Raw genomic sequence first — 227070 nt, forward strand, 5'->3', positions numbered from 1 at the left:
CGCCTTGCCGTGGACGTGCCCCAGCCCGCCGACGAACTGGCCGCCGCCTGGAGCACAGGCCTGCTGGCCGCGCGGGACATGCCGCTGACCGACTTCATTGCCGAGCTGGCGCGCCACCGCAGGGGCCGCCTGGCCTGCGATCCCACGCTCGCCTCGCTGCGCGTCTCGGGCATGTATCCGCTGGACGATACCGACCGCGTGCTCGACATGCTGGTGCGCACCCAGCCCATCGAGCTCACCGGCTTTGGCCGCTACTGGCTGACCGTGCGCGCCCGGCAGAGCAGGACATGAGCCAAGACAGGCTGGATGGCTGTTGTTGCGAATTGTTGCAATTTGATCGATGCCTGAGACCCGTTGGCATGAGGTGTTTTCTTTTCTCGCGTGGCAAGTCCTGAAGAAGCCACTTTTCAGGGAAGAGATATTTCATGGTCCAACGACTTGCTCACACTGCGGCACCGGCCTTCCGGCGCCATTCGCTGGCACTGGCTGCCAGCACCACGCTGGCGCTGTGCGCCGTCAGCGCAGCCCTTGCGCCGCAAACCGCGCAGGCCCAGGCCCAGGCTCCCTCCGAAGTGCGCAGCTACGCCATACCGGCAGGCCCGCTGGAAGGCGCGCTGGCCCGCTTCGCCCAGGAAAGCCGCGTCATGCTGTCGTACACGGCGGCCGACATCACGGGCAGGCGCAGCGCGGGCCTGAGTGGAAACCATGCAGCGCCTGCGGCCCTGGATGCGCTGCTGGCCGGCACGGGGCTGGCCGCCCATGCGCAGCCCAATGGCGGCTATGCGCTGCGCCCCTTGCCCGAGGTGCGCACATCGCGCGGCCAGGCCGCCGCTGGGGCAGAGGCGGGCCTGCCGGCCGTCATGGTGACCGACACGCGCATCCGTGACGGCGTCACCGAAGGCTCGGACTCCTACACCAGCGGCACGGTCACGCTGGGCAAGACCGCGCAGGCGCTCAAGGACATTCCGCAATCGGTCAGCGTGCTCACGCGCCAGCGCATGGATGACCAGGGCATGACCAACCTGCCCGACGCCATCCACAACGCCACCGGCATGGTGGCCGTGCAGGGCGTGGGCGCGGGCCTGGCCATCAATGCGCGCGGCTTTGCGGTGGACTCGCTGCAGTACGACGGCCTGCCGTTCACGCGCAATACCTACAGCCTGGGCAACTGGGAGCAGGAGTCGCTGGTGTTCTATGACCGCGTGGAAATCCTGCGCGGCGCGGCCGGCCTGCTGCAGGGTGCGGGCAGCCCCGGCGGCGCGATCAACCTGGTGCGCAAGCGCCCGGGCCGCGAGCGCTCCGTGGTCTTCACAGGCAAGCTCGGCTCCCATGACCACTACGGCCTGCAGATGGATGCCAGCACGCCGCTCAATGCGGAAGGCACGCTGCGCGGCCGCGTGGTGCTGGACGGGGACTACAGCCACGGGTTCACCGAATACACGCGCGACCGAGTGCGCAACATCTACGCGGCGCTGGACTACGACATCAGCGCCAGCACCACGGTGGGCCTGGCCGTGGGACAGCGCCACAGCCGCTCGCGCCCCATGATCGTGGGCCTGCCGCGCTTTGCCGACGGCAGCGACATCGGCCTGCCGCGCTCCACCTACACAGGCGCCATGTGGAACCGTGCAGGCAATGACCAGAACATGCTGTTCGCCGACCTGGAACACCGCTTCAATGCGGACTGGCGCTTCAAGATGGTGGGCATGGCCATGAACGAGAAGAACACCAACGTGCACCAGCGTGCCGTGGGCCCCATCAAGCCCGATGGCAGTGGCATGAGCTACGGCGATTTCGGCGTGGACTTCAACAACCAGCAGCGTGGCCTGGACATGTCGCTGTCGGGCCGCTTCAAGGCGCTGGGCATGGAGCAGGAAGTGCTGCTGGGCGCCAACTACGCTGACTACACCACCAGCGACCGCTTCGTGCGCGCCTGGACCGCGGGCGGCAACATCTTCGATATAGACCACAACCGCCCCTGGCAGGACATGGAAAGCATCGCCGCGCGTGGCGCGGATGTGCGCAGCAATTACGACATCACGCAAAAGGGCCTGTACGGCACCTGGCGTGTCAGGCCCACGCAGGCGCTCACGCTGATCGCCGGGGGGCGCCTGGGCTGGTATGACTTCGCCTACCGCGCGCAATCGGGCGATTCTTCCACCAGCAAGACCACGGGGCGTTTCATCCCCTACGCGGGTGCCGTCTATGCGCTCAACGACAACTGGTCGCTGTACAGCAGCTACTCCACCGTCTTCGAGCCGCAGACCGCGCGCACCGTGCAGGGCGACCTGATCAAGCCGGTGCAGGGCCGCAACTACGAGGCCGGCATCAAGGGCGAGATGGCCGACGGCCGCCTGAACATGGCATTGGCCGTGTTCCGCTACGAGCACAAAAACCGCGCCGTCAATGACTACGACAGCGGCTTTGCATGTGATGACTGGTACTGCTCGCGCTCCTCGGGCAAGGTGCGCAGCCAGGGCCTGGAGGCCGAGGTCTCCGGCAAGGTCGCCACAGGCCTGGAACTGGCGGCCGGCTACACCTACAACACCACGCGCTACCTGTCCGACCCCGACTACCAGGGCCAGATCTTCAACACCTGGACGCCCCGGCACATGCTGCGCCTGTGGGGCAGCTACCGCCTGCCGGGCGAGCTGGGCCGCTGGACGGTGGGCACGGGCGTGAATGCACAGACCGACACCCTCAGCTCCGACCGCGCCTTCCGCCTGGCAGGCTTTGCGCTGTGGAATGCACGCGTGGCCTACCAGGTCTCGCCCGAGCTGAGCGTGGCGCTCAACGTCAGCAACCTGCTGGACAAGCGCTACTACGTGCCTTCTTACAACACGGTGTCGGGCAACAACTACTACGGTGCGCCCAGGTCGCTGTTGCTGACGCTGCGCTACGCGCCGCGGATCTAGCGCGTGTCATGCGGCAGCGGCCGCCGCAACGCCGAACTCCTCGCTGTCCGCCTGGGCGCCGTCGTCGAACACCAGGCGGCGCTCGGGCCAGCGCATGGCGGCAAGCTTGAAGCGCTGCTGCGGGTCTTCGCCGGCCAGGCGGGCGTTCCAGCGGCCGCCGACCGAGTAGTCCACGCAGAACACATTGCCGCGCCGGCCGTGCCAGGACAGCGGACCGGTCTGGCCGAACAGGTTCTCGGCCTGGGCGCCGTGGAAGGACGGGCCGCCCCGGTTCAGGCGCCGCCAGTAGTGGCCCACGACCACGGCCTGGGCATCCTCATATTCGTTCCACCAGGCCACGCGCTCGACGAAGCGCCACTTGCCGCCCGCGTAGAAGGGATTGCGGCATTCGCGCTCCACGCCCGAGGTCAGCACCTTCAGCGGGTTGACCATGGCCTTGGCCAGTTCGCTCTCGCTGTGCGCGGGCAGGAAGGGCGGCAGCCAGTTGCGGTCTTCCAGGTCATGCGGCCATTGCTGGCGTTCGGCACGCATGCGCTCGGCCACCTTGTTGACCTGGGCCTGCTGGGCAGCCAGGGCCTCGTAGTGGTCGTAGGCGCTGCGTGCGCTGCCCAGCGGCAGCTCGCGCGCCATGGCGATCTGCTGCGGGCGCCAGGCCGCATGGACCACGCGCAGGTCCTCGCGCTCCATGGCGATGGGCAGGCGTTCCAGCAGGGCCAGGGTGTCAGGGATATCGCACAGCGGCATGCGCGCGAACGGCGCGTACTTGGGCGTATCGGAGGCCACGCGGCTGTCGAAGAACCAGCCGGAGCCGTCCTTGGCATCCTCGCGCAGCAGGTTGATTTCATGGTTGCCGAGCACGGCCAGCGCATGGCCCGACTCCAGCATGGGCACGACGCGGGCGAGCACACCCGGGCTGTCGGGCCCCCGGTCGCAGAAGTCGCCGACGAAGACCAGGCGCCGACCCTGGGGATGGCGGCCCAGCGCGTCGTAGCCCAGGTGCCCCAGCAGCTGGTCCAGCGCCTCGGACTCTCCATGGATGTCGCCGACGATGTCGAGCGGACCGGGGGGCAAGGGCTGGACGAGGCTCATGGCGAAGAGGCGCGAAAGACGGCGAAGGCGTGGAAAAACGACATTATTTGCACAGACCCGCCGCGCCCGCCAGCCCCGTGTGCGACAGGGGTATGTCAGCGTCGTTGCAGGCGCACAAAGCTGTAGGGCAGCCCGTTGGCGGCCACATGGCGGCTGCGTGACGCTTCCTGCCACTCGGGGCCGAGCGTGGGGGCGAAGGCATCGCCTTCGTAGTCGCGCTCTATCTCGGTCACCTCGATGCTGTCGGCCAGCGGCAGGGCCTGGGCGTAGATCTGGGCACCGCCCATGACCCAGACGTCGGCCGATGCCTGGCGGCCCAGTTCCATGGCCTGCTCCAGGCTGGTGGCATGCAGCACGCCGGGGGCGGCCGGCTCGGGCGCCCAGTCCGCCTGTCGCGTGACGACGATGTTGGTGCGCCCGGGCAGCGGCCTGAAGCGGGCCGGTAGCGAGTCCCAGGTCTTGCGGCCCATGACCACGGCCGAGCCCTGGGTCAATTGCTTGAAGTGCGCCAGGTCCTCGGGCAGGTGCCAGGGCATGGCATTGTCCTTGCCGATAACGCCGTTGGCGGCGCGTGCGTAGATGAGATGGATGGCCATCGGGCGGGTCTTTCTGCAGCCTCAGACGGCCACGGGGGCCTTGATGGGCTCGTGGTGCTGGTAGCCGACGACCTCGAAATCCTCGTACTCGTAGCCGAAGATGGAGTCGGGCCGGCGCTTGATCTGCAGCGTCGGGTAGGCGAAGGGCTGGCGCGCCAGCTGGGTCTCGACCTGGGCGAAGTGGTTGTTGTAGATATGGCAGTCGCCGCCGGTCCAGATGAAGTCGCCCACCTGCAGGTCGCATTGCTGGGCCAGCATGTGGGTCAGCAATGCGTAGCTGGCGATGTTGAAGGGAACACCCAGGAAGATGTCCGCGCTGCGCTGGTACAGCTGGCAACTGAGCTTGCCGTCGGCCACATAGAACTGGAAGAAGGCGTGGCAGGGCATGAGCGCCATCTGCGGCAGGTCGGCCACGTTCCAGGCGCTGACGATGATGCGGCGGCTGTCCGGGTTGCTCTTGAGCTGCTTGACCACTTCGGCGATCTGGTCGATGTGGCCGCCGTCCGGCGTGGGCCAGCTGCGCCATTGCACGCCGTAGACCGGGCCCAGGTCGCCGTCCTCGCGTGCCCATTCGTTCCAGATGGTGCAGCCACGCTCCTGCAGCCAGCGCACGTTGCTGTCGCCGCGCAGGAACCACAGCAGTTCCAGGATGATGGATTTGAGGTGCACCTTCTTGGTGGTGACCAGCGGAAAGCCTTCGGACAGATCGAAGCGCATCTGGTGCCCGAACACGCTGCGCGTACCCGTTCCGGTACGGTCGGTCTTGGACACGCCATGTTCGTAGACATGGCGCATGAAATCTTCGTACTGTGAGCGGGCAGGGCGGGGCGCGGCAGTCATGTTCATGGCGGGGATTATCCCTTGATGAATACGGCGCCTTGTCCGACGGTATCCATGCCCCTCGAAACAAGGTTTGCAACCCCCGGTGCGAAAATGACTGCCGACGGGCGCCGGTGTCTTGCCTGGGCTTTCACACCGGCGCCATGGTTTTTTCGCATCCGCTTTGACAAGGAGCTTGCGCATGTCTTCCATGCTCTCCCCCTGGCAGGCCGGAATCGCACTGGGTGCCGCCATGCTGGCGCTGACAGCCTGTGATCCGCGCTCTCCCACCGTTCCCACTCCCAAGGCCGTGCAGTCCGTGGCACTCGATGTGGCCGCGCCCGCGCCCGCATTGACGCTGAACTTTCCCGAGCGCACGCGCCTGCCGTCCACGGCCAAGGCGGGCGAGCCCGGCCTGGACAGCCTGGCCGAGTACGTGGGCAAGTATCCCTACGACGGCACCAACTACCTGGAGCAGGGCGTGCTGGCCGACCGGCTCAAGGCGCTGCTGGGCACCAGCTACCCGACCCTGCTGAGCAATATGCGCACCGTGGGCCCTCTGACCAAGGAAGGCGATGTGTGGAGCATCGTCGGCCTGCGCCCCCACCAGGGCGGCGAGGAGATGGGCGCCATCGTGATCGATCCCGCGCGCAACGCACTGCGCGTGTGGCTGCTGACCGATGGCAAGCAGACCGACTTCTCCGACGCGGCCGGTGCCGACATCGCCTGGCCCAGCCAGGTGCAGAAGTCCTTTGCCGTGGTCGAGAGCAACAAGCCCGCTTCCTGATCTGCACCTGGCCGCACCTGGCCGAGTTTGGCCGCACCTGACCGCGTTTGGATGCAAGAAGGGGCAGCGCCGCCACGCGGCCCTGCCCCTTCTTGATAAGCTGGCGCTGCCGGATCAGGCGCGCGCCAGGATGCAGCCGGGATTCATCAGGCCTTGAGGATCCAATGCCTGCTTGATGGCGCGCATCATGCCCAGGGCCACGGGCGACTGGTACTTTTCCAGCTTGTCCACCTTGAGCGCGCCCACGCCGTGCTCGGCAGAGAACGAGCCGCCGAATTCGGCCACGGCCTCGTAGACCAGGTGGTTGACCAGGTGCTCGCGCTCATTGAGGAAGGCCTTGGCGTCGCCGCCCACGGGTGCCTGCACGTTGTAGTGCAGGTTGCCGTCGCCCAGGTGGCCGAAGTTGACCAGGCGCACGCCCGGGATTTCGCGCTGCAGCACGGCATCGGTGTGTTCGACGAAGGCGGGAATGCGCGATGCCGCAATGGAGATGTCGTGCTTGATGTTCAGGCCTTCCTCGGCCTGGGCCAGCGGAATGCTCTCGCGGATGTGCCACAGCTCATGGGCCTGCGACAGGCTTTCGGCCACCACGGCGTCGAGCACGCAGCCGTCCTCGAAGGCCAGCTCCAGCAGCGCCTCGAAACGCTCGCGCGCATGCTGCTCGGACTCGCTGTCCGAGTTCTCGACCAGCACGTAATAGGGCGGCGCGCCGTCCAGGCCCGCAAAGGGCACGCGCAGCTGGGGCATGTGCTTGATCACCAGCGACAGCGCGAACTGGCCCATGACCTCGAAGCCCGTCAGGCCCGCACCCAGGTACTGGTGCGCCATGCCCAGCAGGCGCACGGCCGCTTCCATGGAGGGCACGGCGGCAAAGGCCGTGAGCTGGGCCGCAGGCTGCGGGAACAGCTTCATGGTGGCGGCGGTGATGATGCCCAGCGTGCCTTCGCTGCCGATGAACAGGTCGCGCAGGTCGTAGCCGGTGTTGTCCTTGCGCAGGCCCTTGAGGCCGTCCCAGATCTCGCCCTGCGGGGTGACCACTTCCAGGCCCAGGCACAGCTCGCGCGTGTTGCCGTAGCGCACCACCTGGGTGCCGCCCGCGTTCGTTCCCAGGTTGCCGCCAATGGTGCAGCTGCCTTCGGCGGCCAGCGACAGCGGGAACAGCAGGCCCTCTTTCTCGGCAAGCTCCTGCAGGCTTTGCAGGATGCAGCCGGCCTCGACGGTGAAGCTCAGGTTGTCGCGGTCGATGTTGCGCACGGCATTCATGCGCGTGAGGCTGAGCACGACCTGCGTGCCGCTGTCGTCCGGCGTGGAGCCCACCGACAGGCCGGTGTTTCCGCCCTGGGGAATGATGCTGGTGCCCGCGGCCGCGCATTCGCGCACCACGGCGGCCACCTCGGCCGTGCTGGCCGGGCGTACCACGGCCAGGGACTTGCCGCGCACGCGGCGGCGCCAATCCTGTTCATAGGCGACGAGGTCGCCCTCGGTGAGGACATGGGCTTCGCCGACGATCTGGCGCAGGCGTTCAAGCAGTGCAGTCATGTTGCAACTTCTTTCAAAGACGTGAAGGCATGAAAACGGGGACTCAGCCGCCGGCCGCCTGGGCCGCGCGGCGCGCGCTGCGCTGGCGCCAGCGCACATGCAGGGCGCAGGCGGTGAACAGCATCAGGCACAGGAAAACTTCGAGCAGCGCCAGCCAGCGGCCGGGCGCCGGGTCGCTCCAGGCGCGCACCACGCCCTCGGTGAAATAGATCCACACCAGCAGGCTGACCCAGCGGTAGGTATACATGCGGTGCTTGAGCAGGCCGATCAGCGGAATCGCCAGCGGCAGGGCCTTGAGCACCAGCCAGGAGCCCCCTGGCCGCATTGGCGCCAGCCACAGTTCCCAGGCCAGGCTCAGCACGATCAGGCCCATGAGGCTGGAGACCGCCAGCCAGCGGGTGGCGGCGACATCGGCGCCGGGGCGAGAAATGGAATCAGTCATCGGGGTGGCATCATATCGGCCATGGTCTTGTCCTTTGAACATGTGATTGCTTGGATGGTCACGCGCGTTCCCGTTTCAGGCACGCGCGTTGCAGCGGAGATATGGCGATGAGCGGCGGCCCCGGGCAGGAGCCTGCCGGTGGCTTGGAGGACGGTGCCGTTGCACTGCCCGCGCCCGAACAGGAGCGCAGCCTTTCGCTGATGGAGCGGCCCGAGCCGGTGGTGCCCCCATCCTGGCGCGAACGCCTGCGCTGCTTTCCCTGGCGCAATACCGCGCACACGCTGCGCGAACGCTTTCGCGAGGACCGGCTGGGCGTCACCGCCAGCAGCCTGACCTTCACCACGGTGCTGGCCCTGGTGCCGTTCTTCACGGTGGCGCTGGCGCTGTTCACGGCGTTTCCCATCTTCTCGCGCGTGCAGATCGTGCTGGAGCGCTGGCTGATCGACAGCCTGATTCCGGAGACCATCGCGCGCCAGGTGCTGGGCTATCTGACGCAGTTCGCCTCCAAGGCCAGCCAGCTGGGCATGGCCGGTTTTTCCATTCTGGTGATCACGGCGGTCGCGCTGATCCTCACCATAGACCGCACGCTCAACAACATCTGGCGCGTGCGCCAGCTGCGGCCGCTGGGCCAGCGCGTGCTGATCTACTGGGCCGCGATCACGCTGGGCCCGCTGGTGCTGGGCCTGAGCCTGGTGCTGTCGTCCTATGTGATGTCGGCCTCGCGCGGGCTGGTCAATGCGCTGCCCGAGGGGTTGCGCTTCATCTTCGATTCCATCGAGTTCCTGGCGCTGGCCGCTGGCATGGCGGGCCTGTACCACTACGTGCCCAATACGGCGGTGCGCTGGCGCCATGCCTGGGTGGGCGGCCTGTTCGTGGCCACCTGCATGGAGCTGGCGAAGAAGGCGCTGGGCCTGTACCTGGCTTCGGTGCCTACCTATTCGGTCATCTACGGCACCTTTGCCACCTTGCCGATCCTGCTGATCTGGATCTACATGGCCTGGATCATCGTGCTGCTGGGCGCCGTGGTCACCGCGTATCTGCCCATCGTGATGGCCGGCGTGCAGCGCATGCCCGGACAGCAGGGCTGGCAATTCGAGATGGCCGTGGAAATCCTGCAGTACCTGGAGCAGGAGCGCGAGTCGCCCGCCAAGGGCCTGTATGCCAGCGATCTGGCACGCCGCCTGCATGTGGACTGGCAGCAGATCGATCCGGTGCTGCAGGCGCTGTCCGTGCTCGACTGGGTGGGAACGGTGCAGGCACCAGGCGTCGCGGCGGGCAGCGAGGGCACCGAGCCACGCTACATGCTGCTGGTGGACCCGCAACACACGCCCTTGGCACCCCTGGTCGAACGCCTGCTGCTGGCGCCTTCCGCGGCCGTGCAGCCGCTGTGGGAGCGCACGGGCCTGGCGGGCATGACGCTGGCCAGCCTGCTGGAGAGCCGGCCCCGGCCGTAGTGCCCGGCGCGGCGCTTTAGAGCGCAATGCGTCCGGTGAGGATGTCGCGCCACATCACCCAGTCGCCGCGAAAGCTGTACAGCGGGCGCTTGAAGCTGGCGGGCCGGTTTTTCTCGAAGCCGAAGTGCCCTATCCAGGCAAAGCCGTAGCCGAACAGCAGGCCGCCCAGCAGGAACCAGAAATTGCCGGTCAGGAACAGTGCGAACAGGCACAGCAGCGCCAGCGTGGAGCCGACGAAGTGCAGGCGCCGGCAGGTACGGTTGCTGTGTTCCTGAAGGTAGAACGGATAGAACTCGGCAAAGCTCTTGAACTGGCGCGGGTCCACGGCAGCCTGTGCGGCGCCGGGCAGGGGAGCGGAAGCGTGTGACATGGCAGGCCTTCGCGTGCATGGGGTGGCTTCAACTTATACGCCGCTGCCTGGCCTTTCACCATCGGAGGAACCCGCGCGCCCGGGTTCGCAAAAGCTGCCCCGAGAGAGACAAAAGCTGCCGCATTTCGCCCCGCGCGTCGCCACGGTGTCGCCCTCTGGCGGCATGCAGGCGCATGATGTCTGCCGGGCCGGCGCCGACCGGCATGGAGTTTTTTTCGATGCCTTCCTCGTGCATGACCGACATCCCCGCATCCTTGAACGAAATCCGCATTCCCACGCCGCAGGGCAGCATCTACGTCAGGCGCTGGCAGGCGCCGGCGGCCGGCGAAGGCGAACAAGGCCCGGCGCGCGCGCCTATCGTGCTGCTGCACGACTCGCTGGGCTCGGTGGCGCTGTGGCGCGATTTCCCGCAGCAATTGGCCGAGGCCACGCGCCGCGATGTGCTGGCCTATGACCGGCTGGGCTTTGGCCAGTCCGATCCCTATCCGGGCACGCTGGGGCCGGGCTTTGTGGCCCGGGAGGCAGAGACCGTGTTCCCGGCCGTGCACCAGGGGCTGGGCCTTGAGGATTTCATTGTGCTGGGCCACAGCGTGGGCGGCGGCATGGCCGCCATGGTGGCGGCCCGATATGGCGCGCAGTGCAAGGCGGTGATCACGGAGTCCGCCCAGGCCTTTGTGGAAGATCGCACCTTGCAGGGCATTCGCGCGGCCCAACAGGATTTCGCCCGGCCCGGCCAGCTGGCGCGCCTGGAGAAATACCACGGCGACAAGGCGGCCTGGGTGCTGTCTGCCTGGGTCGATACCTGGCTGTCCCCGCCTTTTGCCGACTACCGGCTGGACGAGGCGCTGGAGCGCGTGCGCTGCCCGGTGCTGGCCATCCATGGAGAGCTCGACGAGTTCGGCTCCCTGGTCCACCCCGAGCGCATCCGCGACCGGGCCAGCGGCCCGGTGGAGGTGGAGATCGTGGCCGGCGGCGGCCACGTCCCCCACCGCGAGCAGCCCGAGCGCATTGCCCAGCGCATCGCCCGTTTCCTGGCACGGGTCTGATCCCGGGCGGGCTTCATTGGCCTGCCTGGGCGGACGCCGAGAGTTCCGGCGGAAACAGCGTCTTCTTGATCACGGCGTGCACACCCCAGTTGCCGTCAACCACCTGCGTCACGGCGAAGTCCACGGCCACGGAGATCAGCGATACGGCCTCGTCCTCGTCCAGCCCGTGGGCCAGCATCAGATAGCGTCTTGCCTTGTGGAAGGCGTCACGCATGGCGCCTTCCAGCGATGACTTGCGATAGACCTGGGACTGCGCCTGGCTGCCCAGTTCGGCCAGGTGGTCGGTGAAGCTGAAGCCCTGTATCACCCATTCGGAGCCGGTCTCCAGGAAAGGGTGGTCCAGCTCTGCAAGGAAGCGGTTGTCCAGCGCGGCGCGCTTGTGCACCCGCAGCTCGAAGCTGCCGGTCAGCGAACATTCGATGGCCGTGCCGCACAGTTCCGAGTCGCCTTGGGATGCATGCGGGTCTCCCACCGAAAACAGCGCGCCTGGCACCGATACGGGCAGGAAGAGCGTCGCGCCCTTGCCGGCGCGCCAATTGTCCAGGTTGCCGCCGAAGTAGCTCGGCGGTATGGAGTCGATCAGACCGGCCTCTCGCGGTGCCACGGCCAGCATGCCGAAATGCGGACGCAGCGGCACGCGTGCCTTGTCCAGCACACCAAAGCGCCGGGTGATGCTGGCGGGGTCCACGGGCACGCCCGGGTAGTCGATGGTTGGATGGACCACGCCGAACGGGTCGGTCTGCGGCGTCCAGCGGTAGTTGTAGACAGCGCGGGCCGTGGGCTCCTCGGGCAGTGCGTGGTCGATTTCATAGATGGTGACCACTTCGCGCTGGCGGGGCTCCGTGATCTGGTCGCGGTAGTGAAAGCCCCACCAGGCGGCGGCGTTGCTGCCGAAGACACGGCCGTGGTGGGCGGGGCTGCAGCTGGGGCGTGGCTGCACGTCGAGGATGCGTATCTCCAGCAGGTCGCCGGGTTCGGCCTCATGCACATAGATGGGGCCGGTGCAGATGTGCACGCCGAAGCCCTCGCCCGCGCCGCGGCCGTAGATCGAGGCATCCATCGGGCCCGCGCCGCGCCGGTCCACGGCCTTCTGGGCTGCGGTCCAGTGGAACACGCTTTCGGCGCCCGGATCGCCTTCGATCATGCGTTCCCAGTCGTCCGAGGCATGCTGGGTCAGCGTCTCCATGGTCACCACGTCACCCGAGCGCACCGAAAGCACGGGCTTGAGTGAACGGCTCAGGTAGCCCCAGTGCACGGTCTTGTCGGAGACCGGAAGGTAGTAGTGCTGGGGCGACGCACCGCCATTGTCTGCGTGCGCCGAGCGCTTGGGCACAAGGGCCAGCGCCTGGGCGTAGCGTGCATGGTCGCGCAGCAGGGCCTGGAACGGGCTGTGTGCCAGGCGCGCTGCGGCCGGTTCTGCACCCTGCACAGCGCTCTCGGCGGGCGAGGGGCGTCCGCGCTGGCCGGGCGGCGCATCCTGCACGCGCGCCGGACTGGCGCGATAGGCCTTGGGGGACAGACCATAGCGGGCCGTGAAGGCACGGCTGAAGTTGGCGGCATCGCCAAAGCCCCAGCGAAAGCACAGCTCGGCAATGGAGAAATGCTGCAGCGAGCGGTTGCTCAGGTCCATGCGGCAGCGCTCCAGCCGGCGTTCGCGCAGGTAGGTGCTGAAGCTGGTGGCAGCCCCCTTGAACAGCTTTTGCAGATAGCGCGTGGACAGCCCCTCGGCGTCGGCGATGGCATCGATGGACAGTTCGGCATCGCCCAGCCGGGTTTCGATGGCGCGGCAGATGCGGCGCAGATGGCCAAGCTGCACGGCGCTGGGCGGCTCGGTCGCCTCGGCCTGTTCCTGGTCGGGATTGCCGGCGCGCGGTGTCAGGCAGGTGACCAGCATGTCGGTGAGCGTGGCCTCCACCGACAGCAGATCGTCCTGTGCCAGTGTGTCGATCTGCTCTGCCAGTGAGGCCGCCATTGCCATGCACATGGCCCCCACACCGCCTGTCCCGCCGATGTGCCGGGCCTCGGGCGGGCACGAGCGCAGCAGGCGCAACAGAAAGCTCGAGGACTCCAGCCGCGCAAGCAGCAGGCGGCCGTCGCCGTGCAACTGCAGCTGCCAGTCCCGGTCTGACTCCAGCAGCAGGGCCGAGCCGGCCTTGATCGGGAACGCGGCATCCTCGATCACCGCATCGGCGCTGCCTTGCAGCAAGGCGCACAGCAGCAGGCCCGGGCCGCGCAGCCGCTTGGCCACGGCCTGCAGCGTCAGCGGCGAGGTGGCCAGCGTGATGAACACCGATCCCAGTGGCGAGCTGCGCAGCGCCAGGTGGGTGGCCGGTGGCGTGGGCGCTTCGCCATGGATGTCTGCCCTGGACAGCGCCTCATTGAGCGCAGCCTGCCGCAAGGCATCGGGAAATGCGTGGGTGGAAAAGCGTCTTGGATCGTCGTGCATCAGGGGCGAACTATGAACTGTCGCGTACTGCCTGTCCAAGCCCGGCGCACCGGATGGCAGCCGCGACAAGTTTTTGTGCGCGCAGGAACAACCGGCCTGGACATGCTCGCCTGGACACTGGCGCTGCCGGCACCGATCCACAACAGCAGGAGTATTTTCGATGACCATCCCCCACCAAGAACATATCTGCGGCCCAGGCTGCCAGCACGGTGCTTCGCCAGCCGACGAGAAGCTGATCCGCGAGGAATTCCAGGTTGCACGCCGTTCCTTCCTGCGCGACGCCATGGTGGTCGGTGGCGGCGCGGTCTCGGCCGGCGCCATCAGCGGCGCGATGGCACCGTCCCGGGCCTTTGCCCAGGGCGCGCCTGGCGCCCGGGCCGGCCAGGGCATGGCCAGCCACTACTACATTCCCGCCTCTGCCAGCACCGTGCTCTGGGGCTACTTCAGCAGATCGGCCAAGCCGGTGGTCGAAGTCGAATCGGGTGACTACGTGACCATGGAGACGCTGACCCACCATGCCAATGACGATGCCGAACGCATGGTCCGGGGCGACCCTGGCGCCGAGAGCGTGTTCCACTGGGACAGCCAGCGCAAGAACGTCGATCGCCGGGGCGCCGGTCCCATGGACGCCAAGAACGGCGCAGGCGGAGGCCAGGGCGTGCACATCTGCACGGGGCCGGTACGCATCAAGGGCGCCCAGCCCGGCGATGTGCTGGAAGTGCGCATCATTGATGTGGTGCCACGCCCCTCGGGCAACCCGCAGTTCAAGGGCCGGACCTTCGGCAGCAATGCGGCGGCGAACTGGGGCTTTCACTATGGCGACACGCTCACCGAGCCCCGAAAGCGCGAGGTGGTCACCATCTACGAGGTGGATGCGACCGGCGAGCGCAACTGGGCCCGCGCCGTCTACAACTACCGCTGGACGCCACAGACCGACCCCTTCGGCGTGGTCCACCCGACCATCGACTATCCGGGCGTGCCCGTGGACCACCGCACGATCAGCAAGAACGAAAACGTGCTGCGCAATATCCGCGTTCCCGTGCGCCCGCACTTCGGCACCATCGGCGTGGCGCCGGCTGAGGTGGAGATGGCCAGCTCCATTCCACCCAACCACACGGGCGGCAACATCGACAACTGGCGCATCGGCAAGGGGGCGACCATGTATTTCCCCGTGGCCGTGCCAGGGGCCAACTTCACCGTGGGCGATCCGCATGCCTCGCAGGGGGACTCCGAGCTGTGCGGCACGGCCATCGAGTGCTCGCTGACCGGCACCTTCCAGCTGGTCCTGCACAAGAAGGCGGACCTGCCTGGAACGCCGCTGGCCGAACTGGCCTATCCGCTGCTCGAAACCCAGGACGAATGGCTGCTGCACGGCTTCAGCTACGCCAACTACCTGGCGGAGCTGGGGCCAGATGCGCAAAACCAGATCTTCAAGAAGTCTTCCGTGGACCTGGCGCTGCGCGACGCCTATCACAAGATGCGCCACTTCCTCATGACCACCCAGGGATTGGGAGAGGACGAGGCCATCTCGCTGATGTCGATCGCCGTGGACTTCGGCATCACCCAGGTGGTGGATGGCAACTGGGGCGTGCACGCGCTCGTGAAAAAGAGCATCTTCCCCGCGCGCGGCGCGTGAGTGCGTCCGGGCCCTGCGGGCAGGACCCGGCCGGGCTCAGCGCGCCAGGAAATCCCGGATGGCGAACAGCGTCTGGTCGGGCGCCTCGGTCATCTGGTTGTGGCCGCTGGGCAGGTGCACGATGCTGACCTGGCGCTGCGCGCCCCGGGCCGCCTCGATCAGGCCCTTGGCGGCCTTGGGCGGCGTCATCTGGTCCTGCTCGCCCAGGGCGAACAGGACCGGGCATTGCAGCGCCGCCATGGCCGCCTCGCCGCCCGCGTAGCTGTCGCAGGCCTTGAAGCCGGTGTGCAGCAGGTTGGTGCGGTCATTGCTGGCCAGCACGCGCCGGCCCAGCGCCATGCCGGCGCCGAATACCCAGCTGCCTGCGCCGCTGGGTGGCGCCAGCGTCGCGCGCGAGAACACATTGACCATGCGGATGGCCTGTTCGGGCGTGCTCAGTGCGGAGTCCAGCAGGGCGGGCGAGACCTTCATCGGATAGGCCGTGCCCACCAGCACCAGGTGGCTGACGCGCGCGCCCAGCCGCGCGGCCGCTTCCATGGCGATCAGGCTGCCCCAGCTGTGGCCGACCAGTGCGGCCTTCTCAAGGCCTGCCGCATCCATGAGCTGGCCGATGAAATCCGCCGCTGCCTCCACGCTGGCGGGCGCGTCACCCGCGCTGCGGCAGTGGCCGGGCAGGTCTATGGCCAGCACGTTCCAGCCGTGGTTGGCCAGGTAGCGGCTTTGCAGGGCCCAGACGCTGTGGTCGCACAGCACGCCGTGGATGAGGATGGCCGTGGGCTGGGCGGGGTTGAAGGCCTTGCCGCCGGTATAGGCGTAGATGGCGTGGCCCTGAACATCGATCTTCATTGTTGGTGTCTCCCTTGTCGGCTCACGCTGCCTTTTCAGCGGCCTTGAGGGCGCGCTTGAGGTCATCGATCAGGTCGTCGGCATCCTCCAGTCCGATGGACAGGCGTATCGTGCCCTGGCCGATGCCGGCCTGGGCCAGTGCTTCGTCGCTCATGCGGAAGTGCGTGGTGCTGGCAGGGTGGATGACCAGGCTGCGGCAGTCGCCCACGTTGGCCAGGTGGCTGAAGACCTTGAGCGTCTCGATGAACTTGCGCCCCTGGTTGCGGTTGCCCTTGATGTCGAAACTGAACACCGAGCCCGCGCCGCGCGGCAGCAGCTTCTTGGCGAGCTGGTGCGAGGGATGGGTCTCCAGCAGCGGGTGGCCTACCCGGCCCACCAGCGGATGGCTGGCCAGGAATTGCACCACCTTCTCGGTATTGCGGATGTGGCGCTCCATGCGCAGCGGCAGCGTCTCTATGCCCTGCAGGATCAGCCAGGCCGTGTGCGGGCTCATGCAGGCGCCGAAGTCGCGCAGGCCTTCGCGCCGCGCGCGCAGCAGGAAGGCGCCGGTGCTGCTTTCCTCGCTGAACACCATGTTGTGGAAGCCGTCGTAGGGCTCGGTCAGCTCCGGGAAGCGCCCCGACTTTTCCCAGTCGAAGCTGCCGCCATCCACCACGATGCCGCCGACCACGGTGCCGTGGCCCGACAGGAACTTGGTGGCCGAGTGGTAGACGATGTCTGCGCCATGCTCCAGCGGCTTCATCAGCCAGGGCGAGGTCAGCGTGGAGTCCACCAGCAGCGGCACGCCGGCCTCATGTGCGATGGCGCTGATGGTGGGAATGTCGAGCACATCCAGGCCCGGGTTGCCCACCGTCTCGCCGAAGAACAGCTTGGTGTTGGGGCGCACCGCGGCGCGCCAGCCGTCGATGTCGCCGGGCTTGACGAAGGTGGTTTCTATGCCGAAGCGCGCCAGCGTGTAATGCAGCAGGTTCTGCGAGCCGCCGTACAGCGCCGTGCTGGCCACGATGTGGCTGCCCGCGCCCATGAGCGTGGCCACCGACAGGTGCAGCGCCGCCTGGCCGCTGGCCACGGCGATGGCACCCACGCCGCCTTCCAGGGCCGAGACGCGCTGCTCCAGCACGGCGTTCGTGGGATTGGAGATGCGGCTGTAGACGTGCCCTGGGCGCTCCAGGTTGAACAGCGAGGCCGCATGGTCGCTGGACTCGAACACGAACGAGGTCGTGAGGTGGATGGGCGTCGCGCGCGCTCCGGTGGCGGGGTCGGGCTGTGCGCCCGCGTGCAGCGCCAGGGTGTCAAAGCCGGGGTCCGAGTAGCCGGGCATTCCTGTCTCCATGGTTGTCAAGGCAAGCGGGCATTGTGGGCTATATTTCCTGTCGGACACGGGCTTGCCGCAACCACGGCGACACAGACAAATTTGGAGATACGGCATGAAAGTAAGTGACATCCTGCGCGTCAAGGGCAACACCCTCTACACGGTGTCGCCGGACGAAAGCCTGGCCAGCGCGGTGCAGGTGATGTCGGAGCGCGATATCGGCTCCCTCGTGGTCATGGAGCATGGCGACGTGGTCGGCATGCTGACCTTCCGCGAAGTGATCCAGGGCTTCGTCAAGCACGGCGGGGTGGGCGAGACGCTGGTGCGCTCGGCCATGGACGACGCTCCCATGACCTGCACCATGGAAACCGACATGGACGAGGTGCGCCGCATGATGCTGGACCGCCACGCACGCTACATGCCGGTGATGGACAAGCGCATGCTGATGGGCGTGATCAGCCTGTACGACGTGGCCAAGGCCGTGGTGGACAGCCAGAACTTCGAGAACCGCATGCTCAAGGCCTACATCCGCGACTGGCCCGAGGGCGAGCGCCAGGGCGCGGACTGATCGTCGGGGCGATATCGACCTTTCGACCTTTCGACCGTTTCACCTTGGGCAGCAAGGCCTCCGAACGCAAAATGCGGCGGAGGCCTTTGTCTTTGCGCGCAGGGCGCAAAGCAGACAGTCGCGTGAACAGCGAATGGATGGGCTGCAGGACCTGTCAGTGCACCCGGCGGCGTTTGGGCTTGAGCAAGGCGCTGGGCGGCACGTCATAGGCCTGTCTGAAGACGCGGCTGAAGTGCGAGAAGCTGGTGAAGCCGCAAGCCAGCGCCACATCGGTCACGCGCCGCGCATTGTCTGCCCGAAGCAGCAGGTGCGCCTGGGCCAGCCGTTCGTTCCAGAGCCAGCGGCTAGGGGTCAGGCCTTCGGTGGCAAACAGCCGCGCCAGGCTGCGCAGCGACATGCCCATGTCCTGGGCCACCTGCAAGGGCTTGAGCTCGGGGTCGTCGAGCCGGGCCCGCATGTACTGCTTGGCCTGGGCAAGCCTGTTGCGGGTTCTGAAATCGCCAGGGCTGGACGATGTCAGCAGCACATTCAGCAGCGAGGGGCGAAGGTCCTGCTTCTCGTCCTTGTGCTGAAGGCCTGGCGATGCCGGTGGAGTGCTGCGCGCAGGGTCGCTGTGATCCTGGCTTTGCGTTGAGTCGTAAGAGGCCTGCATTTCACGAACCTCCCGCAGTTTGCGGCTGGTGCCTGTGTGGTGATCCGCAGGCGGTTGAAAAAGGGTGGATTGCAATTTTAACTATGAATATTTGCAATCCGATAGCTATATTTGTTATCGCCGGGCGATGGCTGCCTGCGCAATGCACCGCCGCCGCAGGCACGGCGCTTGCGGGCTACCCGGGCATAATCGTCGGCCTATGAGCGGCAACACCTTCGGCACCCTATTCACTGTCACCAACTTCGGCGAATCGCATGGCCCGGCCATAGGCTGCGTCATCGACGGCTGTCCGCCCGGCATGGCGCTGAACGAAGCGGATATCCAGCAAGAACTGGATCGCCGCCGCCCCGGCACCAGCAAGTTCGTGACCCAGCGCAACGAGCCCGATGCGGTGGAAATCCTCTCGGGCGTCTACGAAGGCCGCACCACGGGCACGCCGATCGCGCTGCTGATCCGCAATACCGACCAGCGCAGCAAGGACTACTCCAACATTGCGCAGAGCTTTCGTCCCGGCCATGCCGACTACGCCTACTTCCAGAAATACGGCATCCGTGATCCGCGCGGCGGCGGCCGTTCCTCGGCACGGCTGACGGCCCCCACGGTGGCCGCTGGTGCCGTGGCCAGGAAGTGGCTCAAGGAAAAGTTCGGCACCGAGTTCCGCGCCTGCATGACCCAGGTGGGCGAGTTGTCCCTGCCCTTCGAGAGCTGGGAGCATGTGCGCAACAACCCCTTCTTTGCGCCGGTGGCCGATGTGTCCCAATACGAGGAATACATGGATGCGCTGCGCAAGTCGGGCGACTCCTGCGGCGCGGCGCTGCGCGTGCAGGCCAGCGGCATGCCGGTGGGCCTGGGCCAGCCGCTGTATGACCGCCTGGATGCCGACGTCGCCTACGCCATGATGGGCCTGAACGCGGTCAAGGCCGTGGAGATCGGTGCCGGTTTCGACAGCGTGGTCCAGCGCGGCACCACGCACGGCGACTCGCTGAGTCCCGAAGGCTTTCGCAGCAACAACGCCGGTGGCATCGTCGGCGGCATCAGCACGGGTCAGGATCTGGAAGTGCGCATAGGCATCAAGCCCACCAGTTCCATCATCACGCCGCGCGAATCCATCGACGTGCAGGGCCAGAGCACCGAGGTCATCACCAAGGGTCGCCACGACCCCTGCGTCGGCATCCGCGCAGCGCCCATCGCCGAGGCGCTGCTGGCCCTGGTGGTGATGGACCATGCGCTGCGCCACCGCGCACAGTGCGGTGAAGTGGATTCGGGCCTGGCTCCCATCCCTGCCGCCGCACCCTGAAAGCACTGCCAGGCCACCAAAGAAAAAGCCGCCCAAGGGCGGCTTTCTTGCGTCCTGCCGGCCTGATCAGCCGGGATTGCGCACCTCATCCATGACGTTCTTGAAATCGTCCACATCCTCGAAGCTGCGGTAGACGCTGGCGTAGCGGATGTAGCCGACCTTGTCGAGCAGCTTGAGCTCGCGCATCACCATCTCGCCCAGGCGGCTGGAGAGCACTTCGCGCTCGCCCAGGTTGCGCAGCCGCTCCTCGATGCGCTCGATGGCGGCATCGATCTGCTCCGTGCTCACGGGGCGCTTGCGCAGCGCGATCTTGAACGAGCCCAGCAGCTTGGCGCGCTCGTACTCGATGCGCCGCCCGTCCTTCTTGACGATGGCGGGAAAGCTGACCTCGGGCCGCTCGTAGGTGGTGAAGCGCTTGTCGCAGCCGCCGCACTGGCGGCGGCGGCGGATGAAGCCCCCATCCTCGGCCTCACGGGTCTCCACGACCTGGGTGTCCGGATGGCTGCAGAACGGGCACTTCATGGCAGGCCTCTATGCGTGCAACTCAGGCGCCGTAGACCGGGAAGCGGGCCGTCAGCTCGGCCACCTGGGCGCGCACGCGGGCCAGGTTGGCTTCGTCGGCGGGGTTCTCCAGCACGTCGGCCAGCAGGTTGGCTGTCAGGCGGGCTTCCTCTTCCTTGAAGCCGCGCGTGGTCATGGCGGGCGTGCCCACGCGGATGCCGCTGGTCACCATCGGCTTTTCGGGATCGTTGGGGATGGAGTTCTTGTTGATCGTCATGTGGGCGGCACCCAGCGCGGCTTCGGCCGCCTTGCCGGTGATGCCCTTGGCGCGCAGGTCCACCAGCATGACGTGGCTTTCCGTGCGGCCGGAGACGATGCGCAGACCGCGTGCCGTCAGCGTTTCCGCGACAACCTTGGCGTTCTTCACGACCTGTTCCTGGTAGGTCTTGAACTCGGGCGACAGCGCTTCCTTGAAGGCCACGGCCTTGCCGGCAATGACATGCATCAGCGGGCCGCCTTGCAGGCCGGGGAAGATGGCGCTGTTGATGGCCTTCTCGTGCTCGGCCTTCATCAGGATCACGCCGCCGCGCGGGCCGCGCAGGCTCTTGTGCGTGGTGGTGGTGACCACGTCGGCGTGGGGCACGGGGTTGGGGTACACGCCTGCGGCGATCAGGCCGGCGTAGTGGGCCATGTCCACCCAGAAGATGGCGCCGACTTCCCGGGCGATCTTGGCGAAGCGCTCGAAGTCGATGGCCAGGGCGTAGGCCGATGCGCCGGCCACGATGATGCGGGGCTTGTGCTCGCGCGCCAGCGCTTCCATCTTGTCGTAGTCGATGGCTTCTTCGGCATTCAGGCCGTAGGAGACCACGTTGAACCACTTGCCCGACATGTTCAGCGGCATGCCGTGCGTCAGGTGACCGCCTTCGGCCAGGCTCATGCCCATGATGGTGTCGCCGGGCTTGGCAAAGGCCATCAGCACGGCCTGGTTGGCCTGGGAGCCGGAGTTGGGCTGCACGTTGGCGGCTTCGGCGCCGAACAGCTTCTTGATGCGGTCGATGGCGAGCTGCTCGACCACATCGACGTTCTCGCAGCCGCCGTAGTAGCGCTTGCCCGGATAGCCTTCGGCGTACTTGTTGGTGAGCTGGGAGCCCTGGGCTTCCATGACGGCAGGCGAGCAATAGTTCTCGCTGGCGATCAGCTCGATATGTTCTTGTTGACGCAGGTTCTCGGCCTGGATGGCGGCAAAGACTTCGGCGTCGACCTTCTCGACGGTATTGGTGCGTTGAAACATGGCAGTCCTGTGAACTTGAAATTCCCTTGAGGCCAAGGGCTGCCCAGGCGAACGGCGGAACACTCCAGATCCCGCGTGCGCATGGAGGCTGGGCGGTACGCTCCCCGGTGGTTCACAGAAGGTGGTCCTTCTCGGGCCTTCTGCTGGTTTCCACGTCAGCGGCAGCGGTGCGTGAAGCGGCTGCGCCTATCGCCAGTTGCGTACCCCGCTAGTGTAGCTGAGCCGGTGGCGCCGAAGACCTGGCAGGGGCGTTGCAGAAGGCGTTTGCGTGGGCCACCTGCAGTTGGATCGGGCATGAAAAAAGCTGGCCTTGGCCAGCTGTGCATTCACTATGCCGGGAAGTCAGGCTACAGCGCCGGCTCCTGGGACTGAAGGGCCACCTGCTCGGAGCGGGCAGAGGTGTTGCTCGAGCTGACCGGCACGGCTGCAGGCGCAGCCGCTGCTGCCGGGCCCGAGGCCTCGGCCACGGGGGTGGCCGGCTTGGTGGAGGCAACCTGTACAGCCTGCCGGGGCTGATCCACCTTGGCGGTCATCAAAGGCACAGCACGCAGGCCGGCGGCCATGCGCAGGCGCTGGTGCTCGGCCAGCACCTTGGCGGCGTAGCCACCATCGGTGGGCAGGTTGGCCGCGCCCACGTAGTAGCGCAGGCCTCCTTCGATGGAGCCGGCGCGCTCGATGCATTCCTTGAGCACGCGCACGCCCACGCGCAGATTGCTGACCGGGTCGAAGGCAGCATTCTGGCCACCGAAGTTCTCATACTTGTCGGTATGCACCGTGGTCATCACCTGCATCAGGCCCTGCGCGCCGACAGCGCTTTGCGCAAACGGGTTGAAGCTGGACTCGATGGCCATGATGGCCAGGATCAGCGTCGGGTCCAGGCGGTTGACCTTGCCCAGGTCATAGGCCTCGCTGACCAGTGCCGCAATCGGCTCAGGCGCCACGCGGTACTTCTTGCTGAGCCAGAAGGCCACGGCTGCCTGCTCCTTGGGCAGGTTCTTGGGGTTGGTCGCCGTCGCCCGATCGCTGGCAGCGAGTTCGACGGGAACACCCAGCTCGGCCATCTGGCGAGCGGTCAGCCAGGAGCGCAGCTGGCTCTCTCCGGCATCGCGCAGGTCAGGGCGGGCGAACAAGGTGATGGCCATGAAGGCCACAGCAAGGCCCAGCAGGGCGAAGCTGTTGTGGATGATGGCAAGAAAACCGTTGGCCACATCGATGGCGAACGTTCGCGCGGCGGCGAAAAATTTTCCTGACGCTGGCATAGCTTTTTCCTTTCTAGGGGCATCAACCCGAAACGGCCTTCGCCGAAGCGAAGGCCGGTGAGGCTGACACCCTGGATTGGGTGCTGCGGATCCGGGAGGCTGGCGCTTGGTGCGCCATTGCGTTGTAGGCCTGCGGGATCTGCTCAGTCGTGAGGCAGCAGAAACAAAAAACGCTCTATTCGAGCGCTGGCGGATTCTAGGAGTTCACCAAATACACGGTCAACACTATGAAATCAATTTTTTAGATCAATGAATAATAACAAACCATGGATGCAAACACAGTTTTGAGGTCTTGAAGAGCGGGTGGCGTGCTACCGATGTACGCCGCCTCCGCCGTTTTCAGAGTGCGTCATGAAATTGCAATGAAATGCAAAAGCACTGGTAGGCCGACCCTGCGTCCTTCTATATTGGAGGCGACTGCTCTTGCAGTCGTCTCGCCAAGGTGGAAGACAGGTAAAAGTGGTGTTCGATAGTGCGGACACCGTGGTTCAAGTCTTCTTCCGCGGCCTTCCTGGAAGCAATCTCTTGCTTCCAAGCAGCAAGGACCATCCTCTCCTTGACTGCGGAAAACGGTCGGGACTTGTGCCCGCCGTAAAGCCCGGAAGCCGGTTCACGGCTTCCGGGCTTTGTCGTTCAAGGATGGCCGCAACGTCAAGAAATGTGCCGTGGTGCGGACCCAGCCGTTGCTGCCGCCCCAATTTCTGGTGCAATGCAGCCGTTGCCCTGTCCTGTGTCCCAGGATAGGGCTGTACTAGTTACCAGAGCCCCATGCAATCTCTCTTCAAGCACCGCTGGCTGCGCAGGCTGGCCATCGCCCTTGTGGCGTTCCTTTTGCTGTGGCTGCTGCTGTGGGCGCTGGTGCCCGTTGTGGCCAAGAGTCAACTGGAAAAGCAGGCATCGGCCAAGCTGGGCCGTCAGGTCCGTGTGGGTGCAGTGGAGTTCCGGCCCTGGTCGCTGGAGCTGACCCTGCGGGACCTGAGCATTGCCAGGAGCCAGGCGGAAGGCGCGGCGCCGGAGTCCGTGCCGTCTGCATCTTCGTCCCCCCAGCTTCAGATCGACCGCATCTATGTCAATGCCAGTATCCAGTCGCTGTTTCGGCTGGCGCCGGTGCTGGATGCCATCGAGGTCGATGCGCCGGTGCTGCGCCTGACCCAGCAGAGCCTGGGGCATTTCGATGTGGACGATGTGCTGGCCAGGCTGGCCGAACCCGGCGACACGCCGCCCTCCAGGCCCGTGGGCTTTGCGTTGTACAACATTGCGCTGCGCGACGGCCGCGTGGAATTGCAGGACGAGGTCCAGCAGCGCCAGCACATGCTCGAGCAGTTGCAGCTGCGCCTGCCCTTCATCAGCAACCTGGAGTCCAAGCGCGAGATCAAGGTGCTCCCGCACCTGTCCTTTGCGCTCAACGGCAGCCGGTTTGAATCCAGCGCCCAGAGCACGCCCTTCACCGAGCAGCGCCAGACCGCTGTCGATCTGAGCTGGCAGGGCGTGGACCTGACGCCTTATTTGGGCTATGTGCCCGTCACCGCTCCTGTCAAGCCGCGTTCCGGCGTGCTGGATGCCAACCTGCACATCTCCTTTGAGCAGGCCGAGCAGGCCGTGGTCCGCATCACCGGGGAGGTCAGCCTGTCCGGCGCCGAGCTGCACGACCGCGACGGCGCCCCCCTGCTGCGCTTCGAGCGCCTGGCCGCCGTGCTCAAGAACGTGCAGCCGCTGCAGTCGGTTGCGGAGCTGGAGTCCGTGCAGTGGAGCGCTCCCGAGATTTTTGCGGCCCGCGATGCGCAAGGCCGCATCAATTGGACGGCGATGGGGGGTGCTTCCTCCCCGGATGCCAGGCCGGCAGCGGAAAAGCCGGCCCCCGACGCGCCCCAGCCGTGGAAGGTCAGCCTGGACAGGCTGTCCGTTGCCAATGCCACGGTGCACTGGCGCGATGCCGCTCCCGACGCTGGAAAGTCGGGCGCTGCGCTGCAGGCGCGCGAGCTGTCGTTGCAGGTGCGCGATATCCGCTGGCCCCTGGAGCAACCGCTGCAGCTTGCTGCCAGCATGCAGGTGCAGCCCGAATCGGCGGGGGAGGGGGCGAAACCTGCCGAGTTGCAGCTGCGCGGCGCCTTGACCGACAAGCAGGGCCAACTGGCCATCTCCGCGCGGCAATTGCCGCTGCAACTGGCAGCACCGTACCTGTCTGCCCATCTCAAACCCGAGCTGACGGGTCTGTTGAGCACCGATGCAGGCCTGGGCTGGAACGGTTCCGCCATGGTGGTTCAGGTGGCCGGGCTGGGCGTGGAGCAGTTGAGCCTCAAGGACAAGGCCGCGCCCGTCGATATCGCGCACCTGCAGCTGGAGCAGGTGCAGGTCAATCTGGCCAGCCAGCAGGTCTCCGTTGGCCGCCTGGCACTGCAAAAGCCGCAGCTGGCCGTGTTGCGCGATGCCCAGGGCCGGTGGATGTACGAGCAATGGCTGCCGCCCGCCTCAGCGCCGTCCGCATCCCAGGACGCCGGCAAGGACAAGTCCCGGCCCTGGGGCCTGAAGCTGCAGGCGGTGGAGGTCGATGGCGGCGCCATTGCGTTGCGTGACGAAGCGCCCGTGCGCAACGCGGATTCGGCGCGCACCGTGTCGCTGGATCTGGGTTCACTGCGCCTTCGCATGGGCGCCATCGAGCCGCTGGCCGCAAAATCCGCGCCCACGCCGCTGGAGCTGTCCGCCCAGGTCGGCTCGGGCCGGCGTGTCCAGGCGGGCTCGCTGAGCCTGCGGGGGGACCTGGGGCTGGCGCCGCTGTCGCTTCAGGGCAAGTTGCAGGCGCGCAGCCTGCCGCTGCATGCGCTGGAGCCCTACTTTGCCGACATGCTCAATGTGGAGTTGGTGCGTGCCGACGGCAATTTCCTCGGACAACTGCGCTTTGTCAGCCAACCGGCCGGCCCCGAGCTGGCGGTGCAGGGGGATGTCGAACTCGTGGATCTGCGCATGCGCTCCGCGCTGGCCTCTCCCGTGCAAGCGGCGGGCGAGGCCGCAGGGCAGGGCGCGCCACGCACCGCGGCAGGCGCCGTGGCTGCCGTGCTCAGCGAGTCCACGGCCGACCGGGCCAATGCCCAGTCGGTTGCCTTGGGACTCGGCCTGCGCGATGAACTCGTGGCCTGGAAGACGCTGGCCGTGCGCGGCCTGGATCTGCAGATGCAGCCCGCCCAGCCCCTGCGCCTGAGCGTGCGCGAGACGGCGCTCAGCGACTTCTTTGCGCGCGTCATCGTGCAGCGCAACGGGCGCATCAACCTGCAGGACATCGTCAAATCGGCGAAGTCCCAGCAGTCCCTGGAGCAGAACGCCGCGCCGGCTGCGGATGGCACGGCGGCTTCCGCCGAACCGGCGCCGCCGCAGGCTGCCTCCGGGCCTGCGCCCGTCATCAAGATCGGGCCGATTGTGCTGACGGGCGGCAGGGTCCAGTTCTCCGACTACTTCATCCAGCCCAACTACTCGGCCGACCTCAGCGAGCTGGCGGGCCGCCTGAGCGCCTTCTCATCCGAGCAGCCTGCCAGCCAGCAGGCGCCGCAACTGGCGGATGTGGAACTGCGCGGCCGCGCCCAGGGCACGGCTTCGCTGGAGATCACCGGCCAGGTCAATCCGCTGGCCAAGCCGCTGGCCCTGGACATACGTGCCCAGATGCGCGACCTGGAACTGCCCCCTCTGTCGCCGTACTCCATCAAGTACGCGGGCCACGGGATCGAGCGCGGCAAGCTCAGCATGGACGTCAACTACAAGATCGAGCCCGATGGCCAGCTCACGGCGCGCAACAAGCTGGTGCTGCATCAGCTCACTTTCGGCGAAGCCGTCGAAGGCGCGCCCGCCTCGCTGCCCGTGCGCCTGGCGGTGGCGCTGTTGGCTGACCGCAACGGAGTCATCGACCTGGACCTGCCGGTCAGCGGCTCGCTCAACGACCCGCAATTCAGGCTGGCGCCGGTCATCTTCAAGATCATTGGCAACCTGATCATGAAGGCCATCACCTCGCCGTTCTCGCTGCTGTCGGGCGCTTTTGGGGGCGGCAGCGAATCGGGCGTGGTGGCCTTTGCGCCGGGGCGTGCCCAGATCGACGGCAAGGCCCGCGAGAGCCTGGACAAGGTGGTTGCCTCCCTCAAGGATCGCCCGGCCCTCAAGCTCACCGTGATCGGCGAGGCGCGCGAGGCGCAGGACAAAGAGGCCTGGAAGCAGGCGGAGCTCGATCGCCTGCTGCTCGCCCAGAAACGCCGCCAGGTGCTGCGCGACGGCAAGTCGGCAGAGTCCGTGACCGAGTTGCCCGCCTCCGAAGTACCGGCCTTGACCAAGGCGCTGTACAGTCGCGCCGACTTTGCCAAGCCGCGCAATGTCATCGGCATGGCCAAGGACCTGCCCACCGACCAGATGCGAAGTCTGCTGCTGGAGCAGATTGCCGTGCCCGACGACGCCATGCGCGAACTGGCGCTGGCCCGCGCCGTGGCCGTGCGCGACTACCTTGCCCAGCAGCAGTTGCCGCTTGAGCGCCTGTTTCTGGGGGCTCCAAAACTGGACTCCGACGACCAGGAATGGAGTCCGCGCGCCCAGCTCAGCCTGTCCGCGCAGTAGCCCGGTTTTGGCTCCGCTTCAAATAACGGCGAGAATATGGTTTTCCCGGTCCGGCTAGCATGCCCGCATGCGGCCTGGCCGGCCGCGTCTGGCGGCCCGCGGCAGCCAGACATTCAACGATTGATTCATGTCTTCTCTTTCCCCCCGCAGCACCATGTCCGATGCACCTGAAGTGAGCCCTGCTTCTGCCAAGAATCCCGAACAACACCCCTTGGATGTGCTCACGGGCGGTGCCTTCTCCGCCGAAACCTCGGGTGATCGCGCCGCGCGCATCCGCGACTGGCTGGCAACCCAGCCTTCGGTCGAGCAATTGCAGGACGTCCTCAAGGAACTGAGCGCGCGCGACAAGGGCGCGGCCCGTGCCGTGCGTGAGCGCCTGGACGAGATCCGCCGCACCAAGGACCAGGAAAAGATCGCAGTGGAGTGGGCTGAAAAGGCCCAGGCGCTGCTGGTCGCATCGCCCTTCAATGCCGCCGACGCCATCGCCTGGCAGCGCGACGCCGCCAAGGCGGGTGCCCCGCTGTCGCGTGAACCTCTGTCGCAGCACAAGGCCCAGCTGGCCGAGCGTGTCAAGGCCATCGAGGAGCTGCAGCACCGCGTGCAGGTCCAGCGCGAAGTGGCCGTTTTGCTGGCCCAGCGCATCGAGGTCCTGTCCACCAAGCCCTGGCGCGATGCCCAGGCTGTGCTCGACAACCTGCGCGCCGACGTGGCCCGTTGGCAGGAGCAGGCCGGCGAACTGACTGGCGATGACAACTGGGCCAGCGTGGACGGACGTTTCCCGCCCCAGCTGGAAGCCGCCAGCGCACAGCTGATCCTGGTCTGGGATGCCTTCCAGTCTGCACTGGCGCTGACCGAAGCTGCCGCCGCCGACGAAGCCGCTCCGCTGCCCACCGTGCCCGTGTGGGCCGATGAGCTGCGCGTGGCGCGTGGCCTGCCTCCCGAGGCAGCGGCTGCCGAGCCGTCCAAGCCCGCTCCCGCTGCCCGCAGCGCAGCCCAGCCCAAGGCGAAGACATCGCCTGAGCAAGTGGCTGCTGCCAGCAGTGCACTGACCCAGGCGCTGGAGCAGCTCCAGGCCGAGACGGCTGCAGGCGAAAGCAAGGCCGGTTCCGCCGCCGTGCAGGCCGTGCGCGCCGCCATCAAGGCCCATGGCCGCCTGGTGGACGATGCACTGGTCACCAAGGTGCATGAGGCCCTTCTGGCCGCTGGCGAGTCCGAAGGCTGGCCGCGCCAGAACGCCGACAAGCTGCGCGAGGAACTGGTTGCCAAGGCCGAAGCCCTGCTGAACCGCCCTGAAGGCCAGGCGCTGGGTGGCCGCAAGATCCAGGAATCGCTGCGCAGCCTGCGCGAGCAATGGAAGCTGGCCGACCAGGGCAGCGCAGCCAACCACGCACTGTGGAAGAAGTTTGACGAAGCCTGCAACACGGCCCACAAGGTGGTCGAGTCCTGGCACGACAAGCTGCGCACCGAAACAACCCAGTCCAAGGCACAGCGCCTGGCGCTGATCGAAGAGATCAAGGCCTGGGCAGCGCAGCAGTCCGCCAGCGAAGATCTCAAGGGCGCGGCGCGCGCACTGCGCCAGTTCGCTGAACGTTGGCGTGAAAGCGGCCACATCGGCGAGAAGCTGTTTGCCGAACTGCAACCCCAGTTCAAGCAGGCCATGGCCCTGGCCGAGGCTCCGTTGCATGCCGCGCAAAAGGCCAGCCTGCAGCGTCGCCACGCCATGATCGACGAAGCCACGGCGCTGGGCGCTGCGCCCAACCTGCGCATCGACGCCGTCAAGGCCCTGCAGCAGCGCTGGCAGGCCGAGGCGCAGGCCGTGCCGCTGGACCGAAAGCACGAGCAAAAGCTCTGGGATGCCTTCCGCAAGCCACTGGACGAAGCCTTCAACCGCAAGGGCACCGAGCGGGGCCCCCGCGCCGCAGCCGTGGCGCTCAGCGACCATGATCGCCGCGTGCTGGAAGCGTCGCAGGCCGTGGAAGCTGCCAACACCTCGGGTGATGTGCAGCAAATCCGCGCTGCGGTGGAGGCTCTGGAGCAAGCGCTGCGTGGCCGTGCCGATGCTTCCGTGAATGCGGCCCAGCCAGCACAGGAGCCTGCCGCTGCTGCAGCGGGTTCGGAAGAATCCGAAGCCAAGCCGGTGCCGGTGCGCCCCGTGGTTGCCGTGCGCGGCGACGATCGTCCTGGCATGAAGAAGGAAGAGGGCGGTGCACGCGCTGCCCGTCCTGGCGACCGTCGCGATGGTGGCCGTGGCCGCGACGGCCGGGATGGCCGAGACAGCCGCGACAGTGGCCGCTTCAGCCGCGAGCCGCGCGAAGAGCGCGGACCGCGCCTGGCGGACCCCGCCTTCCGCGCCCAGCGTGAAGCCATGGAACATGCCCAGGACGCCCTGCGCAAGCTCGCGGCCCAGGCCCATGGTGAAGCACTGACCCAGTTGATGGCGGCGTGGGAGTCGCGTGATGCTGCCCAGATGCCGGCCGCCCAGCAGCTTGGCGGCCGTGTGTCTGCACAAGTGCGCAGTGCCTGGTCGCAGGCCTTGGGCCAGGCTCCCAAGGGAGACGCGGGCGAAGCCCTGCTGCGCCTTGAAATGGCCGCCGACGTTCCCACGCCTGCGGAACATCTGAGCGCCCGCCGTGCCCTGCAGCTGCAGCTGCTGACGCGCCGCAACGATCCTGCTCCGCAGGAAACCTGGGGCAACGATGCCGCCCAGGTGCTGGCATCGCCGCGCGATGATGCCAGCGCGCGCCGCCTGCAGAACGTGCTCAAGCAACTGCTGCGCAAGTGATGCATGGGAGGTGGTCCTCTCATCCAGGAAGGGAGCCGCTGGCTCCCTTTTTTTGCGCCCTGGATGCGACCTTCTGGGGTCGATGCGTCTGCAGCGCCCAAGAAAAAAGGCCGTTGCATGTGCAACGGCCTTTTCATGTTTGGTGCCCAGGAGAGGACTCGAACCTCCACGGAGTTACCCGCTAGTACCTGAAACTAGTGCGTCTACCAATTCCGCCACCTGGGCATTTCAGAGTGAGCAAATTATATAGCGCGAAATCTCCGTCTGAAGCCGATTCCCCAAGTTTTTGAGAAATTTCTGCGGGATGGTGCAGGGGCTTGCGACGGTGCTGGCGAGGCAAAGAAAAAAGGCCGTTGCGTGTGCAACGGCCTTTTCATGTTTGGTGCCCAGGAGAGGACTCGAACCTCCACGGAGTTACCCGCTAGTACCTGAAACTAGTGCGTCTACCAATTCCGCCACCTGGGCATTTCAGAGTATGCAAATTATATAGCGTGAAAGCGATGTGCCGGGCAGGTTTGCAAAGATTTTCCTGAACTTTTCTTGGCGAGATGCCCTTGCCATCGGCTTTCAGCGATCAGAAAAGAAAAAGGCCGTTGCGTGTGCAACGGCCTTTTCATGTTTGGTGCCCAGGAGAGGACTCGAACCTCCACGGAGTTACCCGCTAGTACCTGAAACTAGTGCGTCTACCAATTCCGCCACCTGGGCTTGCTGAAGCTGAAATTCTACTGCATTTTTTGCAGAAGCATCCCGATCTTCGATTTTTTCTTGAGACTGTCATCTATCAAGTCATGAAGCCAGGGAACTGCCTTCTGCTGAAGATAGTTCCTTAGTTCACCGCAACCTCTGCAGGTTGTCGTTAAACTTGGTGCCCAGGAGAGGACTCGAACCTCCACGGAGTTACCCGCTAGTACCTGAAACTAGTGCGTCTACCAATTCCGCCACCTGGGCATCTCAGGAAAGATTTAGATTGTATACCAAGAAAATGAACCCTCACGCCAAAAGCGCCGATGTGAACGACGAAATCGAGGGCAGTGTGCAGGGGCACCGCGACGGACATGGCTTCGTCATCCGCGATGACGGCGAAGGCGACATCTTCCTCCCCCCCAATGAAATGCGTGCCGTGCTGCACAAGGACCGCGTGAAGGTCCGCATCGTGCGGCAGGACCGCCGCGGCCGGCCTGAAGGCCGCGTGGTCGAGATCATCGAGCGCCCTGCGCACAACATCATTGGCCGCTTCTTGCAGGAAAGCGGTGTGTGGCTGGTGGCGCCCGAGGACAAGCGCTACGGCCAGGACATCCTGATCCCCGCCAATGCCACAGGATCGGCCAAGATCGGCCAAGTGGTGGTGGTGGAGCTGACCGAGGCGCCTGCGCTGTTCGGCCAGCCCGTGGGACGCATCATCGAAGTGCTCGGTGAAGTCGATGATCCCGGCATGGAGATCGAGATCGCGGTGCGCAAGTACGGCGTCCCGCATGTGTTTTCCGATGCCTGCCTGGCGCAGGCCAAGGCGCTGCCGGACAGGGTGCGGCCTGCCGACTGCAAGAAGCGCATCGACCTGACCGATGTGCCCCTGGTGACCATCGATGGCGAGGACGCGCGCGATTTCGACGATGCCGTCTACTGCGAGCCCGCCAAGGTCGGGCGCAGCAAGGGCTGGCGCCTGCTGGTGGCGATTGCCGATGTGAGCCACTACGTGACCACGGGCAGCGCCATCGACATCGATGCCTATGACCGCGCCACCAGCGTCTATTTCCCGCGCCGCGTGATCCCCATGCTGCCCGAGAAGCTGAGCAATGGCCTGTGCTCGCTCAACCCCGATGTGGACCGCCTGTGCATGGTCTGCGACATGCTGATCACCGCCAAGGGTGAGATCCATGCCTATCAGTTTTACCCGGCGGTGATGCACAGCCATGCGCGCTTCACCTATACCGAGGTGGCGGCCATCCTGGCCAATACGCGTGGCCCGGAGGCTGCGCGGCGCTCGGAGCGCGTGGGTGACTTGCTCAATCTTCATGGCGTCTACCAGGCGCTGCTCAAGTCGCGCGAGGCGCGCGGCGCCGTGGACTTCGAGACCACGGAGACGCAGATCGTCTGTGACGAGAACGGCCGCATCGAGAAGATCGTGCCGCGCACGCGCAACGAGGCGCACAAGCTGATCGAGGAGGCCATGCTGGCCGCCAATGTCTGCAGTGCGGACTTCATCGAGCAAAGTGGTCGCGTTGGCCTGTTCCGCGTGCACGACAAGCCCTCGCTGGAAAAGCAGGACATTCTGCGCAACTATCTGAAGGCCATGGGGGTCGGTGTGGCGCTGAGCGAGAACCCGGCCACCTCCGAGTTCCAGGCCATTGCCAACGCCACCAAGGACCGTCCCGACGCCCAGCAGATCCACACCATGCTGCTGCGCTCGATGATGCAGGCCTTCTACACGCCCGAGAATTCGGGCCACTTCGGCCTGGCATTCGACGCCTATACGCACTTCACCAGCCCGATCCGCCGCTATCCCGATTTGCTGGTGCACCGCGTGATCAAGGCCGAGCTCGAAGGCACGCACTATCGCCTGCCCGAACTGCCCACCCCCGGAGAAGCCGAGGCCAAGCTGGCCAAGCGTCTGGCATCACGCGTCAGCCCACCCGGCCAGAAGCCGCGCAAGCGCGCGCCCGCCGCCGAGGTCCAGGCCTGGGAAGCCGCTGGCCTGCACTGCAGCGCCAACGAGCGCCGGGCCGACGAGGCCAGCCGCGATGTCGAAGCCTGGCTCAAGTGCAAGTACATGCGCGAGCATCTGGGCGAGGAGTTCGGCGGCATGGTCTCTGCGGTGACCACCTTCGGCATCTTCGTCACGCTCGACGCCATGTATGTGGAGGGGCTGGTCCACATCACCGAGCTGGGTGGCGACTATTTCCGATTTGACGAGGCGCGCCAGGAACTGCGCGGCGAGCGCTCGGGCATTCGCTATGGCATCGGCACGCGGCTGCGCGTGCAGGTCAGCCGCGTGGACCTGGATGGCCGGCGCATCGATTTCCGCCTGGTGCGCGATGGCGAAGAGCAGCCGGCCTCGGGCCGGCCCGGCAGGACGCCGGCGCGCACGGAAACCCATCAGGGCGAAAAATGGGGCCGCCGCGATGCCAAGGAAAAGCGGGCGCAGCGCAACTCGGGAGGCTCCGGCGGTGCAAGGCCTGAGTCTGATGCAGCGGCGTCGGCCGGCAAGCAGGGACGCAAGGCGTCTAAAAAGGCCATGGTCAAGGGTGTGAACCTGGCCGCGCTGGAAGCTGAATATGCGAATGCCCAGCCGCGCCCGGCTACCTCGGCGCGGCAGAGCGATATGGGCGAGGCGGTTGCGGAGCCATCATCCGCTGGCTCCGCTGCGCGACCCCGCAGAGGCCGGGCGTCCGAGGTGCGCAAGTCCGAGGCACGCAAGCCTGCGGCCACGGATGCTGCCCACGGTCTGCCGCAGCTGCCTCCACCGTCGCCGGTGCAGGCACTGCGCGCCTTGGGCAAGAAGGCCTTGGGCGCCGTCAAGTCCAAGGTGACGGGCAACACATCAAAGCCCCGGCGCAAGCCCTGAGGGTTTTTATGCTCCGAGCCGCTGGGCCAGTGCGCTGGCGCTGAACGGGATGTGCGCAGGCCAATGGTCTGCCGCAAATCCATGGCGCCAGGCCGCCAGGGCTGCTGCCTGCGTGGGGTCCAGGCCTTGGGCCCACAGCGCAGCAATCAGCCCGGCCAGCACATCGCCGGTTCCTCCGGTCGACAGGCGGGCGTTTCCCGTGGGATTGATCCAGCAAGGCGGTGCATCACTCTCTCCCTGAGGCCCGGCGATCACGGTGCCGGAGCCTTTGAGCAGCGCGGTGCAGTCGAAGCGTTGCGCCAGCTGCCTGGCGGCGTGCAGCCGCTGTGCCTGGATCTGTGCGGTGTTCGTCTTCAGCAGGCGGGCGGCCTCCAGCGGGTGGGGCGTCAGCACCGTGTGCAGGTCGCGCTGGCGGCGCTCTTTCAGGAGCGAGGCCAGCGATGCATCTTCGGCAACGGCATTCAGTGCGTCTGCGTCCAGCACCAGCCTGGGGGCTTGTTCCAGTATCTGGGGCAGCCATGCGCGCACCGCCACGCCGCCCCCGCATCCGCACGCCACGGTGGTGCTGCGCCAGTCCTGCGCTTCAGGGCTGCGCAGCATGATTTCGGGCCAGGGCGCGGTGGCCTGGCCTGACCCGGCCGAGGCATCGAGCAGAGCGAGCATCACGCGCCCCGCGCCACCATGCAGTGCGGCCAGGGCAGCCAGCCAGGCGGCGCCGGTCATGGAAAGGCCGCGCTGTCCCAGCCCCTCTCCGCCAAGGATGGCCACGTCGCCAAAGCTTCCCTTGTGGCTGGCATGCGGGCGCGGGGCGCTGGCGCCTGGTGAAAACAGTTGTGCGCAGGGCGGGGGAGTGAGGATTGGCCCGCCTTTCGCCAGTCCCGTGTCCAGGTCATCCCACCATATCTGGCCGCAGGCATCGCGGCCACTTCCTGTGAACAGTCCGGGCTGCAGCGTCAGCAGCGCCAGCGTGTGCCGTGCGCTGGCTGGGGCATTCGGGGGTGCGAATCCAGGTAGGTACTGCCCGGTGTCGGCATCCAGTCCGGAGGCTATGTCCGCGCAAAGGACCGGGCTGGTGCCCGACTGCAGGCTGCGCAGCAGAGTGAGCAGGCGCTCATTCGTGCCGGTGCGTGGGCTTGCGGCATCTGGCTGGCGCAGGCCGATGCCCAGCAATGCGTCAATGCACAAGTCCTGTGGCCCCATGTCGGCGGGCATGTGCTCGGTCCATTGCACGCCGGCTTCGTGGGCGGCGTCCCAGGCGGCGCGTGCATCGTTTGGCATGTGGGTGCGTTCGCGCACGCAGCTGACCAGAATGCGGCAACTGCGGGCCGTTTCTGGCGCCGCATTCAGGCTGTGTTGCAGCCAGGCGGCTGCCTGCAAACCATCGCCGCCGTTGTTGCCGGGGCCACAGGCTATCCAGATGCAGCGTGCATGGGGAGCGATGGCGCGTGCCAGACGTGCCAGGCCCGCACCAGCGCGTTGCATGAGGCTGTGCGCGGGCAGTCTGGCTGCCGCCTGCTGTTCCAGGGTGCGAGTGGCCGCCGTATCAAACAGCGGCAAGGCGGTGGATGTGGGAATGCGCAGCATGGACCGAGCATAGCGGTCCGCCGCCGGGTGGCGGAGGAGGGGGTGCCGGTCAGCCGAAGCGGCGTGGGTCGAGCAGTGCGCTGTCCAGGAAGCTGGCGTGGTTGTCCATCAGGTCGCTCAGCATGCTCGCGCACCCCTGCGCGATGGCGGCGCCGCAGCTGCCGTGTCCCAGGTTGAGCCAGATGCCGGGCAGTCCGCTGGCGCCCACCAGCGGCAGCCCATCGGCCGTGCACATGCGCGTGCCATGCCAGATCTGTACGCCCGAGGCCAGCACCGCGCTGCCGGGAAAAACCATGTTGAGGCGGTGATACATGCGCTGCAGCGTGGCCTCATGCATGGGGTTGCGGCGGCCCAGCTCCGCGCCGGCCACGATGCGCATGCGTTGGCCCAGGCGGACCAGGGTCATCTGCTCACTCCAGTCCACGATGGCGTGGCGGGGTGCATAACCTTGTTCGCGCAAAGGGGCGCTGACGCCATAGCCGTGCAGGGCGATCATCGGTGGGCGCAGGCCCAGCGGCGTGAGCAGGTTCGCGGCCTCGGCGCCGGCGCAGACGACGATGGCGTCGTGCGAACGGGGGGTGTCTTCGCCCAGCAATTGCAGGCGTGCGGTGCGCCCGGCGCCGCCGGGTTGCAATCGCTGCACCAGGCGCTGCGTCTCGAATCGTGCTCCTGCCGACTGCGCTGCCTGGCGTTGCATCAGCGTGGCAAGGCGGCCATTGGCTGCGCCTGCCTGTGGAAAATACAGGGCGCCTGCGAGCGTGGTTTCCTCGCCCAGGGCGGGTTCGCGCAGCCGGGTCTGGGAGGCATCCAGTGCCTCGCAGCGTGTGCCGGCCTCGGCCAGTGCGTCCAGCGCAGGCTTGAGTTGTTCGTGCTCGGCCTCGCTGCCCAGCAGCACCAGGCTTCCGGCGACATATTCCGGGTCAAACTCCCATTGCCTCCACAGCGATTGCTGGAACTGCTGGCTGCGCTGCGTGAGCGCCTCCAGCGCCGCCATGGCGGCTGTGGGCACGTTGCCTTTGCGCAGCTGCCGCCCGGCCTGGCGCCATTGCCATAGCCAGCGCAGCTGGGCCGCAAGGTTTCCGGAGCCCAGGCGCGGCAGGGCCTGCCGTCCGGGGAGGGAGGGGGAGCGTTCGGCGGTTGAAAGGCCGGGAACGCTCCAGGGCTGGAGCAGGCTGGGACCCAGCCAGCCGGCATGTCCGAAGCTGGCTTCTTCGGCGGCGGTGCCGTGACGCTCGTAGACGGTGACCTCGTGGCCGGCCTGTGCCAGTGCGTGGGCTGTCGCAACGCCAATGCTGCCGGCGCCCACAATCGCGATGTTCATTTTTGGGTGGAATCTGCTGAAGTGCCCGGATTATCAAGCGGATGCAGCTATCACTACAGGAGTGTGTGCATCTTGTGCAACTGCCGCGGCCGTGAGGCGCGGTAAGCGCGCTTTGAGAGCGAAGCCTCGGTTGAAGGGTGGCGTGTGCTAGAATCTTGCGGCTTTGCTAGGGGTTCCCCCTGATTTTCTCCGCGATTGCCGGGGGTCAGGCGAAAGCTTTTGGGTGCGGGGTGTTCGTCAAGAACGCCTGCCCATGCTTGGGGATCCTGCGCAAAGTCAATCGCAAACCAGTCCCTTCAAGGTGTTGCGCCCTGTGTTTCAGGGGGCAATTGTCGGGCTGGATTTTAGACCTAACCTTTGAGGTATTCATATGTCCGTCACTATGCGCGAGATGCTGGAAGCAGGCGTCCACTTCGGTCACCAGACCCGTTTCTGGAACCCCAAGATGGCCCCCTTCATCTTCGGTCACCGCAACAAGATCCACATCATCAACCTGGAAAAGTCGCTGCCGATGTTCCAGGACGCCCAGAAGTTCGTCAAGCAACTGGCGTCCAACGGCGGCACGATCCTGATGGTCGGCACCAAGCGCCAAGCCCGCGAGATGGTGGCTGCAGAAGCCCAGCGCGCTGGCGTGCCCTTCGTTGACCAGCGTTGGCTGGGCGGCATGCTGACCAACTTCAAGACCGTCAAGACGTCCATCAAGCGTCTGAAGGAAATGAAGGCCCAGCAAGAAGCCGGCCTGGAAGCCATGAGCAAGAAGGAACAGCTGATGTTCGTTCGCGAACTGGAAAAGCTGGAAAAGGACATTGGCGGCATCCAGGACATGAACAGCCTGCCCGACGCCATCTTCGTGATCGACGTGGGCTTCCACAAGATCGCCGTGGCCGAAGCCAAGAAGCTGGGCATCCCCCTGGTTGGCGTGGTTGACTCCAACCACAACCCCGAAGGCATCGACTATGTCATCCCCGGTAACGACGACTCTGCCAAGGCTGTGCAACTGTACGCCCAAGGCATCGCCGACGCGATCCTGGAAGGCCGCGCTGCTGCACTGACCGACGTGGTCAAGGCTGCATCCGGCGAGAGCGGTGACGAGTTCGTGGAAGTGGAAGAATCCGCTGCCTGATTGAGCTTGTCCGGCTGAGCGACCTCGTCGCTGAATAAGAAGCGGGGCTCAGGGTAGCCCCGTTTTTTTAGCCGAAATCCTGTAACGAATCGAACTGACATTGGAGAAATACGATGGCTGCAATTACCGCAAGCATGGTGGCTGAACTGCGCGCAAAGACTGACGCGCCCATGATGGAATGCAAGAAGGCCCTGACCGAAGCCGAGGGCGATCTGGTCAAGGCCGAAGAGCTGCTGCGCGTCAAGCTGGGCACCAAGGCTGGCAAGGCTGCCTCGCGCGTGACCGCCGAAGGCGTGATCACCGCCTTCATCGATGGCAACAAGGGTGCCATGATCGAAGTCAACAGCGAAACCGACTTCGTGTCCAAGAACGACAGCTTCATCGCGATGGCCAATGCCGCCGCCAAGCTGGTCGCCGAGCAAAACCCCGCTGACGTGGCCGCGCTGAGCGCCCTGGCCTATGAGCAGGACGGTTTCGGCCCCACCCTGGAAGACGTGCGCAAGGGCCTGATCGGCAAGATCGGCGAGAACATGTCCTTCCGCCGCTTCAAGCGTTTCGACGGCACCAGCCTGGCTTCGTACCTGCACGGTTCGCGCATCGGCGTGATCGTCGAGTTCGAAGGCGATGCAACCGCTGCCAAGGACGTCGCCATGCACGTGGCCGCCATGAAGCCTGTGTCCGTGACCAGCGCTGATGTGCCTGCCGAGCTGATCGAAAAGGAACGCACCGTTGCTGCCGCCAAGGCTGCCGAATCCGGCAAGCCTGCCGAGATCGTCGCCAAGATGGTCGAAGGCTCGGTTCAGAAGTACCTGAAGGAAGTCTCGCTGGCCGACCAAGTCTTCGTGAAGGCTGCCGACGGCAAGCAGACCGTGGCCCAGATGCTCAAGGCCGCCAACACCAACGTCAAGGGCTTCACCCTGTACGTGGTCGGCGAAGGCATCGAAAAGAAGGTTGACGACTTCGCTGCCGAAGTGGCTGCCCAAGTGGCCGCTGCCAAGGCCGGCGCCTGATTCGTCTGAGCGCCTGAACCGTTCCCTTCACCATCCACCACCATCCACCTTTCGGAGAAACACCATGTCCAACGCCGCACCGGCCCACAAGCGCATCCTGCTCAAGCTGTCCGGTGAGGCGCTCATGGGCGACGACTCGTTCGGCATCAACCGTGCCACCATCGAGCGCATGGTCTCCGAAATCGCCGAAGTCACCCGCGTGGGTGTCCAGGTGGCCGTGGTGATCGGTGGAGGGAATATTTTCCGTGGCGTGGCTGGTGGTTCGGTCGGAATGGACCGCGCCACCGCCGACTACATGGGCATGCTGGCCACCGTGATGAATGCCCTGGCCCTGGCCGATGCCATGGACAAGCAGGGCCTCATCGCCCGTGTCATGTCGGCCATTGCCATCGAGCAGGTCGTGGAGCCCTATGTGCGCCCCAAGGCCCTGCAGTATCTCGAAGAGGGCAAGGTGGTGGTGTTCGCCGCCGGCACCGGCAACCCGTTCTTCACGACCGATACGGCCGCGGCACTGCGCGGCGCGGAGATCGGTGCCGAAGTGGTGCTCAAGGCCACCAAGGTCGATGGTGTCTACACCGACGACCCGATGAAGAATCCCAACGCGACCCGCTATCACAAGCTGGCTTTCGACGAGGCCATTTCGCGCAACCTGGGCATCATGGACGCCACTGCCTTTGCGCTGTGCCGCGATCAGAAGCTGCCGATCCGGGTGTTCTCCATCATCAAGCCCGGCGCGCTCAAGCGCGTGGTCATGGGCGAGGATGAGGGCACGCTGGTGTACGCTTGAGCGTTTTGATCCCGCGTTTCACAGCTCTTCAAGGAACAAGAACATGACGATTGCAGACATCAAGAAGACCACCGAGTCCAAGATGGGCCAGTCCATCGAAGCGCTCAAGAACAATCTTGCGCGTGTGCGTACCGGCCGTGCCAACCCCTCGCTGCTGGACTCCATCCATGTGGATTACTACGGCTCCATGGTGCCGCTGTCCCAGGTGGCCAACGTGAACCTGCTCGATGCGCGCACCATCAGCGTGCAGCCCTGGGAAAAGAGCATGTCCGCCAAGGTGGAGAAGGCCATTCGCGAAAGCGATCTGGGCCTGAACCCTGCCTCGCTGGGCGATCTGATCCGCGTGCCCATGCCTCCGATGAGCGAGGAACGCCGCAAGGAAATGACCAAGCTGGCCCGCAACGAAGGCGAAGCTTCCAAGATCGCCGTGCGCAACCTGCGCCGCGACGCCAACGAAGCCGTCAAGAAGCTGGTCAAGGACAAGGAAGCCTCGGAAGACGATCAAAAGCGTTGCGAAGCCGATGTCCAGAAGATGACCGACAAGCACATCACCGAGATCGACGCGCTGGTGGCTGCCAAGGAACAAGACATCATGGCGGTCTGAGGCGTTCTGCCTCGCTTGCCTCAGGGCCCGTACCTTTGACAAACCAAGACTCCGGCGCGGTGCCGCGCCATATTGCCGTCATCATGGATGGCAATGGACGCTGGGCCAATCGCCGCTTTCTGCCGCGACTGGCCGGCCACAAGCAGGGCGTGGAATCGCTGCGCCGCTGTGCCCGCGCCTGCGTCCAGCGCGGCGTGCAGGTCCTGACCGTCTTCGCCTTTTCTTCCGAGAACTGGAACCGCCCCGAAGAGGAGGTTTCCGGTCTCATGGGCCTGCTGGCCAATGCCCTTGCCAAGGAAGTGCAGCAACTGAGCCGCGATGGCGTGCGCCTGCACTTCATCGGCGACCGCAGTGGTCTGAGCGAGAAAGTGTGTGCAGGCCTGGCCCAGGCCGAGCAGGTCACGGCACACAACAACCGCCTGGTGCTCAATGTCTGCTTCAACTACGGCGGGCGCTGGGACATTGCCCAGGCCGCAGCCCGGCTGGCAGAGCAGGGCGAGCCCATCACCCCGCAGAGCCTGGACCGTGCACTCGCGCTGGCCCATGTGCCCGACCCGGACCTGCTGATCCGCACTGGCGGGGAGATGCGCATCAGCAACTTCCTGTTGTGGCAGGCCGCGTATTCAGAGCTCTTCTTCAGTGCCAGCCTGTGGCCTGATTTCGACGAGGCCTGCCTGGACGAGGCCATTGCCGCCTTCACTTCGCGCGAGCGGCGCTTCGGCCAGACCTCCGCGCAAGTACACCAATCACAATCGAAGTCGTCCCATCAACAGACGACCTGAACAAGGGGGAGCCATGCTCAAGCAGCGAGTCATCACCGCCCTGATCCTGCTGGCCATCTTGCTGCCTGCGCTGTTCTATCCGACGGGCGTTCCGTTCGCCGTGGTGGTGCTCGTGCTCATGGCGGCGGGTGCCTGGGAATGGGGTCGTCTCAACGGCTTTGGCTCCGCTGGTGCCATCGGCATAGGTGCCATCTGCACGGCGATGTGCGTGGGAACCTGGGCCGCGGGATGGCTGGAGCGGCCTCTGACCGCGGTCTGGGTGGTCGCTGGCTCCGCCTGGGTGCTGGGCGGCGCGGCGCTGCTGCGCGCAGGCGTGGCCGGCTGGCCGCGCATTGCGGGGCCTGTGCGACTGGTTGGCGGAGTGCTGGCCCTGTGGCTGGCCTGGGTGGCCGTGGTGCAGGCGCGCATGACGGGCATCAACTTCCTGCTGTCGGTGCTGGTGCTGGTCTGGGTGGCCGATGTCTTTGCCTATTTCGCCGGCCGGACCCTGGGCCTGAAATTCACCAAGTCCAAGCTCGCGCCGTCCATCAGTCCCGGCAAGAGCTGGGAAGGCGTGTGGGGCGGCATGGCCGGCGTGCTGGTGCTGGCCTTGGCCTGGGTCTGGGCGGACCGCCACTACGCGGTGGCCGTGCCCAGTTTCTATTCGTTGCTGTTGGCGCGCGGGGCCTGGTTCCTGCTGCTGGCGGTTGTGTTCATGGCCGCGATGAGCGTGGTCGGCGACCTGGTCGAATCCCTGGTCAAGCGCAGCGTGGGCGTCAAGGATAGCAGTGGTCTGCTGCCCGGCCATGGCGGCGTGCTTGATCGCGTCGATGCCCTGCTGCCGACCCTTCCGCTGGCCATGATGCTTTCCTCTTTCGCGCATTCATGAAGCAGAAAATCACCGTCCTGGGCTCCACAGGCTCCATCGGTACCAATACGCTGGACGTGGTGGCGCGCCACCGCGAGCACTACGAGGTCTTTGCACTCAGCGCGGCCACGCAAGTGGACCTGATGCTGCGCCAGTGCGCCGAATTCAAGCCCGCCTATGCCGTCATGGCCAGCGCGCCACACGCGAAGCTGCTGGCTGAGCAGCTGCGCAGCAATGGATTGGCGACCGAAGTGCTGCAGTCGCCAGACGCGCTGGAGCAGATCGCCTCGCATCCCGAGGTCGATGCCGTCATGGCTGCCATCGTCGGTGCGGCGGGCCTTGCGCCTTGCCTGGCGGCCGCGCGCGCGGGCAAGCGCCTGCTGCTGGCCAACAAGGAGGCTCTGGTCGTTGGCGGCGCACTGTTCATGGACACGGTCAAGCGCCACGGCGCGACCCTGCTGCCCATAGACAGCGAGCATTCGGCCATTTTCCAGTGCCTGCCGGAAGACCGAGCCAGCTGGCCCGATCGCGTGGACAGTCTGCTGCTCACGGCGTCGGGTGGGCCCTTTCGCCTGCGCGATCCGGCCACCTTGTCCGAGATCACGCCGGAGCAGGCCTGCGCGCACCCGAACTTCTCCATGGGGCGCAAGATCTCCGTGGACTCGGCGACCATGATGAACAAGGCGCTGGAGGTCATCGAGGCACGCTGGCTGTTCGACATGGCTCCCGACAAGATCAAGGTCGTCATCCACCCGCAGCAGATCGTGCACTCCATGGTTCAGTTCAAGGATGCTTCGGTGCTGGCACAACTGGGCACGCCCGACATGCGCGTGCCCATCGCCTGCGGCCTGGCCTGGCCACGGCGCATCGCCAGCGGCGCGGCGCCCCTGGATTTCGCGAAGCTGTCGGCCCTGACCTTTGAAGAGGCGGATGCCGTGCGCTTTCCGGGCCTGCATCTTTCCTGGCAGGCGCTGCTCGCCAGCGAGGGAACTACGGCGGTTCTCAATGCTTCCAATGAAGTCGCCGTTGCCGCCTTCCTGGAGCGACGCCTGGCATTTGACCGTATCCACGCTGTGAATTTGCGCACTCTCGAAACCTTGCTGCCGCCTACACTGGGCAGCCTGGACGATCTGCTGGCCCTGGACGCCCAGGCCCGCGAAATCGCGCACACCGTGGCGCGGCAGTGGCAGCTGTAATGCCGGCTTCGCGGGCCAGACCGGGTTTCTCGGTGGGCCTGCGGCGGTATCCAGGTGCGCATCGGATTCAAAGGAGTATCAATTGTTGCTGACCGTAGTTGCATTCGTGGTCGCGCTGGGCGTGCTGATTGCCGTCCACGAGTGGGGCCACTACCGCGTCGCTGTGGCCTGCGGCGTGAAGGTGCTTCGGTTTTCCGTCGGCTTCGGTCGCCCCATCCTGCGCTGGAAGCGCAAAGGTTCGGACACGGAATTCGTCATCGGTGCACTGCCGCTTGGCGGCTATGTGCGCATGCTCGACGAGCGTGAGGGCGAAGTTCCGGCCGATCAGCGCCATCTGGCATTCAACACCCAGCCGCTGCGGTCACGTGCGGCCATCGTGGCGGCAGGCCCGGTGGCCAATCTCGTGCTGGCCATTGCGCTGCTGGCCATCGTCAATTGGATGGGCATGCAGGAGCCCGTGGCGCGATTGGCCACGCCGCCGGCGGGCACGGTGCTGCAGATGGCGGGCGTGCAGGGCGGTGATCGCGTGCTGCGCATCGCCTTGGGCGACCAGGAGTGGGAAGAGGTCCGCTCCATCAATGATCTGCGCTGGACACTGACGCGCGCCGCGCTCGATGATGAGTCGGTGCGCATGGAAGTGCTCCAGGGCCGGCGCACCGCTCCGTCCGAACTGCGGCTGGCGCTGGCCGGGCAGGTGCAGGGCGAGCCCGATGCCGCCTTCTTCGAGCGCCTGGGCCTGCTGGGGCCCTGGACGCAGCCCGTGCTGGACAAGGTGATTGCCGGTGGTGCCGCCGAAAAGGCCGGCTTGCGCCAGGGCGACCTGGTGCTGCGCGTGGGCAGCACCCCGGTGGATGACGGCACCCAACTGCGCAATCTCATCCGCAAGATGGGTGCATCCGGCCAGGTCCAGCAGCAGGTCTGGCTGGTGGAGCGCGATGGCAGGCAACTGCAGATCCCCGTGCTGCCCGATCTGGGCCGCTCGGAAGATGGCAAGGAGAGCATTGCCCGCATCAGTGCCTACATCGGCAGCGCTCCCGAGATGGCTCTGGTGCAGCGCGGTCCGCTGGAAGGCCTGTGGGCTGGCGTGCAGCGCACCTGGGAGCTTTCGTCGCTGACGCTGCGCATGATGGGCCGCATGGTGATAGGCGAGGCATCGCTCAAGAACATCAGCGGCCCCTTGACCATTGCCGACTATGCGGGGCGTTCGGCCAGCATGGGCCTGGTTCAATATCTTTCGTTCCTGGCGCTGATAAGCATCAGCCTGGGGGTTCTCAACTTGCTCCCCCTGCCGGTGCTCGATGGCGGGCACCTGATGTATTATCTTTGGGAGGGCGTGACTGGCCGAAGCGTGTCGGAAGTCTGGGCCGGACGCTTGCAGCGTGCAGGTGTGGCGGTTTTGATGATGATGATGTCCGTCGCCTTTTTCAACGATATCAACCGGCTTTGGGGCTAACTTTTCAGCCGTTTTCGGCAAGCCGCAGCGGCGGCAAATCCATTCATGACTAAACGTATCAATCGCCTGGGCGTGCGCGCTGCATCGACCCTGGCTGCCATGGTTTTGGCTGCCAATGCAGCCTGGGCGCTGGAGCCCTTCCGGGTACAGGACATCCGCATCGAAGGCCTGCAGCGCGTGGAGCCGGGCACGGTCTTCGCATCCATCCCGCTGCGCGTGGGCGACCAGTATGACGATGACAAGGGCGCAGCTGCGATCCGCTCGCTGTTCGCGCTGGGATTGTTCAAGGACATCCGCCTCGAAGCCAATGGCAACGTGCTCGTTGTCGTCGTCGAAGAACGCCCGACCATCGCCGAGGTGAACTTCGCCGGCACCAAGGAGTTCGACAAGGAAACCCTGCAAAAGGCCATGCGCGATGTGGGCCTGGCAGAAGGTCGTCCCTTCGACAAGGCCCTGGCCGACCGTGCCGAGCAGGAGCTCAAGCGCCAGTACATCAACCGCAGCCTTTATGGCGCGGAAGTCGTCACCACGGTCACGCCCATCGAGCGCAACCGCGTCAACCTGACCTTCACGGTGACCGAGGGCGATCCGGCCCGCATCAACGAGATCCACATCGTCGGCAACAAGGCCTTCAGCGAATCCACGCTCAAGGACCTCTTCGACCAGGACACCGGCAACTGGATGAGCTGGTACACCAAGTCGGACCGCTATGCGCGCAACAAGCTCAACGCCGACCTGGAAACGCTGCGCTCGTACTACCTGCAGCGTGGCTACCTGGAGTTCCGCGTGGACTCCACCCAGGTGGCCATCTCGCCCGACAAGCAGACCATCTCGCTGACCCTGAACATCCATGAAGGCGAGCGTTTCGTCGTCTCCGGCGTCAAGCTGGAGGGCAACTACCTCGACCGCGACGACGAATTCAAGTCCCTGGTCAAGATCAAGCCCGGCGAGCCCTACAACGCCGACCAGGTCACGGCGACGACCAAGGCCTTCACCGAGCACTTCGGCAACTTCGGCTTTGCCTTTGCACGCGTCGAGGCCGTGCCGGACATCGACCGTGCAACCAACCGCGTGGCCCTGGTGCTGCACGCCGAGCCTTCTCGCCGCGCCTATGTGCGACGCATCAATCTCAGTGGCAACAACCGCACGCGCGACGAAGTGATCCGCCGCGAATTCCGCCAGTACGAGGCCTCCTGGTATGACGGCGACAAGATCCGCCTGTCGCGCGACCGTGTGGACCGCCTGGGCTTCTTCACCGAGGTCAACGTCGAAACCCAGGAAGTGGCGGGTTCGCCCGACCAGGTGGATCTGGTCATCTCGGTGGCCGAAAAGCCCACGGGTTCGCTGCAACTGGGTGCTGGCTTCTCCAGTGCCGAAAAGGTTTCGCTGTCGTTCGGCATCAAGCAGGAAAACGTGTTCGGCTCGGGCAACTACCTGGGCGTGGACGTGAACACCAGCAAGTACCGCCGCACCATGGTGCTGTCCACCACGGATCCGTACTTCACGGACACCGGCATCTCGCGCACCTACGACCTGTACTACCGCACTGACCGTCCCTACTACGACGATGCGGCCTACAAGATCGTCACCTCGGGCGGCAGTGTTCGCTTTGGCGTGCCGTTCAGCGAGATTGACACCGTGTATTTCGGCGGCGGCGTGGAGCGCTCCGAAATCAAGCCCGGCACCTACCTGCCCCAGGCGTACAAGGACTATGCCGACAAGTACGGCTACTCCAACACGGGCATTCCGCTGACCCTGGGCTGGTCGCGCGACAGCCGTGACAGCGCGCTGGCGCCCAACTCCGGTCTCTACCAGCGCCTGAACACCGAGTGGTCGGTGGGTGGCGAGGCCCGCTATGTGCGAGCCAATTACCAGATCCAGCAGTACATCCCGCTGAGCAAGAAGTACACGCTGGCACTGAACGGTGAACTGGGCTACGGCAAGGGCCTCAATGGCCGTCCGTTCCCGCTGTTCAAGAACTTCTTCTCGGGTGGTCTGGGTTCGGTGCGTGGCTTCGAGCAGGGCTCGCTGGGTCCGCGCGACACCAAGGAAAACCTGGCGCTTGGCGGCTCCAAGAAGGTGACCTTGAACGCAGAGTTCATGATTCCCTTCCCCGGTGCCGGCAATGACAGGACTTTGCGTCTTTTTACATTCCTCGATGTGGGCAATGTCTACGGGGCCAACGAGAACTTCGATCTCGGGGAGCTGCGGGCTTCCACGGGCCTTGGCATCAGCTGGATTTCCCCGCTGGGTCCCCTGCGTCTCGCCTTTGCTCAACCCATCCGCAAGCAGACCGGGGATAAAATCCAGCGACTGCAATTCCAAATCGGAACCTCTTTCTAATGAAATCTCTATCTAGCCATTTTTCCCTGGCTGTGCTGCTTGGCTCCATGGCTGTTTCTGCGCACGCTCAAGAGTTCAAGGCCGGCTTTGTGAACACGGACCGCATCTTCCGTGAAGCGTCGACGGCCAAGGCTGCGCAGTCCAAGCTGGAGCAGGAATTCTCCAAGCGTGAGAAGGAACTGGTCGACCAGGGCAATACGCTCAAGAGCGCTTCGGAGAAGTTCGAGCGTGAAGCGCCCACCATGGCCGAAAGCCAGCGCGTCTCCCGTCAGCGTCAGCTGGTGGACCAGGACCGCGAGTTCCAGCGCAAGCGCCGTGAGTTCCAGGAGGACCTGAACTCCCGCAAGAACGAGGAACTGGCCCAGGTGCTGGAGCGCGCCAACAAGGTGGTCAAGCAAGTGGCCGAATCCGAGAAGTACGACGTCATCCTCCAGGAAGCCGTCTACATCAACCCCAAGTACGACATCACTGACAAAGTGATCAAGGCGCTGAACGGCGGCGGCAAGTAAGCCAGCGTCCAGGGCTGCATGCCGTGAGCGTATTGTTGGGTCAGATCCTCGATGCACTCGGTGGCGAACTGGTCGGTGGCGGCAGGGAGATGCCCATCTCCCGCATCGCCCCGCTGGATTCCGCCGGGGCCGGGGATCTCAGTTTTCTGAGCAACCCCCGCTACCGCCAGCAACTGGCCGCCTCCGAGGCGGCCTGCGTTATTGTGGCGCCCGCCATGCGTGAGCTGGCGCAGCAGCGGGGTGCCTGCATCGTGGTCCCTGACCCGTATGCCTACTTCGCCAGGGCCACGCAGTGGTGGAAGCGGAACTGCAGGTCTGTGGCGCCGGCCGGTATCCATCCAAGCGCGGTGGTGCACGAGAGTGCCATCGTTGATGCCTCTGCCACGATCGGCCCGCTCTGCGTGGTTGAAGAGGGTGCCACCATCGGTGCCCACACCGTGCTCAAGTCGCGCGTCACCATTGGCGAGAACTGCCATGTGGGGGCGCGCTGTCTGCTGCATTCCGGCGTGGTGCTGGGAGCGGACGGCTTCGGGTTTGCGCCCGAGAACGGAGCATGGGTGAAGATCGAGCAGCTCGGTGGCGTGCGGATCGGCGACGATGTGGAAATCGGCGCCAACACTTGCATAGACCGCGGAGCGCTGGACGACACGGTGATCGAGGACGGGGTCAAGCTCGACAACCTGATCCAGATCGGTCACAACGTGCATGTCGGCAAGCATACGGCCATGGCCGGTTGCGTGGGGGTGGCCGGCAGCGCGCGCATTGGCGCGCATTGCACCGTGGGAGGCGGCGCCATCGTGCTGGGCCATCTGCAGCTGGCCGACAGGGTGCATATTTCGGCAGCGACGGTAGTGACCCGTTCGCTGACACAATCAGGTGTTTACACGGGCATGTTTCCCGTGGATGAAAACGCCAAATGGGAAAAAAATGCTGCGACGCTGAAGCAGCTGCACTCCATGCGCGATCGCATCAAGGCCCTGGAGCGGCAACTGCAGCAATCGGCGGATCAAGGCCATAACGGAACGCAATGATGGATATTCACGCAATTCTCAAGCAACTGCCCCACCGCTACCCCTTCCTGCTGGTGGACAAGGTCACGGAGCTTGAGCGCAATACACGCATCAAGGCGATCAAGAACGTCACGTTCAACGAGCCCTATTTCATGGGCCATTTCCCAGGCCGTCCCGTCATGCCGGGCGTGCTCATCCTGGAGGCGCTGGCGCAGGCTGCCGGCCTGCTGGCCTTCGATGCCATGGGCCAGGTTCCCGACGAAAACAACATCTACTATTTCGTGGGCATCGACGGTGCGCGCTTCAAGCGCCCCGTGGAGCCGGGCGACCAGCTGGTGCTGGAGATCACCATCGACCGCGTTCGCGGCGGCATCTGGAAGTTCAAGGGCGTGGCCCGCGTCGAGGACGAAGTGGCCTGCGAAGCCGAGCTGATGTGCACCATGCGCAACGTGGGCTGACGGGCGCATGGCTGGCATTGAACGCATCCATCCCACGGCACTGATAGATTCCGCTGCACAGCTGGATTCATCGGTGTCGGTCGGCCCCTATGCCGTCATCGGGCCGCATGTGGAAATCGGCGCCGGCACCACGATTGGCGCGCATTGCGTTGTCGAAGGCCATACCCGCATTGGTTGCGACAACCGGATTTTCCAGTTCGCGTCCCTGGGCGCGCAGCCCCAGGACAAGAAGTACGCAGGCGAGCCCACGCGGCTTGTCATCGGTGACCGCAACACGGTGCGCGAGTTCTGCACCTTCAATGCGGGCACCGTGCAGGACCAGGGTGTCACGTCCATCGGCGACGACAACTGGATCATGGCCTATGTGCATGTGGCCCACGACTGCGTCGTGGGCAGCCACACCATCCTGGCCAACAACGCCACCCTGGCCGGCCACGTGCATGTGGGCGACCATGTGATCCTGGGCGGCCTGACGGGCGTGCACCAGTTCACCAAGGTGGGCGCCCATGCCATGGCGGGCTTTGCCAGCCATATCTCGCAGGATGTGCCGCCCTTCATGATGGTGGATGGCAATCCCCTGGCCGTGCGTGGCTTCAATATCGAAGGCCTGCGCCGGCGCGGATTCGGGCCGCAGCGTATCCAGGCCATCAAGCAGATGCACCGTCTGCTGTATCGCCAGGGGCTGACCCTGGAGGCCGCGCGCGACGCCATTGGAGCGCTGGCTGGCGAGCAGCCCGAGGCCGCTGCCGATGTATCGCTGATGCTGGATTTTCTGGCCGCTTCGACCCGGGGCATTGCGCGCTGATCCGGCGCGCGAAAGGACGGCATGACAGAGAACGCGGCGCCATTGGCGCGCCTGAGTCCATCGATTGCCATGGTCGCCGGGGAAACCTCAGGCGACCTGCTGGCGTCCTTGCTCCTGGGTGGGCTGCAGGCCCGCTGGCCCGAGGCTTCGGCCTTTGGCATCGGCGGGCCCCAAATGCAGCAGCGCGGTTTTGAGGCATGGTGGTCCTGCGAGCGGCTGGCCGTGCATGGCTACAGCTGGGAAGTGTTTCGCCGACTGGCCGAGATTCTGAACATCCGCCGGCAGTTGCGCCAGCGCCTGCTCAAGCAGCCGCCAGCCGTTTTTGTCGGCATCGATGCGCCCGATTTCAATTTGGGCCTGGAGACCGATCTGCGGGCTGCGGGCATCAAGACCGTGCATTTCGTCTGCCCCTCGATCTGGGCCTGGCGTGCCGATCGCGTCGAGAAAATCCGGCGTGCGGCCGACCATGTCCTGTGCATCTTTCCCTTCGAGCCCGAGTTGCTGGCCCGTCACGGCATAGATGCCACCTACGTGGGCCATCCCCTGGCCAGCGTGATTCCGCTGCAGCCCGACCGTGCCGCCGCGCGCCGTCGGCTGGGTCTACCGGAAGATGGTCTGGTGCTGGCCGTGCTGCCCGGCAGCCGACGCTCCGAAATCCGCTATCTTGCAGCCCGTTTCTTTCAGGCTGCAGCTTTGGTCCGGAAGGCGCTGCCAGCTATTAAAATAGTAGTGCCTGCCGTGCCTTCGCAACTGGACGAGTTGCGGCGCATTGCCCAGGAGTCCGGCATGGCCTCGTCGCTGCACATCGTGCGCGGCCAGTCCCATGATGCATTGGCAGCCTGCGACGTGACGTTGATCGCCAGCGGCACGGCCACGCTGGAAGCCGCGTTGTACAAGCGTCCCATGGTGATCGGCTACAACATGCACCCCTGGAGCTGGCGCCTGATGCGTGGCAAGCAGTTGCAGCCCTGGGTGGGCCTGCCCAACATCCTGTGCGGCGATTTCGTCGTGCCCGAGCTGATCCAGGATGCGGCAACGCCCCAGGCGCTGAGCGCGGCTGTGCTGCAATGGCTGCAGGCGTGCGAACATTCCCCTTCAACCGTCGAGGCGCTGGTACAGCGCTTCACAGCGCTGCACCATGAATTGCGGCGCGATACTGCCGAACTGGCCGCCCATGCGATCGAGAAAATCATTGCCCCCACTGCCGCCTGAACAGGCGTGCCTGCCCTGGCATCCGCCGGGGTTGGTTGCGGGCGTGGACGAAGCGGGCCGCGGCCCGTTGGCCGGCCCTGTCGTGGCCGCTGCTGTCATTCTTGACGATCTCAATCCCATCGAGGGCCTGAACGATTCCAAGAAGCTCACGGCTGCGCGCCGCGAGGCACTCTATGACGAGATCCGTGCCAAGGCGCTGTGCTGCAGCATTGCCGAGGCCTCGGTCGAAGAGATTGATCGCCTGAACATCCTGCAGGCCACGCTGCTGGCCATGCGCCGCGCGGTGCTGGGTCTGCGCCTGAAGCCGGTGCTCGTGCTGGTGGATGGCAACCAGCTGCCCGTGCTGGATGTGCAGGCCGAGGCCATCGTCAAGGGGGACTCCCTGGTGCAGGCCATCTCGGCCGCCTCCATTCTGGCCAAGGTCACGCGCGACCGCTGGTGCGAACGGCTGCATGAGCAATATCCGGAATACGGCTTCGACGGCCACAAGGGCTACGGAACGGCGGCCCACCTTGCGGCGCTGCGCCTGCACGGCGCCTGCGAGGAGCACCGGCGAACCTTCGCGCCGGTGGCCCATGTCGTGAGCATTGCCCGCATGGCCGAGCCTCTGGCCGCTGCCCGCGTGGCAGCTGCGGCGCAGGGCGCGCAGGCCTTGCTGCTGTCGGCCTGATTGCCTTTGCCGTTTCTTTCTGCGCCCGTGGCGCGCTGTTCCCTTTGCCCGAAAGCCTCACCATGAGCCGACAACCTGCCGCCACATTGATCCAGTCCCGTGACAACGTCCTGGTCAAGGATTTGCGCAGGCTTGTCCAGGACAGTGGGGCCTACCGCAAGCAAGGGCGCGTCTGGCTGGAGGGTGACCATCTGTGCCGTGCCGCGCTGGCGCGTGGCATGCAGCCCTCCGTGGCCGTGGTGGCCGAATCCTTCTGGCCGCTGGTGCCGCTGGAATGGGTGCAGGGCGCAGGCAAGTGCGTGGTGCTGGCAGATGCCCTGTTTGCCGAAGTCAGCGGCCTGGAGTCCCCGGCGCGCATCGGTTTTCTGATGGACTGGCAGGCATCGGCGGTCATCCGTGCAGGCGTGGCCACGGTGGTGTTGGACCGCGTGCAGGACGCAGGCAATGTGGGCTCCATCCTGCGCAGTGCCGCTGCCTTCGGTTTCAGCCAGGTCGTGGCCCTGAAGGGCACGGCTGCGCTGTGGAGCCAGAAGGTGCTGCGCGCCGGCATGGGGGCGCATTTCGGTCTGCAACTGGTCGAGTCGGCCTCGCCCGAAGACCTGGATGCGCTTGGCTTGCCCCTGATCGTGACCAGTTCCCATCAGGGCGAACTGATCCACAATGCCCCGCTGCCCTGGCCTTGTGCCTGGGCCATGGGCCATGAAGGGCAGGGCGTTGGCGAGGCGCTGATGCAGCGGGCAGCGCAGCATGTGCGCATCGGCCAGCCGGGCGGTGAGGAGTCGCTGAACGTGGCTGCTGCAGCGGCGATATGCCTGCACGCAAGCAGCGTGAGTGCCGGCTCACGTCAAGGGTAATCCCGCCTCCTGTCAGGAGGCTGAAGCACGACCAGCCTATAATGGGCGGCTTTCAAGCATTCCACACTACGCCTAGCGACGCTTCCTCGCCACCCCCTGCAGACAAGCTATAACCCGCCCGGATCCGTCCGTGCGGCACGCTGGGCGTAACCGTAATTAGAACCGGAGAACCCAGTGCTTTTGTCTCTCAAGGGAGCATTCCCATCCGCCATCCTGGCGCTCGCAGACGGCACGGTCTTTGTTGGCAACTCGATCGGTGCGCAAGGCACCACGGTTGGTGAAGTCGTTTTCAACACGGCAATCACCGGCTACCAGGAAATCCTCACCGACCCCAGCTACTGCCAGCAGATCGTGACGCTCACGTATCCGCACATCGGCAACTACGGCGTCAACGCAGAGGATGTCGAGGCTGGCAAGGTCCATGCGGCGGGCCTGATCATCAAGAACCTTCCGCTGCTGGCCAGCAACTTCCGCAAGTCCGAGACACTGCCCGACTACCTCACGCGCAGCGGCACGGTGGCGATTGCCAACATCGACACGCGCAAGCTCACACGGCTGCTGCGCGACAAGGGCGCACAAAACGGCGCCATCGTCGGTTTGGCCGCTGGCGAAGAAGTGACCCAGGCGCGCATCGACGAGGCACTGGCTGCGGCCAAGGCGGCCCCCAGCATGAAGGGCCTGGATCTGGCCCAGGTGGTGAGCGCAGCCCGGCAGTACGAATGGACGGAAACCGAGTGGAAGCTGGGCGAAGGCTACGGCCAGCAGCAGGCCCCGCGTTTCCATGTGGTGGCCTATGACTTCGGCGTGAAGTTCAACATCCTGCGCATGCTGGCCGAGCGCGGCTGCAAGCTGACCGTGGTGCCGGCCAAGACGCCCGCCAAGGATGTGCTGGCACTCAACCCCGACGGCGTTTTCCTGTCCAACGGCCCTGGCGACCCGGAGCCCTGCGACTACGCCATTGCCGCCACCAAGGAGCTGGTGGAGTCCGGCAAGCCCGTCTTCGGCATCTGCCTGGGTCACCAGATCATGGCCCTGGCCGCTGGCGCCAAGACCTTCAAGATGGCCAACAGCCACCACGGCGCCAACCACCCCGTCAAGGACCTGGACAACGGCCGGGTCAGCATCACCAGCCAGAACCACGGTTTTGCCGTGGAGATGGAGTCCCTGCCCGACACGCTGCGCGCCACGCACATCAGCCTGTTCGACGGCACGCTGCAAGGCCTTGAGCACAAGGGCAAGCCTGCGTTCTGCTTCCAGGGCCACCCCGAGGCTTCGCCCGGCCCGCACGATATCGCCTACCTGTTTGACCGCTTCACGGCGCTGATGGAGAAACACAAAAATGCCTAAGCGCACCGACCTCAAAAGCATTCTGATCATTGGCGCCGGTCCCATCGTCATCGGCCAGGCCTGCGAGTTTGACTACTCCGGCGTGCAGGCCTGCAAGGCGTTGCGCGAAGAGGGCTACAAGGTCATCCTGATCAACAGCAACCCTGCCACGATCATGACCGACCCGGCCACGGCCGACGTCACCTACATCGAGCCCATCACCTGGCAGACGGTCGAGAAGATCATCGCCAAGGAGCGTCCCGACGCCATCCTGCCGACCATGGGCGGCCAGACCGCGCTGAACTGCGCGCTGGACCTGTGGCGCAACGGCGTGCTGCACAAGTACAAGGTCGAGCTGATCGGCGCAACTCCCGAGGCCATCGACAAGGCCGAGGACCGCCTCAAGTTCAAGGATGCGATGACGCGCATCGGCCTGGGTTCGGCGCGCTCGGGCATCGCCCATTCGATGGACGAAGCCTGGGCCGTGCAAAAGGAAATGGGCTTTCCCACCGTCATCCGCCCCAGCTTCACGCTGGGCGGCACGGGCGGCGGCATTGCCTACAACCCCGAAGAGTTCGAGACCATCTGCAAGCGCGGCCTGGAAGCGTCCCCGACCAATGAGCTGCTGATCGAGGAATCGCTGCTCGGCTGGAAGGAGTACGAGATGGAAGTCGTCCGCGACAAGGCGGACAACTGCATCATCATCTGCTCCATCGAGAATCTGGACCCCATGGGCGTGCACACCGGCGACTCGATCACCGTGGCACCCGCGCAGACGCTGACCGACAAGGAATACCAGATCATGCGCAACGCCTCGCTGGCGGTGCTGCGCGAGATCGGTGTGGACACGGGCGGCTCCAACGTGCAGTTCTCGGTGAATCCGAAGGACGGCCGCATGATCGTCATCGAGATGAACCCGCGCGTGTCGCGTTCCTCGGCGCTGGCCTCCAAGGCCACGGGCTTCCCCATCGCCAAGGTCGCTGCCAAGCTGGCCGTGGGCTACACCCTGGACGAACTCAAGAACGACATCACGGGCGGCAAGACTCCCGCTTCGTTCGAGCCCTCGATCGACTACGTGGTCACCAAGATCCCGCGTTTCGCGTTCGAGAAGTTCCCCGCTGCCGACAACCGCCTGACCACGCAGATGAAGTCCGTGGGCGAGGTCATGGCCATTGGCCGTACCTTCCAGGAGTCCTTCCAGAAGGCGCTGCGCGGCCTGGAAGTCGGCGTGGACGGCATGAACGAAAAGACCCAGGACCGCGAAATCCTCGAAAAGGAACTCGGCGAGCCAGGTCCGGACCGCATCTGGTATGTGGGCGATGCCTTCGCTGCCGGCTGGACGCTGGACGAGGTGCACAACATCACCAAGATCGACAAGTGGTTCCTCGTGCAGATCGAAGAGATCGTGAAGATCGAACTCGAGCTGGACCAGGTCTACGAGGAAAAGGGTGATGCCGCGCTGGCCGCACTGGACGCCACCACGCTGCGCACGCTCAAGCAAAAGGGCTTCTCCGACCGTCGCCTGGCCAAGCTGCTGCACAGCAATGAGAAGGCCGTGCGCGAGGCACGCAAGGCACTGGGCGTGCGCCCCGTGTTCAAGCGTGTGGACACCTGCGCTGCCGAGTTCGCCACCGACACGGCCTACATGTACTCCACCTATGACGAGGAGTGCGAAGCCGAGCCGACGAACAAGAAAAAGATCATGGTGCTGGGCGGTGGCCCGAACCGCATCGGCCAGGGCATCGAGTTCGACTACTGCTGCGTGCATGCTGCGCTCGCCATGCGCGAGGACGGCTATGAAACCATCATGGTCAACTGCAACCCCGAGACCGTGTCCACCGACTACGACACGTCGGATCGCCTGTACTTCGAGCCGCTGACGCTGGAAGACGTGCTCGAAGTCGTGGCTGTCGAGAAGCCTGTTGGCGTCATCGTGCAGTACGGCGGCCAGACGCCCCTGAAGCTTGCGCTGGGTCTTGAAAAGGAAGGCGTGCCCATCATCGGCACCACGCCCGACATGATCGACGCGGCCGAAGACCGCGAGCGCTTCCAGAAGCTGCTGCATGAGCTGGGCCTGCGCCAGCCGCCCAATGCCACGGCCCGTACCGAGCCCGAAGCGCTGGAAAAGGCGGCCGGCCTGGGCTACCCCCTGGTCGTGCGTCCCAGCTATGTGCTGGGTGGCCGTGCCATGGAAATCGTGCACGAGCAGCGCGACCTGGAGCGCTACATGCGCGAAGCCGTCAAGGTCAGCAATGACTCGCCCGTGCTGCTGGACCACTTCCTGTCCAACGCCATCGAGTGCGATGTGGACTGCGTGCGCGACCGCGAAGGCGCCGTCTTCATCGGCGGCGTGATGGAGCACATCGAGCAGGCTGGCGTGCATTCGGGCGATTCCGCCTGCTCGCTGCCGCCTTACTACCTCAAGCCCGAGACCGTGGCCGAGATCAAGCGCCAGACTGCCGCCATGGCCAACGCGCTGAGCGTGGTCGGCCTGATGAACGTGCAGTTCGCCATCAAGGAAACGGCCGACGGCGACGTGATCTACGTGCTGGAAGTCAACCCGCGCGCCTCGCGCACCGTGCCCTTCGTCTCCAAGGCCACCGGCATCCAGCTGGCCAAGGTGGCTGCACGCTGCATGGCCGGCGACACGCTGGCCCAGCAGGGCATCACCAAGGAAGTCACGCCGCCGTACTTCAGCGTCAAGGAAGCCGTCTTCCCGTTCGTGAAGTTCCCTGGCGTGGACACCATCCTCGGCCCAGAGATGAAGTCCACTGGCGAAGTCATGGGCGTGGGCAAGACCTTTGGCGAAGCCTTCGTCAAGAGCCAACTGGGCGCCGGCGTCACGCTGCCGACCCAGGGCAAGGTCTTCCTGACCGTGAAGAACGCCGACAAGCCGCGTGCCGTGGCCGTGGCCAAGGAACTGGCTGCGATGGGCTTTGTGCTGTGCGCCACGCGCGGTACGGCAGCGGCCATCTCCGAGGCCGGCATCGAGGTGCAGCTCGTCAACAAGGTGACCGAAGGCCGCCCCCACATCGTGGACATGATCAAGAACGGCGAGATCGCCATGGTCATCAACACGGTGGAGGAGCGCCGCAACGCCATCGCCGACTCGCGTGCCATCCGTACCAGCGCCCTGCTGGCGCGTGTGACCACCTTCACGACCATCTTCGGTGCAGAAGCTGCCGTCGAAGGCATGAAGTCCATGGGCAACATGGACGTGCACTCGGTCCAGGAATTGCACGCCCAACTGCAGGCTGCCTGAGATCCTTCCATTGCCGCTGCGCCTGTTTTTTGATGGCGCGCAGCGAGCGGCACTGTCCGACAGTGCCGCCGGGTTATCCCACCATTTCGGGTGGGTAAACACGGCATAATGGAACGAATCATTCGATGAAACCGCCGCGCGGCAACGTGCGGCGGTTTGCTTTTGGGGTGCAGGTCCAGCCGCAAAGTCGCCGGCCCCCCTGTACCAAAGAAACCGCGCAGCGCGCGGCGTTCGCTGAACATGGAGACTTTTCAATGGCCACCATTCCCATCACCAAGCGCGGAGCCGAGAAGCTCAAGGACGAACTGCACCGCCTGAAAACCGTGGAGCGTCCCTCCATCATCCAGGCCATCGCCGAGGCACGTGCCCAGGGCGACCTGAGCGAAAACGCCGAATACGAGGCCGCCAAGGACCGCCAGGGCTTCATCGAAGGCCGCATTGCCGAGGTCGAGAGCAAGCTGTCGGCTGCCCAGATCATCGATCCCTCTTCCGTGGATGCCGGTGGCCGCGTGGTCTTCGGTGCAACGGTGGAGCTCGAGGATGAAGACAGCGGCGACACGGTCAAGTACCAGATCGTCGGCGAGGACGAGGCCGACCTCAAGCTGGGCCTGATCAACGTCTCCAGCCCCATCGCGCGCGCGCTGATCGGCAAGGAAGAGGGCGATACCGCCGTCGTGCAGGCACCAGGCGGCGAGCGCCGCTATGAAGTGGTGTCGGTGCGCTACCTCTGATGCGTCAGCGCCTGTGCCTCGATCATTGAGGAAGGCCTAAGCCCATGAGCAACCTGTACGAGCGCATTCCCCTGCTGGCTGCCGCCCTGTGGTGGGGCAGCCTGTCGGCCATCGGTTTCATGGCCGTGCCCATGCTGTTCGCCCAATTGCCCACGCCGGCTGTCGCGGGCTTCATGGCAGCCAAGCTGTTTGCCGCGCAGACCTGGGTGTCCATCGCCTGCGCGGCCCTGCTGCTGGTCCTGTCCCGGCGCAACAAGGAGCCGGTCCTGCAGCCCTGGGCCAAGGCCTGTCTGGGCTTTGTGATCGCAGGCATGCTGCTGGCATTTCTGGTCCAGTACGGCGTGTCGCCGCGCATCGTGGCACGCGACAACCTCAAGCTGTGGCACAGCGTGGGCACGGTGATGTATGCGCTGCAGTGGCTGTGTGCGCTCGTCGTGCTGTGGCGCATAGGCAGTCCTCCGTCTCAAGCGAAAGCCGAGGCCACGGCCTGATCCCGGTCCTGCGGGTTCGGCACCATGCCAAACGAAAACGCCCGCAAGCGCGGGCGTTTTTTTGTGGGCCGAGCTGCTCACTCGTGCCAGTGCTCGGCCACCCAGGTAGCAGGCCGGATATAGCGAAAGCGCCGATTGCGCCGGCCGGCCAACGCGTCGGGCGGGTTGCATTCTCCGTGGAAGATCACCACGCGTGCACCATCCGGCACGAAGGGCGGCTTCCAGTAGTTCGTCGGCCATGCGGGAATGCAGTGGTACTTGAAGCTGGGGCACCAGGCCTGCGGCCAGTACTTGAGCTTGCCCTGCTTGTGCAGCATGTCGGACAGGTAGGCCTGTTCGTTCCGGAAGCTGCTGCGGATCTCTTCGAAATGCGTGCGGAAGTAGTCCAGTACCTCGGGGTGGGCACCCAGCTCGAAGCGGTACACCGAGGAATTGCCCGTGATGCGCCAGGGACGCTTGTAGTCGTGGATGATCAGGAATTCGCCGGGCTCGGTGAAAAAATCGTCCAGCGGCCCGGTGATGACCACGTCCACGTCAAGAAACAGCGCCGTGCCGCGCAGGCCATGCAGGTCGGCGCTGAAGGTGGCCAGCTTGTTCCAGCCACGCTCGGGAATGCCGGCGGGCAGGTTCAGCGGCGGAATGGGCAGGCATTCGACTTCGTCACGAATCCCCACGCCGTCATCGGTCAGGCAGACAAGGCGAAAATCGCCCTTCAGATGCCGACGCACCATGGCGTAGAGCCTGTTGACATACTCCGGACCGTACTTCTTGCCCCACTTCATGCAGATCACGAAGCGCTGCTGCGCAGAGGGGGAGGCGGAGGGCGGTTGCGCGGCCTGGGCCACGCTGGCGGCATGGGATGCTACGGTCATGGATGCGGCGGACTCAGTCTGCCTGGCGCTTCTTGACCGACTTTTGCTTGGGCTTGGCGCGCTTGACCTGGCCACCTGCCGTCAGGCGCTGGTTGCCCAGCACGCGGATCTGCTTGACTTCGGGCTTCTGGCCCGAGCGCTTGCTGAACTTGAGCAGCTTGACATCGCGAGGACCGGGCATGCGGTTCTCGTCGACGGCTTTTTCCTTTTCCGGCATGGGGCGCCAGAGCACCAGCAGCTTGCCGATGTGTTGAATGGGTGCAGCGCCAAGTTCGTCGCACAGCTGCAGATACATCTGCTCGCGTGCGGCGCGGTCGTCGTTGAAGACACGGACCTTGATCAGGCCATGTGCGTTAAGGCCGGCGTTGACCTCCTTTTGCACGGCAGCCGTCAGGCCGTCACCTCCGATGAGGACCACGGGGTCCAGGTGGTGTGCGTTGGCGCGGTGTTCCCGGCGCTCGGCGGGAGTCAATTGAATTTGGGGCATGGCCGTATTATCGAGGCTGAAAGAATCCAGCATGAAAGTCAACACAAAAAGCAAGAAGGTCAACAAGGCTTGGCTCAACAGCCACGTCAACGATCCTTACGTCAAAGCCGCCCAGAAGGACGGCTACCGCGCTCGCGCGGCCTACAAACTCAAGGAGATAGACGAGCAGCTCAAGCTCATCCGGCCGGGTGCCACGGTGGTGGACCTGGGCTCTACGCCAGGAGCGTGGAGCCAGTATGTGCGCCGCTGCCTGTCGCCAGAAGGCGCGGCGGTGGGCGCGCTCAATGGCCGGATCATCTCGCTGGATCTGCTTCCCATGGAGCCCATCGAGGGTGTGCAGTTCATTCTGGGCGATTTTCGCGAGGAGCCGGTGCTGGCGCAGCTGCAGGAGGCGCTGGGCGGCGGCAAGGCCGATGTGGTGGTCTCCGACATGGCTCCGAACCTGTCGGGCAACGGGACGACGGATGCGGCGCGCATTGCGCTGCTGGTGGAGCTGGCGGTTGATTTCTCCATCCACCATATGAAACCTGAAGGGGCCTTGGTCGTGAAGCTCTTTCACGGCGGGGCCTACGACGACTTGGTGGCGCTGTTCCGGCAGACCTTCAAGGTGGTCAAGCCGATCAAGCCCAAGTCCTCGCGCGACAAGTCTTCAGAGACGTTTCTGGTGGGCATGGGGCTCAGGTAGCCCTGCACAGCCGCCCGGCGCGGCCCTGACGCGGGTCAAGACCGCATTCAAGCTATGGCTGCTATAGAGGGATATAGGCGACCAACCAGCTTGAAACACCTAAAATGAACCGCAAATACGCTTCGAGCACGCTGGAAGTCGTTTTATCTGTATCCCCATTGGAGCCCCGCTTGAACAATCAGTGGTTTTCAAAAATTGCCGTCTGGCTGGTCATCGCCATGGTGCTGTTTACGGTGTTCAAACAATTTGACACCCGCGGCGGCGCTGGCGCGTCCCATGTCGGTTACTCCGAGTTCCTGGAAGAGGTGCGAAGCAACCGCATCAAGAGCGCCACCATCCAGGAAAGCCCCGGCGGCACCGAGATCGTGGCCACGACCAACGATGACCGCAAGGTGCGCACCACAGCCACCTACCTGGATCGCGGGCTCGTGGGCGATCTGATCAACAACAACGTCAAGTTCGACGTCAAGCCCCGCGAAGAAGGCTCGGTCCTCATGACCCTGCTCGTCAGCTGGGGCCCCATGCTGCTGTTGATCGGCGTGTGGGTGTACTTCATGCGCCAGATGCAGGGCGGCGGCAAGGGCGGTGCTTTCAGCTTCGGCAAGAGCAAGGCCCGCATGCTGGACGAGAACAACAACACCGTGACCTTTGCCGACGTTGCAGGCTGCGACGAAGCCAAGGAAGAGGTCAAGGAAGTCGTGGACTTCCTGAAGGACCCCAACAAGTTCCAGAAGCTCGGCGGCCGCATTCCGCGTGGCCTGCTGCTGGTCGGGCCTCCGGGTACCGGCAAGACGCTGCTGGCCAAGTCCATTGCGGGCGAGGCCAAGGTCCCGTTCTTCAGCATCTCGGGCTCCGACTTCGTGGAAATGTTCGTGGGCGTGGGCGCTGCCCGTGTGCGCGACATGTTCGAGAACGCCAAGAAGAACGCACCCTGCATCATCTTCATTGATGAAATCGACGCCGTGGGCCGCCAGCGCGGCGCAGGCCTGGGCGGTGGCAACGATGAGCGTGAACAGACCCTGAACCAGATGCTGGTCGAGATGGACGGCTTCGAGACCAACCTCGGCGTGATCGTCGTGGCTGCGACCAACCGTCCCGACATCCTGGATGCCGCCCTGCTGCGTCCCGGCCGTTTCGACCGCCAGGTGTATGTGACGCTGCCCGACATCCGTGGCCGCGAGCAGATCCTCAATGTGCACATGCGCAAGATCCCTGTCGGCCAGGACGTGAATCCGGGCGTGATCGCCCGCGGCACGCCCGGCATGTCGGGTGCCGATCTGGCCAACCTCTGCAACGAAGCAGCCCTGATGGCCGCGCGCCGCAATGCGCGTACCGTCGAGATGCAGGATTTCGAGAAGGCCAAGGACAAGATCATCATGGGCCCCGAGCGCAAGAGCATGGTCATGCCCGAGGAAGAGCGCCGCAACACGGCCTACCACGAGGCGGGCCACGCGCTGATCGGCAAGCTGCTGCCCAAGTGCGATCCCGTGCACAAGGTCACCATCATCCCGCGCGGTCGTGCGCTGGGCGTGACGATGAGCCTGCCCGAGAAGGACCGCTACTCCTACGACAAGGAGTTCATGCTCAACCAGATCGCCATGCTGTTCGGTGGACGCATTGCCGAAGAAGTGTTCATGAACCAGATGACCACGGGCGCGAGCAACGACTTCGAGCGGGCCACGCAGATCGCACGCGATATGGTCACGCGCTACGGCATGACCGACGCTCTGGGTCCCATGGTCTATGCGGAGCAGGAAGGCGAGCCTTTCCTGGGCCGCTCGATGAGCAAGACCAACAGCATGAGCGAGCAGACGATGCAGAAGGTGGACCAGGAGGTTCGCCGCATCATCGACGAGCAGTACGGACTGGCGCGCAAGCTGATCGAGGACAACTCCGACAAGATGCATGCCATGGCCAAGGCCATGCTCGACTGGGAAACCATCGACGCCGAGCAACTCGATGACATCATGGCCGGCCGCGAACCGCGTCCTCCCAAGGACTGGGTGCCGCGCAACCCGCCGTCGTCCGACGGTGGCAACTCGTCCGGCGGCACGCCGGCAGTGGATGCCGACCCTGCGCCCACCACGGCCTGATCTGCTTGCCGCAGAATCTGCCAATCCCATGCAAAGGGCCCCGAGGGGCCCTTTTGCTTTGCTTGCAGGATGTGCTCAATCGCCCACAGCGGTGGCCGAGCGAGGGGCCCGGTCCGGCAAGCGCCTACCTTCAGGAAATCCCATGCCGCATCAATGGCAGACTTCGCGCTTTGTTCTAGACCTTCAGCGTCCACTGGTCATGGGCATCGTCAACGTGACGCCCGACTCGTTTTCCGATGGCGGGCGGCACAACACGGTGGAGCGGGCCTTGCGGCATGCAGAGCAGCTGATCGGTGAAGGCGCGCACATCCTCGACATCGGCGGCGAGTCCACCAGGCCCGGATCGCCGGCCGTGCCGCTGGACGAGGAGTTGCGGCGCGTGCTGCCCGTGGTGCAGGGCGCGGTGCAACTGGGCGTGCCTGTCTCCGTCGATACCTACAAGCCCGAGGTCATGCAGGCCGTGCTGGACCTTGGGGCCGACATCGTCAACGACATCTGGGCGCTGCGCCAGCCGGGCGCGCAGCAGGTGGTGGCTGCGCACCCGAGCTGCGGCATCTGTCTCATGCACATGCATGGCACGCCGCAGGACATGCAGACCACGCCCATGCAAGGCGATGCCGTGCCCGCCGTGCGCGATTTCCTGCAGTTGCACAGCGATGCCCTGCTGGCCCGGGGCGTGGCGCGCGAGCGCATTGTCTGGGACTACGGCATCGGCTTCGGCAAAAGCGTGGCACAGAATTTTTCGCTGCTTGCGCGCCAGCAGGAATTGCTGGGCCTAGACTTCCCGCTGCTGGCGGGCTGGTCGCGCAAGGGCTCGCTCGGGCAGGTCAGTGGCCTTGCACAGGGCCAGCGCATGGTGCCCAGTGTGGCGGCGGCGCTGCTGGCAGTGGAGCGGGGTGCGCGCGTGGTGCGCGTGCACGACGTGGCCGATACGGTGGCGGCATTGACGGTCTGGCAGACCATGCACGACAACAACTGAACAACAAAGGAGCACTATGGCACGCACATATTTTGGTACCGATGGAATTCGCGGCCTGGTGGGCCGCTCGCCCATCACCCCCGACTTCGCGCTACGCCTGGCGCACGCCGTAGGCCGTGTGCTGCGGCGCAAGGAAGCCCGCCCGATGGTGCTGATCGGCAAGGACACCCGGATCTCGGGCTACATGCTGGAAAGTGCCTTGGAGTCCGGCTTCAACTCGGCCGGCGTGGACGTGATGCTGCTCGGTCCCCTGCCCACCCCGGGCGTGGCCTACCTGACGCGCGCCCAGCGAGCCAGCCTGGGCGTGGTCATCAGCGCCAGCCACAACCCTTACTACGACAACGGCATCAAGTTCTTCAGCGCCCAGGGCACCAAGCTGCCCGATGCCTGGGAGGAAGAGGTCGAGCAGGCCTTGACCGAAGATCCCGTGTGGGCCGACTCTGCCGCTCTGGGCAAGGCCCGGCGCCTTGAAGACGCGGCAGGGCGCTACATCGAGTTCTGCAAGAGCACCTTTGACCATGCACTCACGCTCAAGGGCGTGAAGATCGTCGTCGATGCGGCCCATGGCGCGGCCTATCAGATCGCACCCAAGGTCTTCCATGAACTGGGGGCCGATGTGGTGGCCATAGGCTGTGCGCCCGATGGACTGAACATCAACGAAGACGTGGGTGCCACGCACCCTGAGGCTCTGGTGCTGGCCGTGCGCGCCAACAAGGCCGATTTCGGCGTGGCGCTGGATGGCGATGCCGACCGGCTGCTGCTGGTCGATGCGGCAGGGCGGCTCTACAACGGCGACGAACTGCTGTATCTGCTGGCAGCCGACCGGCTGGCGCGCGGCGAGGCCGTGCCGGGCGCCGTGGGCACGCTGATGACCAATATGGCCGTGGAGGTGGCGCTGAAGTCCCAGGGCGTGGGCTTTGTGCGTGCCAAGGTCGGCGACCGCTATGTGCTGGAAGAGCTGCACCGCCAGGGCTGGACCCTGGGCGGTGAGGGCTCGGGACATTTGCTGGCGCTGGACAAGCACACCACGGGCGACGGCCTGGTCAGCGCACTGCAGGCGCTGCAGGCCTGCGTGCGCTCGGGCAAGAGCCTGTCGCAGTGGCTGTCGTCCGTGCAGCTGTTTCCCCAGGTACTGCTCAACGTGCGGCTGCAGCCGGGCCAGGACTGGAAGCGCAACACCCAATTGGAAGAGGTCACCGAGGCCGTCAAGGCCGAGCTGGGCGATACCGGGCGTGTGCTCATCCGCGCCAGCGGCACCGAGCCTTTGCTGCGCGTGATGGTGGAGGCGCGCGATGGCGATCAGGCCAGCCGCTGTGCCGAGCGCCTGGCCAGCGTGGCCAAGAATTCGCCGGTTGCCTGAGCGGTTGCGCGCTCCTGCGCATGGAAGGCCGAGGCTTCATGCCCCGGCTTTTTTTCGTCTGGATTCCGGTGCGCGAGGTGATGCGATGCGCGCGGTGATGCGGCCCGGTCAGCCCTGGCTGCGCAAGAAGGACTCCAGCGCCTCTGGTGCCAGCGGGCGGCTGAAATGGTAGCCCTGGGCCTCATCGCAGCCTTGCTCGCGCAGGAACTCCAGCTGTGCCTCGGTCTCCACGCCCTCGGCCGTGGTCTGCATGCCCAGGGCCTGGGCCATGCGGATGATGGCGCTGACAATGGCGCGGTCGTTGCTGTCGTGGTCCAGATCCTGGATGAAGGACTGGTCGATCTTGAGCTTGTAGATCTGAAAGCGCTTGAGCTGGCTCAGGGATGAATAGCCGGTGCCGAAGTCATCCATGGCCAGACGCACGCCGTGCTCGCGCAGCCGGTCCATGGTGGCTGTCGCCTGGCGCGGATCATGGATGGCCACGCCCTCGGTCAGCTCCAGCTCCAGAGAATCGGCCGGCAGGTCGCTGTCGAGCAGGATGCGGTTGATGATCTCGGGCAGTTGCTGCTGATGGAACTGGATGGCCGAAAGATTCACGGCCACCTTCAGGTCGCACAGGCCTGCATTGCGCCAGACCTGCAACTGCTGCATGGCGCTGCGCAGCACCCATTCGCCGATCTGCAGGATCTGGCCGCTGTCCTCGGCCACGGGAATGAACTCGGCCGGTGAGACCGAGCCCAGTTCCGGGTGCTCCCAGCGCAGCAGCGCCTCCACGCTGCGCACGCGGCCCGTGCTCAGCGTGATCTGCGGCTGATAGTGCAGATACAGCTGATTGCGCTCCAGCGCCCGGCGCAGTGCATTCTCCAGCTGCAGGGCGCGCAGGGACTGGGCCTGCATCTGCGGCGTGAAGAAGCGGTAGGTGTTGCGGCCGGCCTGCTTGGCGTGGTACATGGCCGCATCGGCGGCCTGGGTCAGCGAGTCGATGTCGTGGCCGTCGCGCGGGTACAGCGCAATGCCCATGGACGGAGCAATGGTCAGCTCATGGCGGTCGATCTGGTAGGCCTGGCGCGACGCCTCCTGCAGCTTGCCGGCCACGCGGGCCGCGCCCTGGGCATTGGCGCCGGGCAGCAGCAGCACGAATTCGTCACCGCCGATGCGGGCCACCGTATCGCGGTCGCGCACGACGGCACGCAGGCGTCGGGCAATCTCCACCAGCAGGGCATCGCCCACGCGATGGCCCAGCGAATCATTGACATGCTTGAAGTGGTCCAGGTCCAGGAACATCACGGCCAGCGGCGTGTCGTTGGCCTTGGCCAGCTCGATGGCGCGGGCACTGCGCTCGGCCAGCAGCGTGCGGTTGGGCAGGCCGGTGAGCGCGTCGTAGTGCGCCATCCAGTAGATGCGTTCCTGGTCCAGCTTGCGGTCGGCAATCTCCCGGTGCAGGTTCTCCACCGTGGCGCTGAGTTCGCGTGTGCGGTCGCGCACCTGCTGCTCCAGCAGTTCGTGGGCCTGGCTTAGGGCCTGCTGGGCACGCAGGCGGTCGTCGATATCGCTCACGATCCAGATCGATCCCTCGCGCGCATCGCCCGGATTGATGAGCCGCCCCGTGAGCTCTCCCCAGAACAGGCTTCCGTCCTTGCGGCGCAGGCGGCGCTGCGTGCGAAAGGACAGGCCGGCACTCAGCGTGCGGTAGGCCTCGCGTCCCAGGCTGCGCAGCTCATCACGGCTGGGATGCAGGTGTTCGCTGTTGATGCCCACCAGCGCATGCTCGCCCGCGTAGCCGAAGATGTCTGCGTAGCACTGGTTGCAGCGGACGATGACGCGTTGGCGAATGAAGACGATCCCGACGCCGGCATTGTCGAGCAGGGCCTGCTGCTCGCGCAGGCTGCGTTGCAGGGACGCCGCCATCATCGAAGACGGACGTTCGAGTACAGGGTCGTACGCAATCGTCGGCGCGGACATGGCGAAGCGGTGGGGCGGTAATGAAGGGAGGGTGGGAAGCTTACAAAGTGTAGCACTTGTGCGGAAAACACTCTATCGGCCTTCCCTGACGCAAGCAGGGCCTGGGCCATCATGGGCCGTCACGGGCCGGGTGCAACTTGCCTGCGCCTGTGTTTTCCGGAGGCTTCGGCATCCAGCCGATCGGCCAGCTCATACAGCACGCCATGTCGCAGGGCGCCATGCGTCACGCGCATGCGCTCGATGCCCAGGCTGGAGAAGATCGCCCGCATCACGCTCATGCCGCCGCCGATCATGGGACGCAGTTCTTCCTTGAGCCCATCCATGTTCACGCGGCTGACATGCCCTGCACGCAGCAACTGCGCCTGCAGCCAGTCCAGTCCCTGCCGCGTGATCCAGCCGGCCGTGCCGTCGGGTGCATGGGCCAGCACCTTGACGATGGCACCGGCCGTGCCGGAGGACCCATAGGCATGGCTCCACTGCCCGGCGGCAAACCGCGCGGCTTCGGGCGCAATGATGTCGGCCACCGCCGCTTCGGCCTGGGACAGTGCCTGGGCCGACAGCTCTCCATCGGGAAAGTGGCGCAATGCCCAGGTCACGCTGCCAAAGGCGAAGGAGCGTGCCTGCAGCACCTGCCGCTGCTGGCCAAGGCACAGCTCGGTCGATCGGCCACCGATGTCCACCACCAGCCGCCGCTGGGGACCGGGCGGCAGCAACTGGGCGACGCCGCGATAGATCAGGCGCGCTTCTTCCTCGCCGTCGATGACTTCGATGGCGCAGCCCAGGATGCGCTGGCCTTCGTCCAGGAAGACCTGGCGGTTCGATGCCTCCCTCAGCGTCTGCGTGGCCACGGCACGAACGCGGTGGCGGGGCAGGTCGCCCAGCACCTGCGCATAGCGCTCCAGGCAGGCCCAGCCACGCTGCATGGCCTCCAGGCTCAGGGCGCCCTGTGCGTCCAGGGCGCTGCCCAGGCGTATGGCTTCCTTGCGGTGGCTGAACAGCTGTACCTTTGCGCCGTCGCTGCGGGCCATGGCCAGCAGGCAGCTGTTGGAGCCAATGTCGATGGCGGCCAGGCGGCTTTCGGGGGGATTGGAAGAGGGCATGCGCGAAAGGCGGACGACGACACGGCTGCGGCAGGTTTGCAGCAGCCAACGCCATCCAGGGGGATGGCAGTGAGCTTAGCACCCTGGCGATACAGCGTGGCCCTCGTGGCTGCGTGACCTCGTCATGACCTTTGCATGACAGCGCCAGCGCAGCCATTCCTTGCCGGAAGTCGCTTGTATGACAGGTGTCATGCGTGGGCGGGATTTATGTCATGAACATGTCACAAACCCGGGGCAGACTGCCCGAATCCCCGGTCCACGGGGTGACTACCGGGTCCTGCACAGGCCGGGCCCCTGCATCCATGCCCCAGACATTCACGCCGATTCCCGCCAGCGCCTCTGCCGCGCCTGCCGAGCCAGAACATGAACAGGGGCTGCGCACCATGCCCGCAGGGCCGGCCTCGCTGGGCATGGCCCGCGAGACAGCGCCCATACCCGTCTCTGCACCCTTGAATGTCCCGATGATGCCCCTGGCCAAAAGCCTTTCCACCGCCCTGCTGGAATTGCAGGGCCAGGCGATGCCAGCGTCTGCCCCGGTCTCTGCTGCGGGGCTGGCCGCCGCGGCATACACTGGTCTGTACGCCACAGCCGAAAGCGGTGAAGTGCAAGAGCAACAGCAGCAGCAACAGTTTCTGGACCGCGACCATTGCATCCTGGCGTTCAACGAACGCGTGCTGGACTGGGCTGTGCGCGAGGATGTGCCGCTGCTGGAGCGGCTGCGCTACCTGTGCATCGTCTCTTCCAATCTCGACGAATGGTTCGAGGTGCGCTGCGCCCCCCATGTGACGGCGGCCAAGGCCGGCGACGCCAAGGGTCTGTACACGCTGCAGAGCTTTCGCTCGCTGATGGACAAGGCGCATGAGCTGGTATTGCGCCAGTACACGCTGTACAACCAATCGCTGATTCCTGCCTTTGCGGGGCAGGGCATACGCGTGGTCTCCCATGGCGAGCGCAGCAGCGCCCAGCGCAAATGGGTGCGCGAATACTTTCTGCGCGAAGTCCAGCCCCTGCTCATGCCGGTGGGCCTGGACCCATCCCATCCATTTCCCCAGGTGGCCAACAAGGCGTTGAACTTCATCGTGCGCCTCAAGGGTGTCGATGCCTTTGGTCGCGCCAACGAGGTGGCGATCGTCAAGGTCCCGCGCGCCTTGCCTCGCCTGGTGCGCCTGCCGGAGAAGATCGCGGGCAAGCAGCGCCTGTTCGTGAGCATCTCCAGCATCGTGCGCGCCCATCTGGTCGAGCTGTTCCCGGGGCGTGAGGTGGCGGAGTTCGCGCAATTCCGTGTCACCCGCCATTCGGACCTGGCGGTGGATGAGGACGATGTCAGCGACCTGCGCATGGCGCTGCGCCAGGGGCTGCACCACCGCCACTACGGCCAGGCCGTGCGGCTGGAGGTGTCCTTTGCCTGCTCGCCCATGTTGTCCGACCTGCTGCTGGGCCAGTTCGGCCTGCCGACCGAGGCACTGTTCCGCGTCAAGGGGCCCGTGAACCTGGTGCGCCAGTCGCAGCTGGTCGATCTGGTCGATGACCCCGCGCTGCTGTTCCCGCCGTGGCGGCCGGCATGGCCGCGCCAGCTGCAGCCGGGCCGCTCGGTGATGGCCCAGATCCGCAAGCGTGATGTGCTGATCCACCAGCCTTTCGAGAGCTTCGACGGCGTGCTGGAGCTGCTGCGCGAGGCCGTCAACGACCCCGAGGTGCTGGCCATCAAGCAGACCATCTACCGCACCGGGTCCGACTCCGAAATCATGCAGTTGCTGGCCGAGGCCGTGCGCCGCGGCAAGGAGGTGCTGGCCGTGCTGGAGCTCAAGGCCCGCTTTGACGAAGAGGCCAACATCAACTCCGCCGAGAAGCTGGAGGCCCTGGGCGCCCAGGTGGTCTACGGCGTGCTGGGCCTGAAGACGCACGCCAAGATGCTGCTGATCACGCGCCGCGAAAAGCGCAGCGGGCAGCTCAAGCGCTATGGACACCTGTCCACCGGCAATTACAACGTGCGCACGGCGCGCCTGTACACGGACATCAGCCAGCTGACCTGCGATGCGCAGATCACGGCCGACATGGATGCCGTGTTCAGCCACCTGTCCAGCCACAACCGCCTGCCCAAGCTGCACCAGCTGGTGATTGCGCCGTTCCAGCTGCACGACCGCATGCTGGCGCTGATCAATCAGGTGGGCGAGGCGGCGCAACGCGGCGAAGAGGCGCGCATTGTGCTCAAGATGAATGCGCTGACCGACGAGCTGCTCATGCAGGCGCTGGTGCGTGCCGGCCAGCAGGGCGCGCGCATCGATCTCATTGTGCGCAGTGCCTGCATGCTGCCGCCGCAGCGCAAGGGCTGGACTGACAACATCCGAGTGCGCTCCATCATCGGCCGTTTCCTGGAGCACTCGCGCGTCTTCTACTTTGCCTGGGGCAAGCAGCAGGAGCTGCTGCTGTCCAGCGCCGACTGGATGAACCGCAACATGATGCGCCGGGTGGAACTGGCCTGGCCCGTGCGCGACCCCGTGCTGCGCCAGCAAGTGATAGACGAATGCCTGGTCGCTGGCCTGTATGACAACCGCGATGCCTGGACCCTGGAGGCCAATGGTGCCTACCAGCGTGCACCCTATCCGACCACGGGCCTGGGTGCGCAGCGCGCCTTGATGGAGCGCTACGGGCCCCAGGTCTGAGCTGCGTCACGGCCGGGCCCCCCGCGTCATCCCGGCGCAAGCCGAAGCGGGTGGCCGTGCTCAGTGCAGATGCAGCTGCAAGGTCCAGGGCGTCTTCTGCCAGGCCACGGCCTCGGTGCGCAGCAACTGGGCGGACTGGGGATAGCTTTTGGCCCAGCCTTCCGGCACGGTCAGGTGAAAGACGCTGTCCGAGCGATGCAGGCGTATGCCCTGCAGATCGGGGTCACGCCGGGCATGGCACAGCTGCACGGCCAGCCGCAGTGCCAGCAAGGGCCAGGCCACTGCCTGGTCCTCGATGGCGGCTTCCAGCTTGCGCAGCTTGCCCTGGTGGCCGAGCACGAGCTGGGTGATGCGCGCGCGCAGCTCCACGGGCCATGTCGCGGCACCGCAGTGCTCGGTGATGTAGGCGCCGTGCCGGTGGTAGGCGCTCAGTGAGATGCGCATGCCGATCTCGTGCAGGCTGGCGGCCGTGTCCAGTGCATGCGTGGACAGGGCATCGGGCGGTTGTTGTGCGTGCAGCGATTGCCAGGCCCAGCGTGCCACCTTGCGCACGCGCAGCGCATGCGGAGCGTCAATGCCGAAGTCCTGCTGCAGCGCGGCAATTTCGGCTGCCTCGCGGTCGGCGGGGGGCTCGTGCTCCAGCAGGTCGTGCAAAACGCCCTGGCGCAGCGCGCCCTGGGCGACTTCCAGTTCATTGATGCCCAGCAGGCCCAGGGCCGCAATCAGGATGCTCAGGCCTCCGGCGATGACGGCGCGGCGGTCTTCCTTGAGTCCGGCCAGCCGGATGCGGTCCACATGGCCGGCCTCCATCAGCTGCTCATGCAGCCAGCGCAGGCTGTCAGGCGTGATCAGCCCGCCGGAATATCCGTTGGCAGCCAGGATGTCGCCCACGGCGTTGGCCGTGCCTGAAGAGGCATAGGCGCAGTCCCATGCAGTGGCCGGGTAGGCCGAGACGGTCTGGGTGAGGGCCGCCTGCGCGGCCTTGATGGCGGCCGAGAAATGTGCGCGCGACAGCGTGCCTTCGCCAAAGAACTGCGTGCTCCAGGCGACGCTGCCTATGGGGTAGGAGGCCACCTGACGCGCTTCGCCATGCTGGCCGATGATGACTTCGGTCGAGCGGCCGCCAATGTCCACCACCAGGCGCCGCTGCTGCGAGGGCGGCAACAGGCTGGAGACGCCGCGATAGATCAGCCGGGCCTCTTCCTCGCCCGAGATGACCTCGATGGGAAAGCCCAGCAGGGCGCTGCCGCGTGCGATGAAGACATCGCGGTTGCGGGCCTCCCGCAGGGTTTGTGTGGCCACGGCGCGGACCTGGTCGGCAGGAAAGCCGGCCAGGCGCTCGCCAAAGCGTGCCAGGCAGTCCCAGCCGCGTTGCATGGCCTCGTCGGTCAGCTCATGGTGCTCGTTGAGTCCATTGCCCTGGCGCACGGTCTCCTTGAGATATTCCACGCGCTCTATGCGCTGGTGGCTGCCGACGCGGCCTATTTCTAGGCGAAAGCTGTTGGATCCGAGGTCAACGGCGGCGAGCAGGGATTCTGGTGCCATGAAAGAAACGCCAATCAAGATTCGTCGAGCAGGAGTGCGCAGCGGTGCCGGGTGGCAGGGCTGCGCTTGTCTGGTGCCAGCTCGTGCGAGGCACAAGACTAAGACGGAATTGTGACACCGCGATGACCCGGGTCTTACAGACTATGGCCCAGCATTTGTGACGCCTTTTCTTCGTGTCATATCAATGTCACAAAGCCTTCTTACAGTCCAGCCATCGCATCTTTCAACCCCTAAGAGGTCTGTACATGAAGTTGTCTGTGATTCACATTCTGGTGGCTGGTGCTCTGTCTGCGGGCGGTATGGGCCAGGCCCTGGCCCAGCAGGAAGCCACCGGCGCCGGCGCCAGCTTCCCTGCGCCGCTGTACTCGAAGTGGGCCGCCGATTACCACAAGGCCACCGGCGTGAAGATCAACTACCAGTCCGTGGGCTCCAGCGCCGGCATCAAGCAGATCGAAGCCAAGACCGTGGACTTCGGTGCTTCGGACGAGCCGCTCAAGGACGACGAACTGGCCAAGAAGGGCCTGGTGCAATTCCCCACCGTGATCGGCGGCATCGTGCCCGTGGTCAATATCAAGGGCATCCAGCCCGGCCAGCTCAAGCTGACCGGCCAGGTGCTGGGCGACATCTACCTGGGCAAGATCACCAAGTGGAACGACGAGGCCATCAAGGCCCTGAACCCCGGCGTGACCCTGCCTGACGCCACCATCGCTCCCGTGCGCCGTGCTGACGGCTCGGGCACCACCTTCGGCTTCACGAACTACCTGTCCAAGGTCAATGCCGAGTGGAAGGAAAAGGTTGGCGAAGGCAAGGCCGTGAACTGGCCCACGGGTGCCGGCGGCAAGGGCAATGAAGGCGTGGCCGCCTTCGTGGGCCGCCTGCCCAACTCCATCGGCTACGTCGAGTACGCCTATGTCAAGCAAAACAAGCTGACCTACACGCAGCTGCAGACCGCTGGCGGCGCCTTCGTGTCGCCCGACGACGCCACCTTCAAGGCCGCTGCAGCCGGTGCCGACTGGGCCAAGAGCTTCTACCAGATCCTGACCAACCAGCCCGGCAAGGATGCATGGCCCATCACCTCGGCCACGTTCATCATCATGCACAAGGCCCAGGACAAGCCCGCACAGGCCGCTGCCTCGCTGAAGTTCTTCGAGTGGGCCTACAAGTCCGGCGACAAGACCGCCACCGACCTGGACTACGTGCCCATGCCTGACGCCGTCAAGAACGTGATCTTCCAATCCTGGGGTCAAGTCAAGGACGCCTCGGGCACCGCGATTTCCCTGAAGTAAACCCTGAAAAGGGGCCATGGCGCACCGCCGGCAGGTGCATCATGGCCCCCCTGATCTCCCCACAAACCGCGAATAAAGGCGCCTCACGTGTCCACAACGTCGCCCTCGAACTCGCTGGCCGCCTCTGCACAGGCTTCCCAGCGACGCACACCTTCTCCGCTACGCCCCCCGATGCTTTCGGGGCGCGTGGCGGATCGCTTGTTTGGCGCTCTCGCGCGTCTGGCCGCGCTGCTGACGCTGGGCCTGCTGCTGGCCATCCTGGCTTCGCTGCTGGTCGGCGCCTGGCCCGCCATCTATGAATACGGCCTGAGCTTTCTGGGCCGCAGCGTCTGGGACCCCGTTCGCAACGAATATGGCGGCCTGGTCATGATTTACGGCACGCTGGCCACTTCGGCCATCGCGTTGCTGATTGCGGTGCCCGTGAGCTTTGGCATCGCCCTGTTCCTCACCGAGCTGTCGCCCGCCTGGCTCAAGCGCCCGCTGGGCACCGCCGTCGAGCTGCTGGCCGCCGTGCCCTCCATCGTCTACGGCATGTGGGGCCTGATGGTCTTCGGTCCCGTGCTCTCCACCTATGTGCAGCAGCCGCTGCAAAAGCTGTTTCAGGGCGTTCCTTATCTGGAAGCCTTCGTTTCCGGCCCGCCCGTGGGCATCGGCATCCTGTCGGCCGGCATCATCCTGGCCATCATGATCATCCCCTTCATCGCCTCGGTGATGCGCGATGTGTTCGAAGTCACGCCGGCCCTGCTCAAGGAGTCGGCCTACGGCCTGGGCTCCACGACCTGGGAAGTGGTCTGGAAGGTCGTGCTGCCCTACACCAAGACCGGCGTGCTCGGTGGCGTGATGCTGGGTCTGGGCCGCGCGCTGGGCGAGACCATGGCCGTCACCTTCGTGATCGGCAACATGAACCAGCTCAACTCGCTGTCGGTCTTCGAGGCTGCCAACAGCATCACCTCGGCGCTGGCCAACGAGTTTGCCGAAGCGGGCGAAGGCCTGCACCAGGCTTCGCTGATCTATCTGGGCCTGGTGCTGTTCTTCATCACCTTCGTGGTGCTGGCCTGCTCCAAGGTGCTGCTCAACCGTCTGCAGAAGAATGAAGGAGCCCGCTCGTGAGCAGCACCTCCACCAAGATGATCAATGCCGCTGAACTGACGCGCGTGCGTCAGGCCAAGTACGCCAAGCGCAAGCGCGTGAACCAGGTGGCGCTGACCCTGTCGCTGGCTGCCATGGCCTTCGGCGTGTTCTGGCTGGTCTGGATCCTGTGGGAAACCATCACGCTGGGTATCGGCGGCCTGAGCCTGGCGCTGTTCAGCGAGATGACGCCTCCGCCCAATGAGGCGGGCGGCATTGCCAACGCCATCTTCGGCTCGCTGATCATGGTGGCGCTGGCCACCTTCGTCGGCACGCCCATCGGCGTGATGGCCGGTGTCTACCTGGCCGAATACGATGCGCGCGGCTGGCTGGCCAATACCACGCGCTTCGTCAACGACATCCTGCTGTCGGCGCCTTCCATCGTGATCGGCCTGTTCGTCTACACCGTGGTCGTGGCGCGCTTCAAGAGCTTTTCCGGCTATGCGGGCGTGGTGGCGCTGGCGCTGATCGTGATTCCCGTGGTCATCCGCACCACCGAGAACATGCTGGTGCTGGTGCCTGCCAGCCTGCGCGAAGCGGCCTATGCACTGGGCACGCCCAAGTGGAAGGTCATCATCATGGTGACGCTGCGTGCAGCGCGTGCCGGCGTGATCACCGGCGTGCTGCTGGCCGTGGCCCGCATTGCCGGGGAAACTGCTCCGCTGCTGTTCACGGCGCTGAACAACCAGTTCTGGAATGCCGACCTGTCCAAGCCCATGGCCAGCCTGCCGGTGACGATCTTCAAGTTCGCGATGAGCCCTTACGAGAATTGGCAGCAACTGGCCTGGGCCGGCGTGTTCCTGATCACCGTGGCGGTGCTCGGTCTCAATATCCTGGCGCGGTTCCTGACCCGCCAGAAGTAATGCAGCAATAAGCAATCAACAAGGACAAGGATCACGCAATGACTGCGACCTCTTCCACCGCGCTGAACTCCTCCAAGCTGACGGTTCGCGACCTGAACTTCTACTACGGCAAGTTCCACGCCCTCAAGGGCATCAACCTGGACATCCCCGAAAAGAAGGTCACGGCCTTCATCGGCCCGTCGGGCTGTGGCAAGTCCACGCTGCTGCGCACCTTCAACCGCATGTTCGAGCTGTACCCCGAGCAGCGCGCCGAAGGACAGATCATGCTGGACGGCGAGAACCTGCTGACCAGCAAGCAGGACGTGGCGCTGATCCGCGCCAAGGTGGGCATGGTCTTCCAGAAGCCCACGCCGTTTCCCATGTCCATCTACGACAACATCGCCTTCGGCGTGAAGCTGTTTGAAAACCTCAGCTCCTCCGACATGGACGACCGTGTCGAATGGGCACTGCGCAAGGCGGCCCTGTGGGGCGAGGTCAAGGACAAGCTGCAGCAAAGCGGCTCGGGCCTGTCCGGCGGCCAGCAGCAGCGCCTGTGCATCGCGCGCGGCATTGCCATCAAGCCCGAAGTGCTGCTGCTCGACGAGCCCTGCTCGGCCCTGGACCCGATCTCCACGGCCAAGATCGAGGAGCTGATTGCCGAGCTGAAGAACGACTACACCGTCGTCATCGTGACGCACAACATGCAGCAGGCAGCGCGCTGCAGCGACTACACGGCCTACATGTACCTGGGCGATCTGGTGGAATTCGGAGACACCGAGCAGATGTTCTTCAAGCCCCAGCGCAAGGAAACGGAAGACTACATCACAGGCCGCTTCGGCTGAGCAGGAGCAATCGATGAACGAAAAACACCTTTCCAGCCAGTTCGACAGCGAACTCAACCGCGTCTCTGCGCGCGTCATGGAGCTCGGCGGCCTGGTCGAGTCCCAGATCCGCCAGGCGGTCTATGCGCTGTCGCGCTTCAGCATCGAGGCCGTGGAGCAGGTCGATGCCGCGGAAAAGCGCGTCAACGCCATGGAAGTGGAGATCGACCACGAGCTCTCGTCCATCATCGCCCGGCGCCAGCCCACGGCGCGCGACCTGCGCCTGCTGATCGCCTTCTCCAAGGCGACGGCCAATCTGGAGCGCATGGGTGATGAAGCGCACAAGATGGCGCGCATGGTCAAGTCCATCATCGAAAGCGGTGCTGCGCGCTCCCTGCCCACGGGCGACCTGCGCACGGCGGCCGAAATGGCCTCGGGCCTGCTGCGCAAGACGCTGGATGCCTTTGCGCGCCTGGACACCAAGGCGGCCGTGGCCATCCTCAAGGAAGATGATCTGATCGACCAGGAGTTCGACGGCTTCGTGCGCAAGCTCATCACCTACATGATGGAAGACCCGCGCACCATCTCGGCCAGCCTGGACCTGCTGTTCCTGGCCAAGGCCATCGAGCGCATCGGCGACCATTCCAAGAATGTGGCCGAGCTGATCATCTATCTGGTGGAGGGCAAGGATGTCCGTCACCAGACCATGGATGCCATTGAGTCGGCAGTGCTGTAAGTGCCGGAGGCGAACAACGGATGAAGAAGATGCCCATGGTCCTCATCGTCGAGGACGAGCCCGCCATCGCGGAGCTGATCGCTGTCAACCTGCGGCACAACGGCTTCCAGCCGGTCTGGGCTGAGGATGGCGTGACGGCTCAGCGCGAGCTGGATGCCGTGCTGCCCGACGTGATCCTGCTTGACTGGATGCTGCCCGGCGCCAGCGGCCTGTCCCTGGCGCGCAAATGGCGCGCGGACAGCCGCACCAAGGCCGTGCCCATTCTGATGCTCACGGCGCGCGGCGATGAACCCGACAAGGTGGCGGGGCTCGATGCGGGCGCCGATGACTACATCACCAAGCCCTTCTCGACCCAGGAGCTGCTCGCGCGCATCCGTGCCGTGCTGCGGCGCCGTGCGCCCGAGCAGATTCAGGACAAGGTCAATATCGGCGAGCTGGTGCTCGATGCCGCCGCGCACCGCGTGAGCTGGCAGGGCGACATGATCAAGGTGGGGCCCACCGAGTTCAAGCTCCTGCACTACCTGATGAAGCACCCCGAGCGCGTGCACAGCCGTGCCCAGTTGCTGGACAAGGTCTGGGGCGATCACGTCTTCATCGAGGAGCGCACGGTGGACGTGCACGTCAAGCGGCTGCGCGAGGCGCTGGGAATGGCTGGTGCATTGATCGAGACGGTACGCGGCGCCGGCTACCGGCTCAGCGCGCAGGCGCTGGCCTGAGGCTTTTTTCCGCATGAATCCACGCATGGCCTTCACGGGCCATGCCAGGGCGCCGCTGCCCCGGGCAGCGAATACAACGCAAAGAAGGCGCAAGTATGGGTTGGCGAGGTTTTCGCTTGTTGGCGTCCCAGATCGCGGGCGCATTGCTGGGCTGGTGGCTCTGGGGCGTCATGTCCGCCTCCAGCCCCGGCATGGCCGCCCAGGCCGTGGCGGCCCTGACGGGAGCGCTGTGCGCGGGCTGGATCTGGTGGCTGGTGGACAGCTGGAACGCCATGCGCCTGCTGTCCTGGCTGCGCCAGTCGGAGCTGCGGGAGGCGCCCGAGCTCAGCGGAATCTGGGGTGAGGCCAGCGTGCGCATGCGCCGGTGGCTGCGCCAGAGCGTGCAGCAGGTGCAGCAGGGCGATCAGCGCCTCAACGACATTCTTTCCGCCCTGCAGGCCAGCCCCAATGGCGTGGTCCTGCTGGACGCCGATGGTCGCATCGAATGGTGCAACCAGATCGCGGCGCGGCAGTTCGGCTTCGATGCCGAACGCGACCTGCTGCAAAGCATTGGCAACCTGGTGCGCGACCCCGAGTTCAGCGCCTATTTCGCCACCCAGGATTTCTCACGCGACCTGGTCATGCAGGGCCGCGAAAGCACGGCCTCGCGGCCCGTCAAACTGTCGGTTCAGCTGTATGGCTATGGCGAAGGGCGCAAGCTGCTGCTGGCGCGCGATGTCACCGCGGTGGAGCAGGCAGAGGCCATGCGCCGCGACTTCGTGGCCAATGTCTCGCATGAAATCCGCACGCCGCTGACCGTGCTCGTGGGCTTTGTGGAGACGCTGCAGAACCTGCCGCTGGAGCCCGAGGAGCGCAACCGCTACCTGGGACTGATGGCCCAGCAGGCCGAGCGCATGCAGCATCTGGTGGAGGACCTGCTGGCGCTGTCGCGCCTGGAGGGCAGCCCCTTGCCCAGCAGCAACGAATGGGTGCCCGTGGCCCAGCTGATGCAGCGCTGCGAGAACGAGGCGCGCGGCCTGTCTTCCATGCTCACGCGCAAGCAATCCCTGCCGCATGCGCTGAGCTTTCCGTCGGCCGAGATGCTGGCGCAGGCCGGTGAGGTGGCCGGCGCCAGCGCCGAGCTGCAAAGCGCTTTCTCCAACCTGCTGGCCAACGCCATGCGCTACACGCCGGCAGGCGGGCGCATCGAGGTGACCTGGGAGAGCCTGCCTGATGGATCGGCCCGCTTTGCCGTGCAGGACTCCGGGCCAGGCATCGAACCCAAGCACCTGGCGCGTCTGACAGAACGCTTTTACCGTGTGGACCGCAGCCGTTCGCGCGACACCGGCGGCACGGGCCTGGGCCTGGCCATCGTCAAGCATGTGCTGCAGCGCCATGGCGCCAAGCTGGGCATCACCAGCGCGCCGGGCCAGGGGTCGGAGTTTTCCGTGACCTTTCCGGCCAGCCGTGTCCGCATCGCGGCCCCAGGCACACGCGAAGTCGGCGAGGCCCGCGAAAGCCGCGCCGCATAGGCATAGGCGTGGGCGTGGGCGTGGGCGTGGCCCCGTGTGAACGGCCGTTGCCGTTCAGCGGCTTGTGGCTTTGCGCACGATGGCGCTGAACACCAGGGCCGTCACCAGCAGCGCACAGGCACTGCTGGCCCAGAACGGGGCGGGCGTGCCATGGTGCAGCCAGGCGGGCAGGGCGCTGTCCGTGCCGTAGGCCAGCCAGTATCCGCCGGCCAGTCCGCCACCCCACAGCAGCAGGCAGTAGATGACCAGCGGCGCTACGGTGATGCGGTAGCAGCGCAGCACGAAGAGGCAGAAGGTCTGCACGGCGTCGGCCACATGGTAGGCAGCCACCCAGGCCAGCAGGCTGGCGGTAGTGGCCACCACCTCGGGGTTGCTGCTGTAGATGCGGGCCAGGCCCTCGCGGGACAGGAACAGTGCCGAGGCCAGCACCAGTCCACCCGTTGCCGCAAGCCGCCAGCCCATGGTGACAAGGCGGCGCGCCATGGCCTCGTCCCCCGCGCCGCGCCAGTAACTGATCCGCGCGCTGGTGGCAATCGCCAGCGACAGGGGCACCATGTAGCACAGCGCCGCAAGATTGGCAGCAATCTGGTGGCTGGCCGATGACAGCGTGCCCTGGCGCGCCACGAACAAGGCCATCAGCGTGAACGAGGTCACCTCCACCAAAATTGCCAGCCCTGCAGGAACGCCCAGTCGAGCGAACTGCGCCAGTTGCGGCCAGTTCGGGGGCTCCATGCGCTGCCACAGCGCCAGGGGCGCATAAAGGCTCTGGCTGCGCATCAGCACGAATGCGAGGGCAACCATGGCGTAGTTCACCACCAGCGTGGCCCAGGCACAGCCCTCGGCGCCCAGCGCAGGCAGGCCGGCGCCGCCAAAGGCCAGCCAGATCGACAGGGGGATTTTCAGCAGCAGCGACAGCAGCTGCAGCCAGGTCACCAGCAGGGGATGGCCCAGCGCCTGGTTCAGTGTGCTGTAGATGCGAAACAGCAGCGCGGCTGGAAGGCTCCAGGCCAGCACCGAAAGATAGGCCCGCACCTCCACCTGCAGCGGTGGCGGCACATCGGCCCAGCGCAGCAGCGCATCGGGAAACAGCAGCACGCCCATGCCCAGGGCGCAGGCGGCCAGCAGCATGTACATGGCCTGACGCAGCGTGCGGCCTATGGCCTCGGGCTGTCCGGCGCCGCGATGCTCGGCCCACAGCGGCAGCAGGGCCTGGAAGATGCCCATCAGCGAGACATAGACACTCACGAAGATGGCCGAGCCCACGGACAGCGCTGCCAGCGCCTCTTCGGCGTAGCGGCCTGCCACGATGGTGTCGGTCACGCCGAAGGCCATCACCGCCAGCTGCCCGGCCAGCACGGTCAGCGCGTGCTGGGCGATGGTGCGCCGTTCGGTGCCCAGTGGCGCGCGCGCGGGCTGGCTCATGGCCTGGCCTGGGCGCGGCTCGCCTCGGGCCTGCGCTTCAAGACCAGCAGGAAGTCCTTGCGATCGGTGGGGCGCACCACGCGGGCCACGGTTTCCCAGGTGCCCTGCAGGCGCGCACTGTGCGGGTCCAGCCAGGTTTCTTCCTCGGCCACCATCCAGTCGCAGCGGGCGGCGCCGGCCATGCTCAGGCGCTGGGTGTCGATGTCGCCGTAGTAGCGCAGCGCCGCAATGTGGGCGCGGGGCAGGCCATAGGTTTGCACGCAGCTGCCGTCCTTGGGCAGTTCGGCCAGCACCTGGCGCATCTGCGGCTCGAAGCTGCGCGCGTGGTCCAGCAGCGGCAGCCACAGCGTCATCAGCAGCAGCCAGCCCAGCGTGGCGCCGCTGGCCGGCAGCACCAGGCTCTTCCAGATGGCGGCGCGGTTGCGCGATGTACGCCAGGCAACGAGCACGCACCAGGCCAAGGTGGCGGCAACCGCCACGGCGAAGGAGAACACCGAGAATTCCGGCGTGAACTGCGGAGCCAGCCTGGCCACATTGGCGGCCGGCTTGGCGGGAATGCCCGTCTGCAGCGAGAGCCAGATCACCCAGATGGCAATGGCGGCGGCGCTGAAGAACAGCAGGGTGAACCAGTCGATCAAGGCGCTGATGCTGCGGCGCAGCGTCGGCAGGGCAAAGGCTGCCAGCGTGGCGATGGCCGGCAGGCCCAGCAGCAGGGCGCGGTCCGCAGGCAGCGTGCTCAGCGAAGCGATCACCGGAATGACGGCAAACCACAGCGGCAGCGCCAGATGGGGATAGCGGCGAGGCGTGGCGATCTGGCGGCGCCAGACCCACAGGGTCCACATGGCCAGCGGCCAGGCCGGCCAGCTGAACCACAGCAGCAGCCTGACCAGGCTTTGCCATTCCTTGGCGGTGCCGCTGTCCACCAGTCGCCAGGCCCATTGGTCCAGCCACCAGGACAGTGCAGCCGCCAGCAGCGTGACGCCCAGCCACAGCGCGGTCCAGTTGCGTGCCTCGCGCGGCGCGGGCGAGGGCTCGTCACCCCAGGTGCGCGAGAAAAACGCCATGGTCGCACCGCCCAGGCCGAACAGCGTGGCCACGGTCGGCGCGCCGCTCAGCGCCAGGCCCGGCAGGCCCAGCAGCAGCGCCAGCATGGCGGTGCGGCCGTGGTAGGGCATGGCTGCGGCGGCAAAGAACAGCAGGGCCGCGCAGCCGAGCTGGGTCATGTAGCTGGTGGTTTCATGGGAAAGCTGGGCCAGGCCCAGGCAGGCCACCAGGGCCAGCAGGCCGCCATCGGCCATGGCGCGCGCATAGTCGGTGGGCTGTGCCTCGCCGCCAAAGGCAAAGGCCACGGGGCGCGCGCCCGGCGTGCGCGCCAGGTAGTACACGCCCCACCAGGTGGCCGTCAGCGTGAGCACCAGCATGGCGATGAAGGGCAGGCGTGCCGCCATCTCCAGATTCAGCCAGGAAGGCGCTCCCTGCATGGCCAGCGCGCCAAGCCAGTACGACAGCAGGCCCTCGGATTCGGGCAGCAGGCCCGCCATGCGCGGTGCCAGCCACGAGGTATGGCCCAGGGCCAGCTCCCGCATGTAGCCGAAGGCCTCCATGTCGGCCATGCGCCAGGGGCTGCGCCCCACATATCCGGGCACGACATAGGCCAGGCACAGCAGCAGCAGCGACCAGCGGGGCAGGCGGCGCACGGCGCTTTGGGCAACGATGGCAGGGGTGGGCTGGTTCACTCACATGACTTTCTGCAACGGAGGGCGCAAGAATACGCGAAGCAAGGGCCTCGAAAAGAATGGGGCATGCCTGGCCGCCATGGATTGGCCGGACTGCGAAAAACAAAAGGGCAGCCGGTTGCCCGTGCTGCCCTTCTGGCCGGAGAAGCAGGATTTACTTCTTGCCGAAACGGTTGCGGAAGCGCTCCACACGGCCGCCCATGTTGTCCACCGACTTTTGCGTGCCGGTGTAGAACGGGTGCGACTCGGACGAGGTGTCCAGCTTGAACAGGGGGTAGTCCTTGCCTTCGAAGGTGTCGGTTTCCTTCGTGTTCACGCACGAGCGGGTCACGAACTTGAAGCCGTTGGACAGGTCCACGAACAGAACTTCGCGGTAGTTGGGGTGGATGCCTTCTTTCATGATCTTTCCTTCTGATGCAAGTGCGGTAGCCGTGCCTGACCCGCTGCAACCTTTGTAGCGGTTCAAATCAAGCGTACTTTCCGCAAGAAAAAGCCCTGCATTATCGCATAGTGCTCAGTTGCGTGCCAAGCCGGCGGGCCTGGGGCCCGTGTACGCCGCGCGTGGCCGGATGATCTGCCGTGTGGCGCGCTGCTCCAGCGCCTGTGCCAGCCAGCCTGCGCAGCGGCCCAGCGCGAACAGCCCGAAGGCGCTGCCCGCCGGCAACTGCAGGTGCCGCCGCAGGGCCACCAATGCGAAATCGACCGAAGGGGCCAGGCCAGTGAGTGCCATCACTTCGCCCGCCAGGGCCGCCGCCGGTCCCTGCCTGGGCAGCATTTCCAGCAGCAGGGCGGCGCGCACATCGCCTTCGGGGTAGAGGTGGTGGCCGAAGCCGGGCAGGGTCTCGCCGCGCGCCAGTCGCTGGCGCAGGCGTGCCGGGGCCTGCGCCTCGCCCAGCTCGTCCCAGAGCGCCTCGACGCGCGCGGTCGTGCCGCCGTGGCGCCCGCCCGTCAGGGCGGCAAGGCCTCCCACCACGGCCGCCCGCAGGCTGGCGCCCGTGGATGCCACGCAGCGCGCCGTGAAGCCGGAGGCGTTGAGTTCATGGTCGGCGCACAGCACCAGGGCCATGCGCACCAGGTCGGCGCCTTGTGCGTCCAGCGCCCAGGCCTGGGCGCATTGCAGGTGGATGGGGGTCTTGTCCGGCGCCGTGCCCAACAGGCAGGCCGCCAGCAGGCGCAGGAGCGCTCCGCAGCCTGCCGCCAGCCGTTCTGGCGATTGCTGCCATGCGGCAGTGGCCGCGTCATCGCTGGCGACGGTGAACAGGGCCAGCAGCGTGTTTTCGCAAGGCTGGCCGGCCATGCGCTGCTGCAGGTCGGGCAACACAGGGGCGGCCTCCACGGCGTGTGCGGCGAAGGCGGCATCGGCCGGGTATTGCCAGAGCAGGGCGGCGGTCTCTTCCAGCGTGTGCGCGCGTGCCCAGTCCACGGCGTCCTCGCCACGGTAGTAGAGGCGGCCCTGTTCTATCAGCGTGATCGATGACTCCAGCACCGGCAGGCCCCAGTTGAGCGCGGCCTGGGCGACTTCGCGGGGTTTGCGGCCCTGGCCGCGCTGGCGCGCGAGCTGCTCGACCTCTTCGCGCAGGTAACGGCTTTCGCGCGGCGTGTCTGCCGCATGGGCATGAAGCAGACCCCGGCTGACATAGGCATACAGCGTGGCGCGGCTCACGCCCAGCAGTGCGGTGGCTTCGGTCGAGTTCAGGTAGTCGGGCATGGATGTGATGATATGTTGATTTATTTAATCAATATTGACAATATTTTCTGGAAATCTATGGTGCGGGTTCCAACCCTTGTTTCCGTTGCCAGGAGTGCTCCATGTCCAGTCTTCCGACCTCTTCCGCTTTTGATCACTGCGCCGCCCAGATCTGGGCGGCACTGGAAGGTGCCCAGGACGCGCTGCACCGTCTGGAGATGCGCGGGCAAGGCGCCTTGGCCTCGGTGTTTCCGGTCTCCGATCTGGCGGCGGCCAGCCTGGGTGTGGCAGGCCTTGCCATCTCCGAGCTGGTGGCCCAATGCGGCGCTGCCGCGCCGCAGGTGGTGGTGGATCGCAGACTCGCGTCCCTGTGGTTTGGCAGCAGCCTGCATCCGCTGGGCTGGGAGATGCCCGCGCTGTGGGACGCCGTGGCCGGCGACTACCGCACGGCCGATGGCTGGATCCGCCTGCATACCAATGCGCCCCACCACCGCGCAGCGGCGCTGGCCGTGCTCGACGCGCCGGCCGATCGGGAGGCTGTGGCTGCGGCGGTCAGGCGCTGGACGGCGCATGAATTGGAGTCGGCCGTTGTCGCGCAGGGTGGCTGTGCCGCCGCCATGCGCGGGCTGGCTGCCTGGGCTGCGCATCCGCAGGGGCAGGCCGTGCAGCAGGAGCCTTTGCTGGCGTGGCAGATGCATTCTCAGCAGGGCCAGCCCTTCACTTTCAGTGCTGGTGCATGGCAGCCATCGGCGCAGCGGCCGCTGCAGGGGCTGCGCGTGCTGGATCTGACGCGCATCCTGGCCGGTCCCGCCGCCACGCGCTGGCTGGCGGGCCATGGTGCCGAGGTGCTGCGCATCGATCCGCCCGGTTGGGAGGAGCCGGGTACGGTGCCTGAAGTCACGCTGGGCAAGCGCTGCGCCCGGCTGGACCTGCGGGCGCCCCAGGATCGTGCCGTGTTCGAGCAACTTCTGGCCGGCGCCGACGTGCTGGTCCACGGTTACCGGGACGGTGCGCTGGAGGGGCTGGGATTCGGGGCCGCGTGGCGCCGTCGGCTGAATCCCTCGCTCATCGATGTGTCGCTCAACGCCTATGGATGGAGCGGGCCCTGGCAGCAGCGGCGCGGCTTCGACAGCCTGGTGCAGATGAGCGCCGGCATTGCCGATGCAGGCATGCACCGGCTGGGCCGTGACCGACCCACGCCGCTGCCGCTGCAGGCGCTGGACCACGCCACCGGCTATCTGATGGCTGCCGCCGTGGTGATGGCGCTGGTGCGGCGCATGCAGGGGCAGGGCGGCAGCACGGTGCGCGCCTCGTTGGCGCGCACGGCCCATCTTCTGGCAGGGCATGGCGTGGGCGACCCGGATGCCTGCCCGCTGGCGCCGGTGAACGGTGCCGAGGATTTCAGCGCGGCGATCGAGGCGACCTCCTGGGGCGCGGCGCGGCGCCTGCGGGCGCCGGTGGAGGTGGCGGGTGCGCCCATGCATTGGGAGCGCGCGGCCTGTGCGCTGGGCACGTCTGCCGCAGCGTGGTGAGACGGGCGGCTGGAATGCAAAACGCCCCGCGTGAGCGAGGCGTCTGTGGGTGCCGTGGGCTGGATCTGTGCGATCAGCCGCCGCGGCGCATCATGTCGAAGAAGTCCACGTTGGTCTTCGTGGCCCGCATGTTCTTGATCATCAGTTCCATGGCCTCGATCTCGTCCATGTTGTACATGAACTGGCGCAGGATGCGGGTCTTTTGCAGGATCTCGGGAGCCAGCAGCAGTTCTTCGCGGCGTGTGCCGCTCTTGTTGAGTTCGATGGCGGGGAACACGCGCTTCTCGTAGAGGCGGCGGTTCAGAGCCAGTTCGCTGTTGCCCGTGCCCTTGAACTCTTCGAAGATCACTTCGTCCATGCGGCTGCCGGTATCGACCAGGGCCGTGGCGATGATGGTCAGCGAGCCGCCTTCTTCCACATTGCGTGCCGCGCCGAAGAAGCGCTTGGGGCGCTGCAGGGCGTTGGAGTCCACGCCGCCCGACAGCACCTTGCCCGACGAGGGCACGACGTTGTTGTAGGCGCGGGCCAGGCGGGTGATGGAGTCCAGCAGGATGACCACGTCCTTCTTGAGCTCGACCAGGCGCTTGGCGCGCTCGATCACCATCTCGGCCACGTGCACGTGGCGCGTGGCGGGCTCGTCGAAGGTGGAGGCGATGATTTCGCCCTTGACCGAGCGCTGCATCTCGGTCACTTCTTCAGGGCGCTCATCGACCAGCAGCACCATCAGGTGCACGTCGGGATGGTTGGCCGTGATGGAATGGGCGATGCTCTGCATCATCATGGTCTTGCCGCTCTTGGGCGGTGCGACGATCAGCGCGCGCTGGCCGCGGCCGATGGGGGCGATGATGTCGATGATGCGGCCGGTGATGTTCTCCTCACCCTTGATCTCGCGCTCCAGGCGCAGCTGCTGGGTGGGGAACAGGGGGGTCAGATTCTCGAACAGCACCTTGTGCTTGTTCTGCTCGGGCGAGCCGCCGTTGACGGAGTCGAGCTTGGTCAGTGCGAAGTAGCGCTCGCCATCCTTGGGCGTGCGCACTTCACCTTCGATCATGTCGCCGGTGTGCAGGTTGAAGCGGCGGACCTGGCTGGGCGAGATGTAGATGTCGTCGGTGCTGGCCGTATAGCTGGTGTCGGGGCTGCGCAGAAAGCCGAAACCGTCCGGCAGGATTTCCAGCACGCCGTCGGCGAACACTTGTTCGCCTGCCTTGGCTCGCTTTTTGATGATGGCGAACATCAACTCTTGCTTGCGCATGCGACCGACGTTTTCGATCTCAAGCGCTTCGGCCTGCTTCAGGACTTCAGACACGTGCAGTGCCTTGAGTTCATTAAGGTGCATGGAGTGACTCCAGAACGGAGTGGAAAGAAACCAGGGGAAGGCGTTGAGCCAAGCGAAACACTGTGGAAGTGGGCTGGCTTGCCTGAGGGTCTCAGCGCGGCCTTCAATGCATAAGGCCGGTGATGAAGGGCATTATGACAGGAAAAAATCCGAAGGTCACAGGGAAATTTGCGCTGGCGCCTCGTTTATGCGCCAGTGCGATGCGGTGCTGCGGCCAACGCCGGCCCGCATCTGTGACGGCCCCATGTGCGGGGCCGTCGGGGGAATCAGGCCAGGTGCTGTTCCAGGAAAGCGGACAGCTGTGCCTTGTTGAGGGCGCCCACCTTGGTGGCGGCAAGCTGGCCATCCTTGAACAGCATCAGCGTGGGGATGCCGCGGATGCCGAACTTGGCGGGGATCTCGCGGTTCTCGTCCACATTCATCTTGGCGATGGACAGCTTTTCCTTGTAGGTCTGCGCTGCTTCGTCGAGGATGGGGGCGATCATCTTGCAGGGGCCGCACCATTCGGCCCAGTAATCGACCAGCACCGTGGTGCCAGGCTGCAAGACGTCGGCTTCAAAGCTTGCGTCGGAGATGTGTTTGATCAGTTCGCTGGCCATGGGTGGAGTCCTTGATTTTTCGCAATGAGGAAGGCGCAGGAAAATCCGCACCGCAAAAAGATTGTGACAGAAACCTATCACCTGCTGCACCGTATGGGCGGTAGCTCAATGCTATGACTGTCATAGCTGTTTATGGGGTGGCGACAGGGTTGCCGGGACTCCGGGAATTAGTGGCGCCTGCGCGCAGACCGGCCTGCGGCAGGGTATTCTGCGCGCCCGCGCTGCAGGCATATGTGCCGGCCGGCAGCGCCAAGTTGAATGCGAGCATGGAATGGAAACTGATGTGATGGATGCTTTTGAACCCGGTGCGGCAGCGCGCACGATGGACTGCGATGTGGCGGTGATCGGTGCGGGGCCTGCGGGCCTGATGGCGGCCGAAGGGCTGGCCGGCAAGGGGCTGGATGTCCATGTGTTCGAGGCCAAGTCCTCCGCTGGGCGCAAGTTCCTCATGGCAGGCAAGGGCGGGCTCAACCTGACCCATTCCGAAAACCTGCCCGCCTTTGTCTCCCGCTACGGCGAGCGCAGTGCCGAGGTGTCGCGCTGGTTGGAGCTGCTGTCCCCGGATCAACTGCGTGCCTGGGCCGGTGAACTGGGCGTGGAAACCTTTGTGGGCAGCTCGGGCCGCGTATTCCCCAAGGACATGAAGGCTGCGCCCTTGCTGCGTGCCTGGCTGGTGCGTCTGCAGACCCAGGGCGTGGTGCTACACACGCGCCACCGCTGGGTGGGCTGGCAAGATGGCGATGCGCTGGGCTTTGATACACCCGAAGGGCGGCTGCAGGTGCGGGCAAGGGCCGTGGTGCTGGCATTGGGCGGTGGCAGCTGGGCGCGCCTGGGCTCGGATGGCGCCTGGCTGCCCTTGCTGGAGCAGCGCGGTGTTGAAGTCGCTGTGTTGAAGCCTTCCAACTGCGGGTTCGATGTGGGTCTGGATGGCGCGGCTTCGGGCGGACAGATCGATCGCCGGGAGTTCATGGCCGAGCTGCTGGGTGCCAGCCCCCAGCCTGCGCGCGGCTGGAGTCCTTATTTCACCGAGCGCTTTGCGGGCCAGCCCTTCAAGTCGGTGGCGCTGTCCTTTGATGATGGCAAGGGCCACGTTTTCTCGCGCAAGGGCGAATTCGTTGCCACGACCACGGGCGTGGAAGGCAGCCTGATCTATGCCGTCTCTGCGGCGTTGCGCGAAGCCATTGCGCGCGATGGGCAGGCCACCGTACATCTCGACCTGCTGCCCCAGTTGACGCCCGAGCGCGTGCTGGTGGAAGTGCGCCATCCGCGCGGCTCGCGCAGTCTGGCCAGCCATCTGAAGGGACGCCTGGGCCTGGACGGCATCAAGGCCGCCGTGCTGCATGAGGTACTGGGCAAGGAAGGTGTGGCCGACCCTGTGCGGCTGGCCCATGCCATCAAGGCCCTGCCCATCACCGTGGTGGCGGCCCGACCCATTGACGAGGCCATCAGCACGGCAGGTGGCGTGCGGCTGGAAGCTCTGGACGCCAACGGCATGTGCGCAGCCGCTCCTGGCGTTTTCTGCGCCGGCGAGATGCTGGACTGGGAGGCTCCCACGGGCGGCTACCTGCTGACGGCGTGCATGGCCAGCGGCCTGCAGGCGGCGCAAGGCGTTGCGCGCTATCTCAAGGTGGATGGCGCAGAGCGTTAAGGAGGAGAGGGTGCCGCAGCGGGCCTGGACGGGGCAGGCGCCCGCAGGGCCTGCTGTTCAATGAAGGTGACGAGCCTTGCCCTCGGCACTGGTTTCACGGTTAGGGCTGCTTGGTTCCCCACCTGACCCGGTTGGCCGCTTCCCCATGCGAGGAGGCCCGTCACTCCCGATTATAGGGGCAAACACCGGGCCGCCCGGACGACATGGCCGGCCAAACCCGGGTCGCCTGGGGCAAGGGCGCCCAGCCCCGTAGAATCGCGGGATGTCTTATCTTGTGCTGGCCCGCAAATACCGCCCCCGCAATTTCTCTGAAATGGTGGGGCAGGAGCATGTCGTTCAGGCGCTCACCAATGCCCTGACGCAGCAGCGCCTGCACCATGCCTATCTGTTCACCGGCACGCGCGGCGTGGGCAAGACCACGGTCTCGCGCATTCTGGCCAAGTCGCTCAACTGCCAGGGCGCCGATGGCCAGGGCGGCATCACGGCAACGCCCTGCGGCGTCTGTGCGGCCTGTACCGAAATCGACAGCGGGCGCTTTCCCGACTACACGGAGCTGGACGCTGCCTCCAACCGTGGCGTGGACGAGGTGCAGAGCCTGCTGGAGCAGGCTGTCTACAAGCCGGTGCAGGGACGCTTCAAGGTCTTCATGATCGACGAAGTGCACATGCTCACGAACACGGCCTTCAACGCCATGCTCAAGACGCTGGAGGAGCCGCCCGAGTACCTGAAGTTCGTGCTGGCCACCACCGATCCGCAGAAGGTGCCCGTGACCGTGCTCAGCCGCTGCCTGCAGTTCAACCTGCGGCCCATGGCGCCCGAGACCGTGCTGGAGCATCTGGGCCAGGTGCTGGGGCAGGAAGGCGTGGCCTCCGAGCCCCAGGCCCTGCGCCTGCTGTCGCGCGCCGCGCGTGGCTCCATGCGCGATGCGCTGTCGCTGACCGACCAGGCCATTGCCTTTGGCAGCGGACAGCTGCAGGAGGCCACGGTACGCCAGATGCTGGGCAGCGTGGACCGCAGCCATGTGTTCCGCCTGATCGAGGCACTCGCCCAGGCCGATGGCCAGGTGGTGGTGGAAACCTCCGAGGCGCTGCGCCGCAATGGCCTGTCCGCCTCCTCCACGCTGGAGGAAATGTGCGCCGTGCTGCAGCGCATGGCCGTGGCACAGGCCGTGCCGCAGATGGCCGCCGACGCCAGCGATCCAGAAGCCGCAGAGATCGCCCGCCTTGCGATGCTGATGCCGCGCGACGAAACCCAGCTGCTCTACAGCATCTGCCTGCATGGCCGGGCCGAACTGGGCCTGGCCCCCGACGAGTACGCGGCGCTGACCATGGCGCTGCTGCGGCTGCTGGCGTTCAAGCCGCAATCTGCAGAGCCCGCCCTGGGCGCGGCTGAAAAAAAAACTCCAGCGCTGACCCCCTCCACGGCGAAGCCTGAATCTCCCGCGTCCGTGGCGCAGGCGCAGCCTGCACAGCCCGCTGTGCCCGAGGCGCCCGCTGTGCCAGCCAAGGCGGCCATGCCCGTCCCGGTCGCGCCTCCTGCTCCTGTCGCGCCTGTCGCGCCTGCCGCATCTCCAGTGACCGCTGCGCCCGCCGTGGTCACTCCCGTGGTGCAGGCCGTTGCGGCTGCAGCGCCTGTTCAGGCGCCCGTGGCCGTGGCCGCAGTTGCCAGGCCGGAACCTGTGCTTGCGCCTGTCCAGGAGGCCAGGCCTTCCGCTGCTCCAGAGGTGAAGCCGGCCGCCGGTGTCGCCCAGGAGCCCCTGGACGAGCCTGTGGATGAGCCCGTGGACGATGTGCAGGAAGACGAAGACTCTTCTGCCGATGAGGCGCCACAGGCGCAGGATGCCGATGCACTGGACGAGGGTGCCTGGGCCGGGATGCCCGATGAAGGCTGGGCCGACGAAGGCCGCTGGAGCGATGACGGAGATCTGGCCCTGGAGCCGCCTGCCGCTGCCGTGGCACGGCAGTCCGAACCGCAGATCGACACTCAGATCGATGTGCAGGACTTCGCTCCCGAACGTGGCCGCCAGTCCCCCGGTGCGCCACCCGCGCCGACCGTGGAGCGCACGCCCGATGGCGATGTCTGGCACGCTGCCGTCCAGCAACTGGTGCAGGCCGAGGCCGTCACGGCGCTGGCGCGGCAGCTGGCGCTGCAGTCGCAACTGGTGGCGCGCGATGGCGATGCATGGACGCTGCGCGTGGAAAGCAGCTCGCTGGCCCAGCCCGCCACGCGCGAGCGCCTGCGTGCGGCGCTGGAGGCCGCTGGTCTGGCGCGGCAACTGCATGTGGAGCAAGGCGCCGTGGCAGACAGCCCCGCGCGGCGCAATGCGGTGGCCAGCCATGAGCGCCAGCGCATTGCAGAAGACATCGTGATGAACCATTCTCTGGTGCAGACCCTGATCCGCAGCCATGGCGCGAAAATCGTGCCCGGCAGTATCAAGCCCGTATCCATTCAGCCCTGACACGCTCTAGAGCGTTTCGTTTTTACCCTACAGAAGAAGGAACTCACATGTTCAACAAAGGACAACTGGCCGGCCTGATGAAGCAAGCCCAGGCCATGCAGGACAACCTCAAGAAGGCCCAGGATGAACTGGGCAACATCGAGGTGGAAGGTGAATCGGGCGCGGGCCTCGTGAAGGTGGTCATGACCTGCAAGCACGACGTCAAGCGCATCACCATCGACCCCAGCCTGCTGGCCGAAGACAAGGACATGCTGGAAGACCTGGTGGCTGCCGCCTTCAACGCCGCCGTGCGCAAGGCCGAAGAGACTTCCAACGAGAAGATGGGCAAGCTCACGGCCGGCATGCCCGGCCTGCCGGGCGGCATGAAGTTCCCGTTCTGAGGCAGGCCCCAGCGGTTGTGCCGATCAGCCTGGAGAGGCCATGCCGGCTTCTCCAGCTGCCCACTCGTGTGGAGTGGCCATCGAGCGATCTGCCCCTGCAGATCGCTTTTTTTCTGAGAACCTTCTCCATTGAAAGGAAGCTGCCATGTCGGACGTGCAATCGCTCGATGGCCTGATCGAGGCCTTGCGCAGGCTCCCGGGTGTGGGCATCAAGTCGGCGCAGCGCATGGCCTTCCACCTGCTGCAGCGCGACCAGGACGGCGCGCGGCAACTGGCCCGTGCCCTGACCATGGCCGTGGAGTCGGTCACCCACTGCGAGCGCTGCCATACCTTCACCGAAGGCCGCATCTGCTCCATCTGCCAGGACGAAGGGCGTGACGCGGCCCGGTTGTGCGTGGTGGAGGCGCCCGCCGATATGGCGGCCATGGAGCGCACGGGTGCCTACCAGGGCTATTACTACGTGCTGATGGGGCGGTTGTCGCCACTCGACGGCATAGGTCCGCGCGATCTGAACCTGTCATCCCTGCTGGAGCGTGCCGGCGACGGCAAGGTGCAGGAGGTGATCCTGGCCACCAGCTTCACGGCCGAAGGCGAGGCCACGGCCCATGCGATCAGCGAGGCCCTGAAGGCGCGCGGCATCCATGTGACGCGGCTGGCGCGCGGCGTGCCCATAGGCAGCGAACTCGAGTACGTGGACCTGGGTACGATCGCCCATGCGCTGGTGGACCGCCGGTAGTGGCCGAGGCGGCTGGCGTTTCTTGTCTTTTCATCAGGAGCCTGTATGCCGACCTCTGTCATCCTGCCGCCCGGCGGCTTCTCCATAGCGCATTGGTGCCTGCTGGTGGCGGCCCTGCTGCCGCTGGCCTGCGCCTACATCGCCAAGGCGCCCGGCATGAAGCACCGGCCGGGGCAGCGCGGTTTCGACAACCACGAACCCCGGGCCTGGCTGGCGCAGCAGACGGGCTACCAGGCACGGGCCAACGCGGCGCAGGCCAATAGCTTCGAGTGCCTGCCGTTCTTCATTGGCGCCCTGCTGGTTGCCTGGCAATTGGGTGCACCGTCCGCGCGTGTCGATGGCCTGGCCGTGGGCTTTGTTGTGTTGCGTATTGCCTACATCGCCTTCTATGTGACGGACCGCGCCACGTTGCGCAGTCTGGCCTGGGCGCTGGCGCTGGTGGTAAATCTGCTGCTGTTTTTCGCGGGCTACCGCTGAGGCCTGGGTGAGACCTGGGTGAGGGCCGGGCGCGTGTTCACCGCTCGCCGTGCTGGCCCTGAAGCCTACGGTGTTTCACATACGGGCAAGCACCGATGCTGTGCATGCGGGCTCTGGGCATGATCGTGTTGCACTGCAGCAAAATAACCATCATGTCTTCCCACGTGCTTGATCGCCGAACCTTGTTTAGCCTCATGGGGCTGGGTTCCCTTTGGTCGTTTCCTTCCCTCGGTTCGGCCGAGCTGGTGACGATTTCCGTGGGCGGTCAGGGCCTGCTGTATTACCTGCCACTGGTGATTGCCCAGCAACTGGGGTACTTTGAGGCCGAGGGCCTGACCGTGCGCATCGATGACTATCCGGGCGGGTCTCAGTCGCTGCAGGCGCTGGAATCGGGCGCCGCCGATGTGTGCGCGGGTGCCTATGAACACACGCTTGTCGCGCAGCAGCGCGGCAGTGTGCTGCGTGCCTTTGTCGTGCAGGGGCGTGCGCCGCAGATTGCGCTGGGCGTGTCCTCGCGCTGGATGCCGCGCTACCAGACGCTGGCCGACCTGCGCGGGCGGCGCGTGGGCGTGTCCTCGCTGGGCGCATCCACGGCCCGGGCCGTGCAACTGATGCTGCTGGGCGAGGGTCTGGAGGCCGATCTGGTGCAATTGGTGGGTGTGGGCTCGGGGCCTGACGCCATGGAGGCGCTGCGCACCGGGCGCGTGCATGCGCTGTGCCATGCGGACCCTCTGATGAGCGTGCTGGAGGACAAGGGTGCCGTGCGCATCGTCAGAGACCTGCGTGATCTGCGCAGCAGCGCGCAGCTGTACGGCGGCTCCATGCCCTCGGGCACGCTGTACGCGACCCAGGCCTTTTTGCGCAAGAACCCGGCCAAGGCCCAGGCGCTGAGCAATGCCATGGTCCGATCGCTCAAGTGGCTGCAGACCGCCGCGCCCATGGATGTGCTCAGGGCCGTGCCTGCACCCTATCTGCTGGGCTCGCGGCGCGCCTATCTGTCGGCCTTCGAGCACATGCGCACCACCATCTCGCCCGATGGCCTGATGCCCGATGACGGGCCTGCCACGGCCCTGCGCGCCCTGGTCCGGCTCAACCCTGCGCTGGCGCGCAGCGGTATCGACCTGGAGCGCTCGTTCACCAACGAATTCGTGCGGCAGTCCCGCCAGCGTTTCCACACCTGAGCCCCCGGGCCGCACGCAAAAGAGCCCGCGAAAGCGGGCTCTTTGGAGTGGGGCAGTGGCGGTGCCTTCAGCGCTTTTTCACCTTGGATGGCTTGCCGCCACGCGGCGCCGTGGTGACCGACACCTTGGCATTGCGGTTTTGCGGCTGCACGGCTACCTTGCGCGCGGTTCCGGTGGACTTGGCCGCCCGGGCATTGCCGCCGCTGCTGGCGCGCACCGGCAGGTAGGCCACCAGCGATTGGCCGGCATGCAGGGTGGCGGAGGACTTCAGGTCATTCCAGTCCGCCAGATTGGACGCGCTGACGCCGTAGCGGTTGGCCACGCTGATCAGCGTGTCGCGCTTGCGGGCCTTGATGGTGGTGCGGCGCGTGATGATCTCGGGGGCAAAGCTGATCTGGCCGTTGTCGGCCACGTGGCCGGCCACGTCGGCACGCACGTTGGCGCCGCGCGGCACCATGAGCGCGGAGCCTGCCTTGATCAGCATGCGCGGGGGGATGTTGTTGAGGGCGCGCAGGTCGGACTCGCCCAGGCCCACACGCTGGGCCGCCTCGGCCACGCTGATGGTGGAAGGCACGGTCCACACGGTCCAGCTCGCGTACTGGCCTTCGTCGAAGGCCTGCATGTTGCGGCGGAACACCTTGGCGTTGTCCCAGGGCAGCAGGATCTCCGGCGTGCCGGCCGCAAAGATCACCGGCTTGCGGAAGCTGGGATTGAGCGCCTTGAAGTCATCGGTCGATACATCGGCCAGCTTGGCCACCAGTTCCACGTCGATGTCACGGGTGATGGTGACGGTCTGGAAGTAGGGGTGGTTCTCGATCAGCGGCAGCTCGGTGTTGAACGCATCGGGGTTGGCCACGATGTTCTTGACGGCCTGCAGCTTGGGTACGTACATGCGGGTCTCGGCCGGCATCTGCAGGTCGGTGTAGCCCGTGGGCAGGCCCAGCTTCTCGTTGCGCTTGATGGCGCGGCCCACGCTGCCTTCGCCCCAGTTGTAGGCGGCCAGGGCCAGGTGCCAGTCGCCGAACATGTCGTAGAGCTTTTGCAGGTAGTCCAGCGCGGCGCGCGTGGAGGCCAGCACGTCGCGGCGGTCGTCGCGGAAGGCGTTTTGCTTGAGGTCGAAATAGGTGCCGGTGGCCGGCATGAACTGCCACATGCCGGCCGCCTTGGCGGTGGAGACGGCCTGCGGGTTGAAGGCGCTCTCGATGTAGGGCAGCAGTGCCAGCTCGGTGGGCATGTTGCGCCGCTCCAGTTCCTCGACGATGTGGAACAGGTACTTGCTGGAGCGCTCGGTCATGCGCTGTATGTAGTCGGGCCGGCTGGCATACCACTGCTCGCGGTCCTTGACCAGATCCTGGTCCAGGTCGGGCATGGCAAAGCCCTGGCGAATGCGTACCCACAGATCGCCCGTGGTCTCCAGCGAGGCCACGCCGCCGTTGCCGGCGCTGCCTGTGCCCAGCGGGCTCAGCGGTCCGTTGGGGTACATCGGGGAGTGCGGTGCGGTGCTGGGGGCGGGGGCCGTGCTGGCCAGGTCCGGGCTGCTGGTGGTGGCGCAGCCCGCAAGAGCCAGCAGGCTGCCCAGCAGCAGGGTGTGTAGCAGTTTCATCAGAAGACGTTTTTCCATTGGCGCAGGCCGGCCAGCACGCTGGCGGGGTCCTGCTGTCTCACCTGTGCGTCGAAGCCTGCGGCGGCGGCGGCCACTGCGGATTCGCGCGTTCTAAGAAAGGGATTGATGGAGCGCTCGGTCTCCATCAGGGAAGGCAGCGTGGGCCGGCCGGCCTCGCGCAACGCCTGACAATGCCTCTGGTAGTGAGCCAGGGCCTGGTTGTTTGGTTCCACGGCCTGCGCAAAGCGCAGGTTGGACATTGTGTACTCATGTGCGCAGCAGACCAGGGTGTTGTCCGGCAGCGCGGCCAGATCGTCCAGCGATTGCTGCATCTGCTGCGGCGTGCCTTCGAACAGGCGACCGCACCCCCCTGAAAACAGCGTATCGCCGCAGAACAGCACGGGCTGCGCCTGCGCCGCGGTGCTGTAGAAGGCGATGTGGCCGCTGGTGTGGCCGGGCACGTCAATGACCTGCCAGGGGCCGCCCAGGGCCTGCACGGTATCGCCACCTTGCACGCGCTGCACGGGCTCGGGCAACTGCTCGTAGGCGGGGCCCCAGACCTGGGCGCCCGTGGCTTGGCGCAGCTGCGCCACGCCGCCGACATGATCGGCATGGTGGTGGGTGACTAAAATGCCCTGCAACTGCAAGTCCAGCTGGCGCAGGCTGGCCAGCACGGGCGCTGCATCGCCGGGATCGACGACCAGGGCCTGCCCTGCGTCGTACAGCAGCCAGATGTAGTTGTCGGAAAAAGCGGGGATGGGCAACAGGTTCATGAGCAGCAAAATTATAGGGACGCATCACTGGACGCAATCTGCCCTCGGCCACTACCTGCTGGAATGGGAGCAGCAGCGCTGCGACGAGGCGGTGGCCGATATTTTCGGCTATCACAGCCTGCAGTTGGGCATGCCCATGCTCCAGGGCCTGCGCGCCAATCGCATGCCGCACCGCTGGCTGGCCCTGGATTCCATGCAGGATGCGGTGCCAGCCGAGGCAGTGCCGCCGCTGGAGGTGCCCGTGGCGCTGCTGGCCGATCCGGCCGCGCTGCCGTTTTCCGAGGCCAGCCTCGACCTCGTCGTCATGCCGCACACGCTGGAGACCTCGCCGGACCCGCATGCCGTATTGCGCGAGGCGGCCAGGGTGCTGATGCCCGAGGGCCGTATCGTCGTGTGCGGGCTCAACCCCGCCAGTCTGCTGGGCGTGCAGCGCCGTGCCGAGCGCGGCGTGTATCTGCCCGATGTGGGCTGGGGCGTGGGCTACTGGCGGCTGCGCGACTGGCTGCGATTGCTGGCCTTCGAGATCGAGGCCGTGCAGTTCGGCTGCTATCGTCCTGCCGTGCAGACGGATCGCTGGCTGCGGCGCTGGCAGTTCATGGACCGCGTGGGGCGGCTGGGCTGGCCCATGCTGGGCGGCGTGTACTGCGTGGTGGCCGTCAAGCGCGTGCCGGGCGCACGCATGCTGGAGCCTGCCTGGCGTGGCCGCGCAGCCGTGTCGGGCGCCTCCGTGCCTGTGGCCCACCGCATGCCGGCGCAGGCGATGCAGGGCGGCGATCCGCATTCCAACCGGCCTGAAGGCCGGGCCATTCAACCCAAGGAAATTTTTTGAATCAAGTTGTTATCTACACGGACGGCGCCTGCAAGGGCAATCCGGGTCCCGGCGGCTGGGGCGTGGTGCTGGAGGCCGGCAGCGCCAGGAAAGAGCTGTTCGGCGGCGAGCTGAACACGACCAACAACCGCATGGAGATGATGGCCGTGATCGAGGCGCTGTCCGCGCTCAGGCGGCCCTGTGATGTGGTGCTCTACATCGACAGCCAGTACGTGCTCAAGGGCATCACCGAATGGATCCATGGCTGGAAGGCCAAGGGCTGGAAGACGGCCTCCAAGGAGCCGGTCAAGAACGTCGAGCTGTGGCAGCGGCTGGACGCCCTGGTCCAGGGCGGTGGCCACCGCATCGACTGGCGCTGGGTCAAGGGCCACGCAGGCGACCCTGGCAACGAGCGGGCAGACGCCCTGGCCAACAAGGGCGTGGACCAAGCACTGGGGCGCTGAGCGCCTGGTGCGGGGGCGGGTGCAATGCCCGTCCCTTGCTTCCACCTCCCGAGACCTACCTACAACGCGGTAGATGAAAACCCCAGAACCAGAATTCGGCCCGCGCAGCTAATATTTCCATAAGTGGAAATTAGTTCGCGCCTTGCCAGGCATCTTCCGTGGCGTGGTGTTCAAAATTGCCACTTGTGGAATTTTTAAACCATCTCACGATGAAAGAGCCTTGCGATGAAATACAAAGCAATTGCCGCATTGGCGATGCTGGGCGGCGCGGGAGCGGCGCTGGCCCAGAGTTCGGTGACGCTGTACGGCAGCATGGACCTGACCATGCCCTGGATCAGCGATGTGCGGGGGAGCCGGCTGACGCGCATGGATTCGGCCATTTCCCAGCCTGACCTCTGGGGCCTGCGCGGCTCGGAGGATCTGGGGGGCGGCATGAAGGCCTCGTTCCAGCTGGAGAACGGATTCCTCACGGACATCGGCTCGCCGATCTCGCCGACCAGCTACTTCAACCGGGCTTCCTGGGTGGGTCTGGACAGCGCGTCGATGGGCTCGGTGCGGCTGGGTCGCCAGGTCGATTTCACGGCCGGCACGCTGAGCCAGTGGGGCAACGGCTACCAGCTCTACAACTTCTATCTCTACCACCCCGGCAATCTGGACGGCCTGTCCAGCCAGTTTCCGGTGGACAACTCCGTGGTCTACCTGACGCCCAGCATGGGCGGGATGCAGTTCGGCGCGCAGTACGGCTTTGGCGAGGTGCCGGGCCGCTCGCAGGCCAACCGCACCTACAGCGTCATGGGCAGCTATTCCAGTGCCAAGCTCAATCTGGCCGTGGCCTACACCGATGCGCGCGGCCGTGCCTTCGATATCGCCGGGCGCACGGGCCTGGCGAACGCGCTGGGCCAGGACCTGGTGGCGGGCCGGCCCCTGGTGCTCGATACCTTCCAGGTGCTGGGCATCGGCGGCGGTTACCAGCTCGATGCGCTTCCGGTCCGGCTCAACGCGCTGCTGACGCGCTCCACGCTCAAGTACGGCGGGGCCTCCAGCAACATGAGTGCGCTCGACCTGGGCCTGGCCTGGCAGACCAGCCAGTCCGTGACCATCAACACGGGCTACTCCTTCAGCCGCTTCGAGCAGACGAAGTGGAACCAGGTCCACCTGGGCGCGCGCTACGCCTTCTCCAAACGCACGCAGCTGCATGCCTCGGTCACGCACCAGCGCGCCTCGGATGGCGTGGCGGCGATGAATTCCGTGGGCGTTGCCAGCGGGCGCACGCAGACCGTGATTGCGGCAGGCATACACCACTCGTTCTGAGAGGCATGAGACATGCAGCCCGGTCGATGCGGGCGCATTGGAGACCCCACGATGAAATTCACCCTCAATTCCCGAAGCGTGGCCTTTGACGGCGACGGGCAGACCCCCTTGCTGTGGGTGCTGCGCGATCACTTCAAGCTGCCCGGCACCAAGTTCGGCTGCGGCATCAGCATGTGCGGAGCCTGCACGGTCCATGTCGATGGCGAGCCGGTGCGCTCCTGCGTGCTGCCCGTCTCGACGGTGGGCGGCAAGGCGGTCACGACCATCGAAGGGCTGTCCAGCAACCGTTCCCACCCCATCCAGAAGGCCTGGATGGACAAGGACGTGCCGCAGTGCGGCTACTGCCAGTCCGGCATGGTCATGGCCGCTGCCGCGCTGCTCAAGACCCATCCACAGCCCACCGATGCGCAGATCGACGAGGCCATGACCAATCTGTGCCGCTGCGCCACCTACCACCGCATCCGGGAGGCCATCCATGCCGCAGCGTCCAAGCAATGAACGGGGCCGCACGGCCGGCTCTGCCATCTCGCTGCGGCGCAGGCATCTGCTCCAGAGCGCTGCTGCGCTGCTGGTGGTGCCTGCTGCCGGCAGCCTGCTGATTCCGCTGGCGCAGGCCGCGCCAGCGGAGGCCGGTGCAGCGGCAGCAACGGCCTCCTCCATCGGCGACTGGGTCTGGATCGAGCCTTCGGGGCAGGTGGTGATCGGCGTGTCGCAGTGCGAGGTGGGCCAGGGCATCTACACGGGCCTGCCCCAGGTGCTGGCTGACGAGCTCGATGCCGACTGGGCCAGCGTGACCGTGCGCTTCGTCACGGGGCGCGACGCCTACCGCAACGATGCGGGCGAGATGCCGTTCCAGCAGTTCGTGGGCGCGTCGATGTCGATGAACTATTTCTACGAGCGCATGCGCCTGGCCGGTGCCCAGGCCCGTGATGTGCTGCTGCGTGCCGGCGCGGCCCGGCTGGGCGTGCGGGCATCCCAGTGCAGCACGCGCGCCGGCCGGGTGCTGCACTCCGCGACGGGTCGCAGCGTGGGCTACGGCGAGATCGTGGCCGAGGCTTCCAGGCTGTCCATCGCCGCGCGCCCGCGCATGAAGTCGGCTTCCGAGCAGGGCCTGATCGGCCGCAACCTGCGCCGGGTGGACACCCCGGCCAAGGTCGATGGCAGTGCGGTCTTCGGCATCGATGTCGAGGTGCCCGGCATGCTGATCGGCGCAGTGCGCATGGCGCCCAGCGTGACGGGGCGCATCGTGCGCATCCGCAACGAGGCAGAGGTGCGCGCGCGCCCCGGCGTGCATGCCGTCGTGCGCACCACGCAGTGGCCCGACCCTGAGCCCAGCACCGTGGTCGTGGTGGCCGATTCGTACTGGATCGCCAAGCAGGCTGCCGATGCGCTGGACATCGAATTCGACGCCGGCGCGGCGGCCGGCGTGGACAGCGAGCGCATCCATGCGCAGTTCGTCGCAGGTCTGTCGAACGACAAGGCCGTCGTTGCCCGCAGCCTGGGCAAGCCGCGCGAAATGCTGGCGGCGGGCAAGCCGATCACGGCCGACTACCACTCGCCCTACATCACGCACGCCACCATGGAGCCGCTGGCCGCCACTGTCCATGTGCGCGACGGTGAGGTCGAGACCTGGGGGCCCTACCAGGGCCAGGACTTCCTGCGCGGCGAACTGGGCAAGGCCTGCGGCGTGCCTGCGGACAAGGTCATCGTGCACACCACCTTCCTCGGAGGCAGCTTCGGGCGCAAGTACATGCCCGACTTCGCCTTGCATGCGGCAGCGGCATCCAAGGCCGTGGGCCGGCCCGTCAAGGTCATCCGCTCGCGCGAGGACGACATACGGCATTCCTACTATCGGCCCGGTGCCTCGGGGCGGCTGAGTGCCGTGCTGGGCGCCGACGGCCTGCCGGCCGCGCTGCATGCGCGCATCTCGGGCCAGTCGCTGTACGGGGCCATCAACCCCAAGAAGATGGCCGATGCAGGCGGCTGGGACGAGACCATGGTCGAGTCCATCTACGACCTGATCTACGGCGTGCCCAACCTGCTGGTGGATGCCGTGGACGTGCAGCAGCCCATACCGCTGAGCTATCTGCGCAGCGTGGGCACCACGTCCAGCGTGTTCTTCCTGGAAAGCTTCATCAGCGAGCTGGCCCACACCGCAGGCGTGGACGACTACCAGTACCGGCGCCGCCTGCTGGCCGGCCAGCCGCTGGCGCTGGGCGTGCTGGATGCGGCGGCCAAGGCCGCGCGCTGGGAGCAGCCCGCGCCGGCAGGCCTGCACCGCGCCATGACCTTCAACGTCTACACGGGGCGGGGCGAGAGCTTCCAGACCTTCGTCGCGCTGGTCATGGAATTGCGTGTTGTGGAAGGCCGCGTGCGGCTGGAGCGCGCCATCTGCGCCATCGACGCGGGCCGCGTGGTCAACCCGGGACTGGTCAAGGCCAATGTCGAAGGCGGCATCGGCTTTGCGCTGACCAACACCTTCAAGAGCCGGCTGGGCTTTGACAAGGGCGTGGTGCAGCAAAGCAATTTCCACGACTACCCGCTGCTGCAACTTGCCGAAATGCCCCGCGTGGAGGTGGTCCTGGTCGAGAGCGACCGGCCGCCCCAGGGCTGCGGCGAAGTGGCCCTGGGCCCCACGGCGCCTGCCGTGGCCACGGCCCTGTTCCATGCCACCGGCCGCCGGTTCCGCTCCATGCCGCTGCCGCAGGACATCGCGTCCACCTGATCACCACCCCAACCCCGTTTTTTTCGAGAAAAGGAATTTCATGCAAGTCGAACACATCACCCCGTGCATAGGATCGGAGATCTACGGCATCGATCTCTCGGACCCGGCGCAGGTGCATGACCATGCGGACGCGCTGCGCCGGCTGCTGGCCGAGCGCCAGGTCATATTCTTCCGCGACCAGACGCTGGACCCTGCGCAGCAGGTGCGCGTGGCCCAGGTGTTCGGCAAGGTAGAGCCCGTGTCCTCCACCTTTCCCTCGCACCCGGACGATCCCCATGTCGAGCTGCTGATCAGCCAGGGCACGCGCACCGGCACCGACATCTGGCATGCCGACCTGACCTGGCAGACCAAGCCGCCCGCCGGTGCCTGCCTCTACGCCGTGGACGTGCCGCCCACGGGTGGCGACACCATGTGGGCCAGCATGACCACGGCCTTCGCCTCGCTGGCGCCCGAGCTGCAGGCCTATCTGCGCAAGCTGCGCGCCACCCACAACTGGGAGGCGCCAGCGCTCAGGCAAAGCCTGATGCGCCGAGATCCGTCTGGCGAGGCCTATCGCGCCACCCGCCTCAAGCATCCGCCGCTGGAGCAGCCCGTGGTCCTGGAGCACCCGGTCACCGGGCTGCCCGTGGCCTTTGTGAACTCGCTCTACACCACGCACATAGAAGGCGTGACCAGCGACGAGAGCGCGGCCCTGATCGCCATGCTCAGCGGGCTGGCCAAGGTGCCTGAATGGCAGGTGCGCTTTCGCTGGCGCAAGGGCTCGGTGGCCATCTGGGACAACCTGGCCACGCAGCACTACGCGGTCAATGACTACCACCCCGCAGCGCGGCGGATGCACCGTGTGGCGATACGCCAGGCTTGAGCCCGGCAACGACCTTTGCTGACAATGAAAAAACCACGATGAAAGCCCTCTCCATGAAAGCGAAACGCAGAACGCTCGCCCTGGGCGCGGCCATGGCCCTGGCGCTGCTCGCCGGTCCGGCGCAGGCCCAGACCTACCCCCACAAGCCGGTCACCATCGTCGTGGCCTACCCCGCTGGCGGCGATACCGACGCGCTGGCGCGGCTGCTGGGCGAGAAGCTGTCGGCCCGCATCGGCCAGTCCGTGCTCGTGGACAACCGCGCGGGCGCCAGCGGCACCATAGGCAGCAGTTTCGTGGCCAAGGCACCGGCCGATGGCTACACGCTGCTGCTGGCGCCCAATACCTTTGCCATGGCCCAACTGGTGCTCAAGCTGGGCGCGGGCCACGGCTACGACGTGCTCAATGGCTTCACGCCCGTGATCGAGGTCGGCTCCACTTCGCTGTTCCTCGTCGCCGGGCCCGGCGCAGGCGTGCGCAGCTTCAAGGAGGCCATCTCCACCAGCCAAGGCCGCTCGCTGGGCTATGCCACGCCGGGCAATGGCTCGCCCATGCACTTCCTCGGCGAGATGGTCCGGCGCGCCACGGGCGCCCGCTTCGAGGCCATACCCTACAAGGGCGTGGCCCCGGCCGTCACCGATGTGGTGGGCGGCCATGTGCCCTTCACCTACAGCACGCTGGGCTCCATCGCTCCCTATCTGCCCGGCGGCAAGCTGGTGGCGCTGGCCGTGGCCGACGCCCAGCGCTCACCGCTGGCGCCCGACGTGCCCACGCTGGCCGAGCTGGGCTACAAGGACGTGGAGCTGACCGCCTGGTACGGCCTGTTCGGCCCCAGGAACATGCCCGCCGAGGTGGTCAAGCTGCTGAATACGCATCTCAACGAGATCCTCAGGATGCCCGACGTGGTGGCGCGCATGGCCACGCTGGGAACCGTCCCTGTGGGCGGCCCGCCCCAGCGCCTGGGCAAGACCAATGCCGGCGATTTCGAGCGCTTCGGGCGGCTGGTCAAGGAGCTGGGCATACAGCCGGACTAGATTGAACAGGCGCCGAACGAAAGGAGGGAGGAAGCAGCGGGCGCCGGCGCAAGTCATCCCGGGTGGTGGCCCGGGGAAGGAGGGTGGTCTTGCGCCGGCGCATCCTGCCTGATGCGCTCGGCCAGCAGATGGGACATGAAGCGCAGGTAGCGCTCGATCTGCTGGTCTGCCTCGGGTCCCTCACCGAACAGTTCGGCCAGCAGCGGCCGTGCCGTGGGCAGGAAGGCCGAAATGCTGAGGATGGCCAGGTGGATGAAGCGCGGGTCCACCTGTGCCGGGTGGCTGGCCTGTGCTCCGTTCATCAGCATGGTCGAGGTCAGCTCCAGCCCGCGCCGCGTGATGCGCTGCAGCGGCGTGCCCGAGGGCGGCGGCTCTTCTTCGCTTTCGTAGTGGTAGATCTCGGAGAGCGCCAGCCGCTCGAACTGCGGGTGCTCGCGCATGAAATCCAGCCGCAGCAGCAGGCGCTGGTAGACGCGCTCTTCCACCGTGCCCTGCGTCCTGAGCGCCACTTCCATGCGGTTTTGCAACTCGCGCATCAGTGACTCCGTCACCTCCTGCAGCAAGCCCTTGAGGCTGCTGAAGTAGTAGCGCACCAGGGCACGCGTGACACCGGCTGCCGCCGCGATTTCCAGAATGCTCAGCTGCTCCGGCGTGCGGGTCTTGAGCAGGTTGACCGTGGTCTGCAGGATGATGTCCCGTCCCACGGCATCGTCGGCCAGCGGGCGGCCGCTGTTGCGGCGGGGCTTTTTGGGCGCGGATTCGGTTGGCTTCTTTTGAGGCGGCATGCGGGCCATTGTCGGCGATACACAGGCAGCGGCCGCGCCGCAAGCGTCAGGGCTGGGCGGTGATGCGGGCCAGTGCGTCCGCGATCTCGCGGGCCTGCTGGGGCCGCACCAGCCTTTGCACCTCCTGCCCGTCACGCAGAAAGATCAGGGTGGGCCAGAGCTTGACGCGGTAGCTGCGACCCAGGGCCCGGCCGGGGCCGTCTTCCACCTTGATGTGCGCCACCTGCGGGGCGGCATCCAGCGCCTGGGCAATCAGCGGTTGCGCGCCCTGGCAGTGGCCGCACCAAGCGGTGCCGAACTCCAGCAAGGTAGCGCCGGGCAGCGTGTCGACGGTGCTGCGATCGGGGGCGTCGGTCAGGTGCTTGGACTGGAAGGGCATGGGAATCTCCTGTCAGGGAAAGGCCTGCAGCGGCAGGATGGACACGGTTTCACCGGCTTGCACGGCACCGCGCTCATGTTCGAGCACGATGAGGCAGTCCGCCTCGGCCATGGAGCGCAGCACGCCCGAGCCCTGCGGCCCGGTGGTGCGGACCAGGCAGCGGCCATCGGCGCCTGTGAACAGAAGGCCGCGCTGGTACTCGGTGCGGCCCGGCCGCTTGGACAGCGCATGGGCAGCCACGGCCTGGGGCAGGGCGGCCGCCTCGGCAGCTGCCTGCGCAGCGCCCATGAGCTGCAGCAGCGCCGGACGGACAAAGACCAGAAAGCTGACCATGGCGGCCACGGGATTGCCAGGAAGGCCGATCAGCACCGTGGTGCGTGCAGGCGTGCGGCTTGCGGCAAACGGCGTGCCCGCATCGGGCTGCAGCAGGCCCACGGCCAGCGGCCGGCCGGGCCGCATGGCCAGTCGCCAGAAGTGCACGCAGCCCATGCGCTGCAGCATGGCGCGCGTGTGGTCGGCCTCGCCTGCGCTGATGCCTCCGCTGGTCAGCACCACGTCGGCCAGGGAGGCGGCTTCGCGCAGGCGCTCCTGCAGGGCCTCGGGTTCGTCGGCCACCACGCCCAGGTCCAGCACCTGCACGCCCATGCGCTGCAGCAGGCCGATGAGGCTGAAGCGGTTGCTGTCGTAGACCGCACCCTCGCGCGGCGCCGTGCCGGGGTGGAGGATTTCATCGCCCGTGGAGAAATAGGCCACGCGCAGCCGCCTGCGCACGCGCACCTGGGGCTGGCCCAGGCTGGCGATCAGGCCCAGGGCCGCGGGATGCAGGCGCTGGCCCGCCGCCAGGGCCACGCGGCCCCGGCTCAGGTCCTCGCCGCGCAGGCGCCGGTTGTCCCCGGCACGCACGCTGCCTGCCGGAATGCCGATGTGGTCAGTGCCTGCGGACACGGTGCGTTCATGCGCGACCACCGTGTCCAGCCCGCTAGGCAACACGGCGCCGGTCATGATCTTGATGCACTCGCCGGCCTGCACGGTGCCGTGCCAGGGTTTGCCGGCCAGGGCCTGGCCGACTACGCGCAGCACCAGCGGTGCAGCGGGCGAACCGGCGTGAGCTGCCTGCAGCTGGCCACCATCGAAGGCATAGCCATCCATGGCGCCGTTGTCATGCGCTGGCACATCAACGGGGGAGACGATGTCTTCGGCCAGCACGCGGTCCAGCGCATCGGCCAGCGCCAGCGTCTCCACCTCTGCCACCGGGCCCAGGGGCTGCAGCAGGCTGGCCAGCTGTGTCAGGGCCTGATCGACCCTCAGGTCCTGGGTGGATGCGGTGGTGGGGGATGCGGGCTGGAAGGATGCTGTCATCAGAACGGAATCCGGTTGGGCAAGGCGGCGTGCGGGCCGGCGGCGCGGGGCACTACGACGGGGTGGCTGCCGGCGCACGCCAGCGCCTGCAGCTCCTGCTGCGTGTTGGCGTTGGCAAAGGCCAGCGGGCTGTCGCCTGCGCGGTCGAAGAGGGCCGTGGCGCAGCGGTGCTGGCCCGTCCATGCATCGATCTTGCGGCCGCCCGAACGTATGAACGATTGCAGACTATCACGCAGCGATGACCGCATCAGGCAGAACACGGGCTGGGCCCGCAGCAGGGATTGATCTGCGTCAAGCGAGTGCTCCCAGCCATGGGCGACGACGATGTCGGCCGCAGGCTGCTGCGACAGCGCCGCCTGCACAAGCCGCTCCACAAGGTCCAGCGGGAACAGCGGCGTATCGCAGGGCACGCAGACCAGCCAGGGCGTCCGGCAGTGCATCAGGCCGCTCAGGAAGCCGGCCAGCGGGCCGGGATAGTCGGGTTCGGCATCGGGCCAGACCGGCGCACCGTGGGCCGCGCCCAATTGCGCATAGGCCTCGGCATGGCGATTGGCGTTGATCAGCAGATGCCCGACCTGGGGCGCCAGGCGGTCCAGCGCATGGGCCGCCAGCGGCTGGCCCAGAAAGGGCTGCAGTCCCTTGTCGATGCCGCCCATTCGCATGCCGCGCCCGCCTGCCAGCACGCAGCCCGTGATGTCGTTCAGGGGCAGGGGGGCGGGCTGGACAGCGGGCTGGGAAGAAGGAGGCATATGGGGCGGGAGGGAGCAGCGGGAAAAGGAGTAGGGGGCGGGGCGGCGATGGCAGGGCGCCGACGCCCCGCGCACGCCGCACGAATCAGCCGCCGATGTAGCTCATCTCGATGCGCCTGCGCTGCGTGCCCGTGCTGGCCGGCAGGCTGGCGCGCAGCTCGGAGTAGCGGTCGCTGCGCTGCTGCCAGATGGGGGCCAGCGCGGAGGCGACCTCTGCATCGCTGGCGCCGCTGCGCAGCAGGCTGCGCAGGTCCCAGCCTTCGGAGGCGAACAGGCACAGGTACAGCCGGCCTTCGGTGGACAGGCGCGCGCGGTTGCAGTCGCCGCAAAAGGCATGGGTGACGCTGCTGATCACGCCGACCTCGCCCAGCGACGGGTCGTGCAGGCCGCGCGCGTCGGCATAGCCCCAGCGCACGGCCGTCTCGCCGGTGGCGCTGGGCTGCAGCGGCACCAGGGGCAGTTCGGCGCGCAGCCGGGCGATGACCTCGTCGGAGGGCAGGACCTCGTCCATGCGCCAGCCGTTGGTCGCGCCCACATCCATGTATTCGATGAAGCGCAAGGTCACGCCCGTGCCCTGGAAGTGGCGCGCCATGGGCAGGATCTGGTCTTCGTTGGTGCCGCGCTTGACCACCATGTTGACCTTGATGTTGGTCAGGCCCGCGGCCTGGGCCGCCTCGATGCCGGCCAGCACGTCGGAGACCGGGAAGTCCACGTCGTTCATGCTGCGGAACACCGCGTCGTCCAGCCCGTCCAGGCTCACGGTGACGCGGTTCAGGCCGGCGTCCTTGAGCGCGCGGGCCTTGCGGGCCAGCAGGGAGCCGTTGGTGGTCAGCGTCAGGTCCAGCGGCTGGCCGCCGGGCGTGCGCAGGGCGGAGAGCTGCTCCACCAGCGTTTCCACGTTCTTGCGCAGCAGCGGCTCGCCGCCCGTCAGCCGGATCTTCTGTACGCCGTGCTGCACGAACAGGCGCGCCGTGCGCGTGATTTCCTCGAAACTCAGCAGCGAGCCGTGCGGCAGGTAGCTGTAGTTCTTGTCGAAGACTTCCTTGGGCATGCAGTAGCTGCAGCGGAAGTTGCAGCGGTCGGTGATGCTGATGCGCAGGTCGCGCAGCGACCGGCCAAGCCTGTCCTGCAGATCGCCGGTGGGCGTCTGCAGCAGACTTGGCACGGCGGCCGGGCGCGTGGGGGCGCGCTCGTCGACCAGGGGGATCACTCGTTCTGCCATGCCTGCGATTTTGCCCGAATGCCTATGTCCAGGCACTGCGCAAGCCTGCAGTTCTTGATCTGTGTCTAGACGCAGCGCGCTCCGTCTACCTCGATGCAGGTGCCGCTGATGAAGGCGGCCTCGTCGCTGGCCAGATACAGCGCGGCATTGGCCACGTCCAGCGCTGTGGAAAAGCGGCCCAGCGGAATCGTCGCGCGAAAGCGCGCGCGGCGCTCCTCGTCCACGGGGCCGCCGGCAAACTCGGCGGCCAGGCCGGTGTCGGGGTTGAAGACGGGGTTGATGCAGTTGACGCGGATGTTCTCGGGCCCGAGCTCGGCCGCCATGGACTTGCTGGTGATGATGACGGCACCCTTGGAGCCGTTGTACCAGGTCAGCCCCGGCCGAGGGCGCAGGCCGGCCGTGGAGGCGATGTTGATGAAGCTGCCGCCGCCAGGGCGGCCATCGGCCAGCGCCGGGTTGGCGCGCATGGCGGGCACGCCGTGCACGGCAGAGAGGTAGATGCTCTTGACGTTGATGGCGTAGACGCGGTCGAACTCGGCCTCGCTGACTTCGAGCATGGGGCGGTTGCGGTGCGTCCAGCCCGCGTTGTTGATGAAGGCGTCGAGCCGGCCATGCGCCTGCAGCGAGGCCTCCACCAGGGCCTTGACCTGTTCGCTGCGTGTCATGTCCGCCTGCACGAAAAGTGCCCGGCCGCCTTCGGCGGTGATGGACTGTGCCACGCGCGTGCCCGCCTCGCGGTCGATGTCGTTGACGATGACCCGGGCACCTTCGGCGGCCAGCCGCTGGGCGATGCCGGCCCCGATGCCGCTGCCGGCGCCTGTGACGATGATGGATTTGTCCTGGACACGCATCGGGCTTTGCTCCTCGGTCGGGGGTCAGGCCCCCTGGGTTTCGGTGGTGGCTGTGGTCGCCGGGATCGGGGTCACGCCGCCTGTGCCGGGCTGCCAGCCCACGAATTGCGGGTAATAGCGGGCCACGCCGGGGCCGTTGAAGTCCCAGCCCAGGCACTGGCCCAGGTGGCGTGGCGGCTGGCTGGGGTCGGCATCGCCAAAGACGCCCGGCACGGACTGGAAGGCGGCGGTGGCCATGTTGAACAGCAGCTCGCGCAGATGCGTGCAGCTGGCCACGCCGCCCAGGTTCTCGTTGATGGCCTTGCGCCAGCCGCGCGCCATGCAGCAGCCCACCATTTTCTGCAGGGCCCGCGTGGCCTCGGGGCAGTGGCCCAGCGGGTGGGAATCCATGACGACCTCGATGGCCTGCACCGTCAGGCGGGCATCGACCGTGGTGCGTATCCACATGTGGTGTATGGCCGTGCCGGCGGGCATGTGGCGGCCGCCGCTCAGTTCGATGTCATGGGTCTTGCTGTCGCGCAGCTCGCCTTCGATATCCCAGAGGCCGTCGGCGCGGGCGTAGCTGCGGTAGCGCACGTCGCGTTCATGCTGGGGCGTGCGGTCGGGAATGGGGGACAAGGGCATGGGGGAAGCTGTTCTTTCTGTCGCGGGCTGACGGCTGGCGCCGGGCATCCCGCGATTTTCCGTCATGCGCAAAGATCAGCCATGCCGTATGGCGACGGTCTTCAGCGTGGTAAAGCCGTAGAGCGCCTCGAAGCCCTTTTCACGGCCATGGCCGCTGGACTTGACGCCGCCGAAGGGCAGCTCCACGCCGCCACCGGCCCCGTAGTTGTTGATGAAGACCTGGCCGCAGCGCAGGCGCCGCGCCATGCGCAGCTGGCGCGCGCCGTCGCGCGTCCACAGGCCGGCCACCAGGCCGTAGGCCGTGCCGTTGGCCAGTTGCACGGCATGGTCCTCGTCATGGAAGGGCATGGCGCAGAGCACGGGGCCGAAAATCTCTTCCTGCGCCAGCCGGTGCTCGGGCGGCACGTCGCGCAGCAGGGTGGGCGCCTGGTAAAAGCCGCTGTCGGGCGCATCCTCGACGATCTGGCCCTGCGCCACCACGGCAATGCCGGCCACCTGGGCATCGGACAGGAAATCCCAGACGCGCTGCTGCTGGCTGGCGCGGATCAGCGGCCCCAGGTCCAGGTCCATGGCGGCCGGGCCCACGCGCAGCGCCTCGAAGGCCTGGCCCAGGCGTTCGAGCAGCGGCTCGTAGATCAGCGAGTCGATCAGCACGCGCGAACCTGCCGAGCAGGTCTGGCCCGCGTTCTGCACGATGGCGTTGACGATGGCGGGCACGGCGGCATCAAGGTCCGCGTCTGCAAACACGATCTGCGGGCTCTTGCCGCCCAGCTCCAGCGTGACGGGGCAGTGGCGCTCGGCAGCCGCCTGCTGGATCAGCGTGCCCACGCCGGGGCTGCCTGTGAAGCTCAGGTGGTCTACGCCGGGATGGCGCGCCAGGGCCTCACCCACCTCGTGACCCAGGCCGGTGACCACGTTGAAGGCGCCGGCTGGAAAGCCTGCCTCGGTGGCCAGCCGCGCCACGCGCAGCACGGACAGGCAGGCGTCTTCCGAGGGCTTGACCACACAGGTATTGCCCGCGGCCAGCGCCGCGCCCACGCTGCGGCCCAGGATCTGCATGGGATAGTTCCAGGGCACGATGTGGCCGGTCACGCCGTGGGGCTCGCGCCAGGTCAGGGCGCTGTAGCCCTGCTGGTAGGGCAGGGTCTCACCGTGCAGCTTGTCGCAGGCGCCGGCATAGAACTCGAAGTAGCGCGCCAGCGCCAGCACATCGGCACGGGCCTGGCGCGTGGGCTTGCCGCAGTCGCGCTGCTCAATGGCCGTGAGTTCATCGGCATGCTGGAGCACGCTGCCCGACAGGCGCATCAGCAGGCGCCCGCGCTCTGCGGCAGAAAGCTTGCTCCAGACGCTGTCCTGGCACTCGCGCGCCGAACGCACGGCCAGGTCGATGTCCTGGGGCGAGCCGCGCTGCAGCTCGTCGAAAGCCTGCCCGTCCGACGGGTCCAGCACGGGGATCGTGCGTCCCGACTCCGTGGGCACGGACGCATTGCCGATGTAGTGGTATTGCATGGAGCCCGATTGTGGGGCGCCCGCGCCGCTTGTCCAGTCCCGGGCGTTGCTGCGTCCCCTCGATCGCCTTGGTGGCTCCAGCGGCTTCAGTGGCTTCAGTCCTCGGGCCAGCCCGCGTCGCGCAGGCCCTGCCGGTCCAGCACCTCCATCTTGCCGCGCCGCAGTTGCAGGCAACCGGCCTGCTGCAGCTCCTGCAGGATCTGGTTGGTGGTCTGGCGCGACAGGCCCAGCATGCGAGCCAGCTGTTCCTGGGAAACATCCAGCTCGCGGCGCCAGCGCTGGCGGCCCTGGCCGTCCGGCTGCCACTGGTCAAAGCCTTCGGCCATGCGCACCAGGCGCCGCGCCAGGCGCTGCGGCGCAGGCAGCAGTGTGTGCTCCTCCAGCGCCATCAGGCATACGCGCAGCTTGTCGGTCAGCAGCAAGGCCAGCACCTGCCAGTGTTCGGGATGGGCCGCCAGCCATGCCTGCAGTGGGGCCTGGGGCACGTGCAGCACGGTGCAGGCCGTGGCTGCCTGGGCATCGTGGGTGCGCTCGGCTCCATCGAACAGCGCGATTTCCCCCAGCCACATGGGAGGCTCCACCAGGGTCAGCAGCGCCGTGCGGGCCTGCTCGCCGCAGGCGGCCGTTCCCGAGATACTGAGCGCACCACGCGCCACCGCATAGAGGCCGCAGGGCGGGTCGCCGCGCCGGAACAGCCAGTCGCCTGCCGCCAGCGTGCGGGGCTGGGCCAGTGCCTTGAGCTGTGCGCCCAGCTCCGGCGGCAGGGCGTGGAACCAGCGGCCCGCCTCGATGGTGGCCCAGAGATCGGCCATGCCCGGCGGGCCGGCCGCAGCACGGCGCCGTACGCCGCGCGGGGCGGCGTGGGCTGCCGGAGCTGCCGGGGCGGGTGCGGGTAAGCCCGAGGTGTGCGATGAGGCTTGTGTCGGATCCATGACAGACGCCAATCCTTGATGACACCACCATGGTTGCGCAACATCCACCGCAGGTGCAGCCTATGAAAACCCTCATCGACCAACTGTCCCAGTACGCGGACTATCACCGTGATCCGCGCAACATCCTCACGCACTTCGTCGGCGTGCCGCTGATCATGTGGGCGGTGGTGATTTTGCTGGCCCGCCTGCAGTGGGCTGCCCCCTTGGGCGACGGCCTGCCCCAGCTGCCATTGAGCCTGGCCCTGCTGGCGGCACTGGCGGCAGGCATCTACTACTGTCTGCTGGACCTGCGCTACGGCATCGCCATGGCCCTGGTGCTTGCCCTGATGCTGGCGCTGGCCCAGCCCATCGCCATGCTGCCGATGGGGGCTTGGCTGGGCTGGGGCCTGGGCATCTTCGCCGTGGGCTGGGTGATCCAGTTCGTGGGCCATTACTACGAGGGCCGCAAGCCGGCTTTCCTGGATGACATCGTGGGCCTGGTCATCGGGCCGCTGTTCGTGCTGGCCGAGCTGGGCTTTGCCCTGGGCCTGCGCCGCGAAGTGCAGCATGCGGTGGAGCAGCGCAGCGGGCCCGTGCAGCGGCGCGCGGGCGGCGCACACGCCTGAAAACGGCCCGGGCGCTGCAAGCTTGGCGCAGGCTTGCCGCCGTAGCATGGCAGGCGTTCCTGCGGAGCCATCCGTGGGGGCGCGTGCCTGCGCCTAAAATCACGCTGCTATCCCCCTGCGGGGGCTTTTTTGTTTCAACTCTCCTCATCCATCATGTCTTTCGACAAAGTCACACCGGGCAAGAACGCTCCTGAATCCTTCAACGTGGTCATCGAGATCTCGGCCAACTCCGATCCCATCAAGTACGAAGTGGACAAGGAAAGCGGCGCCGTCTTCGTGGACCGCTTCATGGGCACGGCCATGCACTACCCGGCCAACTACGGCTATGTGCCCCAGACGCTGTCCGGCGACGGCGATCCGGTGGACGTGCTGGTGATGACGCCCTTCCCGCTGCCCCCGGGCGTGGTCGTGGCCTGCCGCCCCATCGGCATCCTGCTGATGGAAGACGAGTCCGGCGTGGACGGCAAGGTCCTGGCCGTGCCCACGCAAAAGCTGCTGCCGGCCTACGACAAGATCAACACGCTGGAAGACATCCACGAGATCACCCTCAAGCAGATCCAGCATTTCTTCGAGCACTACAAGGACCTGGAAAAGGGCAAGTGGGTCAAGGTGCTGGGCTGGAAGGGCGTGGACGAGGCCAAGAAGGAAGTCGTGGACGGCATCGCCAACTACAAGGGCTGATCCTTCTCACTCCCGTTGAGGGAGTCTCAACTGCGCTGAGGTAAATGCCCGCTTCGCAGTTGATACAATTTGAAACGCACCCGTTGCCTACGCGCCGGGTGCGTTTTTTGTTTTGTCGTGGATCAAGGTTTTGGCAGATCAATCAGGCGCTGATGGGGACATCGGCCCGGGAGCGAGCAAATGAAGTTGGCAGATTGGCGCATGGGCACGAAGCTGGGCATGGGATTCCTCGTCATGGTCCTGTTCTCGGCCATCCTGGGGGCGGTGGCCTGGTTGCAACTGGCGCAAATGCACCGCAACGCATTGCATTTGTCGGATGTGGCCCTGCCCAGCATGTTCCATGCGGGCGCCATGCGCTCCGAGTACAACCGCCTGCGCCGCCACGAGGCCGGCATCGCCTCGGCGCGCAGCCTGGGCGAGGTCGATGGCTTTGCCAAGCAGGTGCAGGACCGGCTGCAGACCATCGGCGAGCATGAGACGGCTCTGCGTGCGCTGATCGACCAGCAGGCCCTGCGCGCGGCCTTTGACGACTACCTCGGCTTCAAGCAGCAGTTCCTGGCCATGCATGCGCGCCTGCTGGAGCGCGCGCGTGCCGGCAACTATTCGACCACCGAGGAGCAGGCCTTCATGGCCGACGAGATGGGGCTGATGTTCGCCGGCGAATCCGAGGCGCAGTTCGGCAAGCTGGCCGAAAGCGCCGGCCGCCTGCTGACCCTGCAGCGCGAGGCGGGCGAGCAGGCCCGCCAGCAGGCGCAGGCCGGCTTTGACCTCGCCCGCATCTGGGTGCTGGGCACGCTGGCCGTGGTGGTTGCCATTGCCGCCCTGGTGGGCTGGGCCATCACGCGTGCCGTGACCGGCCCCGTCGCCCAGGCCGTCCATGTGGCGCGCAACGTGGCGGCCGGCCATCTGGAGACGCCGGTCACCAGCCGCCGCCGCGACGAAATGGGCCAGCTCATCAACGCACAGGAAGACATGCGCCGCAAGCTCGCCGAGCTGGTGGGCGAGGTGCGCGGCAACGCGCAAGGCGTGGCACTGGCCGCCGGTGAGATCGCCCAGGGCAATGCCGATCTGTCGGCGCGCACCGAAAGCCAGGCCAGCGCGCTGGAGGAAACGGCAGCCTCCATGGAGCAACTGGGCGCCACCGTGCGGCAGAACGCCGACAGTGCGCGCCAGGCCAACCAGATGGCGGCCTCCGCATCGGGCATCGCCGCGCGTGGCGGCGAAGTCGTGGCCCAGGTGGTGGACACCATGAAGGGCATCAACGACAGCAGCCGCCAGATCGCGGACATCATCGGCGTGATCGACGGCATTGCCTTCCAGACCAACATTCTTGCGCTGAACGCCGCCGTGGAGGCGGCCCGCGCTGGCGAGCAGGGCCGGGGCTTTGCCGTGGTGGCGGGCGAGGTCCGTTCGCTGGCCCAGCGCAGCGCCGAGGCGGCCAAGGAGATCAAGGCGCTGATCCAGGCCAGCGAGCAGCGCGTGGAGCAGGGCACGCAACTGGTGGACAAGGCGGGCGAGACCATGTCGGAAATCGTCACCGCCATCCGGCGCGTGACGGACATCATGGGCGAGATCAGCGCGGCCAGCAGCGAGCAGAGCGCGGGCGTGGCCCAGGTGGGCGATGCCATCACGCAGATGGACCAGGCCACGCAGCAGAACGCGGCCCTGGTGGAGCAAAGCGCCGCCGCCGCCCAGTCGCTGCAGCAGCAGGCACAGGCCATGGTGGCCTCGGTCTCGGTATTCCGCACGGCGGCTGCCGATGCGCCAGCTGTCACTGTGGCGACTGCCGCAGCATCGTGCGCAACGGTTGTTGCCTCCCTGGCATCGCGTCCGGCCCTGGCTCCCATGGCCGCCAGGCCGGCGCAACAGATCGCTGCGGCCACCCCCGCCAAGGCCACCAAGACCACCAAGACGACCACCGCCGACGATGAGGAGTGGGCCGCGTTCTGAGGCCTCACGCGCAGTTCAGCTTCCTTTTCTGGCGGCTCCATGCTTTGCATGGGGCCGCTTTCCTTTTGTGTCTGGCGCTGAGCTGGCGCAAGACGGGAGCGAGAGGCTGTGGCACAAATCTGCCAGTGAAGGTTTCTGCCTACTACCAGTACCTGAACTTGTCCTGAACAATGCCTGGATACTGGCAGAATGTAAGTGGATGTAGTCCTATTCTTACAGCGTGAACAATGGCGGCTTCTGGCGCCGCTCCCTAGGAACGAAGGGGTATCCCGTGATCACCTTGTTCTCATGGCCGCCACGCCTGGCGGCAATCAGTCTTCCAGCAGACCGAGCCACCGCGGTGGCTCTCCCTCTCCAATCCTTGCCCACAAGCCGACTTGCGCGGTTGCGGCAGATCTGTTTTTGCGAAGTCCGCGCCGGGCCTGGCTGACGCCTGTCCATGGCGCAACACAAAGCTAGGCACAACAAGATGGCAGGACTTCGACAAGAAAGACGAACGTGAAAAACCTCAAGATCTCAACGCGCATGCTGGGCACCTTCGGTCTGCTGGTGGTGCTGCTGCTGGCCGTGGTGGCCGCAGCCCTGGTGCAGTTGCGCGCCATGCGCGCCAGCATGGAAGTCATCACGGGCAACGCCATGCCCAGCGTGGAAGTGATCAACCAGATCGGCACCGATGTCGTGCGCACGCGCCTTCTGGAAGTGCGCCATGTCAACAATGACGATGCCGCCTACAAGACCGATTCGGAAAAGCAGCTGGAACAACTGCAGCGCCGCCTGGCCGAGCGCAAGAAGGCCTATGAGCCGCTGCTGTCATCGGACGAAGAACGCAGGCTCTACGCGCAACTGGTCCAGGAACGCGAGCGCTACCAGCAACTGAGCCAGCAGGTGCTGGCGCTGTCGCGCCAGGGCGAGAAGGAAAAGGCCCAGGCGGTGCTGGGCGGCGAGTCGCTGAAGCTCTACAACGATTCGTCGAACACGCTGGATCTGCTGGTCAAGCTCAACAGTGATGCCGCCTTGCAGGAAAGCCGCAACGCCGAGGCCGTGTACGGGCGCTCGGTCGTCGTCCTCAGCGTGGCGGCGCTGGCTGCCGTGCTGCTGGCCGTGCTGGCCGGCCTGTGGCTGACGCGCTCCATCCGCGCGCCGCTGGCGCATGCGGTCGATGCCGCAGACCGCGTGGCCAACGGCGACCTGGGCGGGACCATCCGCATCGACCGCCATGACGAAACCGGCCTGCTGCTGGGCGCGCTGCAGCGCATGCAATCGAGCCTGGTGCAGACCGTGCGCAGCGTGCGCCAGAACGCCGAAGGCGTGGCCTCGGCCAGCGCGCAGATTGCCTCCGGCAATGCCGACCTGTCCAGCCGCACGGAAGAGCAGGCCAGTGCCCTGGAGCAGACGGCAGCCTCCATGGAGGAGTTGGGCTCCACCGTGCGCCAGAACGCCGACAACGCACGCCAGGCCAATCAGCTGGCGCTCAATGCATCCAGCGTTGCGCGCCGTGGCGGCGAAGTGGTGGCCGAGGCCGTGGAGACCATGAAGGGCATCAACGACAGCAGCCGGCGCATCGGCGACATCATCGGCGTGATCGACTCCATTGCCTTCCAGACCAACATCCTCGCGCTCAATGCCGCGGTGGAGGCGGCCCGCGCAGGTGAGCAGGGCCGGGGCTTCGCCGTGGTCGCGGGCGAGGTGCGATCGCTGGCCCAGCGCAGCGCCGAGGCCGCCAAGGAAATCAAGGCGCTGATCACGGCCAGCGTGGAGCGTGTGGAGCAGGGCTCGCAACTGGTGGACCGCGCAGGCACGACCATGACCGAAGTGGTGGCCGCCATCGGCCGGGTCACCGACATCATGGGCGAGATCAGCTCGGCCAGCACCGAGCAGAGCTCCGGCGTGGCCCAGGTTGGCGAAGCCGTCACGCAGATGGACCAGACCACGCAGCAGAACGCGGCCCTGGTCGAGGAAAGCGCGGCCGCCGCTGCCTCGCTGCGCAAGCAGGCGCAGGACCTGGTCGAGGCCGTGGCCGTCTTCCAGTTGCCCCGTGGCGCCACGGACAGCCATGCGCATGTGCCGCACAGGGTGGCGGCACCGGCCAGCGCCGCAGCGCGCCCCGCAGCCCCGCCTGTCCGGCCTGCCCCACCCGCCAGCCCTGCGCGGCCTGCGGCCCTGGGCGGCGGCGGTGCGCCTGCAGGCGGCGAAACGCTGGCCCGCCGGCTTGAGCGCGATGCCACGCCCCCCATTCGGCCGCGCGCCGGACCCACGCAGGCCGGCAAGCCGGCACCACGCCAGCCCGGTCAGGGCGATGACGACTGGGAAACCTTCTGAGCCTTGGCCCTCGCCTTACCCCTGGCGCAGCGGGCTGTGGGCCTGCAGCTCCTGCAGATAGCCGGCCATGCCCTCGCCCTCGCGGTCCAGAAAGCGCGAGATGGCATCGGCAAAGGACGGGTGGGCAATCCAGTGGGCGCTGGGCGTGACCACGGGCAGCAGTGCCCGTGCCATCTTGTGCTCACCCTGGGCGCCTCCCTCGAAATGCGCAATGCCGCGTTCTATGCACCAGGCGATGGGCTGGTAGTAGCAGGCCTCGAAATGCAGGCAATCCACGCGCTCCAGTGCGCCCCAGTAGCGGCCGTAGGCGGTTCCCTGCGGGGTCTGCGGCGCGTGGGCGCGCCCGTCCGGATAGCCGGCCGACAGCCTTGCGGCCGCAGCATCCAGCGCGATCAGGCTGCAGGCCATGGGCTGGCCGTCGCGCTCGGCGATGAACATCAGCCAGGCCTCGGGCATCTGGCGCGCCATGGCCTCGAAGAAGGCCGGTTCGAGGTACGGGGCGTTGCCATGCTCCAGGTAGGTACGCTCGTGGCAGCGGTAGAAAAAGGCCCAGTCCTCTGCTCCCATGTCCGGCCCGTGCAGGGCGCGAAAGCGCACGCCGGCCTCATGCACCTTGCGCCTTTCCTGGCGTATCTTCTTGCGCTTTTCCTGGTTCAGCGTCGCCAGAAAGTGGTCGAAATCGCTGTGCCCGGCGCCATCGGCGCCCTGGTTGCTCCAGTGGAACTGCACGGTGCTGCGCTGCATCCAGCCGTCGGCATCGCAGGCTGCCAGATCCTCGGCATCGCTGAACAGCAGGTGCAGCGAAGACAGCTGCTGCGCCTGGGCCCATTCGCGCACCGCGCGCACCAGGGCTGCACGCAGCAAGGGCGTGCGCGCCAGCAGGCGGCTGCCCGGCACGGGCGTGAAAGGCACGGCCAGCACGCCCTTGGGGTAGTAGTCCAGCCCGTGCTGGGCGTAGGCACGTGCCCAGGCAAAGTCGAACACGTACTCGCCATAGGAGTGCGCCTTGGCGTAGACCGGGCAGGCGGCGACCAGCTCGCCGCCCTGCCAGAGCGTGACCACGCGGCCGGCCCAGCCGGTTTGCGGCACGGCGCTGCCACTGGATTCCAGCGCGCTCAGGTACTCGTGGCGCATGAAGGGAGTGGGCGCGGCCTGCGATGCCAGCAGCGCATTCCATGCCTGGGCATCGAGCTGCTGCACGCTGTCCAGCACGCGGGTGATAATTGTGGTTTCAGCCATGCCATTCCTTGCAGGCCGGTGTGACGCGCGCTGCCGCCTTTCGCTGTGGGGTGGCCTTGTCGGCCCTGTTGGCTCCATTGCATTCCATGACGCTCTCCATCTGCACTGCCCAGCTCAACTTTGTCGTGGGCGACCTGCCCGGCAATGTCCAGAAAATCATTGCCGCAGCCCGTGAAGCTTATGCCACGGGAGCGCGCTTGCTGCTGACGCCCGAGCTTGCCCTGTGCGGCTATGCGGCCGAAGACCTGTATCTGCGCCCCGCCTTTCTGGATGCCTGCGACCAGGCCGTGCAGCAGCTTGCGCTGGAGACCGCGCAATGGCCGGGCCTGGCGCTGGTGCTGGGCCATCCCTGGCGCGACCAGGGCGCCGGTGGCGCGTTGCGCAATGCGGCCAGCGTGCTGCGCGACGGGCGCGTGGAATGCAGCCATGCCAAGCAATGCCTGCCCAACTACGGCGTGTTCGACGAGCAGCGCTACTTTGTGGCCGGCCAATCGCCCTGCGTGATCGAAGTGCAGGGCGTGCGTGTGGGCCTGCTGATCTGCGAGGACGCCTGGCATCCCGAGCCCGCACGCGCCGCCGCCCAGGCCGGCGCGCAATTGCTGGCCGTGATCAATGCCTCGCCCTTTCATGAGGGCAAGCAGGCCGAACGCGAAGCCACGCTGGCCGCGCGTGCGTGCGAGACCGGCCTGCCCCTGGTCTACGCACATCTGGTTGGCGGCCAGGATGAAATCGTCTTTGATGGCTGCTCCTTTGCCGTGCAGGCGGACGGCTCCATTGCCGCGCGCGCGCCGGCCTTTGCCGAGGCCTTGCCGCGGGTGGAGGTCCGCACGGGCGGGCATGCGCTGGTGCTGGCCGGCGAGGTGATTGCGCAGCCAGGGCACCTGCCGGCGCTGTGGTCCGCCCTGGTGCTGGCCGTGCGCGACTACGTGGGCAAGAACCGTTTCCCCGGCGCCCTGCTGGGCTTGTCGGGCGGTATCGACTCGGCCCTGGTGCTGGCGATTGCAGTCGATGCCCTGGGAGCGGACAAGGTGCATACGGTGATGATGCCTTCGCCCTATACGGCCGACATCAGCTGGATCGATGCGCGTGACATGGCCGAGCGCGTGGGCGTGCGCTATGACGAAATCTCCATCGCGCCCCAGTTCGAAGCCTTCAAGGCCGCGCTGGCCCCGGCCTTCGCGGGCCGCGCCGAGGACACGACCGAAGAAAACCTGCAGGCCCGCATCCGCGGCACCTTGCTGATGGGCCTGTCCAACAAGTTCGGCTCCGTGGTGCTGACCACCGGCAACAAGAGCGAGATGTCCACCGGCTACTGCACGCTCTATGGCGACATGGCGGGCGGCTTCGCGGTGATCAAGGACGTGCTCAAGACCGAGGTCTTTGCGCTGGCGCGCTGGCGCAATGCCAACGATCCGTTCGGCACGGGGCTGGACCCTATTCCGGATCGCATCATCACGCGCCCGCCCAGCGCCGAACTGCGCCCTGACCAGAAAGACCAGGACAGCCTTCCCGCTTATGAGGTGCTCGATGCCATCGTGCGCCGTTACATGGAAAATAACGAAAGCATCGCCTCCATCGTGGCCGACGGATACGCCAGCGCCGATGTGGAGCGAGTGACGCGCCTGATCCAGATCAACGAGTACAAACGCCGCCAGGCGCCCGTGGGGCCGCGACTGACGCGCCGCAGCTTCGGCAAGGATTGGCGCTACCCCATCACCAACCGCTTTCGCGCTTGAAGCACCTGAGGCGGCGGGGTTTCCCGGCCAGCCGTCTTGCCCCGTATTGCATGCACTGAGGAGTTCACCCCATGAAAATGATCACCGCCATCATCAAGCCGTTCAAGCTGGAAGAGGTCCGCGAGGCACTGGCCGACTGCGGCGTCAACGGCCTGACCGTCACCGAGGTCAAGGGCTTTGGCCGTCAGAAGGGCCATACGGAGCTTTACCGCGGCGCTGAGTACGTGGTGGACTTCCTGCCCAAGGTGAAGATCGAGGTCGTGGTCCGCACCGAGGACGTGGACCGCTGCGTGGATGCCATCGTCAACGTGGCGCGCACGGGCAAGATCGGTGACGGCAAGATCTTCGTCACGGCCGTGGAGCGCGTGGTGCGCATCCGTACCGGCGAGCTCGACGACGGAGCCATTTGAGTCCGAGAGCAGGGCAGGGCGCATTCGGTGCCCTGCATTCTTGATATCTCGACGCTGGCGGCCATCCTCTCAAGGGTGGCCGTTTCCGTTTCCGCTGCTGTTCAGATCACGGCGCGCAAGGGCGCAGTCTCCAGACCCGTGCCGGCGTTCTGCACCAGGGATTGCAGCAGCGTGGGGATGTCGCTGCCGCTTTCGATCAGTCCCATCTGCCACTCGCCCATGAAGCCATGGCCCACGCAGGTCTGCAGGAACTGCAGCATGCTGTCGTAGTAGCCATCCACATTGAGCAGGCCGATGGGCTTGTCGTGGTAGCGCAGCTGGCGCCAGGTCCAGACCTCGAACAATTCCTCGAAGGTGCCTATGCCGCCGGGCAGGGCGACGAAGGCATCGCTGCGCTCGGCCATCATGGCCTTGCGCTCGTGCATGGTCTGGACGATGTGCAGTTCATCGCAGGCATGGTTGGCCAGTTCCTTGTCCACCAGCGCCTGCGGAATCACGCCCACGACGCGGCCGCCGGCCTGCCGCGTGGCCTCGGCCACCTCGCCCATCAGGCCGCTGCGGCCGCCTCCATAGACCAGCTGGCCGCCGTGCTCACCGATCCAGCGGCCGGTGGCGCGGGCCGCCTCGATGAATCCGGGCTGGTCGCCGGGGCGCGAGCCGCAATACACACAAATGGAAAACGTGGGATTTGTCATGCAATGAACCGTTGATAGAGGGCGGCCAGCCAGACGCCGGCGCATAGCAGCAGCGCCAGCATCACGGCCGCGCTGCCCATGTCCTTGGCCTGCTTGGACAGAACGTGCCATTCGGGGCCTATGCGATCGACCACGGCCTCGATGCCGCTGTTGAGCAGCTCCACGATCAGCACCAGCAAGACGGTGCCCGCCAGCAGTGCGACCTCGATCCAGCTGCTTCCCAGCCAGAAGGCGGCAGGGATCAGCACGATGGCAGCCAGCGCTTCCTGGCGGAAGGCTTTTTCGTTCCATCCGGCGCGAAGGCCTGAGAGCGAATAGCCTGCTGCGTGCCAGACACGCGTCAGGCCTGTGCGGCTTTTCTGGGGATTGACAGGTGCGCTGTCGGTCGGGTCGGGAGATGCGGCGGGCATGCTTGCGAGTGTAGGAGATGCGACGCTGCCTCTGGGCCTGTCAGCGCTTTTTCCTGGGTGCCGGGGCCTGGTGGATCAACTGGGTGCCAGCCCATGCGTCATGCCAGAACTGGCGGCGCGGATGAAAGCGGCTGAGCAGCGCCCAGAGCGCCACCCACAGCACCAGCAGCATCAGCGTGGTCAGTGCAGGCACGCCGGTCGAATAGGCCGCCAGTGGCGGCAGCAGCCAGATCCAGCTGAACACATAGCGCCGCAGCGCGCGCAACTGGCTGACGGGCTGGCCCGCTGCATCCACCAGGCGGATGTGCCAGGTCTTCATGGCCAGCGTCTGGCCCTTGGACCAGAACCAGACGAAATAGATGCCCAGCACCACGAACATGAAGGCCTGCAGCGCATGGCGGTTGTCCATGGCATTGCGTGTCTGCGACAGGGTGCCGAACAGATAGCCTGCAATGAAGACCACGCCGAACAGCAGCATGCCCTCGTAGAGCCAGCAGGCCATGCGCCGCGCCAGTCGCGGGGCCATCTGTGGGGAGGCTGCGATTGCGGCTGCCGTGGTGGAGGCGGGGGATGTGGCGTTCGTCATGCGGACGGGGAGATCGGTGCGTCAGTGCGTCAATGCGAGAGGGGCGCTTCGCCGTGCGATGGCTGGGATGCAGCATCGGGGCTGTCATGCAGTTCCATGGGCGGCAAAGGCATGGGCGTGGCCGAGGGCACTTCCACCGGCGCCGTCTCCACCAGCGCCGGCGGGCGCACGGGATGGGTTTCCACGGCTGCAGGGGATGGGGCCGGGGGTACGGGGAGCGGCGGGTTGTAGATGGTGGCGGGCGGAATCTTCGGCGGATTCGGAATGGTGGCCGGAGCCACCGAGGCCGCCGGAATCCGCGCCAGCCGCTTGGGCGCAACGGGCTCTATGGCCGTGGCGGCGCCCTTGGCCTTGGGCGCGGCGCGCGCGGCCAGCAGGCGTTTTTCCTCGTCGCTGAGCGCCTGGTAGGCCTCCCACTGGGCGCGCTTGTCCGTGGCCAGGCGGTTGGTCAGGGCGAAATTCAGGCGGGCCTGGCTGCGCTGCTGGGCGCTGAGGCTGGACCAGGTCTGCATGCGATCGCGCAGCTTTTCCTGCTCTTTTTCACTGAGCTTGTCCCAGCCCTCGGCCAGCGCCATCCAGCGGCGCTTTTGCAGCGCATCCATCATGGACCAGCGCTCGGACAGGGGTTCAAGCACGCTGCTCTGCGCCGGTGTCAGCTCTGCCCAGCGCGGGCCGGAGGCCAGGTCCGTGGCGCGCTGGCGTGTGGCTGCATCACCGTGCAGGGTTTTGGATGCTGCGATCGTGGCCGGCGAGACGGTGCTGGGTGCCAGCCGTACCTGCTGCACGACGCGCCAGCCGGTCCAGGCCAGCGCCATCAACAGCACCGCCGCCAGGATGGCGGCGGCTGAGCGGTGGAACGCGGCGCGTGAATCAGTGGGCATGCAGGCAGGCAAGGCGGGGATCAGCGTTCCGTGTTGGTGGCCGAAGTCTTCAGGTACTGGATGAAGCCGGGGTCGGCGTAGGCGGCGGGCGGCAGATCATCGGTCAGCAAGGCGGTATCCACCTCGGCAACCTCGGTCAGACCTGTCTGGTCCGTCTGCACGTTGACGACCACCAGGCCAACGATCAACGCCAGCACCGGCACGGCCGAGATCAGCGCGCGCCACCAGGTGCCGCCCTCGTCGCCCGAGCCCAGTGTCAGCGTGCCGCCCTGGCCCTGGGTTGCGCTGGCGGTCTGCAGCGGTGCAGCGCGCAGTTCGCGCCGGCGAACGGAAAGGGCGCGCTCGCGCCCAGCGCGCAGCCGCTCAGTGATGTCGTATGGCAGCAACGCCTCGCCGTCACCCAGGCGCGCGGTGATCCGGCGTGCGATGCGGTCGGCCGCCATTTCGCTGTGGAGAGTGAGAGTGGGCGCAGTCTTCATAGCTCGATTCCTTTGGCCTTCAGTGCCTTGCTCAATGTCTGGATGGCGCGGAAACAATGTGTTTTTACACTTCCTTCGGAACACCCCATCGCGGCAGCGGTCTCCGCGACGTCCATCTCTTCCCAATAACGCATCAGGAAAGCTTCGCGTTGACGTGCTGGAAGCTCCTGTATCTCTTTTTCAATGCTTTGCAAAATCTGGGCCCGCTCGGTCAGATCTTCGGCGCTGCGGGCGGTTTCGCCGTTCTGGCCGGAGTCGGCATAGGTTTCGAGCCAGTCGAAGTCCGCATCGTCGCCGGCCGAGGCCTCCAGATCGCTCATGCGGGTGAAGAGGGCGTTCTGCGTTTTTTGCCTGCGAAACCAGTCCAGCGTGCTGTTGGACAGGATGCGCTGGAACAGCATGGGCAGCTCGTTGATAGGCTTGTCGCCATAGTGCTGCGCCAGTTTGAGCATGCTGTCCTGCACGATGTCCAGCGCCGCCTCCTCATCCCGGACGTGAAAAAAGCTGCGCTTGAAGGCTCGCTTTTCTACGCTTTTGAGGAAGTCGGATAGTTCTTGCTCGGTTGCCAAAAGGAACGCAGGCCCGGATGAGGGGCTCGTTGATGAGGGGCTGAACGGGTGCGGGGCCTGATTATCGCACCGCACTGTCAATTTTTTTCGCAGGATTGTGCGCAGGCTTGTTGCAGTGCGATAATGTCTGCTGCAATTCAAAAAGGCAAACGGGTCACGGTCCGGCGTTTACTCACTCGCCCATGTCTGTTGGTCCTAAGTCCCGCACCGGCCTCACAAGGGCTTCAGGCAAGGGGCACCCAAGGTTTTTCGTTAGAGAAATTCACAAAGGTTGATCATGGAAATTTCCAAAGCCGAGTACTCCAGCGCGGCAGCAGCGGCGTCGCAGTCCCATGCATCCCAGGAGCTGATGGGCTCCGAGATCCTCGTCAAGTCCCTGCAGGCCGAAGGTGTCAAGCAGCTTTGGGGCTATCCGGGCGGTGCGGTTCTGTACATCTACGACGCCCTCTACAAACAAGATTCCATTCAGCATGTGCTGGTGCGCCACGAGCAGGCGGCCGTGCATGCGGCAGACGGTTTTGCCCGTGCAACGGGTGAAGTCGGCGTGGCCCTGGTGACATCGGGTCCCGGCCTGACCAACGCCGTGACCGGCATTGCCACCGCCTATACCGATTCCATTCCCCTGGTCGTGATCAGCGGCCAGACCTCGACGGCCTACATCGGCACCGATGCGTTCCAGGAATGCGACACCGTCGGCATCACCCGCCCCATCGTCAAGCACAACTTCCTGGTGAAGGATGTGCGCGAGCTGGCGGACACGATGAAGAAGGCCTTCCACATCGCGCGCACCGGCCGTCCCGGCCCCGTGGTGGTGGACATTCCCAAGGACGTGTCCTTCAAGAAGGCGCTCTACGCCGGCTACCCCGAGAAGGTGGAGATGCGCTCCTACAACCCGGTGCGCAAGGGCCATGCCGGCCAGATCCGCAAGGCGCTGCAGTTGCTGCTGGCCGCCAAGCGACCCTACATCTACACGGGCGGCGGTGTTCTGCTGGGCAATGCCTGCAATGAGCTGCGCACGCTGGTGGACATGCTGGGCTACCCGGTCACGCATACGCTGCTGGGCCTGGGCGCCTATCCGGCCAGCGACCGCAAGTTCCTGGGCATGCTGGGCATGCACGGCACCATCGAAGCCAACAATGCCATGCAGAACTGCGACGTGCTGCTGGCGGTGGGTGCACGCTTCGATGACCGCGTGATCGGCAACCCCAAGCATTTCATGTCGGTGGAGCGCAAGATCATCCACATCGACATCGATCCCTCTTCCATCTCCAAGCGCGTGAAGGTGGACGTGCCCATCGTGGGCGACGTCAAGGAGGTGCTGACCGAGCTGATCTCCATGATCCGCGAGGCAAGTGCCCGTCCCGACGCAGCGGCCCTGGGCCAATGGTGGGAGACCATCGAAGGCTGGCGCAGCCGCGACTGCCTGCAGTACAGCCGTGGCGATGGCTCGGTCATCAAGCCGCAGTACGTGGTGGAGACGCTGTGGAACATGACCCGCGACGCCGATGCCTACATCACGTCCGACGTGGGCCAGCACCAGATGTGGGCTGCGCAGTACTACCGCTTCGACGAGCCGCGCCGCTGGATCAACTCCGGCGGCCTGGGCACCATGGGCGTGGGCCTGCCCTACGCCATGGGCATCAAGCTGGCCAAGCCTGAATCCGAGGTGTTCTGCATCACGGGTGAAGGCTCCATCCAGATGAACATCCAGGAGCTGGCTACCTGCCTGCAGTACAACACGCCGGTCAAGGTGGTGTCGCTGAACAACCGCTACCTGGGCATGGTGCGCCAGTGGCAGGAGATCGAGTACTCGGGCCGCTACAGCAGCAGCTACATGGACTCGCTGCCCAACTTCGTGAAGCTGGCCGAGGCCTATGGCCACGTGGGCATGCTGATCGAGCGCCCCGAGGACGTGGAGCCCGCCCTGCGCGAGGCACGCAAGCTCAAGGACCGCACGGTGTTCATGGACTTCCGTACCGATCCCACCGAGAATGTGTTCCCCATGGTGCAGGCCGGCCGTGGGATCACCGAGATGCTGCTGGGGGCTGACGACCTCTGAGCATGGTCCCTTGCGGGATCTGCCCGGGTTCATTCCTGCCGCATCCGTTCTAGTGAGCCGTCCTCGAGGCGGCCCCTTTGACGAATCTATTGCCTGCCAAGCTCGACGTTTACCGGCGCCGGGGGAGGGCAGCGAAAAGAGGAATCTTTCTTTCATGAAACACATCATTGCCGTGCTGCTCGAAAACGAGCCGGGAGCCTTGTCGCGCGTGGTGGGCCTGTTCTCGGCCCGCGGCTACAACATCGAATCGCTGACCGTGGCCCCCACGGAAGACGCATCGCTGTCGCGCATGACCATTCAGACGAATGGCTCCGAAGACGTGATCGAGCAGATCACCAAACACCTGAATCGCCTGATCGAAGTCGTCAAGGTCGTGGACCTGACCGAAGGCTCCTATACCGAGCGCGAGCTCATGATGGTCAAGGTCCGCGCCGTGGGCAAGGAACGCGAGGAGATGAAGCGCATGGCGGACATCTTCCGCGGCCGCATCATCGACGTGACCGAAAAGAGCTACACGGTCGAGCTGACCGGCGACCAATCCAAGAACGACGCCTTCCTGCAGGCGCTGGACCGCACGGCCATTCTGGAAACCGTGCGCACCGGCTCCTGCGGCATCGGCCGCGGCGAACGCATCCTGCGCGTTTGATGCGCTGCAACGCACCTGAAACCTGTCCCCTTCCCCTTTTCAACCCCTACACACACGAAGCCTGGAGCCAACATGAAAGTTTTCTACGACAAGGACTGTGACCTGAGCCTGATCAAGGGCAAGACCGTTGCCATCATCGGCTACGGTAGCCAGGGCCACGCACACGCGCAAAACCTGAACGAAAGCGGCGTGAAGGTCGTGGTCGGCCTGCGCAAGGGCGGCGCTTCCTGGGACAAGGTCGCCAAGGCTGGCCTGACCGTCGCGGAAGTCGATGACGCCGTGAAATCCGCCGACCTGGTCATGATCCTGCTGCCGGATGAGAACATCCCCGAGGTCTACAACAACAACGTGGCCCCCAACATCAAGCAAGGCGCCACGCTGGCCTTTGCCCACGGCTTCAACATCCACTACAACCAGGTCGTGCCCCGCGCCGATCTGGACGTGATCATGGTCGCCCCCAAGGGTCCTGGCCACACCGTGCGTTCCGAGTACCTGAAGGGCGGCGGCGTGCCTTCGCTGATCGCTGTGTACCAGGACAAGTCCGGCAAGGCCCGTGACCTGGCCCTGTCCTATGCTATGGCCAACGGCGGCGGCAAGGGCGGCATCATCGAGACCAACTTCAAGGAAGAAACCGAGACCGACCTGTTCGGCGAGCAAGCCGTTCTGTGCGGCGGCGCGGTGGAACTGGTGAAGATGGGCTTCGAGACCCTGACCGAAGCCGGCTACGCTCCCGAAATGGCCTACTTCGAGTGCCTGCATGAGCTCAAGCTCATCGTGGACCTGATGTACGAAGGCGGCATCGCCAACATGAACTACTCCATCTCGAACAACGCCGAGTACGGTGAGTACGTGACGGGTACCGAAGTCATCAACGACAAGTCGCGCGAAGCCATGCGCGCTGCCCTCAAGCGCATCCAGACCGGCGAATACGCCAAGATGTTCATTCAGGAAGGCCGCACCAACTACCCGAGCATGACGGCCCGCCGCCGCATGAACGCCGACCACGCCATCGAGAAGGTCGGTGGCCAACTGCGCGCCATGATGCCCTGGATCTCCAAGAACAAGCTGGTTGACCAGAGCCGCAACTGAGATTGCTGCATTCCATCTTGCCTGGGTCGCGCAAGCGGCCTACGCAAGGTGCAGGACAAGGCCACCCCGACGGGTGGCCTTTTTCGTGCAGGGGAGGGGTGCGGCGCGCAGGTACACTGACCCTTTCGGGGCGGCGCGGTCCGCTCCCTTAGAATACTATCGTTTTAATAGCTGCCCGCGCCCGTAGGCGCTGTGCTGGAGGCTGGATTGATGCAAAACCACAATGAGTCCAACGAGATTGAGGGCGTGGTGGTGCGCAAGCGCCGCAAGGGTATCTACATCCTGCCCAACCTGTTCACGCTGGCTGCGCTGTTCGGTGGCTTCTACGCCATCGTGATGGCCATGAACGGCCGCTTCGAACTGGCGGCCGCAGGTGTGTTCTGCGCCATGGTGCTCGACAGTCTTGACGGCCGCGTGGCACGCATGACCAATACGCAAAGCGCCTTTGGCGAACAGATGGACTCGCTGTCGGACATGGTGTCCTTCGGCGCCGCTCCCGCCTTGATCGCCTATGAGTGGGCGCTCAAGGGCATTGGTCGCTGGGGCTGGATTGCCGCCTTTGTCTATTGCGCCTGCGCTGCACTGCGGCTGGCGCGTTTCAACGTGAATACCGGCACGGTGGACAAGCGCTGGTTCCAGGGCCTGCCTTCGCCTGCGGCGGCGGCGCTGGTCACGGGCTTCATCTGGCTGCTGGACGAGGCGGGCCTGCTGCGCGGGCAGGATGCATGGCTGAGCTGGACGCAGATCACCTGGATCATGTTCTTCCTGACGCTGTACGCGGGCCTGACCATGGTTACCAATGTGCCGTTCTACAGCTTCAAGGACGTGCACTTCAAAAAGAGCGTGCCGTTTGCCGCCATCGTGCTGATTGCGCTGGGCATTGCCATCATCAACATCCACCCGCCCATCGTTCTGTTCGGCGTGTTCCTGCTCTACGGTTTCTCGGGCTATGGCGTCTACGCCTGGCGCAAGGCCAAGGGTCAGCGCACCAGTGTCATCAGTACCTCGACCGACGAGCCCGAGGAGCGCGGCCTGCACAAGTGATGCGGCGCAGCATCTTCACAGCCTTTGTGAACCTGTGCTAAAGTCGTCCGAATGCAATACCTGTCGCTAGCTCTACTACTGATGTCCAACGGGCAGAGACAGTAGCGCGCGCGTACATACCTACTTTCACGGCCCGTTTGCACCAGCGACGGGCCGTTTTGCATTTGTGGGGTCGCTGGAGCAGGTGGGTCTTGTTTTTACCTAGACGATAGAAAGCACTTCAGCCATGTTGCAAAATCCTTCGACCAAGTACCGTCCGTTCGCTTTCGCTCCCGTGCGTCTGCAAAATCGCAGCTGGCCCGACGCGACGATTACCAAGGCTCCGATCTGGTGCAGCGTGGATCTGCGCGATGGCAACCAAGCGTTGATCGAGCCCATGGACATCGATCGCAAGATGCGCATGTTCGAGCAACTGGTGAAGATCGGCTTCAAGGAGATCGAGGTCGGTTTTCCCTCCGCTTCGCAGGTGGAGTTCGACTTCATGCGCAAGCTCATCGAGGAAAACCGCATTCCCGATGACGTGACCATCCAGGTGCTGACCCAGGCGCGCGAGCACCTCATCCGCCGTACCTTCGAAGCGCTCGAAGGCGTGCCCCGTGCCATCGTCCATCTGTACAACGCCACCGCGCCCGTGATGCGCCGCGTGGTGTTGAACATGAGTGAAGACGAGATCGTCGAGCTGGCCACCACCAATGCCCGCATGTTCAACGAGATCGCTGCCGGCTACCCCCAGACGCAATGGACCTTCCAGTATTCGCCCGAGATGTATTCGGACACCGAACTGGAGTTTTCCAAGCGCGTCATCGATGCCGTCACCGATGTATGGCAGCCCACGCCCGAGCGCAAGTGCATCATCAACCTGCCCACCACGGTGGAGCATTCCACGCCCAATCTGTTTGCCGACATGGTGGAGTGGACGCACCGCCACATCCAGCGCCGTGATTCCATCGTGCTGTCCGTCCATCCCCACAACGATCGCGGCACCGGCACGGCCACGGCCGAGCTCGCGCTGATGGCCGGTGCCGACCGCCTCGAAGGCTGCCTGTTCGGCAACGGCGAGCGCACGGGCAACCTCGACGTGGTCAACGTGGCGCTGAACATGTACATCCAGGGCGTGTCGCCCGGGCTGGATTTCTCCGATATCGACGGCATCCGCAGCACGGTCGAGCATTGCAACCAGTTGCCCGTGCACCCGCGCCATCCCTACGTGGGCGACCTGGTCTACACCTCGTTCTCTGGCTCGCACCAGGATGCGATCAAGAAGGCCTTCGCCGACCGCAAGGAAGGCGACGTCTGGGACATGCCCTATCTGCCCATCGATCCCAAGGACCTGGGTCGCAGCTATGAGGCCGTGATCCGCGTCAACAGCCAGTCGGGCAAGGGCGGCATCGCCTATCTGCTTGAAAGCGAATATGGCCTCCAGTTGCCGCGCCGCCTGCAGATCGAGTTCAGCCAGGTCGTGCAGCGCGAGATGGATGCCAGCGGCAAGGAATTGGCTGCCGCCGACCTGTGGAATCTGTTCCAGCGCGAATACGGCCTGCAATCCGTGCAGGCGCCGCACTACCGGCTGAGCGAGAACGATGGTGTGGTCAGCCTGTCGGCCGACCTGGCCGTCGAGGGCGGCAAGCGCACGGTCGAGGCCGAGGGCACGGGCCCGATCGACGCCTTTGTGCAGGCGCTGAGCGAGCACAGCGGCCGCGCAGTACGCGTTCTGGACTATGCCGAGCACGCCATTGGCGAAGGTGCCAACGCCAAGGCCATCGCCTATGTGGAACTGCGCGTGGACGAGTCCCACGTGTGCTACGGCGTCGGGGTCGATGCGAATATCGTCTCTGCCTCGTTCCGGGCCATCATGTCGGGCTTGCAGCGTGTTCCCTCCGCCGAGAATGCGGTGGAGCAGGAGGCGGTCGCCGCCTGAATTTCGTTCCCGAGCCGGTGCAGCCACAAGCGCACCGGCTTTTTTCATCGCCTGCCCGTGGGCAGGGGCTTCGCATCCACAAGAAAGACGAGACTCCCCATGACCGACCAATTGATCATTTTCGACACCACCTTGCGTGACGGCGAGCAGTCGCCCGGTGCCTCCATGACCCGCGACGAGAAGCTGCGCATCGCGCGCCAGCTCGAACGGCTGAAGGTCGATGTGATCGAGGCCGGTTTTGCGGCGAGCTCCAACGGTGACTTCGAGTCGGTGCAGGCCATTGCGCGCGCCATCAAGGACTCCACCATCTGTTCGCTGGCGCGGGCCAATGATCGTGACATCGCCCGTGCGGCCGAAGCCCTCAAGGACGCCAACCGCGCGCGCATCCACACCTTCATTGCGACCAGCGCGCTGCACATGGAGAAAAAGCTGCGCATGACGCCCGAGCAGGTGCTGGAGCAGGCGCGCCAATCCGTGCGCTTTGCGCGCAACCTGATTGCCGACATTGAGTTCAGCCCGGAGGACGGCTACCGCAGCGACCCGGATTTCCTGTGCCGCGTCATCGAGACCGTGATCGCCGAGGGCGCAACCACGATCAACGTGCCCGACACCGTGGGCTATGCTATTCCCGAGCTCTACGGCGCCTTCATCAAGAACCTGCGCGAGCGCGTGCCCAACAGCGACAAGGCGGTCTGGAGCGTGCACTGCCACAACGACCTGGGCATGGCCGTGGCCAACTCGCTGGCCGGCGTCAAGCTCGGCGGCGCCCGCCAGATCGAATGCACCATCAATGGCCTGGGTGAGCGTGCCGGCAACTGCTCGCTGGAAGAGGTGGTGATGGCCATCAAGACGCGCAAGGACTACTTTGGCCTGGACGTCAACATCGACGCCCTGCACATCGTGGCCGCCAGCCGCATGGTCAGCCAGACCACCGGCTTCGTGGTGCAGCCCAACAAGGCCGTGGTGGGGGCCAACGCCTTCGCCCACGCCTCCGGTATTCACCAGGACGGCGTGCTCAAGGCGCGCGACACCTACGAGATCATGCGCGCCGAGGACGTGGGCTGGAGCGCCAACAAGATCGTGCTGGGCAAGCTCAGCGGCCGCAACGCCTTCAAGCAGCGCCTGCACGAGCTGGGCGTGGAGCTGGACAGCGAAGCCGCGATCAATACCGCCTTCGCCGCCTTCAAGGAGCTGGCCGACCGCAAGAGCGAGATCTTCGACGAGGACATCCTGGCCCTGGTGACCGAGCAGGACGCGCATCAGCAGGCCGACCCCTTCCAGTTCATCTCGCTGGCTCAGCAAAGCGAGACAGGTGAGCGCCCACACGCGTCAGTGGTGTTCAGCCGCGACGGCCGAGAGATCAAGGCCCAGTCCGACGGCAATGGCCCGGTCGATGCCTCGTTCAAGGCCATCGAGTCCGAGGTGAAAAGCGGTGCCGAGATGCTGCTGTACTCGGTCAACGCCATCAGCGGCTCCACCGAAAGCCAGGGCGAAGTGACCGTTCGCCTGCAGCGCAGCGGGCGCGTGGTCAACGGCGTGGGCGCCGACCCTGACATCGTCGTGGCTTCTGCCAAGGCCTATCTGAGCGCGTTGAACAAATTACACAGCAATGCAGAGATCGTGGCTGCGCAGGGGTAAGCACTCGCCTTATAATTTCACTTAAATTATCGAAAAGTCGCACAAGTTATTGTCACAGTGCGACTTTTTCGATTAATGTAAGGTCTAGTCACAAATTCTTGCTGCTTGGAGCATTTCTCATGCCCACCCTACGCCGTGCCCGCCTCGGTCGATTTGCTCAGGTCATGTCCTTTCTGGCCCTGAGTTGTGCTCTTGCTGCTCCGGGCGCATATGCCGCGCCCGCCAAGAAAGTTGCCAAGAAACAGGTGGCCGTGGCCCCTGTCAAGAAGAAGGCGGTGAAGGAGCGCGCCACGGCCGCTCCCCAGGGCAAGCGCGTTGCCAAGAGCGCGCGCCAGCCCAGCCGCGTCGCTGCACGCAGCGTGGCCAGCCCCATTCGCGCCGTTGCCTACGAGCCACGCCTGTCCTTCGGCCAGATGGCCGGTCTGCATGCGGTGGCCGATCCTCTGGATCTCAAGAGCAGCGTGGCCCTGGTCCTGGACCAGGACACCCATGAGGTGCTGCTGAGCAAGAACGACCATGCCGTCTTGCCCATCGCCTCGTTGACCAAGCTGATGACCGGCCTGCTGATTTCCCAGGCCCATCTGCCGATGGATGAAACCATCACCATCACGCAGGACGACGTGGATACCGAAAAGGGCAGCAGCTCGCGCCTGGCCGTCGGCACCACGCTCACGCGCGGTGAAATGCTGCACCTGGCCCTGATGTCCAGTGAAAACCGCGCTGCCCATGCCCTGGGCCGCACTTTCCCTGGTGGCCTTGATGCCTTTGTCCAGCAGATGAATGCCAAGGCCCGTCTGCTGGGCATGACCGATACCCGCTACGTGGAGCCCACCGGGCTGTCCAGCCGCAACCAGTCCAGTGCCCGTGATCTGGCCGTGCTCGTCAATGTGGCGCACAGCGATCCGCTGGTGCGCGAGTACACCACCTCGCCCGGCTATGAGGTGGCCGTGGGTCGCCGCACGCTGCAGTACAACAACACCAACCGCCTGGTGATGAGCCCCACCTGGGACATCGGTCTGCAAAAGACCGGCTACATCTCCGAGGCAGGCCGCTGCCTGGTCATGCAGGCGCAGGTGGCTGGCCGCAAGATCATCATGGTCTTCCTGGATTCGGCCGGAAAGTTCAGCCGCCTCGGCGATGCCGAGCGCGTGCGCCACTGGGTGGAGTCCATGGGACAGGTGGCTGGCGATCCCATGATCCACAAGGTCAAGGGCTGAGTTTTCTTTCCCCTCACGACAAAGGCGCTGATGGCGCCTTTGTCGTTTCTGGTGGGCAGAGGTCTGTGTAGCCAATGGCCCCTGGCCAATGCCAACGGGGCCGACGCCCGTTCAGTGGCTGCTGCGCGCGTAGGGGTTGGGTGGCGGTGCCGCCGGGCGGGTTGCGTTGAAGCCCAGGGCGCCCGAGATCTCCTGTGCGGTGGACTGGAGCTTGGACATCCAGCTTTCGTCCAGCCGGTCGGCGGGAGCGGAGATGGACAGGCCGGCCACCAGCTTGCCCTGGTCGTCGTAGATGCCGGCGGCCATGCAGCGCACGCCCAGTTCCAGCTCTTCGTTGTCGCGGGCCACGCCATGGTGGCGTACCTTGTCCAGCTCGTTTTCCATGTCGGCCAGCCGCGTGATGCTGAAGTGCGTCTTGCCGGGCAGGCCGGTGCGCGTGGCGTAGGCGCGGACCTGTTGCGCATCGTCGGCCGCCAGGAACAGCTTGCCGTTGGATGTCAGGTGCAGCGGCGCATGGCCGCCGATGGCGCGCACCACCTGCATGCCGGAGCGCTCGCTGTAGGCGCGTTCCACATAGACGATTTCATCGCCCTGGCGCACGCTGAGGCTGACCGGCTGCTGGATCTGCTTGTGCAGCTGGCGCATGGGGATCAGGGCCGCTTCGCGCACGCTCAGGCGGGCCTTGACCAGATTGCCCAGTTCCAGGAAGCGCATGCCCAGGCGGTAGCTGCCCGATTCGGGGCGATCGACAAAGCGGCCAATGGCCAGATCGTTGAGGATGCGGTGCGTGGTGGAGGGGTGCAGGCCGGTGCGCTCGCTGATCTCCTTGAGCGATACCGCTTCCTCGCGCGAGGCCAACACGTCGATCAACGTGAACATGCGTTCCAGGACTTGGACGCTGGGCTTGGGGGAGGCCGCGTTATCGTTTTTTTTCATGAGGCGGAGTGGAGTTTCGGCATTCGGTCATTCTAGCGGCGGCCATGGCATGGCGGCATATGTGCCGCCAGCAAACAGCGGCTATGCGCATAAGAAATGTCGCTGAAAAGGCGTGGAGTGACGCTGTATCAGCGCGGCAGCTGATCCACGCGCTGCCAGCGCTCGTCAACGCGCACTTCATGGGGCAGGAAGCGCGCCTTGTAATTCATCTTCTGGCTGTCGGCGATCCAGTAGCCCAGGTAGACATAGGGCAGGCTCATGGACCGGGCCTGGTCGATCTGCCACAGCACATTGAAGGTGCCGTAGCTGGCGGGGTCGTTGGGCTCGTAGAAGGTGTAGACGGCAGACAGCCCGTCTTCCAGCACATCGAGGATGGAGACCATCTTCAGCGTGCCGATGCCGCCATCGGCTGCGGGCGTGCGGAACTCCACAAGGCGCGAGTTGACGCGGCTTTGCAGCAGGAACTGGGTGTACTGGTCCACGCTGTCATGGTCCATGCCTCCGCCGCTGTGGCGGCTTTGCTGGTAGCGCAGGTACAGCTGGTAGTGCTCGTTCGAGTAGTGCAGGCGCTGGATCGATGCCGTGAGGTCGGCATGGCGCGCGGCGGCGCGGCGCTGGCTGCGGTCGGGGCGGAAGTCGTGGACCAGGATGCGCATCGGCACGCAGGCTCGGCATCCGTCGCAATACGGCCGGTAGGTGAACATTCCGCTGCGGCGAAAACCCAGTGAAACCAGCTCCGAATAGGCGCTGTTCTGGATCAGGTGGCTGGGCGTGGCTACTTGCGAACGCGCCAGCCTGCCATCGAGATAGCTGCAGGGGTAGGCGGCGGTGGCATAGAACTGCAGGGCCTGCAGCGGAAGATCGTTCGGGTGCGTCATGGTGTGCTGGCGGCAGCCGGTGATGTGTCGCCAGCCTCACCGGACGGTGGCAGCAACGCGTCCCAGTATACGTTTTCGAACTGCCAGCGCATGGGCGGCAGCTGGCTTTGCTCGGCCACGGTTTGCAGGAACCGGGCGCGCGGCATTTCGCGCGCCCCCAGCGAGGCCAGATGCTGCGTGGCCTGCTGGCAATCGATCTGCACGGCGCCTTGGTGTCTGCACAGCGCAACCAGGGCCGCCAGCGCGATCTTGGATGCGTCGGTGGCATGCGCGAACATGGATTCGCCAAACACGGCGCGGCCCAGTGCCACGCAATACAGGCCACCCACCAGGCGTCCGTCCACCCAGGTCTCCACGCTGTGGGCTGCACCCTGGTGGTGCAGGTCGGCATAGGCGTCAAGAATTTCCTGCACGATCCAGGTGCCATCCTGGTCGTGGCGCACCGTCTGGGCGCAGTGCTGCATCACGGTCTCGAACGCGCTGTCGATGCGGATCTCGCAGCCCGGCGTGGCGCGAAAGCGCTGCAATGTCTTGCGCAGGCTGCGGTGCAGCCGGAACTGCGATGTCTGCAGCACCATGCGGGGATCGGGTGACCACCATAGCGTGGGCTGGCCTTCGCTGAACCAGGGAAAAATCCCCTGGCTGTAGGCGATGCGCAGATGCGCCGCATCCAGCGTGCCGCCTGCGGCCAGCAGGCCCGGGATGGGATCGTTGGGGCCCCATGCCGTTTCCACAGGAGGGAAGGCCTGGTGGGGGATGAGCCATGGGAGGGGATGGGACATGATCGGGTGCGGACGGAGGAAATGGATTCGTATTCTCTGCAGCCGCAGTCTTGCACAAACCATGCGCAAGAGGGCTGCGTGGATGCGAGGGCATCGCCTGGCCGGGGTAAGTGAACCTCCTACGCGGCCTTGTCGCGCCAGGGGACAGTGCCGCCTGGCAGGCTTGGGCTATGCTGGTTCCGTCTTCTTGCGGATGCTTGGCTTTCGCTGTGAAGGCATCGAAGGAGGATGAGCGATGTTTTTCAGCAAAATCTTTGGCGCAAGCCTTGCCGAGCCGCGCTATATCCGTCGCACCCGGGCCTACCTGCAGGAAGCCCGCATGGCGATGCTGGAGCACACCATTGCCGCGGAGTACTACAAGTCCTCTGCTGACATGTATGCGGAACGTGCCGCACGGCTGGAAGAAGAGCTGCGCGCATGGGAAGAGGGTGTCGAGCAATCCCGTGCTGCCCATGGTTCGCGCCGCGCACATGCCAGGCACAGCAAGCCCGTCACCGTGGAGCCCGCTGCCGCGCCATCGCCACCGAACACGCCCACCGTGGGCATGGTGCGTGCAGCCTGACCCAACAAAAAAGCCCACATGCGTTGGCATGCGGGCTTTTCATCTGGCTCCTCAACCTGGGCTCGAACCAGGGACCTACGGATTAACAGTCCGGCGCTCTACCAACTGAGCTATTGAGGAATATGTTGGCGTTGGGTCTTGTGCGATTGCAAGGCCACTGAAATTTGGCTCCTCAACCTGGGCTCGAACCAGGGACCTACGGATTAACAGTCCGGCGCTCTACCAACTGAGCTATTGAGGAATACACGTCTATCGACAGAGATCTTGTGCGGTTGCAAGATCTTGAAATTCTTTTGGCTCCTCAACCTGGGCTCGAACCAGGGACCTACGGATTAACAGTCCGGCGCTCTACCAACTGAGCTATTGAGGAACAAGACCTAGATTATATGACGTAAAAAACACGTCGCAGAAAACTCGGGGGAATTTTTTCAGGAAGGCCGGCTGCAGGCCTTCATTCTCACGGCTCGGGCCTGAACCACAGCCACACCAGCACGCAGCCCATGGAGGTCAGCGCCACGGCCTGCACCCAGGCGGGCGGGCGTGTCCACAGCAGTATGACGGCGCACAGGCTCATCATGGCGCTGGCGCTCCATTTGGCGCGCCGGCTCACGCAGCCGCCCCGTGCCCAGTTGCGCAGCATGGGGCCGAACAGGCGATGGCGCCACAGCCATGTGTGCATGCGCTGCGAGCTGCGCGCCGCGGCCCAACCGGCCATGAGCACGAACACCGTGGTGGGCAATCCTGGAATGAAGATGCCGGCAATGCCCGTGGCCAGGCTCAGGCAGGCAAACAGCTGCAGCGCCCAGCGCAACGGGGCGGCCGGCATGCGGTGCAGGGGAGGGGGATCGTCATCATGGAAGGCCGGCGCCGTGCCTGCCTGCGCAGTGGCCTCGGGCTCCAGGGCCTGTGCCGTGGGTATTTGCTGCGCGCCTGCCTCACGGTCCTCTGGGGACGCGGTGGATGACTCTCTGGCGGTGCTGGGCATGCTGCGATTGTGCCAGCGCGCTGTGGCCATGGCGGCCAAGAGGTAGCCAAGAGGTAGCCAAGAGGTGGCCAGGGGGCGGCCGGGAGCCGGGCGGCCGCTATGCTTGGCAACCCACATTTACATGCATAGCCTTGCACTGCCATGACTGTACGCACCATATTGAAAATGGGTGATCCGCGCCTGCTGCGCGTCGCCCAGCCCGTGACCGAATTCGACACCGACGAACTGCACCTGCTGCTCAGCGACCTGCTGGACACCATGCATGCCGCCAATGGCGCGGGGCTGGCCGCGCCTCAGATTGGCGTGGACCTGCAGATGGTGGTGTTCGGCTCCGGCCTGCCCAATCCGCGCTACCCCGATGCGCCCGTGGTGCCGCGCACCGTGCTCATCAACCCGGTCATCACGCCCATGGGCGAGGACGAGCAACTGGACTGGGAAGGCTGCCTGTCCGTACCCGGCATGCGCGGCATGGTGCCGCGCTGGAACCATATCCGCTACACGGGCTTCGATGTGTTTGGCGATGCCATCGACCGCACGGTGGATGGTTTTCATGCGCGCGTGGTCCAGCATGAGTGCGATCACCTCTGGGGAAAGCTCTATCCCATGCGCATGCGTGACTTCAGCCAGTTCGGCTTCACCGATGTGCTGTTCCCCGGCATCAGCGCGGCCGAGGACGACTGAGCGGGCGGGCGCTGCCCGTATTCAAGGATCTTCGGTCAGGTCTTTGTATACAAATCGGTAGACAATTTTTCCATGCTGGCGCCGTACATTGGCACTTCCCGCCAAGGCGGGGATTGTGTGCGTTCGCCCGCCAAGAGCTGCCAAGCAGCCACCGGGCTTCGCGATGCAGGATGCAGGAGAGCGCGGCCTATCGGGTCGGCGGCAAAAGGTGCGCGGGGGCGCGCCTGCCGCCATCCGGCTGCCGCGTACTTGTCCGGCGTTCTGTGAACAAGAGGACAAGGAGACAGCGATGGAAAAAAGTTCTGGCAATGCGCCGGCCCTGGGTACAGACATCCGCCCGGAGGACGAGCAACTCGGCCTCACGGCCAACACCCTCTATGGTTTGCAGCATGTGCTGACCATGTACGGAGGCATCGTGGCCGTGCCCCTGGTCATGGCCAATGCGGCCGGCATGTCGGCGGCCGACACGGGCCTGCTGATCACGGCCTGCCTTTTCATGGGCGGGCTGGCCACGCTGCTGCAGACGCTGGGCATTCCGTTCTTCGGCTCGCGCCTGCCGCTGGTGCAGGGTGTGTCCTTCTCGGGCGTGGCCACCATGGTCAGCATCCTGCACACGGGCGGCGGCATGCAGGGCGTGCTGGGCGCCGTGCTCTTTGCCTCGGTGTTCGGCCTGATCATTGCGCCCATTTTTTCCAAGCTCACCCGGTTTTTCCCGCCGCTGGTCAATGGCTGCGTGATCACCATCATCGGCCTGTCGCTGATGCCGGTGGCGGCCCACTGGGCCATGGGCGGCAATCCCCAGGCGGCCGACTACGGCAGCATGGGCAACATCGGGTTGGCGGGCCTGTCGCTGGTCATCGTGCTGGCGCTGAGCAAGCTGGGCAACGCCATGATCTCGCGCCTGTCCATCCTGCTGGCCATCGTCATCGGCACGGCGGTGGCGGCCATGATCGGCAAGTCCGACTTTTCCGAGGTGGGCAGCGGCGCCTGGTTTGCCGTGCCCATGCCGCTGCACTTCGGCTGGCCAACCTTCAGCCTGGCGGCGACCCTTTCCATGTCCATCGTGATCCTGGTGACCCTGGTGGAAACCTCGGCCGACATCCTGGCCGTGGGCGACATCGTGGGCACCCGCGTGGATTCGCGCCGCCTGGCCGACGGCCTGCGCGCCGACATGCTGTCCAGCGTGGTGGCGCCGTTCTTCGGCTCGTTCACGCAGAGCGCCTTTGCCCAGAACGTGGGCCTGGTCGCGGTCACGGGCATCAAGAGCCGTTATGTCGTGGCCTTCAGCGGGCTGATCCTGATCGCCTTCGGCCTGCTGCCCATCATGGGGCGCATCGTGGCCTGCGTGCCTCCCTCGGTGCTGGGCGGCGCGGGCCTGGTGCTCTTTGGCACGGTGGCGGCCAGCGGCATCCGCACGCTGGCCAAGGTGGACTATCACAACAACATGAACCTGATCATCGTGGCGGCGTCCATCGGCATGGGCGTGCTGCCCATGGTCAAGCCGGACTTCTATCACCACTTCCCGGACTGGTTCGCCACCATGTTCCATTCGGGCATCAGCTCCACGGCGGTGACCGTGCTGCTGTTGAACCTGGTCTTCAACCACTTCAAGCAGGGCAATCCCGAGGAGCCTTCGGTATTCGGCGCAGGTTCTGAGCGCGTGCTCAGCGAGGCCGTGCTGTCTGCCCTGGCCGATGGCGACCGGGTGGTCGACGGCAAGCTCTATGACCGCGAGGGCAAGGAAGTGGCCACGGTGTCGGCGCCTGCGGCCGCCATGCACTGACGGCTGCACCCGAGCCCGCGCCTGGACGCAAAAGGCCCGCCCTGGTTGACAGGGCGGGCCTTTTTTTGCCGCAAGCTCAGACCGCCAAGGCCTGCAGCAGCTCGGTTTCTATGAGCAACTGGCGCTGGTTGTTCTGCAGTTCGGCGCCCTCGATCAGAAAGCTGTCTTCCACGCGCTCGCCCAGCGTGCTGACCTTGGCCAATTGCACGCTCAGGTGGTGCTGCGCCAGGATGCGCGCCACGGTGTAGAGCAGGCCGGCGCGGTCCGTGGCCGAGATGGACAGCAGCCAGTGCTGGGCTTTCTCGTCGGGCTGCAGCGTGACGCGCGGCGCAAAGGGGAAGCTTTTGACGCGGCGCGACAGGCGCCGGGGGGATGGCTCGCGCAGCGGCCCGCCTTGCATCAGCGCGGCGACCAGGTCGTTCTCGACCATGTGCATCAGCTCGCGGTACTGCTCCTGCATGGCGGGCGCGACCACCTGGAAGGTGTCCAGCGCATAGCTGTTGTGGGCCGTGTGCACGCGCGCATCCAGAATGGAGAAGGCCGCCCGGTCGAAGTAGCCGCAGATGCGCGCGAACAGATCGGGCTGGTCAGGCGCGTAGACCAGCACCTGCAGCCCCTCGCCGGCCAGGGAGCGGCGCGCGCGCACCACGGGGCGGGTAGTGCCCACGTGGCGGGACAGGTGGCGCGTGTGCCAGGCGATGTCGGCCGCCTCGTGGCGCATGAAATAGTCCACGCCCAGCGTGTCCCAGAGCTTCTTGTGCGATTCGAAGGGCTGGGCTGTCAGTGCCAGCTGCACCAGGGCCTCGCGGCGGCGGGCCTCGATTTCGGCGGCAGCATCGGGCGCGCGTCCGCCCATGACGCGCAAGGTCAGGCGATAGGTGTCCTCCAGCAGCTTGCCCTTCCAGGCACTCCAGACCTTGGGGCTGGTGCCGCGGATGTCGGCCACGGTCAGCAGGTACAGGGCCGTGAGGTTGCGCTCGTTGCCCACGCGCTCGGCAAAGGCCTGGATCACCTCGGGGTCCGACAGGTCCTGCTTTTGCGCAACCTGGCTCATGGTCAGGTGCTCGCGCACGAGGAATTCGATCAGCTCGGCGTCGGCGCGCGCAATGCCGTGGGCGCGGCAAAAACGCTTGGCCTCCACGGCGCCGATGATGGAGTGGTCGCCGCCCCGGCCCTTGCCGATGTCGTGGAACAGCGCGGCCACGTACAGCAGCCAGGGCTTGTCCCAGCCGCTGGCCAGCTGGGAGCAGAACGGGTACTCATGCGCATGCTCGGCCATGAAAAAGCGCCGCACATTGCGCAGCACCATGAGGATGTGCTGGTCCACCGTGTAGACGTGGAACAGGTCATGCTGCATCTGGCCCACGATGCGCCGGAAGGGCCACAGGTAGCGCCCCAGCACCGAGGTCTGGTTCATCAGCCGCATGGCGTGCGTGATGCCGCTGGGCTGCTGCAGGATCTTCATGAAGGTGGCGCGGTTGACCGGGTCGCGCCGGAAGGCCGCGTCCATCAGGTCACGCGCGCCGTACAGCGCGCGCAGCGTGCGCGCCGACAGGTCGGTGAGGCCCACATGGGTCTCGTACATCAGAAAGGTTTCGAGGATGGCGTGCGGCTCGCGCTCGTAGAGATCGTCGCTGGCCACCTCGATGGTGCCGGCCTTCTCGTAGAAGCGCGAGTTCAGCCGGATGCGCGGCGTGGGGCGCGGGTTCAGTCGCTCCTCGATGTTCAGCCGCAGGATCTGGCACAGCTGGGTCACGGCCTTGGCCGCCCAGTAGTAGTGGCGCATCAGCGTCTCGCTGGCGCGCATGGCCAGCTTGCGCCCCTCGGCCGAGGTGGAGCGGTAGCCAAAGGCCTCGGCCACGGCGGTCTGCTGGTCGAAGACCAGGCGGTCCTCATGCCGGCCCGCCACGGCGTGCAGGCGTGCACGTATCAGGCTCAGCAGGGCTTCGTTGTCTTCGAGCTGCCGGCGCTCGAAATCGGTGATCAGCCCCTTGCCGGCCAGGGCCTGCCAGCTGCTGCCCAGGCCTGCGGCACGGGCCAGCCAGATCATGGTGTGCAGATCGCGCAGGCCGCCGGGCGATTCCTTGCAGTTGGGCTCCAGCGAGTAGGGCGTGCTCTCGTACTTGTTGTGGCGCTGGCGCATTTCCAGCAGCTTGCCGGACAGAAAGGCGTGCGCATTCATCTGGGCCTGGTAGCGCGTCTGGAACTCGGCGAACAGCGGCTCGCTGCCGCAGATGCGGCGTGATTCCAGCAGGGCGGTCTGCACCGTCAGGTCGCGCTCGGATTCCTCCAGGCATTCGGCCAGCGTGCGCACGCTGGAGCCGATCTCCAGGCCCGCGTCCCAGCAACTGCCGATGAATTTCTCGATGCGCGAGGCCAGCTCGGCATCTGCCGTGCCAGCGGCTGGCAGCAACACCAGCACATCGATGTCGGAATAGGGAAACAGCTGGGCGCGTCCGAAGCCGCCCACGGCGGCCAGGCAGGCCTCGGGCGGCATGCCGGCGCGATGCCACAGCGCACGCAGCAGCGTGTCGGCCAGATCGCTCAGGTGCTGCAGCACCAGGCGCACGCCGCGCCGGCCCATGGTGGGCGCCAGCAGCGAGCCTATCCAGCGCCCGCGATCCCGGGCGTACTGCACGCGCAACTGCTCCAGCGAGTCCGGGGCAGAGGGCGCAGCGTGGGAAGGAGTGTGGTCAGTGGTCTGTTTCATGCGCGGCGAGGGCAGGGAAGGCGCCGGGAGCGGGTGCCCCGGACGCCATGCCATTTTGCCTGCGCATCACGCAAGAAACATGCCGAGCCTCAGCAGCTCGTGGTGGTAACGAAGGGGGGCAGCGCGGGCGAGCCGGCCGACAGGGTCATGACTTCGTAGCCGGTCTTGGTCACCACCAGGGTGTGTTCCCACTGGGCCGAGAGGCTGTGGTCCTTGGTCACGATGGTCCAGCCGTCCTTGCCCAGTTCCTTGATCTCGCGCTTGCCCAGGTTGAGCATGGGCTCGACGGTGAAGACCATGCCTTCTTCCAGCACGGTGCCCGTTCCAGGGCGGCCGTAGTGCAGGATCTGGGGCTCTTCGTGGAACTTCTGGCCGATGCCGTGGCCGCAGAACTCGCGCACCACCGACAGGCCGTGGCCTTCGGCAAAGGTCTGGATGGCGTTGCCGATGTCGCCCAGCGTGGCGCCGGGCCTGACCTGCTGGATGCCCAGCCACATGGCGTCGAAGGTCAGTGCCGACAGGCGCTTGGCCGCGATGGAGCACTCTCCGATCATGAACATGCGGCTGTTGTCGCCGTACCAGCCGTCCTTGGTGATGACCGTGACGTCCACATTGACGATGTCGCCCTTCTTGAGCGGCTTGTCATTGGGAATGCCGTGGCAGACCACATGGTTGACCGAGGTGCACAGGTGTCCGGGGTAGGGAGGGTAGCCGGGCGGCTGGTAGCCGATGGTGGCGGAGACCGTGCCCTGCTGCGCCATGCATTCGGCGCCCAGGCGGTCGATCTCGGCCGTGGTGATGCCGGGCTTGATGTGGGGGGTGATGTAGTCCAGCACTTCCGAAGCCAGGCGGCAGGCCACGCGCATGGCTGCGATGTCTTCAGCGCTCTTGATGGTGATGCTCATGCCCGCAATTATCCCATTGCGCCTTCGGGCGTGCAGGGGTAAGGGGCGGCTGTCGCCATCGGGACGGCTCAGCCCGGTAAAATAGCGGCCTCACCGATTCAGCGCCTTGCAGCCAGCCCCCGGAGGGCGGGGCCGCAGGGCGCTTTTCACAAGCCTCCTCACCCAACAGGCCGCCACGTGACCTTGCATCTGACACAGTTGGAGGGTGGAAACGCTCTCAGCTCGTTCCGCGCCCAGCAGCTCCTGACCGAACTGGTCTCCATCCATCCCAAAATCACCGGCATTGCCGCGCGCTTCGTGCACCTGGTGGCCACGGACGCCGCACCCACGCCCGCATTGCAAGAGCGCCTCCAGGCGCTCTTGACCTATGGAGACCCCTATGAAGGCCCGGCCGACGGTGCCGCCCTGGTGGTCACGCCGCGCCTGGGAACGATCTCCCCCTGGGCCTCCAAGGCCACGGACATTGCCCGCAACTGCGGCCTGGGCGTGTTCCGCGTGGAGCGCATCACCGAATACCGCATCGCCTTCAAGACCGGCCTGCTGAGCAATGTGCTGGGCAGCGCGCCTGAACTTTCGGCCGAGCAGACTGCACGGATCGCCGCCTTGCTGCACGACCGCATGACCGAGTCGGTCTTCGCCACGCGCGCCGAGGCCGAGCAACTGTTCTCCGCCCTGGACGCCGCTCCCATGGAGTTCGTCGATGTGCTGGGCGGCGGCCGCGCCGCGCTGGAGACCGCCAACCGCCAATGGGGCCTGGCCCTGGCCGACGACGAGATCGACTACCTGGTCGATGCCTTCAAGGGCCTCAAGCGCAATCCCACGGACGTGGAGCTGATGATGTTCGCGCAGGCCAACAGCGAGCACTGCCGCCACAAGATCTTCAACGCCCAGTTCACCATCGACGGCGAGGCCCAGGACAAGAGCCTGTTCGGCATGATCCGCAACACGCACCAGGTCTCGCCCCAGCACACGGTGGTGGCCTACTCGGACAACGCCTCCATCATGGAAGGCCATGAGGTCGAGCGCTTCGTCGCCACCTTCGAGGCGGCCCTGGACAAGATCAAGGCGCCCAGCTACCAGAAGAAGCAGGCCGTCAACCACGTGCTGATGAAGGTGGAGACGCACAACCACCCCACGGCCATCTCCCCTTTCCCCGGCGCATCGACCGGCGCGGGCGGCGAGATCCGCGACGAGGGCGCCACGGGCCGCGGCTCCAAGCCCAAGGCCGGCCTGTCGGGCTTCACGGTCTCCAAGCTGTGGGGCAGCGAAGTGGGCAAGCCCGAGCACATCGCCAGCCCGCTGCAGATCATGATCGAGGGCCCGCTCGGTGGCGCGGCCTTCAACAACGAATTCGGCCGTCCCAACCTGACCGGCTATTTCCGCGAGTACGAGCAGCAGGTCGGCGTGGGTGCCGATGCCGTGATGCGCGGCTACCACAAGCCCATCATGATCGCGGGCGGCCTGGGCGTGATCGACTCCGAACTGACTCAGAAGATCGAGTTCCCCGCCGGCACCCTGCTGATCCAGCTGGGCGGCCCCGGCATGCGCATCGGCATGGGCGGCGGCGCTGCCAGCTCCATGGCCAGCGGCACGAACGCGGCCGAGCTGGACTTTGATTCCGTGCAGCGCGGCAATCCCGAGATCGAGCGCCGCGCCCAGGAAGTCATCAACCACTGCTGGGCCCAGGGCGACAAGAACCCCATCCTGGCCATCCACGACGTGGGTGCCGGCGGCCTGTCCAATGCCTTCCCCGAGCTGACCAACGATGCGGGCCGTGGCGCGCGCTTTGACCTGCGCGCTGTGAACCTGGAGGAATCCGGCCTGGCGCCCAAGGAAATCTGGTCCAACGAAAGCCAGGAACGCTATGTGATGGCCATCGCTCCCGAATCGCTGGCCGAGTTCACGGCCTTCTGCGAGCGTGAGCGCTGCCCGTTTGCCGTGATCGGCACGGCCACGGAAGAACGCCAGCTGGTGCTGGAGGACACGGCGGTGGCCTCGGGCGACCAGAAGTTCCCCGTGGACATGCCCATGAACGTGCTGCTGGGCAAGCCGCCCAAGATGCACCGGGACGTGGCCACCGTGCAGCGCGAGCTGCCGCCCATGGACCTGACCGGCGTGCCCCTGGAAAAGGCCGTGATCGACGTGCTGGCCCATCCCACCGTGGCCTCCAAGCGCTTCCTGATCACCATTGGCGACCGCGCCGTGGGCGGTCTCACGCACCGCGACCAGATGGTCGGCCCCTGGCAGGTGCCCGTGGCCGACGTGGCCGTGACCCTGGCCGACTACCGTGGCTTCAAGGGCGAGGCCATGGCCATGGGCGAGCGCACGCCGCTGGCCTCCATCAATGCCCCGGCGTCGGGACGCATGGCCGTGGCCGAGGCCATCACCAACATGCTGGCCGCGCCCATCGAGCTGTCCAAGGTCAAGATGTCGGCCAACTGGATGGCGGCCTGCGGCGAGCCCGGCGAAGACGCGGCGCTCTACGCCACCGTCAAGGCCGTGGGCATGGAGCTGTGCCCGCAGCTGGACATCTCTATCCCCGTGGGCAAGGACAGCCTGTCCATGCGCACCCAGTGGAACGAGGGCGGCCAGGTCAAGAAGGTGACCTCGCCCGTCAGCCTGATCATCACGGGCTTCGCCTCCATCGACGATGTGCGCGGCACGCTCACGCCCCAGCTGGACGCCACGGAAGACGACAGCACCCTGGTGCTGGTGGACCTGGGCCGCGGCAAGATGCGCATGGGCGGCTCCATCCTGGGCCAGGTGCTGGGCCAGTCCGGCAATGAAACGCCTGACCTCGATGACGCCAAGGACCTGATCGCCCTGGTCGATGCCGTCAACGACCTGCGCGCCAAGGGCCAGATCCTGGCCTACCACGACAAGGGCGACGGCGGCCTGCTGGCCACCGTGGCCGAGATGGCCTTTGCCGGCCATGTGGGCGTGGCCATCAACGTGGACATGCTGGTCACCGAAGGCGACGGCATCAGCGACAGCCGCATGGACTCGGGCGAAGGCAAGAACTGGGCCTCCCAGATCAGCGGCCGCCGCGACGACATGACGCTGCGCGCACTGTTCAACGAAGAGCTGGGCGCCGTGCTGCAGATCCGCACGGCCGACCGCGCCGCCGTGCTGCAGACCCTGCGCGAGCATGGCCTGTCCACCTGCAGCCACATCATCGGCAAGACGCGCCCCGTCTCGTCCAAGGTCGATGCGGGCAAGGGCGAACTGCAGGTCTGGCGCGATGCCAAGTCCGTCTTCGGCGCCTCGCTCAGCGACCTGCACCAGGTCTGGGATGCCGTCAGCTGGAAGATTGCCCAGCAGCGCGACAACCCGGCCTGCGCCGACAGCGAGCACGCCGCAGCCGGCGAGCCTGCCGACCCGGGCATGCACCTGCACCTGACGTTCGACCCGGCCGAGAACCCCGCCGCACCCTTCCTGAACCTGGGCGCGCGCCCCCGCGTGGCCGTGCTGCGCGAGCAGGGCGTGAACTCCCATGTGGAAATGGCCTACGCCTTCACCGAGGCCGGCTTCGACGCGGTGGACGTGCACATGACCGACCTGCAAAGCGGCCGCGCGCAGCTGCAGGACTTCGCCGGCGTGGTGGCCTGCGGCGGCTTCAGCTACGGCGACACGCTGGGCGCAGGCATCGGCTGGGCGCGCTCCATCACCTTCAACGACAGCCTGTCCGCGCAGTTCCAGCAGTTCTTCGGCCGCAGCGACACCTTCGGCCTGGGCGTGTGCAACGGCTGCCAGATGTTTGCCGAGCTGGCCGACATCATTCCTGGTGCCCAGGACTGGCCGCGTTTCACGCAGAACCAGAGCAACCGCTTCGAGGCGCGCCTGTCCATGGTGGAAGTGCTGGAGTCGCCCAGCCTGTTCCTGCAGGGCATGGCCGGCAGCCGCCTGCCCATCGCCGTGGCCCACGGCGAAGGCTTTGCCAACTTCCGCTTCCGCGGCAATGCGGACAAGGCCATCGCCTCCATGCGCTATGTGGACAACCACGGCAAGGCCACCGAGCAGTACCCGTTCAACCCCAACGGATCGGCCGGCGGCCTGACGGCAGTGACCACGGCCGACGGCCGCTTCACGGCCATGATGCCCCACCCCGAGCGCGTGTTCCGCAACGTGCAGATGAGCTGGACCAACGGCGACAAGTCGGAATTCAGCCCCTGGATGCGCGTGTGGCGCAACGCCCGCAAGTGGCTGGGTTGATGCACTGAGCGACGCTGCAAAGCAGACAAAGGCCCTTCGGGGCCTTTTCTTTTTCTGTTTCTTTTTGGCGGCTGCCGTTACGGCGCCAGCATCTGCGCCGTGCGCGCGCGGGCCTGCTGGACCAGGGTGGAGATCAGCACCGTCTCGGGCAGGTTGTGCCAGTAGCGGCGCGGCATCTCGCGCAGCATGGCCTGCTCCTTCAGGCGCGCCGGGTTGAAGGTGCTGGCGTAGTAGGTCAGCCACAGGGCCTCGCCCGCGTCGGCTGGCGGGGCATCGCTGCGGCGCGCGCCGGGCGCCAGGCGCAGCGCATGGCCGTCCCAGTGCGCGCTGCATTGCGGCGTGAGGATGGCCCAGTGCATGTTGGCAAAGCGCTTGCAGAAGAAGGGCGCTGCCGCGCGCACGATGTGGTGCTCGGGCTCGAACCAGGCAATGTGCAGCTCGGGCTGGTTCTGCCGCTGCGTGGTCCGAAAGCGCACAAAGGCGTGCATCTTGTGGATCTCGCGCGAGACGGGGCGGGCCAGGGCCTCGATGGCGCGCCAGTCCGCATCCAGCGCATCCAGCCGCAGTTCGGGTCGGGCCTGCATGCGCGCCAGCCATCGGTGGCATAGCTCGAAGCGGCCCGCCGCGCGGTGCATGCAGGCATGGCGCAGCGCGGACATCTGGGTGTCCGACAGGGACAGCCCTGCCTCGCCGGGGCCGGCCAGCCCGGCGAGTGCCGAGGCGGGCATGGCCTGCTCCGGCGCGCTGGAAAACAGGTCCACGCCCGCGCCGAGTTGCTGCGCACCCCGCGTGTCGGGCCACCGCCAGCGCACCAGGGCGGGGTCGGCGCCATGGGCCAGCAGCGCCCTGCAGGCTGCGCGAAAGCCTGGCCAGTCGTCGGGGCTGTCGAGTTCGATGGTGAGAGCCTGTGCTTGCATGGCGTGCTCCAGGCGCTAGAACAGGCTGGCCTGCAGCGCGCTTTGCACGCGCATGCCGCTGTGCCGTGCCTGGGCCTGGCTGGCCTGCGACTGCGCGATCAGCCGGGTGCGCAGCGCGGCCGAGTCGGTCTCGCCCAGCAGGGGCCGGTGGCCGTCGATCAGCACGAAGGGCAGGGCCTTTTGCACGGGGGCGCGCAGCCGCAGCAGATCGTCCAGCCGCAGCCTGCGCACGCGGCGCGCCGCCAGCAGGCGGTCCACCGTCTGCGTGCCCAGGCCCGGCACGCGCAGCAGCAGGCTGCGCGGCGCACGGTTGAGGTCCACGGGGAACTGCTGTCGGTTGGCCAGTGCCCAGGCCAGCTTGGGGTCGATCTCCAGGTCCAGCATGCCGTGGCGGCTGGCTGCCGCGATCTCGCCCGCCCCGTAGCCGTAAAAGCGCATCAGCCAGTCGGCCTGGTAGAGCCGGTGCTCGCGCATGAGGGGCGGCGCCTGCGGCGGCAGATCGCGCGAGGCATCGGGAATGGGGCTGAAGGCCGAGTAATACACGCGGCGCAGGCCGTAGCCCGCATACAGCGTGTGGCTGGATTGGAGGATGTCGGCATCGGTTGCGCGGTCGGCGCCCACGATCATCTGCGTGCTCTGCCCGCCCGGCGCAAAGCGCGGCACGGCGGCGCGCTGCGCGGGCGCGCCGGGCAGGGACTGCGCCTGGCGCTGCTCGCGCGTGGCCGCGCGCCAGGCCTGCACATGCCGGTCCACGCCCTGCATGGCCTGGCGTATGCGCTGCCCATCCTTTTCAGGCGCGAACTGCGCCAGGCCGCTGGCCGTGGGCAGTTCCACATTGATGCTCAGGCGGTCGGCATGGCGGCCTGCCTGGGCCAGCAATTCGGGGGCGGCATCCGGGATGGTCTTCAGATGGATGTAGCCGCGAAAGTCATGCTCCTCGCGCAGGCGGCGCGCCACTTCCACCAGTTGCTCCATGGTGTAGTCGCTGGAACGGATGATGCCGCTGGACAGGAACAGCCCCTCGATGCAGTTGCGCCGGTAGAAGTCCAGCGTCAGCTGCACCACCTCGGCCACCGTGAAGCGGGCGCGCTGCACGTTGGAGCTCTTGCGGTTGATGCAGTAGCGGCAGTCGAAGATGCAGACATTGGTCAGCAGGATCTTGAGCAGCGAGATGCAGCGCCCGTCGGGCGCATAGCTGTGGCAGATGCCCATGCCGGTGACCGAGCCCATGCCCTTGCCGTCCAGCGAGTCGCGCCCCTGCGATCCGCTGGAGGCGCAGCTGGCGTCGTACTTGGCGGCGTCGGCGAGGATGAAAAGTTTGCGTTGCAGCTCCATAGCTGTATAAATATACAGTATATTTGCCTGGCACGTCCGGTTTCCTGAGAGCCCATCCCCCAGCCAGGGTCTGGTCCGGCCTTGCCTGGCTGCGGGTGGAACGCACTGTCGCGCTACCGCAATGGGCAGCGGATTGCAATGGTTGCCAGTGCAATGGAATGAAACCGTTTTCAGTGCGGAATGAGTGCTTGCTTTCAATGGGTGGCGATGTGCATCGCAGGAAATGGTGAATGCGTGTTTTCTGCGTCTTTCGCAATGCCTGAAGACTGGCATGGCTTGGTGCCATCAATGCACGCGCTGATATAGCGCAGCTGGCTGCACGCCATGGGGTTCCACATTCATGGGAGAGAGGTTGGTGTTGTTGTGAATTGTTTCAAATTGCCGATAACTATTGCTGATAGGCTTTCGGGTTTGCCGGGCAGTGCCGTTTCATTCAATGCGCCCGGCGATGACAAACACTTGGAGAGGGAGCTTCGGTGTCGCGTGTATTAGGAACAGAGGGCGAAGTGCTGGCGCTGTCGCCGGACGCCTCATCCAGCAAGGCCGCCAAGGGCCTGCAATCGCCCGCCAAATGGCCCGCCATGGGCGCCAATGATGTGGCGGTCTGGGGTGAATGCCAGGGCAGCGGCAGCAAGCCCTACCAGACCCAGGTGGACCTGTCGGGGCCTTCCTTCAAATGCTCTTGCCCCAGCCGCAAATTCCCCTGCAAGCACGGGCTGGCGCTGATGCTGATGCGTGCCGGCGGGCAAGTCCCCGAAGGCGTTGATCCGCCCGCCTGGGTGCAGACCTGGCTGGACAGCCGCCAGGAAAAGGCCGAGAAGAAAGAGGCCAAGGCTGCCGCCGCAGCGGCCGAGCCGCCACCCGATCCCGAGGTCGCGGCCAAACAGCAGGCCAAGCGCGAAGACAAGCGCTGGGACAAGGTCGAAGCCGGCCTGCAGGAACTGTCGCTGTGGATGCAGGACATGGTGCGTGCGGGCCTGGCCAACCAGGCCAGCGACACGCAGATGCGCCAGCGCTGGAACAACATGGCCGCGCGCATGGTCGATGCGCAGGCCACCGGCATGGCGGCGCGCATCAAGGACTGCCGGGATCTGGTGGACAGCCACCGAGACTGGCCGCGCGACATGCTGGTGCAGCTGGGCTACTGGCAGTTGATCATCGACGCCGTTCGCCGCCGCGAATCGCTCAGCCCCGAGGTCAAGGCCGACGTGATGGCCGCGCTGGGCTGGCCCATGGACAAGGCCGAGGTGCAGGCCAGGGGCCAGCTGGTCGAGGACGAATGGCTGGTGGCCGGCCTGCGCATGATCGAGCGGGAAGGCCGGCTCATGGAGCGGCGCGTCTGGCTGCAGGGCCAGCGCACGGGGCGCATGGCCCTGGTGCTGGACTATGCGCAGGGCGGGCGCGGCTTTGAATCGGCCTGGGTGCCGGGCCATCGCTACGGCTGCGCGCTGAATTTCTATCCGGGCCATGCGCCGCTGCGCGCCATTGCGGCCAATGGCAACGGGCCTGCGCTGCCTGCCGATGGCGCCAGCCCGCTGGCCACCTCGGCCGGGGGCGACGTCCTGCAACTGCTGGGCCAGCGCATTGCCGCCAACCCGCTGCAGGCCACGCAGCCGCTGTGCCAGGACCGGCTGCGGCTGGTGCCCGCCCAGGGCCAGTGGTTCGCGGCCTGGCCCCAAGCGCCGGATGCATCGCCGGTCGCCCCTGGCACGGCAGCGCCAGTGCAGCCCGTTCCCGTGGCGATTGACGATGCCGAGGCCTGGCGCCTGCTGGCGCTCAGCGGCGGTGCGCCCATGCAGCTGTTTGGCGAATGGGAACCCGGCCCGGCCGTGGGCCGCTGGCGGCTGCTGAGCGCCTGGCAGGCCCGCGAGGGCGAAACCGCCCAGCAATGTATCTGGCAGAACCAGGGTGATCCGGTATGAGCAACGCACAACTTTGGGCTGCGCTGCAGCAATCGGCCATGGTCGGCTCGGACCGGCTGGCCGTGCCGCCTGCGCTGGCTTCGGGCGTGGACCCGTCCGCAAGCGGGTCGCAGCAGGCCGTGCAGGCCGCGCTGCAGCCCCGCACTGACGTGGCCGGTGACTCGCCCGCCCAGCAACTGCTGCGCGCCAGCGCCGTGGCGGCCGTGTTCGAGCGGGCCGGCTGGCAGCCTGGCGCGCTGGTGCGCCTGACGGCACCGCTGGCCGTGCCGGCCGCAGCGCCTGCGGAGTCGCGCACTGCGCCTGCCGATGCGCGCCTGCACACCCTGATGGGCGACGTGCTCAAGGACGGCCCGTTCGAGCTGCAGGCCTCCATGCTGCGCACCCTGGACCAGGCCGGCCAGCGCCTGCCCCATGACCTGCTGGTGCCTGCGCTGGAGCAGGGCCGCCAGTCCGTGGAGCTGCGCCAGTGGCTGGCCCCCGTGCTGGGCGAGCGCGGGCGCTGGCTGGGCGCGCTCAACCCGCAATGGGGCTATGCCAGCGGCGTGGAGGAAACCGCCGACCCCGAACTGGTCTGGCAGGAGGGCTCGGTGGAGCAGCGCGTGGCCCTGCTGCGCAGCGAGCGCGCAACCGATGCCGCCAAGGCCCGCACGCGGCTGGAAGGCAGCCTGAAGGAGCTGGGCGCCAAGGAGCGCCTGCCCCTGGTCCAGGCCCTGGCCGTGGGGCTGGGCATGGACGATGAGCCGCTGCTCGAAAAACTGCTGTCCGACCGCAGCAAGGAGATCCGCGAGAACGCCGCGCAAATGCTCTCGTGCCTGCCGGACAGCGCGCACAGCCAGCGCGTCATGGGCTGGATGCAGTCCATGCTGCAGCAGGACGACAAGGGCCAGTGGATCGTGGAGCCTCCCGAAGAAGGCCTCAAGGAATGGGAGCGCGACGGCATCACGCTCAAGCCCGACGCCTACCACCGTGGCGGCAAGAAGGCCTGGCTGCTGGAGCAGATGGTGCAGCTCACGCCCGTGTCCTTCTGGACCCGCGCCCTGGGCCTGACGCCCCTGGAGGTGATGGAGTGGAGCCGGCGCAGCGACTGGAAGTCCTCGCTGCGCCAGGGCTGGGTGCAGGCCCTGCAATACCAGCTGGACGTGGAATGGATCGATGCCGCCCAGACCATGGGCCGCGACATGCGCCACGACGCCCTCCTGCCCGCCCTCATGGCCCGGCTGTCCCGCGAGGAACGCGAGTCCCGCTGGATTGCCCAGTTCGAGCGCGACAGGCACAAGCTCATCGATGCCATCGAAGGCATGTCCCAGTCGCTGGGCGGTGCCGAACTGCTCTCGCCCGCGCTGTCGGCGCGACTGACCGAGGCACTGCACCTGGCCGTGGGCGGCAAGCAGATCACGGGCAACTGGCACAGCTACCGCGCAGACCAGGCCCTGCTGTCCTGTGCGCGCATGCTGGACGTGACCGCGCTGGAGCGCTTTGCCGAACTGTGGCGCAAGCCCTCGGTGCTGGATGCGCAGCCCGAGCCTGAGCCCGAGCCGCAAACCGAACCTGCTGCTGCGGCAACAGTCACGGCCACCGCTGCCACAGCCGCTGCAGTTGCCGCACCGGCAAGCATTCCCCTCACGCCCCAGCAGCAGGCGCGCCTCGAACGCAGCCGCGTGCGGCCCTGGGACGAGGAGCGCATGCGCGGCCATCTGGAGCGCATCGTCGATCTGCGCCTGGGCCTGCACCAGGCCTTTGTCGCCCTGCGCGGCCCGGCCTGAGCCGCGCCCGTCCTGCCGCGTACCCCGAACCGAACCGAATCCAACCCTTACCCCTTCCCGGAAGCACACCATGAGCCAAGTCCTGCGCCAGCATGCCGAACAGCAATTCGCCGAAGAACTCGAAGCCCTGCGCAAGGTGGACGACCGTCCGCGTCCGCCCAACTGGAAACTCTCGCCCTGGGCCGTGCTCCAGTACCTGATGGGCGGCAAGCTCGGCAACGGCTTCGAGGTCAGCCCCAAGTACATCGGCAATCCGCGCCTGATGGAAATCGCCGTCTCCACCCTGGCCACCGACCGCGCCCTGCTGCTGTACGGCGTGCCGGGCACGGCCAAGTCCTGGGTGTCCGAGCACCTGTCGGCCGCCGTCAGCGGCGACTCCACCATGCTGGTGCAGGGCACGGCCGGCACCAGCGAGGAGCAGCTGCGCTACGGCTGGAACTACGCCCAGCTGCTGGCCCACGGCCCGTCCGAGAAGGCGCTGATCCCCAGCCCCCTGGTCAACGCCATGAAGCTGGGCAAGATCGCCCGCATCGAAGAGCTGACCCGCATCCCGGCCGACGTGCAGGACACGCTGATCACCGTGCTGTCCGAAAAGACCCTGCCCGTGCCCGAGCTGGGCAGCGAAGTGCAGGCCGTGCAGGGCTTCTCGGTCATCGCCACGGCCAACAACCGCGACAAGGGCGTGAACGAGCTGTCCAGCGCGCTCAAGCGCCGCTTCAACACCGTCATCCTGCCCGTGCCGGCCTCGCAGGACGAAGAGGTGCAGATCGTCACCAAGCGCGTGGCCGAGCAGGGCCGCGCCCTGGCCCTGCCCGCCGAGCCGCCGGCCCTGCAGGAAGTGCGCCGCGTGGTGCAGATCTTCCGCGAACTGCGCAACGGCCAGACCGAAGACGGCAAGACCGTGCGCGTCAAGTCGCCCAGCAGCACGCTGTCCACGGCCGAGGCCATCTCGGTCATCAACAGCGGCATGGCGCTGGCCGGGCATTTCGGCGACGGCGTGCTGCGCGCGGGCGATGTGGCCTCGGGCCTGCTGGGCGCCGTGATCAAGGACCCGGTGCAGGACAGCGTGGTCTGGAAGGAATACCTGGAGACCGTGGTCAAGGAACGCAGCGACTGGAAGGACCTGTACCGCGCCTGCCGCGAGCAGCTCTGAAGCCCCCAGTCCCGCACCGCTGACCGACCGCACCCTCTGCGCATCCCCTGTATGGCCACCTCTGCCAATCCGCTTCATTTCTTCGGCATCCGCCACCATGGCCCGGGCTGCGCGCGCAGCCTGCTGCAGGCCCTGGAGCAGCTGCAGCCCGACTGCTTGCTGGTGGAGGGACCGCCCGAGGGCGAGTCCCTGCTGCCCATGCTGCAGCATGCCGACCTGCAGCCGCCCGTGGCCATGCTGGTCTATGTGCAGGACAGTCCGGCCCATGCCGCCTTCTATCCCTATGCCGAGTTCTCGCCCGAATGGCAGGCCCTGCAATGGGCGGCGCGCCAGGGCGTGGCCACGCGTTTCATCGACCTGCCCCAGACCCACCGCATGGCGCTGGACATGGCCGAGCAGGAGCGGCGCCGGGCCGAGGCGGCGGCAGCAGATGCAGGCGAGGATGCGGGCGATGAAGGCCAGGATGCAGATGCCGACACCGGCTCCGATTCCGGCGCCGCTGCGGCAGACGGCAGCCAGCTCCAGAGCAATGCCGCCGAGGCCCTGGACCGCGACGACACCACGCAGTCCGTGCCGGCTGCCGACCTTGCCGTCGATCCCTCGGCACCGTCCCCGCAGGACTGGCACGATCCGCTGGACCTGCTGGCCGAGGCCGCTGGCTACCCCGACGGCGAAAGCTGGTGGAACCGCATGGTCGAGGAACGCGGCGACGGCGCCACCCTGTTCGAGGGCATTGCCGAAGCCATGACCGTGGTGCGCGCCGAGCTGCCCAACGAAGTGCGCGGAGAACGCCATGCCCAGCGCGAGGCGCTGCGCGAAGCCTGGATGCGCCAGTGCATGCGCGAGGCCGTCAAGGCCGGCCACCAGCGCATTGCCGTGGTCTGCGGTGCATGGCATGTGCCTGCCCTGCAGGCCCAGGTCACCGCCAAGGCCGATGCCGCCACGCTCAAGGGCCTGCCCAAGGCCAAGGTCCAGGCCACCTGGGCGCCCTGGACCTACCGCAACCTGTGCTCGTCCAGCGGCTATGGCGCGGGCGTGGATTCGCCGGGCTGGTATGAACATCTGTGGCGCTGCTCCGAGCCTGTGCCCGAGTCCTTGCTCCAGTCCGCACCTGCTGCCGACCCGGCACGCGCCAGCACCCAGCGCACCGTCGGCTGGCTGGCGCGCGTGGCCCATCTGCTGCGTTCCAAGGACCTGGACTGCTCCAGCGCCCACATCATCGAGGCCACGCGCCTGGCCGAAAGCCTGGCGGCCCTGCGCGGCCACGCCAGCCCCGGCCTGCCCGAGCTGGACGAGGCCATCGTCACCGTCATCAGCATGGGCGAGCGCACGCCGCTGCGCCTGATCGAGCGCGAACTCAGCGTGGGCGACCGCATCGGCGGCGTGCCCGCCGACGTGCCCCAGGTGCCGCTGCAGCGCGACATCGAGCAGCAGCAAAAAAGCCTGCGCCTCAAGCCCGAGGCGGCCGCCAAGGTCCTGGCCCTGGACCTGCGCAAGGACACGGACCGCGAACGCAGCCACTTCCTGCACCGCCTGCGCCTGCTGGGCATAGAGTGGGGCAGCGTCACCACCGACCAGCAGCGCAACCGCGGCACCTTCCGCGAAAGCTGGCAGCTGCAGTGGGAGCCCGAGCTGGCCGTGCGCATCATCGAGGCCAGCCGCTACGGCGGCACCCTGGTGCAGGCCGCTGCCGCCAAGGTGCGCCAGGCGCTGACGCCCGAGACCCCGCTGCCCGAGCTGGCCAAGACCATCGACGACGCCCTGCTGGCCGACCTGCCGCACCTGGTCGATGCCCTCATGCACGACCTGGCCGACCGCTCGGCCAGCACCGGCGATGTCTCCCAGCTCATGCAGGCGCTGCCGCCGCTGGCCAATGTGCTGCGCTACGGCAGCGTGCGCCAGACCGACACCCAGGCCCTGGCCACGGTGATCGACAGCATGGCGCTGCGTGCCGCCATCGGCCTGCCCCTGGCCTGCATGGCGCTGGACGAAGACGCTGCAAGACACATGCAGGCCACGGTGCTGCAGGCCCACGAGGCCCTGCGTCTGCGCGATGCCGAGGAGCCGCGCGAAGCCTGGTTCGGCGCCCTGCGCAGCATTGCCATGGGCGACGCGGGCGCCGCCTTGCTGCGCGGCGCGGCCTGCCGCCTGCTGCTCGATGCTCACCGCCTGGACAGCGAGGCCGTGGCCACGCAACTGGGCCGCAATCTCTCGCTGGGCGTGCCGCCGCTGGACGCTGCCGCCTGGCTGGACGGCTTTCTCAACCGCCAGGCCCTGGTGCTGCTGCACGACGACGCCATCTGGGGCGCCGTCGATGCCTGGTTGGCGCAGCTGGGCGAGACCCAGTTCACCCAGATACTGCCCCTGGTGCGCCGCAGCTTCTCGGCCTTCTCCAACCATGACCGCCAGAGCCTGGGCGAGAAGGCCCGGCGAGGGCAGGGCAGTGCGGCCGTGGCGGCCGCATCCGCAGGTGCCGCGGGTGCTGCAGGTGCGGCAGGCGATGGGAACGACGGCGCCTGGAACGAGGCGCGTGCCGTGCTCGCCATTCCCGTACTCGATCAACTGCTGGGCCTGAACCTGCCCGCGCAACCGCTGACCCGCCTGCAGGAGGCCCAGCCATGAACACCGCTGCCACCGTGAACGACGCATCCCTTGCTGGCGCCGACCCGCAGGAGACCGCCCCCCAGCCCACCACCCGCCTGCAACGCTGGCGCCTGGTGCTGGGCCAGCCGTCCGAGGCCAGCTGCGGCGGGCTGGGCCCCAAGGGCAGCTCCATCGACGAGATGGACAAGGCCCTGGCCGCGCTCTACGAAGAGGACAACAAGGACGGCGGCCTTTCGCGCCGCGGCGGGCGGGGCAACTCCTCGCCCAGCGTGGCACGCTGGCTGGGCGACATCCGCAAGTACTTTCCCAGCCAGGTCGTGCAGGTCATGCAGCGCGACGCCATGGAGCGCCTGAACCTGCGCGAACTCATGCTCCAGCCCGAAATGCTGGAGCATGTGCAGCCCGACGTGCACATGGTGGCCGACCTCATCTCCCTGGGCTCCGTCATCCCGCAGAACACCAAGGAGACCGCGCGCATCGTCGTGCGCAAGGTGGTGGATGACCTCATGCGCCGCCTGGAGGAGCCCATGCGCAGCGCCGTCTCGGGCGCGCTGGACCGCAGCCAGCGCAACCGCCGTCCGCGCCACTCCGAGATCGACTGGAACCGCACCATCCGCGCCAACCTGCGCCACTGGCAGCCCGACTACCGCACCATCGTGCCCGAGACCCTGGTCGGCTACGGCCGCAAGGTCCGCCGCCCGCAGCGCGAAGTCATCCTGTGCATAGACCAGAGCGGCTCCATGGCCAACTCCGTCGTCTACTCCAGCATCTTCGGTGCCGTCATGGCCAGCCTGCCGGCCGTCAGTACCAAGCTGGTGGTCTTCGACACGGCGGTGGTGGACCTGACCGACAAGCTCTCCGATCCCGTGGACGTGCTCTTTGGCGTGCAGTTGGGCGGCGGCACCGACATCAACCGTGCCGTGGGCTACTGCCAGGGCCTGATAAGCGAGCCGCGCAACGCCATCGTCGTGCTCATCTCCGACCTCTATGAAGGCGGTGTGGAAAGCGGCCTGCTGCGCCGCGCCTCCGAACTGGTGGAGTCGGGCGTGCAGTTCATCACCCTGCTGGCCCTCAGCGACGAAGGCGCCCCTGCCTACGACGCGCAACTGGCCGCCAAGCTGGCCGCGCTGGGCGTGCCCTCGTTCGCCTGCACGCCGGACGCCTTCCCGCAGCTCATGGCCGCCGCCATCCGCCGCGACGACGTGGCGGCCTGGGCGGCAGGGCAGGGCTTCAAGACCAGCAAGTGACGCACGGCCGGTCGGCCCCGTGACCGGGCTGGCCGCCGGGCATCTCCTACATGGGCAGGACATGCCCAGGCCCCATGATGGCGCCCAGGCAAAAAGAAGTTCCCCGAACAATTCACTGGAGTAATGCGATGGCTGGTGCTGGTTTGCTGATGCTGCTGGACGATATTGCAGCGATCCTGGACGACGTGGCCCTCATGACCAAGGTGGCGGCACGCAAGAGCGTGGCCATGGCCGACGATGTGTCCGTCATGACCAAGGTGGCTGCACAGAAGACGGCCGGCGTGCTGGGCGATGACCTGGCCCTGAACGCCCAGCAGGTCACGGGCGTGCGCGCCGAGCGCGAGATTCCCGTGGTCTGGGCCGTGGCTAAGGGCTCGCTGATCAACAAGGCCATCCTGGTGCCGGCGGCGCTGCTGATCAGCGCCTTCATTCCCTGGGCTGTCACGCCGCTGCTCATGGTGGGCGGCGCCTTTCTGTGCTTTGAGGGTTGCGAGAAGCTGGCCCACAAATTCCTGCATTCGCCCGAGGAAGATGCCGTGGAGCGCGAGCGCCTGACCCAGGCCAATGCCGATGCGGGCGTCGATCTCGTCGCCATGGAAAAGGACAAGATCAAGGGCGCCGTGCGCACCGACTTCATCCTCTCGGCCGAGATCATCGCCATTACCCTGGGCACCGTGGCCTCGGCGCCGTTCGGGCAGCAGGTCGCCGTGCTGGCGGGCATTGCCCTCATCATGACCGTGGGCGTCTATGGCCTGGTGGCCGGCATCGTCAAGCTCGATGACCTGGGACTGTGGCTGGGCCAGCGTGCCAGCGCCGCGGCCCGCGCGCTGGGACGGGGCATCGTCGCCGCCGCGCCCTGGCTGATGAAGGGGCTGTCCGTTGCGGGCACGGCCGCCATGTTCCTGGTGGGTGGCGGCATCCTCGTGCACGGCGTGCCTGCGCTGCACCACGCCGTGGAGGGCTTGGGCGAGGCCGTGGCCCAGGGCGCGCTGGGCGGCCTGTGGCGCGTGCTGGCCGTCAATGTGCTCAACGCGGTGGCCGGCATCGTGGCCGGTGCCATCGTGCTGGCGGCTGTCGAAGGCATCAAGCGTCTGCGCCGCCGCTGAGTCGCGGCAAACATCGCCGGCCGGCCCTGGAGTCGGCAAGGCACGCCACGGGGGCCGGACGGCCCCCGTTTGCATGGAATTTTCGCTTCGGCGCATCGCATTTGACTGTGGGCGCAAGCACGTGCATTTCCCCTGGAACTCCGCAAGGCCAGGCGTCCTCCTGTCCCTTGGCGGCGGCGCAATGCGTTTGCGCCTGCCGGCCGCCGAGGCTTCGGGAGCGGCCCATTGCCGCAGCGGAGCCGTTGTCGGGACCGGGCGGCTGAATTCGCATCCGTACCGGTCCCTGGGTGTTCATCAGGGGGACTCCATGATTTCCAACCTCACCAAGGCCAGCGTGCTGCGGTCCGTCATCGCCGGCTGCACGCTCGCGCAAGCGGGCAGGGCCGAGAAACTCAGCACCGAGCGCGCGCGCACGGCGCTCAACCGCATCTGCGAGCTGCTGCATCTGCCCAACGACCTGGCCGCCATCCACGCGGAGCCGCAGCTGTACCTCGAATCCCTGGCCCACTTCGAGAGCCTGCCCCAGTTCGAGCTGCGCACGCCGCTGGTGGCCAAGCTCAAGCAGGTGCTGGGCCTGCGCTCGTCCAGGCAGCTGACGCCGGCCGTGCTCGCGCAGGTCAGCGCGTCACAGCTCATCAACCAGGGCGTCTCCATCATCGCCCTGGCCGATCTGCAGGAGTGGCTGCTCAAGCATGACCTGTCGCTGATGCATGGCCCGCCCATCACGGATATCGACTTCAGGGAGGCCAGAAAGGCCATTGCCTTGCTCGACGCCTTCGACTTCGACACCGAATCGCTGGAATGGCAAATGAATCACCTGGCCCGCAAGCGCGGCCGGGCCAGGAGCCGGCCTGCCCCGCCTGCCTGCGCAGTGGAATCCCTGCCTGCCGTCAGCACCACAGGGGCCGCGCCCTAATATCGGGGCTTCCCAACAAGGCCCGAAACACCATGAAGTTCCCCTTGCTTGCTGCCGCGGCTGTGGCATTGCAACTGCTGGCGCCGGCGCCTGCCCTGGCGGCCGACGACATCGTGTTCAAGGACAGCGCCGGCCGCGTGCTCAGGCGCAGCGACCTGGACAAGGCCGATGGCCGCTTCAGTTGGGAGCTGCCCTCCGCCACACCCGTCAGCCAGGCCGCGCGCGATGCCCATGCCTTGGGCCGCGCTGCAGGGCAGAACGGCGATTACCGCGCCGCCCTGGCACATTTCGAGACCGCCTCGAAGCTGGCGCCCCGCTGGCCCTATCCCATCTACGACGCTGCATTCACCTACCTGCTGCAAAAGGACTTTGACGCGGCCTATCGGCATTACCGGCGCGTGGATGCACTGGCGCCCAGGGGCTTCTTCACCGCCAAGACGGCCGTGCACAGCCTGCGCATGGAGCGTGACGGCAAGCTCCCCCAAGGCACCTACCTGCGCTACCTTGCCCTGGAATGGGAAACCGACCGCGACAAGGCGCGCCAGGCCGCCCTGGCCATGACCCGCGAGACGCCCGGCTTCGCTCCCGCCTGGAAGACGGCCACCCATCTGGAGGACGACCCCGCAAAACGTCTCGCCCTGCTGGACAGCGGCCTGAAGGCCGACCCCGATGCCGAGACCCGCGGCTTTCTGCTCCTGAACAAGGCCATGGTGCTGCGCGAACGAAACCAGATCCCCGAGGCCATGGTGATGCTGGGAGAGCTTGCGTTAGACCCGCAGTCTCCGCTGGATGTCGAGGCCCTGGCGCGGCACACGCTGGCGCAGTGGGCGCGGCCTTGACGCTGGCACCTGCACATTCCGCCCTGCAGCCCGCTCAGCGCAGGGCGAGCTCCACGGCCTCCGCAGACAGCCCGTAGGCCTCCACGAAGACCTCGATGCGGTCCTGCGTCTGCGCGTTCACAAACGTCTCCATACCCACGCTGTCCATCTCCCCTGACAGCATCTGGCCCGTATTCACGGGGCGGGTATCGAGCTGCTGCGCCAGCACGCAGCTGTCCTCTCCCTCCGGCTGCAGGCCGATGAGCCCCGTCTGGTTGTTGATGGCAATCACCCTGGCTTGTCTTTGCATGCTCCACCCTGTCGTCTGAATCCGTCGTTTCTGGAATGGCGAAAGGCGCCGCCTTGTGCAACGCCCCTGCCTGTCCTGGCGACTGTAGGCAAGGCTTGCGGACGGCGGTAGAGGTCCGGGGCTTGGTGGACTGCCAAGGGAAATTTACGAATGGCTTTCAGAGATGCTGGATTTTCTGTTGAATGTGGCGGATGTGCCGAGGCGGTTGCAAGGCGCTTTGACCCGGCGACCTGGAGTGGATGCACTCGACGCGGCATCTGCTGTGCGATGGCCATGCATGGCGAGGAATGCATGAAACCTTCCGAAGCGCTGCCTTTGAACCATACCGGGATTCGCCATGTGGTCGAGTCCCACCGTGCGACCCTGATGGATGAGGCCGCCATCCAGGAGGAACTGCAGCGCCTGCTGGGCATGTCGGTCGATGGGCTGACGCCCAGTACCTTGCCGAAGGCCTTCCGCAGCCAGGTGCTGGCCGAGGCGCTGCCGATGTGGGCAAGGCATTGCGCGCCAGCGTTCCTTCCTGATGAATCGGCAAGTGAACGGCATCTGCCGCAAACCTGCGATAGATACCTGACCCAAGCACCTTCATTGCGGGTATCGCGGGCAGCCTCCCCCTCTCAGCTCCCCAGCGCCCCGCGCACGGCAGCGCGCTCGCCCATGCGCTTGAAATGCGCCTGCACCTTGGGGAAGCCGGCGATGTCCACGCCGTCGCCTTCCAGCCAGCCGGCAATGGTGAACAGATAGGCGTCGGCCACGGAATAGTCGGCGCCCAGCACCCAGGGGGCATCGCCCAGGTAATGGCGTTCGATCACGCCAAAGCATTCGGCCATGTTGGCTGCCACCTTGCGCTGCATGGAGGCAATGGCCGCTTCGTCATCGGCCCAGCGGCCTGCGCGGCGCCCGTGGGCGTGGGCCACGTGCACGGTGGAGGACAGGTAGCTGTGGAAATCCTGCATGTGGGCAAAGGCATACGCATCGTCGAGCGGGGCGAGCCGGGCCTCGGGGAAGCGGCGCGCAACGTAGGCGAGCAGGGCCGGCGTTTCGGTGAGCACGCCGCGCTCGGTCACCAGGGCGGGCACGCGGCCCTTGGGATTGATGGCCAGGTATTCGGGGCTGCGCTGCTCGCCCTTGGGGAAGTCGAGCTTGATGACTTCATGCGGCGCATTGGCTTCGATCAGGGCGATGCGGGTGGCCAGGGCGCAGGTGCCGGGCGCGTAGTAGAGCTTGAGGGTGGTCATGAAAGAGACGGGTAGGGATGGGATACGTGCAGATTCTGCCGTCGGCGCCGATGGCCGGGCCGGCCCTCCAAATTAGTGCGTATTGCAGGGGCGTGCAAGCGGCATCTGCGTCTTTGCTTATGCCTGCTCGGCATTCCAACGCACGGTGCGTGCGGGCAGGTCAATGTAGATGGTGTGGCGGCCGCCTTCATGCAGTAGCAGGTCCAGCTTCCCGTCCTGGCCATCCACGAACGTGATGCCTTCAATCATGGGCGCGTCGATCAGGTCGTTGCAGTCGAGCGCGATCCAGGCATCGGTCTGCAGATCCAGCAGGCGCAGATTGGGGAAGTCGGGGTCCTCGCCATATTCGACGCAAGCCACCATGGCCCAGGGTCTGGAGACGGCCACGGCCGTGAGGGTGCTATCCGGGCTCTGCGCGCAGGCGCGCGCCTGCAGGGCATCGAGCAGCGTGGGCGCGTCGTCCAGCATGTGTGCGTAGGGAGACTCGGGTGGCACGGTGCGCACCGGCTGGGTGGCAGCCTTGGCGCTTTTGGCGCGTTTGGCAGGCTCTGCCGTTTGGGTGCTGCGCCTGCGGCCCGCTGGCGGAAGGTGCTGGATTTTGCCGCCCGCAATGCCCAGAAAGACACCGCATTCGCTCACGCTCAGATGCCTGTAGTTGCGGCTGCTGCACGGGGTTTCCCAAAGCGGGCTGCCGGTGTCCGGGTCCACGGCGACAAGATAGGCCCGCTCCATGCCGTCCTCGTGCCTGTCCTGTATTCCATAGAGGACGCCGGCATGGCATTGCGGCGCGCTGACATGGGTAGGCGACAGGCACGGTCCGAAACGGTTGCTGCGAATGTCATAGCCATACATGCCCTGGCGTGCAAAGCAGAAATAGACCACGCCGTCACGATGTGCTGCCCGCTGGGCATGCACATGCCGGCGCTCATCGTCAGGTTGAACGGGAGGTGTGATGGCCAGGACTTCGCCGCTGCAAGGATGGATACGAAGCCAGGGTGCATCGATGTCCACGTGGTCTCTGCTGCCGGGGCCGAACACGGCCCACGCGCCTGCAATGGCGGGCGAGTACAGGTTGCGCGCACTGTCCACCCACAGCACATGCTCGGTGTGCCCGTCGGTTTCATGCCAGCGCCGCAGCTCCGAGCGCTCAGGGTGGACGATCCAGCCGTAGACCGCCCCCTCCAGCACAAACGCACCCTGCAGGCCCAGCGCCAGCGTGCTGCCCTGCCAGTTGCGACGGTCCAGCAGCAGATAGCGGCCCTCGGTACTGCTCTCTTCCATCGCGACGAGCCAGCGATGCGCGTCCAGCTCCACGGGAACGGGCCAATGCCTGGCCTGCATGCCCGGCACGGCATGGAAGTCGAACAGGCATTCGCCGGTGCGGGCATCAAGCACCTGGTCGCAGAGCATCAGATGTCGCTCGTCCACGAACCACGACATGCCCTCGCTCTCGCGCATGCGGTGGTCCCAGAGCACGTTGCCGGTGGCCACATCAACGGCGCGCAGAAAGGATGTTGTGCTGTCCCCCTTGTTGCAGTACTCGTAGTAGAGCCGGCCATCGACCACGCTCATGGCGGTGTCGATGATGAAGATGCTCTTGTCTCCAATGGCCTGGGATTTGCCGTAGTGCATGCGCGCCTTTCAAAGACCTGATTGTCGCCAGCAGAGCGCGGTGTGGACTGGGCGAAATGTCAAGTCGATGGTGTCGTGTGCGCCTGAACCAATGCAGCTGCGGCGGCGCAACGCTATCCGATCCAGACGAGCAGGTCCGCGATGCGCTGTGCCGGATGGAAGCTGCACCGAGCGTGCTGCAGATGCATGCCGAGTGGGCTGTCTGTTGCTGTCCGCCAGGCGTTGTTCCAAGAGCGGGGCCTGCATTGCTCCCGCCCTGGCGGGCAGCAATGGCGGCACTCAGAACCGATAGGCCGCAGCCACACGCACCTCACGCCCGAAGCCCAGCGCGCAAAATTGCGCGCCGCCACGGAAGGTGTTGCATTGCGTGCGGTACTGCCTGTCGGTGAGGTTGCTGAGGTTGACCGAGAAGCGCCACGGGCCGGTGGTGTAGGCGGCCATGGCGTCCCACAGCGTGTAGGCGTCGTTCATGGGGGTCTTCACGCCGTCCATGAGCAGCTCGCCAGGCGTGGCGCTGATGTGGCGCAGGCCCAGGCCCAGCTCCAGGGCGCCGCGCTGGTACTTGCCCCACAGCGATGCGGCATGGCGCGGCGTGGCGCCGGGGCGCGCGCCGATCTCGATGGCGTTGTTGCTGCGCGTGACCCTGGAGTCGAGGTAGGTATAGGCCGCAATGGCCGAGAAGCCGCCGCCGATCTCGCCCTGGGCCTGCAGCTCCAGCCCCCGGTTGCGCACTTCGCCGGTCTGCACGTCGAAGCGAGGGTTGAGTGTGGATGGCGTGCGCACATTGCGCTTGCGCAGGTCGAACACGGCGGCGCTGAGCGTGTAGCCGGCCGATGGCGGCGCGTAGCGCAGGCCGGCTTCGAACTGGCGCGCAGTCTCGGGCTCGTAGGGCCTGCCGTTGGCGTCGGTGGCCGTGACCGTGGTCAGCGGCGGCTGGAAGGAGTTGTTGAAGGACACATAGGGAGCCAGGCCGCTGGGCGCCAGGTAGATCAGGCCCAGCCGCCCGGTGACGGCGCTGTCGGTGCGGCGCACGGTGGTGATGGCGAAGGGCGCGTTGGCTGCGGCGCGCGCGTCGTAGTCGGTGTCTATGCGTGCGCTGTCGCGGCGCAGGCCGGCGCTGAGCACCCAGCGCTCGCCGAACTTGATCTGGTCCTGCACGTACAGACCTGCCTGGTGCGTGCGGGCCAGAGCGCGGTCGCTGAGGTAGTTGTCATTCCAGTTCGGCGCGATGTGGATGGGGTTGACCAGGTCCAGCGGCGCCACGGCGCCGTTGAGCGAGTAGATGCGCCAGTCGAGCCTGGAGCGGTAGTAGTCGAAGCCCACGGCCCACTGGTGCGAGACGGCACCCGTCCGGTGGCGGCCTTCGATCTGCGTGTCCATGACCCAGGTCTGTTCGGCGTCGGGCCGCACCATGGCCAGGCGTGCCATGCCGCGCTGGTCGGCCGTCAGGCCCCGGTTGCGCATCTCGCGCCGGTCGTTGCGGCCGTCCAGGTAGCGCAGGTTGTTGCGCAGCGTGAGCTGGTCGTTCAGGCGGTGCTCCAGCAGCCAGCCCACGCTGGCATTGCGCTTGTGGTGGCCAGATCCCGGTCCGCTGACGTTGATGTCCGTGGCCGACCAGCCCGCAGGCGTCTGGCGGTAGTAGGGGATGACGAAGCCGGTTTCGTCCTCCTGGTACTGCGCCAGCAGGGTGAGGCTGGTGCGCTCGCCCAGCAATGTGAAGGAGGGGGCGATGTAGCTGCGATCGGCGCGCAGGCCATTCCACTGCGTGCCCGATTCGCGCTTGAGCACGGTCAGCCGCGCCAGTGCCGTGCCCTGTTCATTGATGGCGCCACCGATGTCGGCCGTGAGCTGGCGCCGGTCGTGGCTGCCGAATTCCACGCCCACTTCGCGCTGCATGCCGGCGCGCGGGCGCTTGGTGACGGCATTGATCAGGCCACCGGGCGCGGACTGGCCGTACAGCACCGAGGCCGGGCCGTGCACGACTTCCAGCCGCTCCAGCCCATATGGCTCCAGGTTGGTCATGAAGCCGTTGTGGACCATGCGCATGCCGTCGCGGTACAGGCCCGTGCCGGTCAGATAGAAACCGCGCACGGCCACGTCGTCATCGGTGACGCCGTAGTCCATGGGACGCACGCCCGCGCTGTAGCGCACGGCCTCGGCCACGCTGGAGATGGCCTGGTCGCGGATCTGGGCCTCGCCGATGATGCTGACCTGCTGCGGCGTCTCCAGCAGCGGCACATCCATCTTCATGGCCGAGGCGCTGCGGCGTGGCGCGTAGCCGGGCACGGCGCCCCAGGCGCTTTCATGCTCGGCATCGGCCAGCACGTTCACGGTAGGCAGTGCATGCTCGGCCCCGGGCCGCGCACGGTGCACGGCCCAGCCGCCTTCGGCCGTGCGCGTGGCCTGCAGCTGGTGCGGGGCGAGCAGGGCGGCAAGCCCTTCTTGCACGCCACGCGTGCCGCTCAGCGCCGCCGACTGTCGGCCCTGGACCAGGGCTGGATCGAACGAGAGGGTGATGCCTGCCTGGCGCGCAAGGCTGTGCAGGCTGGTCTCCAGATCACCGGCCGGCAGGTCGAACCGGATGGACCTGGCATCCGGGGCGGAGCTCGGGCTCTGGGCCAGAGCGGTCGCTGGCAGGCCCAGCGTGATCAACAGGCCCAGCGCCAAGGCCTGCGTGGCCAGGGCCGTGGGGCGTGTGCAGGAGGGCGGATGGGCAGCGTGGCTGGTACTGGGCAGGCTCGGCATGGAGGCAGTCCTTGAGAAGCGGCAAAGGAAAAAGCGATGTCTTTGCTCCTATGCCGAACGGGCGGTGTGAAACCCGTAATGACTGCCTGAAAAAAATTCCGGATCAGGCTTTGACCAGGCGCATGGCGCTGTGGGAACCGCTGGCTGCTCCTTGTACGCGCTCCACACGCACAGGCAGCGTGCGGGCAATGGCGGCCAGCGCACGACCCGCCGGATCCGGCCCGTCCAGCTGGAATACGCCTGAAACATGCAGGGCAGCCACGTCGTCGGCGCATTCCATGGGAATGCCGGTCTGGCGTGACAGCTCGGTCATGAAGGCGTCCAGGCGCATGCGGCGGGCGACCAGTACGCCGTCGGTCCATGCGTCGGGCACCAGGCCTTCGTCGGGCAGGCGCACAGGGCGGTGCTGGCCGGCGTGCAGCACATGGGTTTCGCCGGAGGTGGCGACGATGGCGTCCAGGGGGTCTGGCGCAGTGCCGTCCAGCGCTCTGACATGGATGGCCACGCGGCCCTCGGTGACGTACAGGCGCGTGGCCGTGTCCGGGTGTTTTTCGTGGCGCACGCCGAAGCTGGTGCCCAGGGCCTCGAAGCGGGCCAGCGGCGTTTCCACCCAGAAGGAGCGTCGGCCCGCGAGGGAGCGTGGGTCGCTGCCGGTGTCGATGAAGATCTCGCCGCGTGCCAGGCGGACCACGCGGCGCAGCAAGGTGAAATCCACCTGCACCAGCGTGTCCGGTGCCAGGTGCAGGCGGCTGCCGTCGGCCAGCAGGGTGCTGCGGCGCTCACCGATGGCCGTGCCCAGTGCGATCTGCTCGCGCGGTGCAGCCCAACGCCATGCCATGGATCCCAGCAGCAGGGCAGCAGGGCCCAGGAACAGCAGCCGCTGCAGGCTTGCGCGCCGGCCTCGCGCCGGACCGGGACCAGCGGACCGCAGCACGCCGTGGGCCAGTCCCGCCTGGCCGGCGGGCAGGGCGAACTGGGCCTCCACAGCCTGGACCTGTTGCCAGGCCTGTTCGTGCGTGGCGTGGCTGCTGCGCCATGCCTGGCAGGCGGCGCGGTCGGCATCGGTGGCCGTGCCGGAGGCCAGCCGCACGGCCCAGGCAATGGCCTGTTCCAGCGCCTGGGGGGGCTGGTCTGTGCTCACGCCGTCAGTTCCTTGCGCAGGGCAAGGCAGTGGCGCATGGCGGTGGCCATGTATTTCTCGACGGAGCTCAGGCACACGCCCAGCTGCAGGGCGATTTCCGGGTAGCTCAGGCCTTCCAGGCGAGAGAGCAGAAAGGCGCTGCGGGCCTTGGGCGGCAGGCCGGCCAGCAGGTTGTCCATGCGCACCAGGGATTCGATCAGCAGATGGCGCTCCTCGGCCGAGGGCGCCAGCGGTTCGGGCAGGCTGGCGATGGCGTCCAGGCAGGCGCGCTCCAGCGCGGCGCGGCGGGTGTGGTCCACGACCAGGCCGTGGGCGATGGTGGTGAGCCAGGCGCGCGGCTCACGCACGCCATGCAGGGACTGGGGCTTGCCCAGCACGCGAACGAAGGTGTCCTGGGCCAGGTCGGCCGCATCGCAGGGATTGCCCAGCCTGCGCCTGAGCCAGCCCACCAGCCAGCCGTGGTGGTCGCTGTAGAGCAGGGCGATGTCGGGGTGCGAAGGCGCGGCGGCCATGGGGCGGGTTCCTGGGAATGCGGATTTGATAATGATTCGCATTCTATTTGAGCAATGGCTGCAGCCTGCCCGCAACTGGCCCGCCGCGCAATGCGTTGCATGCATCCAACGCGATCCGGCCATGCGGGGCTGCGCACCTTCGGGTTTGAGCTAGGACAAGATCGGCCACGTCCGCCCCTGATGCAATACAGCTACGGGATTTGCCCCGGGCTACTCCAAGACTCTCCATCATGAAAAGAACTCTGCTCGCCGTTGCTGCCGTTTGCGCCCTGTCGTCGGGTGCCGCGTTTGCGCAGCAGGCCGAAGGCCCCTGGATGGTGCGCGTGCGCGCCGTGAATCTGGACAGCGCCAACAAGGACAGCACGGGTCTGGGTCTGTCGATCAACAACAAGTGGATGCCCGAACTGGACGTGTCCTACTTCTTCACGCCCAACATCGCGGCCGAGCTGGTGCTGACCTACCCGCAAAAGCACGACCTGCGTGCCAACGGCCTGGGCCAGATCGGCAGCCTCAAGCACCTGCCGCCCACGCTGCTGGCGCAATACCACTTCACCAATTTCGGCGCCTTCAAGCCCTACGTCGGCGCCGGTGTGAACTACACCCGCTTTTCGAGCGTGAGCTTCAACCCTGCCGTGCAGGCCGCGCTGAACCCCTCGATCAAGAAGAACAGTTTCGGCGGCGCGCTGCAGATCGGTTTTGACTACGCGCTGGACAAGAACTGGTCGCTGAATTTCGACGTGAAGAAGGTCTTCATTGAAACGGACGTGAGCTCCGCCGGCACCAAGGTGGGCACCTTCAAGGTGAACCCGGTGCTGGTCGGTGTGGGACTGGGCTATCGCTTCTGATCTCCGGATCATGAGTGAGGCACGCGCTGCTTCATCCGGCAGCGCGTAGTGAGGCAAGGATGGGTACTTGGTCCGGTATGCCGTTCGCGGCATACCGGATTTTTTTCGTCCGAACCGGCGCTTTCGCCTGCTGCGGACATGCTGCGGCGCACCACCGGACAGGTCACGAAAAAATCACGCGCGGGGGAAACTGTCCTACCCGCATGCCATGGGCAGGCGCCTAGGCTGGTGCCTCGGCCTGCCGGTGCGAGTCTTGCGAGGCTCGCTTGCCGTTTGCAGGCGTCAGTCACCATTGGCTGTCCGCCCCTTGGCGACCGCGCCCTGCTGCAAGCCGGGATGCGGCATTCACCATGCTGCGGCGGGCGGCGCACAACGCGAGGCCCCCACCATGCTGTCTGCCCACGATTCGACCGTGTCTTCCTCTGCCCTGGCATCGCGCGCCCAGCGCGTGCCGCTGCCTTTGCCTTCGGCGCCGCGTGCGCCAGCCCAGGGCGGCAGGCGCGAGGCGGCCCCGGAATGGGCGGACCACGCACTGCGCGCGACCCGCGCCGAACTGCAGCACGGGCTGATGCAGCCCCAGGCCCAGGTCTCTCCCAAGTATCTCTACGACGCGCGCGGCTGCGACCTGTTCGAGCAGATCACGCGGCTGCCCGAGTACTACCCCACGCGCACCGAGGCCGCCATCCTGGCCGACTCTGGCGCCGCCATGGCCGAGGCCCTGCGCGGCAACGAGGTGCTGATCGAGCTGGGCGCCGGCAATTGCGAGAAGGTGCGCGGCCTGTGCCGCAGCCTGCGGCCACGGCATTTCGTGGGCGTGGACATTGCGGGCGCATTCCTGCGCCAGTCCGTGCGGCGGCTGGCCGAGGAATTTCCGCAACTGCAGGCCCATGCCGTCACGGCCGACATCACCGAGCCGCTGATCCTGCCGCCCCATATCCCGCAGGCCGGGCGGCTGCTGTTCTATCCGGGCTCGTCCATCGGCAATTTCGACCCGGTACAGGCCCAGCGCATGCTGGGCCAGATGCGTGCCATGGTCAACGACGACGGCGGCCTGCTGATCGGCATAGACCTGCCCAAGTCCACGCAATGGCTGGAGCCCGCCTATGACGATGCCCAGGGCGTGACGGCGCGCTTCAACCTGAACCTGCTCAGCCACGTCAACAGCCTGCTGGGCAGCGACTTCAACCCGGACGACTGGGAGCATGTGGCCTTCTTCAACGCCGAGCATTCGCGCATCGAGATGCACCTGCGCGCGCGCCGCCCGCTGATCGTGGGCTGGCCGCAGGGGCTGCGGCATTTCTCGGCCGGCGAGACCATCCACACCGAAAACAGCTACAAGTACCCGCTGCCCGAATTCCTGGGCATGCTGGCCTGCGCGGGCTTCGGCCCCTGCCAGGTCTGGACGGATGAGCGCCAGTGGTTTGCCGTGATCCATGCCCATGCGTGAAATGCCCGCCGTCTTCCGCTGGGTGCAGCGCTACGAGGCCGTGCGTCAGAGCACCGTACTGCTGGCCGCGCCCCTGTCGGCCGAGGATGCCTGCGTGCAGTCCATGCCAGACGCCAGCCCGGCCAAATGGCATCTGGCGCATACCACCTGGTTCTTCGAGACCTTTGTGCTGGCCGAGCACGCGCCCGGCGTGCCGCCCTTCGATGCCGACTTTCGCGTGCTGTTCAACTCCTACTACCAGCAGGTGGGCGAGCGGCATCCCCGTGCCCAGCGCGGGCTGCTGACGCGCCCCTCGCTGGCGCGGGTGCTGGCCTACCGCGAGGCCGTGGACCAGCGCATGCTGCAGATGTTCGAGGACTGGGGCACGCAGCCGCCTGCACGGCTGGCCGCGCTGCTGGAGCTGGGCCTGCAGCATGAGCAGCAGCACCAGGAACTGCTGCTGACCGACATCAAGCACCTGCTGTCCTGCCACCCGCTGTGGCCTGCGTACCGGGCGCAGGAAGAGGGCGTGCCTGCGCCGCAAGAGCCCGATGGATTGCCCCCGCCGCTGCAGTGGCTGACCGTGCCGCGCGGCATGCATGCCGTGGGCCATGCGGGCGAGGGCTTTGCCTTCGACAACGAGCGCCCGCGCCACGAGGTGTTCCTGCAGGGCTGCGAGATGGCGCAGCGGCCCGTGAGCAATGCCGAGTTCCTGCGCTTCGTCAAGGACGGCGGCTATGCCCAGCCGCAGTGGTGGCTGGCCGAAGGCTGGGACTGGCGCTGCGCGCAGCAGCTGGAGCACCCGTGGTACTGGCGGCGCCAGGCCGGCGGCGTGATGGACGGCATGTGGCAGGAATTCAGCCTGCATGGCGCGCTGGCGCTGGACGGGCGCAGGCCCGTCTGCCACCTCTCTTACTTCGAGGCCGATGCCTATGCGCGCTGGGCAGGCGCGCGCCTGCCCACCGAGGCGGAATGGGAGGCGGCCCTTGCCGCGCAGATGGCGCAGCGCCCGCAGCACGGCGAGCCGCCCGGCCCCGTGCACCCGCGCGCCATGCAGCCCGGCAGCCATGCGCTGGGCGAGGTCTGGGAGTGGACCCAGTCGGCCTACACCGCCTACCCGGGCTTTGTGGTGGCCGAGGGCGCGGTGGGTGAGTACAACGGCAAGTTCATGGTCAACCAGTACGTGCTGCGTGGCGGCTCCTGCCTCACGCCGCCCGGCCATGCGCGCGCCAGCTACCGCAATTTCTTCCCCACCCAGGCGCGCTGGCAGATGACCGGCCTGCGGCTGGCAAGGGATCTGGCCTGAGCCTGCCCGTGCCGCGTTGCCTGGCATTGCATCGCGCGCCGGCGCATGCAGTAGCATCGTCGGCCTCAATGATCCGAGGGAGTTCCATGTTGTTGCGTTCGCTTGTTCTTGCCATGCCGCTGTCCCTGGTCCTTGCCGGCTGTGCCACTGCGCCGCCCCAGGCACCGGCGCCCAGCCAGCCACAGGACCAGCCCCGGCCCGAGGTGCCCGCCAAGGCCCCGGCCGATGCGCCGCACGCCGAACCCGAGGTCGCCAACCTCACGCCCCTGCCCAGCCTGCTGCTGATCGGCGAAGACGCTGCCGGCCGCTACTACTCCATGGTGGCCAAGGCCACGTTCACCATCGAGGCCGATGGCCGCCTGAGCCTGGCCGATCAGGGCGGCGGCCACGGCGGCGAGCCCATGGCGCCCCAGGCCGACATGCAGGACCAGAGCATGTCCACCGAATGCAAGCCCTATGGCGCCGTGGCCAACCAGCGCACCACCTGGTTTCCGTACACGGGCGTGTTCGTGCGCGGCGGCACGCTGGTTGGCGCCAGGGCCGACGGTGCGGACGTGGCCGCCAAGGCGCTCACCGAGCATGAAGGTGCCCAGATGCTCTACACGGGCAAGGATGCCGACGCCACCGAGTACTACTACGCGCCCTGCGTAGGTGCGCAGCGTGTATCCACGGGCTGGCGGCTGGACCGCTACCTGCCCGACGGCGGGCAGCTGCGCGTGCGCGCCGATGCGCGCGGAGGCAAGGGCCAGACACTGGAGCTGAAGATTCCCAAGCCCTTTGCGCCCTTCGTGCTGGTGCGCTACCAGTCGGGCGCCATGATTCCCGTGCCCATGCGCGCCGTGCTGGCCACGGTGGACCTGGCCGAGCGCCGCGTGGTGATGCAGTACCAGGGCACCTATGCCGTGGAGCCTGCCATCCGCAAGATGGAGCTGCGCCTCATCGTGCCCGGCAGCCGCCCGTCCGAAGGCGAGACCGCCGCGCGCCACGCCGAACGCACCCAGGCCCAGCTGCGCGACCTGGCCCGCTGCGCCCCGCCCAAGGGCCATGCCATCGAGCCCTGCGCCAACCCGCAACGCACGCCCGATCCACTGATCTTCTACTCCTCGCAGCAAGTGCGGGAGCGCGCCAAGCGGCGCTGACAGGCCAGTGCCTGCCTGCAAGGGCCGGGCCGCCGCGCAGTCCGGCCAGCCCTTGCGCGGGAATCAGACCTTGGCCAGCGCCTGCTCCAGGTCGGCCAGCAGGTCGCTGATGTGCTCGATGCCCACGGACAGGCGTACCATGCCTTCGGTCACGCCGGCCTTGGCAAGCTCCTCGGCGTCGAGCTGGCGGTGCGTGGTCGATGCCGGGTGCGTGGCCAGGGACTTGGCGTCGCCGATGTTGACCAGGCGCGTAAACAGCTGCAGCGCATCCAGGAAGCGCGCACCGGCGGCGCGCGTGTCGCTGTCGCCGCTGCCGTTCTTGAGGCTGAAGGAGAGGATGCCCGAGGCGCGGCCGCCCAGCTGCTTCTTCACCAGGGCGTGGTCGGGGTGGTCCTGCAGGCCGGCGTAGCGCACCCATTCGATCTTGGGATGCTTTTGCAGCGTCTCGGCGATCTTCTGGGTGTTCTCGCAGATGCGGTCCATGCGCAGGGCCAGCGTCTCGATGCCCTGCAGGATGAGGAAGGCGTTGTGCGGCGACAGGGCGGCGCCGGTATTGCGCAGCGGCACCACGCGCACGCGGCCGATGTAGGCGGCCTCGCCCAGGGCCTCGGTGTAGACCACGCCGTGGTAGCTGACATCGGGCTCGTTCAGGCGCTTGAAGCGTGTCTTGTGCTCGGCCCAGGGGAACTTGCCGCTGTCCACGACGGCACCGCCCACGCTGTTGCCGTGGCCGCCGAGGTACTTGGTCAGCGAGTGCACGACGATGTCGGCGCCGTGCTCGATGGGGCGCAGCAGATAGGGGCTGGGCACCGTGTTGTCCACGATCAGCGGCACGCCATGGGCATGAGCCACGTCGGCCAGCGCGCGGATGTCGGTGACATTGCCCAGCGGGTTGCCGATGGACTCGATGAAGATGGCCTTGGTCTTCTCGTCGATGTACTGGGCGAAGCTGGCCGGGTCGCGCGGATCGGCAAAGCGCACGGTGATGCCCTGCTGCGGGAAGGTGTGGGCGAACAGGTTGTAGGTGCCGCCGTAGAGCGTGCTGGCCGAGACGATGTTGTCGCCGGCCTCGGCAATCGCCTGGATGGCATAGGTGATGGCGGCCATGCCCGAGGCCACGGCCACGGCGGCAATGCCGCCTTCCAGCGCCGCGACGCGCTTTTCCAGCACGTCGGTGGTGGGGTTCATGATGCGCGTGTAGATGTTGCCGGCCACCTTGAGGTCGAACAGGTCGGCGCCATGCTGGGCACTGTCGAAGGCGTAGGCCACGGTCTGGTAGATGGGCACGGCGGCCGACTTGGTGGTGGGGTCGGGCGAGTAGCCGGCGTGGACGGCCAGGGTTTCGATGCGCATGGAAGATTGCCTTTCTGGTGACGGCTTACGCAAGAAGGGCAGGGGCAGGCCATTTGCCATGGGGAGCGGCGCGTTCCCGCATCCTGTTTGCGTAAGTCCTGAGGTTTTACTAGCGGAGGACGGTTGGCATTGTGGCGTGCCGGCCTCCGGTGCCCAACGATGCGTTGGTTACGAACATATACGCCGCAGCCCGGTTGCTCCTCTGCCACGCGCAGATATGCCCGGCCTGCCATTGCCAGAATCGTGAGTGAATGTGTATTTTTGTTAACAACGTGTTGTAACGTGACCTGATCGCTAGACTCCATCAGGGAGTTGATGGTGACGTTGACAGCAAGACATCTTCTGGCGCTGGCGGTGCCCCTGTGCACCTTGCTGCTGGCCGGCTGTTTCTATGTCTGCTGGCGGCATCTGCGTGCCCGGCGCGAGTTGCGCAGCATGTCCTTCGCCTTCACCGGCTTCAGCCTGGCGCTGCTGCTGCAGATCCTGGAGCGGCCTGCGGCCGTTCCCGTCAATGCGTTGACGACGGCCGCGCTGCAACTGTGCGCGGCCTGGTTCATCACCGAGGCCATGGCCATACGCCAGGGCGTGCGCCCCGATGCACCGCTGGCGGCCGGCTTTGGCGGCGCGGTGCTGGTGGTGCTGGGCTACTACGCCTGGGCCGTGCCCGATGCCCAGGCGCGCCAGCATGTGCTCAATTTCGGCCTGGGCCTGCAGCTGGCCCTGCCGCTGTGGCGGCTGCCACGCAGGCATCCCTGCACAGGCTGGGACCGGCTGCTGCTGTGGGTGTTCGTGGTCTTTGCGCTGAGCTTTTTCGTCCGCACGCTGTGGGTGACGCCGCGTGCTGCTTCGGTATCGGCCAGCGCATCCGGCGAATGGCTGGGCATTTCTTCCTCGTGGATGGCGCTGCAGCTGAGCCTGCTGGTGTTCGGCCTGCTGTTTGCCATGCTCTTCCTGGCCGCAGCGGTGCGCGACACCGTGCAGGAGCTGCACGAGGAGCGCGACCGCGATCCGCTGACCGGGCTGCTGAACCGGCGCGCCTTCAAGGAGGCCGTGCAGCGCCGGCTGGCCGAGCAGCCGCAGCTGTCGGCCGCCGTACTGGTGTGCGACCTGGACCATTTCAAGCGGGTCAACGACGGCTGGGGCCATGCGGCGGGCGACGAGGTGCTGCAGCGCTTTGCGCGCCTGCTGCTGCGCAGCACGCGCCAGCAGGACCTGGTTGCACGCTTTGGCGGGGAGGAGTTCGTGGCCCTGCTGCCGCACGCCGACCCGCTGGCCGCGCAATGGATCACCCGGCGCATCCAGACCCAGCTGCGCCTGATGGGCTTCAGCGCGCTGCCCGACGACATACGCATCACGGCCAGCTTTGGCGTGGCCTGGATGTCCCAGGGCCAGACGCTGGAGCAGGCGCTGGCGCGTGCCGACGCCATGCTCTACGAGGCCAAGCGCGCAGGCCGCGACCGGGTGCGGCTGGTGCCGCAAGAGGAAGAGGCCTAGCCGGGGCTTGGCTTGCCCGGCGTGACCGGCGCCTGCAGCAGGCGTGGGGTGCGGGACGGGCGTGGCGATGAGCGCGGGGCGCTGGACTCGCGCGGTGCATGTGGCTCATGTGGCTCGTGCGGCTTGTGCGACACATGCTGCTCGTGCGACACATGCTGCTCGCGCGGGGCCTCCTGCTCGCGTGGCGCGTGTGCCCTGCGTGGTCCCCGCGGCCCGCTGGAGCTGCCGGGGCCGCGGGGTTCAGGCGCAGGCCTGGCGGGCCTGGCCGGGCGTTCGGCCACGGCCGGCTGGCGCTGTTCCCAGGCGGGCAGGGCGGCATGCACCATGGCGGCGCCGTGGGCGTCGTTGGCCGCGTAGTGGCGCTGGGCCAGGCTCAGCTGCGGTGCAGCCCAGTTGGAGGTGGAGATCTTCTTGGACTTGTGGAAGTTCTGCCCCAGCACCAGGGCCACGGCCGCGCGCACGCCTACCGAGCTGGCATAGCCGTGGCGCTTGAACACGCGGTCCAGGTCGATCACGTTGTGCAGCGCAACACCCAGGCGCGCGGGCAGCGCGCTGCGGTCATGGTCCAGGCCGAAACCGGCCTTGCAGATGGACTCGCTGGCCAGCACGTCGGCCGCAAGCGCGCGTGCCTGCGCATGGTGCAGCTGCAGCAGCCAGGCCTGGTCGCAGGTGGCCAACTGCACCACATGGGGGCCGGTGTCGGTCTGGTGGGCGTGGAACAGCGGCTTGCTCTCGGTATCGAAACCGAGCACGGGAGCCGCCATCAGCGCGGCGCGTGCGGCCGCGAATTCGGCGTCGGTGGCGGGCACGTGGATGCAGCGCTCGGGCAGGGCGGCAAAAGGCGGCAGCAGGCGGCTGTCATCCTTGCTGGGAGCGTGCAGGCGGGGCATGGGAAAAGAAGGGGAAGCCGAGGCAAGCCGTCAAGTATGCCTGCACTTGCATGCCCCTCAGGCACCGGGTTTTTATCCCCGGTGCGTGTGGACGGAGTTGTGGAAAACTCCGGGTGTAACTTGCCGAATCCGCGCCCTGCAAGGCTTTCCACGGAATGCCTAAAAAATCAGCGCAGTGGCGAAAGGGCGTCGAATAAGGGTATTTGCGGATGGCTGCGCCGGACCCCGATGCAGGGTCCGGCGGCTGTTTCAAAAGGTGTCTAAAGGCCTTGATCGTTGAAGACCGGCACCCGCTTTTCCAGGCCGGCGCGCACGGCCTCGGCCTGGTTGGAGCTGCCCAGCAGGGCCTGCTGCTCCTGCGCTTCGGCCAGCAGGATGTCTGCGGGAGAGGCGGTTTCGCTGAGCTGCATCAGCCGCTTGGACGCGCGTATGGCGTGCGGGCTGCTGGCCGCGATCTGGCGGGCCAGGTGGCGCGCTTCCTCCAGCGGCGCAGCGCTCACGCGCGTGGCCAGGCCCAGGGCCACGGCCTCGGGGCCGGGCACGATGCGGCCGGTGTAGACCAGCTCGCGCAGCACATCGCCGCGCACCAGCGGCGCGGCCAGCGCGCAGCCGGCCATGTCGGGCACCAGTCCCCACTTGATTTCCATGATGGACAGCCGCGCATCATCGGCCACCAGGCGGATGTCCGCGCCCAGGGCCAGCTGCAGGCCGCCGCCGTAGGCCACGCCATGCACGGCGGCGATCACGGGCACGGGCAGCTCGCGCCAGCCCCAGCAGATCTGCTGGAAGCGGTTGGCCATGCCGTGCGTGCGCGCGGCCAGGTCCGTCATGTCCGCCGTCTGCTGGCCGTCGGCAATGCCGGCCATGCTGCCCATGTCCAGGCCCGCGCAGAAGGCGCGCCCTTCGCCATGCAGCACCACGGCGCGCAACCCGGGCGTGCCCCGCAGCCGCGCCAATGCGTCGATCAGTGCATCGAACATGGCGGGGTCCAGCGCATTCATCTTGTCGGGCCGGGCCAGGGTCACCTCGGCCACGCCGTGGTCCACCGATATGCGCACGCGTTCTTGGCTCATGGCTTGTCTCCTTGTGTCTATGCGGTTCTTTGCTGGCGGTCGGCCGCGTTGCGCGATTCGATGGCGCTGCGCGCATTCGCCCAGTCCTGGTCGCTCCAGCTGGCCAGCCCGGCGAAGTTGCCGCCCGTCGCCTGGTATTGTCCGCCGTCTATGGCGATGGTCTGTCCCGTCAGGTACTCGGCCTGGGTGCTCATGAGGAAGACGGCCAGGTTGGCCAGCTCGGGCATGCGGCCGTTGCGGCCCATGGGGTTGTCGGCACGCACATGCTCGCCGCCCTGCGGGTTCAGCCGCGCGCTCATGCCTTCGGTGGGGAACAGGCCCGGCGCGATGGCGTTGAAGCGTATGCCCCGGTTGCCCCATTCCACGGCCAGCGACTGCGTCATGGCATGCACGCCCGACTTGGCCATGGCCGAGGGCACGGTGAAGGCCGAGCCGTTCCAGACCCAGGTGGTGAGGATGGACAGCACGCTGGCCTTGCGGCCCTCGGCCAGCCAGCGGCGGCCGCACTCCAGCGTGAGGTTGAAGCTGCCGCGCATGACGATGTTGGCCACGGCGTCGAAGGCGCGCATGGACAGGTCCTCGGTGCGGCTGACGAAGTTGCCGGCCGCGTTGTTGACCAGGCCCGTGAGCGCGCCGCCATCGGCCCAGATGGCCTCGATCATCTGCTCCACGGCCTCGGGCTGGCGCACGTCGCAGGCATGGCCCGTGGCCCGGCCGCCGTGCTGCTGCATCAGCTCCTGGGCGGTCTGCTCGACCACGGCGCCGCGCCGGCCGCACAGGTGGATGTCGGCGCCCATCATGAGAAAGGCCTCGCCCATGACACGGCCCAGGCCGGTGCCGCCGCCAGTGACGAGGATGCGTTCGCCCTTGAGCAGGCCGGGCTTGTAGATGAGGTCGTCGAGGGTCATGGCTGCTGTCTCCTGTGCTGCCGGGGAAGGGATAGGGGGACTGCGGCAGCGCTTGGCGCCGCCAGGGGATCGGAGCGTCAGAGCGCGCGCGATATCACTTCCTTCATGATTTCGCTGGTGCCGCCGTAGATGCGCTGCACGCGCGCATCGGCGTACATGCGGGTGACCATGTATTCGTTCATGTAGCCATAGCCGCCATGCAGTTGCACGAGTTCGTCAAGCACGCGGCCCTGCGCTTCCGAGCCCCAGAGCTTGGCCATGGAGGCCGTGGCCGTGTCCAGCGTGCCGGCCACCAGTTGCTCCACGCAGCGGTCGATGAAGGCGCGGCCCACGGTCAGCGTGGTGGCCACCTCGGCGAGCTTGAACCGGGTGTTCTGCATGTCGGCAATGGCCTGGCCGAAGGCGCGGCGCTCGCGCACGTAGGCCAGCGTGGCCTCGTAGGCGCCTTCCATGCAGGCCAGGGCAGCCAGGCCGATGATCAGGCGCTCGTAGGGCAGGTCGCCCATGAGTTGGTAGAAGCCCTGGCCTTCGCGCCCGCCCAGCAGCGCGTCCTGCGGCACGGTCACGTCGTCGAAGAACAGCTCCGAGGTGTCCTGGGCCTTCATGCCCATCTTGTCGAGCACGCGGCCCACGCGAAAGCCCGCGCAGTCCCGGGTCTCCACGATGAGGATGGAGGTGCCGCGCGCTCCCTGGGCCGGGTCGGTCTTACAGACCACGAGGATCAGGCCGGCCAGCAGGCCGTTGGTGATGAAGGTCTTGCTGCCGTTGATGCGGTAGCGGCCGTCCCTGAGTTCTGCGCGCATGCGCACGCCCTGCAGGTCCGAGCCCGCGCCGGGCTCGGTCATGGCGATGGCACCCACCAGTTCGCCGCGCGCCATGGCGGGCAGGTACTTGCGCTTTTGCGCCTCGGTGCCGTGGTTGAGCAGGTAGTGGGCCACGATGGAATGCACGGAGTTGCTCATGCCCGAGAGGGCGCGGCGCGCCATCTCCTCGTGGATCACGGCCTCGTGGCGGAAGTCGCCGCCGCCGCCGCCGTAGTCCTCGGGGATGTCGGTGCACAGCAGGCCCAGCTCGCCGGCGCGGCGCCAGATGGCATGGCCAACGTTGCCGCGCTGGCGTGCGGCCTCGTCCTGCGGCTGCATTTCGGTTTCCAGAAAGCGCACGGCGGTGGCGCGCAGGCTTTCCAGCTCGGGGGTGCTCCAGGAGCGTGTCAGTTGCAGTGGCATGGCGTGGCCTGGTGGTTCGTGGGGGTCAGTTGATGCGGCGTTCGCGGCCCTGCCAGTAGGGTTCGCGCAATTGGAATTTCTGCAGCTTGCCGGCGGCCGACAGCGGCAGCTCGGCGCGGAACTCCACCGAGCGCGGGCACTTGTAGCCCGCGATGCGTTCGCGGCAGTGGGCGATGACCTCGGCCTCGGTCAGCGGCTGGCCCTCGCGCGCGACGATCACGGCGTGCACGCGCTCGCCCCAGCGTTCGTCGGGCACGCCGATGACGGCGCACATGGCGACCTGGGGCAGCTGGGCGATGGCGTTCTCGACCTCGGCCGAATACACGTTCTCGCCGCCGCTGACGATCATGTCCTTGAGCCGGTCCACGACGAAGAGGTAGCCGTCGGCATCCAGCCGGCCCATGTCGCCCGTGTGCATCCAGCCGTCCTTGAGCGCGGCGGCCGTCTCGGCGGGCCTGTTCCAGTAGCCCTGCATGACCATGGGGCCGCGCGCCGTGATCTCGCCCACCTCGCCGGGCGGCAGCTCGCGGCCCTCGCCATCGACGATGCGCACCTCGGCAATGGTCACGGGCCGGCCGGCCGCGCGCAGCAGGCGCTCGCGCTGCGGGCCGGGACGGTGCTCGGCCGGGCCCATGGACACGATGGTGGGCGACAGCTCGGTCATGCCGTAGGCCTGGGCGAAGTCGGCGCCGGGCAGCGCCTGCATGGCGCGCTCCAGCAGGCTGGCGTCTATGGGCGCCGCGCCATAGAGCATGAGGCGCAGGCTGGACAGGTCGAACTCCGCCAGGCGCGGATGCTCGATCAGCCGGCGGATCATGGTGGGCACCAGGAACAGCTCGTTCACGCCGTGCTGCTGGATGCCGTCCAGGATGGCCAGCTCGTCGAATGCCGGCACGATGACCTGGGGCACCAGGCGCTGGGCCATGAGCAGGGCCAGGCCGCAGCCGGCCACATGGAACATGGGCGTGACCACCATGCCCACCTTCACATGCTGGCGCGGCACGTTGCTGGCATTGGACAGGGCGTTGATGAACAGGTTGTCGTGGCTGAGCATCACCCCCTTGGGCCGGCCCGTGGTGCCGCCTGTGTACATGACGGCAGCCAGGTCGGTGCCGCTGCGCAGCGCGTCGGGGCAGGGCGTGGCGGCGGCCAGCAATTGCTCGTAGTGCAGAGCGCCTTCGGGCGCGGCGCCCGTGCCGCAGAACACCACGGTGCGCAGGCTGGAGGACAGCTCGCGCAGCCGGGGCACCAGGGGCGCGAAGGCATCGTCCACGAAGAGCACGCGCGTGTCGCAATCGTCCAGCGAGTAGGCCACCTCGTGCGCGCTCCAGCGGATGTTGACGGGGTTGACCGCGGCGCCTGCCCACCAGCAGCCATAGAAGTATTCAAGGTAGCGGATGGAGTTCAGGCCCATCATGCCGACGCGGTCGCCGGGCGCCACGTCCAGCGCCCGCAGCAGGCCGGCACAGCGTTCGATGCGCTGCGCAAGCTGCGACCAGCTGGCCTGCTCTTCGCCGCAGATGGCCGCCGTGGCGCCGGCCCTTTCGCGGCGGCCCTTGTGGATGGCCTGGGTGAGATACATGGGCATGGGGTTTCCTCAGGAGCGGGCGTTCCAGGCGGCCAGCGTGTCTTGCAGGCTGGCGGCGCGCGGGGGGCGGGGCTGCTCGGGCACGCTGCGCGAAAAACGCGGCGCCGGCGCGGGCTGGAGCACGCCACCGGCCTCGGTGAACGTGGCACGCGCGCGGTTGTGGGCGTGCTGCGGCGCCTCGTCCCAGTCGAGCACGGGCGCGAAGCAGGCATCGCTGCCTTCCAGCAGCTCGCACCACTGCTGGCGCGTGCGCGTGCGGAACACGTCGGCCAGGCGCAGCTTGAGCAGGGGCCAGCGCGCGGCGTCCAGCTGCGCGTCGAACAGCGGGTCCTGTATGCCGCAGCGCTGGCGCAGCTCGGCGTAGAACTGCGGCTCGATGGCGCCTATGGCGATGTATTTGCCGTCGGCGCAGGCATAGGTGTCATAGAAGTGCGCGCCGCCGTCCAGCAGGTTCTCTCCGCGCTGGTTGCTCCACTGGCCCTTGGCCTTGAAGCCGTACATGAAGGCCGACAGCAGGGCCGTGCCATCGGTCATGGCCGCGTCGATGACCTGGCCCCGGCCGCTGCGCCCGGCCTCGTGCAGGGCGGCCAGCAGGCCCACGGCCAGCAGCATGCCGCCGCCGCCGAAGTCGCCCACGTAGTTGAGCGGCGGCACGGGCGCCTCGCCCGCGCGGCCGATGGCGTGCAGGGCGCCGGAGATGGCGATGTAGTTGATGTCATGCCCCGCCGCATTCGCCAGCGGCCCGTGCTGGCCCCAGCCCGTCATGCGGCCGTAGACCAGGCGCGGGTTGCGCGCCAGGCAGGGCTCGGGGCCCAGGCCCAGGCGCTCCATCACGCCGGGCCGAAAGCCCTCGATCAGCAGGTCGGCGCGCGCGATCAGCGCCAGGGCCGAGGCCTGGCCTTCCTCGCCGCGCAGGTCGATCTCGACCTGGCTGCGGCTGCGCGTGGTGATGTCCTGTGCATCGACCGGCGTGCCGGGCCGCGCGATGCGCAGCACCTCGGCACCCATGTCGGCCAGCAGCATGGCGCAGAACGGCCCCGGGCCCAGGCCCGCGAACTCGACAACGCGCACGCCTTCAAGCGGTCCTGGCATGGAGGTCTCCTTTCAGGCCGTGGGCAGTGGATGGTTCTTGTACTGCTCGCGCAGCTTGGTCTTTAGCAGTTTTCCCGTGGCCGTGTGCGGCAGCTCGGCCACCTGCAGCACGTCGTCGGGCAGCCACCATTTGGCGATGCGCGTGGACAGGAAGTCGAGCATGGACTCGCGGCTGACGCTGTGGCCTGCGCGCGGCACCACCAGCAGCAGCGGCCGCTCCTGCCACTTGGGATGGGCCACGCCGATGATGGCGGCCTCGGCCACGCCGGGATGGCCCATGGCGGCGTTCTCCACGTCGATGGAGGAAATCCACTCGCCGCCCGACTTGATCACGTCCTTGGCGCGGTCCACCAGCTGCAGGAAGCCGTCGGCATCGATGGTGGCCACGTCGCCCGTGGTGAAGAAGCCTTCCTCATCGACGGGCGAGCCGCCTTCGCCCTTGAAGTAGCCGCTGGCGATCCAGGGGCCGCGCACGCGCAGGTGTCCCCGGGCCTGGCCGTCCCAGGGCTGGGGCCGGCCGTCGTCGTCCACGATCTTGAGGTCCACGCCCCAGACGCCGCGCCCCTGCTTGAGCTTGACCTTGACCAGTTCCTCGCCCGACAGCGCGTCGTGCCGGGGCAGCAGCTTGCTGACCACGCCGATGGGGCTGGTCTCGGTCATACCCCAGCCCTGCACGACCTGGGCGCCGAACTGGTTCTCGAAGCGCTCCAGCATGGCGCGCGGCACGGCCGCGCCGCCGATGCCTATGCTCTTGACGCCCAGCGCGCGCGGGTCGATGTCGGGATGCGCATCCAGGTACTGGAACAGCATCAGCCACACGGTGGGCACGCCCTGCGAGAAGGTGACCTTCTCGTCGCGCATGAGCTCGTAGACGCTCTGGCCGTCCAGGTGCGGGCCGGGCAGCACCAGCCGTGCGCCGGCCATGGCCGCCGCATAGGGCGTGCCCCAGGCGTTGGCATGGAACATGGGCACGATGAGCATCACGGTCTCGCTCGCGTTCAGGCCGAAGGTGTCGGGCGCCAGCTCCATCAGCGTGTGCAGCACGGTGGAGCGGTGCGAGTACAGCACGCCCTTGGGGTGGCCCGTGGTGCCCGAGGTGTAGCACAGCGAGGAGGCCGTGCGCTCGTCGAACTCGGGCCACTCGAAGTCCTCGCTCTGGTTGCCCACCAGTTCGTCCCAGCAGTGCAGGTCGGGCAGGTCCAGCGCGGGCATGTGCTCGCGCGAACTCATGCAGACATAGGTGGTGACGGTCTTCAGATGCGGTGCGAGCTTTTCCACCAGCGGCGCGAAGGTCACGTCGAAGAACAGCACCCGGTCCTCGGCATGGTTGGCGATGTATTCGATCTGCTCGGGAAACAGGCGCGGGTTGATGGTGTGCAGCACCGCGCCGCTGCCCGAGACGCCGAAGTACAGCGCCAGGTGGCGCCAGCTGTTCCAGGCCAGCGTGCCCACGCGTTCGCCGGGCTGCACGCCCAGCGACTGCAGGGCGTTGGCCACCTGGCAGGAGGCGCGGCGCATGCCGGCCCAGTCGGTGCGGTGCAGGCCACCGTCCCGGGTTTCCGGCAGGCGCGAGATGATCTCGGTGTGCGGATGAAAGCGCGCCGCATGCTCGATCAGCGACGAGATCATGAGCGGGCGGTCCTGCATCAGTCCTTGCAAGGCGGGCATGGGGGTGTCTCCTGTCGTTGTCCTGAAGGCCGGGGTCATTGCACGGGCGCGTAGCGGCTGCCGTCGAAGCGCACGAGCTGCATCTTCTTGATGGGGAAGAAATCGTCCCCACCGGTCTGCAGGCTGATGCCCGGGTAGAGCATGGGCAGGTCCATCTTCAGGCTGGCGGCCTGCTTCATGATGTTGGCGCGCGTGAGTTCGTCGCCGGCCTGCCTGAGCACCTGCACCAGGGTCTGGGCCTGGGAGTAGCCGATGACGTTGAGCGAATCGTTGGGGTCGCCGGCCGGGTAGTACTTCTGCATGAAGGCCAGGTAGCCGGCCAGCTCGGGCGTGCCCTGGTTGGTGGGGTCCGAGGGCTCGCGCAGGTAGCTGGCCGTCATCACGCCGCGCGCGTTGTCCAGGCCCGCAGGCTTGAGCACCGAGCTGATGGACAGCGAGACGCTGACCAGGTAGTGCGCAGGCTTCCAGCCGATGTCGGCGGCCTTGCGTATGGACTGGGCCGCGAACTTGGGCGTGCTGATGTTGATGAAGGTGTCCGCCCCCGAGCCCTTGAGCGCCACCATCTGGCTGTCCACCGTGGGGTCGCCGACCTCGTAGGTCTGCTGCACGACGATGCGCTGCTTGGCCTGCTCGCCGAATCCGTCGAGCACGCCCTTGAGGTAGTCCTTACCGAAGTCGTCGTTCTGCATCAGGACGGCCACCTTGGCCTGGGGCCGCGTGGCCAGGATGTGCTGGGCGAACGTGCGGCCTTCGAGCTGGTAGGTGGGCTGCCAGCCCATGGTCCAGGGGAAGTTCTTCGGATCGCCCCAGCGCGTGGCGCCCGTGGAGACGAACAGCTGGGGCACCTTGCGCTGGTTCATGTAGCGATGCACGGCCTGGTTGTGCGAGGTGCCCAGCGCGCCGAACATCAGCAGCACGCCGTCGCGCTCGACCAGCTTGCGCGTCTGCTCCACGCTCTGCGCGGGGTTGTAGGCGTCGTCGGCCGAGAGGTAGGTGATCTTGCGGCCGTTGATGCCGCCCTCGGCGTTGATCTTGGCGAAGTAGGCCGCATGGGCCTTGCCTATGGTTCCGTAGGCCGACACGGGACCCGAGTAGGGCACGAAGTTGCCGATGCGGATCTCGGTGTCGCTGGCGCCGGTGTCGTACTTCTTCTGGGCCTGGGCTGGCGCCTGGGTGATGGCCGGCAGGGCCAGCGCCAGGCAGGCGATCAGGGCCCAGGGGCCCCGGGCGATGGTGTTGCGCATGGTTGTCTCCTGGCTTGCGGGCGCCGTGCCCGCTTTTCTTGTGGTGGCCGGTCCATGGTAGGAACCGGCCCGGCGCGCGCCCATCGTCGATTCCGACGAATGCATGTGCGGGCGCAGCAAGGTGCGTCGGGAAGGTGTGGCGCTCAGCCCGGCTGGCGGGGCGCGAACACGGGCTCGCGCTTTTGCATGAAGGCCTGCACGCCTTCCATGAAGGCCGGCGCGCCCACCAGATCGCGCTGGCGTTCGGCCTCGTAGTGAAGCTGCTGCTCCAGCGTGGAAGCGGCTGCGTGGTCCAGCGCGCGGCGGGCTTCCAGCACGGCACCGGCCGGCAGCCGCGCCAGGCGGGCGGCCGTGGCCAGGGCCTGTTCGCGCAGGGCCTCGTCGTCCACGCAGGCCCAGACCAGGCCCCAGTCGGCAGCCTGCTGCGCGCCCAGCCTGTCGCCCAGCAGGGACAGGCCCATGGCGCGCGCACGGCCCAGCCGCCGCTCGATGAACCAGGTGGTGCCCAGGTCCGGCACGATGCCCAGGCGCGGCAGGAAAGGCAGGTAGAAGTAGGCCGAGCGCGCCGCCAGCGCCACATCGCCAGCCAGGGCCAGGCCCACGCCGGCCCCGGCTGCCGCGCCGTTGATGGCGCAGACCACGGGCACGGGCAGCTGCTGCAGGTCCAGGATGAGGCGGTTGGACAACTGCTGCATGTTGTCGGCCGTCTGCGCGCCCAGCGTGCGGCCATCGGCCTGGGCCCCGCCTTGTGCCCCGCCTTGTGCGCCGCCCATGGACGACAGGTCCGCGCCCGCGCAAAACCCCCGGCCCTCGGCGGTGAGCACCAGGGCGCGGAGGGAGGTGTCCTCGCGCACCTCGGCCAGCAGTTCGCGCAGCCGCACCTGCAAGGGCCTGCCCAGCGGATTCATGCGGGCGCTGTCCTGGAGGACGATGAGGGCGATCTCGCCGTTGTCGTCGTTGTTGCCGTGGCGTTCCATGCGGACGGCCGGACTGGAATTCATGGGGGACTCCTGTGGGTGGGGATGGAAAGTCAGGCACGCGGCCGCTGCCGGGGCAGGCGCCGGCCCGGCCGGCCCAGCCGGTGCAGCAGGCCCATCACGCCGCCGGGCATGGCGAACATGAAGACGATGAGCACGGTGCCGTAGACGGCCCAGGGCGCGGCCTTGGACACCTGCTCGGCCAGCCCCGGGATGAACATGATGAACAGGGCGCCGAACAGCGCGCCCCACAGCGTTCCCACGCCACCCACCACCACGCCCACCAGCAGCGAAATGGACAGGAACATGGTGAAGGAGTCGGGCGCCACGAACTGCACGGCAATGGCCGACAGCGCGCCGCCCACGCCCGTGTAGCCGGCCGAAATCGCAAAGGCCATGGACTTGCAGTGCGCGTTGTCCACGCCCATGGCCTCGGCCGCCATGGCGTGGTCGCGGATGGCGCGCAGCGCCAGGCCGCTGCCGCTGTCTATGAGGTTGCGCGCCATCCAGAACAGCAGCGCCGCCACGGCCAATGCATAGAGGTAGAACCACTGGTCGGCATCCAGCGGCAGGCCCCAGGGCGCCTCGGGCTTGGTCAGCACGATGCCGCCCACGCCGCCGGTCCAGGCCTCCAGGTGGCGGTACTTGAGCAGCTGGGGCATGGCCACGCCCAGCGCAAAGGTGGCCAGCGCCAGGTACAGCCCTTCCAGCCTGAGCGCGGGCCGCCCGAACAGGTAGCCCGCCGCCAGGCTCACCAGGCCCGCTGCAGGCACGGCCAGCCAGTAGGCCAGGCCCGCGCGGTCCATCAGGATGCCGGCCGCATAGGCGCCTATGGCGAAGAAGGCGCCATGGCCCAGCGAGATCTGGCCGCTGTAGCCCGTGAGGATGTTCAGCCCCACCAGGGCCACGGCATAGGCCAGCACCATGGTGGCCTGGAACAGCTGGTAGCCCTTGGCCACGAAGACCAGCGAGCAGGCCGCCAGCGCCAGCGCCGCGATCAGTACCGTTCCCAGGGGCAGGGGGCGGGGCGCGCTGGTGGCGGCGACCAGTGCGTCAGACGAGGAGGCGGATCGTGTGGACATCATTGTCTCCAGGGCGTTTGGCACAAAACTGGCGTGGCCCAAAAGCGAGGGACACCGAGCAAGGGCCTACGCCGGCCGCGCCGCCCCGCCGCGAGGGTGTCGTCCCCCTCCCGCGTAGCGAGAGAGGGGGCGCCGTGCAACGGGAAGCGGCGTAGCCGCTCAGGGGGGGCATTGTTCAAACCCTCCTGACGACTTTGCGGCCCATCAGCCCGGCGGGCCGCACGATGAGCACGCCCACGATCAGCACCAGGGCCACAGAAAGCTTGAGTTCGGTGCCGACCACGTAGCTGCCCACGAGGTTTTCAAGCACGCCCACGATGAAGCCGCCCAGCACGGCACCCGCGGGGCTGTCGATGCCGCCCAGCAGCGCGCCCGCAAAGGCATACAGCAGCACGCCGCTCATCATGTGCGGATCGAGGAAGACCACGGGCGCCACCATCATCCCGGCCACCGCACCAATGGCGCCGGCCAGGCCCCAGCCCAGCATCAGCATGCGTCCCACGGAGATGCCCACCAGGCGCGAGGAGGCCGGGTTCTGCGCAGCCGCGCGCATGGCCAGCCCCAGCGGCGTGAGCCGGAAGAAGGCAAACAGCAGGGCCACGATGGACAGCGCCACGAAGATGGTGCCCACCTCATGGGCCGACATCAGGGCGCTGCCATACCAGGCGTCGGCCGGGAACGGGCTGGGGAACTCCTTGATGGTGTAGCCGAAGATCCAGCCGGCCAGGCTGTGGAAGACGATCAGCAGGCCGATGAAGACCACCACCTGGGCCAGGTCCGCCGCCTTGTGCATGGGGCGGATGATGGCGAACTCCACGGCCGCGCCCAGCACGAAGGACAGCGCCACCGTGGCCAGGAAGGCCCACCAGTACGGCAGCCCCGCCTGCAGCAGCGCCCAGGCGATGAAGGTGGAGAACATGGCCATCTCGCCCTGCGCGAAATTGATGTGGTGCGTGGCCTGGTAGATCATGACCAGGGCCAGCGCCACGGTGGCGTAGATGCCGCCCGTGGCCAGGCCGGCCAGCAACTGGTGGATGAAGGCGTCCATGGCCGCTACTCCCCGAGATAGGCCTGGCGTACCGCATCGTTGCGGCGCATGGCTTCGCTGGGGCCGTGCAGCACGATGCGGCCGGTCTCCAGCAGGTAGGCGCTGTGCGCCAGCTCCAGCGCCAGGCGCGCGTTCTGCTCCACCAGCAAGATGGTCGTGCCCTGCTCGGCGTTGATGCGCCGCAGGATGCCGAAGATGTCGCGCACCACCAGCGGCGCCAGCCCGAAGGAGGGCTCGTCCAGCAGCAGCAGGCGCGGGCGGCCCATGAGGGCGCGGGCAATGGCCAGCATCTGCTGCTCGCCGCCCGACAGCGTCCCGGCCTGCTGGGTGCGGCGCTCGCGCAGGCGGGGGAAGTAGCCGAACATGCGCTCCATATCGCCGGCCACGTCGGCACGGGCAGCGCGCGTGGGCCGGGCCTGCGCGCCCAGGCGCAGGTTGTCTTCGGCGCTGAGCTGGGCGAAGGTGCCGCGCCCGTCGGGCACATGGCCCACGCCCTGGCGCGCGATGCGCTCGGTGCTGTGCCGGTCTATGCGTTCGCCGGCCAGGCGCACCTCGCCGCGCGTGTCCACCAGGTGGCGGCAGATGGCGCGCAGCGTGGTGGTCTTGCCCGCGCCATTGGCGCCCAGCAGGGCCGTGACGCGGCCTTCGGCCAGGTCCATGTCGATGCCGTCCAGCACGCGCACCGACCCGTAGGCCGCATGCAGTCCGCGGATTTCAAGCAGTGCCGGCATCCGCAACCTCCCTGTCCTGATCCTGCGGCTGCATGTCCGAACCCAGGTAGGCGCGGATGACTTCGGCATGGGCGCGAACCTCGCCCGGCGTGCCTTCGGCGATCTTGCGGCCGAAGTTCAGCGCCACGACCTTGTCGCTCACGCGCATGACCAGGCCCATGTGGTGCTCCACCAGCAGCACGGTCAGGCCCAGCCGGTCGCGCAGCGACAGGATCAGGTCGCCCAGGCCGGCCAGCTCCTCATGGTTGAGGCCGCAGGCCGGCTCGTCCAGCAGCAGCAACTGCGGGCGGCAGGCCAGGGCGCGCGCCAGCTCCACGCGCTTTTGCGTGCCGAAGGGCAGGTCGGCCACGCGGCGCTCTGCCACGCCCGTCAGCTCCAGCAGGGCCATCAGCGATTGCGCCTGGGCGCGGGCTTCTTCCTCGCGCCGGCGCACGCCGGGCAGGCGCAGGGCATCGCGCACAAAGCCGGCGTGCTGGTGGCTGTGCGTGCCCAGGCGCACGTTGTCGGCCACCGTCATGCTGGAAAACAAGGCCAGGTTCTGGAAGGTGCGGCCCATGCCCAGCGCGGCCATGCGGTGGCGCGCCAGCGTGGCCAGCGGCTGGCCGCGAAAGCGGATGTGGCCGGCCTGCCAGGCATACAGCCGCGACAGGCAGTTGAACAGGCTGCTCTTGCCTGCGCCGTTGGGGCCGATGAGGCCGCAGATCTGGCCTGCCGCAACATCGAAACTCACGCCGTCCAGCGCGACGATGCCGCCGAAGCGCAGCGAAACGCCTTCGATGCGCAGCAGGGGCTGCGAGTCCTGGCTCATGGCTTTCCCTCCCCCGATGGTGGGCGACCGGCGCGGGCCGCGCCGGTCGCACCGTGGCATGGCGGCGCCTACAGGCGCTCGATGATGGTGACGTTGGCCATGCCGCCGCCCTCGCACATGGTCTGCAGGCCATAGCGCCCGCCGCGCGCATGCAGGGCGTGGATCAGCGTGGCCATGAGCTTGGTGCCCGAGGCGCCCAGCGGATGGCCCAGCGCAATGGCGCCGCCGTTGACGTTGAGCCGCGCCGGATCGGCGCCCGTGGCCTGCAGCCAGGCCAGGGGCACGGGGGCAAAGGCCTCGTTGACTTCGTACAGGTCGATGTCGGAGATGCGCATGCCGGCCTTCTTCAGCGCTGCCTGGGTGGCGGGGATGGGGGCCTCCAGCATGATCACGGGGTCATGCCCGAGCAGGCTCATGTGGTGGATGCGCGCCAGCGGCTGCACGCCCAGGGTCTTGAGGCCGCGCTCGCTGACCACCATGACGCCGCTGGCGCCATCGCAGATCTGGCTGGCCGTGGCGGCGGTCACGCAGCCGCCCTCGCGGATGGTCTTGACGCCGGCAATGCCTTGCAGCGTGGCGTTGAAGCGTATGCCTTCATCCACCGTGTGCGGCTGGCCTTCGCCCTCGGCACCGCCTTCGGCGCTGCGCGCCTGCACGGCCAGGATCTCGCGGTCGAAGCGGCCCTCGCGCGCGGCCTGCACGGCGCGCTCATGGCTTTGCAGCGCATAGGCGTCCAGCTGGTCCTTGGCCAGGCCGTACTTGCCGGCCATCATCTCGGCGCCCATGAACTGGCTGAACTCCACGCCCGGATAGCGCTGCTGCATGGCCGGGCTCATGTACACGCCCAGGCCGGCCTTGGCGGGCAGGGCGTTGGGCGTGCCCATGGGCACGCGCGACATGCTCTCCACGCCTGCGGCGATCACCATGTCCATGCTGCCCGACATCACGGCCTGGGCCGCGAAATGCAGGGCCTGCTGGGACGACCCGCACTGCCGGTCCACCGTGGTGCCCGGCACGGACTCGGGCAGGGACGAGGCCAGCACCGCGTTGCGCGCCACGTTCGTCGCCTGCTGGCCGACCTGGCTGACGCAGCCCATGATCACGTCCTCGACCTGGGCCGGATCGGCCTGGCTGCGGCGCACCAGCTCGTCCAGCACCTGGGCCGCGAGATCGGCCGGATGCCAGCCCGAGAGCTTTCCGCCGCGCTTGCCGCCCGCCGTGCGCGTGGCGGCGACGATGTATGCCTGTGCCATGGATATGTCTCCTGTTCCTGTATTCCTGGGGGGATGGTGGCCCGGCCGGCGCGGGCCGGGCATCGTCGCAAGCGACGATTCCGGCCAGGGAAAACGCGGGGACGGTGCCTGCCGTGGTGACTGGGCGGTACGCCTAGCGCGGCGCCATGCGGATGGCGCCGTCCAGGCGCACGCACTCGCCGTTGAAGTAGCCGTTGGTGATCATGGTCTCGGCCAGGTGGGCGTATTCGTCGGGCTGGCCCAGCCGCTTGGGGAAGGGCACGGAGGCGGCCAGCGCGGCCTTCACGTTGTCGGGCGCGCCCTGCAGCAGCGGCGTGTCGAAGATGCCGGGCAGGATGGTGTTCACGCGGATGCCCTCGCCCATGAGGTCGCGCGCGATGGGCAGGGTCATGCCCGTGATGCCGGCCTTGCTGGCCGAGTAGCTGGCCTGGCCCATCTGCCCGTCCTGCGCCGCCACCGAGGCGGTGTTGACGATGGCGCCGCGCTCGCCGTCGGCCAGCGGCTCCAGCGTGAGCATGCCTGCCGCCGACTTGGCGATGCAGCGGAAGGTGCCCACCAGGTTGATCTGGATGATGCGGTCGAAATTGGCCACGGGCAGGTGCCGGATCTCGCCTGTGGCCTTGTCGCGGCTGGCCGTCTTGACGGCATTGCCCGTGCCCGCGCAGTTGACCAGGATGCGCTCCTGCCCGTGGGCCGCGCGGGCCTGGGCAAAGCCTGCGTCCACGCTGGCCTCGTCGGTCACGTCCACGCGGCAGAACAGGCCGCCTGTCTCGCGCGCCAGCGCCTGCCCGGCCGTCTCGTTGAGGTCAAACAGGGCAACGCGCACGCCCCTGGCGGCCAGGCGGCGCGCGGTGGCCGCGCCCAGGCCCGATGCCCCGCCCGTGACGACGGCGCTGATGCTTGCGTCAAGCTGCATGTGAAGGTCTCCTTGGTTGGTGTGTTGGCGGCGCGCCGTTGCCTGTCGCCTTGGATCGGGACAGGCGGCAGTCCGCCACCTATGATCTGCCTTCAAGTCTAGGAATCGCCCCGTCTTGCCGCCATCGTCGAAACCGACGAAAGTGCCCGGTGCCTCACCCCTTCACAGTGCCCCCTGCCTGCATGCAGCCCCCAGCGCCCACCCCTTCCTCCGGCCCCGGTCCGGGTTCCGGTTACGTGCCGCAGGCCAAGCTGAGCCCGCCGCGCGCCGCTGCCGCCCAGGTGGCCCGGCTGGCCGTTGCCGCGCGCTGGCCCGAGGCCTTGCGCGCCCGCGTGGTGCTGGTGCGCGCCCCTGCCGGCTTCGGCAAGACCACGGCCATGCGCCAGATGCGCGAGCGCCTGCAGGCGGAGGGCCAGGCCACGGCGTGGCTGACGCTGGATGCCGCCGACAACGATGTCTCGCGCTTTCTGCAGTGCCTGGGCGCGGCCGTGCGCACCCTGGGGGTGGGGCCGTCGCAAGGCGCCGGCGAGTTGTCCCAGGCCCTGCATGCGCTGGCCGGCGAGGGCCGCTCCTTTGCGCTGTTCATCGATGATTTCGAGGTGCTGCACAACGATGCCGTGCTCGGCCTGGTGCGCCAGCTCATGGAGCAGCTGCCCGAGCGCGGGCGCCTGGTCATAGGCTCGCGCGCGCTGCCGGCCCTGGGACTGGGGCGGCTGCGCACCAGCGGCCAGTTGCTGGAGATCGATGCGGCGCTGCTGCGCTTTTCCGTGGGCGAGGCCGAGGAGTTCTTTCGCCTGCGCGGCTGCCCGCTGCCGCGCGAGGCCCTGGCGCGGCTGATGGACAAGACCGAAGGCTGGATAGGCGCGCTGTGGCTGGCCTCGCTGGCGCTGGAGCGCCATGGTCCGCACAGCGATTTCATCGAGCGCTTCTCGGGCTCGGAGCGCGCCGTGGCCGACTACCTGGCCGAGGATGTGCTGGCCCAGCAGCCCGCGTCCGTGCGCGACTTCCTGCTGCGCACCAGCATCCTGCGCACGCTGGACGCCCAGGTTTGCCAGGCCCTGGTGCCGCGCGCCGACGGCGCCGCCATGCTGCAGGCGCTGGAGCAGGCCCACCTGTTCCTGGTGCCGCTGGCCGACGAGGCGCAGGGTGGCCAGGGCGGGCACAGCTGGCGCTACCACAGCATGTTTGCCGACTTCCTGCGCGCGCAGCTGCTGCGCGCGCAGCCCGGTGAATTGACGCGCCTTCACCTGGCAGCCAGCGGCTGGTACGAATCCTGCGGCCGGCCCGTGCCCGCCATCGAGCATGCGCTGGAAGGCGGCGACCTGCCGCATGCCCTGTCCCTGCTGGCGCGCCATGCCGAGGCGCTGATGGAGCAGGGCCGCATGCGCCTGCTGTCGCGCTGGTTCTCGGCCATGCCGGCGCCGCTGATGGCGCGCGAGCCGCTGCTGCAGGCCGTGGCCGCCTATGCCGACTGTTTCACGCGCGGCCCCTGGCAGGCGCAGCAGCGGCTGGACGCCTTGCGGCCCCGCATGGCCGCAGACCCCGCCGCGCAGGCGCTGGTCATGGCCCTGCAGCCGCTGCTGCTGGCCATGATGGACCGCGTGGAAGAGGCGGCGCCCCTGGGCCGCCAGGCGCTGGCCTGCCTGCCCAGCTGCCGGCCGTTTGCGGACAGCTCGCTGACCAATGCCATGGCCTACGTGGTGTCGGTGCTGGGCGATGCCGAGGAGGCCCACCGCCTGCTGGACGCAGCGCGCAGCACCCAGGCCGGCAGCCTGTTCAGCCGCATGTACACGGAGGCCATGGAGGGCGTGCTTGACCTGTCGGGCGGGCGGCTGCGGCAGGCGGCATCGCGCTTTCGCGTGGCGCTGGCCGCCACGCCGCGCAGCGCCTCCTACAACCCCACCAACGGCAATGCCTGGGCCGGCGTGCTGCATGCCGGCGTGCTCTACGAGACCAACGACCTCGACGGCGCCGACCACCTGCTCAACGTCTACCTGCCGCTGGCCCGCGACGTGGGCCTGCCCGACCATGTGATCTCCAGCTACCGCATGCGTGCGCGCATTGCCTTCGTGCGTGGCGATGTGGATGCGGCCTTCGGCCTGCTGACCGAACTGGAGTACCTGGGGCATGAACGCCAGCTGCCCCGCGTGACGGCCAGCGCGCGGCTGGAGCATGCGCGCATCTTCGTGCTGCAGGGCAACCGGGCCGCCGCGTCCGAGGCGCTGGAGCGTGCCGACGATCCCGGCGTATGGCCGCGCGTGGAACGCCTGCGCCTGCCCCCGCACGAGGTGGAGGACATCGCCATCGCCCGGCTGCGCTGGGGGCTGCACTTTGGCGACTGCCGTGCCGTGCGCGATGCCATCGCCCCCTTGCTGGCCGATGCGCAACTGCGTGGGCGCCGCCACCGCAGCCTCAAGCTGCAGGTGCTGTGCGCGCTGGCCGAGGCGGGCTGCGGCGACTTGGACTCCGCAGCCGCCATGCTGGCCCAGCCGCTGCGCCACGGTGCCAGCGAAGGCTTTGTGCGCCTGATGCTCGATGAGGGGCCGCTGCTCGCGCCCGTGCTGCAGCGCGTGCTGTCGCCCTCACTGTCGCTTTCACAGACGCCTTCACTGACGCGCCGCACGGAACCGGCGGAGCCGGAGGCGGCCGCCCATGCGCAGCGGCTGCTGTCTGCCCTGGGCGAGCCTGCCGAGCCCGCCGATACACCCGAGCTGCAGGCAGCGGATGCGCCCCAGGGCCCGGCGCCGGCCACGGCGCTTGCCGAGCCCCTGACCCGCAAGGAGCTGCGCGTGCTGGAGCTGCTGGCCTCGGGCTACTCCAATGCGGCCATGGCCGAGAAGCTCTTCGTCTCCGACAGCACGGTGCGCACCCACCTGCGCAGCATCAACCTCAAGCTGGGCGCGCGCAGCCGCACCCAGGCCGTGGCGCTGGCGCGGGAGCTGCGGGTTTTGCGCTAGGCCGCTGGCGGCTCAAGCCTGCAGATGGCGCGCATAGGTCAGGAACACTTCGTCACGCACCCAGCCCAGCGACTCGTACAGCGCCTGGGCGCGCAGGTTGTTGCGGGCCGTGGTCAGGTCCATGCGCGCATGGCCCGTGGCGCGGGCATGGGCTTCGGCCGCCAGCAGCAGGGCGCGGCCCACGCCCAGGCGGCGCGCATCGGGCGCCACGAAGAGGTCGTAGAGCACGTAGATGGGCGCGGCCAGCACCGAGCAGAACGAGGGATAGAGCTGGCAAAAGCCCAGGGCACTGCCGTCCGGTCGGCGGGCCAGCAGGATGACGGATTCGCCGCGCTCCAGCCGCGCCGTGATGAAGGCCAGCGCCGCGTCGGCATCCGCAGGTTGCTCGTAGAACTGGCGATAGGCGTCGAACAGCGGGGCGATCAGCTCGGCGTCTTCGGGGATGGCGGTGTGTATGGCTGTTGAGTTCATCGGTGGTCCGGGGCTGAGGTTGCCAGCATGGCGCAGGGCAAGGATGCCGTGCTCATATCTTTGCTGAATCTCTCCATTTGGAGATGTGATTTGACCTGGATCATGGACAGGCGGAACACTCCCGGCCCATGTCCGAACAAAAGATCGAGTTCTACAAGGGGGCCGCTGGCGGCTGGGGCGCACTGCGCAGCGTGAGCCAGGCCCTGATGCGCCAGGATATCGCCGTCAAGGGCGCCAAGACGCTGCTGTCGGCCAACCAGCCCGACGGCTTCGACTGCCCGGGCTGCGCCTGGCCCGACCGCAACCACCATTCCACCTTCGAGTTCTGCGAGAACGGCGCCAAGGCCGTGGCGGCCGAGGCCACGGCGCGCCGCGTGACGCCCGAATTCTTTGCCCGGCACACGGTGGCCGAGCTCATGGCGCAAAGCGATTTCTGGCTGGAAGACCAGGGCCGGCTCACCGAACCCATGGTGTATGACGCGGCCAGCGACCGCTACCGGCCGATCGCCTGGGACGACGCCTTTGCGCTGATCGCCCGCCACCTGAACGCGCTGCCCGACCCTGACCAGGCCATCTTCTACACCTCGGGCCGCGCCAGCAACGAGGCAGCCTTTCTCTACCAACTGTTCGTGCGCGCCTACGGCACCAACAATTTCCCCGACTGCTCCAACATGTGCCACGAGCCCAGCGGCAGCGGCATGAAGCCGCAGATCGGCGTGGGCAAGGGCACGGTGCAGCTGGCCGATTTCGAGCAGGCCGATGCCATCTTCATCTTCGGCCAGAACCCCGGCACCAACCACCCGCGCATGCTGGGCGAGCTGCGCGCAGCCCACAAGCGCGGCGCGCGCATCCTGAGCTTCAACCCGCTGCGCGAGCGCGGGCTGGAGCGCTTCCAGGACCCGCAAAGCAAGCTGGAGATGGCCACCCTGGGCGCCACGCCCATCAGCACGCACTACTTCCAGCTGCGCGTGGGCGGCGACATCGCGGCCGTCAAGGGCATCATGAAGCATGTGATCGCGCAGGACGATGCACTGGGGCAAGGGGGCGGCGGCGTCCTGGACCATGCCTTCATCGCCGAACACACCACCGGCTTCGAGGCCCTGGCCGAGGACCTGCGGGCCGAGGACTGGGGCCTGCTCGAGGCCGAGTCCGGCCTGAGCCGTGCGCAGATGCAGACGGCGGCCGAGGTCTACATCGCCGCCCGCAGCACCATCGTCTGCTGGGGCATGGGCATCACGCAGCACATGCATTCGGTGGCCGCCGTGCAGATGCTGGTCAACCTGCTGCTGCTGCGCGGCAACATCGGCCGCCCGGGTGCGGGCGCCTGCCCGGTGCGCGGCCACAGCAATGTGCAGGGCGACCGCAGCATGGGCATCTGGGAGAAGCCGCCGGCCGCGCTGCTGGACCGGCTGCAGCAGGTCTTCGGCTTCGAGCCGCCGCGCGCCCACGGCGTGGACGTGGTCGAGTCCATCCGCCTCATGCTCGAAGGCCGGGGCAAGGTCTTCTTTGCGCTGGGCGGCAACTTCGCGGCGGCCACGCCCGACACGCATGCCACCTGGCAGGCGCTGCGCCGCTGCGACCTGACCGTGCATGTGACCACCAAGCTCAACCGCAGCCACCTGGTGCACGGCCGCGAGGCGCTGATCCTGCCCTGCCTGGGCCGCACCGAGATCGACATGCAGGCCACCGGCCCGCAGGGCTTGACGGTGGAGGACTCCATGGGCATGGTCCATATCTCCAGCGGCATCAACCCGCCTGCGTCGGAGCACCTGCTCAGCGAGATCGCCATCGTCGCGCGCCTGGCCGCCGCCACGCTGGGCGCGCAGCGGCCCGTGCCCTGGCTGGAGCTGGCTGGCGACTATGCACGCATACGCGAGCTGATCGAGCAGGTCTTCGACGACTTCCACGACTTCAACGCGCGTGTGGCCGTGCCGGGCGGCTTCAAGCTGCGCAATGCGGCGAGCGAGCGCATCTGGGAGACGCCCCGGGGCAAGGCCGGCTTCTTCGTGCACGCCGTGCCGCGCGACACGCCCGTGCACCGCGCACGCGCCGCGCGCAGCCCCGGCGCATCGCCGGTGTTCACGCTGTTCACCACGCGCTCGCACGACCAGTACAACACCACCATCTACGGCATGGACGACCGCTACCGCGGCGTCTTCGGACAGCGCCGCGTGGTCTTCATCCATGCCGAGGACATCCGCGCCCTGGGCATGAAGAATGGCGACTGGGTGGACCTGCAGACGGTGTGGGATGACGGCCAGCAGCGCAGCGCCGAGCGCTTCAGGCTCGTGGCCTACGACGTTCCGCGCGGCTGCATCGCTGCCTACTATCCAGAGACCAATCCGCTGGTGCCGCTGTCGGCCACGGCCATCGTGGCGGGCACGCCCAGCTCCAAGTCCATTCCCGTGCAGCTGGTGGCGCACAGGCTGCCTGCCGTGCCGTCTCCCGCGCTGGAAGAAATGGCGGCCTGAAGTGCAAGGCATGGAAGAACTGGCCGCCGCCATCCTGCGCGAATTGGCCACCGAGCCCGCACCCATGTCCCTGCCCAGGCTGGGCAAGCGACTGGGGCAGGGCGCCAGCGTGCTCATGCGCTGCCTGGCGCTGATGGGCGATGCGCCCATTGCCGGCACACCGGGGCCGGGCTGGGTCAGGCTGGAGCAGGAAGAGGGGCGGTGGCTGGCGGCCCTGACGGAGCGCGGGCGCTTGTGGGTGGAGGCCGAGGCCTGTCAGGCGCTGGCCGAAGGCACGGGACGCGTGCGGTAGAACTGCATCGGAAACTCCTGCATTTCCTTGGCGTGCTGGTTGATCACCGCGCGCTTCATCTTGCCGACCACGTGCATCTCGCAGGGCTTGCAGTCGAAGCGCAGCGTGAGTTTTTCCTTGCCATTGATCAGCTGCAGCGGCTCGGCCTTGATGGTGCCCTTGACGCCGATGACGCCCTTGGCCTGCTTGGGGCACAGGCTCATGGAAAAGCGCACGCAATGCTTGGTGATCATCAGGCTGACTTCGCCTTCTTCTTCCTTGCTCTCGTAGGCCGCGTCCATGACCTTGACGCCGTGCTTGATGTAGAAGTCGTGTGCCTTCTGGTTGTAGACGTTGGCCAAGTAGGTCAGCGTGTCCTCGGGGAAGGGCACGGGCGGCTCCACGGGCAGGGCGCGCGGCAGGCGCACGAAGCCGGCCTGGCGCGCGGCCTCCAGCGCGGCGACGGCGTCGCGGCGCAGCTGGTTCAGGGCCGAGGCCGGCACGAACCAGGGCTGGCTCAGCTGCAGGCCGATGTCATGCACGGAGAAGATGGTGGCGCCGAAACGGCCCAACTGCTCGCGCAGCGTGGCCTCGGCACGGGCTGCGTCGGTGGCGGCCTGGTGTTCCTGCGCGATGGCGGCGGTGGCGGTGAAGCCATCCTCGTCGGTCAGCGTGAGCGCAAAGCCGTCGGGCGTTTCCTTGAGTTCGGCCCACAGGCCGATGCGGCGGTCGCTGGACTTCTTGTCCAGCGTGCGCACCCAGGCCATGTCGCGGTTGCGGTTGACCTCCAGACCCTTGCGCAGGTCCTTGAAGCCGGCGATGGGATCCTTGGGGAACAGGCGCCACAGCGACTTCTTCGCATCCACCGACTCGGCGCGGTTGATCTGCAGGCCCACCAGTTCCTTTTGCAGGTCGTAGTAGCACAGGCCGTCGCCGTTGTGCAGTTCGGTGTCGCGGCTCGAGGTCTCGATCTCCACGAAATTCTCGCCCACCTTGGTGACCCAGCCGATGGCGCGGCCCGGCGTCTTGGGCGTGTCGAAGGCGCCGATGTCGTCCTTGCGGCCGTTGACGAAGTAGTCGGTGAACTCGCGGTTGAAATTCTGGTCGGGGTCGGGTGTGAAGCTGAACGTGGTGCTGCCCGAGGATGAGCGCGCCAGGGGCGTGTCGGAGAACTCGCGCTCTTCGATGATTTCGTCCAGCAGCTTGCGGTAGTGGGCCGTGATGTTCTTCACGTAGCCCATGTCCTTGTAGCGGCCCTCGATCTTGAAGCTGCGCACGCCGGCGTCGATCAGGGCGCGCAGGTTGTCGCTCTGGTTGTTGTCCTTCATGGACAGCACGTGCTTTTCGTGGGCGATGATGCGGCCGCTCGCGTCCAGCACCTCGTAGGGCAGGCGGCAGGCCTGGTTGCAGTCGCCGCGGTTGGCGCTGCGGCCCGTGTGGGCGTGGGTGATGTAGCACTGGCCAGAGTAGGCCACGCACAGCGCGCCGTGCACGAAGAATTCGATGGTGGTGCGCGCCGGGTCGGTGGCCGCGCGCACGGCGGCGATCTGCTGCAGGTCCAGCTCGCGCGCAACGACGATCTGCGACAGGCCGGCGTCCTGCAGGAAGCGCGCCTTCTCGGGAGTGCGGATGTCGGTCTGGGTGCTGGCGTGCAGCTGGATGGGCGGCAGGTCCAGCTCCAGCAGGCCCATGTCCTGGATGATCAGCGCGTCGGCACCGGCCTCGTAGATCTGCCAGGCCATCTTGCGCGCGGCCTCCAGTTCATCGTCGCGCAGGATGGTGTTGAGCGTGATGAAGATGCGGCTGCCGAAGCGGTGCGCGTGGTTGATCAGCCGCTGCAGGTCGCGGATGTCGTTGCCCGCCGTGGCGCGTGCGCCGAAGGCCGGGCCGCCGATGTAGACGGCGTCGGCGCCATGGTTCACGGCCTCGATGCCGATGTCGGCATCGCGCGCGGGTGACAGGAGTTCGAGCTGGTGGGGCAGGAGGGACATGGGGCTTTGTGGTGTTCTGTGTTCGTACCCGCACCGGCGTGGGGGCCGGGCGTCGGGCGCAATGCGGGGGAAACTGGCCCCCACGCTACCCTTGCTGCGCAAGGTCCGCTGCCCCCCAAGGGGGCCGCTTTTTGTCTTGGGGCGGCCCGGCGACAAAAAAAAGGCCCCCACTCTTGGGGCGGTCCGGCGACGAAAACCTCGCAGCCCGCTTGCGGTGAGGCGCAGCATTATCGCCGCAGCACCGAAAAAACGCGCGCCAGGGGGTATGCGCCCGATGCCCTGGCGGGCGGCGCCGGTTTTTGCCTATCCTTTAGGATGCGCACTGCACGGGCCGGGCCGCCATGCCGGATACCCCGGCCCGTGCCTGCTCCGCCCCGGGCCTGATGCGCGCTTTCTGCGCCAGGCCTTGCCCGGCCGGGCAGCGCCCGAGTGGGCCACGCCGCAGCGGATTTCGTTTGCCAGGGCGCCTGTTTCACAGATTGACCGTTTTTTCCAGGAGTTGCCATGCACGCCTCGATTCGCCATTTCCCGTGGGCCGGCCCGGCCCTGCTGTGCACCCTGCTGGGCAGCGGCGGCCTGGCCTGGGCGCTGCCGGGAAGCGGCCCGGCCAACGGGCAGTCGGCAGGAGCTTCCGCTGCGGCGGCTGCACCCGGTACGGCCGCTGCACCTGCTGCACCCGCTGCGCCTGCTGCTCCCGGTACAGCCGATGTGCCCCTGGTGGTGCGCATTGCCCATGCGGGGCCGGTGTCCGGCCCCATCGCCAGCCTGGGCAAGGATGAGGAAAACGGCGTGCGCATGGCCCTGGACGATCTCAACGCCAAGGGGCTGGAGATCGGCGGGCGCAAGCTGCGCTGGAAGCTGGAGGCCGGCGACGATGGCGGCGACCCCGGCCAGGCCGTGGCCCTGGCCCGGCGCCTGTGCGACAAGAAGGTGGCGGCCGTGGTCGGCCACCTGCAGTCGGGCACCACGCTGCCGGCCACATCCATCTACCACGACTGCGGCATCGTCATGGTCACGCCCGCAGCCAGCAACCCGGCCATCACCCAGGCGGGCTACGACACCACCTACCGCGTGATCGCCGACGACCGCGCCATGGTCGATGCGCTGGTTGCGCACGCCGTGGGCAAGCTGGGCGTCAAGCGCGCGGCCATCATCGATGACCGCTCGGCCTACGGCCAGGGCATCGTGGCGCTGTTCGAGGCCGAGGCGCGCGAGCAGGGCATCGAGATCGTGGACAAGCAGTTCACCGGCGACAAGGCCACCGACTTCGTGCCCATCCTCACGGCCATCAAGGGCAAGAAGCCGGACGCCATCTTCTTCGGCGGCCTGGACGCCCAGGCCGGCCCCATGCTCAGGCAGATGGCCCAGCTGGCCATGGACAAGGTGCGCCTGCTGGGCGGCGACGGCCTGTGCACGCTGCGCCTGCCCGAGCTGGCGGGCAACACGTCCCCGCTGCGCAATGTGACCTGCGCCGTGGGCGGCAGCCCGCTGGAGCGCATGCCGGGCGGCGCTGCCTGGAAGCAGCGCTACGACCAGCGCTTTCCCGACCAGTACCAGGTCTTCAGCCCCTACGCCTACGACGCCACCATGGTGCTGGCCCAGGCCATGGTGCGGGCCGACTCCATCCGGCCCGATGCCTATATCCCCTATCTGCGCCAGACCCGGCATGACGGCGTGACGGCACCGATTGCCTTCACGCCCCAGGGCGAGCTGCAGGCGCCGGTCGTCACGCTCTACCACTATGCGCAGGGCGTGCGCAAGCCGCTGCCCTGACCCCCTGTCGCCCGGACACTGTGACACCTTGACTGCCGAGCACCGTCCACTGCCGCAGGCCGACGACGAGGCCTGGATGCGCGCCGCCCTGGAACTGGCGCGTGCCGCCGCCCAGGCAGGCGAGGTGCCCGTGGGCGCCATCATCGTCAAGGACGGCGCCATCGTCGGCCAGGGCCGCAACGCGCCCGTGGCCCAGGGCGACCCCACGGCCCATGCCGAGGTGCTGGCGCTGCGCGACGCGGCCGCGCGCCTGGGCAACTACCGGCTGGACGATTGCACGCTCTACGTGACCCTGGAGCCCTGCACCATGTGCAGCGGCGCCATGCTGCATGCGCGCCTGGGCCGCGTGGTCTATGGTGCGGCCGAGCCGCGCACGGGCGCGGCCGGATCGGTGCTGGACGTGTTTGCGCTGCCGCAGATCAACCACCACACGCAGGTGACGCGCGGCGTGCTGGCCGGCGAATGCGCAGCCCTGATGTCGGACTTCTTTCGCACGCGCCGCGCCGAGCAGCGCGCGGCCCAGCCGCATCCGCTCAAGGACACGGCGCTGCGCCATGCGGATTCCACCTTTGGCGGCTTTGCCCAGCCGCAGTGGCGCAGCGACCTGCCGACGCTGGCAGGCCTGCGCCTGGCCGTGGTCGATGAAGGACCGCACGATGCGCCGCTGACCTGGCTGTGCCTGCACGGCAGCCCCTCATGGGGCCAGCTGTTCCAGCCCATGCTGACCGGCTGGCTCCAGGCCGGCCATCGCGTGGTGGTCCCCGACCTGCCGGGCTTTGGCCGCAGCGACCAGCCCAAGAAGGAGAAGGCGCACAGCGCGGCCTGGCATGTGCAGGTGCTGCGCGAGCTGGTGCTGGCGCTGGACCTGCGGAGCATCGTGCTGGTCGGCCATGACGATGGCGCGCGCCTGGGCCTGGCCGTGGCGCAGGCCGAGCCCGCCCGTTTTTGCGGCGCCTGGCTCATGAATGCCTGGCCCGCAGGCCCGGCGCCCGATGCCTGCCTGCAATGGTTTGCGCAGGCGGCGCGCAAGCCGTCATGGCCCGTGGGCCGCGCCATGTACGAGGCGGGTGAGGAGGCCGGCGCACAGCCGCAGGCCTGGAACCTGCCGTTTTCCCAACCCGGCCACCGCGCCGCGCTGCAGGCATGGCCCCGCGTGCAGGCCGAAATGCCGGCCCTGCCGATGGCGTTGCTGGCGCAGTGGAGCCAACAGCAACGCCTGTGGGTGCAGGGCGGAGAGCACGATGCGCTGCTGCCTGCGCCCGCATGGCGCCAGGCCTGGCTGCAGGCGCTGCCACAGCTGCCGCCAGCGCAGCTGCGCCTATCCCCGTGCGGCCATTGGGTTCCCCTGTGCGCTGCCGGCATGGTGGCCGACGCTGTGGAATACTTCCGCCCGTAGGCCTGCGCCGCCGGCCCCTTGCCGGGGCTGCGCAGCGGCAGTGCCCCGTCTTCACTCCCCTTGCAATATGGAGCATGCCGGCCAGGGCCGGCATGGAACCACCTTGGCCACTTCGCGCAGTTCCCGCTCTTCCAGCACGCCCGGCACACCCAGCACATCCGGCACGCCCCGCAAAAAGGCAGCCGCTGCCGCGCCTGCACCCGTTGATCATGCGCACGAACATGTGCATTCCGCCGACGGCACCTGCTGTGCCCACGGGCACGAACATCCACATGGCCATGACCGTGCACAGGAGCATTCGCATGCTGCGGCGCATGACCATGGCGCTGCCCACAGCCACGAGCACGATCACGATCACGGCCATGTGCATGCCGCGGACGGCAGCTGCTGCGGCCATGCGCATGACCAGGGTCCGCGCCACATCTATATCTATTCGCCCGCCGGTGCCGTGCGCGACAAGGCCGGCTTCAAGCGCGGCGTGCGCCGCCTGGAGGCCATGGGCCACCAGGTGGAGATCGATGCCGATGCACTGAGCAGCCACCAGCGTTTTGCAGGCGACGACGCCACGCGCCTGGCGGCCATCGAGCGTGCGGCGGCCAGCGGTGCCGACCTGGCGCTGCCCACGCGCGGCGGCTACGGCCTCACGCGCATCCTGCCGGGCATCAAGTACAAGGCCGTGGCCAAGGCCATCGCAGGCGGCACGCGCTTCGTGGGCCTGAGCGACTTCACGGCGCTGTCGCTGGCCCTGCTGGCCAGGACCGGCGCCACCACCTGGGCCGGCCCGCTGCTGGTGCACGACTTCGGCCGCACCGACGACGAGGGCGGCGTGGACGACATCATGCTGGACTGCTTCAACGACCTGCTCAGCGGCCAGGGCGAGGGCGCGGGCTGGCAGATGCCGAAGATCGGCCTGCGCGAAGACGGCAAGCCCGCCGTCAAGGATTTCTACATCAGCGGCGGCGCCACGCTGTGGGGCGGCAACCTGGCCGTGCTGGTCTCCCTGCTGGGCACGCCTTACTTCCCGCAGATCAAGGGCGGCATCCTGTTCCTGGAAGACGTGGGCGAGCATCCCTACCGCGTGGAACGCATGCTGACCCAGCTTCTGCATGCCGGCGTGCTGGCCCAGCAAAAGGCCATCGTGTTCGGCCAGTTCAGCGAGTTCAAGCTCAGCTCGCACGACAAGGGCTTCAAGCTGCAGACCGTGATCGACTGGCTGCGCAGCCAGATCAAGTGCCCCGTGCTGCAGGGCCTGCCCTATGGCCATGTGCCGACCAAGGTGATGCTGCCCGTGGGCGCGCCCGTGTCGCTGTCGGTCGAAGGGCGCGATGCGCTGATCTACTGGGGCCACGTGCACTGAGCGGCAAGGAGCGGACGGCATGCTGCAGATGTGGGAGTTCGCGGCCTACCCGCTGCTGGCGCTGATGTTCGTCGGCATCTTCACGCGCGAGGTGATCGCGCCGGCCTCGCGCAACCATTGCGACCGGCGCTGGCTGATCCTGTCCACGCTGCTGGGCCTGGGCACGCTGGCCACCACCTTGGCGGTAGGCCATCTGTTCTCGGACGGCATCCGCCGCCATGCGCTGCTGGACGTGGGCCGGCAATGGCCGGCCTGGGCCGTGGGCGCGCTGAGCTTTGTGTTGACCAGCTTTGTCTTTTACTGGTGGCACCGCGCCACGCACCGGTCGGACACGCTGTGGCGCCTGTTCCACCAGCTGCACCACAGCGCGCCGCGCGTGGAGGCGCTCACGGCTTTCTTCGCCCACCCCATGGACACGGCGGCCGCCGTGCTGCTGAGCGCGCTGTCCAGCTACTGGGTGCTGGGGGCCAGCCCGCTGGCTGCCGCCTTCGCCATCGGCCTCACGGGGGCGTTCGATCTGTTCCTGCATGCCGACATCCGCACGCCGCGCTGGCTGGGATACATCGTGCAGCGGCCCGAGATGCATACCGTGCACCACCAGTACGGCCACCATGCGCAGAACTACGGCCTGCCCGTCTGGGACCTGCTGTTCGGCACCTGGGCCAATCCGGCCGAGCGGGTGGAGCGCCTGGGCTTCGATGACGACAAGGCCGAGCGCGTGACCGACATGCTGCGCTGGCAAGACGTGCACAAGCAGAACTCCCCCTGAGGCGCTGCGCGCCTTCCCCCTCTCGCTTCGCGGGGGGACGACAGCCTCGCTGCGGGGCGGCGCGGCCGGCGTAGGCCCTTGCTCGCTGTCCCTTGTTCTTGGCCGCGCCAGTTTTTGAGGCTCTGTACGGTGGCGGTGGGGGCTGACTGCTATTCGAGATACCGGCCGTTTTCCTTGCGGCGGGCGCGCATGCCGGTGCGCAGGAAGAGCACGGTGCCGCCTTGCTCGGCCAGCGGCACGCGCGTGTCGCCGGACAGGTGGGCGTCCAGGCGCTGGGGCAGGTTCTCCAGCAGGGAGCGGATGGCGGACAGGTCGGTGTCGGCCGCTTCGGGGTGGTCGCGCACGAAGCCTTCGAGATAGGCGCGGGCGTCGGCCTCCAGCTGCTCGCGCGTGGTGGCCAGAGAGACGTAGCTGACGCCGGCCTGGCCCGGCGCCTCGGTGCCCAGCAGGTAGCAGCCGATGTAGTCACCACGGGGCTGGCCCACGGGCGGGTCCTGGGTGAGCTTCTTCAAGAGGCTGAAAGGCCACATTCCACGTACTTCCTGTTTCTGTCGGTTGCCCTGCATCCATGCGCGCAGGGCCGGCAGTGATTGTCGCCTGAAGCCTGCGCCCTGCAGGCGCGGCTTTCTGTCGTGAGCAATGTGAGCATGTCGCGCGCGCATATGCTACAAACTGCAACACTACGATACGAAAAAAGCAGAGGGTGGGGAAAAGAATGGGAATCATGCGAATCCTGAACTCGCGGTGGTGGGGTGTGGGCGCCGTGGCGGTGGTCGGCTCGGCCCTGCTGGCCGGCAGCGCGCTGGCCATCTATGCCGTGCGCGTGCAGCCGGTGCTTGACGGACAGCTCACGCTGGCCGGGCTGGAGCAGCCCGTGCGCGTGCGGCGCGATGATGCCGACGTCACCCACATCAGCGCCTTCTCGCCGCAGGACCTGTGGCGCGCGCTGGGCCATGTGCATGCGCAGGAGCGCGGCTGGCAGCTGGAGTTCAACCGCCGCCTGATGCATGGCACGCTGTCCGAGATCCTCGGCCCGGCCACGCTGGACACCGACAAGCTCATGCGCGCGCTGGACATACGCGGCGCGGCGCGGCGCCAGTACGCATCCCTGCCCGCCAACGCGCGCGAGGCGCTGCAGGCCTACAGCGAAGGCATCGCGGCCTTCTATGCGGCGCTGCCCATGCGCCAGCACCCGCAGGTGCCCGAGTTCATGCTGCTGGACACGTCGCCGGGCGGCGGCGACAACTCGGCCTGGGCGCCCGAGGACAGCGTGGGCTGGGCGCTGATGATGGCGCTGGACCTGGGCGGCAACTGGGGCAACGAATTCGCGCGGCTGGCCGCGCTCTCGCAACTGGACACACAGCAGCTGTGGCAGCTGATGCCGCCTTATCCCGGCGAGGCGCCGGCCACCTCCACCGATCTGGCCGCGCTTTACCGGGGGCTGGGCGTGTACCGCCAGGAGGCACAGGCTGCGTCTGCGTCCAAGGTGGCTGCCGCCAGCGAGGCGAGCGATGCCTGGGCCCGCTGGTCCCGCGACATGGTGCGCGATGCGGGCACCAACGACGGCAAGGGCAGCAACAACTGGGTGCTGTCGGGCAGCCGCACGGCCAGCGGCAAACCGCTGCTGGCCAACGATCCCCATCTGGGCCTGAGCGCGCCCGCCATCTGGTACTACGCACGCCTGCAATCGCCTGCTGGTCAAGCGCAGGACGGCACGCCGCTGTCGCCCATCGACGTGGTGGGGGCCACCCTGCCGGGCCTGCCCTTCGTGGTGCTGGGGCGCACGCGCGAGGTGGCCTGGGGCTTTACCAACACGAATCCCGATGTGCAGGATCTGTACCTGGAGCAGATCGATCCAGGCAACCCGGGCCGCTACCGCACGCCGGACGGCTGGGCGCCTTTCACCGAGCGCAGCGAGCGCATCAGGGTCAAGGGCCGGGCCGATGTGCAGCTCACGCTGCGCAGCACGCGCCACGGTCCCGTGATCAGCGATGTGCAGCCCCAGTACGAGGCCGTGCTCGACAAGCGCCGCTACGCCGTGGCCCTGCGCTGGGCGGCGCTGGACACCGACAACCTCACCGTGCAGGCGGGCCTGCGGGCCAACGAGGCGCGCAGCGTGGCCCAGCTGTTCGAGGCTTTTGCCGACTATCACTCGCCCATGCAGAGCATCGTCGCGGCCGATGTGCATGGCGCCATCGGCTTCAAGGCCGCAGGCCGGGTGCCGCTGCGTGCGGCCGACAACGACCTGCGCGGCGTGGCGCCCGCGCCGGGCTGGGAGGCACGCTACGACTGGCAGGGCTGGCTGCCCTACGACCAGGCTCCTCAGGACGATGGAACGGCGCTGGGCTATCTGGCCACCGCCAACCAGCGCATCACGCGCGAGGGCTATGCCCACTTCCTCACCCAGGACTGGAGCCTGCCGTACCGGCATCGCCGCATCTCCGAGCTCATCGAGGCGAAGGACAGGCACGACATGGTCAGCATGGCCTCCATCCAGAACGACCAGACCTCGCTGGCCGCCCGCGCCCTGCTGCCGCAAATGCTCAAGGCCCTGGACGAAGCGCCGGCCACACATCCGCTGGCCCCGCAGGCGCGCCGGGTGATGGCGCAGTTCGACGGCCGCATGGATGCTGCGCAGGCCGCGCCCCTGATCTTTGCCGCCTGGGTGGACGAACTCACGCGCGGCCTGGTGATCCCGCGCATTGGCGCCCAGACCTTTGCGGCCACCTATGGCAAGCGCGACTACCGCGCAGGCATCGAAGGCATGCTGGAACGCCGCGACGGCTGGTGGTGCGCAGCTGCAGGCTGCAGTGCCCAGATCAGCCAGGCGCTGGACCGGGCGCTGGTGCGCCTGCAGTCCATGCAGGGCAGCGACCTGGGCCGCTGGCGCTGGGGCACGGCGCATGCGGCCCTGAGCAGCCATCGGCCGCTGGGCAGCGTGGGGCTGCTGGCAGGCATCTTCAATGTCAGCGTGCCTTCGGGCGGTGACAGCTATACCGTCAACGTGGGACAGTACCTGCCCGGTGATGCCAGGGCGCCGTTTGCCAACCGCCATGCGGCATCGCTGCGCGCCATCTACGACCTGGCCGAGCCCGAGCGCTCGCTGTTCATCTACCAGACCGGACAAAGCGGCGTGGCCCTGTCCAGCCGCTATGCAGACATGTCTGCCGAATGGGCCGACGGCCGCTACCGGCCGCTGCAGATGGCGCCCGCGCGCTGGCGCCATTCGATGATGCTGCGGCCGCAGTAGGTTGCAGTAGGTTGCATTAGGCTGCAGTAGCGGTGCGCGCCGGCCTCAGGTGCTGAGGAATTGCTCGATCAGCCCGGCCACGTCCGCCGGCTGGTCGTGGTGCAGCATGTGGCCCGCGTCCTGAACCACGGCCGTGCGGCAGTCCGCAATCTGCCCGATGCGCTCGTGGTACTCGGCCAGCGTGTAGCGGTCCTTCCACCACATGCCCAGGCTGTCGTCGCTGGCCTCGACGGCCAGTACCGGCGCCGTGATGGCACGGTACAGGGCCAGGATTTCTTCCACGCGGAACAGCTGCGCGCTGATGAGCTTGTGCGCCGTGTCGCCCAGGATTTCCCAGCGGCCCTGCGCATTGGGCGCCGCCCAGTGGTGGGCCAGCCACAGCGCCTTGTCCCCGGGCAGGCGGCGGTTGGTCTTCATCAGCCTGCGAGCCACGTCCTGCACGCTGTCATAGCTCTTGAGCTCCATGCCCCCGCTGCGCAGCTGGCGCAGCTCGTCCATCCACTGCGCATAGCGTGCGGGCGCCTGGTCGGGCCGGGTGGCCGGCATGCCGAAGCCCTCCAGATTGACCAGCCGGCGTATGCGCGCAGGCCGCGCGCCCGCATACATCATGGACACGTTGCCGCCCATGCTGTGGCCCACCAGGTCCACGGGCGTATCGCCCACCAGGGTGTCCAGCAGATGGTCCAGGTCGCCCAGGTAGTCGGCAAAGTCATGCCGGTCGGCAGGCCAGGCCGGCCGGCTCAGGCCGAAGCCGCGCCAGTCCGGCGCGATGATGCGGCGCCCCGCCATGAAGGCCTCGCCAAAGGCATCGACCACGAACTGGTAGGAGGCCGCCACATCCATCCAGCCGTGCACCAGCACCAGCGGCGCCAGGGCAGGATCTCCATCCACGGGCCCCCACTCGCGCACGTGGTACTCCATGGTGCGCACCGGCACCATGCGCGAGCGCCAGGGGCGGCTGGCAACGTAGATGGGCGCTTCTTCAGCGGCCGTGGCGGGGAGGGAAGAGGGGGCTTGCAGCATCCCGCCGATTATTCCGGTTTGCTGCTGTGCAGCAGTCAGGGGCGGGACAGCGGTGGCTGGGGATTTCCCGGTGCGCCAGCACGGCTCCCGGCCGGGGTGGGCATCAGCCGTGGCTTTCCGAGGCGGCGGTGCGCGGGCGGGACAGCAGGCTCTCGGCCGGTATGCCCAGGTCATGAAGCCTGTAGAGCATGTTCAGCGTCAGGGGGCGGCTGCGGTTGAGTATTTCGTAGATGCGGTTGGTCTGCCCGATGTAGGGCACCAGGTCCTTGACCGTCATGCCCCGGGACTCCATGAGCAGGCGCAGCGCATCGATAGGGTCGGGGGGAGCGATGGGGTAATGCCTTGTCTCGTAGGCCTCAACCAGCGTTCCGAGAATGTCCAGCCTGTCGCCGTCGGGCGTTCCCGAGGCCGGGTCCTTGTCGATCAGTTGCGATATCTCGGTCAGTGCTGTCCTGTAATCCTGCTCGGTCCGGATGGGGCGGATTTCCATGGTCATTCCTTTCATTGCAGGCTCTGGTCCACCGTGGCGGCATCCACCTTGTCGTACTGCGCGTGCGTGCCTATGAACTTGATGTACAGCCACTGCTGCCTGTAGGCGATGGCGGCAATCAGGCGGTAGTCGTTGCCTTTGACGTTGAACACGACCCGGTTGTTGCCCACGATGCTGGCATTGCCGATCTGGTCCTTCACGTCCTGGGGGCAGGTCCACTGCGCGCGGGTGGCCATGTCGAACCACGCCTCAAGCGGTCCTTTGGCATCCGCATGCTCCGGCCTGCTGTAGAAATTGACGAGGGTGGAACGGGCCACGATGTGCATGGGTGGATGTTAGTCCCAAATTGGGACTGAGGCTGCCGGCATGGTCTTTGTGCTCTTTGCCGTGCTTGTGCTTTCGCGCCGGGTTAACCCGAGCGCCGCCGCCGCTGATGCACGGCATCAGAAACAATGATTGGCCGGCAGGGCCGGCGCTGCCTACAGTGGGTTGCAGATCGACCGCACAACAACCCGAAGGAGACAGCAATGCAGCAACGCAGATGGCTGACGGCCGCCATGGCCGCAGGATTGTGGGGCGCCGCCATGGCGGCCCAGGCCGGCACGGTGACGGTGCTGACCTCGTTTCCCAAGGAGCTGACCACGGCCTACCAGAAGGCCTTCGAGGCGGCCAACCCGGGGATCAAGATAGAGATCCTGAACAAGAACACCACGGCCGCCGTGGCCTATGTGCGCGAGCTGCCCGAGGGCCAGCGGCCCGACATCATGTGGGCCAGCGCCCCTGATGCCTTCGAGGTGCTGGCGCGCAACAAGCTGCTGACCGCCGCGCCCGAGACGCGCAATCCGGCCGCACCCGCCAAGATCGGCAACTACCCGCTCAACGACCCGCAGGGCCTGTACTACGGACAGGCGCTGGCAGGCTACGGAATCATGTGGAACACGCGCTACCTGAAGGCGCACAAGCTGGCGGCGCCCAAGGAGTGGAGCGATCTGACGCGGCCCGAGTACTTCGGCCACATCGCCATCTCCTCGCCCTCGCGCTCGGGCACCACGCAGCTGACGGTGGAGACCATCCTGCAGGGCGAGGGCTGGGACAAGGGCTGGCGCCAGCTGCTGTCCATGATGGGCAATGCCGCCGCCGTGACCGACCGCAGCTTTGCCGTGCCCGATGGCGTGAACAACGGCCAGTACGGCATAGGCATCGTGATCGATTTCTTCGGGCTGGCGGGCAAGTACTCGGGCTTCCCGGTGGACTTCGCCTATCCGGCGATGACGGCCGTGGTGCCGGCCAACATCGCGCTGATCGCGGGTGCCAAGAATGCCGATGAGGCGCGCAAGTTCATGGCCTTCACCATGTCGGTGCCGGGCCAGCAGCTGCTGTTCGACCCCAAGATCAGCCGCCTGCCCATCCTGCCCTACAGCCAGCTCAAGGCGCCGGCCGGCTACCCCGTGCCGCAGGAGGTGGCGCAGCGCGCCAAGGTGCAGTTCGACGCCAACCTGTCCGAGTCGCGCTATGCCGTGGTGATCAGCTTGTTCGACCAGATGGTGACCTTCCGCCTCAAGGAGCTGCAGGCGGCCACGCGCGCCATCCAGGAGGCGCACAAGGCCCTGCAGGCCAAGCCCAATGCCAAGGGGCAGGAGCTGCTGGCGCAAGCGCGCGACATCGCCTACTCGCCGCTGGTGGGCGAAGCCAATGTGAAGGACGAGCAGTTCCTGGAGCTGTTCCGCAAGAGCCGGCGCGATGTGGCCGTGTCCAAGGAGCTGACGGGCCTGGAGCAGATGTGGGCCGACAAGGCGCGTGCCAACTACGAGCGCGCAGGCAAGCTGGCCGCCGAGGCGCGCGGCCTGGCCCGGTAAGTGGCGGGCGCAGGGGCCCGGCACCGGGCGCCTGCATGCACTCCCCTTGACAGTCTCTTTCGCTGCGGAGCATTCGCATGAGCATCGATTCCATGGCGGCGCCCGGCGTCGCCCCCCTTGCTGCGCGCGCACGGCGCATTCCGTCGGGCTGGGGGCCGTGGCTGGCCTTCGCGCTGATCCTGGCCTTTTTGCTGGCCTTTCTCATCGTGCCCGTGGGCATGGTGGTCTACACCGCCTTCGTCAATGAAGGCGGCGGGCTCACACTGGGGCACTTCGGCAATTTCTTCGGCCAGACCGTCTTCCGCGAGTCGTTCTTCAACAGCCTGGGCGTGTCCCTGGCCAGCGTGTTCTTCGCCAGCCTGATCGCCGTGCCGCTGGCCTATCTGACGGTGCGCTTCGAGTTCCGGGGCGCGCTGCTGATACAGACGCTGGGCGTGCTGCCGCTGATCATGCCGCCCTTCGTGGGGGCGGTGGCGCTGCAGCTGATCTTCGGGCGCAGCGGCTCGGTCAACCTGCTGCTGGACGACTGGTTCGGCTTCACCGTGCCCATCATGGAGGGGCTGACGGGCGTGATCTTCGTGGAGAGCATCCACTACTTCCCGTTCATCTTGCTCAACCTCGTGGCGGCCATGCGCAATATCGACGGGGCCATGGAGGAGTCGGCGCTGAACCTGGGCTCGCGTGGTTTCCGGCTGTTCCGGCGCGTGATCTTTCCGCTGGCCATGCCCGGCTACCTGGCGGGCGCGGCCCTGGTGTTCGTCAAGGTGTTCGACGACCTGGGCACGCCGCTGGTGATGGGCGTGACCAATATGCTGGCGCCCCAGGCCTATCTGCGCATCACCTCGGTGGGGCTCGATGATCCGCTGGGCTATGTGATCAGCGTGATCATGATCGCGTTCTCCATCGTCGCCCTGTGGCTGGCCGCGCGGGTGATGAAGGGCAAGGACTACGCCACGCTACAAAAGGGCGGCAGCGCGCTGCAAAAGCGCCGGCTGTCGGCCTGGGAGGCGCTGCTGGCCTATGGCTGGATCGCCCTGGTGCTGCTGGTGGTGCTGGCGCCGCACATCGGCATCTTGCTGATGTCGTTCTCCAAGGTCTGGAGCTTCTCGGTGCTGCCCGACAGCTACACGCTGGAGCACTACGCCACGGTGTTCACCGACTCGGGCTACATGATCGGCAACACGCTGTTGTACTGCCTGATGGCGGCGGGCATCGACGTGGTGATCGGCACCGCCATCGCCTACCTGATCCTGCGCACCCGGCTGCCTGCCCGGCAGTGGCTGGACTACCTGGCCTCGGTGGCGCTGGCGATTCCGGGGCTGGTGCTGGCCATCGGCTACCTGCGCCTGTTCAAGGGCGTGAACCTGCCCTTCACCGATACGCCCATCGTCACGACCTGGGTGCTGATCATGCTGGCCTATGCGGTGCGGCGGCTGCCGTATGCGCTGCGCTCGTGCATGGCGGCGCTGCAGCAGGTGCACATCTCGCTGGAGGAGGCCGCGCAAAGCCTGGGCGCGGGCCGCACCAGCGTGATACGGCGCGTGATGGTGCCGCTGATGGCCGGCGGCATCCTGGCCGGCTTCGTCACCAGCTTCATCACGGCGGCCGTGGAGCTGTCGGCCACCATCATGCTGGCCTCGGCCCAGAGCCAGGCGCCCATGAGCTACGGCATCTACCTGTACATGCAAAGCATCTCGGGGCGCGGACCCGGTGCGGCATTGGGCGTGCTGGCCGTGGTCGTGGTCGGCCTGGGCACGTATTTCTCGCACCGCTTCGTGGAGCGCTCGCGCGCCACCGTGCAATCGACTTCGGAGTGAACCGCCATGCACCTGGACCCTGTCTCCCTCGAATGCAGGCACATCAGCCTGAGCTACGGCAGCAACGAAGTGCTGCGCGACGTCAACCTCAAGATCGAGCCTGGCGAGTTCTTCGCGCTGCTGGGGCCTTCGGGCTCGGGCAAGTCCACGCTGCTGCGGCTGATTGCCGGTTTCAACCGGCACCAGCGCGGCGAGCTGCTGGTGGGCGGGCAGGACATCACGGGCGTGCCGCCGCATGCGCGCAACATCGGCATGGTGTTCCAGAACTATGCGCTGTGGCCGCACATGACGGTGTACGACAACGTGGCCTTCGGCCTGGTCGAGCGCCGCGAAAGCCGCGACACCATCCGCCGCAAGGTGGGCGAGGTGCTGGAGCTGGTGGGCCTGTCGCAGTACGCGCAGCGCCGCCCGGGCCAGCTGTCGGGCGGGCAGCAGCAGCGCGTGGCGCTGGCGCGCACCGTGGTGATCGCGCCCAAGCTGCTGCTGCTGGACGAGCCGCTGTCCAACCTCGACAAGCAGCTGCGCGTGCAGATGCGCGAGGAACTGCGCAGCCTGCAGCGCAAGCTGGGCCTGACCACCATCTTCGTCACCCACGACCAGGAGGAGGCCATGACCACGGCCGACCGCATGGCCGTGCTCGACAAGGGCGTGCTGCAGCAGGTGGGCTCGGCGGCTGGGCTGTACGACTATCCGGCCAACCGCTTCGTGGCGGGCTTTGTCGGCACGGCCAATGTGCTGGAGGGCGAGGTGCTGCCGACGATAGGCGAGTCGCTGGTCTTCAAGGTGCCGGGCCTGGGCACGCTGACCCTGCCGCGCCCGGCCCAGCCGCCCGTGCCGGGGCGCGCGGCGCTGGCCTTCCGGCCGCACCAGGTGCAGATTGCGGTGCGCGACGATGCGGGCGATGCCTCGCGCGTGTGGGTGGAAGGGCAGATCGAAAGCGCCGAGTTCCTGGGCGAGTTCTCGCGCTACCGCGTGCGCGTGGGCGAGGTGGCCGTGGTCGCCGACCAGGCGCACTACGCGGGCATTGCCATGTTCCCCATGGGCATGCCGGTGCGCCTGGGCATCGAGCCCACGCAGCTGCGCTACCTCGATGAGTGAACGATGAGACGGCTAGGGATGTTCCCTGACACCCGGGCCTGCCCGGGCCGCAGGCCCTGGCGCCTGCGCTAGGCTGGCCGCCCATGGAGATGTATCAGCTGCGCGCCTACGTCACGGCGGCCACGCTGGGCAGCGTCACGCGCACGGCCGAGGCCCTGCACCTGACACAGCCCGCCATCACGGCCCAGATCAAGGCGCTGGAGGAAGAGCTGGGCGTGGCGCTGTTCGACCGGCGCCCGGGCCGCATCAGCCTCACGCGGGCCGGCGAGGCCCTGATGGAGCCCGCCCGGCAGGTGCTGGATGCGGCAGGACGCCTGCAGGGCCAGGCCCGCGAGCTGCAGGGCGAGATCACCGGCCAGCTGCTGTTGGGCACGGTGGCCGACCCCGAGGCGCTGCGCCTGGGCTCGCTGCTGCATGGCCTGGTGGAGGCGCTGCCGCTGCTGGACATCAAGACACGCCAGGGCTGGGCCGAGGAGTTGCGCGCGCAGGTCGCGGCCGGCGGCCTGCAGGGCGCGTTCTACATCGGCGCCCACATGCCGCGCGACCTGGGCGCCCTGGTGCTGCAGACACTGCACTACCGCGTGGCGGCGCCGCCCGCGCTGCGCGAACGCGTCCTGCAATCGGGCTGGAAGGACCTGGCGCAACTGCCCTGGATCGGTGCGCCCGCGCAGCACCATGAGCAGGCCCTGCTGCTGGCGCTGTTCGCCCGCCAGGGGCTGAGCCCCAATCAGATCGTGGAAAGCGATGCCGCCGCCGCGCCCGAGAGCCTGGTGCGCGCCGGCCTGGGCCTGGCGCTGCTGCGCGAGGACCGCGCCCTGGCCGCGGCCGAGCATGGCTGCGTGGCCATCTGGCCGCATGCGCGCGTGTCGGCGCAGCTGGGCTTCATCCACCCGCGCGAGGCCGAGCACGATCCGGCCCTGGTGGCCACGCTGTCGCAACTGCGCAGGGTCTGGGGACTGACCGAGGTTCAGGCGGCGGCGCCGCCGCCGCCGCCGGCCTGAGGGGTGCCTGCCTGGACGATGGCCTCGACCAGCGCATCAAGGCTGCCCTGGCGCTCCTGCTCGCCCACCTCGAACAGCTCCAGCACGCCGGTGCCGCGCAGGATGGCGAAGGCCATGGCCGCAAAGCCCTGGGGGCGGGGATGGTGGGCCGCGATCTCGGGGAAGACGTCCAGGAAGCGGGTGTAGAACACGCTGTCCACATGTACCCGGCGCGCGTCCACGCGGTCGAACAGCGAGGGGGAGGCCTTGCAGCCGAAGAACATGCTCCAGGCCGCCTGGTAGTTGGCCGCGCCGAAGATGTTGTCCCAGGCCAGGGTGACGAAGGTCTGTGCACGCTCGCGCAGGGGCAGGGCCTTGTCGGGCCAGACCGTGCCCTGGTCGCTCAGCGGCTCCATGACCTCGATGACCAGCCGCTCCATCAGCGCGTCGCGGCTCTCGAAGTGGTGCTGCAGCGCGCCCAGCGACACATCGGCGCCACGCGCGATGGCCTGCAGTGTGGCGCTCTTGAAGCCGCCCTCGCGCAGCAGCGCCAGGGCGGAGTCGATGATCTTGCGTTGCGTTGTCTCCACACGCTCGGTCTGCGGCGTGCGTGCGCGCCGCTGCGTGGCGGACGTCGTCATGTTCTGGGCTCCAGAGGGCAAAAAAATAATAGTAGATTGTTTTTGTTTGTTGCGGGCGTTCAACCGTTGCCGCAGTGCGGCATGGCGGGCGGCAATGCGTCGATCGCCTTCGCTACTCCTTCTTTTTGGGCTTGTCCATAGGGATAAATTACAAGAAATAATAATTTATTGTTTTTTATAGTTGATACCCATCAACAAGGGGCGCACAACGCCCCGCATTCCAACAGGCACCCCACGAGGAGACATTGCCGTGAAGACCACCGAAGTGTTCCAACCCCTGCGCCGCCGCGCGCCTTGCTGAGAGCCGGAGCACCCCCTTGATGCACAGTTCTTCTTCGCAGGGCCATCTGGAGCGCAGGCTCAAGAACCGCCATATCCAGCTCATCGCGCTGGGCGGCACCATCGGCACGGGCCTGTTCCTGGGCTCGGCCGGCATCATCGAGCTGGCCGGCCCGTCCGTGCTGCTCGGCTACGCCATTGGCGGGCTGATCATCTTTTTCATCATGCGTTTCCTGGGCGAGATGCTGGTCGAGGAGCCCAACGCGGGCTCGTTCAGCTATTTCGCCAACCGCTACCTGGGCCGCTTCGCGGGCTTTCTGGCGGGCTGGAACTGTGTGGCGCTGTATGTGCTCGTGGGCATGCTGGAGCTGACGGCCGCAGGCAAGTTCATCCAGTTCTGGTGGCCCGGCATACCCACCTGGGTGACGGCGGCGGTGTTTTTCGTGCTGATCAACGGCGTGAACTTCATCAACGTCAAGGCCTATGGCGAGTTCGAGTTCTGGTTCGCGCTGATCAAGATCGCGGCCGTGCTGGCCATGATCGCTGCGGGCGTGTATCTGCTGGCCAACGCCGACCGGCCCGAGCAGACCGTGCGCAACCTGTGGACGCACGGCGGCTTCTTCCCCAACGGCTTCTCAGGCCTGGTGATGGCCTTCGCCTTCATCATGTTCGCCTTCGGCGGCGTGGAGATGCTGGGCTTCGCTGCGGCCGAGACCGACCAGCCGCGCACCGTCATCCCCAAGGCCGTGAACCAGCTGATCTATCGCGTGCTGGTGTTCTACATCGGCTCCATGGCCGTGCTGATGTCGCTGATGCCCTGGACGGACCTGCTGGGCCAGCTCAAGGCAGGCGGCGACACCTACAGCAGCAGCCCCTTCGTGCTGGTGTTCTCGGGCCTGGGCGAGAACACGGCCGCCCACCTGCTGAACTTCGTGATCCTCACGGCCACGCTGTCGGTCTACAACAGCATGGTCTACAGCAACAGCCGCCTGCTGTACGGCATGGCCAGCGAAGGCAATGCGCCGCGCTCGCTGATGCAGGTCAACCGCCGCGGCGTGCCGGTGCGGGCCATTGTCTATCCGGCCATCTTCACGGCGCTGGCCATCGTGCTGAACTATGTGGCGCCGGCCGGCGTGCTCGAGTTGCTGATGTCGCTGATCGTGGCAGCCCTGGTGATCACCTGGACCATCATCATCGTGGCGCACTGGCGCTTTCGCCGGGCGCATGTGGCGCGCAAGACCGTGCTGGGCTTTCCCGCACCGGCCGCGCCGCTGACCAACGCCATCTGCCTGGCCGCCATGGCCCTGGTGGTGGGCGTGATGCTGCTGACACCGTCGGTGCGGTCCTCCGCGCTGGCCATTCCGATCTGGGTCCTGGTGGTCTACGGGGCCTATCGCCTCGTGTTCCGCCAACGTCCCACGCCTGTGCTGGAATCCGTACTGGAACCCGCGCACATCCCCCGTTGAAACCTTCAAGGAGAACCAACCATGGCAGACCTGTTCGACAACCCGATGGGCCTGATGGGCTTCGAATTCGTGGAATTCGCGTCGCCCGCGCCCGGCGTGCTGGAGCCGCTGTTCGAGAAGCTGGGCTTCACCCTGGTGGCCAAGCACCGTTCCAAGAACGTGCTGCTGTACCGCCAGGGAGGCATCAACTTCATCATCAACAATGAGCCGGGGCAGGCCGCCTATTTCGCGGCCGAGCACGGCGCCTCGGCCTGCGGCCTGGCCTTCCGCGTCAAGGACGCGCACCAGGCCTACAAGCGCGCGCTGGAACTGGGCGCCCAGCCGGTGGAGATCCCCACGGGTCCCATGGAGCTGCGCCTGCCGGCCATCAAGGGCATCGGCGGCGCGCCGCTGTACCTGATCGACCGCTTCGACGAAGGCAAGTCCATCTACGACATCGACTTCGAGTTCCTGCCCGGCGTGGACCGCAACCCCAAGGGCCACGGCTTCCATGTGGTGGACCACCTGACGCACAACGTCTACCGCGGCCGCATGACCTACTGGGCGGTCTTCTACAGCAAGCTGTTCAATTTCCGCGAGATCCGCTACTTCGACATCTCGGGCGAGTACACCGGCCTGGCCTCCAAGGCCATGACCGCGCCCGACGGCCTGATCCGCATTCCGCTGAACGAGGAATCGCGCCAGGGCGGCGGCCAGATCGAGGAATTCCTCATGCAGTTCAACGGCGAGGGCATCCAGCACATCGCGCTGCTGACGGACAACCTGCTGGACTCCATCGACCAGCTGCAGATGGCCGGCATTCCGCTGCTGACCGCGCCCAACGACATCTACTACCAGAACCTGGAAGGCCGCCTGCCCGGCCACGGCCAGCCCGTGGGCGAGCTGCAGGCACGCGGCATCCTGCTGGACGGCACGACCGAGGGCGGCCAGCCGCGCCTGCTGCTGCAGATCTTCTCCCAGCCCATGCTGGGCCCCGTGTTCTTCGAGTTCATCGAGCGCAAGGGCAACTACCGCGAAGGCTTCGGCGAAGGCAATTTCAAGGCCCTGTTCGAGTCCATGGAGCGCGACCAGATCAACCGCGGCGTGCTGCAGGCCGAGGCACCGCAGGGCGCCTGATCCCGACGAACGCAGCGCGCCCGCCCGGCCCTGGCCGGGTGGGCGCGCTGCCGTCAGGGTAAACACGGGCGGCCCTACACTCGGTGCCCATGAATTCCCCCTCGATGCAACCGGTGGCGCTCGGTCAAAGCGCATTGCAAGTCAGCCCCATCTGCCTGGGCACCATGACGTTCGGCGAGCAGGTCGGCGAGGCCGAGGCCTTTGCCATCATGGACCGCGCGCTGGAACGCGGCGTGGACTTCTTCGACACGGCCGAGATGTATGCCGTGCCCGCACGCGCCGAAACCTGCGGCGCCACCGAGACCATCATCGGCCGCTGGTTCGCCCAGCGCCCCGGCGCGCGCGCCAAGGTCGTGCTGGCCACCAAGGTGGCCGGTCCTTCGCGGGGCATGCCCTGGGTGCGCGAGGGCAAGGGCATGACGGCGGCCGACATCGCCGCCTCCTGCGAAGGCAGCCTGCGCCGCCTGTGCACGGACGTGATCGACCTCTACCAGATCCACTGGCCCGAGCGCAACGTGCCGGCTTTCGGCCAGCTGTACTACGACCCGGCCAAGGAAAGCTCGCAGACCGGCATCCACGAGCAGCTCGAGGCGCTGGGCCGCCTGGTCCGTGAAGGCAAGGTGCGCCACATCGGCCTGTCCAATGAAACGCCCTGGGGCGTGCACGAATTCGTGCGCCTGGCCGAGCAGCACGGCCTGCCGCGAGTGGCCTCGGTGCAGAACGCCTACTGCCTGCTCAACCGCAGCTGGGAAAACGGCATGGACGAAAGCTGCCACCGCCTGGGTGTCTCGCTGCTGGCCTATTCGCCGCTGGCCTTCGGCCTGCTCACGGGCAAGTTCGACGTGCATGCGCCCACCGATCCCGCTGCGCCGCAGGCCGCACGCATTGCGCGCTACGAGTCCGTGCGAAAGCAGCGCTGGGGCCGGCCCGAAGCCCTGGCCGCCGCGCGCCGCTACAACGCGCTGGCGCGCGAGCATGGCATGACGCCCACGCAGCTGGCGCTGGCGTTTTGCTACACCAAGTGGCAGGTGGCCAGCACCATCATCGGCGTGACCTCGGTGGCCCAGCTCGATGAGGACCTGAACGCCTGGGGCACGCAACTGTCGCCCGAACTGCTGTCGGCCATCGACGCCATCCGCTGGGAAGTGCGCGACCCTGCGCAATAGGCCTAGGCCCTGCGCAATAGGCCTCGCCACTGCATCTTCAGCGGCTGCACTCGCCCTTGAGCGCAGCGGCCGCCAGCATGGGCAGGCTCAGCAGGCCCATGCCGCCGCCCTTGAACTCGCCCTTCATGCAATCGCCCTGGGCGGCCTCGCGCATGCCGCTGGCCAGCGGGTCCTCGCGCTGCGCATGGATCTGGGGCCTGACCAGGCCCTGCCGGGCCGCCGACTGCACGGCCTCGCGGCCTGCGGCCGAGTCCAGCAGGCGGCCCATGGCCCTGGCGCTGCGCGCGGTGTCCGGGACGGCCTCGGTGTCGGCGGGCACAGGCGCTTGCGGCGCGGCGGCTGTTGCGGCCTGCTCCGTGGCCTTTGCAGCCCCTGCGCTTTGCCTTGAAGGCGGTGCGACGGCGGCGGTGTCCGGCCGCCGCGCAGGCTTGGGCCTGGGCGCGGGATTGGGCGCGGGTGCCGGTCCGGGCCGGGCAACCGCTGGAGCAGGAGAGGGGGCCGGCGTCGGCGCCTCGACCCAGACCACCTGAAGGCGGTGCGCCTCGGCCTGCCCGGTGCCGGGCCGCCCAATCTCCGGGGCCAGACCCTGCCACAGCAGCGCCCCGTGCAGCAGCAGCGACAGCAGCAGGCCCGCGATCAGCCGCAGCCGTCCGCTGCTCAAGCCTCGGGCCCTGCCACCCATTCCAGCAGGTCGCCGGGCTGGCACTGCAGTGCCTCGCAGATGCGCTCCAGCGTGTCGAAGCGCACGCCGCGCACCTTGCCGCTCTTGAGCAGGGAAATATTCTGTTCGGTGATGCCGACCATCTCGGCCAGTTCGCGCGAGCGCATCTTGCGGCGTGCCAGCATCACATCGAGGTGGACGATGATGGGCATGGTTCAGTCGCCATCCCGGAATCGGTTGGCGTCGCGAAGGAAGATCACCAGGGTCAGCAGGAATAGGCCCAGCAGCACCAATGCGGCCTCGTACAGGTGCAGCGAGAGCGGGCGCTGGCCGGGGAGCACCATGAGGTGGATCGTGATGGGAACGCCGCTCATACGAATCCCGCGTTCTCGTCGGCGATGCGCCGCGCCTGCAGCATCACATGGGCGATGGAGACCAGCACCACGCCGAGCAGGACCAGGAGGGCATCGTGCCAGTACAGGCCCAGCGTGACGAAGCGCTGCCCTGGCGGATTGCCCATGCTGGCCGCCACCGACATCAGCGCGCGCGTGAAGGGCAGGGCCAGCGCGCCCGCCAGCACCGTCCAGGCAAAGCGCATCAGGGCTTGCTGCGCCTGCTGGCCGAAGACACGGCCCTGCAGATACTCGCCGAACAGTGTCCACAACTGGCGCAGCGCGTACAGCCCGCAGCCCACGGGCAGCAGGCTGACCAGTGCGGTGCGCCAGCGCGCAGCCATGTCCAGCGGCTGGCCGGGCGGCATGCCCAGCAGGCCTTCCGCCTGGCCCGAAAGATCTTGCGGCGACAGCAGGGCGGCTGCCGGCAGGGCCAGCAGCGCGACGGCACCGAGCGCAATCAGGATGCGCGCCGCCTGGGAGTGGCGCCTCAGGGCGTTGCCCGCGGCGTGGGGCGTATAGTTCATGGCACAGCCTTGTATTGATGAATCGATAAAAAATTATTGTAAAACGATAAAAAATTCATGTCCAAGAAAAACTCTCATGTCAGCGAGACACCGGCCACGCAGCTGCTGCGCGCCCACAAGGTGGAGTTCACCGAGCATCCCTATGAGTACCTGGAACACGGTGGCACCGAGCACAGCGCGGCCAGCCTGGGCCTGGACGAGCACATGGTGGTCAAGACCCTGGTGATGCAGGACCAGGACGCCAGGCCGCTGATCGTGCTCATGCACGGCGACTGCAAGGTCTCCACCAAGAACCTGGCACGGCAGATCGGCGCCAAGAGCGTGGGGCCCTGCAAGCCCGAAGTCGCCAACCGCCACAGCGGCTACCTGGTCGGCGGCACCTCGCCCTTCGGCACGCGCCGCGACATGCCGGTCTATATCGAAGAGAGCATCCTGGCGCTGCCGCGCATCGCCATCAACGGCGGGCGCCGGGGCTTTCTGGTGCAGCTGGACCCGCAGGTCTGCGTGCAGCTGCTGGATGCACGGCCCGTGCACTGCGCGCTGGCAGAATAGATGCCCTGAAGAAATGAACATGACTTGCGCACACGGGAAGGCGGCCACCGCCTCCAACGGGTTCGCGCAGGTCCTGATGAAAAACATGTGTCGGCGATCAGGGAGGGCGGGCCATCATGGCCGGCCGGATCGCGCGCCGGCGCTCCACAGACCGGCCAAGGACTTCAATTGAACGCGCTCTACCCCCTTCTCGCCACCGTGGCGGCCTACCTGATCGGCTCGCTGTCGTTCGCCGTCATCGTCAGCCGGGCCATGGGCCTGAATGATCCGCGCACCTATGGCAGCGGCAACCCCGGTGCCACCAATGTGCTGCGTTCCGGCAGCAAGGCGGCCGCAGCCGTGACCCTGTTGCTGGATGCGGCCAAGGGCTGGCTGCCCGTGGCCCTGGTGCAATGGTTCGGCAGCCGCTTCGGCCTGGGCGACGGCACGGTGGCCATGGTGGCGCTGGCCGCCTTCCTGGGCCACCTGTACCCGGTGTTCTTCCGCTTCAAGGGCGGCAAGGGCGTGGCCACGGCACTGGGCGTGCTGCTGGGCATCAGCGTCTGGCTGGGCCTGGCGGTGGCGCTGACCTGGCTGATCATTGCCGTGTTCTTCCGCTATTCCTCGCTGGCGGCCCTGGTGGCCTCCGTGTTCGCCCCCGTCTACTACCTGCTGTGCAGTGGCGTGGTCTGGTATGCCGAGACGCCGATTGCCGCCGCCATCGTCGCCATGGCGGCCCTGCTGATCTGGCGCCACCGCGAGAACATCCAGCGCCTGATGGCCGGCAAGGAATCCAGGCTGGGCAGCAAGAAGGCCGACCCGGCAGCCGCCGCGGCCAAGCCCGGCACGGCCAAAGGCAAGCCGCATTGAACGCCGCCGCCGCGCTGCGCTACACGGGCGCAGCTTGCGTGAATGGCGTGGCCGGCCAGCCGCGCTCCAGGCCCTCTCACCACTGACGACCTTCCCACATGGCATCGAGTCCATCGCAGCGCGTCTATCGCGCACCTTGCCCCGGCTGCGGCGCGCCCGTGGAATTTTCCAGCGCCCAGGCCAGCTACGCCGTCTGCGAGTTCTGCCGCAGCACCGTGGTGCGCCAGGGCGATGTGCTGCAGCGCCGTGGCTCCATGGCCGAGGTCTTCGAGGACTACAGCCCCCTGCGCATCGGCGCCACGGGCCAGATGCTGCGCAACGGCAAGCCCGAGCACTTCACCCTGGTCGGGCGGCTGCAGCTCAAGAGCGAGGCGGGCGCCTGGAGCGAATGGGTGGCCGCGTTCAGCGATGGTGCGCTGGGCTTCCTGAGCGAGGACAACGGCCAGTTCGTCTGGTCCTGGCCCTGGGAGGCCGAGGCCCTGCGCAACGGGCCGTTCAAGGCCTCCGACTGGCTGCTGGGCTCGCAGCGCGTGCTCGGCGGCAAGAGCTTCACCGTCAGCAGCGTGCAGAACGCGCGGCTGGTATCGGCCCAGGGCGAGCTGGCGCAGCTGCCCGAGCCCGGCACGCCGTACCGGCTGGTGGAGCTGCGCAGCGAGCAGGGCCAAGTCCTGTCCGTGGACTTCTCGGCCCAGCCGCCTGCGCTGAGCCTGGGCGAACGCGTGGTGCTGGACGACCTCAGGCTGCAGGGCCTTCGCGACGGCGCCTCGCTCAAGGGCGAGCAGGGCAGGCACTTCAACTGCCCCAAGTGCGGCGCCGTGGTGCCCGTGCGCTTCACCACCACCAAGAGCCTGAGCTGCCCCAGTTGCGGATCGCTGGTGGACCTGAGCCAGGGCATTGGCAAGGAACTTTCCTATGCCGAACAGAACGAGCCCGTGCGCCCCGCCATCCCCCTGGGCAGCAAGGGCGCATTGGAAGGCCTGCAGTGGCAGGTGGTGGGCTTTCAGCACCGCATGGGCGAGGAGGCCGGCGACGACGAGAGCTTTGGCTGGGAGGAATACCTGCTGTTCAGCCAGAAGGCCGGCTTCGCCTTCCTGGTCGATTCCTCCGATGGCTGGAGCTTGGCCCGCGTGACCACGGGCGTGCCCAAGCTCTCCAAGAACCGCAGCACGGCCAAGTACATGGGCCGGCAGTACCAGCTTGAATCGCGCTACACGGCCGAGACCACCTATGCGCTGGGCGAGTTCTACTGGCCCGTGCAGCGCGGCCAGACCACGCGCAATG

General features: G+C 67.0%; 190 protein-coding genes, 7 tRNA genes, 1 other RNA gene and 1 riboswitch (2 of these 199 only partly in view). Of the genes, 105 read left to right on the forward strand and 93 right to left on the reverse strand.

Annotated elements, in window-relative coordinates; genetic code table 11:
* Both IB269_RS02790 and IB269_RS02795 read left to right on the forward strand, forming a co-directional pair.
* A protein-coding gene (locus IB269_RS02790; RefSeq protein ID WP_192366371.1) for a FecR domain-containing protein crosses the window boundary here: on the forward strand, positions 1–291 show its 3' portion. The gene continues 717 nt to the left of window position 1, outside the view; only the last 291 of its 1008 coding nucleotides appear in the window; its start codon lies beyond the left edge, outside the window; the stop codon is at positions 289–291.
* A gap of 134 nt (positions 292–425) precedes the next feature.
* Complete coding sequence (locus IB269_RS02795; protein WP_099733095.1) at positions 426–2915, forward strand: TonB-dependent siderophore receptor; 2490 nt, start codon at positions 426–428, stop codon at positions 2913–2915.
* Between the two features lie 6 nt (positions 2916–2921).
* Here the strand turns inward: IB269_RS02795 and IB269_RS02800 are convergent, their stop codons facing one another.
* The 3 genes from IB269_RS02800 to IB269_RS02810 form a co-directional block, all read right to left on the reverse strand.
* A complete protein-coding gene (locus tag IB269_RS02800) occupies positions 2922–4004 on the reverse strand; it encodes a metallophosphoesterase (protein WP_013801428.1) in 1083 nt (360 codons plus the stop codon).
* Between the two features lie 95 nt (positions 4005–4099).
* Entirely contained in the window at positions 4100–4600 is a 501-nt protein-coding gene (locus IB269_RS02805) for a dihydrofolate reductase (RefSeq protein ID WP_013801429.1), read from the reverse strand.
* A 21-nt stretch (positions 4601–4621) separates the two neighbouring features.
* A complete protein-coding gene (locus IB269_RS02810; protein WP_099733096.1) occupies positions 4622–5446 on the reverse strand; it encodes a thymidylate synthase in 825 nt (274 codons plus the stop codon).
* A 175-nt stretch (positions 5447–5621) separates the two neighbouring features.
* On the opposite strand from IB269_RS02810, the gene IB269_RS02815 reads away from it, so the two are divergent.
* Positions 5622–6206, forward strand: coding sequence for a hypothetical protein (locus tag IB269_RS02815; protein ID WP_071956513.1), 585 nt, complete (start codon positions 5622–5624; stop codon positions 6204–6206).
* Positions 6207–6320: 114 nt separating this feature from the next.
* On the opposite strand, the gene IB269_RS02820 is transcribed toward IB269_RS02815, so the two are convergent.
* Both IB269_RS02820 and IB269_RS02825 read right to left on the reverse strand, forming a co-directional pair.
* Positions 6321–7745 (reverse strand): FAD-binding oxidoreductase, encoded by a 1425-nt coding sequence (locus IB269_RS02820; protein WP_065346058.1) that lies wholly within the window; start codon positions 7743–7745, stop codon positions 6321–6323.
* 43 nt (positions 7746–7788) lie between these two features.
* On the reverse strand, positions 7789–8187 hold the full coding sequence (locus IB269_RS02825) for a DUF2069 domain-containing protein (protein ID WP_016451330.1): 399 nt from the start codon (positions 8185–8187) through the stop codon (positions 7789–7791).
* A gap of 107 nt (positions 8188–8294) precedes the next feature.
* Between IB269_RS02825 and IB269_RS02830 the strand changes: the two genes are divergently transcribed.
* Positions 8295–9641 carry a YihY family inner membrane protein gene (locus IB269_RS02830; RefSeq protein WP_192366372.1) on the forward strand — a complete coding sequence of 449 codons (1347 nt, stop codon included), beginning with the start codon at positions 8295–8297 and terminating at the stop codon, positions 9639–9641.
* Between the two features lie 16 nt (positions 9642–9657).
* On the opposite strand, the gene IB269_RS02835 is transcribed toward IB269_RS02830, so the two are convergent.
* Positions 9658–10011, reverse strand: a complete 354-nt coding sequence (locus tag IB269_RS02835; RefSeq protein WP_012206764.1) for a DUF962 domain-containing protein — start codon at positions 10009–10011, stop codon at positions 9658–9660.
* A gap of 218 nt (positions 10012–10229) precedes the next feature.
* Here IB269_RS02835 and IB269_RS02840 point away from each other — a divergent pair, with 218 nt between their 5' ends.
* A complete protein-coding gene (locus tag IB269_RS02840) occupies positions 10230–11057 on the forward strand; it encodes an alpha/beta fold hydrolase (RefSeq protein WP_013801434.1) in 828 nt (275 codons plus the stop codon).
* Positions 11058–11070: 13 nt separating this feature from the next.
* Here IB269_RS02840 and IB269_RS02845 read toward each other — a convergent pair whose 3' ends face one another.
* Positions 11071–13503 (reverse strand): acetamidase/formamidase family protein, encoded by a 2433-nt coding sequence (locus tag IB269_RS02845; protein ID WP_192366373.1) that lies wholly within the window; start codon positions 13501–13503, stop codon positions 11071–11073.
* A gap of 160 nt (positions 13504–13663) precedes the next feature.
* Between IB269_RS02845 and IB269_RS02850 the strand changes: the two genes are divergently transcribed.
* Entirely contained in the window at positions 13664–15139 is a 1476-nt protein-coding gene (locus tag IB269_RS02850) for an acetamidase/formamidase family protein (RefSeq protein ID WP_013801436.1), read from the forward strand.
* Between the two features lie 36 nt (positions 15140–15175).
* Here the strand turns inward: IB269_RS02850 and IB269_RS02855 are convergent, their stop codons facing one another.
* Positions 15176–15985, reverse strand: coding sequence for an alpha/beta fold hydrolase (locus tag IB269_RS02855; protein WP_192366374.1), 810 nt, complete (start codon positions 15983–15985; stop codon positions 15176–15178).
* Between the two features lie 22 nt (positions 15986–16007).
* Entirely contained in the window at positions 16008–17306 is a 1299-nt protein-coding gene (locus tag IB269_RS02860) for an O-acetylhomoserine aminocarboxypropyltransferase (RefSeq protein ID WP_012206759.1), read from the reverse strand.
* 106 nt (positions 17307–17412) lie between these two features.
* Between IB269_RS02860 and IB269_RS02865 the strand changes: the two genes are divergently transcribed.
* Positions 17413–17865, forward strand: a complete 453-nt coding sequence (locus IB269_RS02865; protein WP_012206758.1) for a CBS domain-containing protein — start codon at positions 17413–17415, stop codon at positions 17863–17865.
* A gap of 154 nt (positions 17866–18019) precedes the next feature.
* Here the strand turns inward: IB269_RS02865 and IB269_RS02870 are convergent, their stop codons facing one another.
* The gene (locus IB269_RS02870; RefSeq protein ID WP_192366375.1) at positions 18020–18517 is read right to left on the reverse strand and encodes a helix-turn-helix domain-containing protein; all 498 of its coding nucleotides are present in this window, start codon (positions 18515–18517) and stop codon (positions 18020–18022) included.
* 199 nt (positions 18518–18716) lie between these two features.
* Here IB269_RS02870 and aroC point away from each other — a divergent pair, with 199 nt between their 5' ends.
* Positions 18717–19814, forward strand: a complete 1098-nt coding sequence (gene aroC / locus IB269_RS02875) for a chorismate synthase (protein ID WP_192366376.1) — start codon at positions 18717–18719, stop codon at positions 19812–19814.
* A 66-nt stretch (positions 19815–19880) separates the two neighbouring features.
* On the opposite strand, the gene nrdR is transcribed toward aroC, so the two are convergent.
* The 3 genes from nrdR to IB269_RS02890 all read right to left on the reverse strand — a co-directional run bounded on the left by nrdR (position 19881) and on the right by IB269_RS02890 (position 22865).
* Positions 19881–20336 (reverse strand): transcriptional regulator NrdR, encoded by a 456-nt coding sequence (gene nrdR, locus IB269_RS02880; RefSeq protein WP_012206755.1) that lies wholly within the window; start codon positions 20334–20336, stop codon positions 19881–19883.
* A 22-nt stretch (positions 20337–20358) separates the two neighbouring features.
* Positions 20359–21606, reverse strand: a complete 1248-nt coding sequence (gene glyA, locus IB269_RS02885; protein WP_192366377.1) for a serine hydroxymethyltransferase — start codon at positions 21604–21606, stop codon at positions 20359–20361.
* Between the two features lie 34 nt (positions 21607–21640).
* Positions 21641–21816, reverse strand: a riboswitch (ZMP/ZTP riboswitch).
* A gap of 137 nt (positions 21817–21953) precedes the next feature.
* The gene (locus IB269_RS02890) at positions 21954–22865 is read right to left on the reverse strand and encodes a lytic transglycosylase domain-containing protein (protein ID WP_012206753.1); all 912 of its coding nucleotides are present in this window, start codon (positions 22863–22865) and stop codon (positions 21954–21956) included.
* A 768-nt stretch (positions 22866–23633) separates the two neighbouring features.
* Here IB269_RS02890 and IB269_RS02895 point away from each other — a divergent pair.
* Positions 23634–27452, forward strand: a complete 3819-nt coding sequence (locus IB269_RS02895; RefSeq protein ID WP_192366378.1) for a DUF748 domain-containing protein — start codon at positions 23634–23636, stop codon at positions 27450–27452.
* A gap of 154 nt (positions 27453–27606) precedes the next feature.
* Positions 27607–30234: a DUF349 domain-containing protein gene (locus tag IB269_RS02900; RefSeq protein WP_192366379.1), complete on the forward strand. Its 2628-nt coding sequence runs from the start codon at positions 27607–27609 to the stop codon at positions 30232–30234.
* A gap of 140 nt (positions 30235–30374) precedes the next feature.
* Here the strand turns inward: IB269_RS02900 and IB269_RS02905 are convergent.
* The 4 genes from IB269_RS02905 to IB269_RS02920 all read right to left on the reverse strand — a co-directional run bounded on the left by IB269_RS02905 (position 30375) and on the right by IB269_RS02920 (position 31182).
* A tRNA-Leu gene (locus IB269_RS02905) sits at positions 30375–30459 on the reverse strand.
* 155 nt (positions 30460–30614) lie between these two features.
* Positions 30615–30699, reverse strand: a tRNA-Leu gene (locus IB269_RS02910).
* 155 nt (positions 30700–30854) lie between these two features.
* A tRNA-Leu gene (locus IB269_RS02915) sits at positions 30855–30939 on the reverse strand.
* Positions 30940–31097: 158 nt separating this feature from the next.
* A tRNA-Leu gene (locus tag IB269_RS02920) sits at positions 31098–31182 on the reverse strand.
* A gap of 34 nt (positions 31183–31216) precedes the next feature.
* Between IB269_RS02920 and rnr the strand changes: the two genes are divergently transcribed.
* Positions 31217–33796, forward strand: coding sequence for a ribonuclease R (rnr, locus tag IB269_RS02925; protein WP_192366380.1), 2580 nt, complete (start codon positions 31217–31219; stop codon positions 33794–33796).
* A 6-nt stretch (positions 33797–33802) separates the two neighbouring features.
* Here the strand turns inward: rnr and IB269_RS02930 are convergent, their stop codons facing one another.
* Both IB269_RS02930 and IB269_RS02935 read right to left on the reverse strand, forming a co-directional pair.
* Positions 33803–35380 (reverse strand): NAD(P)H-hydrate dehydratase, encoded by a 1578-nt coding sequence (locus tag IB269_RS02930; RefSeq protein WP_192366381.1) that lies wholly within the window; start codon positions 35378–35380, stop codon positions 33803–33805.
* Between the two features lie 49 nt (positions 35381–35429).
* Positions 35430–36701, reverse strand: coding sequence for an FAD-dependent oxidoreductase (locus tag IB269_RS02935; protein WP_192366382.1), 1272 nt, complete (start codon positions 36699–36701; stop codon positions 35430–35432).
* Between the two features lie 370 nt (positions 36702–37071).
* Here IB269_RS02935 and rpsB point away from each other — a divergent pair, with 370 nt between their 5' ends.
* The 20 genes from rpsB (at position 37072) to IB269_RS03035 (ending at position 58174) form a co-directional block, all read left to right on the forward strand.
* Positions 37072–37824 (forward strand): 30S ribosomal protein S2, encoded by a 753-nt coding sequence (gene rpsB / locus IB269_RS02940; protein ID WP_012206747.1) that lies wholly within the window; start codon positions 37072–37074, stop codon positions 37822–37824.
* A gap of 113 nt (positions 37825–37937) precedes the next feature.
* On the forward strand, positions 37938–38834 hold the full coding sequence (tsf, locus tag IB269_RS02945) for a translation elongation factor Ts (RefSeq protein WP_013801447.1): 897 nt from the start codon (positions 37938–37940) through the stop codon (positions 38832–38834).
* Positions 38835–38898: 64 nt separating this feature from the next.
* On the forward strand, positions 38899–39621 hold the full coding sequence (pyrH, locus tag IB269_RS02950) for a UMP kinase (RefSeq protein ID WP_012206745.1): 723 nt from the start codon (positions 38899–38901) through the stop codon (positions 39619–39621).
* Positions 39622–39664: 43 nt separating this feature from the next.
* A complete protein-coding gene (frr, locus tag IB269_RS02955; RefSeq protein ID WP_012206744.1) occupies positions 39665–40225 on the forward strand; it encodes a ribosome recycling factor in 561 nt (186 codons plus the stop codon).
* A gap of 35 nt (positions 40226–40260) precedes the next feature.
* A complete protein-coding gene (gene uppS, locus IB269_RS02960; RefSeq protein ID WP_034396177.1) occupies positions 40261–41007 on the forward strand; it encodes a polyprenyl diphosphate synthase in 747 nt (248 codons plus the stop codon).
* Between the two features lie 13 nt (positions 41008–41020).
* A complete protein-coding gene (locus IB269_RS02965) occupies positions 41021–41875 on the forward strand; it encodes a phosphatidate cytidylyltransferase (protein ID WP_013801449.1) in 855 nt (284 codons plus the stop codon).
* Positions 41872–43050: a 1-deoxy-D-xylulose-5-phosphate reductoisomerase gene (gene ispC / locus IB269_RS02970; protein WP_043819021.1), complete on the forward strand. Its 1179-nt coding sequence runs from the start codon at positions 41872–41874 to the stop codon at positions 43048–43050. The genes IB269_RS02965 and ispC overlap by 4 nt, the downstream gene beginning before the upstream one ends.
* A gap of 82 nt (positions 43051–43132) precedes the next feature.
* Entirely contained in the window at positions 43133–44503 is a 1371-nt protein-coding gene (gene rseP, locus IB269_RS02975; protein ID WP_043795909.1) for an RIP metalloprotease RseP, read from the forward strand.
* A 45-nt stretch (positions 44504–44548) separates the two neighbouring features.
* Positions 44549–46846 carry an outer membrane protein assembly factor BamA gene (bamA, locus tag IB269_RS02980; RefSeq protein WP_013801452.1) on the forward strand — a complete coding sequence of 766 codons (2298 nt, stop codon included), beginning with the start codon at positions 44549–44551 and terminating at the stop codon, positions 46844–46846.
* Positions 46846–47355: an OmpH family outer membrane protein gene (locus tag IB269_RS02985; protein WP_192366383.1), complete on the forward strand. Its 510-nt coding sequence runs from the start codon at positions 46846–46848 to the stop codon at positions 47353–47355. The genes bamA and IB269_RS02985 overlap by 1 nt, the downstream gene beginning before the upstream one ends.
* Positions 47356–47378: 23 nt before the next feature.
* Positions 47379–48386, forward strand: coding sequence for a UDP-3-O-(3-hydroxymyristoyl)glucosamine N-acyltransferase (lpxD, locus tag IB269_RS02990; RefSeq protein ID WP_192366384.1), 1008 nt, complete (start codon positions 47379–47381; stop codon positions 48384–48386).
* Positions 48383–48823, forward strand: a complete 441-nt coding sequence (fabZ, locus tag IB269_RS02995; protein WP_012206736.1) for a 3-hydroxyacyl-ACP dehydratase FabZ — start codon at positions 48383–48385, stop codon at positions 48821–48823. Before lpxD ends, fabZ begins: the two co-directional genes overlap by 4 nt.
* A gap of 7 nt (positions 48824–48830) precedes the next feature.
* Entirely contained in the window at positions 48831–49628 is a 798-nt protein-coding gene (lpxA, locus tag IB269_RS03000; protein WP_192366385.1) for an acyl-ACP--UDP-N-acetylglucosamine O-acyltransferase, read from the forward strand.
* A gap of 21 nt (positions 49629–49649) precedes the next feature.
* Positions 49650–50840: a lipid-A-disaccharide synthase gene (gene lpxB, locus IB269_RS03005; protein WP_034396164.1), complete on the forward strand. Its 1191-nt coding sequence runs from the start codon at positions 49650–49652 to the stop codon at positions 50838–50840.
* On the forward strand, positions 50803–51510 hold the full coding sequence (rnhB, locus tag IB269_RS03010; protein ID WP_012206733.1) for a ribonuclease HII: 708 nt from the start codon (positions 50803–50805) through the stop codon (positions 51508–51510). Before lpxB ends, rnhB begins: the two co-directional genes overlap by 38 nt.
* Positions 51511–51572: 62 nt before the next feature.
* On the forward strand, positions 51573–52364 hold the full coding sequence (locus IB269_RS03015; protein ID WP_192366386.1) for a TrmH family RNA methyltransferase: 792 nt from the start codon (positions 51573–51575) through the stop codon (positions 52362–52364).
* 174 nt (positions 52365–52538) lie between these two features.
* Complete coding sequence (gene carA, locus IB269_RS03020) at positions 52539–53711, forward strand: glutamine-hydrolyzing carbamoyl-phosphate synthase small subunit (protein ID WP_192366387.1); 1173 nt, start codon at positions 52539–52541, stop codon at positions 53709–53711.
* Entirely contained in the window at positions 53704–56952 is a 3249-nt protein-coding gene (gene carB / locus IB269_RS03025; protein ID WP_034396158.1) for a carbamoyl-phosphate synthase large subunit, read from the forward strand. The genes carA and carB overlap by 8 nt, the downstream gene beginning before the upstream one ends.
* A 254-nt stretch (positions 56953–57206) precedes the next feature.
* Complete coding sequence (gene greA / locus IB269_RS03030; RefSeq protein ID WP_012206729.1) at positions 57207–57683, forward strand: transcription elongation factor GreA; 477 nt, start codon at positions 57207–57209, stop codon at positions 57681–57683.
* Between the two features lie 44 nt (positions 57684–57727).
* Positions 57728–58174 (forward strand): DUF4149 domain-containing protein, encoded by a 447-nt coding sequence (locus tag IB269_RS03035; RefSeq protein WP_099750749.1) that lies wholly within the window; start codon positions 57728–57730, stop codon positions 58172–58174.
* 77 nt (positions 58175–58251) lie between these two features.
* On the opposite strand, the gene IB269_RS03040 is transcribed toward IB269_RS03035, so the two are convergent.
* Both IB269_RS03040 and IB269_RS03045 read right to left on the reverse strand, forming a co-directional pair.
* Complete coding sequence (locus IB269_RS03040; protein WP_013801461.1) at positions 58252–59046, reverse strand: hypothetical protein; 795 nt, start codon at positions 59044–59046, stop codon at positions 58252–58254.
* Positions 59047–59059: 13 nt separating this feature from the next.
* On the reverse strand, positions 59060–59533 hold the full coding sequence (locus IB269_RS03045) for a YhbY family RNA-binding protein (protein ID WP_013801462.1): 474 nt from the start codon (positions 59531–59533) through the stop codon (positions 59060–59062).
* Between the two features lie 31 nt (positions 59534–59564).
* Between IB269_RS03045 and IB269_RS03050 the strand changes: the two genes are divergently transcribed.
* The 4 genes from IB269_RS03050 to glmM all read left to right on the forward strand — a co-directional run bounded on the left by IB269_RS03050 (position 59565) and on the right by glmM (position 64650).
* A complete protein-coding gene (locus IB269_RS03050; RefSeq protein WP_013801463.1) occupies positions 59565–60218 on the forward strand; it encodes an RlmE family RNA methyltransferase in 654 nt (217 codons plus the stop codon).
* Between the two features lie 170 nt (positions 60219–60388).
* Positions 60389–62311, forward strand: a complete 1923-nt coding sequence (ftsH, locus tag IB269_RS03055) for an ATP-dependent zinc metalloprotease FtsH (RefSeq protein ID WP_016447469.1) — start codon at positions 60389–60391, stop codon at positions 62309–62311.
* Positions 62312–62453: 142 nt separating this feature from the next.
* A complete protein-coding gene (gene folP / locus IB269_RS03060) occupies positions 62454–63290 on the forward strand; it encodes a dihydropteroate synthase (protein ID WP_192366388.1) in 837 nt (278 codons plus the stop codon).
* A 16-nt stretch (positions 63291–63306) separates the two neighbouring features.
* Positions 63307–64650: a phosphoglucosamine mutase gene (gene glmM, locus IB269_RS03065; protein ID WP_192366389.1), complete on the forward strand. Its 1344-nt coding sequence runs from the start codon at positions 63307–63309 to the stop codon at positions 64648–64650.
* 108 nt (positions 64651–64758) lie between these two features.
* Here glmM and IB269_RS03070 read toward each other — a convergent pair whose 3' ends face one another.
* Positions 64759–66612, reverse strand: a complete 1854-nt coding sequence (locus IB269_RS03070; RefSeq protein ID WP_034396146.1) for an EAL domain-containing protein — start codon at positions 66610–66612, stop codon at positions 64759–64761.
* A gap of 119 nt (positions 66613–66731) precedes the next feature.
* Positions 66732–67712: a Ppx/GppA family phosphatase gene (locus IB269_RS03075; RefSeq protein WP_013801468.1), complete on the reverse strand. Its 981-nt coding sequence runs from the start codon at positions 67710–67712 to the stop codon at positions 66732–66734.
* Positions 67713–67924: 212 nt separating this feature from the next.
* On the opposite strand from IB269_RS03075, the gene ppk1 reads away from it, so the two are divergent.
* Complete coding sequence (ppk1, locus tag IB269_RS03080; RefSeq protein WP_192366390.1) at positions 67925–70375, forward strand: polyphosphate kinase 1; 2451 nt, start codon at positions 67925–67927, stop codon at positions 70373–70375.
* A gap of 60 nt (positions 70376–70435) precedes the next feature.
* On the opposite strand, the gene IB269_RS03085 is transcribed toward ppk1, so the two are convergent.
* Positions 70436–71920, reverse strand: a complete 1485-nt coding sequence (locus tag IB269_RS03085) for a Ppx/GppA phosphatase family protein (RefSeq protein ID WP_013801470.1) — start codon at positions 71918–71920, stop codon at positions 70436–70438.
* A 245-nt stretch (positions 71921–72165) separates the two neighbouring features.
* Here IB269_RS03085 and pstS point away from each other — a divergent pair, with 245 nt between their 5' ends.
* From pstS to phoR, 7 genes are all read left to right on the forward strand, one after another.
* Positions 72166–73206 (forward strand): phosphate ABC transporter substrate-binding protein PstS, encoded by a 1041-nt coding sequence (gene pstS / locus IB269_RS03090; protein WP_012206717.1) that lies wholly within the window; start codon positions 72166–72168, stop codon positions 73204–73206.
* 171 nt (positions 73207–73377) lie between these two features.
* Positions 73378–74316, forward strand: coding sequence for a phosphate ABC transporter permease subunit PstC (gene pstC / locus IB269_RS03095; protein ID WP_012206716.1), 939 nt, complete (start codon positions 73378–73380; stop codon positions 74314–74316).
* Positions 74317–74333: 17 nt separating this feature from the next.
* A complete protein-coding gene (pstA, locus tag IB269_RS03100; RefSeq protein ID WP_034398840.1) occupies positions 74334–75197 on the forward strand; it encodes a phosphate ABC transporter permease PstA in 864 nt (287 codons plus the stop codon).
* 38 nt (positions 75198–75235) lie between these two features.
* Positions 75236–76018: a phosphate ABC transporter ATP-binding protein PstB gene (pstB, locus tag IB269_RS03105; RefSeq protein WP_012206714.1), complete on the forward strand. Its 783-nt coding sequence runs from the start codon at positions 75236–75238 to the stop codon at positions 76016–76018.
* A gap of 13 nt (positions 76019–76031) precedes the next feature.
* A complete protein-coding gene (gene phoU, locus IB269_RS03110; protein WP_012206713.1) occupies positions 76032–76733 on the forward strand; it encodes a phosphate signaling complex protein PhoU in 702 nt (233 codons plus the stop codon).
* A gap of 20 nt (positions 76734–76753) precedes the next feature.
* Positions 76754–77449: a phosphate regulon transcriptional regulator PhoB gene (gene phoB, locus IB269_RS03115; RefSeq protein ID WP_012206712.1), complete on the forward strand. Its 696-nt coding sequence runs from the start codon at positions 76754–76756 to the stop codon at positions 77447–77449.
* Between the two features lie 116 nt (positions 77450–77565).
* Complete coding sequence (gene phoR / locus IB269_RS03120) at positions 77566–78960, forward strand: phosphate regulon sensor histidine kinase PhoR (RefSeq protein ID WP_012206711.1); 1395 nt, start codon at positions 77566–77568, stop codon at positions 78958–78960.
* Positions 78961–79014: 54 nt separating this feature from the next.
* On the opposite strand, the gene IB269_RS03125 is transcribed toward phoR, so the two are convergent.
* The 4 genes from IB269_RS03125 to IB269_RS03140 all read right to left on the reverse strand — a co-directional run bounded on the left by IB269_RS03125 (position 79015) and on the right by IB269_RS03140 (position 83826).
* Entirely contained in the window at positions 79015–80382 is a 1368-nt protein-coding gene (locus tag IB269_RS03125; RefSeq protein WP_063325284.1) for an MATE family efflux transporter, read from the reverse strand.
* A complete protein-coding gene (locus tag IB269_RS03130) occupies positions 80379–82118 on the reverse strand; it encodes a hypothetical protein (protein ID WP_192366391.1) in 1740 nt (579 codons plus the stop codon). Before IB269_RS03130 ends, IB269_RS03125 begins: the two co-directional genes overlap by 4 nt.
* A 154-nt stretch (positions 82119–82272) precedes the next feature.
* The gene (locus IB269_RS03135; protein ID WP_013801474.1) at positions 82273–82518 is read right to left on the reverse strand and encodes a type B 50S ribosomal protein L31; all 246 of its coding nucleotides are present in this window, start codon (positions 82516–82518) and stop codon (positions 82273–82275) included.
* Between the two features lie 114 nt (positions 82519–82632).
* Positions 82633–83826: a citrate synthase family protein gene (locus tag IB269_RS03140; protein WP_192366392.1), complete on the reverse strand. Its 1194-nt coding sequence runs from the start codon at positions 83824–83826 to the stop codon at positions 82633–82635.
* Between the two features lie 101 nt (positions 83827–83927).
* Between IB269_RS03140 and IB269_RS03145 the strand changes: the two genes are divergently transcribed.
* On the forward strand, positions 83928–85337 hold the full coding sequence (locus IB269_RS03145; protein WP_192366393.1) for a CoA transferase: 1410 nt from the start codon (positions 83928–83930) through the stop codon (positions 85335–85337).
* Between the two features lie 73 nt (positions 85338–85410).
* Here the strand turns inward: IB269_RS03145 and rho are convergent, their stop codons facing one another.
* Both rho and trxA read right to left on the reverse strand, forming a co-directional pair.
* On the reverse strand, positions 85411–86673 hold the full coding sequence (gene rho / locus IB269_RS03150) for a transcription termination factor Rho (RefSeq protein ID WP_012206705.1): 1263 nt from the start codon (positions 86671–86673) through the stop codon (positions 85411–85413).
* Between the two features lie 266 nt (positions 86674–86939).
* Entirely contained in the window at positions 86940–87272 is a 333-nt protein-coding gene (trxA, locus tag IB269_RS03155; RefSeq protein ID WP_012206704.1) for a thioredoxin TrxA, read from the reverse strand.
* 271 nt (positions 87273–87543) lie between these two features.
* Here trxA and IB269_RS03160 point away from each other — a divergent pair, with 271 nt between their 5' ends.
* On the forward strand, positions 87544–88920 hold the full coding sequence (locus IB269_RS03160; RefSeq protein ID WP_192366394.1) for a TIGR03862 family flavoprotein: 1377 nt from the start codon (positions 87544–87546) through the stop codon (positions 88918–88920).
* 65 nt (positions 88921–88985) lie between these two features.
* Here IB269_RS03160 and ffs read toward each other — a convergent pair.
* Positions 88986–89082, reverse strand: an RNA gene (ffs, locus tag IB269_RS03165) — signal recognition particle sRNA small type.
* Positions 89083–89182: 100 nt separating this feature from the next.
* Between ffs and dnaX the strand changes: the two genes are divergently transcribed.
* The 5 genes from dnaX (at position 89183) to IB269_RS03190 (ending at position 94152) form a co-directional block, all read left to right on the forward strand.
* Positions 89183–91378: a DNA polymerase III subunit gamma/tau gene (gene dnaX / locus IB269_RS03170; RefSeq protein WP_192366395.1), complete on the forward strand. Its 2196-nt coding sequence runs from the start codon at positions 89183–89185 to the stop codon at positions 91376–91378.
* Between the two features lie 47 nt (positions 91379–91425).
* On the forward strand, positions 91426–91758 hold the full coding sequence (locus tag IB269_RS03175) for a YbaB/EbfC family nucleoid-associated protein (RefSeq protein ID WP_012206701.1): 333 nt from the start codon (positions 91426–91428) through the stop codon (positions 91756–91758).
* A gap of 145 nt (positions 91759–91903) precedes the next feature.
* Positions 91904–92494, forward strand: coding sequence for a recombination mediator RecR (gene recR / locus IB269_RS03180; protein ID WP_034396114.1), 591 nt, complete (start codon positions 91904–91906; stop codon positions 92492–92494).
* A gap of 45 nt (positions 92495–92539) precedes the next feature.
* Positions 92540–92971, forward strand: a complete 432-nt coding sequence (locus IB269_RS03185) for an MAPEG family protein (protein ID WP_096913656.1) — start codon at positions 92540–92542, stop codon at positions 92969–92971.
* A gap of 95 nt (positions 92972–93066) precedes the next feature.
* Positions 93067–94152: an ABC transporter substrate-binding protein gene (locus IB269_RS03190; protein WP_192366396.1), complete on the forward strand. Its 1086-nt coding sequence runs from the start codon at positions 93067–93069 to the stop codon at positions 94150–94152.
* Between the two features lie 67 nt (positions 94153–94219).
* On the opposite strand, the gene IB269_RS03195 is transcribed toward IB269_RS03190, so the two are convergent.
* Both IB269_RS03195 and gloB read right to left on the reverse strand, forming a co-directional pair.
* Complete coding sequence (locus IB269_RS03195) at positions 94220–95755, reverse strand: transglycosylase SLT domain-containing protein (protein ID WP_192366397.1); 1536 nt, start codon at positions 95753–95755, stop codon at positions 94220–94222.
* A complete protein-coding gene (gene gloB, locus IB269_RS03200; RefSeq protein ID WP_012206696.1) occupies positions 95755–96528 on the reverse strand; it encodes a hydroxyacylglutathione hydrolase in 774 nt (257 codons plus the stop codon). The genes IB269_RS03195 and gloB overlap by 1 nt, the downstream gene beginning before the upstream one ends.
* Here gloB and IB269_RS03205 point away from each other — a divergent pair.
* The 7 genes from IB269_RS03205 to IB269_RS03235 all read left to right on the forward strand — a co-directional run bounded on the left by IB269_RS03205 (position 96527) and on the right by IB269_RS03235 (position 103729).
* Positions 96527–97357, forward strand: coding sequence for a class I SAM-dependent methyltransferase (locus tag IB269_RS03205; RefSeq protein ID WP_192366398.1), 831 nt, complete (start codon positions 96527–96529; stop codon positions 97355–97357). The genes gloB and IB269_RS03205 overlap by 2 nt on opposite strands.
* Entirely contained in the window at positions 97354–97800 is a 447-nt protein-coding gene (rnhA, locus tag IB269_RS03210) for a ribonuclease HI (RefSeq protein WP_013801482.1), read from the forward strand. Before IB269_RS03205 ends, rnhA begins: the two co-directional genes overlap by 4 nt.
* Positions 97801–98025: 225 nt before the next feature.
* The gene (locus IB269_RS03215; protein ID WP_047218951.1) at positions 98026–99111 is read left to right on the forward strand and encodes a porin; all 1086 of its coding nucleotides are present in this window, start codon (positions 98026–98028) and stop codon (positions 99109–99111) included.
* Between the two features lie 51 nt (positions 99112–99162).
* On the forward strand, positions 99163–99609 hold the full coding sequence (locus IB269_RS03220; protein WP_012206692.1) for a (2Fe-2S)-binding protein: 447 nt from the start codon (positions 99163–99165) through the stop codon (positions 99607–99609).
* Positions 99587–101836 carry a xanthine dehydrogenase family protein molybdopterin-binding subunit gene (locus tag IB269_RS03225; RefSeq protein ID WP_192366399.1) on the forward strand — a complete coding sequence of 750 codons (2250 nt, stop codon included), beginning with the start codon at positions 99587–99589 and terminating at the stop codon, positions 101834–101836. The genes IB269_RS03220 and IB269_RS03225 overlap by 23 nt, the downstream gene beginning before the upstream one ends.
* 40 nt (positions 101837–101876) lie before the next feature.
* Positions 101877–102698 carry a TauD/TfdA dioxygenase family protein gene (locus IB269_RS03230; RefSeq protein WP_012206690.1) on the forward strand — a complete coding sequence of 274 codons (822 nt, stop codon included), beginning with the start codon at positions 101877–101879 and terminating at the stop codon, positions 102696–102698.
* 53 nt (positions 102699–102751) lie between these two features.
* Positions 102752–103729 carry a Bug family tripartite tricarboxylate transporter substrate binding protein gene (locus IB269_RS03235; RefSeq protein WP_096913650.1) on the forward strand — a complete coding sequence of 326 codons (978 nt, stop codon included), beginning with the start codon at positions 102752–102754 and terminating at the stop codon, positions 103727–103729.
* A 53-nt stretch (positions 103730–103782) separates the two neighbouring features.
* On the opposite strand, the gene IB269_RS03240 is transcribed toward IB269_RS03235, so the two are convergent.
* The 9 genes from IB269_RS03240 to IB269_RS03280 all read right to left on the reverse strand — a co-directional run bounded on the left by IB269_RS03240 (position 103783) and on the right by IB269_RS03280 (position 112139).
* On the reverse strand, positions 103783–104514 hold the full coding sequence (locus tag IB269_RS03240) for a TetR/AcrR family transcriptional regulator (RefSeq protein WP_224986460.1): 732 nt from the start codon (positions 104512–104514) through the stop codon (positions 103783–103785).
* A 46-nt stretch (positions 104515–104560) separates the two neighbouring features.
* On the reverse strand, positions 104561–104893 hold the full coding sequence (locus IB269_RS03245) for a thioredoxin family protein (RefSeq protein ID WP_034396086.1): 333 nt from the start codon (positions 104891–104893) through the stop codon (positions 104561–104563).
* Between the two features lie 12 nt (positions 104894–104905).
* A complete protein-coding gene (gene glp, locus IB269_RS03250; RefSeq protein ID WP_192366400.1) occupies positions 104906–106252 on the reverse strand; it encodes a gephyrin-like molybdotransferase Glp in 1347 nt (448 codons plus the stop codon).
* A complete protein-coding gene (mobA, locus tag IB269_RS03255; protein ID WP_225613950.1) occupies positions 106252–107001 on the reverse strand; it encodes a molybdenum cofactor guanylyltransferase MobA in 750 nt (249 codons plus the stop codon). Before mobA ends, glp begins: the two co-directional genes overlap by 1 nt.
* 85 nt (positions 107002–107086) lie before the next feature.
* Positions 107087–108223 (reverse strand): GTP 3',8-cyclase MoaA, encoded by a 1137-nt coding sequence (gene moaA / locus IB269_RS03260; RefSeq protein WP_012206684.1) that lies wholly within the window; start codon positions 108221–108223, stop codon positions 107087–107089.
* Between the two features lie 65 nt (positions 108224–108288).
* On the reverse strand, positions 108289–109074 hold the full coding sequence (locus IB269_RS03265) for an SDR family oxidoreductase (protein ID WP_192366401.1): 786 nt from the start codon (positions 109072–109074) through the stop codon (positions 108289–108291).
* Positions 109075–109098: 24 nt separating this feature from the next.
* A complete protein-coding gene (locus tag IB269_RS03270) occupies positions 109099–109698 on the reverse strand; it encodes a DUF2889 domain-containing protein (RefSeq protein WP_192366402.1) in 600 nt (199 codons plus the stop codon).
* A 75-nt stretch (positions 109699–109773) separates the two neighbouring features.
* On the reverse strand, positions 109774–111207 hold the full coding sequence (locus IB269_RS03275; RefSeq protein ID WP_096913645.1) for an aldehyde dehydrogenase family protein: 1434 nt from the start codon (positions 111205–111207) through the stop codon (positions 109774–109776).
* A gap of 95 nt (positions 111208–111302) precedes the next feature.
* Entirely contained in the window at positions 111303–112139 is an 837-nt protein-coding gene (locus IB269_RS03280) for a Crp/Fnr family transcriptional regulator (RefSeq protein ID WP_013801494.1), read from the reverse strand.
* 62 nt (positions 112140–112201) lie between these two features.
* Between IB269_RS03280 and IB269_RS03285 the strand changes: the two genes are divergently transcribed.
* The 4 genes from IB269_RS03285 (at position 112202) to IB269_RS03300 (ending at position 117694) form a co-directional block, all read left to right on the forward strand.
* Positions 112202–112744: a DUF962 domain-containing protein gene (locus tag IB269_RS03285; protein WP_192366403.1), complete on the forward strand. Its 543-nt coding sequence runs from the start codon at positions 112202–112204 to the stop codon at positions 112742–112744.
* A gap of 153 nt (positions 112745–112897) precedes the next feature.
* Positions 112898–113425 carry an inorganic diphosphatase gene (ppa, locus tag IB269_RS03290; RefSeq protein ID WP_013801496.1) on the forward strand — a complete coding sequence of 176 codons (528 nt, stop codon included), beginning with the start codon at positions 112898–112900 and terminating at the stop codon, positions 113423–113425.
* 180 nt (positions 113426–113605) lie between these two features.
* A complete protein-coding gene (locus IB269_RS03295) occupies positions 113606–115375 on the forward strand; it encodes a methyl-accepting chemotaxis protein (RefSeq protein WP_192366404.1) in 1770 nt (589 codons plus the stop codon).
* A gap of 498 nt (positions 115376–115873) precedes the next feature.
* Positions 115874–117694 carry a methyl-accepting chemotaxis protein gene (locus IB269_RS03300; protein WP_192366405.1) on the forward strand — a complete coding sequence of 607 codons (1821 nt, stop codon included), beginning with the start codon at positions 115874–115876 and terminating at the stop codon, positions 117692–117694.
* Positions 117695–117709: 15 nt separating this feature from the next.
* Here IB269_RS03300 and IB269_RS03305 read toward each other — a convergent pair whose 3' ends face one another.
* A complete protein-coding gene (locus tag IB269_RS03305) occupies positions 117710–118933 on the reverse strand; it encodes a GNAT family N-acetyltransferase (protein WP_192366406.1) in 1224 nt (407 codons plus the stop codon).
* Between the two features lie 86 nt (positions 118934–119019).
* On the opposite strand from IB269_RS03305, the gene IB269_RS03310 reads away from it, so the two are divergent.
* Entirely contained in the window at positions 119020–120669 is a 1650-nt protein-coding gene (locus IB269_RS03310) for an NAD+ synthase (RefSeq protein WP_192366407.1), read from the forward strand.
* A gap of 71 nt (positions 120670–120740) precedes the next feature.
* Positions 120741–121079: a P-II family nitrogen regulator gene (locus tag IB269_RS03315; protein WP_012206673.1), complete on the forward strand. Its 339-nt coding sequence runs from the start codon at positions 120741–120743 to the stop codon at positions 121077–121079.
* 101 nt (positions 121080–121180) lie between these two features.
* Here IB269_RS03315 and IB269_RS03320 read toward each other — a convergent pair whose 3' ends face one another.
* Genes IB269_RS03320 through IB269_RS03345 form a run of 6 tightly spaced genes read right to left on the reverse strand, consistent with a single transcriptional unit; the run spans position 121181 to position 124699 of the window.
* A complete protein-coding gene (locus IB269_RS03320) occupies positions 121181–121774 on the reverse strand; it encodes a TIGR00730 family Rossman fold protein (RefSeq protein WP_012206672.1) in 594 nt (197 codons plus the stop codon).
* Positions 121771–122184: a diacylglycerol kinase gene (locus IB269_RS03325; RefSeq protein ID WP_043819740.1), complete on the reverse strand. Its 414-nt coding sequence runs from the start codon at positions 122182–122184 to the stop codon at positions 121771–121773. The genes IB269_RS03320 and IB269_RS03325 overlap by 4 nt, the downstream gene beginning before the upstream one ends.
* A gap of 40 nt (positions 122185–122224) precedes the next feature.
* The gene (locus IB269_RS03330) at positions 122225–122770 is read right to left on the reverse strand and encodes an RDD family protein (protein ID WP_034396055.1); all 546 of its coding nucleotides are present in this window, start codon (positions 122768–122770) and stop codon (positions 122225–122227) included.
* A gap of 29 nt (positions 122771–122799) precedes the next feature.
* Complete coding sequence (locus IB269_RS03335) at positions 122800–123651, reverse strand: DUF3106 domain-containing protein (protein WP_013801503.1); 852 nt, start codon at positions 123649–123651, stop codon at positions 122800–122802.
* 20 nt (positions 123652–123671) lie between these two features.
* Positions 123672–124130 carry a DUF3619 family protein gene (locus tag IB269_RS03340; protein WP_192366408.1) on the reverse strand — a complete coding sequence of 153 codons (459 nt, stop codon included), beginning with the start codon at positions 124128–124130 and terminating at the stop codon, positions 123672–123674.
* Complete coding sequence (locus IB269_RS03345) at positions 124127–124699, reverse strand: RNA polymerase sigma factor (protein ID WP_013801505.1); 573 nt, start codon at positions 124697–124699, stop codon at positions 124127–124129. The genes IB269_RS03340 and IB269_RS03345 overlap by 4 nt, the downstream gene beginning before the upstream one ends.
* Before the next feature lie 277 nt (positions 124700–124976).
* Between IB269_RS03345 and IB269_RS03350 the strand changes: the two genes are divergently transcribed.
* The 7 genes from IB269_RS03350 to IB269_RS03380 all read left to right on the forward strand — a co-directional run bounded on the left by IB269_RS03350 (position 124977) and on the right by IB269_RS03380 (position 134310).
* Positions 124977–126758, forward strand: a complete 1782-nt coding sequence (locus IB269_RS03350; protein WP_043819761.1) for an acetolactate synthase 3 catalytic subunit — start codon at positions 124977–124979, stop codon at positions 126756–126758.
* Positions 126759–126912: 154 nt separating this feature from the next.
* Positions 126913–127404 carry an acetolactate synthase small subunit gene (gene ilvN, locus IB269_RS03355; RefSeq protein WP_012206665.1) on the forward strand — a complete coding sequence of 164 codons (492 nt, stop codon included), beginning with the start codon at positions 126913–126915 and terminating at the stop codon, positions 127402–127404.
* Positions 127405–127476: 72 nt separating this feature from the next.
* Positions 127477–128493, forward strand: coding sequence for a ketol-acid reductoisomerase (ilvC, locus tag IB269_RS03360; RefSeq protein WP_012206664.1), 1017 nt, complete (start codon positions 127477–127479; stop codon positions 128491–128493).
* Positions 128494–128703: 210 nt separating this feature from the next.
* Positions 128704–129537, forward strand: a complete 834-nt coding sequence (pssA, locus tag IB269_RS03365) for a CDP-diacylglycerol--serine O-phosphatidyltransferase (RefSeq protein ID WP_012206663.1) — start codon at positions 128704–128706, stop codon at positions 129535–129537.
* A gap of 226 nt (positions 129538–129763) precedes the next feature.
* Positions 129764–131455 carry a 2-isopropylmalate synthase gene (gene leuA / locus IB269_RS03370; protein ID WP_034396046.1) on the forward strand — a complete coding sequence of 564 codons (1692 nt, stop codon included), beginning with the start codon at positions 129764–129766 and terminating at the stop codon, positions 131453–131455.
* Positions 131456–131554: 99 nt separating this feature from the next.
* Positions 131555–133093, forward strand: a complete 1539-nt coding sequence (locus IB269_RS03375; RefSeq protein ID WP_012206661.1) for a 2-isopropylmalate synthase — start codon at positions 131555–131557, stop codon at positions 133091–133093.
* A gap of 119 nt (positions 133094–133212) precedes the next feature.
* Complete coding sequence (locus IB269_RS03380; protein WP_013801508.1) at positions 133213–134310, forward strand: serine hydrolase; 1098 nt, start codon at positions 133213–133215, stop codon at positions 134308–134310.
* Positions 134311–134421: 111 nt separating this feature from the next.
* Here IB269_RS03380 and IB269_RS03385 read toward each other — a convergent pair whose 3' ends face one another.
* The 3 genes from IB269_RS03385 to aat form a co-directional block, all read right to left on the reverse strand.
* Positions 134422–135246, reverse strand: coding sequence for an IclR family transcriptional regulator (locus IB269_RS03385; RefSeq protein ID WP_013801509.1), 825 nt, complete (start codon positions 135244–135246; stop codon positions 134422–134424).
* Positions 135247–135374: 128 nt separating this feature from the next.
* A complete protein-coding gene (locus IB269_RS03390; protein WP_012206658.1) occupies positions 135375–136124 on the reverse strand; it encodes an arginyltransferase in 750 nt (249 codons plus the stop codon).
* A complete protein-coding gene (aat, locus tag IB269_RS03395) occupies positions 136121–136906 on the reverse strand; it encodes a leucyl/phenylalanyl-tRNA--protein transferase (protein WP_063325907.1) in 786 nt (261 codons plus the stop codon). Before aat ends, IB269_RS03390 begins: the two co-directional genes overlap by 4 nt.
* A gap of 235 nt (positions 136907–137141) precedes the next feature.
* Here aat and IB269_RS03400 point away from each other — a divergent pair, with 235 nt between their 5' ends.
* Positions 137142–137468: a hypothetical protein gene (locus tag IB269_RS03400; RefSeq protein WP_192366409.1), complete on the forward strand. Its 327-nt coding sequence runs from the start codon at positions 137142–137144 to the stop codon at positions 137466–137468.
* A gap of 44 nt (positions 137469–137512) precedes the next feature.
* Here the strand turns inward: IB269_RS03400 and IB269_RS03405 are convergent.
* The 4 genes from IB269_RS03405 to IB269_RS03420 all read right to left on the reverse strand — a co-directional run bounded on the left by IB269_RS03405 (position 137513) and on the right by IB269_RS03420 (position 138294).
* A tRNA-Asn gene (locus tag IB269_RS03405) sits at positions 137513–137588 on the reverse strand.
* Positions 137589–137633: 45 nt separating this feature from the next.
* A tRNA-Asn gene (locus tag IB269_RS03410) sits at positions 137634–137709 on the reverse strand.
* Between the two features lie 53 nt (positions 137710–137762).
* Positions 137763–137838: transfer RNA gene (locus IB269_RS03415), tRNA-Asn, on the reverse strand.
* Between the two features lie 87 nt (positions 137839–137925).
* On the reverse strand, positions 137926–138294 hold the full coding sequence (locus tag IB269_RS03420) for a YbaN family protein (RefSeq protein ID WP_049801494.1): 369 nt from the start codon (positions 138292–138294) through the stop codon (positions 137926–137928).
* Positions 138295–138594: 300 nt separating this feature from the next.
* On the opposite strand from IB269_RS03420, the gene def reads away from it, so the two are divergent.
* Positions 138595–139134 (forward strand): peptide deformylase, encoded by a 540-nt coding sequence (gene def, locus IB269_RS03425; RefSeq protein ID WP_013801513.1) that lies wholly within the window; start codon positions 138595–138597, stop codon positions 139132–139134.
* A gap of 289 nt (positions 139135–139423) precedes the next feature.
* Positions 139424–140917, forward strand: coding sequence for a nucleobase:cation symporter-2 family protein (locus tag IB269_RS03430; protein ID WP_012206653.1), 1494 nt, complete (start codon positions 139424–139426; stop codon positions 140915–140917).
* A gap of 76 nt (positions 140918–140993) precedes the next feature.
* On the opposite strand, the gene IB269_RS03435 is transcribed toward IB269_RS03430, so the two are convergent.
* Positions 140994–143627 carry a [protein-PII] uridylyltransferase gene (locus tag IB269_RS03435; RefSeq protein ID WP_013801514.1) on the reverse strand — a complete coding sequence of 878 codons (2634 nt, stop codon included), beginning with the start codon at positions 143625–143627 and terminating at the stop codon, positions 140994–140996.
* Between the two features lie 89 nt (positions 143628–143716).
* Positions 143717–144532 carry a type I methionyl aminopeptidase gene (gene map, locus IB269_RS03440; RefSeq protein WP_034396030.1) on the reverse strand — a complete coding sequence of 272 codons (816 nt, stop codon included), beginning with the start codon at positions 144530–144532 and terminating at the stop codon, positions 143717–143719.
* Between the two features lie 177 nt (positions 144533–144709).
* On the opposite strand from map, the gene purL reads away from it, so the two are divergent.
* Positions 144710–148744, forward strand: coding sequence for a phosphoribosylformylglycinamidine synthase (gene purL, locus IB269_RS03445; RefSeq protein WP_192366410.1), 4035 nt, complete (start codon positions 144710–144712; stop codon positions 148742–148744).
* Between the two features lie 77 nt (positions 148745–148821).
* Here the strand turns inward: purL and IB269_RS03450 are convergent, their stop codons facing one another.
* Both IB269_RS03450 and IB269_RS03455 read right to left on the reverse strand, forming a co-directional pair.
* Positions 148822–149661 carry a TIGR03915 family putative DNA repair protein gene (locus IB269_RS03450; RefSeq protein ID WP_192366411.1) on the reverse strand — a complete coding sequence of 280 codons (840 nt, stop codon included), beginning with the start codon at positions 149659–149661 and terminating at the stop codon, positions 148822–148824.
* 15 nt (positions 149662–149676) lie between these two features.
* The gene (locus IB269_RS03455; RefSeq protein WP_192366412.1) at positions 149677–150996 is read right to left on the reverse strand and encodes a putative DNA modification/repair radical SAM protein; all 1320 of its coding nucleotides are present in this window, start codon (positions 150994–150996) and stop codon (positions 149677–149679) included.
* A gap of 476 nt (positions 150997–151472) precedes the next feature.
* On the opposite strand from IB269_RS03455, the gene IB269_RS03460 reads away from it, so the two are divergent.
* The 8 genes from IB269_RS03460 (at position 151473) to IB269_RS03495 (ending at position 162546) form a co-directional block, all read left to right on the forward strand.
* Positions 151473–152918 carry an SWIM zinc finger family protein gene (locus tag IB269_RS03460; RefSeq protein WP_192366413.1) on the forward strand — a complete coding sequence of 482 codons (1446 nt, stop codon included), beginning with the start codon at positions 151473–151475 and terminating at the stop codon, positions 152916–152918.
* Positions 152915–154681 carry a DUF5691 domain-containing protein gene (locus IB269_RS03465; RefSeq protein WP_192366414.1) on the forward strand — a complete coding sequence of 589 codons (1767 nt, stop codon included), beginning with the start codon at positions 152915–152917 and terminating at the stop codon, positions 154679–154681. The genes IB269_RS03460 and IB269_RS03465 overlap by 4 nt, the downstream gene beginning before the upstream one ends.
* Positions 154682–154751: 70 nt before the next feature.
* Positions 154752–155834, forward strand: a complete 1083-nt coding sequence (locus IB269_RS03470; RefSeq protein WP_012206645.1) for an AAA family ATPase — start codon at positions 154752–154754, stop codon at positions 155832–155834.
* A gap of 51 nt (positions 155835–155885) precedes the next feature.
* Positions 155886–158456, forward strand: a complete 2571-nt coding sequence (locus IB269_RS03475) for a DUF5682 family protein (RefSeq protein ID WP_192366415.1) — start codon at positions 155886–155888, stop codon at positions 158454–158456.
* Positions 158453–159685 (forward strand): VWA domain-containing protein, encoded by a 1233-nt coding sequence (locus tag IB269_RS03480; protein ID WP_123690941.1) that lies wholly within the window; start codon positions 158453–158455, stop codon positions 159683–159685. The genes IB269_RS03475 and IB269_RS03480 overlap by 4 nt, the downstream gene beginning before the upstream one ends.
* Positions 159686–159813: 128 nt before the next feature.
* Positions 159814–160791, forward strand: coding sequence for a DUF808 domain-containing protein (locus IB269_RS03485; RefSeq protein WP_012206642.1), 978 nt, complete (start codon positions 159814–159816; stop codon positions 160789–160791).
* Positions 160792–161098: 307 nt separating this feature from the next.
* Positions 161099–161707 carry a hypothetical protein gene (locus tag IB269_RS03490; protein ID WP_065346618.1) on the forward strand — a complete coding sequence of 203 codons (609 nt, stop codon included), beginning with the start codon at positions 161099–161101 and terminating at the stop codon, positions 161705–161707.
* A gap of 32 nt (positions 161708–161739) precedes the next feature.
* Positions 161740–162546, forward strand: a complete 807-nt coding sequence (locus IB269_RS03495) for a hypothetical protein (RefSeq protein ID WP_192366416.1) — start codon at positions 161740–161742, stop codon at positions 162544–162546.
* A gap of 34 nt (positions 162547–162580) precedes the next feature.
* Here IB269_RS03495 and IB269_RS03500 read toward each other — a convergent pair whose 3' ends face one another.
* The 6 genes from IB269_RS03500 to IB269_RS03525 all read right to left on the reverse strand — a co-directional run bounded on the left by IB269_RS03500 (position 162581) and on the right by IB269_RS03525 (position 170103).
* Positions 162581–162835: a hypothetical protein gene (locus IB269_RS03500; RefSeq protein ID WP_012206639.1), complete on the reverse strand. Its 255-nt coding sequence runs from the start codon at positions 162833–162835 to the stop codon at positions 162581–162583.
* Positions 162836–163452: 617 nt separating this feature from the next.
* Complete coding sequence (locus IB269_RS03505; protein WP_012206636.1) at positions 163453–164073, reverse strand: glutathione S-transferase family protein; 621 nt, start codon at positions 164071–164073, stop codon at positions 163453–163455.
* A 117-nt stretch (positions 164074–164190) separates the two neighbouring features.
* Positions 164191–165705: a hypothetical protein gene (locus IB269_RS03510; protein WP_192366417.1), complete on the reverse strand. Its 1515-nt coding sequence runs from the start codon at positions 165703–165705 to the stop codon at positions 164191–164193.
* A gap of 279 nt (positions 165706–165984) precedes the next feature.
* On the reverse strand, positions 165985–168450 hold the full coding sequence (locus tag IB269_RS03515) for a TonB-dependent siderophore receptor (RefSeq protein WP_192366418.1): 2466 nt from the start codon (positions 168448–168450) through the stop codon (positions 165985–165987).
* A 103-nt stretch (positions 168451–168553) separates the two neighbouring features.
* Entirely contained in the window at positions 168554–169591 is a 1038-nt protein-coding gene (locus IB269_RS03520) for a FecR family protein (RefSeq protein ID WP_192366419.1), read from the reverse strand.
* Positions 169588–170103, reverse strand: coding sequence for a sigma-70 family RNA polymerase sigma factor (locus tag IB269_RS03525; RefSeq protein ID WP_192366420.1), 516 nt, complete (start codon positions 170101–170103; stop codon positions 169588–169590). Before IB269_RS03525 ends, IB269_RS03520 begins: the two co-directional genes overlap by 4 nt.
* Before the next feature lie 230 nt (positions 170104–170333).
* Here IB269_RS03525 and IB269_RS03530 point away from each other — a divergent pair, with 230 nt between their 5' ends.
* The 4 genes from IB269_RS03530 to IB269_RS03545 all read left to right on the forward strand — a co-directional run bounded on the left by IB269_RS03530 (position 170334) and on the right by IB269_RS03545 (position 174819).
* Complete coding sequence (locus IB269_RS03530; RefSeq protein ID WP_013801530.1) at positions 170334–170948, forward strand: OmpW/AlkL family protein; 615 nt, start codon at positions 170334–170336, stop codon at positions 170946–170948.
* Between the two features lie 388 nt (positions 170949–171336).
* On the forward strand, positions 171337–172395 hold the full coding sequence (gene egtD / locus IB269_RS03535; RefSeq protein WP_192366421.1) for an L-histidine N(alpha)-methyltransferase: 1059 nt from the start codon (positions 171337–171339) through the stop codon (positions 172393–172395).
* Positions 172382–173680, forward strand: coding sequence for an ergothioneine biosynthesis protein EgtB (gene egtB / locus IB269_RS03540; protein ID WP_013801532.1), 1299 nt, complete (start codon positions 172382–172384; stop codon positions 173678–173680). Before egtD ends, egtB begins: the two co-directional genes overlap by 14 nt.
* Positions 173681–173766: 86 nt before the next feature.
* Positions 173767–174819 (forward strand): hypothetical protein, encoded by a 1053-nt coding sequence (locus IB269_RS03545; RefSeq protein ID WP_034395985.1) that lies wholly within the window; start codon positions 173767–173769, stop codon positions 174817–174819.
* A gap of 63 nt (positions 174820–174882) precedes the next feature.
* On the opposite strand, the gene IB269_RS03550 is transcribed toward IB269_RS03545, so the two are convergent.
* Positions 174883–176172, reverse strand: coding sequence for an O-acetylhomoserine aminocarboxypropyltransferase/cysteine synthase family protein (locus tag IB269_RS03550; RefSeq protein WP_071956456.1), 1290 nt, complete (start codon positions 176170–176172; stop codon positions 174883–174885).
* Positions 176173–176487: 315 nt separating this feature from the next.
* Between IB269_RS03550 and IB269_RS03555 the strand changes: the two genes are divergently transcribed.
* A complete protein-coding gene (locus IB269_RS03555; protein ID WP_192366422.1) occupies positions 176488–177666 on the forward strand; it encodes a GGDEF domain-containing protein in 1179 nt (392 codons plus the stop codon).
* Here IB269_RS03555 and IB269_RS03560 read toward each other — a convergent pair.
* The 15 genes from IB269_RS03560 to IB269_RS03630 all read right to left on the reverse strand — a co-directional run bounded on the left by IB269_RS03560 (position 177663) and on the right by IB269_RS03630 (position 194170).
* The gene (locus IB269_RS03560; protein ID WP_192366423.1) at positions 177663–178556 is read right to left on the reverse strand and encodes a 3'-5' exonuclease; all 894 of its coding nucleotides are present in this window, start codon (positions 178554–178556) and stop codon (positions 177663–177665) included. The two genes, IB269_RS03555 and IB269_RS03560, sit on opposite strands and share 4 nt — an antisense overlap.
* Before the next feature lie 260 nt (positions 178557–178816).
* Positions 178817–179629, reverse strand: a complete 813-nt coding sequence (locus tag IB269_RS03565) for a crotonase/enoyl-CoA hydratase family protein (RefSeq protein ID WP_192366424.1) — start codon at positions 179627–179629, stop codon at positions 178817–178819.
* Positions 179630–179646: 17 nt separating this feature from the next.
* Positions 179647–180537: an SDR family oxidoreductase gene (locus IB269_RS03570; protein WP_099733152.1), complete on the reverse strand. Its 891-nt coding sequence runs from the start codon at positions 180535–180537 to the stop codon at positions 179647–179649.
* A 77-nt stretch (positions 180538–180614) separates the two neighbouring features.
* Positions 180615–181763 (reverse strand): acyl-CoA dehydrogenase family protein, encoded by a 1149-nt coding sequence (locus tag IB269_RS03575; RefSeq protein ID WP_192366425.1) that lies wholly within the window; start codon positions 181761–181763, stop codon positions 180615–180617.
* 25 nt (positions 181764–181788) lie between these two features.
* Complete coding sequence (locus tag IB269_RS03580) at positions 181789–183351, reverse strand: long-chain-fatty-acid--CoA ligase (protein WP_099733153.1); 1563 nt, start codon at positions 183349–183351, stop codon at positions 181789–181791.
* A 9-nt stretch (positions 183352–183360) separates the two neighbouring features.
* A complete protein-coding gene (locus IB269_RS03585) occupies positions 183361–184443 on the reverse strand; it encodes a CaiB/BaiF CoA transferase family protein (RefSeq protein WP_099733154.1) in 1083 nt (360 codons plus the stop codon).
* A 12-nt stretch (positions 184444–184455) separates the two neighbouring features.
* Complete coding sequence (locus tag IB269_RS03590; protein ID WP_192366426.1) at positions 184456–186111, reverse strand: long-chain-fatty-acid--CoA ligase; 1656 nt, start codon at positions 186109–186111, stop codon at positions 184456–184458.
* 35 nt (positions 186112–186146) lie between these two features.
* Positions 186147–187355: an ABC transporter substrate-binding protein gene (locus IB269_RS03595; protein WP_065346603.1), complete on the reverse strand. Its 1209-nt coding sequence runs from the start codon at positions 187353–187355 to the stop codon at positions 186147–186149.
* A gap of 143 nt (positions 187356–187498) precedes the next feature.
* The gene (locus IB269_RS03600) at positions 187499–188356 is read right to left on the reverse strand and encodes an enoyl-CoA hydratase-related protein (protein ID WP_192366427.1); all 858 of its coding nucleotides are present in this window, start codon (positions 188354–188356) and stop codon (positions 187499–187501) included.
* 29 nt (positions 188357–188385) lie between these two features.
* The gene (locus IB269_RS03605; protein WP_192366428.1) at positions 188386–189414 is read right to left on the reverse strand and encodes a branched-chain amino acid ABC transporter permease; all 1029 of its coding nucleotides are present in this window, start codon (positions 189412–189414) and stop codon (positions 188386–188388) included.
* A gap of 175 nt (positions 189415–189589) precedes the next feature.
* On the reverse strand, positions 189590–190462 hold the full coding sequence (locus IB269_RS03610) for a branched-chain amino acid ABC transporter permease (protein WP_034363620.1): 873 nt from the start codon (positions 190460–190462) through the stop codon (positions 189590–189592).
* A 5-nt stretch (positions 190463–190467) separates the two neighbouring features.
* The gene (locus IB269_RS03615; protein ID WP_047326796.1) at positions 190468–191193 is read right to left on the reverse strand and encodes an ABC transporter ATP-binding protein; all 726 of its coding nucleotides are present in this window, start codon (positions 191191–191193) and stop codon (positions 190468–190470) included.
* Positions 191177–192001 (reverse strand): ABC transporter ATP-binding protein, encoded by an 825-nt coding sequence (locus IB269_RS03620; RefSeq protein WP_192366429.1) that lies wholly within the window; start codon positions 191999–192001, stop codon positions 191177–191179. Before IB269_RS03620 ends, IB269_RS03615 begins: the two co-directional genes overlap by 17 nt.
* Before the next feature lie 68 nt (positions 192002–192069).
* Complete coding sequence (locus IB269_RS03625; RefSeq protein WP_192366430.1) at positions 192070–193254, reverse strand: acetyl-CoA C-acetyltransferase; 1185 nt, start codon at positions 193252–193254, stop codon at positions 192070–192072.
* Between the two features lie 133 nt (positions 193255–193387).
* The gene (locus IB269_RS03630; RefSeq protein ID WP_013801549.1) at positions 193388–194170 is read right to left on the reverse strand and encodes an SDR family NAD(P)-dependent oxidoreductase; all 783 of its coding nucleotides are present in this window, start codon (positions 194168–194170) and stop codon (positions 193388–193390) included.
* Between the two features lie 182 nt (positions 194171–194352).
* Here IB269_RS03630 and IB269_RS03635 point away from each other — a divergent pair, with 182 nt between their 5' ends.
* A complete protein-coding gene (locus IB269_RS03635) occupies positions 194353–197127 on the forward strand; it encodes a LuxR C-terminal-related transcriptional regulator (RefSeq protein WP_192366431.1) in 2775 nt (924 codons plus the stop codon).
* Between the two features lie 12 nt (positions 197128–197139).
* Here IB269_RS03635 and IB269_RS03640 read toward each other — a convergent pair whose 3' ends face one another.
* Complete coding sequence (locus tag IB269_RS03640) at positions 197140–197598, reverse strand: GNAT family N-acetyltransferase (RefSeq protein ID WP_192366432.1); 459 nt, start codon at positions 197596–197598, stop codon at positions 197140–197142.
* Between the two features lie 128 nt (positions 197599–197726).
* Here IB269_RS03640 and IB269_RS03645 point away from each other — a divergent pair, with 128 nt between their 5' ends.
* Together IB269_RS03645 and IB269_RS03650 are read left to right on the forward strand one after the other, a co-directional pair.
* A complete protein-coding gene (locus tag IB269_RS03645) occupies positions 197727–200069 on the forward strand; it encodes an FdhF/YdeP family oxidoreductase (RefSeq protein ID WP_192366433.1) in 2343 nt (780 codons plus the stop codon).
* 10 nt (positions 200070–200079) lie between these two features.
* Entirely contained in the window at positions 200080–200361 is a 282-nt protein-coding gene (locus tag IB269_RS03650) for a hypothetical protein (protein WP_012206611.1), read from the forward strand.
* Here the strand turns inward: IB269_RS03650 and IB269_RS03655 are convergent.
* Complete coding sequence (locus IB269_RS03655; protein ID WP_013801553.1) at positions 200325–202331, reverse strand: peptidase U32 family protein; 2007 nt, start codon at positions 202329–202331, stop codon at positions 200325–200327. The genes IB269_RS03650 and IB269_RS03655 overlap by 37 nt on opposite strands.
* Before the next feature lie 504 nt (positions 202332–202835).
* Here IB269_RS03655 and IB269_RS03660 point away from each other — a divergent pair.
* The 4 genes from IB269_RS03660 to IB269_RS03675 all read left to right on the forward strand — a co-directional run bounded on the left by IB269_RS03660 (position 202836) and on the right by IB269_RS03675 (position 207626).
* Complete coding sequence (locus tag IB269_RS03660) at positions 202836–204104, forward strand: branched-chain amino acid ABC transporter substrate-binding protein (RefSeq protein ID WP_192366434.1); 1269 nt, start codon at positions 202836–202838, stop codon at positions 204102–204104.
* On the forward strand, positions 204073–205500 hold the full coding sequence (tadA, locus tag IB269_RS03665; protein WP_192366435.1) for a tRNA adenosine(34) deaminase TadA: 1428 nt from the start codon (positions 204073–204075) through the stop codon (positions 205498–205500). Before IB269_RS03660 ends, tadA begins: the two co-directional genes overlap by 32 nt.
* A gap of 364 nt (positions 205501–205864) precedes the next feature.
* Entirely contained in the window at positions 205865–206857 is a 993-nt protein-coding gene (locus IB269_RS03670; protein ID WP_192366905.1) for an LD-carboxypeptidase, read from the forward strand.
* 19 nt (positions 206858–206876) lie between these two features.
* Entirely contained in the window at positions 206877–207626 is a 750-nt protein-coding gene (locus IB269_RS03675; RefSeq protein WP_065348044.1) for a sterol desaturase family protein, read from the forward strand.
* Between the two features lie 149 nt (positions 207627–207775).
* On the opposite strand, the gene IB269_RS03680 is transcribed toward IB269_RS03675, so the two are convergent.
* On the reverse strand, positions 207776–208156 hold the full coding sequence (locus tag IB269_RS03680) for a hypothetical protein (protein WP_012206605.1): 381 nt from the start codon (positions 208154–208156) through the stop codon (positions 207776–207778).
* A 185-nt stretch (positions 208157–208341) separates the two neighbouring features.
* On the opposite strand from IB269_RS03680, the gene IB269_RS03685 reads away from it, so the two are divergent.
* Positions 208342–210876: a penicillin acylase family protein gene (locus IB269_RS03685; RefSeq protein WP_192366436.1), complete on the forward strand. Its 2535-nt coding sequence runs from the start codon at positions 208342–208344 to the stop codon at positions 210874–210876.
* 45 nt (positions 210877–210921) lie between these two features.
* Here the strand turns inward: IB269_RS03685 and IB269_RS03690 are convergent, their stop codons facing one another.
* From IB269_RS03690 to IB269_RS03700, 3 genes are all read right to left on the reverse strand, one after another.
* Positions 210922–211899 carry an alpha/beta fold hydrolase gene (locus IB269_RS03690; RefSeq protein ID WP_013801560.1) on the reverse strand — a complete coding sequence of 326 codons (978 nt, stop codon included), beginning with the start codon at positions 211897–211899 and terminating at the stop codon, positions 210922–210924.
* A 103-nt stretch (positions 211900–212002) separates the two neighbouring features.
* The gene (locus IB269_RS03695; RefSeq protein ID WP_412523742.1) at positions 212003–212389 is read right to left on the reverse strand and encodes a helix-turn-helix domain-containing protein; all 387 of its coding nucleotides are present in this window, start codon (positions 212387–212389) and stop codon (positions 212003–212005) included.
* A gap of 11 nt (positions 212390–212400) precedes the next feature.
* Entirely contained in the window at positions 212401–212715 is a 315-nt protein-coding gene (locus IB269_RS03700) for a type II toxin-antitoxin system HigB family toxin (protein WP_013801561.1), read from the reverse strand.
* A gap of 201 nt (positions 212716–212916) precedes the next feature.
* On the opposite strand from IB269_RS03700, the gene IB269_RS03705 reads away from it, so the two are divergent.
* The 4 genes from IB269_RS03705 (at position 212917) to IB269_RS03720 (ending at position 218161) form a co-directional block, all read left to right on the forward strand.
* A complete protein-coding gene (locus IB269_RS03705; protein ID WP_013801562.1) occupies positions 212917–214245 on the forward strand; it encodes an ABC transporter substrate-binding protein in 1329 nt (442 codons plus the stop codon).
* Positions 214246–214322: 77 nt separating this feature from the next.
* On the forward strand, positions 214323–216062 hold the full coding sequence (locus tag IB269_RS03710; protein WP_192366437.1) for an ABC transporter permease: 1740 nt from the start codon (positions 214323–214325) through the stop codon (positions 216060–216062).
* A gap of 6 nt (positions 216063–216068) precedes the next feature.
* On the forward strand, positions 216069–217160 hold the full coding sequence (locus IB269_RS03715) for an ABC transporter ATP-binding protein (protein WP_012206598.1): 1092 nt from the start codon (positions 216069–216071) through the stop codon (positions 217158–217160).
* Between the two features lie 83 nt (positions 217161–217243).
* Complete coding sequence (locus tag IB269_RS03720; RefSeq protein ID WP_192366438.1) at positions 217244–218161, forward strand: LysR family transcriptional regulator; 918 nt, start codon at positions 217244–217246, stop codon at positions 218159–218161.
* On the opposite strand, the gene IB269_RS03725 is transcribed toward IB269_RS03720, so the two are convergent.
* Positions 218128–218781: a TetR/AcrR family transcriptional regulator gene (locus IB269_RS03725; protein ID WP_192366439.1), complete on the reverse strand. Its 654-nt coding sequence runs from the start codon at positions 218779–218781 to the stop codon at positions 218128–218130. The two genes, IB269_RS03720 and IB269_RS03725, sit on opposite strands and share 34 nt — an antisense overlap.
* Positions 218782–219101: 320 nt before the next feature.
* Here IB269_RS03725 and IB269_RS03730 point away from each other — a divergent pair, with 320 nt between their 5' ends.
* The 3 genes from IB269_RS03730 to IB269_RS03740 all read left to right on the forward strand — a co-directional run bounded on the left by IB269_RS03730 (position 219102) and on the right by IB269_RS03740 (position 222808).
* Complete coding sequence (locus IB269_RS03730; protein WP_097201753.1) at positions 219102–220526, forward strand: amino acid permease; 1425 nt, start codon at positions 219102–219104, stop codon at positions 220524–220526.
* Positions 220527–220547: 21 nt separating this feature from the next.
* Positions 220548–221642, forward strand: a complete 1095-nt coding sequence (gene hppD, locus IB269_RS03735) for a 4-hydroxyphenylpyruvate dioxygenase (protein WP_192366440.1) — start codon at positions 220548–220550, stop codon at positions 221640–221642.
* Positions 221643–221746: 104 nt separating this feature from the next.
* Positions 221747–222808 carry an aldo/keto reductase gene (locus IB269_RS03740; RefSeq protein WP_192366907.1) on the forward strand — a complete coding sequence of 354 codons (1062 nt, stop codon included), beginning with the start codon at positions 221747–221749 and terminating at the stop codon, positions 222806–222808.
* Between the two features lie 37 nt (positions 222809–222845).
* On the opposite strand, the gene IB269_RS03745 is transcribed toward IB269_RS03740, so the two are convergent.
* Genes IB269_RS03745 through IB269_RS03760 form a run of 4 tightly spaced genes read right to left on the reverse strand, consistent with a single transcriptional unit; the run spans position 222846 to position 224388 of the window.
* Complete coding sequence (locus tag IB269_RS03745) at positions 222846–223469, reverse strand: hypothetical protein (protein WP_192366441.1); 624 nt, start codon at positions 223467–223469, stop codon at positions 222846–222848.
* Positions 223466–223681 carry a helix-turn-helix domain-containing protein gene (locus IB269_RS03750; protein WP_013801570.1) on the reverse strand — a complete coding sequence of 72 codons (216 nt, stop codon included), beginning with the start codon at positions 223679–223681 and terminating at the stop codon, positions 223466–223468. The genes IB269_RS03745 and IB269_RS03750 overlap by 4 nt, the downstream gene beginning before the upstream one ends.
* 3 nt (positions 223682–223684) lie before the next feature.
* Positions 223685–223843 carry a hypothetical protein gene (locus tag IB269_RS03755; RefSeq protein WP_016449238.1) on the reverse strand — a complete coding sequence of 53 codons (159 nt, stop codon included), beginning with the start codon at positions 223841–223843 and terminating at the stop codon, positions 223685–223687.
* Complete coding sequence (locus IB269_RS03760) at positions 223840–224388, reverse strand: DUF2975 domain-containing protein (RefSeq protein WP_192366442.1); 549 nt, start codon at positions 224386–224388, stop codon at positions 223840–223842. The genes IB269_RS03755 and IB269_RS03760 overlap by 4 nt, the downstream gene beginning before the upstream one ends.
* 57 nt (positions 224389–224445) lie before the next feature.
* Between IB269_RS03760 and ybaK the strand changes: the two genes are divergently transcribed.
* The 3 genes from ybaK to IB269_RS03775 all read left to right on the forward strand — a co-directional run.
* Complete coding sequence (gene ybaK, locus IB269_RS03765) at positions 224446–224940, forward strand: Cys-tRNA(Pro) deacylase (protein ID WP_192366443.1); 495 nt, start codon at positions 224446–224448, stop codon at positions 224938–224940.
* A 168-nt stretch (positions 224941–225108) separates the two neighbouring features.
* The gene (gene plsY, locus IB269_RS03770) at positions 225109–225789 is read left to right on the forward strand and encodes a glycerol-3-phosphate 1-O-acyltransferase PlsY (RefSeq protein WP_013801572.1); all 681 of its coding nucleotides are present in this window, start codon (positions 225109–225111) and stop codon (positions 225787–225789) included.
* Positions 225790–225887: 98 nt separating this feature from the next.
* A protein-coding gene (locus tag IB269_RS03775; RefSeq protein WP_192366444.1) for a DUF4178 domain-containing protein crosses the window boundary here: on the forward strand, positions 225888–227070 show its 5' portion. 350 nt of this gene lie beyond the right edge of the window; the window shows 1183 of its 1533 coding nt (coding positions 1–1183); its start codon is at positions 225888–225890; its stop codon lies off the right edge, out of view.

It is taken from the genome of Delftia sp. DLF01 (assembly GCF_014852125.1).
GTDB classification, from domain to species: Bacteria; Pseudomonadota; Gammaproteobacteria; order Burkholderiales; family Burkholderiaceae_C; genus Comamonas; species Comamonas acidovorans.

Excerpts from the sequence above, each read along its gene's own strand:
- IB269_RS02795 (WP_099733095.1), top strand. The coding sequence starts at position 426 with ATGGTCCAACGACTTGCTCACACTGCGGCACCGGCCTTCCGGCGCCAT.
- IB269_RS02800 (WP_013801428.1), bottom strand. The coding sequence starts at position 4,004 with ATGAGCCTCGTCCAGCCCTTGCCCCCCGGTCCGCTCGACATCGTCGGC.
- IB269_RS02805 (WP_013801429.1), bottom strand. The coding sequence starts at position 4,600 with ATGGCCATCCATCTCATCTACGCACGCGCCGCCAACGGCGTTATCGGC.
- IB269_RS02810 (WP_099733096.1), bottom strand. The coding sequence starts at position 5,446 with ATGAACATGACTGCCGCGCCCCGCCCTGCCCGCTCACAGTACGAAGAT.
- IB269_RS02815 (WP_071956513.1), top strand. The coding sequence starts at position 5,622 with ATGTCTTCCATGCTCTCCCCCTGGCAGGCCGGAATCGCACTGGGTGCC.
- IB269_RS02820 (WP_065346058.1), bottom strand. The coding sequence starts at position 7,745 with ATGACTGCACTGCTTGAACGCCTGCGCCAGATCGTCGGCGAAGCCCAT.
- IB269_RS02825 (WP_016451330.1), bottom strand. The coding sequence starts at position 8,187 with ATGACTGATTCCATTTCTCGCCCCGGCGCCGATGTCGCCGCCACCCGC.
- IB269_RS02830 (WP_192366372.1), top strand. The coding sequence starts at position 8,295 with ATGAGCGGCGGCCCCGGGCAGGAGCCTGCCGGTGGCTTGGAGGACGGT.
- IB269_RS02835 (WP_012206764.1), bottom strand. The coding sequence starts at position 10,011 with ATGTCACACGCTTCCGCTCCCCTGCCCGGCGCCGCACAGGCTGCCGTG.
- IB269_RS02840 (WP_013801434.1), top strand. The coding sequence starts at position 10,230 with ATGCCTTCCTCGTGCATGACCGACATCCCCGCATCCTTGAACGAAATC.
- IB269_RS02845 (WP_192366373.1), bottom strand. The coding sequence starts at position 13,503 with ATGCACGACGATCCAAGACGCTTTTCCACCCACGCATTTCCCGATGCC.
- IB269_RS02850 (WP_013801436.1), top strand. The coding sequence starts at position 13,664 with ATGACCATCCCCCACCAAGAACATATCTGCGGCCCAGGCTGCCAGCAC.
- IB269_RS02855 (WP_192366374.1), bottom strand. The coding sequence starts at position 15,985 with ATGAAGATCGATGTTCAGGGCCACGCCATCTACGCCTATACCGGCGGC.
- IB269_RS02860 (WP_012206759.1), bottom strand. The coding sequence starts at position 17,306 with ATGCCCGGCTACTCGGACCCCGGCTTTGACACCCTGGCGCTGCACGCG.
- IB269_RS02865 (WP_012206758.1), top strand. The coding sequence starts at position 17,413 with ATGAAAGTAAGTGACATCCTGCGCGTCAAGGGCAACACCCTCTACACG.
- IB269_RS02870 (WP_192366375.1), bottom strand. The coding sequence starts at position 18,517 with ATGCAGGCCTCTTACGACTCAACGCAAAGCCAGGATCACAGCGACCCT.
- aroC (WP_192366376.1), top strand. The coding sequence starts at position 18,717 with ATGAGCGGCAACACCTTCGGCACCCTATTCACTGTCACCAACTTCGGC.
- nrdR (WP_012206755.1), bottom strand. The coding sequence starts at position 20,336 with ATGAAGTGCCCGTTCTGCAGCCATCCGGACACCCAGGTCGTGGAGACC.
- glyA (WP_192366377.1), bottom strand. The coding sequence starts at position 21,606 with ATGTTTCAACGCACCAATACCGTCGAGAAGGTCGACGCCGAAGTCTTT.
- IB269_RS02890 (WP_012206753.1), bottom strand. The coding sequence starts at position 22,865 with ATGCCAGCGTCAGGAAAATTTTTCGCCGCCGCGCGAACGTTCGCCATC.
- IB269_RS02895 (WP_192366378.1), top strand. The coding sequence starts at position 23,634 with ATGCAATCTCTCTTCAAGCACCGCTGGCTGCGCAGGCTGGCCATCGCC.
- IB269_RS02900 (WP_192366379.1), top strand. The coding sequence starts at position 27,607 with ATGTCCGATGCACCTGAAGTGAGCCCTGCTTCTGCCAAGAATCCCGAA.
- rnr (WP_192366380.1), top strand. The coding sequence starts at position 31,217 with ATGAACCCTCACGCCAAAAGCGCCGATGTGAACGACGAAATCGAGGGC.
- IB269_RS02930 (WP_192366381.1), bottom strand. The coding sequence starts at position 35,380 with ATGCTGCGCATTCCCACATCCACCGCCTTGCCGCTGTTTGATACGGCG.
- IB269_RS02935 (WP_192366382.1), bottom strand. The coding sequence starts at position 36,701 with ATGAACATCGCGATTGTGGGCGCCGGCAGCATTGGCGTTGCGACAGCC.
- rpsB (WP_012206747.1), top strand. The coding sequence starts at position 37,072 with ATGTCCGTCACTATGCGCGAGATGCTGGAAGCAGGCGTCCACTTCGGT.
- tsf (WP_013801447.1), top strand. The coding sequence starts at position 37,938 with ATGGCTGCAATTACCGCAAGCATGGTGGCTGAACTGCGCGCAAAGACT.
- pyrH (WP_012206745.1), top strand. The coding sequence starts at position 38,899 with ATGTCCAACGCCGCACCGGCCCACAAGCGCATCCTGCTCAAGCTGTCC.
- frr (WP_012206744.1), top strand. The coding sequence starts at position 39,665 with ATGACGATTGCAGACATCAAGAAGACCACCGAGTCCAAGATGGGCCAG.
- IB269_RS02965 (WP_013801449.1), top strand. The coding sequence starts at position 41,021 with ATGCTCAAGCAGCGAGTCATCACCGCCCTGATCCTGCTGGCCATCTTG.
- ispC (WP_043819021.1), top strand. The coding sequence starts at position 41,872 with ATGAAGCAGAAAATCACCGTCCTGGGCTCCACAGGCTCCATCGGTACC.
- bamA (WP_013801452.1), top strand. The coding sequence starts at position 44,549 with ATGACTAAACGTATCAATCGCCTGGGCGTGCGCGCTGCATCGACCCTG.
- IB269_RS02985 (WP_192366383.1), top strand. The coding sequence starts at position 46,846 with ATGAAATCTCTATCTAGCCATTTTTCCCTGGCTGTGCTGCTTGGCTCC.
- fabZ (WP_012206736.1), top strand. The coding sequence starts at position 48,383 with ATGATGGATATTCACGCAATTCTCAAGCAACTGCCCCACCGCTACCCC.
- lpxA (WP_192366385.1), top strand. The coding sequence starts at position 48,831 with ATGGCTGGCATTGAACGCATCCATCCCACGGCACTGATAGATTCCGCT.
- lpxB (WP_034396164.1), top strand. The coding sequence starts at position 49,650 with ATGACAGAGAACGCGGCGCCATTGGCGCGCCTGAGTCCATCGATTGCC.
- rnhB (WP_012206733.1), top strand. The coding sequence starts at position 50,803 with ATGCGATCGAGAAAATCATTGCCCCCACTGCCGCCTGAACAGGCGTGC.
- IB269_RS03015 (WP_192366386.1), top strand. The coding sequence starts at position 51,573 with ATGAGCCGACAACCTGCCGCCACATTGATCCAGTCCCGTGACAACGTC.
- carB (WP_034396158.1), top strand. The coding sequence starts at position 53,704 with ATGCCTAAGCGCACCGACCTCAAAAGCATTCTGATCATTGGCGCCGGT.
- greA (WP_012206729.1), top strand. The coding sequence starts at position 57,207 with ATGGCCACCATTCCCATCACCAAGCGCGGAGCCGAGAAGCTCAAGGAC.
- IB269_RS03035 (WP_099750749.1), top strand. The coding sequence starts at position 57,728 with ATGAGCAACCTGTACGAGCGCATTCCCCTGCTGGCTGCCGCCCTGTGG.
- IB269_RS03040 (WP_013801461.1), bottom strand. The coding sequence starts at position 59,046 with ATGACCGTAGCATCCCATGCCGCCAGCGTGGCCCAGGCCGCGCAACCG.
- IB269_RS03045 (WP_013801462.1), bottom strand. The coding sequence starts at position 59,533 with ATGCCCCAAATTCAATTGACTCCCGCCGAGCGCCGGGAACACCGCGCC.
- IB269_RS03050 (WP_013801463.1), top strand. The coding sequence starts at position 59,565 with ATGAAAGTCAACACAAAAAGCAAGAAGGTCAACAAGGCTTGGCTCAAC.
- folP (WP_192366388.1), top strand. The coding sequence starts at position 62,454 with ATGCCGCATCAATGGCAGACTTCGCGCTTTGTTCTAGACCTTCAGCGT.
- glmM (WP_192366389.1), top strand. The coding sequence starts at position 63,307 with ATGGCACGCACATATTTTGGTACCGATGGAATTCGCGGCCTGGTGGGC.
- IB269_RS03070 (WP_034396146.1), bottom strand. The coding sequence starts at position 66,612 with ATGTCCGCGCCGACGATTGCGTACGACCCTGTACTCGAACGTCCGTCT.
- IB269_RS03075 (WP_013801468.1), bottom strand. The coding sequence starts at position 67,712 with ATGCCCTCTTCCAATCCCCCCGAAAGCCGCCTGGCCGCCATCGACATT.
- ppk1 (WP_192366390.1), top strand. The coding sequence starts at position 67,925 with ATGAACATGTCACAAACCCGGGGCAGACTGCCCGAATCCCCGGTCCAC.
- IB269_RS03085 (WP_013801470.1), bottom strand. The coding sequence starts at position 71,920 with ATGGCACCAGAATCCCTGCTCGCCGCCGTTGACCTCGGATCCAACAGC.
- pstS (WP_012206717.1), top strand. The coding sequence starts at position 72,166 with ATGAAGTTGTCTGTGATTCACATTCTGGTGGCTGGTGCTCTGTCTGCG.
- pstC (WP_012206716.1), top strand. The coding sequence starts at position 73,378 with ATGCTTTCGGGGCGCGTGGCGGATCGCTTGTTTGGCGCTCTCGCGCGT.
- pstA (WP_034398840.1), top strand. The coding sequence starts at position 74,334 with ATGATCAATGCCGCTGAACTGACGCGCGTGCGTCAGGCCAAGTACGCC.
- pstB (WP_012206714.1), top strand. The coding sequence starts at position 75,236 with ATGACTGCGACCTCTTCCACCGCGCTGAACTCCTCCAAGCTGACGGTT.
- phoU (WP_012206713.1), top strand. The coding sequence starts at position 76,032 with ATGAACGAAAAACACCTTTCCAGCCAGTTCGACAGCGAACTCAACCGC.
- phoB (WP_012206712.1), top strand. The coding sequence starts at position 76,754 with ATGAAGAAGATGCCCATGGTCCTCATCGTCGAGGACGAGCCCGCCATC.
- IB269_RS03125 (WP_063325284.1), bottom strand. The coding sequence starts at position 80,382 with ATGAGCCAGCCCGCGCGCGCGCCACTGGGCACCGAACGGCGCACCATC.
- IB269_RS03135 (WP_013801474.1), bottom strand. The coding sequence starts at position 82,518 with ATGAAAGAAGGCATCCACCCCAACTACCGCGAAGTTCTGTTCGTGGAC.
- IB269_RS03140 (WP_192366392.1), bottom strand. The coding sequence starts at position 83,826 with ATGCCCGACTACCTGAACTCGACCGAAGCCACCGCACTGCTGGGCGTG.
- IB269_RS03145 (WP_192366393.1), top strand. The coding sequence starts at position 83,928 with ATGTCCAGTCTTCCGACCTCTTCCGCTTTTGATCACTGCGCCGCCCAG.
- rho (WP_012206705.1), bottom strand. The coding sequence starts at position 86,673 with ATGCACCTTAATGAACTCAAGGCACTGCACGTGTCTGAAGTCCTGAAG.
- trxA (WP_012206704.1), bottom strand. The coding sequence starts at position 87,272 with ATGGCCAGCGAACTGATCAAACACATCTCCGACGCAAGCTTTGAAGCC.
- IB269_RS03160 (WP_192366394.1), top strand. The coding sequence starts at position 87,544 with ATGGAAACTGATGTGATGGATGCTTTTGAACCCGGTGCGGCAGCGCGC.
- dnaX (WP_192366395.1), top strand. The coding sequence starts at position 89,183 with ATGTCTTATCTTGTGCTGGCCCGCAAATACCGCCCCCGCAATTTCTCT.
- IB269_RS03175 (WP_012206701.1), top strand. The coding sequence starts at position 91,426 with ATGTTCAACAAAGGACAACTGGCCGGCCTGATGAAGCAAGCCCAGGCC.
- recR (WP_034396114.1), top strand. The coding sequence starts at position 91,904 with ATGTCGGACGTGCAATCGCTCGATGGCCTGATCGAGGCCTTGCGCAGG.
- IB269_RS03185 (WP_096913656.1), top strand. The coding sequence starts at position 92,540 with ATGCCGACCTCTGTCATCCTGCCGCCCGGCGGCTTCTCCATAGCGCAT.
- IB269_RS03190 (WP_192366396.1), top strand. The coding sequence starts at position 93,067 with ATGCTGTGCATGCGGGCTCTGGGCATGATCGTGTTGCACTGCAGCAAA.
- IB269_RS03195 (WP_192366397.1), bottom strand. The coding sequence starts at position 95,755 with ATGAAACTGCTACACACCCTGCTGCTGGGCAGCCTGCTGGCTCTTGCG.
- IB269_RS03205 (WP_192366398.1), top strand. The coding sequence starts at position 96,527 with ATGAGCAGCAAAATTATAGGGACGCATCACTGGACGCAATCTGCCCTC.
- gloB (WP_012206696.1), bottom strand. The coding sequence starts at position 96,528 with ATGAACCTGTTGCCCATCCCCGCTTTTTCCGACAACTACATCTGGCTG.
- IB269_RS03215 (WP_047218951.1), top strand. The coding sequence starts at position 98,026 with ATGAAATACAAAGCAATTGCCGCATTGGCGATGCTGGGCGGCGCGGGA.
- IB269_RS03220 (WP_012206692.1), top strand. The coding sequence starts at position 99,163 with ATGAAATTCACCCTCAATTCCCGAAGCGTGGCCTTTGACGGCGACGGG.
- IB269_RS03225 (WP_192366399.1), top strand. The coding sequence starts at position 99,587 with ATGCCGCAGCGTCCAAGCAATGAACGGGGCCGCACGGCCGGCTCTGCC.
- IB269_RS03230 (WP_012206690.1), top strand. The coding sequence starts at position 101,877 with ATGCAAGTCGAACACATCACCCCGTGCATAGGATCGGAGATCTACGGC.
- IB269_RS03235 (WP_096913650.1), top strand. The coding sequence starts at position 102,752 with ATGAAAGCGAAACGCAGAACGCTCGCCCTGGGCGCGGCCATGGCCCTG.
- IB269_RS03240 (WP_224986460.1), bottom strand. The coding sequence starts at position 104,514 with ATGCCGCCTCAAAAGAAGCCAACCGAATCCGCGCCCAAAAAGCCCCGC.
- IB269_RS03245 (WP_034396086.1), bottom strand. The coding sequence starts at position 104,893 with ATGCCCTTCCAGTCCAAGCACCTGACCGACGCCCCCGATCGCAGCACC.
- glp (WP_192366400.1), bottom strand. The coding sequence starts at position 106,252 with ATGACAGCATCCTTCCAGCCCGCATCCCCCACCACCGCATCCACCCAG.
- mobA (WP_225613950.1), bottom strand. The coding sequence starts at position 107,001 with ATGCCTCCTTCTTCCCAGCCCGCTGTCCAGCCCGCCCCCCTGCCCCTG.
- moaA (WP_012206684.1), bottom strand. The coding sequence starts at position 108,223 with ATGGCAGAACGAGTGATCCCCCTGGTCGACGAGCGCGCCCCCACGCGC.
- IB269_RS03265 (WP_192366401.1), bottom strand. The coding sequence starts at position 109,074 with ATGCGTGTCCAGGACAAATCCATCATCGTCACAGGCGCCGGCAGCGGC.
- IB269_RS03270 (WP_192366402.1), bottom strand. The coding sequence starts at position 109,698 with ATGCCCTTGTCCCCCATTCCCGACCGCACGCCCCAGCATGAACGCGAC.
- IB269_RS03275 (WP_096913645.1), bottom strand. The coding sequence starts at position 111,207 with ATGCAATACCACTACATCGGCAATGCGTCCGTGCCCACGGAGTCGGGA.
- IB269_RS03280 (WP_013801494.1), bottom strand. The coding sequence starts at position 112,139 with ATGGATCCGACACAAGCCTCATCGCACACCTCGGGCTTACCCGCACCC.
- IB269_RS03285 (WP_192366403.1), top strand. The coding sequence starts at position 112,202 with ATGAAAACCCTCATCGACCAACTGTCCCAGTACGCGGACTATCACCGT.
- ppa (WP_013801496.1), top strand. The coding sequence starts at position 112,898 with ATGTCTTTCGACAAAGTCACACCGGGCAAGAACGCTCCTGAATCCTTC.
- IB269_RS03295 (WP_192366404.1), top strand. The coding sequence starts at position 113,606 with ATGAAGTTGGCAGATTGGCGCATGGGCACGAAGCTGGGCATGGGATTC.
- IB269_RS03305 (WP_192366406.1), bottom strand. The coding sequence starts at position 118,933 with ATGGCTGAAACCACAATTATCACCCGCGTGCTGGACAGCGTGCAGCAG.
- IB269_RS03310 (WP_192366407.1), top strand. The coding sequence starts at position 119,020 with ATGACGCTCTCCATCTGCACTGCCCAGCTCAACTTTGTCGTGGGCGAC.
- IB269_RS03315 (WP_012206673.1), top strand. The coding sequence starts at position 120,741 with ATGAAAATGATCACCGCCATCATCAAGCCGTTCAAGCTGGAAGAGGTC.
- IB269_RS03320 (WP_012206672.1), bottom strand. The coding sequence starts at position 121,774 with ATGACAAATCCCACGTTTTCCATTTGTGTGTATTGCGGCTCGCGCCCC.
- IB269_RS03325 (WP_043819740.1), bottom strand. The coding sequence starts at position 122,184 with ATGCCCGCCGCATCTCCCGACCCGACCGACAGCGCACCTGTCAATCCC.
- IB269_RS03330 (WP_034396055.1), bottom strand. The coding sequence starts at position 122,770 with ATGACGAACGCCACATCCCCCGCCTCCACCACGGCAGCCGCAATCGCA.
- IB269_RS03335 (WP_013801503.1), bottom strand. The coding sequence starts at position 123,651 with ATGCCCACTGATTCACGCGCCGCGTTCCACCGCTCAGCCGCCGCCATC.
- IB269_RS03340 (WP_192366408.1), bottom strand. The coding sequence starts at position 124,130 with ATGAAGACTGCGCCCACTCTCACTCTCCACAGCGAAATGGCGGCCGAC.
- IB269_RS03350 (WP_043819761.1), top strand. The coding sequence starts at position 124,977 with ATGGAAATTTCCAAAGCCGAGTACTCCAGCGCGGCAGCAGCGGCGTCG.
- ilvN (WP_012206665.1), top strand. The coding sequence starts at position 126,913 with ATGAAACACATCATTGCCGTGCTGCTCGAAAACGAGCCGGGAGCCTTG.
- ilvC (WP_012206664.1), top strand. The coding sequence starts at position 127,477 with ATGAAAGTTTTCTACGACAAGGACTGTGACCTGAGCCTGATCAAGGGC.
- pssA (WP_012206663.1), top strand. The coding sequence starts at position 128,704 with ATGCAAAACCACAATGAGTCCAACGAGATTGAGGGCGTGGTGGTGCGC.
- leuA (WP_034396046.1), top strand. The coding sequence starts at position 129,764 with ATGTTGCAAAATCCTTCGACCAAGTACCGTCCGTTCGCTTTCGCTCCC.
- IB269_RS03375 (WP_012206661.1), top strand. The coding sequence starts at position 131,555 with ATGACCGACCAATTGATCATTTTCGACACCACCTTGCGTGACGGCGAG.
- IB269_RS03380 (WP_013801508.1), top strand. The coding sequence starts at position 133,213 with ATGCCCACCCTACGCCGTGCCCGCCTCGGTCGATTTGCTCAGGTCATG.
- IB269_RS03385 (WP_013801509.1), bottom strand. The coding sequence starts at position 135,246 with ATGAAAAAAAACGATAACGCGGCCTCCCCCAAGCCCAGCGTCCAAGTC.
- IB269_RS03390 (WP_012206658.1), bottom strand. The coding sequence starts at position 136,124 with ATGACGCACCCGAACGATCTTCCGCTGCAGGCCCTGCAGTTCTATGCC.
- aat (WP_063325907.1), bottom strand. The coding sequence starts at position 136,906 with ATGTCCCATCCCCTCCCATGGCTCATCCCCCACCAGGCCTTCCCTCCT.
- IB269_RS03400 (WP_192366409.1), top strand. The coding sequence starts at position 137,142 with ATGTTTTTCAGCAAAATCTTTGGCGCAAGCCTTGCCGAGCCGCGCTAT.
- IB269_RS03420 (WP_049801494.1), bottom strand. The coding sequence starts at position 138,294 with ATGCCGGCCGCCCCGTTGCGCTGGGCGCTGCAGCTGTTTGCCTGCCTG.
- def (WP_013801513.1), top strand. The coding sequence starts at position 138,595 with ATGACTGTACGCACCATATTGAAAATGGGTGATCCGCGCCTGCTGCGC.
- IB269_RS03430 (WP_012206653.1), top strand. The coding sequence starts at position 139,424 with ATGGAAAAAAGTTCTGGCAATGCGCCGGCCCTGGGTACAGACATCCGC.
- IB269_RS03435 (WP_013801514.1), bottom strand. The coding sequence starts at position 143,627 with ATGAAACAGACCACTGACCACACTCCTTCCCACGCTGCGCCCTCTGCC.
- map (WP_034396030.1), bottom strand. The coding sequence starts at position 144,532 with ATGAGCATCACCATCAAGAGCGCTGAAGACATCGCAGCCATGCGCGTG.
- IB269_RS03450 (WP_192366411.1), bottom strand. The coding sequence starts at position 149,661 with ATGCAAGCACAGGCTCTCACCATCGAACTCGACAGCCCCGACGACTGG.
- IB269_RS03455 (WP_192366412.1), bottom strand. The coding sequence starts at position 150,996 with ATGGAGCTGCAACGCAAACTTTTCATCCTCGCCGACGCCGCCAAGTAC.
- IB269_RS03465 (WP_192366414.1), top strand. The coding sequence starts at position 152,915 with ATGAGCAACGCACAACTTTGGGCTGCGCTGCAGCAATCGGCCATGGTC.
- IB269_RS03470 (WP_012206645.1), top strand. The coding sequence starts at position 154,752 with ATGAGCCAAGTCCTGCGCCAGCATGCCGAACAGCAATTCGCCGAAGAA.
- IB269_RS03475 (WP_192366415.1), top strand. The coding sequence starts at position 155,886 with ATGGCCACCTCTGCCAATCCGCTTCATTTCTTCGGCATCCGCCACCAT.
- IB269_RS03480 (WP_123690941.1), top strand. The coding sequence starts at position 158,453 with ATGAACACCGCTGCCACCGTGAACGACGCATCCCTTGCTGGCGCCGAC.
- IB269_RS03485 (WP_012206642.1), top strand. The coding sequence starts at position 159,814 with ATGGCTGGTGCTGGTTTGCTGATGCTGCTGGACGATATTGCAGCGATC.
- IB269_RS03490 (WP_065346618.1), top strand. The coding sequence starts at position 161,099 with ATGATTTCCAACCTCACCAAGGCCAGCGTGCTGCGGTCCGTCATCGCC.
- IB269_RS03495 (WP_192366416.1), top strand. The coding sequence starts at position 161,740 with ATGAAGTTCCCCTTGCTTGCTGCCGCGGCTGTGGCATTGCAACTGCTG.
- IB269_RS03500 (WP_012206639.1), bottom strand. The coding sequence starts at position 162,835 with ATGCAAAGACAAGCCAGGGTGATTGCCATCAACAACCAGACGGGGCTC.
- IB269_RS03505 (WP_012206636.1), bottom strand. The coding sequence starts at position 164,073 with ATGACCACCCTCAAGCTCTACTACGCGCCCGGCACCTGCGCCCTGGCC.
- IB269_RS03510 (WP_192366417.1), bottom strand. The coding sequence starts at position 165,705 with ATGCACTACGGCAAATCCCAGGCCATTGGAGACAAGAGCATCTTCATC.
- IB269_RS03515 (WP_192366418.1), bottom strand. The coding sequence starts at position 168,450 with ATGCCGAGCCTGCCCAGTACCAGCCACGCTGCCCATCCGCCCTCCTGC.
- IB269_RS03525 (WP_192366420.1), bottom strand. The coding sequence starts at position 170,103 with ATGGCCGCCGCGCCTTCGCACCCCGACATCGCCCTGCTCTACAGCGAC.
- IB269_RS03530 (WP_013801530.1), top strand. The coding sequence starts at position 170,334 with ATGAAAAGAACTCTGCTCGCCGTTGCTGCCGTTTGCGCCCTGTCGTCG.
- egtD (WP_192366421.1), top strand. The coding sequence starts at position 171,337 with ATGCTGTCTGCCCACGATTCGACCGTGTCTTCCTCTGCCCTGGCATCG.
- egtB (WP_013801532.1), top strand. The coding sequence starts at position 172,382 with ATGCCCATGCGTGAAATGCCCGCCGTCTTCCGCTGGGTGCAGCGCTAC.
- IB269_RS03545 (WP_034395985.1), top strand. The coding sequence starts at position 173,767 with ATGTTGTTGCGTTCGCTTGTTCTTGCCATGCCGCTGTCCCTGGTCCTT.
- IB269_RS03550 (WP_071956456.1), bottom strand. The coding sequence starts at position 176,172 with ATGCGCATCGAAACCCTGGCCGTCCACGCCGGCTACTCGCCCGACCCC.
- IB269_RS03555 (WP_192366422.1), top strand. The coding sequence starts at position 176,488 with ATGGTGACGTTGACAGCAAGACATCTTCTGGCGCTGGCGGTGCCCCTG.
- IB269_RS03560 (WP_192366423.1), bottom strand. The coding sequence starts at position 178,556 with ATGCCCCGCCTGCACGCTCCCAGCAAGGATGACAGCCGCCTGCTGCCG.
- IB269_RS03565 (WP_192366424.1), bottom strand. The coding sequence starts at position 179,629 with ATGAGCCAAGAACGCGTGCGCATATCGGTGGACCACGGCGTGGCCGAG.
- IB269_RS03570 (WP_099733152.1), bottom strand. The coding sequence starts at position 180,537 with ATGACCCTCGACGACCTCATCTACAAGCCCGGCCTGCTCAAGGGCGAA.
- IB269_RS03575 (WP_192366425.1), bottom strand. The coding sequence starts at position 181,763 with ATGCCACTGCAACTGACACGCTCCTGGAGCACCCCCGAGCTGGAAAGC.
- IB269_RS03580 (WP_099733153.1), bottom strand. The coding sequence starts at position 183,351 with ATGCCCATGTATCTCACCCAGGCCATCCACAAGGGCCGCCGCGAAAGG.
- IB269_RS03585 (WP_099733154.1), bottom strand. The coding sequence starts at position 184,443 with ATGCCAGGACCGCTTGAAGGCGTGCGCGTTGTCGAGTTCGCGGGCCTG.
- IB269_RS03590 (WP_192366426.1), bottom strand. The coding sequence starts at position 186,111 with ATGCCCGCCTTGCAAGGACTGATGCAGGACCGCCCGCTCATGATCTCG.
- IB269_RS03595 (WP_065346603.1), bottom strand. The coding sequence starts at position 187,355 with ATGCGCAACACCATCGCCCGGGGCCCCTGGGCCCTGATCGCCTGCCTG.
- IB269_RS03600 (WP_192366427.1), bottom strand. The coding sequence starts at position 188,356 with ATGAATTCCAGTCCGGCCGTCCGCATGGAACGCCACGGCAACAACGAC.
- IB269_RS03605 (WP_192366428.1), bottom strand. The coding sequence starts at position 189,414 with ATGTCCACACGATCCGCCTCCTCGTCTGACGCACTGGTCGCCGCCACC.
- IB269_RS03610 (WP_034363620.1), bottom strand. The coding sequence starts at position 190,462 with ATGGACGCCTTCATCCACCAGTTGCTGGCCGGCCTGGCCACGGGCGGC.
- IB269_RS03615 (WP_047326796.1), bottom strand. The coding sequence starts at position 191,193 with ATGCCGGCACTGCTTGAAATCCGCGGACTGCATGCGGCCTACGGGTCG.
- IB269_RS03620 (WP_192366429.1), bottom strand. The coding sequence starts at position 192,001 with ATGAGCCAGGACTCGCAGCCCCTGCTGCGCATCGAAGGCGTTTCGCTG.
- IB269_RS03625 (WP_192366430.1), bottom strand. The coding sequence starts at position 193,254 with ATGGCACAGGCATACATCGTCGCCGCCACGCGCACGGCGGGCGGCAAG.
- IB269_RS03630 (WP_013801549.1), bottom strand. The coding sequence starts at position 194,170 with ATGCAGCTTGACGCAAGCATCAGCGCCGTCGTCACGGGCGGGGCATCG.
- IB269_RS03635 (WP_192366431.1), top strand. The coding sequence starts at position 194,353 with ATGCAGCCCCCAGCGCCCACCCCTTCCTCCGGCCCCGGTCCGGGTTCC.
- IB269_RS03640 (WP_192366432.1), bottom strand. The coding sequence starts at position 197,598 with ATGAACTCAACAGCCATACACACCGCCATCCCCGAAGACGCCGAGCTG.
- IB269_RS03645 (WP_192366433.1), top strand. The coding sequence starts at position 197,727 with ATGTCCGAACAAAAGATCGAGTTCTACAAGGGGGCCGCTGGCGGCTGG.
- IB269_RS03650 (WP_012206611.1), top strand. The coding sequence starts at position 200,080 with ATGGAAGAACTGGCCGCCGCCATCCTGCGCGAATTGGCCACCGAGCCC.
- IB269_RS03655 (WP_013801553.1), bottom strand. The coding sequence starts at position 202,331 with ATGTCCCTCCTGCCCCACCAGCTCGAACTCCTGTCACCCGCGCGCGAT.
- IB269_RS03660 (WP_192366434.1), top strand. The coding sequence starts at position 202,836 with ATGCACGCCTCGATTCGCCATTTCCCGTGGGCCGGCCCGGCCCTGCTG.
- tadA (WP_192366435.1), top strand. The coding sequence starts at position 204,073 with ATGCGCAGGGCGTGCGCAAGCCGCTGCCCTGACCCCCTGTCGCCCGGA.
- IB269_RS03675 (WP_065348044.1), top strand. The coding sequence starts at position 206,877 with ATGCTGCAGATGTGGGAGTTCGCGGCCTACCCGCTGCTGGCGCTGATG.
- IB269_RS03680 (WP_012206605.1), bottom strand. The coding sequence starts at position 208,156 with ATGTGGCCTTTCAGCCTCTTGAAGAAGCTCACCCAGGACCCGCCCGTG.
- IB269_RS03685 (WP_192366436.1), top strand. The coding sequence starts at position 208,342 with ATGGGAATCATGCGAATCCTGAACTCGCGGTGGTGGGGTGTGGGCGCC.
- IB269_RS03690 (WP_013801560.1), bottom strand. The coding sequence starts at position 211,899 with ATGCTGCAAGCCCCCTCTTCCCTCCCCGCCACGGCCGCTGAAGAAGCG.
- IB269_RS03695 (WP_412523742.1), bottom strand. The coding sequence starts at position 212,389 with ATGGAAATCCGCCCCATCCGGACCGAGCAGGATTACAGGACAGCACTG.
- IB269_RS03700 (WP_013801561.1), bottom strand. The coding sequence starts at position 212,715 with ATGCACATCGTGGCCCGTTCCACCCTCGTCAATTTCTACAGCAGGCCG.
- IB269_RS03705 (WP_013801562.1), top strand. The coding sequence starts at position 212,917 with ATGCAGCAACGCAGATGGCTGACGGCCGCCATGGCCGCAGGATTGTGG.
- IB269_RS03710 (WP_192366437.1), top strand. The coding sequence starts at position 214,323 with ATGAGCATCGATTCCATGGCGGCGCCCGGCGTCGCCCCCCTTGCTGCG.
- IB269_RS03715 (WP_012206598.1), top strand. The coding sequence starts at position 216,069 with ATGCACCTGGACCCTGTCTCCCTCGAATGCAGGCACATCAGCCTGAGC.
- IB269_RS03720 (WP_192366438.1), top strand. The coding sequence starts at position 217,244 with ATGGAGATGTATCAGCTGCGCGCCTACGTCACGGCGGCCACGCTGGGC.
- IB269_RS03725 (WP_192366439.1), bottom strand. The coding sequence starts at position 218,781 with ATGACGACGTCCGCCACGCAGCGGCGCGCACGCACGCCGCAGACCGAG.
- IB269_RS03730 (WP_097201753.1), top strand. The coding sequence starts at position 219,102 with ATGCACAGTTCTTCTTCGCAGGGCCATCTGGAGCGCAGGCTCAAGAAC.
- hppD (WP_192366440.1), top strand. The coding sequence starts at position 220,548 with ATGGCAGACCTGTTCGACAACCCGATGGGCCTGATGGGCTTCGAATTC.
- IB269_RS03740 (WP_192366907.1), top strand. The coding sequence starts at position 221,747 with ATGCAACCGGTGGCGCTCGGTCAAAGCGCATTGCAAGTCAGCCCCATC.
- IB269_RS03750 (WP_013801570.1), bottom strand. The coding sequence starts at position 223,681 with ATGCCCATCATCGTCCACCTCGATGTGATGCTGGCACGCCGCAAGATG.
- IB269_RS03755 (WP_016449238.1), bottom strand. The coding sequence starts at position 223,843 with ATGAGCGGCGTTCCCATCACGATCCACCTCATGGTGCTCCCCGGCCAG.
- IB269_RS03760 (WP_192366442.1), bottom strand. The coding sequence starts at position 224,388 with ATGAACTATACGCCCCACGCCGCGGGCAACGCCCTGAGGCGCCACTCC.
- ybaK (WP_192366443.1), top strand. The coding sequence starts at position 224,446 with ATGTCCAAGAAAAACTCTCATGTCAGCGAGACACCGGCCACGCAGCTG.